Source organism: Deltaproteobacteria bacterium GWC2_55_46 (genome assembly GCA_001595385.3).
Classification (GTDB): domain Bacteria; phylum Desulfobacterota; class GWC2-55-46; order GWC2-55-46; family GWC2-55-46; genus UBA5799.
Map to the genome: position 1 here is coordinate 1 of LVEI03000001.1, position 230,686 is coordinate 230,686.

217 protein-coding genes, 1 tRNA gene, 2 pseudogenes and 1 other annotated feature (1 of these 221 cut by a window edge) are annotated in these 230,686 nt (G+C 55.1%); of the genes and pseudogenes, 146 read left to right on the forward strand and 74 right to left on the reverse strand.

Going from position 1 to position 230,686, the window contains the following annotated elements:
- The first annotated feature begins 433 nt into the window (after positions 1–433).
- Both A2V21_300005 and A2V21_300010 read left to right on the forward strand, forming a co-directional pair.
- Complete coding sequence (locus A2V21_300005; GenBank protein OIJ72777.1) at positions 434–700, forward strand: transposase; 267 nt, start codon at positions 434–436, stop codon at positions 698–700.
- A gap of 83 nt (positions 701–783) precedes the next feature.
- Positions 784–1,548, forward strand: a complete 765-nt coding sequence (locus tag A2V21_300010) for a transposase (protein OIJ74980.1) — start codon at positions 784–786, stop codon at positions 1,546–1,548.
- Here the strand turns inward: A2V21_300010 and A2V21_300015 are convergent.
- The 3 genes from A2V21_300015 to A2V21_300025 form a co-directional block, all read right to left on the reverse strand.
- Positions 1,545–1,910: a hypothetical protein gene (locus tag A2V21_300015; GenBank protein OIJ72778.1), complete on the reverse strand. Its 366-nt coding sequence runs from the start codon at positions 1,908–1,910 to the stop codon at positions 1,545–1,547. The genes A2V21_300010 and A2V21_300015 overlap by 4 nt on opposite strands.
- Before the next feature lie 92 nt (positions 1,911–2,002).
- Positions 2,003–2,281 carry an addiction module antidote protein, HigA family gene (locus tag A2V21_300020; protein OIJ72779.1) on the reverse strand — a complete coding sequence of 93 codons (279 nt, stop codon included), beginning with the start codon at positions 2,279–2,281 and terminating at the stop codon, positions 2,003–2,005.
- A gap of 144 nt (positions 2,282–2,425) precedes the next feature.
- Positions 2,426–3,646, reverse strand: coding sequence for a hypothetical protein (locus tag A2V21_300025; protein OIJ72780.1), 1,221 nt, complete (start codon positions 3,644–3,646; stop codon positions 2,426–2,428).
- 616 nt (positions 3,647–4,262) lie between these two features.
- On the opposite strand from A2V21_300025, the gene A2V21_300030 reads away from it, so the two are divergent.
- From A2V21_300030 to A2V21_300090, 13 genes are all read left to right on the forward strand, one after another.
- Positions 4,263–4,448 carry a hypothetical protein gene (locus A2V21_300030; protein OIJ72781.1) on the forward strand — a complete coding sequence of 62 codons (186 nt, stop codon included), beginning with the start codon at positions 4,263–4,265 and terminating at the stop codon, positions 4,446–4,448.
- A 172-nt stretch (positions 4,449–4,620) separates the two neighbouring features.
- Positions 4,621–6,465, forward strand: a complete 1,845-nt coding sequence (locus A2V21_300035) for a hypothetical protein (protein ID OIJ72782.1) — start codon at positions 4,621–4,623, stop codon at positions 6,463–6,465.
- A 9-nt stretch (positions 6,466–6,474) separates the two neighbouring features.
- The gene (locus tag A2V21_300040) at positions 6,475–6,948 is read left to right on the forward strand and encodes a general secretion pathway protein GspG (protein ID OIJ72783.1); all 474 of its coding nucleotides are present in this window, start codon (positions 6,475–6,477) and stop codon (positions 6,946–6,948) included.
- The gene (locus A2V21_300045; GenBank protein OIJ72784.1) at positions 6,881–7,306 is read left to right on the forward strand and encodes a general secretion pathway protein GspG; all 426 of its coding nucleotides are present in this window, start codon (positions 6,881–6,883) and stop codon (positions 7,304–7,306) included. The genes A2V21_300040 and A2V21_300045 overlap by 68 nt, the downstream gene beginning before the upstream one ends.
- The gene (locus tag A2V21_300050) at positions 7,281–7,766 is read left to right on the forward strand and encodes a hypothetical protein (GenBank protein OIJ72785.1); all 486 of its coding nucleotides are present in this window, start codon (positions 7,281–7,283) and stop codon (positions 7,764–7,766) included. Before A2V21_300045 ends, A2V21_300050 begins: the two co-directional genes overlap by 26 nt.
- A 22-nt stretch (positions 7,767–7,788) precedes the next feature.
- Entirely contained in the window at positions 7,789–8,982 is a 1,194-nt protein-coding gene (locus tag A2V21_300055) for a hypothetical protein (GenBank protein OIJ72786.1), read from the forward strand.
- Complete coding sequence (locus tag A2V21_300060; GenBank protein OIJ72787.1) at positions 8,979–10,691, forward strand: pilus assembly protein PilB; 1,713 nt, start codon at positions 8,979–8,981, stop codon at positions 10,689–10,691. Before A2V21_300055 ends, A2V21_300060 begins: the two co-directional genes overlap by 4 nt.
- A gap of 2 nt (positions 10,692–10,693) precedes the next feature.
- A complete protein-coding gene (locus A2V21_300065; protein OIJ72788.1) occupies positions 10,694–11,524 on the forward strand; it encodes a hypothetical protein in 831 nt (276 codons plus the stop codon).
- A gap of 1 nt (position 11,525) precedes the next feature.
- A complete protein-coding gene (locus A2V21_300070) occupies positions 11,526–12,062 on the forward strand; it encodes a hypothetical protein (protein ID OIJ72789.1) in 537 nt (178 codons plus the stop codon).
- Entirely contained in the window at positions 12,062–12,586 is a 525-nt protein-coding gene (locus tag A2V21_300075; protein OIJ72790.1) for a hypothetical protein, read from the forward strand. The genes A2V21_300070 and A2V21_300075 overlap by 1 nt, the downstream gene beginning before the upstream one ends.
- A 6-nt stretch (positions 12,587–12,592) precedes the next feature.
- Entirely contained in the window at positions 12,593–13,099 is a 507-nt protein-coding gene (locus tag A2V21_300080) for a hypothetical protein (protein ID OIJ72791.1), read from the forward strand.
- A 170-nt stretch (positions 13,100–13,269) separates the two neighbouring features.
- Positions 13,270–14,355, forward strand: a complete 1,086-nt coding sequence (locus A2V21_300085; GenBank protein OIJ72792.1) for a hypothetical protein — start codon at positions 13,270–13,272, stop codon at positions 14,353–14,355.
- A 151-nt stretch (positions 14,356–14,506) separates the two neighbouring features.
- Positions 14,507–14,716: a hypothetical protein gene (locus A2V21_300090; protein ID OIJ74981.1), complete on the forward strand. Its 210-nt coding sequence runs from the start codon at positions 14,507–14,509 to the stop codon at positions 14,714–14,716.
- Positions 14,717–15,028: 312 nt separating this feature from the next.
- On the opposite strand, the pseudogene A2V21_300095 reads toward A2V21_300090, so the two are convergent.
- Positions 15,029–15,479 (reverse strand): annotated as a pseudogene (locus A2V21_300095) (hypothetical protein).
- 126 nt (positions 15,480–15,605) lie between these two features.
- Between A2V21_300095 and A2V21_300100 the strand changes: the two are divergent.
- From A2V21_300100 to A2V21_300110, 3 genes are all read left to right on the forward strand, one after another.
- Positions 15,606–15,836 (forward strand): hypothetical protein, encoded by a 231-nt coding sequence (locus A2V21_300100; GenBank protein ID OIJ72793.1) that lies wholly within the window; start codon positions 15,606–15,608, stop codon positions 15,834–15,836.
- Positions 15,837–16,019: 183 nt separating this feature from the next.
- The gene (locus tag A2V21_300105) at positions 16,020–17,894 is read left to right on the forward strand and encodes an alpha-amlyase (GenBank protein ID OIJ72794.1); all 1,875 of its coding nucleotides are present in this window, start codon (positions 16,020–16,022) and stop codon (positions 17,892–17,894) included.
- A gap of 93 nt (positions 17,895–17,987) precedes the next feature.
- Positions 17,988–18,404, forward strand: coding sequence for a hypothetical protein (locus A2V21_300110; protein ID OIJ72795.1), 417 nt, complete (start codon positions 17,988–17,990; stop codon positions 18,402–18,404).
- 6 nt (positions 18,405–18,410) lie between these two features.
- Here A2V21_300110 and A2V21_300115 read toward each other — a convergent pair whose 3' ends face one another.
- The 7 genes from A2V21_300115 to A2V21_300145 all read right to left on the reverse strand — a co-directional run bounded on the left by A2V21_300115 (position 18,411) and on the right by A2V21_300145 (position 26,410).
- Positions 18,411–19,238, reverse strand: a complete 828-nt coding sequence (locus A2V21_300115) for a hypothetical protein (protein ID OIJ74982.1) — start codon at positions 19,236–19,238, stop codon at positions 18,411–18,413.
- A 17-nt stretch (positions 19,239–19,255) separates the two neighbouring features.
- Entirely contained in the window at positions 19,256–20,575 is a 1,320-nt protein-coding gene (locus A2V21_300120; GenBank protein ID OIJ72796.1) for a GTPase, read from the reverse strand.
- A gap of 32 nt (positions 20,576–20,607) precedes the next feature.
- Positions 20,608–22,776: a hypothetical protein gene (locus A2V21_300125; protein ID OIJ72797.1), complete on the reverse strand. Its 2,169-nt coding sequence runs from the start codon at positions 22,774–22,776 to the stop codon at positions 20,608–20,610.
- Positions 22,773–24,044: a 4-aminobutyrate aminotransferase gene (locus A2V21_300130; GenBank protein OIJ72798.1), complete on the reverse strand. Its 1,272-nt coding sequence runs from the start codon at positions 24,042–24,044 to the stop codon at positions 22,773–22,775. The genes A2V21_300125 and A2V21_300130 overlap by 4 nt, the downstream gene beginning before the upstream one ends.
- Positions 24,045–24,059: 15 nt before the next feature.
- On the reverse strand, positions 24,060–24,308 hold the full coding sequence (locus tag A2V21_300135; protein ID OIJ72799.1) for a hypothetical protein: 249 nt from the start codon (positions 24,306–24,308) through the stop codon (positions 24,060–24,062).
- Positions 24,309–24,320: 12 nt separating this feature from the next.
- Positions 24,321–24,818, reverse strand: a complete 498-nt coding sequence (locus A2V21_300140; GenBank protein OIJ72800.1) for a hypothetical protein — start codon at positions 24,816–24,818, stop codon at positions 24,321–24,323.
- Between the two features lie 98 nt (positions 24,819–24,916).
- The gene (locus A2V21_300145) at positions 24,917–26,410 is read right to left on the reverse strand and encodes an aldehyde dehydrogenase (GenBank protein ID OIJ72801.1); all 1,494 of its coding nucleotides are present in this window, start codon (positions 26,408–26,410) and stop codon (positions 24,917–24,919) included.
- A 225-nt stretch (positions 26,411–26,635) separates the two neighbouring features.
- Here A2V21_300145 and A2V21_300150 point away from each other — a divergent pair, with 225 nt between their 5' ends.
- The 3 genes from A2V21_300150 to A2V21_300160 all read left to right on the forward strand — a co-directional run bounded on the left by A2V21_300150 (position 26,636) and on the right by A2V21_300160 (position 29,013).
- Complete coding sequence (locus tag A2V21_300150) at positions 26,636–27,037, forward strand: hypothetical protein (GenBank protein ID OIJ72802.1); 402 nt, start codon at positions 26,636–26,638, stop codon at positions 27,035–27,037.
- Between the two features lie 59 nt (positions 27,038–27,096).
- A tRNA-Gly gene (locus A2V21_300155) sits at positions 27,097–27,170 on the forward strand.
- Between the two features lie 178 nt (positions 27,171–27,348).
- Positions 27,349–29,013 carry a hypothetical protein gene (locus tag A2V21_300160; GenBank protein ID OIJ72803.1) on the forward strand — a complete coding sequence of 555 codons (1,665 nt, stop codon included), beginning with the start codon at positions 27,349–27,351 and terminating at the stop codon, positions 29,011–29,013.
- A 92-nt stretch (positions 29,014–29,105) separates the two neighbouring features.
- Here the strand turns inward: A2V21_300160 and A2V21_300165 are convergent, their stop codons facing one another.
- Positions 29,106–29,759: a hypothetical protein gene (locus tag A2V21_300165; GenBank protein OIJ72804.1), complete on the reverse strand. Its 654-nt coding sequence runs from the start codon at positions 29,757–29,759 to the stop codon at positions 29,106–29,108.
- A gap of 213 nt (positions 29,760–29,972) precedes the next feature.
- On the opposite strand from A2V21_300165, the gene A2V21_300170 reads away from it, so the two are divergent.
- On the forward strand, positions 29,973–30,413 hold the full coding sequence (locus A2V21_300170; GenBank protein OIJ72805.1) for a hypothetical protein: 441 nt from the start codon (positions 29,973–29,975) through the stop codon (positions 30,411–30,413).
- Positions 30,414–30,418: 5 nt separating this feature from the next.
- On the opposite strand, the gene A2V21_300175 is transcribed toward A2V21_300170, so the two are convergent.
- Genes A2V21_300175 through A2V21_300190 form a run of 4 tightly spaced genes read right to left on the reverse strand, consistent with a single transcriptional unit; the run spans position 30,419 to position 34,624 of the window.
- Positions 30,419–31,585 (reverse strand): multidrug ABC transporter permease, encoded by a 1,167-nt coding sequence (locus tag A2V21_300175; GenBank protein OIJ72806.1) that lies wholly within the window; start codon positions 31,583–31,585, stop codon positions 30,419–30,421.
- Positions 31,586–32,746: an ABC transporter ATP-binding protein gene (locus A2V21_300180; GenBank protein ID OIJ72807.1), complete on the reverse strand. Its 1,161-nt coding sequence runs from the start codon at positions 32,744–32,746 to the stop codon at positions 31,586–31,588.
- On the reverse strand, positions 32,730–33,416 hold the full coding sequence (locus A2V21_300185) for an ABC transporter ATP-binding protein (protein ID OIJ72808.1): 687 nt from the start codon (positions 33,414–33,416) through the stop codon (positions 32,730–32,732). The genes A2V21_300180 and A2V21_300185 overlap by 17 nt, the downstream gene beginning before the upstream one ends.
- Complete coding sequence (locus tag A2V21_300190; protein ID OIJ72809.1) at positions 33,416–34,624, reverse strand: efflux transporter periplasmic adaptor subunit; 1,209 nt, start codon at positions 34,622–34,624, stop codon at positions 33,416–33,418. Before A2V21_300190 ends, A2V21_300185 begins: the two co-directional genes overlap by 1 nt.
- Positions 34,625–34,727: 103 nt before the next feature.
- Between A2V21_300190 and A2V21_300195 the strand changes: the two genes are divergently transcribed.
- A complete protein-coding gene (locus A2V21_300195; GenBank protein OIJ72810.1) occupies positions 34,728–36,587 on the forward strand; it encodes a hypothetical protein in 1,860 nt (619 codons plus the stop codon).
- A gap of 31 nt (positions 36,588–36,618) precedes the next feature.
- On the opposite strand, the gene A2V21_300200 is transcribed toward A2V21_300195, so the two are convergent.
- Complete coding sequence (locus tag A2V21_300200) at positions 36,619–37,248, reverse strand: hypothetical protein (GenBank protein ID OIJ72811.1); 630 nt, start codon at positions 37,246–37,248, stop codon at positions 36,619–36,621.
- Between the two features lie 202 nt (positions 37,249–37,450).
- On the opposite strand from A2V21_300200, the gene A2V21_300205 reads away from it, so the two are divergent.
- The 7 genes from A2V21_300205 (at position 37,451) to A2V21_300235 (ending at position 43,701) form a co-directional block, all read left to right on the forward strand.
- A complete protein-coding gene (locus A2V21_300205; GenBank protein OIJ72812.1) occupies positions 37,451–38,050 on the forward strand; it encodes a hypothetical protein in 600 nt (199 codons plus the stop codon).
- A 76-nt stretch (positions 38,051–38,126) separates the two neighbouring features.
- A complete protein-coding gene (locus A2V21_300210; protein OIJ72813.1) occupies positions 38,127–38,546 on the forward strand; it encodes a hypothetical protein in 420 nt (139 codons plus the stop codon).
- Positions 38,547–38,736: 190 nt separating this feature from the next.
- Complete coding sequence (locus A2V21_300215; protein OIJ72814.1) at positions 38,737–39,786, forward strand: hypothetical protein; 1,050 nt, start codon at positions 38,737–38,739, stop codon at positions 39,784–39,786.
- Positions 39,787–39,788: 2 nt separating this feature from the next.
- A complete protein-coding gene (locus A2V21_300220) occupies positions 39,789–40,790 on the forward strand; it encodes a hypothetical protein (protein OIJ72815.1) in 1,002 nt (333 codons plus the stop codon).
- Positions 40,791–41,912: a hypothetical protein gene (locus A2V21_300225; protein ID OIJ72816.1), complete on the forward strand. Its 1,122-nt coding sequence runs from the start codon at positions 40,791–40,793 to the stop codon at positions 41,910–41,912.
- A 161-nt stretch (positions 41,913–42,073) separates the two neighbouring features.
- Complete coding sequence (locus A2V21_300230) at positions 42,074–42,493, forward strand: secondary thiamine-phosphate synthase enzyme (protein ID OIJ72817.1); 420 nt, start codon at positions 42,074–42,076, stop codon at positions 42,491–42,493.
- 5 nt (positions 42,494–42,498) lie between these two features.
- Entirely contained in the window at positions 42,499–43,701 is a 1,203-nt protein-coding gene (locus tag A2V21_300235) for a hypothetical protein (GenBank protein OIJ72818.1), read from the forward strand.
- Between the two features lie 310 nt (positions 43,702–44,011).
- Here the strand turns inward: A2V21_300235 and A2V21_300240 are convergent, their stop codons facing one another.
- On the reverse strand, positions 44,012–45,154 hold the full coding sequence (locus tag A2V21_300240) for a hypothetical protein (protein OIJ72819.1): 1,143 nt from the start codon (positions 45,152–45,154) through the stop codon (positions 44,012–44,014).
- A gap of 166 nt (positions 45,155–45,320) precedes the next feature.
- On the opposite strand from A2V21_300240, the gene A2V21_300245 reads away from it, so the two are divergent.
- From A2V21_300245 to A2V21_300285, 9 genes are all read left to right on the forward strand, one after another.
- Positions 45,321–46,748, forward strand: a complete 1,428-nt coding sequence (locus tag A2V21_300245) for a Fis family transcriptional regulator (GenBank protein ID OIJ72820.1) — start codon at positions 45,321–45,323, stop codon at positions 46,746–46,748.
- Positions 46,749–46,945: 197 nt separating this feature from the next.
- Positions 46,946–49,252: a hypothetical protein gene (locus tag A2V21_300250; protein ID OIJ72821.1), complete on the forward strand. Its 2,307-nt coding sequence runs from the start codon at positions 46,946–46,948 to the stop codon at positions 49,250–49,252.
- Positions 49,253–49,261: 9 nt separating this feature from the next.
- A complete protein-coding gene (locus tag A2V21_300255; protein OIJ72822.1) occupies positions 49,262–50,092 on the forward strand; it encodes a hypothetical protein in 831 nt (276 codons plus the stop codon).
- Positions 50,089–51,444 (forward strand): hypothetical protein, encoded by a 1,356-nt coding sequence (locus A2V21_300260; protein OIJ72823.1) that lies wholly within the window; start codon positions 50,089–50,091, stop codon positions 51,442–51,444. The genes A2V21_300255 and A2V21_300260 overlap by 4 nt, the downstream gene beginning before the upstream one ends.
- 128 nt (positions 51,445–51,572) lie before the next feature.
- Entirely contained in the window at positions 51,573–51,986 is a 414-nt protein-coding gene (locus tag A2V21_300265) for a flagellar basal-body rod protein FlgB (GenBank protein ID OIJ72824.1), read from the forward strand.
- Complete coding sequence (locus A2V21_300270) at positions 51,987–52,415, forward strand: flagellar basal body rod protein FlgC (protein OIJ72825.1); 429 nt, start codon at positions 51,987–51,989, stop codon at positions 52,413–52,415.
- A 19-nt stretch (positions 52,416–52,434) separates the two neighbouring features.
- Entirely contained in the window at positions 52,435–52,731 is a 297-nt protein-coding gene (locus A2V21_300275; protein ID OIJ72826.1) for a flagellar hook-basal body complex protein FliE, read from the forward strand.
- Positions 52,732–52,734: 3 nt separating this feature from the next.
- Positions 52,735–54,312: a flagellar M-ring protein FliF gene (locus A2V21_300280; protein ID OIJ72827.1), complete on the forward strand. Its 1,578-nt coding sequence runs from the start codon at positions 52,735–52,737 to the stop codon at positions 54,310–54,312.
- A complete protein-coding gene (locus tag A2V21_300285) occupies positions 54,312–55,319 on the forward strand; it encodes a flagellar motor switch protein FliG (protein ID OIJ72828.1) in 1,008 nt (335 codons plus the stop codon). Before A2V21_300280 ends, A2V21_300285 begins: the two co-directional genes overlap by 1 nt.
- Positions 55,320–55,454: 135 nt before the next feature.
- On the opposite strand, the gene A2V21_300290 is transcribed toward A2V21_300285, so the two are convergent.
- Positions 55,455–55,895: a hypothetical protein gene (locus tag A2V21_300290; protein ID OIJ72829.1), complete on the reverse strand. Its 441-nt coding sequence runs from the start codon at positions 55,893–55,895 to the stop codon at positions 55,455–55,457.
- A gap of 53 nt (positions 55,896–55,948) precedes the next feature.
- Here A2V21_300290 and A2V21_300295 point away from each other — a divergent pair, with 53 nt between their 5' ends.
- From A2V21_300295 to A2V21_300680, 78 genes are all read left to right on the forward strand, one after another.
- A complete protein-coding gene (locus A2V21_300295; GenBank protein ID OIJ74983.1) occupies positions 55,949–57,250 on the forward strand; it encodes a flagellar protein export ATPase FliI in 1,302 nt (433 codons plus the stop codon).
- A gap of 7 nt (positions 57,251–57,257) precedes the next feature.
- Positions 57,258–57,713 carry a flagellar export protein FliJ gene (locus A2V21_300300; protein ID OIJ72830.1) on the forward strand — a complete coding sequence of 152 codons (456 nt, stop codon included), beginning with the start codon at positions 57,258–57,260 and terminating at the stop codon, positions 57,711–57,713.
- Complete coding sequence (locus tag A2V21_300305; protein OIJ72831.1) at positions 57,700–58,233, forward strand: hypothetical protein; 534 nt, start codon at positions 57,700–57,702, stop codon at positions 58,231–58,233. Before A2V21_300300 ends, A2V21_300305 begins: the two co-directional genes overlap by 14 nt.
- Positions 58,234–58,484: 251 nt before the next feature.
- A complete protein-coding gene (locus tag A2V21_300310) occupies positions 58,485–59,741 on the forward strand; it encodes a hypothetical protein (protein ID OIJ72832.1) in 1,257 nt (418 codons plus the stop codon).
- Positions 59,742–59,768: 27 nt separating this feature from the next.
- Positions 59,769–60,422, forward strand: a complete 654-nt coding sequence (locus A2V21_300315; GenBank protein ID OIJ72833.1) for a hypothetical protein — start codon at positions 59,769–59,771, stop codon at positions 60,420–60,422.
- Between the two features lie 30 nt (positions 60,423–60,452).
- Positions 60,453–62,111, forward strand: a complete 1,659-nt coding sequence (locus tag A2V21_300320) for a hypothetical protein (protein ID OIJ72834.1) — start codon at positions 60,453–60,455, stop codon at positions 62,109–62,111.
- A 287-nt stretch (positions 62,112–62,398) separates the two neighbouring features.
- On the forward strand, positions 62,399–62,893 hold the full coding sequence (locus A2V21_300325; GenBank protein ID OIJ72835.1) for a hypothetical protein: 495 nt from the start codon (positions 62,399–62,401) through the stop codon (positions 62,891–62,893).
- A 10-nt stretch (positions 62,894–62,903) separates the two neighbouring features.
- Positions 62,904–63,896, forward strand: coding sequence for a flagellar motor switch protein FliM (locus A2V21_300330; GenBank protein OIJ72836.1), 993 nt, complete (start codon positions 62,904–62,906; stop codon positions 63,894–63,896).
- Between the two features lie 3 nt (positions 63,897–63,899).
- On the forward strand, positions 63,900–64,325 hold the full coding sequence (locus tag A2V21_300335; GenBank protein ID OIJ72837.1) for a flagellar motor switch protein FliN: 426 nt from the start codon (positions 63,900–63,902) through the stop codon (positions 64,323–64,325).
- Positions 64,322–64,672 (forward strand): flagellar biosynthetic protein FliO, encoded by a 351-nt coding sequence (locus tag A2V21_300340; protein ID OIJ72838.1) that lies wholly within the window; start codon positions 64,322–64,324, stop codon positions 64,670–64,672. Before A2V21_300335 ends, A2V21_300340 begins: the two co-directional genes overlap by 4 nt.
- A 9-nt stretch (positions 64,673–64,681) precedes the next feature.
- Entirely contained in the window at positions 64,682–65,449 is a 768-nt protein-coding gene (locus A2V21_300345; GenBank protein OIJ72839.1) for a flagellar biosynthetic protein FliP, read from the forward strand.
- Positions 65,450–65,460: 11 nt separating this feature from the next.
- Positions 65,461–65,730: an EscS/YscS/HrcS family type III secretion system export apparatus protein gene (locus A2V21_300350; protein OIJ72840.1), complete on the forward strand. Its 270-nt coding sequence runs from the start codon at positions 65,461–65,463 to the stop codon at positions 65,728–65,730.
- Positions 65,731–66,501: a flagellar biosynthetic protein FliR gene (locus A2V21_300355; protein OIJ72841.1), complete on the forward strand. Its 771-nt coding sequence runs from the start codon at positions 65,731–65,733 to the stop codon at positions 66,499–66,501.
- Positions 66,501–67,565, forward strand: coding sequence for a flagellar biosynthesis protein FlhB (locus tag A2V21_300360; protein OIJ72842.1), 1,065 nt, complete (start codon positions 66,501–66,503; stop codon positions 67,563–67,565). The genes A2V21_300355 and A2V21_300360 overlap by 1 nt, the downstream gene beginning before the upstream one ends.
- Positions 67,566–67,574: 9 nt before the next feature.
- A complete protein-coding gene (locus A2V21_300365) occupies positions 67,575–69,650 on the forward strand; it encodes a flagellar biosynthesis protein FlhA (GenBank protein OIJ72843.1) in 2,076 nt (691 codons plus the stop codon).
- 1 nt (position 69,651) lies between these two features.
- Positions 69,652–70,746 carry a flagellar biosynthesis protein FlhF gene (locus tag A2V21_300370; protein OIJ72844.1) on the forward strand — a complete coding sequence of 365 codons (1,095 nt, stop codon included), beginning with the start codon at positions 69,652–69,654 and terminating at the stop codon, positions 70,744–70,746.
- 10 nt (positions 70,747–70,756) lie between these two features.
- The gene (locus A2V21_300375) at positions 70,757–71,614 is read left to right on the forward strand and encodes a flagellar synthesis regulator FleN (GenBank protein OIJ72845.1); all 858 of its coding nucleotides are present in this window, start codon (positions 70,757–70,759) and stop codon (positions 71,612–71,614) included.
- A 36-nt stretch (positions 71,615–71,650) separates the two neighbouring features.
- Positions 71,651–72,367: a hypothetical protein gene (locus tag A2V21_300380; GenBank protein OIJ72846.1), complete on the forward strand. Its 717-nt coding sequence runs from the start codon at positions 71,651–71,653 to the stop codon at positions 72,365–72,367.
- A 71-nt stretch (positions 72,368–72,438) separates the two neighbouring features.
- Positions 72,439–74,361, forward strand: coding sequence for a hypothetical protein (locus A2V21_300385; protein OIJ72847.1), 1,923 nt, complete (start codon positions 72,439–72,441; stop codon positions 74,359–74,361).
- Positions 74,355–75,209: a hypothetical protein gene (locus A2V21_300390; GenBank protein OIJ72848.1), complete on the forward strand. Its 855-nt coding sequence runs from the start codon at positions 74,355–74,357 to the stop codon at positions 75,207–75,209. Before A2V21_300385 ends, A2V21_300390 begins: the two co-directional genes overlap by 7 nt.
- Before the next feature lie 16 nt (positions 75,210–75,225).
- Positions 75,226–75,588, forward strand: coding sequence for a hypothetical protein (locus A2V21_300395; protein OIJ72849.1), 363 nt, complete (start codon positions 75,226–75,228; stop codon positions 75,586–75,588).
- A 40-nt stretch (positions 75,589–75,628) separates the two neighbouring features.
- A complete protein-coding gene (locus tag A2V21_300400) occupies positions 75,629–76,015 on the forward strand; it encodes a histidine kinase (GenBank protein OIJ74984.1) in 387 nt (128 codons plus the stop codon).
- A gap of 81 nt (positions 76,016–76,096) precedes the next feature.
- Positions 76,097–76,648 (forward strand): hypothetical protein, encoded by a 552-nt coding sequence (locus A2V21_300405; GenBank protein ID OIJ72850.1) that lies wholly within the window; start codon positions 76,097–76,099, stop codon positions 76,646–76,648.
- An 18-nt stretch (positions 76,649–76,666) separates the two neighbouring features.
- Entirely contained in the window at positions 76,667–78,415 is a 1,749-nt protein-coding gene (locus A2V21_300410) for a hypothetical protein (GenBank protein OIJ72851.1), read from the forward strand.
- 49 nt (positions 78,416–78,464) lie between these two features.
- On the forward strand, positions 78,465–79,481 hold the full coding sequence (locus A2V21_300415) for a hypothetical protein (protein OIJ74985.1): 1,017 nt from the start codon (positions 78,465–78,467) through the stop codon (positions 79,479–79,481).
- Between the two features lie 19 nt (positions 79,482–79,500).
- Positions 79,501–80,259: a flagellar motor protein MotA gene (locus A2V21_300420; protein ID OIJ72852.1), complete on the forward strand. Its 759-nt coding sequence runs from the start codon at positions 79,501–79,503 to the stop codon at positions 80,257–80,259.
- 39 nt (positions 80,260–80,298) lie between these two features.
- On the forward strand, positions 80,299–81,018 hold the full coding sequence (locus A2V21_300425) for a hypothetical protein (protein OIJ72853.1): 720 nt from the start codon (positions 80,299–80,301) through the stop codon (positions 81,016–81,018).
- Between the two features lie 90 nt (positions 81,019–81,108).
- Positions 81,109–81,588, forward strand: a complete 480-nt coding sequence (locus A2V21_300430; GenBank protein OIJ72854.1) for a chemotaxis protein CheW — start codon at positions 81,109–81,111, stop codon at positions 81,586–81,588.
- Positions 81,589–81,680: 92 nt separating this feature from the next.
- Entirely contained in the window at positions 81,681–82,529 is an 849-nt protein-coding gene (locus A2V21_300435) for a hypothetical protein (GenBank protein OIJ72855.1), read from the forward strand.
- Between the two features lie 172 nt (positions 82,530–82,701).
- On the forward strand, positions 82,702–83,118 hold the full coding sequence (locus A2V21_300440; GenBank protein ID OIJ72856.1) for a hypothetical protein: 417 nt from the start codon (positions 82,702–82,704) through the stop codon (positions 83,116–83,118).
- 149 nt (positions 83,119–83,267) lie between these two features.
- Positions 83,268–83,975, forward strand: a complete 708-nt coding sequence (locus tag A2V21_300445) for a flagellar basal-body rod protein FlgF (GenBank protein OIJ72857.1) — start codon at positions 83,268–83,270, stop codon at positions 83,973–83,975.
- Between the two features lie 19 nt (positions 83,976–83,994).
- On the forward strand, positions 83,995–84,783 hold the full coding sequence (locus A2V21_300450) for a flagellar basal-body rod protein FlgG (protein ID OIJ72858.1): 789 nt from the start codon (positions 83,995–83,997) through the stop codon (positions 84,781–84,783).
- Positions 84,784–84,786: 3 nt separating this feature from the next.
- On the forward strand, positions 84,787–85,473 hold the full coding sequence (locus tag A2V21_300455; GenBank protein OIJ72859.1) for a flagella basal body P-ring formation protein FlgA: 687 nt from the start codon (positions 84,787–84,789) through the stop codon (positions 85,471–85,473).
- Between the two features lie 9 nt (positions 85,474–85,482).
- Positions 85,483–86,169, forward strand: coding sequence for a hypothetical protein (locus A2V21_300460; protein ID OIJ72860.1), 687 nt, complete (start codon positions 85,483–85,485; stop codon positions 86,167–86,169).
- On the forward strand, positions 86,153–87,259 hold the full coding sequence (gene flgI / locus A2V21_300465) for a flagellar biosynthesis protein FlgA (GenBank protein OIJ72861.1): 1,107 nt from the start codon (positions 86,153–86,155) through the stop codon (positions 87,257–87,259). Before A2V21_300460 ends, flgI begins: the two co-directional genes overlap by 17 nt.
- A 20-nt stretch (positions 87,260–87,279) precedes the next feature.
- Positions 87,280–87,492, forward strand: a complete 213-nt coding sequence (locus tag A2V21_300470; GenBank protein OIJ72862.1) for a hypothetical protein — start codon at positions 87,280–87,282, stop codon at positions 87,490–87,492.
- A gap of 8 nt (positions 87,493–87,500) precedes the next feature.
- On the forward strand, positions 87,501–88,331 hold the full coding sequence (locus A2V21_300475) for a hypothetical protein (GenBank protein OIJ72863.1): 831 nt from the start codon (positions 87,501–87,503) through the stop codon (positions 88,329–88,331).
- A gap of 125 nt (positions 88,332–88,456) precedes the next feature.
- Positions 88,457–88,774, forward strand: a complete 318-nt coding sequence (locus tag A2V21_300480; protein ID OIJ72864.1) for a flagellar biosynthesis anti-sigma factor FlgM — start codon at positions 88,457–88,459, stop codon at positions 88,772–88,774.
- Position 88,775: 1 nt separating this feature from the next.
- The gene (locus A2V21_300485) at positions 88,776–89,270 is read left to right on the forward strand and encodes a hypothetical protein (GenBank protein OIJ72865.1); all 495 of its coding nucleotides are present in this window, start codon (positions 88,776–88,778) and stop codon (positions 89,268–89,270) included.
- Between the two features lies 1 nt (position 89,271).
- On the forward strand, positions 89,272–90,909 hold the full coding sequence (locus tag A2V21_300490; GenBank protein ID OIJ72866.1) for a flagellar hook-associated protein FlgK: 1,638 nt from the start codon (positions 89,272–89,274) through the stop codon (positions 90,907–90,909).
- A gap of 10 nt (positions 90,910–90,919) precedes the next feature.
- The gene (locus A2V21_300495; protein ID OIJ72867.1) at positions 90,920–91,801 is read left to right on the forward strand and encodes a flagellar hook-associated protein 3; all 882 of its coding nucleotides are present in this window, start codon (positions 90,920–90,922) and stop codon (positions 91,799–91,801) included.
- 48 nt (positions 91,802–91,849) lie between these two features.
- Positions 91,850–92,077 (forward strand): carbon storage regulator, encoded by a 228-nt coding sequence (locus tag A2V21_300500; protein ID OIJ72868.1) that lies wholly within the window; start codon positions 91,850–91,852, stop codon positions 92,075–92,077.
- Positions 92,074–92,526: a hypothetical protein gene (locus A2V21_300505; GenBank protein ID OIJ72869.1), complete on the forward strand. Its 453-nt coding sequence runs from the start codon at positions 92,074–92,076 to the stop codon at positions 92,524–92,526. The genes A2V21_300500 and A2V21_300505 overlap by 4 nt, the downstream gene beginning before the upstream one ends.
- A gap of 229 nt (positions 92,527–92,755) precedes the next feature.
- Positions 92,756–93,769 (forward strand): UDP-N-acetylglucosamine 4,6-dehydratase (inverting), encoded by a 1,014-nt coding sequence (locus tag A2V21_300510; protein ID OIJ72870.1) that lies wholly within the window; start codon positions 92,756–92,758, stop codon positions 93,767–93,769.
- On the forward strand, positions 93,729–94,940 hold the full coding sequence (locus A2V21_300515) for a UDP-4-amino-4,6-dideoxy-N-acetyl-beta-L-altrosamine transaminase (GenBank protein OIJ72871.1): 1,212 nt from the start codon (positions 93,729–93,731) through the stop codon (positions 94,938–94,940). The genes A2V21_300510 and A2V21_300515 overlap by 41 nt, the downstream gene beginning before the upstream one ends.
- A 226-nt stretch (positions 94,941–95,166) precedes the next feature.
- Positions 95,167–96,210: a hypothetical protein gene (locus tag A2V21_300520; protein ID OIJ72872.1), complete on the forward strand. Its 1,044-nt coding sequence runs from the start codon at positions 95,167–95,169 to the stop codon at positions 96,208–96,210.
- 8 nt (positions 96,211–96,218) lie between these two features.
- Positions 96,219–96,986 (forward strand): hypothetical protein, encoded by a 768-nt coding sequence (locus A2V21_300525; protein ID OIJ74986.1) that lies wholly within the window; start codon positions 96,219–96,221, stop codon positions 96,984–96,986.
- A gap of 29 nt (positions 96,987–97,015) precedes the next feature.
- A complete protein-coding gene (locus tag A2V21_300530; protein ID OIJ72873.1) occupies positions 97,016–98,344 on the forward strand; it encodes a hypothetical protein in 1,329 nt (442 codons plus the stop codon).
- Between the two features lie 27 nt (positions 98,345–98,371).
- Positions 98,372–99,385 carry a hypothetical protein gene (locus tag A2V21_300535; GenBank protein ID OIJ72874.1) on the forward strand — a complete coding sequence of 338 codons (1,014 nt, stop codon included), beginning with the start codon at positions 98,372–98,374 and terminating at the stop codon, positions 99,383–99,385.
- Positions 99,370–100,380, forward strand: coding sequence for a hypothetical protein (locus A2V21_300540; GenBank protein ID OIJ72875.1), 1,011 nt, complete (start codon positions 99,370–99,372; stop codon positions 100,378–100,380). Before A2V21_300535 ends, A2V21_300540 begins: the two co-directional genes overlap by 16 nt.
- Complete coding sequence (locus A2V21_300545; protein OIJ72876.1) at positions 100,359–101,255, forward strand: hypothetical protein; 897 nt, start codon at positions 100,359–100,361, stop codon at positions 101,253–101,255. Before A2V21_300540 ends, A2V21_300545 begins: the two co-directional genes overlap by 22 nt.
- An 11-nt stretch (positions 101,256–101,266) precedes the next feature.
- A complete protein-coding gene (locus A2V21_300550) occupies positions 101,267–102,070 on the forward strand; it encodes a hypothetical protein (protein OIJ72877.1) in 804 nt (267 codons plus the stop codon).
- Between the two features lie 2 nt (positions 102,071–102,072).
- Entirely contained in the window at positions 102,073–102,834 is a 762-nt protein-coding gene (locus tag A2V21_300555; GenBank protein ID OIJ72878.1) for a hypothetical protein, read from the forward strand.
- Entirely contained in the window at positions 102,822–104,051 is a 1,230-nt protein-coding gene (locus tag A2V21_300560; GenBank protein ID OIJ72879.1) for a hypothetical protein, read from the forward strand. The genes A2V21_300555 and A2V21_300560 overlap by 13 nt, the downstream gene beginning before the upstream one ends.
- A 10-nt stretch (positions 104,052–104,061) precedes the next feature.
- Positions 104,062–104,820, forward strand: coding sequence for a hypothetical protein (locus A2V21_300565; GenBank protein OIJ74987.1), 759 nt, complete (start codon positions 104,062–104,064; stop codon positions 104,818–104,820).
- Complete coding sequence (locus A2V21_300570) at positions 104,821–106,851, forward strand: hypothetical protein (protein ID OIJ72880.1); 2,031 nt, start codon at positions 104,821–104,823, stop codon at positions 106,849–106,851.
- Positions 106,852–106,856: 5 nt separating this feature from the next.
- The gene (locus A2V21_300575) at positions 106,857–108,758 is read left to right on the forward strand and encodes a hypothetical protein (GenBank protein OIJ72881.1); all 1,902 of its coding nucleotides are present in this window, start codon (positions 106,857–106,859) and stop codon (positions 108,756–108,758) included.
- Positions 108,755–109,384 carry a hypothetical protein gene (locus A2V21_300580; protein ID OIJ72882.1) on the forward strand — a complete coding sequence of 210 codons (630 nt, stop codon included), beginning with the start codon at positions 108,755–108,757 and terminating at the stop codon, positions 109,382–109,384. Before A2V21_300575 ends, A2V21_300580 begins: the two co-directional genes overlap by 4 nt.
- A gap of 178 nt (positions 109,385–109,562) precedes the next feature.
- Positions 109,563–110,390: a hypothetical protein gene (locus A2V21_300585; protein OIJ72883.1), complete on the forward strand. Its 828-nt coding sequence runs from the start codon at positions 109,563–109,565 to the stop codon at positions 110,388–110,390.
- Positions 110,391–110,469: 79 nt separating this feature from the next.
- Complete coding sequence (locus A2V21_300590) at positions 110,470–110,814, forward strand: hypothetical protein (GenBank protein OIJ72884.1); 345 nt, start codon at positions 110,470–110,472, stop codon at positions 110,812–110,814.
- Positions 110,815–110,837: 23 nt separating this feature from the next.
- Positions 110,838–112,178, forward strand: coding sequence for a hypothetical protein (locus A2V21_300595; GenBank protein OIJ72885.1), 1,341 nt, complete (start codon positions 110,838–110,840; stop codon positions 112,176–112,178).
- 3 nt (positions 112,179–112,181) lie between these two features.
- Entirely contained in the window at positions 112,182–112,595 is a 414-nt protein-coding gene (locus tag A2V21_300600) for a flagellar export chaperone FliS (protein OIJ72886.1), read from the forward strand.
- A complete protein-coding gene (locus A2V21_300605) occupies positions 112,585–112,929 on the forward strand; it encodes a hypothetical protein (GenBank protein ID OIJ72887.1) in 345 nt (114 codons plus the stop codon). The genes A2V21_300600 and A2V21_300605 overlap by 11 nt, the downstream gene beginning before the upstream one ends.
- Positions 112,930–113,136: 207 nt before the next feature.
- Positions 113,137–113,325: a hypothetical protein gene (locus A2V21_300610; GenBank protein OIJ72888.1), complete on the forward strand. Its 189-nt coding sequence runs from the start codon at positions 113,137–113,139 to the stop codon at positions 113,323–113,325.
- A 122-nt stretch (positions 113,326–113,447) separates the two neighbouring features.
- On the forward strand, positions 113,448–114,047 hold the full coding sequence (locus A2V21_300615; GenBank protein ID OIJ72889.1) for a hypothetical protein: 600 nt from the start codon (positions 113,448–113,450) through the stop codon (positions 114,045–114,047).
- Positions 114,048–114,078: 31 nt separating this feature from the next.
- The gene (locus tag A2V21_300620) at positions 114,079–115,578 is read left to right on the forward strand and encodes a hypothetical protein (protein ID OIJ72890.1); all 1,500 of its coding nucleotides are present in this window, start codon (positions 114,079–114,081) and stop codon (positions 115,576–115,578) included.
- Between the two features lie 4 nt (positions 115,579–115,582).
- Entirely contained in the window at positions 115,583–116,110 is a 528-nt protein-coding gene (locus tag A2V21_300625) for a hypothetical protein (GenBank protein ID OIJ72891.1), read from the forward strand.
- Positions 116,111–116,235: 125 nt separating this feature from the next.
- A complete protein-coding gene (locus A2V21_300630) occupies positions 116,236–117,621 on the forward strand; it encodes a tRNA lysidine(34) synthetase TilS (protein ID OIJ72892.1) in 1,386 nt (461 codons plus the stop codon).
- Between the two features lie 74 nt (positions 117,622–117,695).
- Positions 117,696–118,235, forward strand: a complete 540-nt coding sequence (locus tag A2V21_300635) for a gamma carbonic anhydrase family protein (GenBank protein OIJ72893.1) — start codon at positions 117,696–117,698, stop codon at positions 118,233–118,235.
- A complete protein-coding gene (locus tag A2V21_300640) occupies positions 118,235–118,873 on the forward strand; it encodes a hypothetical protein (protein ID OIJ72894.1) in 639 nt (212 codons plus the stop codon). The genes A2V21_300635 and A2V21_300640 overlap by 1 nt, the downstream gene beginning before the upstream one ends.
- Positions 118,851–119,267: a hypothetical protein gene (locus A2V21_300645; protein OIJ72895.1), complete on the forward strand. Its 417-nt coding sequence runs from the start codon at positions 118,851–118,853 to the stop codon at positions 119,265–119,267. The genes A2V21_300640 and A2V21_300645 overlap by 23 nt, the downstream gene beginning before the upstream one ends.
- A 4-nt stretch (positions 119,268–119,271) precedes the next feature.
- Positions 119,272–120,240, forward strand: a complete 969-nt coding sequence (locus A2V21_300650; protein ID OIJ72896.1) for a hypothetical protein — start codon at positions 119,272–119,274, stop codon at positions 120,238–120,240.
- A 14-nt stretch (positions 120,241–120,254) separates the two neighbouring features.
- Positions 120,255–121,715, forward strand: a complete 1,461-nt coding sequence (locus A2V21_300655; GenBank protein ID OIJ72897.1) for an IMP dehydrogenase — start codon at positions 120,255–120,257, stop codon at positions 121,713–121,715.
- Positions 121,716–121,741: 26 nt separating this feature from the next.
- Entirely contained in the window at positions 121,742–123,292 is a 1,551-nt protein-coding gene (locus tag A2V21_300660) for a glutamine-hydrolyzing GMP synthase (protein ID OIJ72898.1), read from the forward strand.
- Between the two features lie 6 nt (positions 123,293–123,298).
- Positions 123,299–124,015 (forward strand): Rossman fold protein, TIGR00730 family, encoded by a 717-nt coding sequence (locus tag A2V21_300665; GenBank protein ID OIJ72899.1) that lies wholly within the window; start codon positions 123,299–123,301, stop codon positions 124,013–124,015.
- A gap of 9 nt (positions 124,016–124,024) precedes the next feature.
- The gene (locus A2V21_300670; protein ID OIJ72900.1) at positions 124,025–124,231 is read left to right on the forward strand and encodes a hypothetical protein; all 207 of its coding nucleotides are present in this window, start codon (positions 124,025–124,027) and stop codon (positions 124,229–124,231) included.
- 329 nt (positions 124,232–124,560) lie between these two features.
- Entirely contained in the window at positions 124,561–125,529 is a 969-nt protein-coding gene (locus A2V21_300675; protein OIJ72901.1) for a hypothetical protein, read from the forward strand.
- Between the two features lie 89 nt (positions 125,530–125,618).
- Complete coding sequence (locus tag A2V21_300680) at positions 125,619–128,411, forward strand: hypothetical protein (GenBank protein ID OIJ72902.1); 2,793 nt, start codon at positions 125,619–125,621, stop codon at positions 128,409–128,411.
- Between the two features lie 68 nt (positions 128,412–128,479).
- Here the strand turns inward: A2V21_300680 and A2V21_300685 are convergent, their stop codons facing one another.
- On the reverse strand, positions 128,480–131,128 hold the full coding sequence (locus tag A2V21_300685; protein ID OIJ72903.1) for a hypothetical protein: 2,649 nt from the start codon (positions 131,126–131,128) through the stop codon (positions 128,480–128,482).
- A 159-nt stretch (positions 131,129–131,287) separates the two neighbouring features.
- Here A2V21_300685 and A2V21_300690 point away from each other — a divergent pair, with 159 nt between their 5' ends.
- Complete coding sequence (locus tag A2V21_300690) at positions 131,288–131,932, forward strand: nicotinamidase (protein ID OIJ74988.1); 645 nt, start codon at positions 131,288–131,290, stop codon at positions 131,930–131,932.
- Positions 131,933–131,991: 59 nt separating this feature from the next.
- Here A2V21_300690 and A2V21_300695 read toward each other — a convergent pair whose 3' ends face one another.
- The 4 genes from A2V21_300695 to A2V21_300710 form a co-directional block, all read right to left on the reverse strand.
- Complete coding sequence (locus A2V21_300695; GenBank protein OIJ72904.1) at positions 131,992–132,378, reverse strand: hypothetical protein; 387 nt, start codon at positions 132,376–132,378, stop codon at positions 131,992–131,994.
- A gap of 99 nt (positions 132,379–132,477) precedes the next feature.
- Positions 132,478–133,917 (reverse strand): aspartate ammonia-lyase, encoded by a 1,440-nt coding sequence (locus A2V21_300700; GenBank protein OIJ72905.1) that lies wholly within the window; start codon positions 133,915–133,917, stop codon positions 132,478–132,480.
- Positions 133,918–133,936: 19 nt separating this feature from the next.
- Positions 133,937–134,476, reverse strand: coding sequence for a hypothetical protein (locus A2V21_300705; protein OIJ72906.1), 540 nt, complete (start codon positions 134,474–134,476; stop codon positions 133,937–133,939).
- Positions 134,477–134,479: 3 nt separating this feature from the next.
- Complete coding sequence (locus A2V21_300710; GenBank protein OIJ72907.1) at positions 134,480–135,286, reverse strand: glutamate racemase; 807 nt, start codon at positions 135,284–135,286, stop codon at positions 134,480–134,482.
- Positions 135,287–135,440: 154 nt separating this feature from the next.
- Here A2V21_300710 and A2V21_300715 point away from each other — a divergent pair, with 154 nt between their 5' ends.
- Complete coding sequence (locus A2V21_300715; protein OIJ72908.1) at positions 135,441–137,183, forward strand: hypothetical protein; 1,743 nt, start codon at positions 135,441–135,443, stop codon at positions 137,181–137,183.
- 118 nt (positions 137,184–137,301) lie between these two features.
- Here the strand turns inward: A2V21_300715 and A2V21_300720 are convergent, their stop codons facing one another.
- Positions 137,302–138,630, reverse strand: a complete 1,329-nt coding sequence (locus tag A2V21_300720; protein OIJ72909.1) for a hypothetical protein — start codon at positions 138,628–138,630, stop codon at positions 137,302–137,304.
- Positions 138,631–138,785: 155 nt separating this feature from the next.
- Positions 138,786–140,069 (reverse strand): phosphopyruvate hydratase, encoded by a 1,284-nt coding sequence (locus tag A2V21_300725; GenBank protein ID OIJ72910.1) that lies wholly within the window; start codon positions 140,067–140,069, stop codon positions 138,786–138,788.
- A 199-nt stretch (positions 140,070–140,268) separates the two neighbouring features.
- Between A2V21_300725 and A2V21_300730 the strand changes: the two genes are divergently transcribed.
- The 5 genes from A2V21_300730 to A2V21_300750 all read left to right on the forward strand — a co-directional run bounded on the left by A2V21_300730 (position 140,269) and on the right by A2V21_300750 (position 145,192).
- Positions 140,269–141,882: a hypothetical protein gene (locus A2V21_300730; protein ID OIJ72911.1), complete on the forward strand. Its 1,614-nt coding sequence runs from the start codon at positions 140,269–140,271 to the stop codon at positions 141,880–141,882.
- Positions 141,883–141,957: 75 nt separating this feature from the next.
- Positions 141,958–142,578 carry a hypothetical protein gene (locus tag A2V21_300735; GenBank protein OIJ72912.1) on the forward strand — a complete coding sequence of 207 codons (621 nt, stop codon included), beginning with the start codon at positions 141,958–141,960 and terminating at the stop codon, positions 142,576–142,578.
- A gap of 3 nt (positions 142,579–142,581) precedes the next feature.
- Positions 142,582–142,974 (forward strand): hypothetical protein, encoded by a 393-nt coding sequence (locus A2V21_300740; protein OIJ72913.1) that lies wholly within the window; start codon positions 142,582–142,584, stop codon positions 142,972–142,974.
- 75 nt (positions 142,975–143,049) lie between these two features.
- Positions 143,050–144,450, forward strand: a complete 1,401-nt coding sequence (locus tag A2V21_300745; protein ID OIJ74989.1) for an NAD(P)(+) transhydrogenase — start codon at positions 143,050–143,052, stop codon at positions 144,448–144,450.
- An 82-nt stretch (positions 144,451–144,532) separates the two neighbouring features.
- Positions 144,533–145,192, forward strand: coding sequence for a hydrolase (locus tag A2V21_300750; protein ID OIJ72914.1), 660 nt, complete (start codon positions 144,533–144,535; stop codon positions 145,190–145,192).
- A 20-nt stretch (positions 145,193–145,212) separates the two neighbouring features.
- Here A2V21_300750 and A2V21_300755 read toward each other — a convergent pair whose 3' ends face one another.
- Positions 145,213–146,193, reverse strand: a complete 981-nt coding sequence (locus tag A2V21_300755) for a mononuclear molybdenum enzyme YedY (GenBank protein ID OIJ72915.1) — start codon at positions 146,191–146,193, stop codon at positions 145,213–145,215.
- Between the two features lie 173 nt (positions 146,194–146,366).
- On the opposite strand from A2V21_300755, the gene A2V21_300760 reads away from it, so the two are divergent.
- Entirely contained in the window at positions 146,367–147,428 is a 1,062-nt protein-coding gene (locus A2V21_300760; protein OIJ74990.1) for a hypothetical protein, read from the forward strand.
- On the forward strand, positions 147,428–147,706 hold the full coding sequence (locus A2V21_300765; GenBank protein ID OIJ72916.1) for a hypothetical protein: 279 nt from the start codon (positions 147,428–147,430) through the stop codon (positions 147,704–147,706). The genes A2V21_300760 and A2V21_300765 overlap by 1 nt, the downstream gene beginning before the upstream one ends.
- A gap of 153 nt (positions 147,707–147,859) precedes the next feature.
- Here the strand turns inward: A2V21_300765 and A2V21_300770 are convergent, their stop codons facing one another.
- Positions 147,860–149,800 (reverse strand): 1,4-alpha-glucan branching enzyme, encoded by a 1,941-nt coding sequence (locus A2V21_300770; protein OIJ72917.1) that lies wholly within the window; start codon positions 149,798–149,800, stop codon positions 147,860–147,862.
- A gap of 169 nt (positions 149,801–149,969) precedes the next feature.
- Here A2V21_300770 and A2V21_300775 point away from each other — a divergent pair, with 169 nt between their 5' ends.
- The 6 genes from A2V21_300775 (at position 149,970) to A2V21_300800 (ending at position 155,143) form a co-directional block, all read left to right on the forward strand.
- Positions 149,970–150,722, forward strand: a complete 753-nt coding sequence (locus A2V21_300775; GenBank protein OIJ74991.1) for a 5'/3'-nucleotidase SurE — start codon at positions 149,970–149,972, stop codon at positions 150,720–150,722.
- Positions 150,719–151,417 carry a protein-L-isoaspartate O-methyltransferase gene (locus A2V21_300780; GenBank protein OIJ72918.1) on the forward strand — a complete coding sequence of 233 codons (699 nt, stop codon included), beginning with the start codon at positions 150,719–150,721 and terminating at the stop codon, positions 151,415–151,417. The genes A2V21_300775 and A2V21_300780 overlap by 4 nt, the downstream gene beginning before the upstream one ends.
- Before the next feature lie 17 nt (positions 151,418–151,434).
- Entirely contained in the window at positions 151,435–152,112 is a 678-nt protein-coding gene (locus A2V21_300785; protein ID OIJ72919.1) for a hypothetical protein, read from the forward strand.
- 92 nt (positions 152,113–152,204) lie between these two features.
- On the forward strand, positions 152,205–153,119 hold the full coding sequence (locus tag A2V21_300790; protein ID OIJ72920.1) for a hypothetical protein: 915 nt from the start codon (positions 152,205–152,207) through the stop codon (positions 153,117–153,119).
- A gap of 145 nt (positions 153,120–153,264) precedes the next feature.
- A complete protein-coding gene (locus A2V21_300795; protein ID OIJ74992.1) occupies positions 153,265–153,780 on the forward strand; it encodes an adenine phosphoribosyltransferase in 516 nt (171 codons plus the stop codon).
- 115 nt (positions 153,781–153,895) lie between these two features.
- On the forward strand, positions 153,896–155,143 hold the full coding sequence (locus A2V21_300800; protein OIJ72921.1) for an anion transporter: 1,248 nt from the start codon (positions 153,896–153,898) through the stop codon (positions 155,141–155,143).
- Between the two features lie 21 nt (positions 155,144–155,164).
- On the opposite strand, the gene A2V21_300805 is transcribed toward A2V21_300800, so the two are convergent.
- The gene (locus tag A2V21_300805) at positions 155,165–156,328 is read right to left on the reverse strand and encodes a hypothetical protein (GenBank protein OIJ72922.1); all 1,164 of its coding nucleotides are present in this window, start codon (positions 156,326–156,328) and stop codon (positions 155,165–155,167) included.
- A gap of 172 nt (positions 156,329–156,500) precedes the next feature.
- Here A2V21_300805 and A2V21_300810 point away from each other — a divergent pair, with 172 nt between their 5' ends.
- The 3 genes from A2V21_300810 (at position 156,501) to A2V21_300820 (ending at position 160,615) form a co-directional block, all read left to right on the forward strand.
- On the forward strand, positions 156,501–159,215 hold the full coding sequence (locus A2V21_300810) for a hypothetical protein (GenBank protein OIJ72923.1): 2,715 nt from the start codon (positions 156,501–156,503) through the stop codon (positions 159,213–159,215).
- 2 nt (positions 159,216–159,217) lie between these two features.
- Positions 159,218–159,661: a hypothetical protein gene (locus tag A2V21_300815; GenBank protein OIJ74993.1), complete on the forward strand. Its 444-nt coding sequence runs from the start codon at positions 159,218–159,220 to the stop codon at positions 159,659–159,661.
- Between the two features lie 72 nt (positions 159,662–159,733).
- Positions 159,734–160,615, forward strand: a complete 882-nt coding sequence (locus A2V21_300820) for a type II secretion system protein GspN (GenBank protein OIJ72924.1) — start codon at positions 159,734–159,736, stop codon at positions 160,613–160,615.
- Positions 160,616–160,617: 2 nt separating this feature from the next.
- Here the strand turns inward: A2V21_300820 and A2V21_300825 are convergent, their stop codons facing one another.
- From A2V21_300825 to A2V21_300850, 6 genes are all read right to left on the reverse strand, one after another.
- Complete coding sequence (locus A2V21_300825) at positions 160,618–162,918, reverse strand: hypothetical protein (GenBank protein OIJ72925.1); 2,301 nt, start codon at positions 162,916–162,918, stop codon at positions 160,618–160,620.
- A gap of 27 nt (positions 162,919–162,945) precedes the next feature.
- Positions 162,946–164,751: a hypothetical protein gene (locus tag A2V21_300830; GenBank protein ID OIJ72926.1), complete on the reverse strand. Its 1,806-nt coding sequence runs from the start codon at positions 164,749–164,751 to the stop codon at positions 162,946–162,948.
- A gap of 103 nt (positions 164,752–164,854) precedes the next feature.
- Entirely contained in the window at positions 164,855–166,201 is a 1,347-nt protein-coding gene (locus tag A2V21_300835; protein OIJ72927.1) for a hypothetical protein, read from the reverse strand.
- A gap of 11 nt (positions 166,202–166,212) precedes the next feature.
- Complete coding sequence (locus tag A2V21_300840; GenBank protein ID OIJ74994.1) at positions 166,213–167,523, reverse strand: UDP-N-acetyl-D-glucosamine dehydrogenase; 1,311 nt, start codon at positions 167,521–167,523, stop codon at positions 166,213–166,215.
- A gap of 8 nt (positions 167,524–167,531) precedes the next feature.
- Entirely contained in the window at positions 167,532–168,896 is a 1,365-nt protein-coding gene (locus tag A2V21_300845) for a PEP-CTERM-box response regulator transcription factor (GenBank protein ID OIJ72928.1), read from the reverse strand.
- A gap of 5 nt (positions 168,897–168,901) precedes the next feature.
- Positions 168,902–170,137 carry a hypothetical protein gene (locus A2V21_300850; GenBank protein ID OIJ72929.1) on the reverse strand — a complete coding sequence of 412 codons (1,236 nt, stop codon included), beginning with the start codon at positions 170,135–170,137 and terminating at the stop codon, positions 168,902–168,904.
- 165 nt (positions 170,138–170,302) lie between these two features.
- Positions 170,303–170,431 (forward strand) — a binding site (cyclic di-GMP riboswitch class I).
- A gap of 52 nt (positions 170,432–170,483) precedes the next feature.
- Between A2V21_300850 and A2V21_300855 the strand changes: the two genes are divergently transcribed.
- On the forward strand, positions 170,484–172,310 hold the full coding sequence (locus A2V21_300855; protein OIJ72930.1) for a hypothetical protein: 1,827 nt from the start codon (positions 170,484–170,486) through the stop codon (positions 172,308–172,310).
- 25 nt (positions 172,311–172,335) lie between these two features.
- Here A2V21_300855 and A2V21_300860 read toward each other — a convergent pair whose 3' ends face one another.
- The 35 genes from A2V21_300860 to A2V21_301030 form a co-directional block, all read right to left on the reverse strand.
- On the reverse strand, positions 172,336–173,253 hold the full coding sequence (locus tag A2V21_300860; GenBank protein OIJ72931.1) for a hypothetical protein: 918 nt from the start codon (positions 173,251–173,253) through the stop codon (positions 172,336–172,338).
- 2 nt (positions 173,254–173,255) lie between these two features.
- On the reverse strand, positions 173,256–174,161 hold the full coding sequence (locus A2V21_300865) for a hypothetical protein (protein ID OIJ72932.1): 906 nt from the start codon (positions 174,159–174,161) through the stop codon (positions 173,256–173,258).
- Between the two features lie 12 nt (positions 174,162–174,173).
- Positions 174,174–175,352 carry a hypothetical protein gene (locus A2V21_300870; GenBank protein ID OIJ72933.1) on the reverse strand — a complete coding sequence of 393 codons (1,179 nt, stop codon included), beginning with the start codon at positions 175,350–175,352 and terminating at the stop codon, positions 174,174–174,176.
- 6 nt (positions 175,353–175,358) lie between these two features.
- A complete protein-coding gene (locus A2V21_300875) occupies positions 175,359–176,567 on the reverse strand; it encodes an SAM-dependent methyltransferase (protein ID OIJ72934.1) in 1,209 nt (402 codons plus the stop codon).
- A gap of 11 nt (positions 176,568–176,578) precedes the next feature.
- Entirely contained in the window at positions 176,579–177,808 is a 1,230-nt protein-coding gene (locus tag A2V21_300880) for a methyltransferase (GenBank protein ID OIJ72935.1), read from the reverse strand.
- Between the two features lie 20 nt (positions 177,809–177,828).
- Positions 177,829–178,596 carry a glucose-1-phosphate cytidylyltransferase gene (locus A2V21_300885; GenBank protein OIJ74995.1) on the reverse strand — a complete coding sequence of 256 codons (768 nt, stop codon included), beginning with the start codon at positions 178,594–178,596 and terminating at the stop codon, positions 177,829–177,831.
- A 20-nt stretch (positions 178,597–178,616) separates the two neighbouring features.
- Complete coding sequence (locus A2V21_300890) at positions 178,617–179,720, reverse strand: hypothetical protein (protein ID OIJ72936.1); 1,104 nt, start codon at positions 179,718–179,720, stop codon at positions 178,617–178,619.
- Positions 179,721–179,753: 33 nt separating this feature from the next.
- Entirely contained in the window at positions 179,754–180,986 is a 1,233-nt protein-coding gene (locus tag A2V21_300895) for a hypothetical protein (protein OIJ72937.1), read from the reverse strand.
- Between the two features lie 54 nt (positions 180,987–181,040).
- Entirely contained in the window at positions 181,041–181,877 is an 837-nt protein-coding gene (locus A2V21_300900) for a hypothetical protein (protein ID OIJ72938.1), read from the reverse strand.
- Complete coding sequence (locus A2V21_300905) at positions 181,874–183,331, reverse strand: hypothetical protein (GenBank protein OIJ72939.1); 1,458 nt, start codon at positions 183,329–183,331, stop codon at positions 181,874–181,876. Before A2V21_300905 ends, A2V21_300900 begins: the two co-directional genes overlap by 4 nt.
- Positions 183,328–184,560, reverse strand: a complete 1,233-nt coding sequence (locus tag A2V21_300910) for a hypothetical protein (GenBank protein OIJ72940.1) — start codon at positions 184,558–184,560, stop codon at positions 183,328–183,330. The genes A2V21_300905 and A2V21_300910 overlap by 4 nt, the downstream gene beginning before the upstream one ends.
- Before the next feature lie 3 nt (positions 184,561–184,563).
- On the reverse strand, positions 184,564–185,811 hold the full coding sequence (locus A2V21_300915; GenBank protein ID OIJ72941.1) for a hypothetical protein: 1,248 nt from the start codon (positions 185,809–185,811) through the stop codon (positions 184,564–184,566).
- Between the two features lie 129 nt (positions 185,812–185,940).
- Positions 185,941–187,857, reverse strand: coding sequence for an asparagine synthase (glutamine-hydrolyzing) (locus A2V21_300920; protein ID OIJ72942.1), 1,917 nt, complete (start codon positions 187,855–187,857; stop codon positions 185,941–185,943).
- Positions 187,858–187,860: 3 nt separating this feature from the next.
- Positions 187,861–188,715 (reverse strand): hypothetical protein, encoded by an 855-nt coding sequence (locus A2V21_300925; GenBank protein ID OIJ72943.1) that lies wholly within the window; start codon positions 188,713–188,715, stop codon positions 187,861–187,863.
- Positions 188,705–189,949, reverse strand: coding sequence for a hypothetical protein (locus tag A2V21_300930; GenBank protein ID OIJ72944.1), 1,245 nt, complete (start codon positions 189,947–189,949; stop codon positions 188,705–188,707). Before A2V21_300930 ends, A2V21_300925 begins: the two co-directional genes overlap by 11 nt.
- Complete coding sequence (locus A2V21_300935) at positions 189,919–190,824, reverse strand: hypothetical protein (GenBank protein OIJ72945.1); 906 nt, start codon at positions 190,822–190,824, stop codon at positions 189,919–189,921. Before A2V21_300935 ends, A2V21_300930 begins: the two co-directional genes overlap by 31 nt.
- Positions 190,824–192,143, reverse strand: coding sequence for a hypothetical protein (locus A2V21_300940; protein ID OIJ72946.1), 1,320 nt, complete (start codon positions 192,141–192,143; stop codon positions 190,824–190,826). The genes A2V21_300935 and A2V21_300940 overlap by 1 nt, the downstream gene beginning before the upstream one ends.
- 10 nt (positions 192,144–192,153) lie before the next feature.
- On the reverse strand, positions 192,154–193,209 hold the full coding sequence (locus A2V21_300945; protein ID OIJ72947.1) for a hypothetical protein: 1,056 nt from the start codon (positions 193,207–193,209) through the stop codon (positions 192,154–192,156).
- Positions 193,206–194,522, reverse strand: a complete 1,317-nt coding sequence (locus tag A2V21_300950; protein OIJ72948.1) for a hypothetical protein — start codon at positions 194,520–194,522, stop codon at positions 193,206–193,208. Before A2V21_300950 ends, A2V21_300945 begins: the two co-directional genes overlap by 4 nt.
- Positions 194,513–195,718: an erythromycin biosynthesis sensory transduction protein eryC1 gene (locus A2V21_300955; GenBank protein OIJ72949.1), complete on the reverse strand. Its 1,206-nt coding sequence runs from the start codon at positions 195,716–195,718 to the stop codon at positions 194,513–194,515. Before A2V21_300955 ends, A2V21_300950 begins: the two co-directional genes overlap by 10 nt.
- Complete coding sequence (locus A2V21_300960) at positions 195,711–196,214, reverse strand: acetyltransferase (GenBank protein ID OIJ72950.1); 504 nt, start codon at positions 196,212–196,214, stop codon at positions 195,711–195,713. The genes A2V21_300955 and A2V21_300960 overlap by 8 nt, the downstream gene beginning before the upstream one ends.
- Entirely contained in the window at positions 196,211–197,212 is a 1,002-nt protein-coding gene (locus A2V21_300965) for an oxidoreductase (protein ID OIJ72951.1), read from the reverse strand. Before A2V21_300965 ends, A2V21_300960 begins: the two co-directional genes overlap by 4 nt.
- Before the next feature lie 20 nt (positions 197,213–197,232).
- A complete protein-coding gene (locus A2V21_300970) occupies positions 197,233–198,387 on the reverse strand; it encodes a hypothetical protein (GenBank protein ID OIJ72952.1) in 1,155 nt (384 codons plus the stop codon).
- Positions 198,388–198,482: 95 nt separating this feature from the next.
- A complete protein-coding gene (locus A2V21_300975) occupies positions 198,483–198,968 on the reverse strand; it encodes a hypothetical protein (protein ID OIJ72953.1) in 486 nt (161 codons plus the stop codon).
- A 251-nt stretch (positions 198,969–199,219) separates the two neighbouring features.
- Complete coding sequence (locus A2V21_300980) at positions 199,220–199,834, reverse strand: hypothetical protein (GenBank protein OIJ74996.1); 615 nt, start codon at positions 199,832–199,834, stop codon at positions 199,220–199,222.
- A gap of 396 nt (positions 199,835–200,230) precedes the next feature.
- Positions 200,231–201,229, reverse strand: coding sequence for a hypothetical protein (locus A2V21_300985; GenBank protein OIJ74997.1), 999 nt, complete (start codon positions 201,227–201,229; stop codon positions 200,231–200,233).
- Positions 201,230–201,266: 37 nt separating this feature from the next.
- Positions 201,267–202,817, reverse strand: coding sequence for a hypothetical protein (locus A2V21_300990; GenBank protein OIJ72954.1), 1,551 nt, complete (start codon positions 202,815–202,817; stop codon positions 201,267–201,269).
- A complete protein-coding gene (locus A2V21_300995) occupies positions 202,805–203,962 on the reverse strand; it encodes a hypothetical protein (GenBank protein OIJ72955.1) in 1,158 nt (385 codons plus the stop codon). Before A2V21_300995 ends, A2V21_300990 begins: the two co-directional genes overlap by 13 nt.
- On the reverse strand, positions 203,952–204,611 hold the full coding sequence (locus A2V21_301000; protein OIJ72956.1) for a hypothetical protein: 660 nt from the start codon (positions 204,609–204,611) through the stop codon (positions 203,952–203,954). Before A2V21_301000 ends, A2V21_300995 begins: the two co-directional genes overlap by 11 nt.
- A gap of 39 nt (positions 204,612–204,650) precedes the next feature.
- A complete protein-coding gene (locus A2V21_301005; GenBank protein ID OIJ72957.1) occupies positions 204,651–204,995 on the reverse strand; it encodes a hypothetical protein in 345 nt (114 codons plus the stop codon).
- A 190-nt stretch (positions 204,996–205,185) separates the two neighbouring features.
- Complete coding sequence (locus A2V21_301010; protein ID OIJ72958.1) at positions 205,186–206,379, reverse strand: hypothetical protein; 1,194 nt, start codon at positions 206,377–206,379, stop codon at positions 205,186–205,188.
- Positions 206,380–206,385: 6 nt separating this feature from the next.
- Positions 206,386–207,936 (reverse strand): type II secretion system protein GspE, encoded by a 1,551-nt coding sequence (locus A2V21_301015; protein OIJ72959.1) that lies wholly within the window; start codon positions 207,934–207,936, stop codon positions 206,386–206,388.
- A complete protein-coding gene (locus tag A2V21_301020; GenBank protein ID OIJ72960.1) occupies positions 207,929–209,917 on the reverse strand; it encodes a type II secretion system protein GspD in 1,989 nt (662 codons plus the stop codon). Before A2V21_301020 ends, A2V21_301015 begins: the two co-directional genes overlap by 8 nt.
- Positions 209,918–210,053: 136 nt before the next feature.
- Entirely contained in the window at positions 210,054–210,914 is an 861-nt protein-coding gene (locus A2V21_301025; GenBank protein ID OIJ72961.1) for a hypothetical protein, read from the reverse strand.
- Positions 210,915–210,951: 37 nt separating this feature from the next.
- Positions 210,952–211,584: a hypothetical protein gene (locus tag A2V21_301030; protein ID OIJ72962.1), complete on the reverse strand. Its 633-nt coding sequence runs from the start codon at positions 211,582–211,584 to the stop codon at positions 210,952–210,954.
- Positions 211,585–211,938: 354 nt separating this feature from the next.
- On the opposite strand from A2V21_301030, the gene A2V21_301035 reads away from it, so the two are divergent.
- Positions 211,939–213,762, forward strand: coding sequence for a hypothetical protein (locus tag A2V21_301035; protein OIJ72963.1), 1,824 nt, complete (start codon positions 211,939–211,941; stop codon positions 213,760–213,762).
- Between the two features lie 211 nt (positions 213,763–213,973).
- Positions 213,974–215,080: pseudogene (locus A2V21_301040) on the forward strand (hypothetical protein).
- A gap of 200 nt (positions 215,081–215,280) precedes the next feature.
- Here A2V21_301040 and A2V21_301045 read toward each other — a convergent pair.
- Positions 215,281–215,787 (reverse strand): hypothetical protein, encoded by a 507-nt coding sequence (locus tag A2V21_301045; protein OIJ72964.1) that lies wholly within the window; start codon positions 215,785–215,787, stop codon positions 215,281–215,283.
- 42 nt (positions 215,788–215,829) lie between these two features.
- On the opposite strand from A2V21_301045, the gene A2V21_301050 reads away from it, so the two are divergent.
- The 5 genes from A2V21_301050 to A2V21_301070 all read left to right on the forward strand — a co-directional run bounded on the left by A2V21_301050 (position 215,830) and on the right by A2V21_301070 (position 223,484).
- A complete protein-coding gene (locus A2V21_301050; protein ID OIJ72965.1) occupies positions 215,830–218,463 on the forward strand; it encodes a DNA polymerase I in 2,634 nt (877 codons plus the stop codon).
- A gap of 250 nt (positions 218,464–218,713) precedes the next feature.
- Positions 218,714–219,292 carry a hypothetical protein gene (locus tag A2V21_301055; GenBank protein OIJ72966.1) on the forward strand — a complete coding sequence of 193 codons (579 nt, stop codon included), beginning with the start codon at positions 218,714–218,716 and terminating at the stop codon, positions 219,290–219,292.
- 43 nt (positions 219,293–219,335) lie between these two features.
- Entirely contained in the window at positions 219,336–221,015 is a 1,680-nt protein-coding gene (locus A2V21_301060; protein OIJ72967.1) for a hypothetical protein, read from the forward strand.
- Complete coding sequence (locus A2V21_301065; protein OIJ72968.1) at positions 221,012–223,054, forward strand: hypothetical protein; 2,043 nt, start codon at positions 221,012–221,014, stop codon at positions 223,052–223,054. The genes A2V21_301060 and A2V21_301065 overlap by 4 nt, the downstream gene beginning before the upstream one ends.
- Before the next feature lie 13 nt (positions 223,055–223,067).
- Complete coding sequence (locus A2V21_301070; GenBank protein OIJ72969.1) at positions 223,068–223,484, forward strand: hypothetical protein; 417 nt, start codon at positions 223,068–223,070, stop codon at positions 223,482–223,484.
- Here the strand turns inward: A2V21_301070 and A2V21_301075 are convergent.
- Genes A2V21_301075 through A2V21_301085 form a run of 3 tightly spaced genes read right to left on the reverse strand, consistent with a single transcriptional unit; the run spans position 223,459 to position 227,416 of the window.
- Complete coding sequence (locus tag A2V21_301075; protein OIJ72970.1) at positions 223,459–225,447, reverse strand: hypothetical protein; 1,989 nt, start codon at positions 225,445–225,447, stop codon at positions 223,459–223,461. The genes A2V21_301070 and A2V21_301075 overlap by 26 nt on opposite strands.
- Positions 225,447–226,472, reverse strand: a complete 1,026-nt coding sequence (locus A2V21_301080; GenBank protein OIJ72971.1) for a hypothetical protein — start codon at positions 226,470–226,472, stop codon at positions 225,447–225,449. The genes A2V21_301075 and A2V21_301080 overlap by 1 nt, the downstream gene beginning before the upstream one ends.
- Positions 226,473–226,474: 2 nt before the next feature.
- Entirely contained in the window at positions 226,475–227,416 is a 942-nt protein-coding gene (locus A2V21_301085; protein ID OIJ72972.1) for a hypothetical protein, read from the reverse strand.
- Between the two features lie 384 nt (positions 227,417–227,800).
- Here A2V21_301085 and A2V21_301090 point away from each other — a divergent pair, with 384 nt between their 5' ends.
- The 3 genes from A2V21_301090 to A2V21_301100 form a co-directional block, all read left to right on the forward strand.
- The gene (locus A2V21_301090; protein ID OIJ72973.1) at positions 227,801–229,198 is read left to right on the forward strand and encodes a hypothetical protein; all 1,398 of its coding nucleotides are present in this window, start codon (positions 227,801–227,803) and stop codon (positions 229,196–229,198) included.
- Positions 229,199–229,291: 93 nt separating this feature from the next.
- Positions 229,292–230,143, forward strand: coding sequence for a hypothetical protein (locus A2V21_301095; GenBank protein OIJ72974.1), 852 nt, complete (start codon positions 229,292–229,294; stop codon positions 230,141–230,143).
- A 359-nt stretch (positions 230,144–230,502) separates the two neighbouring features.
- Positions 230,503–230,686, forward strand: partial view of a hypothetical protein gene (locus A2V21_301100; protein OIJ72975.1) — the 5' portion only. Its footprint extends 71 nt past the window's final position; 184 of the gene's 255 nt are visible here — the first part of the coding sequence; its start codon is at positions 230,503–230,505; its stop codon lies off the right edge, out of view.

Below are 230,686 nucleotides of genomic sequence, written 5' to 3' on the forward strand. Positions count from 1 at the left end.
ATTGATCTTCCCCCGAAATTTCGGACACACAGTTAAGCTACTTTTGACTGCTCGAACGCAAGGGGCGAGCGGTATTGAAGTGTATAGTTTTTGTATAGTAGAGATGTACAGTGACAGTATTCACCTGACAGTGCCGCCCCCTGGCGGGGTTACTGTTTAAGTGCTTTTTTGTTTTCCTTCACCTCCTCTTTTTTGGGTTTGGGCAGGCCGTCGATGAAGGCCTTGTAAGGGACCCTGCCGTTCATGTTCCGGCCCTGATGAGTACGCTCGTTGTTGTAGTACTTGAGGTACTTGTCGAGATCGGCCTGCATCTCATCGACCGTATTGTACTACTTCTTCCTGCCCTGTATGCGGAAGTGCTCGTAAGCTTCCCCTAAAAGTAGACATGTAATAAGTAGAGCTTTCTGGCAAAATAAGGAGCCAGGAGGTTCGTATGAAGAAGTCTCGCTTTACCGAGTCTCAGATCGTTGCCGTGCTCAAGGAGGCGGAGTCCGGCGTTCCCGTCCAGGAGGTCTGCCGCAAGCACGGCATCTCGGACGCCACGTACTACAACTGGAAGTCGAAGTACGGCGGCATGGAAGCATCCGATTTAAGACGCATGAAGGAGATGGAGCAGGAACTCCATCAGCTCAAGCGCATGTATGCCGACATGGCCCTTGAGAACCGCGCCTTGAAGGATCTGATCGAAAAAAAACTTTAAGGCCGCCTGAGAAACGTGAAGCTGTTACGTATCTGATTGCCGAGCACAGTTTATCGGTGCACAGTGGTTGCCGTTGCATCGGCCTGTCTCGGGCGGCCTATTACCGGACACCGGTTATCGCGTCTGAGCGCGACGCCGAGGTCATCACGGTTTTAAACGCCCTGATAGAGCGGCATCCGCGCTGGGGTTTCTGGAAGTGTCGCAAAGCCCTAAGGCGCAAGGGCCATCCATGGAACCACAAGCGGGTATATCGCGTCTACTGCGCTCTCAGGCTGAACCAGAAGCGCAGAGCCAGGAGAAGGTTGCCAGAACGCGTCAAGCAACCCTTGCTTGTGCCGCAACAGCCGAATCAGGTCTGGTCAGCGGATTTCATGTGTGATACGCTTTATTCGGGCAACCGGTTCCGTACTTTTAACGTAATCGACGACTTCAACCGGGAATGCCTTGCCGTCGAGATAGACACATCGATTACCGGTAAGAGGCTCATCCGGGTATTTGAGCGGCTTAAATCCGAACGTGGCCTGCCGGAGACTTTGCGGGTCGACAACGGCCCCGAGTTCCTAAGCGGCGACTTCGTGGCATGGGCAGAGCAGGTCGGGATGACGATACGGTACATACAGCCGGGCCAGCCCAACCAGAACGCCTATGTCGAAAGGTTCAACCGCACGTACCGTGAAGAGTTCCTTAGCCTGTACTTGTTTCGTAACCTCAGCGAGGTGCGCGAAGGCACCCATGACTGGAGGATCGGTTACAATGAGCGCCGTCCTCATGACGCCTTGGGAGATCTGACGCCGTGTGAGTATCGCCAAAACAACGCCGGAAACTCTACTTTAAAACTGTCTACCTAATAGGGAAGCTTACGATCCAAGCTGTTTATCTCCTCTAGTAATAGCGCCTTTCCCTGCCGATGAGCCGCTACAACAAGCCCGTACTTGTCCACATCCGCGCCTGTGAATGCGCCTTTCATATGTCCGAACAATTCGCTTGTAAGCAGGGAGGGTGGAAGGTTAGCGCAATTTATCCTTTCAAGTTCTTTCTTGTAGCGTTCCTGATAGACCTGTGTGAAATAGCTCTTGCCGCTTCCCCTCGGCCCTTTTATAAGTATATGGTCCCTTGGACCTGCTATCTTCAGCAATTTCTTAAAGCGGTCTGTTTCGCGCTTTAGCCCTGGAAGCGGAAAAAAAGTCTGGGAGGTGTCTCTCGTCTGCATCGTCTCAAGCTCCTTTTGTTTGAAAACCCAGCCAAGGCGCCAAGGTCGCGGTTTTTCTGTTTGTCAACCTATGCCGGGAAACTGTCTATCCCTCAAGCGGCCTTCAGCTGTTTGGCCTTTATTTTCTTCCGCTTTACCTCCCAAAGGTCAAACTGCATCTGCTGTGTGAGCCAGCTTTCCGATGCGGTGCCGAAGGTTATGGATAGTCTCACGGCCATTTCAGGGCTTATACCGGCGCGCCCGTTCACTATCTCGGAAAGGGTCTTACGGCTTACGCACAGGGCCTTCGCCGTCCCGGTTATGGAAAGCCCCAGGGGGTCAATGCAGAGCTTCTTTACAACCTCTCCGGGGTGAGGGAGATTGTGCATCATGGTCTTGTCTCCTTTCTAATGGTAGTCCAGATAATCTACTTCTAAGGCGTCCTTGCCTTCAAACCTGCATATAACTCTCCATTACCGTCCAGGTATGGGCCTCAATCTCTTTTATCTCCTTCTTCGTGAGCCTTTTTTCGTGGCCTATCTCTCCATCCTTATGACTTTAGCCCTCTCCGGCTTATCGAGCCCCACTATCGACCTGAGCCGTCGCTCCCATGCTTCAAGGGCCGACCGCTTTTCCTTGTCATAGCCATGCTGATTGTAGACTGCCGCCATCCCCTGTAAACTGTGCCCGATTACCTTCTCGGCCACTATGTCATCAATACCAAGCTCGGCAAGCCGTGTTCTCAAAGTTCTCCGGAGGTCGTGCGGGGTGAAGGCTTCTTTCAAGCCCATAGTTTCCAAATGCCGGACAACGGCGCGGGATAGGGCCGCCCTGGAGACTGGCGATTTCTCTTTGTATGAGCTTCTGAAAACATAAGGGCAGTCGCTTGACAAAACTCTGGCAGCCTCTATCGTCTCAAGGGCCATGGGGCAGAGCGGGACTTTGTGGGACTTGGGTTCTTTCTTCTTCCCTGTCTTCAACCGATCCGGTGGTATCGTCCAAACATCGCCCTCTATCTCATCCCATGCCATACCCGCAACCTCTCCCGGCCTCTGTCCGGTGAGTAAAATCATCCTCAAGGCCAATTTCGTTACTCGATATATATCTACCTTCTTATTGTTTACGTCCAGAACAGCCCATACCAGTTTGATTTCATCATCCGTTAGTACCCGGCTTCTGGATTCCTCTGAGGGCTTCCGTATGCCATTACAGGGACTATGCTCGATAACGCCGCGCTCGGCAGCGAAATTAAATAATCTACTGAGTACGCCGTGGACGTGGTTCCTGGTAGACATGGACCGCTGTTTAATTTCGTCCAAGAGGATGACGATATGACGGCGCTTAATATCCTTCACCTTGAGCCGCCCCCATACAGGGATAACGTCTTTCAGTATGAGCCGCCGCCTATCCGCGCCGGATTTCTGTTTGCTCAATTCCTCATTCCAAAATTCATCAAGCATTTCCTCGAAGGTAGGAGCGGCCTGTCTTGCGGCCTTTTCTATCTTCAGTTCCGAAGCGGGGTCAATTCCTTTTTTGACTTTCACCCTGGCTTCGCTTGCTTTTGACTGAGCTTCCGTAAGGCTCATTAAGGGATACTCTCCCAGGACCATCATGGGGCGCTTGCCGCCGAAGCTATACAAAAATACCCATGTCTTTTTCCGCTCTCCTATTCGTACACCCAGGCCGCCCCTATCCCATTCTATCCGGCGTTCCCCGTCTACGGCTTTGAGGCGTTTTAGCTTCAGGTCGGTGAGCATTTTATCCCCCCTTTTTGAGCGTTACTCCGACCACTTGCATTTCTCAAGGTAGGTAGTGGTCGGAAACTGGTCTACAACTGGTATACACTTTAACACGAATAACAGCGTGTCCGGCTGAATAGCTCTGAATAGAATAATAGGCTTAACTAGGTGTTATGTCAAGGGTTTTATGGGGTGTGGTGAGGGAAGTTGAAAAGGCGTGAAAGTGCTAAACATTATTATGGGGTGCTAGTGGTCGGAGGTTCGAATCCTCTCGCCCCGACCAGTTAAATCAAGGGGTTACGGAGTTTCCGTAACCCCTTTTTTCTTGGAAAAGACAGCTGTTATCCACGTTACATAACCGGACTGGCTGGAGTGAGTGATTAGGCTCCAGCCACATGAATTCAGACCCTCCTGAGAAATAGCATGAAATTTCATAAGAATAGATGTATTGTAATATGTCTTTTTTTAACTGTAAGTTGTCTTTTAATAATGGGCAATACTGTTTTTGCGCAAGATGATAATGTTTTCATGAGCAGGGATTTGAACGGAGTCGAGAAGACAGAGAGTTTTTTTTTGCAGGGAAAAGGTTTATATACATGCTGATTTCAAAAATCTGAAAGAGCGGGAATATACGGTGTCCGTAGTCTGGATAAATACTATAGGTCAGCAGCAGGATTCTGCGACTCATGCATTCAAAGGTGAAAAGCACACTCGTGTCTGGTTCTGGCTTGAGCTTACTCCAGGCTTCGGTGGGAAATTGATGAAAGGCATGGACCCTTCCTTTGGGATGAAAGGCTTTGAAGGCATATGGAAGGTATGATATATCTTGATGAAAAAACAGTTGAAGAAAAATATTTTTTTGTAAGTTGTTGACGCCAACAGTAAAAGACAATTCTTAGTTTGTGAGATTGTTATAGACGCGATGAGATGGTAGGTGCTCCGTGGATATTTCGGTTCAAGCAAAAAAGAATATTTCTTGCAGTTTTTTGCACTTGGTAAAATTCATAGGGCTGATTGCGGTAGTTGTCCTATTTACCGGATGCTCTTCCGCCTTGCTGGCTCATGACGCAGACAAGCTGGCATCCTCAGGCGAGTGGGACGAGGCCGCCCTCATGTATCGCGGTCTGTACCAGAAAGACCCGTCCAATCTCGCCTATAAGATCAAGTACAACAGGGCAAAGTTCGAGGCTGCGCAGATACATCATAAAAGGGGTGAGGAGCACCTTGAGAAGGGCAATCATGATGCCGCTTTACTTGAGTTCCAGGCCGCGCTTCTCCTGGAGCCGTTGCTTGATAAGGCCCGCGCGTCGATGAACAAGGCCAAGCGCCTCATGGACTCCCTCTATTATAACGGCAAGGGGATCGAGGCGCTCACCAATGGCAAAGAACGCGAGGCAAAGGCAGCGTTCAGGAAGTCCCTTTCTCTAAACCCTGAAAACCAGGCAGCCTTAATAGAAATTGAAAAGCTAAACAGCCAGCAGAAGCTCGTAATGGACGGTTTTGACCTGGACTTGAAGTCAACCGCGCCTATTACGCTTGAGTTCAGGGACGCCGGGGTAAAGAAGGCTTTTGAAGTGATATCGAAGCTCTCCGGCATGAATTTCATGTTCGACCCGGATGTGAGGGATGACCGGATTACGGTCTTTTTAAAAGACGCCACATTCCAGCAGGCGCTCGATCTCCTCCTTGTTACAGGCAAGTTCGGTAAAAAGGTCGCAAACGAGAATACCATTATAATCTACCCCGCGACCCCTCAGAAGATTGCTCAATATGAGGAGTTGATGATCAAGGTATTCTACCTCTCAAACAGCGACGCAAAGAAGACCGTGAACCTATTGAGGACAATGATCAGGGCCAGGGATATGGTCGTCCATGAAGAGCTCAACGCCATAATGGTAAGGGCAAGGCCTGATGTAATAGAGCTGGCCCAGAAGGTGCTAAATTCAATCGACTTGGCCGATTCAGAGGTCATGCTGGAAGTGAGTATAATCGAGATAAACAGGACAAAGGCGTCCAAGCTCGGCATAGACCTCTCGCCTGATACAATAACCGCCAGCGTCCCGACTACAGGCGGCACGATCAGCCTCGGAGACCTCCGCACCCTTTCCAGCGGGGAACTGCTTATAAGCCTGCCGAGCGCAATTCTGAACATAAAAAAAGAGGACCTTGATGCAAACTTGTTAGCCAACCCCCGTATTAGGGTCAAGAACAACGGCAAGGCAAAGATACACATAGGCGACCGTGTGCCTATCATAACCACCACAGTGAACCAGGGCGTTTCAACCGAGAACATCCAATATCAGGATGTAGGTCTCAAGCTTTCCGTAGAGCCTACGGTAAGGCAGAACGATGAGATAGACATAAAGCTCGCCCTTGAGGTAAGCGCGCTCGGCACAAAGACGATTACTTCAACCGGCAGCGTTGCATACCAGATAGGAACGAGGAATACCGAGACTGTCTTGCGCCTCAAGGACGGCGAGACGCAGGTCTTCGGCGGGCTTATAAGTGACGAAGAGAGAAAGACCACAGCAAGGATACCGATCATTGGAGAAGTGCCTTTACTTGGACGTTTTTTCTCCAACGTGGACGATAGCGCTATCAAGACCGAGGTGCTGCTTTCCATTACGCCGCATGTCATAAGGCAGATGGAGATCCCTGAAGAAGCGGTAAAGGGCTTCATGTCCGGAAGGGACGAGTTCCCGTCCGCAAGGCCTGTCCTTGAGGGTTATTCAGGCGAACAGACCGCGCTGCCAGGCCAGCCATATCAGCCAAGCCCGATGCAGATGCCTGAACAGTTTGCCCCGCCTCAGCCTCTTATGCCTCCTCCTCAACCATAAGGCCGTTTTATGGCACGGAATGGGTTCACCTATATCGAGCTTGTAATAACGGTCGCCATAATAGCCATTCTCGCGGCAGTCATAATGCCTTTATCTCAGATCTCTTCAAAACGGGTAAAAGAGGCTGAATTAAGGCAGAGCCTCCGCATGATAAGGACAGCAATAGACGATTACAAGCGGGCCTGGGACGAAGGGAAGATTAAGAAGAGCGTTGGCGAGTCTGGTTATCCGCCGGACTTGAATATACTTGTCGAAGGGATCGATGATGCCTCTTCAGCGCAATCGGGGCGGAAGATATTTCTACTCAGGCGTATTCCACGCGACCCTATTAGCAAGGTCAAGGACACCGCGCCTGAGGAGACGTGGGGCTTGAGAAGCTACCAGAGCCCGCCTGATGACCCGCAGGAAGGCGACGATGTATTTGATATATATTCAAAGAGCGAGGAGCAGGCGCTTGACGGCACATATTACAAAGACTGGTAAAGGCGGCTTCACTCTCATAGAAATGCTGATAGTGATGACGCTTATTGGCATACTTGCTGGAATTGCCGTGCCGCTCTATCAGAACTCAGTGACAAAATCCAGAGAGGCGGTGCTGAAGGAAGATATATACCAGCTCAGGGAGGCCATAGACAAGCACTACGCGGATAATGGAGCTTACCCTGAAAGCCTCCGCGAACTCTCGAATAAAAAATATATCCGCTCAGTGCCAGTTGACCCGTTTACCAATTCGGACGAGACCTGGATAGAGATACCTGTTGAAGGAGACCCCGGAGTATACGACGTAAAAAGCGGAAGCCGCCTTGTTGGCACCAATGGAGTCGCCTACAGTGAATGGTAAGGAGGGTTTCACATACCTTTCTGTTCTGTTCATGATAACAGTCATGGGCTTGGCTGCTGGCGCTGCCGGAAAGTATTGGAGCGTTGAGGCGCAGCGGGATAAGGAAGATGAGCTAATCTTCAGGGGCCGGGAGATAAGGGCGGCGATAGGGAGGTATTACTTCGAGAGCCCGGGAGCGAATTCATACCCCAGGAGTCTTGAGGACCTTGTTAAGGACCCGAGATACCCGGTGGCAAAGCGTTATTTGAGGAGGGTTTATCCCGACCCTATGACAGGCGAAGCGAGCTGGGAGATCATAAAGGCGCCTGACGGGGGTATTATGGGTTTAAGGAGCGCAAGCGAAGCTGAACCCATAAAGAAAAAAGGGTTTCCGTTCGAGCTCAAAGGCTTCGAGGATAGACACTCTTATGGTGAATGGCTTTTCGTCTTTGTGCCGCAGGAAGTCATAAAGAAGAACTGAGTTTCGGAGAATATCAAGGGAAATGGCCAGATATAAGGTAAGGACAGGAACTCTGGACGGGAAAGTCTTTCTTAAGGAGGTCGAGGCCTCGACCCTTGAGGAGGCCAGGAGCAGGATCGAGGAAGAGGGGCTCGTCCCTTTAGATGTGCGTTCAGGAGGTCTTTCCTGGCTTAGCATAAGAAGACGGATTTCCAATAGCGAGTTCCTTGTATTCAACCATGGCTTTCTCACCCTCCTCAAGGCAGGGCTTCAGCTTGTTGAGGTCCTGGAGACATTGATGAAGAGTGCCGGCAACCAGGTTCTTTCAGCAGTCCTTGAAAGGGTCCTCAAGGACCTCAGGTCAGGAAAACCGCTTTCAGAAGCGCTAAGAGCGCATCCGGTTGTCTTTACGTCTCTTTATGTTTCGACCATAGCCGCGGGGGAAAGGACAGGGGACCTGGTACCCTCAGTAAAGGGGTTTATAGAGTTCCAGAAGAGGATGGAGGCTGTCAAGAAGAAGGTCATATCCGCAGCTTCGTATCCGCTGATACTCGCCGGGGCGAGTTTTCTGGTAGTAGCGTTCCTCATAACTTATGTGGTGCCATCGTTCGCGGGCGCATACATGAACTCAAGCGCTGAGCTCCCTCTTGGCACGCGAGCCCTTATGGCCCTATCCAATTTCATGAAGGGTAATATTTTATTTTTTCCGCCGGCCATGGTCATCCTGTTTTTTTTGTTTTTCTATTATTTCAGAACCAGTTCAGGCAGGGCCCTTTTAGACAGGCTCAAATTACGAGCCCCGGGAATAGGGGATATTTACAAGGGGTATTCTGTCTCCAAGTTCACCCGTACCCTTGGGATGCTCTTAAGGTCGGGGATAACGCTCCCGGAGGCAATGGCTATGTCAAAGGGCGTACTCGACAACTCCGTTCTTGAAAAAAAGCTAGAATCCGCTGTCAGGAAGGTCAAGGAGGGCGGCTCGGCTTCTGAGGCGATGGCAGGGACGGGATTCATGCCTGAGATAACTCTACGGATGTTCACGGCCGGCGAGAGGTCCGCAAGCCTCCAGGCCATGTGCGAGGAGATAGCGGAGTTCCACGACCAGGAGGTCGAGCACAGGGTTGAGGTATTTACCAAGCTCATCGAGCCTGCCCTTATGATCATCATGGGTCTTATAATAGGCGCGATAGTCGTCCTCATGTACATGCCCATATTCCAGCTTGGAGCGAGGATCTGATATTGAAGAGGATAGGGGAGATACTCGTACTTAAGTGTAGCATCTCTGACCAGGACATAGAGAGAGCGCTTCAGTACTCAAAAGAGCATGGTGTGCGCTTCGGAGACGCCTGTCGCAAGCTCGGGTTGATAGGCGAAAACGAGCTGGTTGCTGCCCTGGCCGAGCAATACGGGCTTGAGTTCATGGACATCGACGGCGCTGAAATCGACAATGACGTTCTGGAGAAGATACCGTCCGATATGCTCCATAAGGCAAGACTCATCCCGGTAAGGAAGGGAGACGCTTCGGTTCTGGCCGTGTCAGATCCTACCGACCTTGTGACACTGGACAGGATAGAGCGGAGGATCAGGGAAGGGGGCGGCAAGCCCGGGATCATAGTGATTGCCGCCCCAAGCCGAGTCGACAAGCTCATCAAGGGCCTGGGTTCGAAAAAGATGCTAAGCGAGGCGGTGGGCACCACAGGTCAGAATCTCAAGGATACTGACTTGAATGAAGATGAGGTTCTGAGTCTTGAGAGGGTATCTGATGCGAGCCCAGCCGTAAAGCTCGTTGACACAGTCCTGTATGACGCCATACAGAAGAGGGCCAGTGACATACATCTTGAGACCGGCCAGGAGGGGTTGGTTGTTAAGTACAGGATAGACGGCGTACTCCACAGGGTCATGGACCCGATTGAAAAGTCTCTTAGCCCGAGCGTCATCTCGAGGCTCAAAATAATGGCCTCTCTCGATATCTCCGAGAGGAGGATACCCCAGGACGGCAAGTTCAAGGTGAGGCTTCGGGGAAAGGCCATTGACTTCAGGCTGTCCATAATGCCGAGCGTATATGGAGAGGACGCGGTAATAAGGATACTCGATAAGGAGCATATAGGAGATGAGTTCGATGATCTTAAGCTAGACAGCCTGGGCTTCAACGAAATAGAGCTTGCCAGGATGAGGAAGATGATACGGGAGCCCTATGGCATGGTGCTCGTCACGGGCCCTACCGGAAGCGGCAAGACTACTACCCTTTACGCGGCACTCTCGGAGATAAACACGGGAGAGGACAAGATTATAACCATAGAGGACCCGGTCGAGTATGAGCTCCGCGGTGTAGTGCAGATACAGGTAAACGAGAAAAAGGGGCTTACCTTTGCAAGGGGGCTACGCTCAATCCTTAGGCACGACCCGGATAAGGTCCTTGTAGGCGAGATAAGGGATCCTGAGACAGCCCAGATTGCCATACAGGCGGCCCTTACCGGCCACCTGGTCTTTACCACTGTCCACGCGAATAATGTCTTCGACGTCATCGGCAGGTTCATACACATGGGCATAGAGCCTTATAACTTCGTGTCGGCTCTGAATTGCATACTCGCCCAGAGGCTCATAAGGATGATATGCCCTAACTGCAGGAAGAAGGCGGAGGCTGGTCCCTCTGTACTCGCGGAATCGGGCATGGCTCCTGCCAAGTATGGCGAGTACACCCTATACGAAGGTACAGGGTGCCCTGAATGCCACAATACCGGGTACAAGGGCAGGAAGGCCATAGTCGAGGTTCTGGACCTTACGGATGAGATAAGGGACATGATAGCCGGCAAGGAGCCGGTCTCCCAGATAAGGAAAAAAGCAGTCGAGGGCGGCATGAAGACCTTGCGGCAATCGGCGATCGAGAAGGTCCTTTCCGGCGAGACCACCCTGCGAGAGATAAACAGGGTCACATTCGTGGAGTGAAAATGTTTCAGCTAAAAAGGGCGGGATTTTACATAGGTGGCGATTCCGTCGCCGGCGTTGAAGTGAAAGGGAAAAGTAAGCCGCAGATCCTTGGCACGTGGAGGACCCAGAGGGGATTGGACTTTAATCGCCCCGAGCTCTTGAAAGAAGGCCTGGAGAAAGCGCTTACAGCATCAGGGTTTCGGAGCCGGAGGATTTCTATCTCAATTCCCGACACGCTCGCAAGGACAGTAGTCATGGATTTTGAGGAACTGCCGTCATCAAAGAAGGAGGTCCTTGAGATAGTCCGTGCGAGGGCCAAAAGTGAGATGGATTCAGCTCCTGATGAGGATGTGCTTTCTTTTCAGGCCTTTGGGCAGGGTACTCGTAAAAAGGTGCTCTGCGTTGCCGCAAAACGAGATATCATCAAAGTGATTGAAGAAAATATCTGCCAAAAGGGGCATTCAATAGAAAGGGTCAGCACTCATTCCCTCAACATAATAAACCTGCTCTCGGCCGATGGCGATTCGGCAGTAGTGATCAGGTTCAGGGATTACATCACGGTCATAGTCTTCAACGGAGGAGCAATAGATTTTTACAGGTGCAAATCCGTCACGGATGACGCTGATGTGAAAAGAGAGACGGCGGCGTCCTTCGCCTTTTATTGCGGAAGGAACCAGGGCAAAAGCATATCAAAGATTTATCTTATAGATGAGTCCGGGCGACTTTCAGACCTGACACGAGATTCAGTCCCGGCGCCTATAGAATCGCCTGGCCCTGGCGCGTTCTCTATTACAACTGGATGGAATGGCAGGGGATTGGACCTCCTGGCCGCCGCAGGGGCATGCCTTTAATATGAACGTGCGCAGGATAGATATAAATCTGACTACAAGAAAAAGGAATGGCAGCATATCCTCGCCAGCGATTGCGGTATTTGCGTCGATTATAGCCTTTGTGCTTACCATTTCAAACCTGAATTCATACATCACAAACAGGGCCTATATCGAAGTGATCTTTGGACGGGTCAAATCTCTTGAAGAGAAGCTTCCCAGGGAAGTTGTCCTGAACAGTGAACAGGACATAAAGGTTTTCAAAAGGCAGGTCGATTACATCAACGGCTTCGTAGAAAAAAAAGTCTTCTCTTGGACAGGTCTTCTTTCAGAGCTTGAAGAGGTCCTGCCCAACAGCGTCTATTTATTGCAAATAAGCCCGGATTTCGAACAATCGAGTGTAACCATAAGCGGCTCTGCGAGAAATTTTGATGACATACTTAAGGCCATAGACAAAATGGAATCGGGTAGATTCAAAAAAGTAATACTCCTGAATCATTCTCAAAAAGGAAATGGGCCCTTGATATTCAATATCTCTGCACAGTACAGTCTTGAAAGCTGATGGCACACTCCCGTTCTGAAAATGGAAAAAGCCTCAGGCCTGCGCACGTTGCGATTGCAGTCGCAATAGTCGTTATCATCTCGAATTTTATCTTCAGCGGCACAGTCCTTAAGGGCCAGGAAATTAAAGCCGCCGAGCTCGAAATGAGGGCAGGGGAGCTTAGAGCCGCGGTCTCCGGCAAGGGTTCCGGCCTTTACGACGTTGCTCGCACTGAAAGTTTTATAAATGGCCTCCCTGAATCAAAGGACCTGACCCGTATCCTGGATGAGACTTTTCAATCTGCGAGGCAGCATGACCTCGTAGTCCATTCAGCTGACTACAGTCCTGAAAGCAGGGATGGCTCGTTCTCCAGATACTCTTTTGCTTTTCCGGTAGAAGGCAGCTATAAGGACATCAAAAAGTTTCTATATGATATCGAGACAAGCAGGCGCCCGATTGCCATAGACGAGGTCAACCTTGCAAGCGGAAAGGCTGGCGATAGCAGGATAGTCCTAAAGCTAAGGATGTCTGTCTATTACAGGTAAAAGATAATGGATAATAAGAAAGCTATTCTCATAATCATGTTGATCTGCTTCGGGGGAGTCGTCTTTTATAACCTCTCCGCATTGAGGCAATCAGAGCCGAAACCAGTTCAGAAAAGAGGAGGCGAACGCCTGCCCTCGCTCAAGCTCGGCCTTCTGGATATTGAGAGAGAATCATTCAAAGAAACTAAGAGGAATATATTCAGCCCTGCCGATATTCCGGTACGCAAGAAGGTTGCGGAATTGAAGCCGCCTGCTGTGGTGCCTCCCCCAGTACAGGTGCCTCCGCCGGCCTCTGAACTACAGGTCTTTGCCTCAGAGGTAAAGTTTATGGGATTTCTTGACAACCGGGCCAGCAAGACCGCGTTTATCTCGAAAGCTGGAGAGGTCTATACGATCAAGAGAGGCGATGCCATCAACGGAAGATTTGTCGTGGAAAATATTTCAAACGAGACGATACTGCTGCTGAATAATGAGACAGGAGAGAAGGCGGTTATACAGATACCGGTCAAATAAAGCACGCTGACAATGAACAGCCACTAAGACCGGCGAATAATTGAAATGTCTTTTTGCATTCTTGGCTGAATTAGTGTATTGAATGTAGGAGGGTCTGGTACTGGTTGTTTTTTGGTATTACAATTTTGCTTCCAATCCGGACCTGGAATTATAAAACAGGAGGTTCAGCTATGAGAAAGGCCGTTCTCAAGTATCTGGTCATCGTTCTGGCCCTTGTCTTCTCGTCTGAGTGTTTCGCCAGGGGCGCATCAAGCGATATCGGCATGATGGAGGCGAAGCTCTCCTATCCTGTCCAGGCAGGCTCAGACGCAAATGCCAGCATAGAGGTTTTTGACAAGGCCAACGCCCGTATCCTGTCGGCCATAGCCGTGCAGAACAGCCGTGCCAAGCAGCTCATGTCTGTGCAGGGCGTAGTAGGAATCGCGGTGGGAATAAACGATGAGGGGCAACCCGCCATTCAGGTCTATTCTAAAAAGCTCCTTGCTCCGGGTGCGATACCGGGCAGTCTCGACGGAATACCTGTCGTGATCAAAGTCAGCGGCGATTTTTCCGCGATGAGGGCGCCTGGTAAGATCAACCCGGCAGTCAGGTTCGCGAGGCCCGTGCCCATAGGGGTTTCCACCGGCAATGCCGGCGAGTGCTCATCCGGCACGATTGGCGCGCGGGTCATGGACGCGATAAACGTTTACGCACTGAGCAACAATCATGTATACGCAGACAGCAATTCAGCCCCCTTGGGGAGCCAGGTGCTCCAGCCGGGCCTCTATGATACCAGCTGCACTTACGACCAGGTGAACGTCATCGGCAACCTGGCCAACTTTGTGCCGATCAACTACGGAGGCGAGAACACCATCGACGCGGCATTGGCCGTGACGACCACCTCCATGCTAGGGAACTCTACCCCGCAGAACGGCTACGGGGTCCCCATGTCCGCGACCGCGCCCGCCGTGCTGGGGCAGTTTGTCCAGAAGTACGGGCGCACGACGGCCCTCACCAAGGGAATAATAAGCGGAATAAACGCCACTATCATCGTCAATTACGGAGCAGCCGGCAACGCTACTTTCGTGAATCAGATAATCGTACACTCAAACAGGGCATTCATTAAAGCTGGGGATTCAGGTTCGCTTCTCGTAAACGACCCGGTACCTAACCCCGTCGGCCTGCTCTTTGCCGGAAATAGTTCCGGGCAATACGGGATAGCCAATCCTATAGACGCGGTGCTTTCGAGCTTTGGCGTGACCATTGATGGCCGGTAAGGGCCCTTCCGGTCAGTGGGAAGGGGCAGCTATTAAAAGATGGCTACCCTTTCTTTATCTTCCGGTTATAGGCTTTTTTCTATTTGCAACCTCTTCGTGCTCCGGCCTCCGGGGCACGGTTCAGACCGGGGACAGCAGTATGCACACTGCCATGACAATAAACGATGCCCTTAAGAAACACGGCAAAAAACTGATGAGCGTGGAAGGCGTAGTCGGGGTAGCGGAAGGGATCTGCGGAAAAAGGCCCTGCATAAAGGTCTATGTGGCCAAAAAGGCCCCTGAGCAGGAAAAGATCCCAAGAGAGCTTGATGGCTACCCTGTCGAGGTCGAACTGACAGGAGAGTTCAGGGGTTTGAAATAAGTGAAGACGCCTGCTTGTTTTTGAACAAAAAATGTTTGTATATCCTGAGAGACAGCGGCCAGTTTTGTTAAATTGTTGCAAAATTGAGCCAAAAGCTACTGAAGTGACTTGTGTGTTTTTGAAGATATAATGCATTTTAGTGCTTTAATAAAAAAACATCCGTAAGCCCGATGGGTTTACGGATGTTTTTATTTGTAGCAGGATTCGAAGACGCCGAGCGCCGGGCAAGCGTGAGGAAGACACCCCCGGTTATGGCAAGGCGCGGCAAAGCAAATCTATATCGCTTTGCCGCTCAATGGGAAGGTGAAAATCTCAGGCGGCTTTTTTCCAGACCTGGTCTTTTAGCGCCTGTTCGATGTAGCTAAGGTGGAGCTGCTCGTCCCTGTAGTTCTTGTCCACAAGCGTCTTTATCCTGTCCGGAAAATCCATCGTTACGGCCTTTCCATAGCGCCTGTTGGTCGTCTCTTCGCCTGTTCTCAACGCCTTCAGCGCGCCTTCGGTCCCTGTGAAGCTCCGGACCTTTGTGAAGACATCAAGGATGTACCCCTTCAAGTCCCTTGAAAATTCCGGGGCCTTCTCTCCAAGCGACTGTATCGCCTCAGAGGTCCTTTATATGCTTTTCATGGTCTTCCCTGAAGCGCTCTATATTCCTTTTAACGTTGGCTATGTCGATGTGGCGGAAGGTCTCCGTATAAGCGAAATAAGCGTCTATGTCGAGCTTGCAAAGTGATTTTAATTCCCTTGCTATCTCCCTGTTCTCCATAGGTCCACCTCCTTAAGTTTTGACCGGCAGCACTTCGCAAATCGCTTATTATGAGCTTAGATCAATTTCCAAGTACGTTCAAGCGCCAAGTCTGCAGGCTACAAGGAAATAGTGTAGACTTAATTCATGCAAGGGATAACGATAACGGTCAATACGTATTCAGGATACGAAACAGAGGAGATGCCTGTTTCGTTTACCATAGGCGGAAAGACCCTTGATGTCGAGGAGGTGCTCGACAGATGGCAGGGCGAGGGCACGGAGTATTTCAAGCTCAGGGCTGACGATAAATGCACCTATATAATCAGGCTCGACAAGGAGACCGATGAATGGGAGCTGACCATGATGGAGAAGGGTTAAACACCATTTGGCAGGCTCCAGAAAAAAGCCGCTCCCGCCAGCTTTTTCAGCCCTGTTCGCGGTTTTTGTTCTTCGTCATCTTGATCAGTAATGCCTCGCCAAAGGGTTTTCCTGCAAACCTCTGCTATACTTAATAAAAAGACCCTGTCAGGGCCAGAAAAGGCTATCTGAAAGGAGGAACCTATGAGGCTACTGCCGCTTGAGAAGCTTGGAACAAGGGAATTGGAAGGCGGAGTTGTGCAGTTCGGTATCTTTCTGCCGTGGGTCTCGCCAGCTAACGGCCACAGGCTGTGGGTGAAGGTAATACACGAAAATGATCAGTTTCTGCAGGAGATACAGCCTCTCGTCTTCGAGATGAGGCATACGCCTGACCCTGATTACGGCGACTACTGGTCTGTCCAGGTCCCGATCAATACCGATTCGAGGCCGCATCAGAACTCGGCCTGGGGTACCGAGGGCCGGTACGTTTACAGGTACCTCCTTGAGAATCCTAATGCCGCTACCGAGCACGACCGCCACATAGACTGGATAATAGACCCGTTCGCAAGGGAGTTCGGGGTAGGCAAACTCTCGGCCTTTACCCTGGGGTACAGGCACCACCAGTGGAGCGATAACGAGTCCAGGTGGAAAACGCCGAAGCTTGACGACCTGGTCCTCTATGAGCTGATCATAAGCGAGTTCGGGGGCGACCTCGACAAGACGATAGCGCACCTGGATTATCTCCGCGACCTGGGGATAAACTGCCTCCAGCTCATGCCGGTATCCAACGTGGCCAACCAGGTCGACTGGGGCTATCTCCCCATAGGCTTCTTCGGGGTGGACGAGAGGTTCGGGAAGAGGAAGGACATGCAGAGGCTTATTGAAGAGGCGCACAATAAGGGGATGGCCGTCATAATGGACTCGGTCTACGGCCATACCAGCGAGCATTTCCCCTATTCGTACGTCTACAAGAGGCTCGGCTACCAGGAGAACCCCTTTATCGGGCATTTCGCCAAGGACTACTTCGGCGAGAGCACGGACTTCAGAAGAAGCTTCACCAGGGACTTCTTCTATACCGTCAACTGCCACTGGCTCGACTGCTACCATGTCGACGGCTTCCGCTACGACTGCGTCCCTGAGTGGTGGGACGGCCCGCTCGGCACAGGGTACGCCGCCCTTACTTACGAGACCTACAAGACGGTGCAGTCAAAGGGCGCTCATGGACACTGGCAGAGGTTCACGTCTAACGAAGGCGCGATCAACCTCATACAGTGCGCGGAACAGCTCGAAGGGCCAAGGGAGGTCGTCGAGAGGACCTACTCGAACTGCACCTGGCAGAACGAGACACTCGGCGCGGCAGAGGGGGTAGCAAGGGGGAGCGCAGAGGCGTTAAGGAGGCTCGGATTGCAGTTCGGGCTAATAGGTTATCCTGACGAGGTCGCGTATAACGGGGACAGGATAAAGAAGAGCGCGGTCCAGTACATAGAGAACCACGACCACGCCCGCTTCATCTGCAACTTCAAGACCTTCCTGAACGGCAACGAGCTTCTTGCCGAGGGAGACAGGAACCTGTGGTTCAAGCTCCAGCCATACCTTATCGGCCTTTTCACGGCAAAGGGTATACCGATGCTCTGGCAGGGGCAGGAGTTCGGAGAGAATTATAATGTGCCCGACCAGGGCTGGGGCAGGGTCGCGACATTCCGTCCCATGAGGTGGGAGTACTTCTATGACGACGTCGGCAAAAGCATTGTGGCGCTCGTAAGAAAGCTCGTAAGGCTACGCAGCCGTGGGGCCCAGTTCAGGGCAGGCGAGCATTTCTTCTATAACGACGACAGGTACATCTCAAACGGGGTGCTCCTCTTCTCAAGGAAGACTAACGGCACCTTCAGCCTCACCGCGCTAAACTTTAGCGATACCGAGCAGACCGTGCCCTTCACATTCCCCATAAGCGGCAATTATACGGAAGAACTGCATGGCAGGGAAGGGGCGGACATAAACCTGATGAACATACATGAGGGGGCAGAGATCCAGTTTCCGATCCCTCCGAACTACGGGAGGGTATGGACCATAGGGACGTAAACAGTCTGAATAATCGCTCAATCAAGCCGCGGCGCAAACCCGCGGCTTTTTTTGTGTCTTGTGCGTGAAGTTGCGCTGGTGTAAACTCGCTGCATGATAAAGGTGGCTCAAAATGTATGGCTCGATGAAAGCGAGCTTAACTGGGAGTTCATCCGCGCGAGCGGCCCCGGCGGCCAGCACGTGAACAAGGCCTCGACGGCCGTACAGCTCAGGTTCAACGCAGCCGCCTCCACTTTGCCGCAGTATGTGAAAGAAAGGCTCAAGACTATAGCTGGGCGGAGGATGACCATCGAGGGGGATGTGGTGATAATCGCCCGGGATTCCCGCAGCCAGGAGCGTAACAGGGCAGAGGCCCTTCAAAAGCTCGTAGAGCTTGTCGGGAAGGCTGCCCATGTGCCCAAGGGCAGGATCAAGACCAGGCCCACCGCCGGCTCCCGTGAAAGACGGCTTAAGGCCAAGACTGTGGTAAGCGTAAAAAAGAAGATGAGGAGAAGGGGAGGGGAGGAGTAAAGGCGTTCAGTCGAATATGTTCTTGAGGACGAACCAGACGTTCTCTTTTCGTTCCCCCAGTCTCCTTAATGTGTATTGCAGCCATTCCCTGCCATAGGGCACATAGACCCTCACGCTGTAGCCCTCCCTGGCAAGCCCCCTCTGAAGGCTTCTTTTTATTCCCAGCAGCATCTCGAAATCGAACGACCTCTTTGAGACGCCATTCTCATCGGCAAACTTTTTGGCCACGTCCAGGAGCCTTTCATCATGGGTGGCGATTGCCGGGCGGGTGGCAGTGAGCAACAACCCTTTCATTATCTCCTCGAAGCTGGTATATACCTCCCTTTTGTCCTTAAAGGCGATAGAGGCGGGTTCCTTGTACGCGCCTTTGACAATGCGGATGCTCCCCCCGGCAGCGGTTATTATCCTGGCGTCGTCGACGCTCCGTTTAAGGGCGCTCTGCAGGGCCACGCCGATGTTAGGATATTTTTTGCGGAGCTGGAGGAATATGTCGATAGTTGCCTGCGTGTACTTCGACCCTTCCATGTCAACGCGTACGAAATTCCCGTCCTCACGGGCTTTCTTCACGATGGTCTCAAGGTTCTCTATGGCAAGCTCAGGAGAAATGTCCAGGCCCATGTGCGTGAGCTTGAGTGATATCTGTGAGTCTGCTCCGGAGGCCTTTATATCTTTCAAAAGATCGAGGTACTCCGCAACCGACCAGGCTGCCTGAGCTGGCGTCCTTACGTTCTCACCGAGGTTGTCGATAGTGGCCTTTATGCCGATATCGTTTAGCGCGAGGGCTGTTCTTATCGCGTCCTGCCTTTCGGCTCCGGCGATATACCTTTTTGCCAGGACGAGGAGTATACCTTTCACTTAAGCCCCAGCTGATCGGTGAAATCGAGCACAAGGCCTTTAAGCCCCGGGGGGTCGATCTCGGCTATGTCGTAGCGCACCCTTACGGCAGGTTTCTTTATCCGGATTATCGCTGAAAGGTCGATGGGTGTCGCGATGAGGACGATGTCGCAGGGCGTACGTTCTATCGAATCCTCGAGTTCCTTTTTCTGCTCCTCCGAGTATCCCATCGCCGGGATGAGCTTTTCGAGCCCGGGGTATTTATCCAGGGTCTCCTTGATGGTGCCGACGGCATGGGGCCTTGGGTCGACCGTGTCGGCGCCGTACCGTCGGGCCGCAATTATCCCTGCGCCATAAGTCATGCCGCCGTGGGTGAGGGTCGGGCCGTCCTCTATGACAAGGGTTTTTTTTCCCTTTATCTCTTTCTCGACGGTTATCTCTGAGGATGTCTTTATGATCGCTGCCTGTGGGTTAAGCGCCTTCGTGTTATTGATGACCTGCTCTATCGAGGCGGCGGGGGCGTCCTTCGCCTTGTTTATGATCACCGCGCGGGCCCTCCTCATGTTCGTCTCGCCCGGATAATATAAGAGTTCATGTCCTGGCCTTAGAGGGTCGGCCACTACAAGCTCGAGGTCAGGCGTTATGAAGGGCAGGTCGTTGTTGCCTCCGTCCCAGATGATCAGCTCGCCTTCCTTTTCAGCCTCTTTTAAAACGGCCGCGTAATCGACCCCGGCGTAGACGACAAGCCCGGCAACCACAAGAGGCTCGTACTCTTCTATCTCTTCAAGCGTGCACCGCTCTTTCCTGAAGTCGGCTGTAGAGGCGAACCTCTGGAGGCGCTGTCTGGCAAGGTCGCCGTATGGCATGGGATGGCGGATGACCACCGGCTTTTTACCGGCTTCAAGGAGAGTTCGCCCTATATATCTCGTGACCCCGCTCTTTCCGCAGCCGGTCCTCACGGCTGAGACCGAGATGACGGGGCGCGACGATTTGAGCATCGTCTCTTCAGGCGACGGGAGCACAAACGACGCGCCAAGCGCCGTCGCGAGCGTCGCTCTGTGCATCACGTATTCATGGGATACGTCGCTGTAGGAGAAGACTACCTCGCTGGCCCGGTATTTTTTTATCAGCTCCGGGAGCTTTTCTTCCGGATAGATTGGTATGCCGTCCGGGTAGAGCGGGCCGGAAAGGGAAGGGGGGTACTTCCTGTCATGGATAAAAGGTATCTGGGCGGCGGTGAAGGCGACTACCTCGCTTGCCGGGTCGTCCCTGTAAAGGCAATTGAAGTTATGGAAGTCCCGTCCCGCGGCGCCCATTATTATGATACGTTTCCTCATAGGCCCCAATTTGAAAGCATGTATGCTTACAGCTAGCGGGCCTTGAAAGGCGGGAGCCCGTCAGTGCCGAGAAGCATATACTCGCCGCTTGAGTCGATCACCCGGAGGTTATAGTCCTTCAAGTCCTCGTATGCCGACGCCTTCGTTATGACGATGGTCGTCGTCCTCTTCGAGTACTCATTTATGCTGCAATCATCGGACTTATCGGCCTTTACTATCTTACGCCTTGAATAGAACGATATCGACGGCTTGTTTATCTCATAGGTGGCAAGGACCCCGTCGGGAGGCAGGGCCGCTCTGGCGTACCTGGAATAGTCGTAGAGTGTTTTCTGCAGATAGATATTCGCAGGAGGCAGCGCGTAGAGCCTCAGGAAGACGATGATGAGGACCATCACGCCTGTGATGCACAGAAAAGATGGGAGAGTTTTCCTGAAGGAAAATGTGGTAAGAAGCGCAACCGCAGCGAACGCCGCCCCGAGCGTGTAGAAGAACCTTGGCGGCAGGTAGACGTCCATCTTGAGGCTCAGCGACGGCAGGATGAAGAGCGCGGAGGCAAAGACGAAGGCTATTGCCGCGAGCAGATAGGCCGGCGCGCGCCCCGCGCGCTTCTCAGCCATATCAGAGATGACCAGCCCGGCAAGGATGGCCGCGGGTGGAAAGAGAGGGAAGATATAGTTCGGGAGCTTTGTCCGTGAGACCGAAAAGAATACGAGCACGAAGATGAACCATATCGCTCCGAGCAGGTAGAGCGACGAGGCCGCGTCATGCCTCTGCTTAAAGCCCCTGTACACACCCGACGGGAGCATGGCCACCCACGGGAAAAAACCGAGCAGGAGTACGCCTATATAGTAATACAACGGCCCGCCATGGCTTGATATCACGCCAGAATACCTCTTTATGTGGTGCTTCACTATGAACGCGTTAAAGAAGTCCCAGCCGTTTATCATTAGCTGCGCTATGAACCAGGGGGCTCCTATAAGGATGAAAAGCCCGATGTATGAAGGCCTGAAAAGCTCCTTTGACCTATGAAGGTTTTTGGAGAGGGCGAGGTACAGAATGGCTATCACGGCCGGGAAGAGAAGGCCGACCGCGCCCTTTGTAAGGACGGCGAGGGCTGAAGCCGCCCAGAAGCCGAGGAACCATCTCTTTTTGCCATCTATGGTTCCCATGTAGAAGGAGAATATGGACGCGGTTATGAAAAAGGCGAGCGTCATGTCCGTTACCGCGGAATGCGAGTAGACGAAGAACTCGAGGTTTACAAAAAGGGCCAGGGTCGCGACGAGTGCGGTTGTAAGACCTGTAAGCCTTTTTACGAAAAGGAAAGTCATCCCTGAGAGGAGGACGCCGAAAAGGCTCGATGTGAAGCGCGCCGCGAACTCCGTTGTCCCGAAGAGCTTGAAGGCTGCGCTCATGAACCAGTATATCAGTATGGGCTTGTCATACCGCGGCTCGAAATTGTAAGTCGGCGTTATAAGGTTTCCGGTCTCGACCATCTCCCGTGCCGCGGCTGAAAAGACAGCCTCGTCGACGTCAAAGAGGAGGAAGCCGCCTGTCTTGAAAAAGGACAAAAAGACGATGAGGAGGCCGAGCCCTGCCGTTATCCATTTCTCCCGCAACCCCGTCTTCGCGAGTATCAGGTAGCCTGCCCCGAGGCCGAGCAAGGCCCCGGCGAGCACGTCAGTCGGATAATGGGAGCCAAGGCCCACGCGCGCTATCGCCACGAGTACAGCCGCCGCGTAGAAGAAGACGGCGAACCTTGGGAACTTTTTAGCGAGCACGTATGCGAGCGCAAAGCTCGCCGCTGAGTGGCCTGAAGGGAAGGAATTGAACCTGCCAGAGTAGTCGAAGACGGAGGTGTTCTGAAGTAGATAACCCATCGCGTCAGCGCCATGGGCTATCCTGGGGCGCTCAAATGCCGCCTTTATGAGGTGCACGGCGGCGCTGGCAAGGAGTATGGCCAGGACACCTTCGCGCCCTGTCTCCTTCAATGCCGTCTTCTTTTTGAAATATCCTGAAAGGTAGATGAGCGCTGAGACGCCAAAGAGGACCGCCCCGTCTCCGACGAGGCTGAAGAACCCGGAGAAGGCCTTAAGCGCCGCATTCTCGGGGATATTCCCCGCGAGGATGTGGTCCAGCCAGATGAAGATAAGCGCGAGCAAGGCGATAGTCATGATTATCGGGACGGGCTTACGGAGGTTCAAGCAACTGCCTCCTCGAATATCGAAAGGGCCCTGTCTATCTCCGGGCCGGTGACGGTCAAAGGAGGCATCAGGCGCGCTATGTTCTTGTCTGCCCCGCACTCGATTATGATGAGGCCGGCGTCAAGGCACCGTTTCATCACGCCATCGAGCCGTTCCCTGTCAGGGCCGCCGTCAGCCTTTATGAACTCGACCCCTATCATGAGTCCAAGCCCCCTTACGTCGCCTATGCCCTTTCGCCTGTTCTTGATATCCAGAAGTCTTGAAAGCAAGTGATCCCCCATCCTTGAGGCGTTCTCCAGGAGCCTCTCCTTTTCTATCTTGTCAATGGTCGCCACCGCCGCCGCGCACGATACCGGGTTTCCGCCGAAGGTGGTTCCGTGCGCCCCCGGAGGCCACTTCGACATGATATCGGCCGATGCCCCGAAGGCGCTCAAGGGGAAGCCGGAGGCTATGCCCTTTGCCATGACTATTATGTCCGGCTCAAGATCGAAGTGCTCTGAGGCGAACCATCTGCCGGTCCTGCCGAAGCCGCTTTGCACCTCGTCGGCGATGAGGAGTATGCCGTGCCTCGAGCAAAGCTCCCTTACCTTCCGCATGAAATCGGCTGGTGGCACGATATACCCGCCTTCGCCGAGGAGGGGCTCGATGACCATGCAGGCAACCTCTTCAGGCGTTATCTGGTATTTTAATATCTTTTCGAGGTATTCGAAGCATTCTGTCGCGCAGCTTCCGCGCTCCATGCCCATGTGGCAGCGGAAGCAGTACGGGTACGGCGCGTGGTAGCATGACGGCATGAGGGGGTGGTAGCCGCGCCTGTACCTTGCCGCCGATGTCGTAATGCTCAATGCCCCCATTGTCCTGCCGTGAAAGCCGCCCAGGAAGCCTATGACCCCCTGCCGTCCGGTAGCGTACCTGGCGAGCTTCACAGCCCCTTCGACGGCCTCCGCCCCGCTATTGGAGAAGAAGAACATATCTATGTTGCCGGGGGTAACGCTCGCGAGCCTTTCGGCAAGCTCTATCTCGGATGAGTACCTGAAGATGCAGCCGGAGTGGATGAGCGAGTCCATCTGGCGTTTTGCCGCCTCTATGACCTCAGGCGGGCAATGGCCGATGTTGGCCGTGGCGAGCCCTGAGGAGAAGTCCATGTACCTTTTCCCGTCCATGGACTCAACGTAGAGCCCCTCGGCCTTCTTGACTTCGATGTCAGTGTGGAATACGAGGGCAGGAGTAAGATGCCTGGCCCCGCGTCCTTTGAGGTCATTTTCCATGGATCTGCCGCGCCCCTATTCCTCGTCTATGGGTGCGGGCTCGCAGAGGAGGGAATCATAGATGGCGAGCCTTCCGCATTTCTTGCAGATGTATTCGAGCTTGTTGACCATGTTTGAGCAGACGTGGCGCGCGTCTTCCACTTCCTTGCCGCAGAACTCGCAGGAAAAAGGCGGGACGTCCTTTCTCGGGTGGCAGAGGTGCCCCATGCCGCTTGCCAATCCCCCGCACGCGGGGCAGGAAAACGTCTTTACGTACTGGGTCATCGGTATCCTTTCCTATTTGCCGCCGAAGAGGATTTTCTGCATGGCGGTGAGCCTTCTTACGTGCTCTTTTTCCTGCTCGATAAGGGAATTTATCACATTCCTGTCCTTCTCCCTTATCATCCTCTCCAGCTCATAGTAGAAAAGGAGCGATTCCTTTTCCATGTTTAAGGCCATGTTGACGGCCTCCTGCTCGCCCTTGACGGCGCGGGCTGCATCCTTCCCGGCATCAGGGTTGGTGAATACTTCGCTATCCGCCATCGTAAAGAGGTACTGCTGGGCCTCTCCCAGATAGGGGTCGAAGCCCTCCGTAGTATCTTCGACCAGGAGTTTTTTGAGGTCTTTGAATACTTTTATATGATTCCCTTCCTCGTCAGAGAGGAGCTTGAAAAGCACTTTAAGCTCTTTTGTCCTCGCGCCCTTTGAGGCGTCGTAATAGTACTTCATCCCGTTCTCTTCGATCCTCAGGGCCATATCAAGGATCTCCTTGCCTGTAAAATGCACCGGGTCCATACACCCTCCTGTCATGCGTGGCGGATTATAACAAAAGCGCTGATGGATTTATAGTTTTTTCCTGAGTAAAAACGGTCACTGAAGCAGGGGCGGCGGTTTTAGTCCTTGTCAATCTGTGCCTTCTGGAGGCGTCCGCTAAAGTCCCTGTATATGACCTTCCATTTGGTGAAGGTATCAAGGGCGCCGCCCCTGCCGCCGGCGTCCTTCCTGCCAAGGCCGCTCCTTTTCGTGCCGCCGAAGGGGAGCTGTATCTCCGCGCCTATGGTCGGCGCGTTTATGTAGACGATCCCGGCGTCAAGGTCGCGCTCGGCTATCGCCGAGTTGTTTACGTCCTGCGTATATATCGATGACGAAAGGCCGTACTGGACGCCGTTGGCTATATCTATCGCGTGCTTAAGGTCCCTGGCCTTTATGACCGTCACCACCGGGCCGAATATCTCCTCCTGCGCTATCCTCATATTAGGGTCTGCGTCGATGAATATGGTCGGCTCTATGAAGAAGCCCTTGGCGAATCGGCCGTCCTTCAGGGCATTGCCGCCGAGGGCGAGCTTCGCCCCTTCTTTTCTGCCTATTTCGATAAGCCCAAGGACCTTTTCCATCTGTGATCTGTTTATTACAGGGCCCATCTGCACCCCGGCGTCAAGGCCATTGCCGATTTTTAATCGTCTTGCCGCGCCGGTGAACATCTCTATAAAACGGTCGTATACAGGCTCATGCGCTATTACCCTGCTCGCTGCCGTGCACCTCTGCCCGGATGTGCCGAAGCCGCCCCAGAGGGCGCCTTCAACGGCGAGGTCGAGCCTTGCGTCGCCCATCACGATGATCGGGTTTTTGCCGCCCATCTCGCATGATATTTCCTTTTCGATGCCGCTGCACAGGCGCGCAAGCCTCGCTCCCACTGCCGACGAGCCGGTGAAAGAGACCCCGTCTATGCCGGGGTGGGTGGCAAGGTATTCGCCTGCCTCGTCCCCTGTGCCGTGCACGAGGTTAAGGACACCCGGCGGAAGGCCAGCTTCGGTTATGATATCGACGAGCCTTGCCGCCGCTACGGGGGTATAGCTCGACGGCTTGAAGACGGCGGTGTTGCCGGCGATGAGGCAGGGGAATATCTTCCACGCCGGAATCGCAGTCGGGAAGTTCCATGGCGTTATGAGGGCAAAGGCGCCGACAGGGACCCTTATGGACTTACAGTCCTTGGAGTTTAGCTCTGATGGGACGGTCTCGCCTGAGAGCCTTCTGCCCTCTCCGGCCATGTAGTAGGCCATGTCGATGGCCTCCTGCACGTCCCCCATGCCTTCAGGGAGGATCTTTCCCATCTCCATTGTGACAAGGCGGCCAAGCTCTTCCTTGTGCTTGAGGAGGCCTTCCGCGGCCCTGAAAAGTATCTCGCCGCGCTTGGGCGCAGGCGTAAGCCGCCAGCCGTCGAATGCCTCTTTCGCGGCTCTGACCGCGGCGTCAATATCCGCTTTGCCGGAGGCGGGCACAACGCCGACTATTTCGCCGGTATCTGCCGGGTTTACGCTATCGAGTGTCTTGCCGGAACGCGCCTCGATCCATCTGCCGCCTATCAGGTTACGGTACTTGACCGCCATCTTTTCCCTCCAAAGAGCTGGTTTGTTGAGTATATCAGAGCGGAAATGGCCCGGCAATCGGCAAGGGCAGGGTAGGGAGCCGCCTGTGTGGAAAAACCTGTGGATAAAGGCGGTAAAAGTTGTTGAAAGGATGTTTAAAAGAGGCAAAAAATCCTTTAAAAATGCGTGATTGAGCTAAAGTTTTGAGAAAGACGCGCCGAAGAGCGACCTATGAGGCGGATTGTCTTGTCAGTTCTTCTCTTGCTATTTACCTCAAGCAGCGCGAAGGCGTGCACCGAGTTCGCCGTCATGCGTGATATGGACTCATTCGCCACAAGCTGGTCGAGCGGCAAGTTCACAATCAAGATGTGGGAGTCGCCCGGGATGGTAAGGATGGTCGGGACGCTGCGTCCCGGCACACTTGTAAAGGTGCTTGGCAGGAGCCAGGGCTACCTCAAGGTCAAGGCGGCGGATGAGGATGGCGGCTATATCGGCTGGGTGAGCCAGGCTGTGGTGGAGATGACCTTCTCAGAGCCTCAGGACGAATTCCAGGAGTGCGACGACGCCGTAATGGTCTACGCGCCGGTTAAGAAAGAGAACAGGTTGAGCTTTAACGACAATGAAGGCGAGGTGGGCGTGGTGAAGTAAAAAGCCCCCGGATTAGGCTTGACTACGGCAATCTTATCATGTATTTTTATTAACTGACCGCGGGCGTAGTTCAATGGTAGAATGAAAGCTTCCCAAGCTTTAGACGTGGGTTCGATTCCCATCGCCCGCTCCAGATGACCTTAAAGCCAACCATGACTTCATGGTTGGCTTTTTCTTTTCCGGAGACCGGAAAAACGCCATCACAAGTTAAGGCTTGACGCGGGTATGCTATAAATGGTGTAATATTATATTGTTTTCGTAAATATCAACCGCAATGTCAGATTGCCAAGCAGAGGAGTATGTAAGAACAGATGAAATTTGAAAGTTTGGAGCTTCACCAGGACATCCTTAAGGGTATAAGCGACGCCGGGTTTGTGGACTGCACGCCCATTCAGGAACAATCGCTTCCGGATTGTCTCGCAGGAAAAGACGTAATAGCCCAGTCTCAGACAGGCACGGGAAAGACAGCGGTCTTTCTCCTGAGCATATTCAACAGGGTCCTGGCCTCTGGCCCAAGCACCACCGGCCAGCCGAGGGCCCTTGTGATGGTCCCTACCAGAGAGCTTTGCACCCAGATAATAGACGACGCCGAGAAGCTCGGAAAGCACCTTCCCTTCAAGTCGGTAGCCGTCTACGGCGGCGTAGAGTACGGAAAACAGGTGGGCGCGCTCAAAAGCGGGGTAGACCTTGTCGTCGCGACCCCTGGCCGCATGATAGACCTCTATAAGACAAAGACCCTTTCGCTCGATTCGATCGAGATATTCGTCATCGACGAGGCCGACCGCATGTTCGACATGGGCTTCGCCCCGGACATAATGTACATAGCCGGGAAACTGCCGAGGAACAAGCCGAGGCAGACGATGCTCTTTTCGGCGACCATCGACTCAAACGTAAGAAGGCTCGCCTCCCGCTACATGAAGCCGGAGCCAGTTACCATCGAGATAGAGCCTGAGCAGATCACTGTAAACGCCATAGACCAGAAGATATTCTACGTGTCGAATGAGGAGAAGCTCCCGGTCCTGCTGACCATCCTCAAGAGGCCTGACGTCGAGCGCGCCATCATATTCACCAACATGAAGATAACGGCCGAAAGGATCGGGGCGAAGCTTGCCGGGAACGGCCTTTCAGCAAAGGTCTTGACCGGCGACGTAAGCCAGGAGCGCCGCCAGAAGATAATCGACGGCATGAAGCACGGCAAAATCAGTATCCTTATCGCTACGGACGTCGCCGCCCGCGGCCTCCATATAGAGGGTATTTCGCACGTCATCAACTACGACCTGCCGGATGACGCCGCCAATTACGTCCACCGCATAGGCAGGACCGCGAGGGCAGGCAAGAGCGGGGTCGCCTACAGTCTCGCCTGCGAGGACCACGTCCTGAACCTCCCTGAGATAGAAAAGTACATAGAGAAGAAGCTCGAACCGGAGTGGGTCGATGAAGCCGAGATGGTAAAGGACGTAGCCCCTGAGCCGGAAAGGCACAGGAGACCCAAGCCTTTTGAGAAGAGGGATAAAAAGCCTGACGGAAAGCCCAGGCGCGAGAAGAGCTTCTCTAAAGACAGGAAGGGGGCGCATGAACGTCCTCGCCCCGTAAGGAAGGAGCATGCGGCGCCGGCGGAAAAGCGGGACGAGCAGAAGCTCGCCCACTACGGCGCGGGACAGGATCAGGCAAGCAGCGAAAAGCCCGCGCGCGTCGCAGGCGCTGAAGCCCCCAAGCCGGGACATCCTGGCCAGCGCAGAAGGCCGAGGCCCGGCGGAAAGCACAGTGGCGCGCCAGGGGACAGGCCTCATGGACAAAGATCAGATAGGCCGGAGAGGCCTTTTGAACGGAAGGACGCGAGACCGGCGAGAAAGTTCACACCCGAGGCTGTAAAGACTGAGGCAAAGCCCGTTGCCGCGCCCATGGCGCACGCAGAGCATAAGGAGAAAAAGGGCGGCCTCATAAAGCGGTTCCTGAAGTTTCTTAAGAAGTCCTAAGAGACGCCGATCTCATAACTTGTACTTTTAAAAGATAAGGCCAGGCAGGATAACCTGCCTGGCCTTTATTTGTTCTTACGCCGGAAAGCGTATCAGTTGTTCTGCTGGTAGAGCCCCTCAAAGTACTGGGGCTTTTGCTCCTCGAAGGAGAGGATAAGCTCAAAGGCTATATGGCGGGTGCTGGCGAACTGCATGGAAAGGGCTACCGGGTCGCGAAGCCCGGCCTTCTGGTCGACCCACGCGAGGGGGCTGTTCTGTATCAGGCCGCTGAACTCGTTATTCAGGACCGGCCTTGCGGCCGCCTTGGGGATGGTATTGGATACAGCGAAGAGTATCTCCTTCCTGCTTATGCGCACGCCCATCTCTTCGTCTATTATGACGAGCTTGGTCAACCACTGCTCGAAGCTGACCTTCCTGAACGGGATGCCGGGGTTTCTTCCGAGCCGCGGCACGTACCTGTTCTTGTCCTTGTTCGTGGGGGAATAGAGCGCGAGCCCGCTCATCGGCAGGGCGAGCTTGGGGTCGTAATCTGGCGAGTTGTCGTTGAACTGGATCTCCATGCCGAGCTTGTCGAGCAACGACCCGGTCCCGTCCACGTCTTCGACTATGGCCCTTACAGCGACAGCCATCCTCTGGCACTCGCCGTCAAAGCCCATGTCATAGGCCTGTGTAGACTTCGCAAGGAATTGGAGGAGCGACTTTAAATACGCGTCAAGTTCTTCTGTTGTCCTGGTCTTGTTTGTCATAGTGCCGGTATTTTATATCATCAGGGCCCTGAATACAAATATTTTTGCGGTCATACGGCGAGTTATGTTAAAAAGCATCAATCGGAGGAGATCAATCGGAGGAGATCGGCGGAGGAGATCAATCGGAGGAGATCGGCGGAGGAGATCGGCGGAGGAGATCGGCGGAGGAGATCGGCGGAGGAGATCGGCGGAGGAGATCGGCGGAGGAGATCTATGGATAAGACGCGGCTTTTAGTGAAGGTAAGGCTCGTTACGCCTCAAGCCAGGGCGCCAGAAAAATCTCATGCCGGGGACGCGGGTTGGGACCTCTTCGCCTCTGGTGAGGCCGTAATAGCGCCCGGGGCGACAGGCATAATAAGGACCGGCATCGCCCTTGAGATACCTTCGGGCTGGTACGGACAGATAAAATCCAGGAGCGGCCTTGGCGCAAAGGGGCTTATAGTCACCGCCGGTGTCGTCGACTGCGGCTACAGGGGCGAGATATGCGTGGTCGTAATAAACGGCAACAAGGCCGGGGATGCCTTTGCTTTTAAGACCGGGGACAAGATCGCGCAGATGGTATTCCTGCCTGTGCCTGACGTTGACGTAGAGCTTGTCCAGGACCTGAACGCCTCTTCAAGGGGCGCTAACGGCTTTGGCAGCACCGGGAGATAGCAGTATTATACCGTCCTCAAGGCATCGACTATCTTCATCTTCGATGCCCTGACCGCGGGCAGAAGGCCGCCTATAAGGCCCATGGCAAGGGCTATTGTTATAGATTCCAGCGCCGTCCCCAAGGTCAGGGTGAACGAGAAGGCCAGCTCGGCGAAGGTCTGGAAGTTGAGAGTCGATATCGTAAAGAACTGAAGGAACGAGGCCAACAGGAGCCCTGCCGCCCCGCCGATAAGCCCTGTAAGGAGCGATTCCGCGAGGAAGGCCGCGAGTATGCTGGGCCTGCCGAAACCTATGGCCCTTAAGGTGCCTATCTCGGAGACCCTGTTCGCTACAGCCGAGTACATGGTTATCATCGCCCCGATTATAGCCCCTGTAGAGAATATGGCCGTAAGGCCGGTGCCGAGTACCCGGAGAAAGGTGGATAATGCCTTGGACTGCTCGGCGTAAAATTCTGTTTCCCTCTTCGGCTCAAGCTTGAGCCTCGGGTCGCTTTCTATCCTTTTTGCCATCTCGTCCAATCTTCCGGGGTCAGCCATCTTAAGTACGACCGAGGTATATACAGGCCTCCTGAACGCCTGCATGAGAGAGTCGATGTCGCCCCATATCTCTGAAGAGAAGCCGGTTGCGCCGGCGTCAAAAAGGCCTACTACCTTCCAGTCCCTCATGGCGAACCTTATCGTCTCGCCGACCCCGGCTCCCTTGAACCTTCTGGCAACGGATCTCCCGGCGGCTATCTCGTAGGTGCCGGGCCTTGGCATCCTGCCCTCTACGAGCCTTGCCTGGGGCTTAAGCGCCGCTGACATGGACGATATACCCCTCAGGACCACGTTTGAAGGCTTGTCGGTCCCCCGTTTGGGAAGCGAGATGAGGACGACTATCTCCTTTGCTGCCATCATCTTCCCCTCCGGGCCAGCGGCTATCCCATCCGTTGTCTCGATTATCGCGGCCTGCTCGCGGGTTATGCTGCTTTGCACCTCGGACGGGGCGCCTTTCCTCACAACGACCATGTTCTCAGGAGAGCCCGTCTCGACAAGGGTCCGCTCAAGGCCTTCCGCAAGCATCGTTATCGCCGCGAAGACGAAGACCACGAGAGCCATGCCGCCAGCGGTGAGGGCGGTGGTGAGCTTTCTTGTCCAGAGCGACCGGTAGCTGTAGACGAGGGGGACCGGCATTCAGGCTATCCTCCGTAATGCCTCTGTTATCGGGACTGTTATCGCCCTGTACGCGGGCAGGATCGCCGACACTGCCGCCACCAGAAAGGCCGCCGCGGCGTCCATGTAGAAGGTCGACGGCTTGATGATGAATATAGGGAAGTACTGGCCGAGGAGCGTTTTAAAGATACCGGCTGCAGGGAAGGTGAGCATTACGCCTAAGCCCGCGCCGAGAAAGCTTATGACGAGAGATTCCCCGAAGATGAGCGCAGTTAGATAGAGCGGGCCGAAGCCCAGGGTCTTCATGGCGGCGAACTCGCCGAGCCTTTCCCGCACCGACATCGCCATGGTGTTGGCCGTCACGGCCATGATTATGATTATGACGACGAAAGAGACGAGCTGGATCGCGGTCATTATAGCCTCTGTCATCGATACGAAGCTCATCTGAAAGGCCCTTTCTGTCTCGGTAAGCGTCTCGGCGAGCGAGTTCTTGAAAAGGGCGTCTATGCGCCCGGCTACAAGAGCCGCAAGCTCAGGGCGCGCTATCTGTATGAGATAAAAGCCGGTCTGGTCGCCCCTGTCGGGCTCCCTTTCCTTTATGGTCTCGTTAAGGTATTCCCAATGGAAGAAGAAGAGCGATTCGTCTACGGTCTCGTCCCTCCCGCGGTATATGCCCCTCAATACGAAATCCCAGTCTCCGGGGTATATGAGCCCCTTGAGAGTTATGAGGTCGCCCGTCTCCCAGCCGAACCTTTCGGCAAGCTTTCTTCCGGCTATAGAACCCTTCCTGTCCTTAAGGTAGGCTGTCCGCTCGTCTTCAGGCAGCACAAGCTCGCTTACGATATCGAGATGGCTTTCGGCCTCCATCGCGAAGTTGCCGAAAAAATTACGCTCATCTTTATATACACCTCCGAACCAGTCGCCGTGCGATACATTCACGACCCCTTCCACCTGCCTTATCTTCTCGTAATAGGATATGGGAAGCGGGAAGACAAGCGAGATGGCGTTCCTGGTGATGAGCCTGTTTGCCTGAGAGGCCTCGACTCCGGCGTACCAGGCTTCGACGACAGTCCTCAGGAGGCCGAAGGCGAGTATGGCTATCGCCATGCCGAGGACGGTGAGGGCTGTCCTGAGCCTGTGGCGCAGCGCGTTCCTGAAAAGTATCTTAGCGAGGAGCGCCATTGAGGAGCCCTTTTTCGAGGTGTCTTACGAGGCGCGCCTTTTCAGCCGCCCTGGGGTCGTGCGTGACCATGATGATGGTCTTTCCGAACTCCTCGTTGAGCCGGCGCATTAGCTCAAGCACCTCTTCCGCGGAAGCCCTGTCGAGATCTCCTGTCGGCTCGTCGGCGACTATCATCGACGGGTCTGAGACCATCGCCCTCGCTATGGCTACCCGCTGCTGCTCGCCCCCGGAGAGCTCTCCTGGGTAATGCTCTGTCCGCTCCGAGAGCCCAACAAGGCTCAAGAGCAGCCCGGCCCTTTCCTTGCGTTCTTTTCCTGGCATCTCCTTGAGGATAAGCGGCAGCTCGACGTTTTCAAGCGCGGTCAATACGGGTATCAGGTTGTAGAACTGGAAGATGAAGCCTACGTGCTCCGCGCGCCAGGCGGTGAGCCCGGCTTCGGTAAGGGAGGTTATATCGACGCCGCCTATCTCGATCGTGCCGCTATCGGAGCGGTCTATGCCGGCTATGAGGTTAAGGAGGGTGCTTTTACCTGACCCTGACGGGCCCATCAGGGCGAGGAACTCGCCCTCGTTAATGTCAAGGTCGATTTCCCTCAGCACAGGCAGTATCTGGCTTCCCCGCACGTAGGACTTGTTAAGCCCCCTTATCCGCATGAAAGGACCGGCCATCACTCTTCCAGCGGCTCTATCCGCGAGCCGTCCGAGAGCCCATCCGGCGGATCGATGACGATGCGAGTGCCTGGCGCAAGTCCGGCTACCTCCACGGTCTCCCCGATAGCGCCCCCGACCGTCACCTGCGCCTTCCTCGCTCTCCCGTTGTCGACGATGAATACGGATTTGCGGCCGTTCTCCCCGGTTACGGCGGAAGACGGGACGGTCATCCTGGGTTTGTCCTCTCCGGGCCCCAGAGGCCTTGAAAGGAAGGCCACCTTGGCGCTCATCTCAGGCAGTATCAACGGGTCTTTTTCAATGAACCGGACCTTTACAAGCACAGAGGCCTTGGCCCTGTCCGCTGTCGGGACTATCATGTGGACCTGGCCGTTGAACCTTTTGCCCGGCAGGGCGTCGAGCTGTATCTCGCAAGGCATGCCTGTAGATATCCTGCTGACGTTAGATTCAGATACGTCGGCCTCTACCTGAAGGGTATCCATGTCGGCGATTGTCACAACAGCGGCTTTTGTTCCGGCAGCGGCCCCAAGCGGTGTTACTATGTCTCCTATGTCCGCGTTCTTCGTTAGGACCACCCCGCCGAAGGGGGCCCTTATATCCGCGTAGCCGAGGGATGCTTCGGCGCCCCGTAGCTCGGCTTCCGCTGATTTTACCTGGGCCATTGCCGACCCAAAAGCGGCCTGGGCCTTCCTGTGCCTCGCCTCTGCGGCGTCAAAGTCCCTTCTTGAGATGAAGCCCCCTGTGAGAAGCTCTTCTTTCCTCCGGAAATCGACGCCTGCGTCATCTGCCTCGGCTTTTGCCGCGTCAAGGCCATCCCTTGCCGCCTTGAGGGCGGCGCGCGCGCTGTCAAGGGAGGCCGCCAGGTCGGCGTTCTCTAATCTCGCCACTACCTGCCCCTTTTTCACGCGGCTCCCTTCCTCGACCCCGAGCCAGGCGAGCCTGCCGGTTATCTTCGAGGCGAGCGCGGCCTTCCGTTCAGCCTCCACGTAGCCGCTGGCATTGAGCACAGAAAGCCCCTGGGAGGGGTATGTAAGAGAGACCTCGCCTACCCTGACCTTTGGTGTCTTAAGCGCCCCTGACGCAAGTATCAGGAGAACGGCGAGCAAAATGGCGATGGCAGCCCACCAGAGGTACTTCCTCCCGGGCCTTCCGTACCCTTTTCTTGCCGCCGGTTTTTTTATCTTCAGCCTGGAAATGTCTTCTGCCATCCTAAGAGCGAGTATATCTGATTTTCGGGCGTTTTCTTTCACGCCGTTGACATATGAAGTTATAGTTGTGATATAATCCGGGCTGACTTCGGGAGATAATCGCATGCATCCGGATTTCCTTAAAATTTATGAGCGCCTTATCGCTCCTTCCCCTGACCACTGCTTCATCGTAAACAGGGATTATGAATACCTCGTTGTAAACGACGCCTACCTGAAGGCCCACGCCATGGAGCGAGATGAGGTCGTAGGACGCACTATGCCTCAGGTACTCGGGGAGGGTGTCTTCAGGATATTGATAAAAGATTACATCGACCGATCTTTTGCAGGCGAGGTCATAAACTACAGGGCCTGGTTTGAGTTCAAAGGCGTTGGCCGCAGGTTCATGAACATAGCCTGTTATCCCTTTATCGCTCAAGACGGCACGGTCTCAGGCGCTGTCGTCGTGTCAAGGGATATAACCGGATACAAGGTCGCTGAGGAGAGGCTCGCCGAGTCCGAGGAGAAGTACAGGCATCTTTTCGAGAACCTCAACGACGCCGCCATGCTTGCCGACACCGCCACAGGGATTATTGTCGAGACGAACAGAGAGGGAGAGGTCCTTTTAGGGAGGTCGCGCGATGAGATCATCGGCATGCACCAGAGCCAGTTGCATCCGCCGGGTAAGGCCGAGGAGTACAGGCAGAAGTTCGCGACACACATAGAACATGGCAGGGCCGCCGATTATGATGGAGAGATGATACGCAAGGACGGGACCGTCGTGCAGGTACATATAAGCGCGGCCCCGCTGAACGTAGGCGGAAAAGGGCTTATCCTCGGACTTTTTAAGGATATTACAGAAAGGCAGCTCATACAGAACGAGCACCTTAAATCGCAGAAGCTTGAGTCCCTCGGCAGGCTCGCCGGAGGCATCGCCCACAACTTCAACAACATACTTACCTGTATAATGAGCAACATCTCGCTCGCGCTCTTCTACGGGCCTGACGAGAGGATCGCCAAACGGCTTCAGGAAGCCGAGCGTGCCTGCGATCAGGCAAAGGACCTGGTCCGCCAGTTCCTGACCTTCTCGAAGGGCGGGGCGCCTGTCAAGGAGCCGATGCTCCTCGACTCCGTTATGGGGCAGTGGTGCTCTTTCGCGACTTCAGGGTCGAGGTCCAGGTGCGAGTTCAAATTCTCTCCTGACCTCCTGCCTGTAGAGGCGGACCCCGGGATGCTCTCGCAGGCCATCCAGAATATCGTGCTGAACGCTGACCAGGCGATGGCTGAAGGCGGGATCATAAAGATAAGTGTCTTCAATGCCGACCAGGCCCAGGGGCGCCTTCTTTCGGCCCCGCACGTCTGCATACGCGTTGAGGACCAGGGCGTCGGCATCCCTGAATCCGAGATAGGGAAGGTCTTTGACCCGTATTTCTCTACAAAGGCTGAAGGCGGCGGGCTTGGGCTTACTACGGCCTATTCGATAATCAAGGACCACGGCGGGTTCATAGATGTGAGTTCCATTGAGGGTAAGGGCTCAGTCTTCTCCGTTTACCTGCCTGCGTCCGACCTTGGCGTTCAGGCACCCTGCGGCCACGCCCAGCCCCGCAATGTAAGGGTGCTTGTGATGGATGACGAGGATATGATAAGGGAAGCCGCGGGGGAGGTGCTGAAGGTAGTTGGCTGCGATGTGGAATTCGCAAGCGACGGCGCTGAAGCCATAGGCCTTTTCAGGGACGCGATGGTCTCCGAGCGCCCCTTCGACCTTGTCATAATGGACCTTACCATCCCGGCTGGCATGGGCGGCAAGGAGGCCGTCAGCCACATACTTGAGATAGACCCTCACGCAAGGGTGGTTGTGTCGAGTGGCTACTCTAACGACCCTGTGATGTCCGAGTACGCCAGGTATGGTTTCTCAGGTGTTTTGCCCAAGCCATACAGGGCTAACGAGATGATAGCTCTGGTAACTCGCCTCCTGGCCAACCGGTAGGCCAACCCACTTCTTTACTATCCCTTCTTTACTATCCATAGATCGAGTAGTCCGGGTCGCTTGTTTCTTTTATGCCGTAGACGCGGAATTTAAGCCCCGTTGTATATGGATGGGGCCTGCCCTCCATGAGCTCCTTCAAGATATCCGCGAAGGCCGCTCTGGCCTCTTCAACACTCTTGCTGTTTGTGATTATGTCGTTGGCGAGGTTGAGCGCGAGGTAGTTCATCGCTTCGCTCGCGCACCTGGACGACAGGGTCCCCCTTGTGCGCTCCGCGATCACGCTGCCGTTGAAAACGGCAAGGTCGTCGAACTTATCCTCCGGCACCTCATATGCTATCGACTGCTCGAGGACGTCATCGTGAGGGACCGGGAACCTGTGCTCCACGGCTCTCTTTCTCACTATTATCTCCTGCCACTCTCCCTCTTCCATCCAGATGAGCATCTCATTGGTCAAAAGGTCCGGGGCCCCGTACTTGTCGAGCACGTGAACGGCGGCTTTCCTTGACGCTTCAGGCCAGCGGGCGATCACTTTATGGGCGGTCGATATGCTGAATTGCCTTAAAGACGCCGGTTGAACATCTTCCGCGTTATTTTGGACAGTCCACCCCGGACCGGCCAGAAGAAGCACGAATGAAAGAGCGGCGACAGCCCATTTCCCCATCTCACCCTCCGCATAAACAGCTGTTTTATTATAAATAAGGATAGCAGGCAGGTCTGCTCACGCAAGTTTAAGCAACGCTTCCGTGCAAAAATAAAATCCTGAGTTATACTTTATTCGACCCCGCTAAAAACACTCAGACTGTTGTTGGCGTTCCGGTTAAGCAGCCATATCCGTTAAATACTATTTAAAGGAGAAGACTGCTATGAGGAATTTCGGACAGTGCAGTGTGGATAGAAAGACCCTTGCGGCCTTTTATTTCCTTTTTGTCGGAGTCGCGCTCACCGCCACATTATGGTTTTCGAGGTGGAGCGCTGTCGATGAGGCCGCTGCGGTAGGGCTCAGTCCTGACGCGGCGCTTACGTCATTTGAACTGCCTTTTGGGGCAGGCTCCGAGCATTTTTACTGGGGGAGCCTTATCGCGTCGATGAACCCGTCCCTTACGGCCTGGGAAGTGAACGAGATAGGAAAGGCTGTCCTTCGATACAGCGGTCTTTATGAACTGCCGCCCAACCTTATAATCGCGATTATAAGCGTTGAATCCAGAGGAGATCTCTTTGCCATAAGCCCCAGGGGCGCGCAGGGGCTCATGCAGGTAATGCCTTTCTGGAAGAAGACGCTGGGCATAGAAGGGACCCTGTTCGATATAGACAATAACATCCGCGCGGGCTGCCATATTCTCGCGGATAATATAAAAAGATGGGGCTATAAGGAAGGTATAGCGAGGTATTACAGGGGAAATCTCCCGGTGAGCGGAGAAAAATACTTTGTAAAGGTCCAGGCTGCCATGAAGGAGACGAGCTGAAGCGATTTCATTTGCCACTCCATCCGGCCTATTATATTATGTATTTTTGAACTAAGCCGGAAACCAGGAGCGTGGGATGAAGTTAAAGATACAGGTCGGGGAGCCTCGCGGCTTTGACGCGGGGGATGGCACTAATACGTTTGCCGCCGCTGTCGTGGATGGCTTGAGCGGCTCAAGGGAGGTCGACGCCCTCCCGAAGGCGGTCGATCTTATAACCGGGAGCAAGACAGTCGACAAGCTCACGGAGCACTGGTTCGTTGTGAGCTGCGCCATAAGCCCTGGCGGGCAGAAGATAATGAGCCTCCTCTTCATACCGAGGTACAAGTCTAAGAAGTCCCCGCTTGATATGCTTTCGGAAGGCGAGCGCATGGTCTTTAACGCCATCTGGAGGCAGGACGGAGGGGCCTGGGACGAGCCTTCGGTAATAGCGGCCCAGGAGGGTACTATTGATATAGGCGGGATGATAGTCGCTAACGCCGAGATGATAAAGGAATAAAGGGTAACCCTGAGATAAGTATTTATTCAAGGCCGCGCCAGAAAGGCGCGGCCTTTTTTGTCTGTTGACAACCGCCGCCCGGCTGATATTATAGTAAGTGCTTACTTACCTTTTGGGGCGGTTCCGCGCGTTGGTAAAAAGCCCCTCTTCTGATAAGCTCTGACTAATAATATTTAGGGGTATTCGAAATATGGCCGTAAAGCCTTTTAAGCCTCTGGCTCTTCTTGTAGCCGCGCTCTTTGCCGCGCTCGCTGTCTATTACTTTTTTTTCAGGGCTGAAAAAGAGCCTGACCTTATCGAGACGACAGGGGTAATAGAGGCCACAGAGGCGGCTATCGCCCCGAAGACAGCCGGGCGCATAGAGTGGGCATGCTGCGAGGAGGGGGAGGGGATAGAGGCAGGGGCTGTCGCTTTGCGCCTCGATAAAAAGGAGCTTGAAGCCAGGCTTGCCGAGGCCCATGCCGCGGCCGCTACCGCTACCGCGGCAATAGGGGAGGCAGATGCCGCTCTTAAAAACGCCATAGAGGAACATCGGTCTGCCTCACACGAGGTCGCAGCCGCCAACTTCCTTGCCCAAAAGGCCACGGCCCTTATGAACAAGGCAAAGTATGACCTTGACAGGGCCAAAGGCCTTTATGATGAAGGCTATCTGCCGCAAAAGGACTTTGATGCCGCGTACGCGGCTTATGAGGCGACACAGGCCGAATTGAGTAGCGCTGTCTACAAGGAGCAGAGCGCGGTGGCGAAGGACAAGGCCGCAGAGACAGGCATATTTGCAGCTCAGGCGCGCGTTGAGTCGGCCAAGGCAAGGAGGGCTGAGGCCGACGCAAAGGTCAGGGTCATAGAGGCCCAGCTCGAAGACACAGCAATAATGTCTCCATTGAGCGGGGTAGTCTCTTTTAAGGCATTCGAGCAAGGCGAGTACGTAAGCCCGGGCACGGAGGTCTATACGGTCTATGACCCGACGGACATATGGGCAAGGGTGGATATCGAGGAGACAAGTATACAGGGGATAGCGTTAGGCGGGCTGGCTGAGGTTCTGCCCTCAGGCGGAGGGGCTTCTTTTCCTGGCAAGGTCAAAGAGATAGGCGAGCTTGGCGGCTTCGCCACCCAGAGGGACGTAACACGGGGGAGGCCGGATATAAAGACCTTCAGGGTAAAGGTAGCCGTTGCCGACCCAAAGGGATACCTTAAGCCGGGCATGACGGTAAACGTGAGGATTCCTTTTAAACAGGATTAAAGATGCCTGCTGTAGAGATAAAAGAGCTTGTAAAGAGGTACGGGACACTTACAGCCCTCGACAGGGTGAGTTTCAGCATAGAGGAGGGAGAGTGCTTTGGTCTGCTCGGCCCGAACGGCGCAGGGAAGACCACGCTTATACGCATCCTCACAACCCTCCTGAAGCCCACCTCAGGCAACGCCCTTGTCATGGGCAATGACGCTGTATCAGACCCAAAGGCCGTAAGGAGCGCTATCGGAGTAGTCCCGCAGGCCATGACGAGCGACCTTGACCTCACGGGTTTCGAGACGATGGACATATACGCCAGGTTCTACGGCCTCTCCCGCAATGAGAGGAAAGGCAGGATAGACGAGATCCTTTCGCTGGTGGAGCTTAAGGAGAGGGCTGGCGACCTTGTTGCCACCTACTCCGGCGGCATGAGAAGGCGGCTTGAAATAGCCCGCGGGTTGGTGCACAGGCCCGGCATCCTCATACTTGACGAGCCGACTATCGGCCTTGACCCGCAGTCAAGGCACGTTGTCTGGGAGCTGCTGGAAAAGTTCAGGAAGGCTGACAGGCTCACCATCCTGCTTACCACACACTACATGGAAGAGGCCGAGTCCCTTTGCGACCGCGTGGCGATAATAGACTACGGAAAGATTGTGGCGCTCGATACGGTGCCGGGGCTCAAGAAGGCGATACCGCAGAAGGACACGGTCGAGCTTACGGTATCGGGCATCGACATGGTGAAGGCTGTAGAGCGTTTTAAGGCGATGCCGAAGATCGTCCAGGCCTCTTGCAGCGATGAGAGCATCTTCCTGTCGTCAGAGCGCGGCGCCGAGATAGTGGCGGAATCTGTCGAGGCGATAAAGTCCATGGGGGGCAGGGTCTCAAGGGTCACCCTCAAGGAGCAGACCCTTGAGGACGTATTCATCCACTACACCGGAAGGCCCATCAGGGAGGAGGAGGCCAGGAAGGTAAGCTTCCTCCTCGGCGCGGGCGTGCCGACCAAGTGGGGTAGATAGATGAACCGCTTTTTCGCCATACTCGAACGGGACCTGAGGAAGTTTATCAGGAACCCTCTCGTCGTTGCCATGAGCCTCCTCATGCCCATCATCTATCTTGTCATACTCGGCAATTCTTTTCAGGGCGAGCTTAAGAACCTGCCGCTCGCCGTCGTGGACCTCGACAGCGGGCCGGGGTCAGACAGGGTTTTGGAGCTCCTCCGCTCGGTCGAGGCCGGGCCGCGCACTATAGAGGTGCGGGTCGTATCTGACCAGGGCTTTGCATTGCAGGGGCTCAGGGAGGGCGTCTTCAAGGGCGTGCTCGTCATCCCGGCTGATTTCAGCAGAAATATAATAAGAAAGAGTACGGCCGAGCTCGGCCTCTATCTCGACAACGCCGAGACTATCTCTGCGAGCGCTCTTCGCGCGTCGATAGCGAGCGGACTGCCGGAGCTTAAAAATGAGTTCATCTCCATACGCGAGGAGAGGGCGGCTGCAAAGCTCAGGGAAATAGAGCTTTACAGGAAGATAGATTACGACCAGACGCTCATCCCCGGGGTCGTCATAATGGCCATATTCCTCGGCGCGATGACAACGGGCGCCTTCAATATCGTCATGGACAAGTTCCTCGGCGTTGAGGAGAGCTACTTTCTCACCCCTCTTACGAAGACGGATATAGTCATGGGTCTTATCGCGAGCGGATTATTCATAACTACGATACTCGCGCTCGTTGTCCTCTTTTTCGGCTCTCTCATATCAGGCCTCTACATCTGGGATGCGATGTCGGCTGCCGCTTTCAGCCTTATGGTCGTCGTTATCATCCTTTCGACCCTTGGCCTCCAGGGGCTCATGTTCATAATCATGGGCAGGATAAACCACCCGAGGATAGTCGGCGTGCTCGGCGGATTTCTTAACGTCATAATGTTCTTCCCGAGCGGGGCGATATACCCCATCGAGAGCTTTCCCGGCTGGCTCAAGGCATTTGCTTTTGTAAACCCTGAGACCTATTCTGTTCATGCCATGAGGGCGCTTCTTTTCAAGGGCGTTGGCCTCGAGGCCGTGCAGTTCGACCTCATCTTCCTTGCCGCCTTCGCCGTGTTTGCCGTTGCACTCGGCCTCGTCGTATTTAAAAGGGCCCTTTAGCAGGGTGTTGAAAAACAGCCTGCTAAGCAATCCAGGGACGGGTAGTTGAAAAAGTCCTGGACGGACTTTTTCAATATCCTGTTAGACCACCCTCCGTTGAAATAAGAAAAGGCCTGTGATAACCTTTCGGAAAAATAGATTTCAGGAAAGCAGGGGGGCGCATGAAGTCATTCAGGAAGGAGCTTTTCTTCAATATCCAGGATAGGGTGGGGTTTGTGAATATTACCCCTCAGGTCGAGGAAGTCTTGAGCGAGAGCGGGGTGAGGGAAGGGCTCGTGCTCGTCAACTCGATGCACATCACCTCTTCGGTCTTCATAAACGACGACGAAAGGGGGCTGCACGCTGATTTCAAGGTCTGGCTTGAAAAGTTGGCCCCGCACGCGCCTACCTCGCAGTACAGGCATAACGACACAGGGGAGGACAACGCCGACGCGCACCTCAAGAGGACCATTATGGGCAGGGAGGTCGTCGTGGCAGTGACCAACGGGAAGCTTGACTTCGGCACCTGGGAGCAGATATTCTACGGCGAGTTTGACGGCAGGCGCAGGAAAAGGGTGCTTGTAAAGATAATAGGGGAGTAGCCGTAGTGGTCGAGAGGTTTATTGGTCTGGCGGGCCTTCTGGTCTTTGCTGGAATAGCGTGGGCCTTGTGCAGCGACAGGAGAGCCATAAGCTGGAGACTTGTCGCATGGGGGGTAGGGCTACAGTTCCTTTTCGCCATCATCATTTTGAAGACTGGGCCGGGGCTGCTGGTATTTGATTTCGCCAGGGTGGTAATGACCGGCATACTCAATTTTACCGACATCGGCTCGCGTTTCCTCTTCGGCAACCTCATAAGCGATTACAATATAGGGGCGATACTCGCCTTCAAGGTATTGCCCGTCATCATATTCGTATCATCGCTCATGTCGATCCTCTTTTATCTTGGCGTCATACAGGTGGTTGTAAGGGGGCTGTCATGGGTCATGGAAAGGACTATGAAGGCATCCGGGGCAGAGGCGCTGCTCTCTGCCATGTTCGTATTCATGGGCATAGAGGCGACGACAGGCGTGAAGGGCTACATACGCAGGATGACGCCTTCGGAGCTGTTTACTGCCATGGCCGCCTTCATGTCTACCATCGCCGGGAGCGTGATGGCCGTCTACGTTAGCTTCGGCGCGAGCGCGGGCCACCTGCTGGCGGCTTCTGTCATGAGCGCGCCTGCGGCGATACTTATATCAAAGCTCATATTGCCGGAATCGCGGAAAAAAGAAGTCCATGACGTTGAGGCGAAAGAGGCTTTAAAGAGCGTGGACGTGAACATAATCGAGGCCGCCGCAAACGGCGCCGCAGACGGCCTTAAGCTCGCGGCGACCATTGGCGCGATGCTCCTCGCCTTTGTCGCCCTTATCGGGATGACGGACCACTTCCTCGGCTACCTGAATACCTCTTTCGAGGAGATATCCGGCTATCTCTTCATGCCTTTCGCCTTCCTCATGGGCGTACCGTGGGAGGACTGCACGAAGGTCGGCCAGCTCCTTGGCATAAAGGTGGTCTTCAACGAGTTCATATCGTACCAGAAGATGCAGGGCATGATAGCGAGCGGCGCGCTTCAACCCAGGTCTGTTGCCATAGCCACCTACGCCCTTTGCAGCTTCGCGAACTTCGGGTCGATAGCGATACTCATAGGCGGTATCGGGTCGATAGCCCCTGAGCGGAAGAAAGAGATAGCGAGGATGAGCTTGAAGGCCCTTGTCGCTGGCGTGCTGGCGAGTTTTATGACTGCGGCTATTGCGGGGCTGCTGCTGTGAGACGGTTATTATTGTGAATACAGCACAGATTTATAATGGTGCGCATTGCGCACCCTACGCGACTGCTGCTGTGAGATGGTTACTATTGTGAATACAGCACAGATTTATAATGGTGCGCACAGCGCACCCTACGCGACTGAATGGACAGGACTCTTTACAGTCGCGGGTGCGCTGTGCGCACCATTTAATAAACATCAAATCGCAATTGAAACGATATGTCCGATTATAGCCCGGTGGGCTGTGCCCACCAAATCTATTGCCCAGTGTCCTCAAACCCCTTGCTCCCTTTTAGCAAAGGGGATGCGGAGCTTTAAGTTTTTTCCAAAACCTTCTCCTCCGTAAACCTCGGCTCTCCGTTGATGATCACCTCTACCTTCTCCTCGCCTTTTATGACCTCCATCGTCGGCTTGAAGAAGATGAAGTCCTGGTGGAATGGCACGCTCACTTTGCCACCGAAGGACGAGTTATCGCCGATGGCGATATGGACCGTCCCGAGTATCTTTTCCGTTTCGAGTATATTGTCAGGCCTTGAGGCCTTCTCGTTTGTCCCTATCCCAAGCTCGGCGATGTTGCCGCAAAGCGGGTTCTCTTCTATCCTCTCCTTAAGCAGTTTTGAGAAATCGTCATGGCCTATCACCTCGACGACCTGCCCTTTTTTGACGATCAGCTCGACCGGGTCTTTGAACCTTCCTGTCGGCGACCATTCGAGTATGAGGACGCCTTCGGCGGTCCCCTCGACAGGGGCGAGGAAGGCCTCTCCTGCCGGAAGGTTGCTGAATGAGCCGGGGGCGGTGAGTATGCCCGTGTCAGGGAGTACCGGCCTTCCCTTTATCGAGAAGCTTATGGAGGTGCCATTATGGGATGTGATAAAGGCCATCTCAGCCCCTGAGACCATCTCCACGAGCCTCTTTGTCCGCTTTTCCACCTCTTTCCAGTCGGCTGTCATGGAGCCTTCGAGCATGTATCTTTCGAAAAGTGGCATGGAGGCGTAACGGACGCCCTTGACGCGGGTCAATAGGTCCCTGAACCTCGTATGCGAGGTCGAATAATTGGATAGCGCGATTATGGCATCCGGGGATTCGCCGAGCCTCTCGACTATACGCTCCGCTTCGGCTATCTCCTGGTGGCCGGCCTTCTTCGCCAGTATCTTTTCGAGGACGCCTTTAGCGGTAAGCTCCTCGACCGCCATTTTCCCGAAGCAGGCATCCCACATTGCCCTGGGCGGCTCCTTGCCGTGGCTTCCTACGGCAGGGTACTCGATATATTGGGAGTTGCAGAACTCCTTTCCGGCCTCCGCCACCTCTCTGGCGATATCGACGAGTGAAAGGCGTCTTTGCCTTTCGTCATCCGATACGGGCTCCCCGGCCCCTATGATGTCGGTGAAGACAAGGAGCAGCTCCTCTTTTTTTACGGCGAGGTTTACGGTGAAGATTTTCTTTATAGCTTGAGACATTGCAGTCCTCCTTTTAATAACCTCAATATATCACCAGCCCCTTTTTTGTCAATCAGCCCTTGGCCTGCGCTCTCGGCCATGTTCAAAATATTGACATCTTTTTTTGGATTGTTTATAATACGTCAAAATTAAGACTCTTCCCATCACGCATCCAGGAGCCCCGTTCATGAGCTGCAAGATCCTTCTCGTAGAGGACGAAGAGTATATACGCGAAAACCTGAGCGAAATACTCGAGATGAACGGGTATAGCGTCGCTACCGCGCCTAACGGCGAGGCGGGATGCGAACTGGCCAGAAAAAACGAGTACGACCTCGTCCTCACCGACCTTAAGCTACCGGGGATGAGCGGCATCGACGTCGTCCGCTCGATAAAATCCATCTCTCCCGACACAGCCTGCATAATACTTACCGGCTACGCCTCCGTTGAAACGGCGGTAGAGGCCATGCGCGTCGGCGCCTTTACTTATCTTAAGAAGCCCTTCAGCAAGGACGAGCTTCTTATCACCATAGAAAAAGCCCAGGAAGTCCATACGCTTAAAGAGGAGAACTCCAAGCTCAAGGACGAGATAAAGAAGGGCTGCACGACCGCCATACTCGGCACCAGCTCCGAGATACAGCAGGTCAGGGACGTTATAGACAAGATAGCTGATACCGATTCCACGGTGCTTATACTTGGCGAGAGCGGCACCGGCAAGGAGCTTGTCGCCAGGGCCCTCCATTATGGCAGCACGAGGAGCAAAAAGCCCTTTGTCCCGATAAACTGCGCGGCGATTCCCGAAGACCTCCTTGAAAGCGAGCTATTCGGCTACGAGAAGGGCGCATTCACCGGGGCCATAGCCACCAAGATAGGCAGGTTCGAGGCGGCGCATGAAGGGACTGTATTCCTCGACGAGATAGGGGACATGAGCCCTGGGCTGCAGGTCAAGATATTGAGGGTATTGCAGGAGAAAGAGTTCGAGAGGGTAGGCGGGCGCAACTCGATAAAGGTGGACGTAAGGGTGGTCGCGGCCACCAACCAGGACCTTGAAAAGGCCGTCGAGGAGAAAAAATTCAGGAACGACCTCTATTATCGCCTGAACGTCATCCCCGTTCACCTGCCGCCATTGAGGGACAGGAAAGAGGATGTCTCTGTGCTCGTAGACCATTTCATCGAAAAGATGGCCCTTCGCAAGCGCAAGACCATAACGGGGGCGACCCAGGACGCTTTGAGGCTCCTTGAGGCCTATGACTGGCCGGGCAATATAAGGGAGCTTGAGAACCTGGTGGAAAGGCTCGTCGTCCTAAAGGACGAGGGGAACCATATCACCCCGAGGGACCTCCCGGAGAAGATAAGGCAGGCGAGGGGGGCCGCCTCGTCTCCAGCCAGGGGTATCTTAAGCCTCAACGATGACGGCGTGGATTTCAATACGGCTGTGGACAACTTCGAAAGAGAGCTTATCCTTTCAGCCCTGCAAAGGATGAACGGCATAAAGAAGAAGGCCGCCGAGTACCTTAACCTCAACAGGACCACCCTTTTAGAGAAGATGAAGAGGAAAGGGCTTCTTGAGCAGTTGGACTCTCCAGAGGCCTCTGAAAACGAGCTTGCCGGGTCATGAATTTGACAGGTGCGGCCCCTGAGCGCCTGAAAACCAGCTATCTTGTCCCGCGCATCCAGCGAAAACACGTAGTAGCCAGTCTTAAAATACTTCCATAACATATCGAAATACCTATCTGATTCTCTTCTGAACCGCCCAGGCTCTTCCCATGCTCTTTTTCTGGCACGGTTGTTGCTTTTACAGAATAGCGACCAACCATGAAGATCATTGCAGCCATAATCCTGTCGTTTGTAGCGATCGCGTCATCAGCCTATGCGGCGGAAATAGTCGCGATGCGCGCATCCGTCCAGAAGGACTTCCACAGGCTCACGATCATATTCTCGGAAGATGTCCCGGTTGAGGTCTCAAGTAACGGGGAGCACCTTTTCGTCAAGATAAGCGAATTCAAGTCAAAGCTCCCTGCCGACAGCCCTGTTACCGAGTACCTGAAGGTTGAAGGCCTTGCCGAAAAAGAAGGGCAGCCAGGCAGGTCAGCCACCCTCGATATAACGCTTATTGAAGGGGCGACGTTTAAGCATTCAACGTTGACAGGCCCGTTCAGGATGATAATCGACGTCTTCCCGCCACCTGGCTACCTGGCGAAAAAGGAGCAGAGGCCCAAAGAGGTCTTTATATTGGAGCCAGACCCCGTAAAGCTCGTTGCCTTCAACGATTCATGGAGATGGGTCTACAGGAAAAAGGCGGTCGTGGCGCTCAAGGCTGAGCTTTATGCGCCACCTCCTACGAGCCCTTTCAGGATAGTCCCAGGCGTATCAACTGAAAGCAGGGATTCGGTTTTAAAAGGTATTACTAACGCCGTTTCATCCCATAAGGCAAAGGGTGAGCGCTCAAAGGCCGAGGTCCTGGGCGCTATTGCCAATTTCTACAGCGGAAAGTCTTCTCATATCGAGCTTGAGAACGCGTTGAGGGCCAACCCCGCTTCAGGCTATTCGCCGCTCGCCTACTTCATCATGGGGGACTACTTTGAAAGAAAGGGCTTCTACCCCGAGGCCTCCGGGTACTTCATCCGCGCTATAGAAGGCAAGGATAACCAGCTCAAGGCCGAGGCGGTCTTCAGGAGGGGGCGGCTCTATTTCTTCGAGGAGAAGTACGCACAGGCAAAGGACTGGTTCAGTAAGTCCCTTGACGCAGGCTATGAAGAATCCAGGGTATGGCTTGCCAATACCCTGCTTATAAAGGGCGAGACAGAGCCAGCGTGGAAGATGTACAGGGCAGGGGTCAGGGCGATAGAAGAGCTTGACCCTGTGACACGCCTGAGCCTCGGGGATATGCACCTTGCCAGGGGCAATTACCAGGAGGCGCGCTACTTATACGGCGGGCTCAGGTCAAGGTATCCAAAGGAGGATTTCATGAGCGACTTCCTTCTCATCAAAGAGGGGGATACGCTTTTTGCCGAAGGAAAGGCAGAGGAAGCAGCGCTTCTCTATAACAGGACGAAGGATAAGCTTAAGGGCGAGCAGTGGGCCATGGCCGCGCTTGCGCTCGCAGACGCTTACTTCGCGTCAGGCGAAGGCGACTCGGTTGGTAAGGCCGAGAAGATATATGAGACGGTCGCGACCGGCTCCTTCGCCTCCACGGAGGTCGCCAACCTCCGTCTTGTGGCTGCAAGGCTAAGGCTGGGCAGGTACCCTGAGGCTTACGGCGATATCTCGCGCTTTTACGCTAAATACCCTGTAAGCCCGGTAAGGCAGGACCTGGAAAAGGTATCGTCGATACTCTTCTACGAGTGGCTTGACTCGCTTTACAGGAGTGGCGACCACTTAGGCGTCCTGAAGCTCTTCCTTGATATGCCCCTTAGCGTGCCTTTCGGGAAGAAGGCGGAGACATATTTTAAGATCGGAAGATCGTCGATGGAGACAGGGCTCAATAGCGAGGCGGTGAGATTGCTCGACAACGCCGTAAAGATGGGGACCGGCCCCATGGTCGAAGATGCGATGCTCCTGCTCGCTCGGGTCTATATAGCGCAAAACGACATCAATTCGGCGGAAAGGCTCGTAGGGGCCTTCAGGACGAGGTTCCCGAAGAGCGCAAAGACCAGAGAGTTAAATGAGCTGGATGCCATGATAGCCTTTGAGAAGGGCGAGCACGGGACGGTATCGAGGTTCACCGGCACGGCGGACCCCAGGCTTGCCGCCATGAAGGCGGAATCGGTCTTCAAGGTCGGACGTTTCGGGGAAGCGGCGGCCCTTTTCGAGAACGCGGCGCGCGCCTTTCAGGCCAGGGGAGAGTCGAAGGAGGCCTCCAGGGCGTTCTTGAGGTACGCTGACGCGATCTTCGAGACAAAGGACTTCGCGAGGGCCGCGCAAGGATACAGGCAGGCTGCGGGACTGATCGATGAGAAGGAGAAAGAGGAGAGGTCGTGGGCGCTCTACAGGCTGGCACAGTGCTTCTCCAGGCTCGGACGCGCCGCTGACAAGGCCAGGGCCATAGAAGAGCTTAAAGCCGCCGGCGGCGAGTACGCGCCCTGGTCGGAAGGCATATTCAAGGAAGCAAAGGGCATTTAGGAGGGCTTGATGACAGAGCAGGTACCGGTAGACCTTCTTAGCGACGCGTTCAACGTCTTCAGGGAAGCCTCGACAAAGCTCGAACAGCAGTACGCGATGCTTGAGACGAGGATAGAGGACTTAAGCGCTGAGCTGGCGGAGAAGAACAGGGCCATAGAGAGGTCGAGGAGGCTTTCCGCCATGGGCGAGATGGCCGCCAGGATAGCGCACGAGATAAGGAACCCGCTCGGCTCCATGGCGATATTCTCAACACTCCTTGAAAGGGAGCTTTCCGCAGAGCCCGACAGGAAGAAGCTCGCCACCCACATAAGCACCGGCATCAAGACCCTTGATAACCTGCTTTCAAACATGCTCCTTTTCGCCAACTCGCCGGAGGCGAGGCTTAAGGCGGTCGATATAAAGGAAATAATAGAAGACTCGGTGCTCCTCGCGAAAGGGCGCGAGAAAAAAGGCGTTGAGATAGATACCTCTTTTGCCGGACAGACGCAGTTCGCGGCTGACCCCAATCTGCTGCGCCAGCTGTTCCTTAACCTCATAATAAACGCGCTCGACGCGGTCGGCGAGGGCGGCAGGCTTGAGATAACGGCCAGGATGGTAGAGAAGAAAAAGAGGTGCATGGAGATAAAGGTGAAAGACAACGGCGGCGGGATCCCGGTTGAGCACCTCGACAGGATATTCGACCCGTTCTTCACGACCAAGGACAGGGGCACCGGGTTGGGGCTTGCGATAGTGACCACCGTGGTAGACGCGCACAGGGGCTATATGAAAGTAGACTCTTCAAAAGGCGATGGCACGACCTTTACCATCGGGCTGCCTGCCGGCGAAATGGAGATGATATGAAAAGGGTCCTTGTCGTAGACGACGAAGCCGGGATGAGGCTTGCCATAAAGGAGGCGCTTCTAAGAAAGGGCTACGAGCCCGTACTCGCGGAAAACGGCATGGAGGCCCTCGAAGAGCTTTCTTCTGGCGAGTTCGGAATGGTGATAAGCGATATCAACATGCCAAGGATGGGCGGCATGGAGCTATTAAGAGAGGTCAAGAAGGCAAGACCGCGCCTTCCGGTGCTCCTTATAACCGCCTTCGGCACCATCCAGAAGGCCGTCGAGGCGGTAAAGGAAGGGGCCGTGGATTTCATACTGAAGCCCTTCAGACTCGAGGCCCTTGAAGAGACGGTCGAGAAGGCGTTCAGGATAAGCGAGAGCGCCGCGTTTGAGGCCAGGGGCAAGACCATGCTCGCCAGCGGCGCCAGGATGCAAAAGCTCGTATCGATGGCGATGGTGGCGGCCTCAAGCGACGCGACTGTCCTTTTATCAGGGGAGAGCGGTACAGGAAAGGAGCTTCTGGCCCGTTTTATACACGAGAACAGCCCAAGGAAAGAGAACGCATTTGTAGCCGTAAACTGCGCGTCCATCCCCGACGGCCTCCTTGAGAGCGAGCTTTTCGGACACGAAAAGGGCGCTTTCACGGGGGCCCACTCCTCAAGGCAGGGGAAGTTCGAGCTTGCAGATAAAGGGACCATACTCCTGGATGAGATAAGCGAGATGGACTGTAAGCTCCAGGCCAAGCTCCTTCGCGTAATACAGGAGAAGGAGGTAGAGAGGCTTGGCGGCAGGTCGCCTCTTCCGCTTGACATCAGGATAATAGCCACGACCAACAGGGACATGAGAAAGGAAGTGAAGGAGGGGCGTTTCAGGGAGGACCTCTTCTACAGGCTTAATATCTTTCCGCTAACGCTTCCGCCGCTTCGCGAGCGCGGCGAGGATATCGAGGCCCTCGCGCTTCATTTCATGAAAAAATTCAGCGCCAAGTACTTAAGAAGGGTCGAGGAAGTTTCCCCCAAGGCGATGGAGCACATAAAAAAGTGCGAGTGGAGGGGCAATATCAGGGAGATGGAAAATACCATGGAAAGGGCGGTACTCCTCTCGCAGGGCAGCGCCCTGGAGATAGAGCATCTTGTCATCTGCAACGACCCCTGCGAGGCCGATATCCAGATATCGGAAGATACCCATGACAGGAATCCGGATGCCGGCAGCGCCAATTTAATGACACTTTGGGAGATGGAGAAGGGGCTTATAAGCAGGACGCTTGATGAAGTGGAGGGGAACAGGACGCATGCGGCCAGGATCCTCGGCATCTCGGTCCGTACTTTAAGGAATAAACTCAAGGAATATGGGCAGATTTTGCCCGGGTAGGAATAATCTTCCCTTTCCGGCCCCTGTCAGTCGATATCTTAAGGCAGGCCCTTAGTCCATTTATTACGGTTGGTACGGTATTTGCAGAATACAAGACCTGATTGCCAATAAAATCCAAAGGTGACTGTATGACCGGCGGGATCTTCGACAAGACCATAGAGCTTCTCGGCAATACGATGGACCTGCGTGCCTCAAGGCACAAGCTCCTCTCATCCAACATCGCCAACCAGGAGACACCCGGCTACCGGGCAGTCGACATCAACTTCGAGCAGGAGATGAAGAAAAGGGAGGGCAGTGCGCCGGCGGGGATGTATCTCGCGAGCACCAACCACGCCCATATCTCCTTTGGCTCGCCTTCCTCGCCTGAGCCCCGGGTGCTCGACAGGGCTACGGACCTGCCTGGCTATGACGCCAATTCGGTAGGGATCGAGGCCGAGATGGCAAGGCTTTCAGAGAATACCCTCATGTACAATATTTCAGCGAACATACTCAAAGGCAAGCTCAACATGCTCATGACGGCCATAAAGGAAGGAGCGAGATAAATGGCGGACCTTTTCTCGGTTAGCGCCTCCGGGATGGAAGCCCAGAGGCTCAGGATGAACATCATCGCGAGCAACCTCGCCAACGTAGAGACGACGAGGACCGCAAGCGGCGGGGCTTACAGGAGAAAGGACATCGTATTCTCCTCGAACGGGCAGAACGACTTCGGGAGCCACCTGCAGAGTGCCTCGGCGAACTACAATACCGGTGTAAAGGTTGCGGGGATCGTAGAGGACGCGAGGCCCCTTAAGTATACCTACGAGCCCGGCCACCCTGACGCGGACAAGAGCGGCTATGTGGCCTATCCCAACGTGAACGCGGCGGAAGAGATGGTCAATATGATAGCTGCTTCCCGGAGCTACGAGGCCAACGTTACGGCCTTCAAGGCGACGAGGGAGATGGCGCTACGCGCCCTCGAGCTCGGACAGTAATTAATAAGGAGAAGAAGCCATGGTTGATTCAGTAAAAGGGGCCTTGAGCGCCCAGATAGATTCCCTCGGTAAGGCCGCGGCTGGCGGAGAGCAGGGGACAGGCTTCTCTCAGGTCCTTAAGGAATCGATAGACAAGGTCAACAGCCTCCATAACGAGGCTGACAAGGCGATAGAGGGGCTTTCCACCGGCCAGGTGAACAATATCCATGACACCATGATAGCCATAGAGAAGGCGAACCTCTCCTTCAACCTCATGGTGCAGGTAAGAAATAAGCTCGTGCAGGCCTATGAAGAGATAATGAGGACGCAGGTATAACCCATGGACAAACTCCTTGAGAGCATTATCTCTTTCGTGGCCAAAAGGCCGGCTGTAACGCTCGCCGTGGCAGCCGCGGCCATAGCGGCGATAGCGGTATCGGTCCTCTGGAACCAGGGGCCGGAGTACCAGACCCTCTACGCGCAACTGTCGGACGAGGACTCTGGCGCGGTAATAGAGAAGCTCAAGGAGAAGAGGATACCCTACAGCGTAGACGGCTCGACCATAAGCGTCCCGGCGGACAAGGTCTACGAGACCAGGATGGAGCTTGCCGGAGAGGGGCTGCCGCAGGGCGGGGGCGTGGGTTTCGAGATATTCGACAAGACATCTTTCGGCGTGACGGATTTCGTGCAGAAGGTCAACTATAAGAGGGCCCTTCAGGGCGAGCTCGCCAGGACCATAGCCCAGATAAAGGAAGTAGAGTCTGCGAGGGTGCACCTTGCCCTTCCGGAGAAAGGCGTATTCCTTGACGAGCAGAAAAAGGCCCGCGCCTCTGTGATCGTGAAGCTCAAGCCCGGTAAGGAGCTCAGCCAGGGGCAGGTAAGCTCTATCGTGCACCTGGTCGCCAACAGCACCGATAATCTCAAGCCGCAGGACGTGGCCGTGGTCGATACAGCCGGGAGGATGTGGACGAGGGAGTCGGGCGGGGAGAACCCGCTAATACTTTCATCCACACAGCTTGAGTACAAGAAAGGCATCGAGAACGACTACGAGCAGAGGCTCCAGAGCATGCTCGAGAAGGCAGTAGGCGTCAACAAGGTGGTCGCCAGGGTCTCCGCCGAGGTCGATACCAAGCACGTAGAGCGCACAGAAGAGAGGTTCGACCCGGATGGGCAGGTAGTCAGGAGCGAACAGAGGGGGAAGGAGAAGAGCATCGGCGGGACGGTTGCCTTGGGCGTGCCTGGGGTCCTCTCCAACATGCCCGAGACGGCGCAGGCCCAGGCCCCGGCCAACTCGACACCTTCGCAGAGCCAGAGGCAGGACGAGGTAATAAACTACGAGATAAGCAAGGTCACGAGCCACGTCGTAGAACCGATCGGCTCGATAAAGAGGCTTACGGTGTCGGTCCTGGTTGACGGCACCTACCAGACTGTAAAGGACGCCGACGGTAAAGAAGCCCGCAATTACACACCGAGGGCGGATGATGAGTTGGCAAAATACACCGAGATGGTAAAGGGTGCGGTGGGCTTTGATGAATCGAGGGGTGACGTCATATCGGTCGTAAGCGCGCCCTTTGAGCAGGAGACATCAGAGGCAGAGGTTGTGGCTACTGAAAAAGAGTATTATTTCCCGCCTCAGCTCGTGCCGGTGGCCATGAAGTACGGGACAGTCCTCCTCATTACGGCCCTTACGCTCATCTTCGTCGTCAGGCCGATCATGAAAAGGCTCATGCAGGAGAGGGCGGCCCTCGAGGAGATACAGCACAAGTTGCCTCATGCCCTTGCCGCCGGTCAAGGCGGCGCTATGCTGGATGCCGGCACCGACGCTGACAAGGATTCGGTGAACAGGTTGAAGGGCGTCGTCAAGGAGAACCCCCAGCAGGTGGCGATGGTCTTGAAGAACTGGATCAAGGAGAAGTGATGGCTAAGGAACCAAGGCTAAAAGGGCCTGAAAAGGCCGCCATACTCTTGATGAACATAGGCGAGGAACTGGCAAGCGATGTCTTCAAGTTCATGACCCCTTCCGAGATGCAGCTCCTCGGCGGGATGATGGTCAGAAAGGAATCGATCTCGCTCCAGATGGGCCGTCACGTAGTGAGTGAGTTCATCGAGATGCTCGATAAGGGAGAGCTCTTTGTCGAGGGCGTCGAGTTCGCCAGGAACGTGATGGTAAGGACGCTTGGCCCGGAGAAGGCGCAGTATATACTCGACCAGATAACCAGGGAGATGGGCGGGGGCGGCATAGAGTCGCTTAAGTGGATGGACCCGGCTCTCGTGGCAAACATAGTCAAGGACGAGCACCCGCAGATAATCGCGCTGATACTCGCGCACCTGGACGCTGACAGGGCGGCGATGGTGCTCTTGAACATACAGGAAGACAGGCTGAGGGGCGAGGTCATGCTACGGGTCGCGAACCTGAAGCGGATCCCGCAGGCCGCCGTAAGGGACCTGGAGTCGCTCATAAGCGAACAGATGCTCTCGGCGGAGTCCAACCAGGGTTCTTCCGTCGAGGGGGTGAAGCTCGCCGCCGAGATATTGAACCAGATAGATTCCAAGGCCGAAGGCGACATCATAGACATCATCGAGAAGGCCAGCCCGGACCTCGCCATGCGCGTCCAGGAGAAGATGTTCGTCTTCGCGGACCTCATGGGAGTGGACGACAGGGGCCTGCAGCTCATAATAAAGGAGCTCAGCTCGGACGTGCTCGGCCTCGCCCTCAAGGGCTCGGACGAATCGATAAAGGAGAAGTTCCTCAAGAACATGTCGGAGAGGGCTTCCGAGATGCTACGCGAGGACATGGAGGCAAAGGGGCCTGTAAAGCTCTCCGACGTCGAGAGGTCTCAGCAGGAGATAATAAAGATCGCAAGAAGGCTCGAGCAGGAAGGCAAGCTCGCAAGGTCGGGAAGGGGCGGAGATGTACTCGTCTAAGATCATAAAGAACACCTCCGTAAGGATAAGCCCGGAGCCCTTCAGCCTTCCCGCCCATGGACATTCGCATGGCCACGCCGGCAGTAAAGACCATGAAGGCGTCGGCAGCGGGATAGAGGCCATTGAGAAAGAGGCTTACGAGAAGGGCTTCATGGCCGGCGAGAAGGCAGGCTTCGAGTTCGGGGCCAGGAAGGCCGATGTGTACTTTAGCGGCCTCGAAGGCATAATACAGGAGCTTGCGTCTTTCAGGGAATCGCTCTTCAGCGCCTGCGAAAACGAGATGGCCGTACTTAGCCTGGCGATAGCGAAAAAAGTCGTCCAGAGAGAGGTGGAGATAAAAGAGGACGGTGTGCTCGATTGCGTGAGGACCGCCCTCAAGGCCGTTGTCGCCGGCGGGGAGATAGCCATAAGGGTCAACCCCAGGGAGATCGAGGTGGTGAGCAGGAACAGGCCAGAGCTGCTTAAGTACTGCGGAGGCGCCAGGGGCTTGAGCGTAGAGCCTGACGAGCTTGTCTCAAGGGGCGGGTGCGTCATATCGACGAACTTCGGCGAGATCGATTCGACCATCACTTCCATAATGAGCGAGATAGAGGAGAAGCTTGCTGACGCATACAGCCGCCCTTGAGCGCCTGAGAAGGCGGACCAGGGCCGTAGATGAGATAAACCCGGTAAGGGTGCACGGCAGGGTCACGAGGGTAATAGGCCTTGTGATGGAAGGGCTCGGCCCGGGCTCCTCGGTCGGTGAGCTCTGCCATGTATTCCCCAAGGACGGCCACGAGCCCATCCAGTGCGAGGTCGTGGGCTTCTCAGAGGACAAGATACTCCTTATGCCTCTTGGAGAGGTGAGGGGCATAGGGCCGGGCAGCAAGATAGTCGCCCGCAGGACTATCGCGTCTGTTAAGACCGGGAGGGCGCTCCTCGGGAGGACACTCGATGGTCTCGGCTCCCCGATAGATGGTATCGGCCCATTTGAACCTGAATGCGAATACCCGCTTTACGCTACCCCTCCAAACCCGTTAGCCAGAAAAAGGATAGAAAGCCCCCTGAACGTGGGCATAAGGGCCATAAACGGCCTCCTGACAGTTGGCAAGGGGCAAAGGATAGGCATCTTCGCCGGCAGCGGCGTTGGTAAAAGCGTCCTTATGGGCATGATGGCCCGCAACACCGAAGCGGACGTGAACGTCATCTGCCTTGTGGGCGAAAGGGGCAGGGAGGTAAGGGAATTTATAGAGAAGGACCTCGGCGAGGAAGGGCTCAAGAGGTCTGTACTTGTGGTCGCCACATCTGACCAGCCGCCTCTCATAAGGATGAGGGCGCCGCTGGTGGCAACCGCTATAGCCGAATACTTCAGGGACCAGGGCAAGAACGTGCTCCTGATGATGGATTCCATCACAAGGTTCTGCATGGCCCAGAGGGAGATAGGGCTTGCCATAGGCGAGCCGCCTGCCACAAAAGGCTACCCGCCTTCGGTCTTCGCCCACCTGCCGAGGCTCCTGGAGAGGGCAGGGACGTCCGGCGGGGAAGGCAGCATAACCGGATTTTACACGATACTGGCGGAGGGCGACGACGTGAACGACCCGGTAGCGGACTCTGCAAGGGCCATACTCGATGGACACATAGTCCTTTCAAGGGACCTCGCGCACCATGGCCATTACCCCGCGATAGACGTTCTCTCCAGCGTCAGCAGGGTCATGAACGACATAGTGACGACAGAGCACAGGAGTGTTGCCATGAAGGTGCGCTCGGTGCTGTCGACTTACAGGAAGGCCTACGACCTTGTAAGCATCGGAGCCTATAAAGAAGGCAGCGACCCGAAGGTTGACCACGCGATAAAGTCCATCGACAGGGTGAACGCCTTTTTGAGGCAGGACATCTCGGAAGGGGTGGGCTACGACGACAGCGTGCAGTCGCTTTTCGGCCTGCCGGCATGAAGAGGTCATGAGAAAGTTCAAATTCAACCTTGAGCCGCTCTTTGAGTACAGGCAGAGGCTTGAGGAGATAAGCCATAAGGAGTTTGGCGAGTCTCTGGAAAGGCTCAAGGACGAGGAGCGCAGGATCGAAGAGCTCAAGGAGCTGTACCTGAAGTCCAGCCATGAGATAGATTCTCTCAAGGAGACGGGGGCCGGGAGGCAGGAGATGGAGCTTTACCATTCGTACATGTCCGGCCTCAAAAGGCATATATCCGAGCAGGACAGGATACTCGTTCAGGTGAGCGCCGTCGTTGAAAGGAAAAGGGGCGAGCTCATAGAGGCGTCGAAGAACAGGAAGGTCATTGAGCTTATGAAAGAGAGGTCTTTGAGCTCATACAATAAACGCATGGACAAGGTTGAGCAGAAGGAGTCTGACGAGCTTGTAACCGCCAGGTTCGGGAGGAATGGAAATGATGAAAAATAAGGTGATCACCGCAGTTTTGGCAGGCGCCGCGCTTGGTGGCGCGCTTTATCTGGGCTGGTACGGTCTCACTACCCCGTTGGTCCTCGCAAGCCAGGAGAGTGCCGTCTCATCGTTGCCGTCTGCCCCTGGCGCTCAGGCGGAGAAGGGGCTTCTCGCCGCGATTAACAGGAAAGAAAAGGAGATAGAGGCCAGAGAGGGAGATCTCCTTAAAAAAGAGGAGCGCCTCAACGCCATAAAGGGCGATATAGAGAGCCGCCTCGGGGAGCTCAGGAAGGTGCAGCAGGATATCGAGTCGATGGTCAAAAAGATAAACGAGGTCAATGACGAGAGGATAAGGAAGATAGTAAAGATCTACGAGTCCATGGGCCCTGAGGAGGCGGCTTCAAGGATAGAGGCGCTCGATAAGGAGATGGCCGTGATGATACTCGCGACGATGAGCGAAAGGAAGGCCTCGAAGATACTCGCCTTCGTAAACGTTGCCAAATCAGTAGAGCTAAGCAGGTCATTCAAGGTCAAATAATGCAGGCTTACGAACTTCTTTTGAGGGGCAGCCCTGTGCTGCCCCTTTTTTTTTGCCTGTTTACCCTGGAGATGGGAAAAATATGCATCGCCACCTGGAAAAAGATGCCTGCCATTACCGCTCAGTTAAAAGAAGAGTTTTAGCCTTTCCTTTATAACTCACCGAATATCCGCTGTTTTTCATTCTTAATCCAAGTTGGCACGCCTGTTGCTATTAACATACTCACGAAAGAAACGTGTGAGGGGCGGATAATGATAGTCTCATCGATTTCATCAAACGATTTGTCAGGCGGCTTTAAGGCCGAAGATAGCGGGAAAGGCGCTGACAACGAGTTCTCAACGCTCCTCGATGGTCTTTCCAGGGCTACCGATGTGGCGGACACCTCTGCCAGGGAGGAGGCCGATATCGTGGAAGACTCTCCTGAGGCTGACACAGGAGCCAACGCAGGGGAAGATGCGGCGAAGGCTTCTTTGGCTGAGGTCAATGACGCCGTTTCCGTCCCGGGGGTATCCCCGGCGGCTTTTACGTTTTCTGCGGGCGCACTAACGGCAACGCCATCAGGCGATGGTAGCGCCGAAGGTCAAATAACCGGGCCGGTACAGAAAGGGGCAGCTCAGCCTCTGACAATCGGTCCAGCATTTAATGGCGAAGTAAAGGGGCTGATCGAGGGCGTTGAAGCGCAGATACCCTCTGGAATTGGCGTGGACGCTCAGCAGTCTCCTGAAGATTTCCTTGATGAAGTAATGCCTCAGGCTGCGGCGACCAACACTCAGCCGTTAGACGCAAGCAAGGGCGAGTTTCAGGGGCGTGAAGAGCTTAAGGCTGTAGAGACTGTGAGGACAGAATCAAATGGAGCGAAAGCAGAGGATAGCTCTGGTGACCCAGGCGGCCTGACATCTGTTGAAAATACCGAAGGCCAGGACGCTAACGCGCAGTGGAACGGCCGGGAGGGCGCTCAAGGGCAGAGAAATAACGAAACCACGGGCGGCGACCGGCATTCCGCTACAATACACGCAGGCAACGGCTTCAAGGAGCTTGTCGATATGCCGGCCAGGACATCGCCGGCTGCCGCTGTTGACTCATTCGAAGAGCTTAAGGAGAAGCTCAACGCCGGCATACGCATCTCGGTGCAGAACGGCGGCGGCGAGGTGAGGATGAGGCTCAACCCGGAGAACCTCGGCGAGCTTGTAATAAAGCTTAACATTGTAAACGACGACGTGGTCGCAGAGATACTCGCCGATAATCTTGAAGTGAAGCGCGCGATAGAGACGGACGCCTCGGTCCTTAAGGAGGCGCTCGGCGCCAACGGGCTAAACCTGAAAGAATGCGTGATCGGAATTAGCAGGAGCGCTCAGGGCATCTCTCAAGATCAGGGCGGCATGAAAGAACAGTTGAACGGTGGCTGGCAGGACAGGGACGGCGAAGGGCGCGGCAGAAGATTTGAGGAGGAAGAGTTGCCTTCATACAGACGGGACGCGTCAAGCGGTCGAATAGACATCTTTGCTTAACGGCCCTTTTTTGGAAAGGAGAAAGTGATGATAGAAGGCGTAGGTGTATACGGTTCAGGGGCATCATCATACAAGCCAGAAGCCGAAGATGCGATGGGCAAGGACGCGTTTTTGAAGCTCCTGGTCACGCAGCTTGAGAACCAGGACCCGTTGAACCCGATGGACAACACCGATTTTGTGGCTCAGCTCGCCCAGTTCAGCTCTCTCGAGGGGCTGCAGAACATCAACTCTACCATGACCGGGATGGCCAATAGCGTCACGAGCCTCCAGGACTTTGGCTCCGCCAGCCTCATCGGCAGGGTCGTAAAGGCTGAGACAAGCAAATTTGACTTCGACGGCACGAATGAGCAGGTCGTTGGCTTCTCGCTTGGAGGGTCCGCCGAGTCTGTGAGCCTCACGATAACCGACGCCTCAGGCCTGCCGGTGAGGACGATAGAGCTCGGGGCCAGGGGCGCGGGGGATAACGAGGCCGCCTGGGACGGCAAGGACGGCAGGGGGTTGGCTCTGCCTGCCGGCAAGTACGGGTTCTCCGTGAACGCTAAGGGGGCTGACGGGGCTCCCATGGGCGCTGAGAAATATATCCTCGGCTATGTGACCGGGGTAGGGATGGAAGAAGGAAGCTCGAGTATATACGTCAACGGGACGGCCGTCAAAAGGGACGGCATAAAAGAGATCTATTAAACTTAAGACATCCAAAGAAGGAGGAACATAATGCAGTCAGCTCTTTATACCGGAATAAGCGGCCTTAACGCCAACATGTCGAACCTCTCGGTCATAGGCAACAATATCTCAAACGTTAATACCATCGGCTTCAAGGGAAGCAGGGTCACCTTCGGAGATGTCCTCAGCCAGACGCTTTCTGGCGGCTCCGGCACGAACCAGATCGGCCTCGGTGTACAGATGAGCAGCATACAGAAGCAATTCAGCCAGGGCGCCTTCGAGAGCACCGGCAACGCGCTCGACCTGGCCGTCAACGGCAGCGGCTTCTACATGGTAGGCGATCCTGTGCTCGGGTCCAGGTACTATACCAGGGCCGGGCAGTTCTCCACAGACAAGGACGGGTTCATAACAAACCCGGAGGGCCTGAGGCTCCAGGGGTATATGGCTAACAGCGCCGGGTCGCTTCAGAATACGGTCACGAACCTTCAGCTTACCACAAAGATAATAAGCCCTAACCCTACGACTAACGCCGTACTTAACGCCAACTTGAACTCCAACGCCCCGGTCTCCGGCTTCGTCTTCGACTCGGGCGCCAACGACGATATACGCTTCAGTATCGACGGCGGCACTACCTGGCTCACCGCGAGCCTCGTTAATGACGGCGGCCTTTCATCAGGTGGCGCGGCAACCGGGGCAGAGGTAGCCGGCGCGATAAAGACCTCACTACAGTCTGTCGGGGCGAGCGGGGAGACATACACCGTGACATTCGACGACCAGACCGGGCTCTTTAGCGTTACAAATGACTCAAGCAATTCCGGCAGTCTTGTCCTTGACTGGGGCAACGCCGCTTCGACCTCCGCCTCGCTCCTCGGCTTTTCAGCAAGCTCAGGCGTCCTCGCGGCGGGGTCGAGCGACACAGGTTCTTCCGCAGCCGGTGAGTTTGACCTCGATAACGCCGGAGACACCTCGAACTTCTCGGTGCCGGTAACGGTATACGATTCCCTCGGCAACGACCATGTCGTTTCCCTCTACTTCAGGAAGGATTCATTGGGCGCCACTGGAAACACCTGGGAGTGGTTCGCTGTGGCAGACGCCTCGGAGTCAACGAGCGGCAATACCGAGGTGCAGGCCCAGGGCAATGTGACATTCAATAGCTCCGGCGCCCTATATTCCGAGAGCGCCACTACATACCCGACCGGCGGCTTTAACTTTACTGGCGGCGCCGGGCAGGGGCAGAACATCACCTTCGACTTCGGCACCAGCATAACACAGGGGGGCACTGGTGTAGACGCCACCACACAGTACGGCACAGCCTCGGGCGTTTCGACGTTAACACAGGACGGCTACTCATCCGGCAACCTACAGAGGATAAGTATCGACCAGAACGGCATAATAAGCGGCATCTTCACCAACGGCAGGGACTTAACACTCGGGCAGGTGCTCCTGGCCGACTTCGCCAGCCCGACGAACCTGTCGAGTGAGGGCATGAACCTCTATTCCGAGACATACGACTCAGGGCAGTCCCTTATAGGCGCCCCCGGTAGCTCTGGCCTCGGCCTGGTACAATCGAGCACCCTGGAGCTTTCCAACGTCGACCTCGCGAGGGAGTTCGTAAACATGATCTCGGCCCAGAGGGGCTTTCAGGCCAACTCAAAGATAATAACCACCACAGATGAGCTCCTCGCCGAGCTTGTGAACCTCAAGCGTTAAAGAGGCCAAGTGCAGCAAAGGGGCGATGGCTTTGGCCATCGCCCCTTTTTTTTGTTTTTTTGAAGGGCTGAAGTCATATTTCTGACGCGCCTGCATCCAATCCTTTGACGGGACGTGCTGCCACCACTTTTAAGGCTATTCGCGTCATATTATTTTACTTTTAAATCAAGGTACTTGGCAGGTCAGTATGGCCTTGCCGGGGACTGGCACGGGTATTGCAAAATCAGTAGGCATTCACAAGTCTGAAGATGGCCGGAGAGACCGGAAAGAATACTTAGGAGGCTCAGATGAGCGCAGAAGAGAAGAAGGAAGAGGTAGCACACCCTCCGAAGAAGGGAAAGGGCCTTCTCATCGCCATAATAGCCGTTGCCGTCTTAGGGTTGGGCGCGGGGGCCTATCTTTTCCTCAACGGAAAGTCTGGTAACGCCGGAGAGCACGGCGCAAAAGAGTCCTCGCATGGCGGTGAAAACGGGGACTCAAAGGCGAGTATCTTCGCCCTCGAGCCTTTCATCGTGAACCTCCAGGACAACTCCGGCACAAGGTACCTTAAGCTCACCGTGAACCTTGAGCTTCCTCCCGGTTCATCGACCGTCGAGCTTACGGGCCTTGCAACTCAGATAAGGGACTCTCTCATCATACTCTTGAGCAGCAAGAGCTATACGGATATAGGCACTGTAGAAGGCAAGTACCAGATGAGGGACGAGATAGTGGCCAGGGTCAACCAGTACCTGGCCAAGGATAAGGTAAAGACCGCCTATTTTACTGAATTCGTGATCCAGTAAAGGGACCGACATGGCAGAGCAGATACTTACACAGGTAGAGGTAGACGCGCTCTTAAGGGGCCTTTCAAACGGCGATATAAAGACCGAGGCTGAAAGGCAGGAGGAAGGTGAGACCGGAGATGTCCGTTCCTATGACTTCGCCAATCAGGAGAAGGTCATACGCGGCAAGCTCCCGGCCCTTGAGATGATAAACGAGAAGTTCAGCAGGGCTGCGAGGATACCGCTATTTAACGTGATGAGAAAGACCGTGGACATAAGCCCGGATAGCACCAAGACCCTCAAATACGAGGAGTTCCTGAGAAATTTGCAGGTGCCGTCGAGCCTGAACGTCTTCCAGCTCATGCCGTTCAGGGGGCAGGGCGTTTTAAGCATCGACCCGAGCCTTGTCTTTCTCATAGTGGACAGCTACTTCGGCGGCGACGGAAGGTTCCATAACAGGATCGAGGGCAGGGACTTCACCAACGTCGAGCAGGCGGTCGTGAAAAAGATAGTGGAGGTCATATTCCACGAGATGTGCGCTGTCTGGAAGGCGGTACACCCGGTGGAGTTCAAGCCGCTCAGGTCTGAGATGAACCCGCAGTTCGTGAATATCGTCGCACCCTCTGAGCACGTCATGGTCTCGACCTTCAGGATGGAGATAGAGGCGATCTCCGGCAACTTCTTCATCTGCATACCCTATTCCACGCTCGAGCCGATAAAAGACAAGCTCCTCGGCTCGCACAGGATAGACAGCTCAGAGGTAGACGTGAAATGGACGGAGAACCTCAAGTCGCAGTTCGCAGGCGTTACTCTCGCGCTTTCCGGCGAGATAGGGAGGGCGGAGATAAGCATAACGGACCTTCTGAGCCTCAAGGCGGGGGACGTGATACAGCTGGACAGGAAGGTAAAGGACCTGCTGGACGTACACGTGGAGGATCTGCCTAAGTTCCTGGCAAGACCAGGCGTCATGGACAACAATTACGCCCTCAAGATGATGGAATCATCCAATGGAGAAAGGAGTTAGGTGATGAGCGAGAACGAGCAGGGGACTACGAACGGCGCGATGGACGACCAGTGGAGCACTGCCTTCGAGGAGGCAAAGCAGGCGCAGCCGGCGCCGCAGCCTAAAAAGAACGAGGTCGAGGCGAGGCCGGCGAGCTTCGGAAATCTCAAGCATGAAAACAACGGGAGCATCACGAACATGGAAATGCTCCTGGACATACCTCTTACAGTCGCGGTTGAGATAGGCAGGACGAGGATGCTCGTGAAGGACCTCCTCCAGCTGGGACAGGGGGCGGTGGTCGAGCTTGAAAAGCTGGCTGGAGAGCCGATGGAGATACTCGTTAACGGCAGGCTCATCGCGAGGGGCGAGGCCGTGGTGGTAAATGACAAGTTCGGAGTGAAGCTTACGGACATCGTGAGCCAGAGCGAAAGGCTGAACAGGCTGAAATGAACGACTCTTACATGTATCTTCTCGTAAAATCGATCCTGACGCTCGTTTTCATCCTCGGCCTCCTCGGGGTGGCCCTCTACGCCCTCAAGCGTTTTATGAAGGGGCAGGCAAAGGGCAAAAACGGAGCTGCCGCCGACCCGATAAGGGTCGTTGCCACGTCGTTTCTCGGCCCGAAGAAGAACATAGCCGTTGTAGAGGTTGCGGGAGAGATGCTCGTCCTCGGGCTTACCCCGACGTCGATAACCTTCCTTTCAAGGGTCGAAGGGACAGAAGCTGTAGAGGAGCTCAGGAAGCTCAAGGACTCGAAACGCAGGCCTTTTTTAAGCATCCTTCAGGGGGGCCTTTAGGTGGTTCTGATGAAAAGAACGGCGCTGATATTATTATCTATAGCCCTCTCACTCGTCGCCTCCTCTGGCGCGGTCTTTGCGGCTGACCAGGTTGGCCCGGTTGGCCTTCCGAACGTAAGTCTCACGCTTGGCGGCGCAAACTCACCTCAGGGGCTTGCCACGGCGATACAGATAATATTGCTTCTTACGGTCTTGACACTCGCCCCTGCCATATTATTGATGATGACGTCTTTCACGAGGCTTATAGTCGTATTCTCTCTTCTGAGGCAGGCACTTGGCGTCCAGCAGGCCCCTCCGAACCAGGTGCTTGTAGGGCTCGCCCTCTTCCTTACTTTTTTCATAATGTCGCCGGCGCTCACCAATATAAACGAGACAGCGCTCAAGCCGTACATGCAGGGGACGATCTCCCAGGAGGCCGCCTTCACCGGGGCGATAAAGCCTCTTCGCGATTTCATGCTCAAGAACACCAGGGAAAAGGATATGGAGCTTTTCCTGAGGCTTTCAAAGGCCGAGACCCCGAAAACGAAGGAAGAGATACCGACGCTCGCCCTTATACCGGCGTTCGTCACAAGCGAGCTGAAGACGGCCTTCCAGATAGGCTTTCTCATCTACCTGCCGTTCCTCGTAATAGACATGGTCGTCGCCAGCGTCCTCATGTCGATGGGCATGATGATGCTGCCGCCGGTCATGGTGTCGATGCCCTTTAAGCTGATGCTCTTCGTGCTTGTGGACGGCTGGTACCTGCTGGTCGGCTCTCTCGTGCAGAGCTTCGGATAGGAGACGCGCCAATGACCCCTGAATTTGTGACAAGCATAGGCCGGGAAACCGTAGAGGTGGTTATCATGGTCTCGGCCCCGATACTGTTAGTAGGCATGGCCGTCGGACTGGTGATAAGCATACTCCAGGCTGTCACACAGATACAGGAGATGACGCTTTCTTTCGTGCCGAAGCTCATCGCGGTCTTCATCGCGCTTATAGCGCTGGCACCATGGATGATGGAAGTGATGCTCAAGTTCACGAGCGATATATTCACCAACATACCCAACTACATAAGGTAAATGGACATAGCACAGTACATATTGGCTAATTACTCGACCTTCCTTTTCGTGCTCGTCAGGACCGGGTCGATCCTCATGGCAGCGCCGATATTCGGCGCGGTAAACGTGCCGATGCAGATAAAGCTCGGCCTCACCATGCTGATAGCGGTCCTGCTTACGCCGCTTACGCCTCAGGTCCCCTTGCCCCAGTCGGCCTTTGCACTGGCCGCGTCTGTCGGGGGCGAGGTCCTTATCGGAATAACCATTGGACTTGCCATCAGGTTCGTCCTGAGCGGCATAGAGTTCGCCGGGCAGGTCGCCGGTTTCCAGATGGGCATCGGCATGGCGACCGTCTACGACCCGCTACACGGCTCGCAAGTAACGGTCCTTGGAAAATTCCTCAGCATACTCACGCTCCTCATATTCCTCAGCGTAAACGGACACCTGATGGTCATAATGGCCCTTAAGAAGAGCTTTGACGCGATCCCCCCGTACGGCTTTAATTTTTCAGGCGAGCTTATGGATGGCTTCCTGGCCTTCTCGCGGGAGATATTCGTCCTTGCCTTCAAGTTCTCCGCGCCGGTGGTGGCCATATTGATATTCGTGAACGTGGCCCTCGGCATAATGGCGCGCACAGTCCCGCAGATAAACATGTTCGTCATAGGTTTCGCGATAACGATATTCGTCGGTTTTCTGATGATAGCCATGTCATTGCCGGTCTTCGAGACGGCGGTTACCGCGGTCTTCGACCAGATGTGGCAGGGTGTCTTTAACCTCATGAGGGTGATGTAATGGCTGAGGAACAGGGCCAGGAACGCACAGAACAAGCTACATCGCGAAGGCGCGAACAGGCGCGCGAGGAAGGCAATTTCCCCACATCGCGAGAGGTAAGCACGCTTTTCATGGTCGCCGGCGGGGTGGCGGTCCTCTACTTCTCCTCGACCTGGATGTACTCAGGTGTGGCCGATGTCATGAGGAAGTACTTCCATGTCTTCAAGGGCGAGCTCGGCATAAAGGAGCTCGACACGATATTCAAGGACCTCTCATGGAGCTTCCTCGTGATAATAGCGCCGGCCCTGGCGATACCGTTCCTCGGAGCGCTGTCCTACGTCCTCCAGACCGGCTTCAACCTCACGTCAAAGCCGCTCGCGCCTGACTTCAACAAGATCAATCCGCTTGCCGGGATCAAAAAGTTCTTCTCCATAAACTCGCTCGCCGAGCTTGTGAAATCGGTCCTCAAAGTGAGCGTTCTCTCTTACGTCGTCTACTCCTGCGTAAAGCAGGAATGGCAGACGATGCCCATGCTCATCGACATGGACGCCGCGCCGTCCGTCCTGTACGTAGGACAGACCACCTTCAAGATAATGCTCAGGACCGTATGGGTCATCGCGGCCATAGCGGTCATAGATTACGCCTTCCAGAGGTGGCACTTCGAGAAGGGCTTGAGGATGACCAGGGAAGAGATCAGGGAAGAGCACAAGGATACCGAGGGAGACCCGGTTGTCAAGGCCAGGATCAGGTCCTTGCAGAGGGATATGGCCAGGAAGAGGATGATGCAGGACGTGCCAAAGGCGGACGTCATCCTCACCAACCCGACCCACCTGGCTGTCGCCCTTAAATATGACAGGACAAAGGGGAACGCGCCGGTGGTGGTGGCAAAGGGCGCGGGCCTTGTAGCCGAGAAGATCAGGGAGATCGCGAAAAAGCACGGCGTGCCGGTCCTTGAGAACAAGCCCCTCGCCAGAGGCCTCTTTAAGAGCGTGAAGATAGGGATGGAGATACCGGCGAGCATGTACAAGGCCGTTGCCGAGGTGCTCGCGTACGTCTACAGACTGAAATCGAAGGCGAGGAGATAAGGAGTGGCCATGGCTGGACTGACAGACACAGCTAACTGGAAAAAAAGGGCGGACCTCATGCTGCCGCTGGGCATCGTGGGCATCATCTTCGTGATGATCCTTCCGGTGCCGCCACTGGCCCTCGACCTTTTCCTTACCTTCAACATAACGGCGGCGATAATAATACTGCTTGTGGCGGTCTACGTAAAAAAGCCGCTTGATTTTTCGACCTTCCCGGTACTGCTTCTTGTCACGACGCTCTTCAGGCTCTCGCTCAACGTCGCGTCCACGAGGATCATCCTCCTCCACGGGGCTGACGGCCCGGAGGCCGCGGGCCAGGTCATAAAATCCTTCGGTAACTTCGTCGTCGGCGGCAATTACGCCGTCGGCTTCATAGTCTTCGCCATACTCGTCATCATCAACTTCGTCGTCATCACAAAGGGCGCCGGGCGCATAGCCGAGGTGGCCGCGAGGTTTACGCTCGACGCGATGCCCGGCAAGCAGATGGCGATAGACGCCGACCTGAACGCGGGCCTCATAGGTGACGACGAGGCCAGGCGGAGGAGGAAGGAAGTCTCGCTCGAAGCCGACTTCTACGGGGCCATGGACGGCGCAAGCAAATTCGTAAGGGGAGACGCCGTGGCCGGCATCCTCATCACGGTGATAAATATAGTCGGCGGCCTCATCATCGGTGTAGCCCAGCAGGGCCTTCCGGTAGGCGAAGCCGCCAAGGTCTATACGCTCCTTACCGTCGGCGACGGGCTTGTAGCCCAGATACCCGCGCTCATCATCTCTACCGCTGCCGGTATCGTCGTATCGAACGTCAACTCGGAGGCTGGCTTAAGCGACAGCATCGGAAAGCAGTTCCTGTTTTCTCCCAAGCCTTTGCTCATCGCCTCCGCCATACTCTTCGTCTTCGGTCTCATACCCGGACTGCCGCACATAGCCTTCCTCACGTTCTCGATCGTGACAGGCGCGGTGGGCTACATCGTCTACAAGACCGCCGAGGACAGAAAGGCCGAGGAGCTCGAACAGGAGAAGGCCGCTGCCAGGCCCGCCGCGAAGAAAGAGGCGGTGGACGAGGTACCGCTTATAGATACCTTGAGCCTCGAGGTCGGCTACAGGCTCATCCCGCTTGTCGATTCCTCCGAGGGTGGAGAGCTCCTTGAGAGGGTGAAGGCCATAAGGAGGCAGTTCGCCGAGGAGATGGGCATCATGGTGCCGGCTGTCCATATAAAGGACAACCTGCAGCTTAAGCCCGCTGAGTACCTCTTCCTCGTCAAGGGCGTAGAGGTCGCGAGGGGCGAGCTCCTTGCTGGCCATTCCCTCGCTATAGACCCGGGTAACGCACAGCCGGGTCTCGACGGCGTGCCTACCACCGACCCGGCCTTCGGCCTGCCGTCGATCTGGGTGCCTGACGCGCAGCTTGAAAAGGCGCAGCTCATGGGCTACACGGTCGTGAACCATTCCGCTGTAATAGCCACGCACGTTACAGAGGTCATAAGGGGCCACGCCAACGAGATACTTGGCCGCCAGGAGGTTCAGGTGCTTATCGACAGGGTGGCGAAGACCCATCCCAAGGTGGTCGAAGAGCTTGTCCCGGGCATGCTGAGCCTCGGAGGCGTGCAGAAGGTCCTGCAGAACCTCTTGAAGGAGAGGGTCTCTATAAGGGACCTGCAGACCATACTGGAGACCCTTGCCGATTACGCGTCGATCACTAAAGATACAGACCTCCTCACAGAGTACGTGAGGATGGGGCTCGCGAGGCAGATAACCAAGAGCCACATCTCATCTGACTACACTATCCAGGCGATAGCCTTGAGCAACGATATCGAGGACGCGATAGTGAAATCCGTGCACGAGACCCCCCAGGGCTCCTTCTTGACGATCGAGCCCGGGCTCGCGCAGAGGATACTCGGGAAGGTCAAGGAGGGGCTTGAGGAGGCAATGTCAAAGGGGCACCAGCCAGTGCTCCTTGTTTCGCACCAGACGAGAAGGTTCGTCAGGAGGCTCACCGAGAGGGTCTTTCCGGCGGTGACCATCCTTTCTCACAATGAGATATCAAGTAACGCACGGGTACAGACACTAAAGGTGGTGAGGTTATAGCATGCGGATCAAACGGTTTACAGCCTCTTCAGTCAGGGAAGCGATAAAGGACGTAAAGGCCGAGTTCGGGGAGAACGCCCTGATACTGAGCACCAAGCGGCTCGGGGCTGGGATGCATGAGGTGGTCGCAGCCATAGATTATGACCTGACAAATCCGATAAGCCTGGACCTTGATGATAGAAGAAGCAGGCAAACGGCTCCCGTCCAGGAAAGGAATACCGGGACGCTTGCCCCCCAGGTCGATGACTTAAGGAAGGAGATCAAGGAGCTAAAGGAACTTAAGAAGCTCTGTATGGCGATGGTCTCCAGCTCCGGGAGCCCGGTCTCAGATATCTTCAACAGGCTTGAGGAGAACCTGGCGGCAGGCGGCGTGGACAGGCGCCTTGCCAGGAAGATACTGATGAACACCTTAAGCGGCGTGACCAAGGAGAAGGCCGCTGACATAGTCTACCTGAAGTCGTGCATAAGGAAGAAGGTCTATGAAAGGATCGCTGTCGCCGACCCGCTCGCCGGTAAAGGTGTTGTCGCCTTTGTAGGCGCCGCGGGCGTCGGGAAGACCACGACTATCGCAAAGCTTACGGCGGTGAACGCGCTCAGGAAGAAGAGGCGGACGGCTCTCATTACGATGGACACATACAGGATAGCGGCCGCCGAGCAGCTCAAGGTCTACGGCAAGCTCATGGGCGTGCCTGTGGAGGTCGCCAGGGACCTTAACGAGCTCAGGGGCTGCATCAAAAATCATGATGACAAGGAGCTTATCCTCATCGACACGGCCGGAAGGAGCCAGAGAGATTCATCCGGCATGAACGAGCTCAAGGCCATGTCAGCCGCGGCCCCTGAGGTGAAGTTCAACCTGGTGCTTAATTCGCAGACAAGGGACGAGGCCCTTTACGAAGCCATAAAGGGGTTCGGCGCGCTTCCCATCGACTCGCTTACGTTCACGAGGCTGGACGAAGGCACGGTCCACGGGCCTATATTGAATGCCATGGTACTGGCCAAGAAGCCTGTCGCGTACCTTTCAACGGGAGCGCGCGTGCCGGAGGACATAGAAGCAGCCTCAAGGGAACGGCTCATGCAATTCATAATGCCGAATTAAGGAGAAGGGAATGGATCAGGCTGTGACACTAAGAAGATTTGCCGAAGAGAACCAAGAAGTCCCAGTGACGAGGGTCATATCGGTCAGCAGCGGCAAGGGCGGGGTTGGCAAGACCAACTCGGTCATAAACCTTGCCATAGCGTTTTCGAGGATGGGTAAAAAGGTGCTTCTCCTTGACGCGGACCTCGGGCTCGGCAACCTTGACGTCCTTCTGGGGCTTGCCCCCAGGTACAACATGGGGCATCTCCTTCGCGGGGAGAAGAGCATAGGCGAAGTGCTCGTAGACGGCCCGGAGGGGATATCCATACTCCCGGCCAGCTCAGGGGTCCAGGAGCTCACCTCTCTTTCCGCGGAAGAGAGGCTTGCGCTCGCTTCTCACCTTGAGGAGCTGGAAGAGGCATTCGACATAATGATAATAGATACGGGCGCCGGGATATCGAGCAACGTCCTTTTCTTCAACGTCGCGGCGCAGGAGATAATGGTCGTCGTAACTCCTGAGCCGACCTCGATAACAGACGCCTATGCCCTCATGAAGGTGCTCCTCCACAAACACGGCGAGAGGAGGTTCAAGCTCCTCGTGAACGAGGTAAAGAACAGAAAGGAAGGGATCGAGGTCTACAGGAAGATAAGCCTTGCCGCCGAAAGGTTCCTGAGTATCTCGGTAGAGTACGTCGGCTGCGTGCTCCTCGACGAGAACGTGCATAGGTCTGTAATCAGGCAGAAGGCCGTAATGGAGCTTTATCCTGAATCGAAGGCGAGCCAGTGCTATCAGGACATAGCGAAGGAGTTATGCGCTTCCCCCGCGCAGGATGGACTCAAGGGCGGGATGCAGTTTTTCTGGAAGCAGTTCCTGACGAGAAATATCTGAAACCGGGATCCGAATCCTAAGAAGAGGAAGTGGGACATGCAAACTATCGCGAGACCAGACAGAGACAGGCTTCTTGAGGAGAACATACACCTGGTGAAGATAATCGCCTACCAGGTAGCCGTGAACCTCCCGCCTCATATCGACGTCAACGACCTCATAAGCGCCGGAACGATAGGCCTCCTTGAGTCGATAGACAGGTTCGACACAAGCAAGGGCGTCCAGTTCAACACCTACGCCTCCATAAGGATCAGGGGCTCGATACTGGACGAGCTCCGGAGCATGGACTGGATGACCAGGTCGATGAGGGACAAGTCGAACCAGCTTGAGAAGGCCTACGACGAGATAGAGAAGCGGACCGGGAGGCCGGCAGAGACCGAGGAGGTCGCCAAGTTCCTGGATATCTCCACCGACGCCCTGAACAAGATCCTGAGCCAGGTAAGCGCTCTTAGCGTCATGAACCTCGAGGACCTCGGTATGAACCATGACGACGGCATGGACATCCTGGAGTGCATAAAGGATCCGGAGGGCGTTGACCCGATGACCGTCGTAAAGTTCAACGAGATCAAAAGGAAGGTCGCCGAGGCGGTAGAGGCGCTCCCTGAAAAGGAAAAGCTCATCATATCACTTTACTACTATGACGAGCTTACGCTCAAGGAGATAGGCAAGATCCTTGACATAACCGAGTCCAGGGTCTGCCAGCTTCACAGCCAGACCATGCACAGGCTAAAAGGAAGGCTCAAAAAAATACTTTAAGGACTTTTCGCGGCGCGCGCAGAAAAATTAAAGAATTACCGTCTTTTACCCGATAAAAGGGAAGGGTGAATATGGAAAATAACGATTCTATGAGGGAAATGCTCGTTTCCCAGGACCCTTACCTCAGAAGGGACGCGTGCGAAGCCATCGGGGATGGCAGGATGGAGGAGTTTATCCCGGCCCTGGTAACGGCCCTTAGGGACGATGACCCTGGCGTAAGGGAAGCGTCCATCCACGCGCTTACCTCAATAGGCGGCGAAAAAGTGGCCTCTGCCATAGCGCATCTGCTGGGTGAAGAGAGTGCTGTCTTGAGGAACATCGGGATAGAGATACTCGAGCTCCTGGGTCCTGACGCCTTTATGACGCTTGCCGGGCTCCTGGACCATGAAGACGACGATATTGTAAAGTTCGCTGTTGATATTATTTCAAATACGAGGGAAGAACGCTCGCTTTCTATCCTCTTCCCGCTTATAAGCCACAGGAACCCGAATGTGAGGGCCTCTGTTGCCGTCTGCCTTGGAAGGCTCAAGTCGCCTGAAGCCGTGCCTGTGCTTTTAAAGGCCCTTGAAGACACAGAAGAATGGGTAAGGTTTTCCGCTATCGAGGGGCTCGGCCTTGTTCGTGACGGAAGGGCCCTTGAACCGTTGATAGGGCTTATAAAGACCGATTCCGGCCTGATAAAAGAGGCGGCTATAGACGCCGTGGCGAAGCTGTCATCTATCGAAGACGCGGTAGCCGTGCTCGCAACACTCAAGCCGATGGTGCGCAAGGGCAGGTCCTTCAGCACAAACGGCATAGTAGAGCTCATGGAAAAGGTATTCTCGCCGGGATCCGATTTCAGGCCTTCGCTGGAGTTCAAGAAGACGTACTTCAGCTTCTTTTCAAAGGCGTTCGAGGATGAGGACAGGCATGGCAAGTTAAAGGCACTGAGGGGGCTGGCGCTCCTGAGGCTCCCGGCAGGGGAAGGCATCGACCGGGTATTCTGTTTTATCGAGGCTCAAAACGAGCTGGACGAGGAGACGGAGGCCTTCCTTGTAGATACAATAGTCGCGCTCTCGGGAAGGCGTCTCCTTCCAGAGCTTAAGGAGAACCTTAAGCAGGGCTCAAAGTGCCTCAGGATAATCGTCAAGGCGCTCGGAGAGATGAAATTAGCTGCCGCGGTCCCTGTCCTGCAGCACCTGGTGGCCAGGGTCGCGAAGAACGAGATGAGAGAAATAGTCGTCGCGCTCGAGTCCATCGGATCGACCAGTTCGATAGAGGTGCTCTATCAGTTCCTTGAAAGCTCTGACGGCCACACGCGGAAGATCGCCGCCAGGGCGCTTTCCTCACTTGCCGGGCCATCGGCGGTCTCTTCTCTTTTCGATGCCGTGCGCAGGGAGTCTTACAGGGACGTGATGGAGGAGATAACAGACAGCCTTGCCCTGATACCCGCTGATTCCGTGAGAAAAGGGTTTATAGCCCTGCTTGAGGCTGATAACGAGCAATTAAGGGAAATGGGCGCAAGGGGGCTCGGCGCCATAGGCGACGAAGAGGCCCTCGACGTGCTTAAAAAAGCGGCGAAGGACACCAGCCACAACGTCAGGAAGGCCGCCTACAAGTCGATGGCCAGGCTTGGCATCCCTTACGCCATAGACGAGATCGTCAAGGGATTGAACGACGACAATGACGACGTGAAGCTCTCGGTCCTGAAGGGGCTCGGCGGCTGGAGCGGCGAGAAGATTAAATCCGCCCTCGTGCACGCGCTGATGGACAGGAACATATGGGTCAGGTATCACTCTGTGCTCCTCCTGGGCGAGCTTGGCGAGCACGATGTGGAAGGACTTATAATTGAAAAACTCGTAAAAGACGAGGCGCCGGTGAAGGCGGCCGCCGCGAGGGCTCTTGAGAGGCTCGGGGCAACCGAATCGGTCGATATACTGATGCAGTTCGTGGACCACCCGGATCCCAGCGTAAGGGGCGCTGTAGAGAGCGCTATAGAATCGCTTAGATGCTGACATTAGGAATAAATAAACCGGCTCTCTCCAACGAGACATTCCTGCTTGTGAGGGACATCATATACAGCAGGTGCGGTATCTTCTTCCCGGAGAACAAGAAGTACCTGCTGGAGACCAGGCTCGCGAGAAGGCTCGATGAGAGAAACCTCAAGACCTTCGAGGACTATTACTATTTCCTGACCTATGACAGGGAAAAGGACAGGGAGCTTCAAAACCTCTTCAACTCGGTCGTCACGAACGAGACGAGCTTTTTCAGGGACCCGGTGCAGCTCGATGCCTTCAGAAAGGGCGTTGTGGCGAAGGTCCTCGATGAAAAGGGTCAAAACGGAAACAGGAACATCAAGATATGGAGCGCGGCCTGCTCTACCGGGGAAGAGCCTCTTACGCTCGCGATGATGCTTCTTGAGGACGGGGTTCATCTGAAGGGATGGAATATAGAGATACTCGCGACTGATATAAGCGAAAACGTCCTGAAGGCGGCGGCGGCCGGTTTCTATGAGAAGTACGCGCTTCGGAATACTCCTGAACATTACCTGAAAAAGTACTTCAGCCCGGCAGGCGAATCGTACACGATAAGCAAGCGGGCGCATGAGATTGTGAAGTTCAAGAGGATGAACCTGATGGACTCTCTCGAGACCAGGATGGTCAGGGGTATGGACATAGTCTTGTGCAGGAACGTGCTCATATACTTCGATGACGCCTCGAAGAAAAAAGCCATAGGCCATATCTATGACAGCATGGACAGGGGCGGCTATCTCTTTGTAGGATTTTCAGAGTCGCTTCACAGCATAACGAGGCTTTTCAGGCCTGTCAGCATAGAGCGTTCCGTAGTCTATAAAAAAATCTGATCCGAGAGGCTGTTCTATGGAGAAAAAGATACTGGTAGTCGATGACTGCGATACGACAAGGAAACTGCTGTCGTATATCATCAGGGAGAAGGGGTATAAGATAATCAGCGCCACAAACGGCATCGAGGCGCTGGAGATCATGGCCACCGATCCCGCCGACCTCATCGTGACCGACCTGAACATGCCGCAGATGGACGGCTACGAGCTTTCGAAAAGCCTGAGGGGGCAGGATTCCTACAGGGATATCCCGATAATAATGATAACCACAGAGGCCGGAGAGGCGGACAGGAGGATGGGCATGGAGGCCGGCGTGACCACCTATCTGTCGAAACCTATCTCGCCGCAGAGGCTTTTATATGAGATAGAGAAGCTCATCTGACAATAAACCCATTTCGCGTTGATCAGGAGGGAGAAGGATGCTGGACAATAATATGAAGATCCTCGTAGTGGACGATTTTTCCACGATGAGGAGGATAATAAAGAATATCCTCCGCGAGATCGGCTACAACAACGTGGACGAGGCGGACGACGGGACCACGGCGCTGGAGAAGCTGAGGACAGGCAAGTTCGATTTCGTCGTCACGGACTGGAACATGCCGAATATGCCGGGGATAGATCTCCTGAAGCACATCAGGCAGGACGATTCTCTCAAGAACACGCCGGTCCTTATGGTCACGGCGGAGTCTGCAAAAGAGAACGTCGTCACGGCCGTACAGGCCGGAGTAAACAACTATATAGTCAAGCCGTTTACCGCTGCGGCCCTCAAGGAGAGGATCGACCTCATCCTGCAGAAGGTAAACCAGTAGCAGCACGGAAGCCGCGGACGCGTTACTAAAAAAGATTTTTCGGGAGGGGATAAGATGAGCCGACAGGACTGGGGTGTAGTGATGAATAAGATACGCGAGGAGCTCTCGGGCCTCGCTAAGTTCATAGACAAGACAAGGAACGGGCTTGATACGATAGAGACGACCGTAAAGATGGGGGCCGAGCAGTTCCCGGAGGCTTCCAGCCAGCTCTCCGACGTTACCGGCGACCTTGAGAACGCCGCGAACAAGATAATGAGCATAGTAGAGGGGCTCCTGGCGGAGCGCGACAGGGCAGGTTCACTCCTTAAATCCCTCTCTGAATGGGCCGCCGCCCCTTCTATAGACCCGGGCAAGGGGGCAGCCTTGATAAAAGAGATCGACGGGATAAATTCCAAGACCAAGGACGACCTGGTGGAGCTTTTTACCCACATGTCCTTCCAGGACCTCACCGGACAGAAGCTCAAGAAGGTAATAGGATCTCTTGCGGTAGTAGAGAAGAAGCTGCTGGAGATAGCGTTGAGCTTCGGACTTGAGGACAAGGCCTTTGCCATCTCCGAAGAGCCGAAGCAGCAGAAGGAATTGAAGATGAACCAGGACATCGTCGACAAGCTCCTCAAGGAGCTCGGGGCTTAAATCCAAAGGGGGAATGCCATGTCGTTTCCTTTGGACGAGATGGATGACATAATAAACGACTTTCTTACGGAGTCGTCGGAATCGCTCGAGAGCCTCGATCAGAAGTTCGTCGAGCTTGAGAAGAACCCTGGCGACCTGCCGCTCCTTAACGAGATATTCAGGTCGATCCACACCATTAAGGGCGCTGCGGGCTTTCTTGGATTCCAGCAGATGGTCGACGTCACCCATGTGACCGAGGACGTGCTGAACAAGCTCCGGAAATCCGAGATGAGGGTGACCTCCGGCATCACCGACGCCATACTTCAATCGGTCGATCTTATTAAAATACTGCTGAACAACATCCGTGAAAAAAACGGAAGGCAGGAGGACACGGCCCCTCTAACGGGTCTTTTGACTGACATACTCAGCGGCAAGCTGGCAGAAAATGAAAAAGAGGCTCCCCCGGCGGCCGTTACGGCCACTGCCATCGCCGAGGAGGAGCAAAAGCCCCGGAAGATTGAGGAGAATAAGCCCCGGAAGGCTGAGGAGCATAAAGCCCAGAAGGCTGAAGAAGGCGCCGCCGCCTCAAGGGACCAGTCCATAAGGGTCGATATAGACAGGCTCGATACGGTTTTGAACCTCGCCGGAGAGCTGGTGCTTTCCAGGAACAGGCTCATGAAGCTTGGCTCCAGGCTCGGCGGAAGCGGGATCACTTCAGAGCTTGAGACGCATCTGAACGAGGCGATAGCGCAGCTCGACCTCGTCACGTCGGATCTGCAGCTCGGCGTCATGAAGATAAGGATGCAGCCCGTAGCCAAGGTCTTCAATAAATTCCCCAGGATGGTAAGGGACCTCGCGAGGCAGACAGCCAGGGAAGTAGAGCTTGCCGTAAGCGGAGAAGAGACGGAATTGGACAAGACCGTAATAGAAGAGATAGGCGACCCGCTTGTCCACCTCATAAGGAACTCAGTCGACCACGGGATGGAGTCGCCCGAGGAAAGGGTCGCCAATGGTAAGCCCAGGTGCGGTACCATTGGGCTTTCCGCGTATCAGGAAGGCAGGAACATAATCGTCTCGGTCTCTGACGACGGCAAGGGTATGGACCCTGAGGCCATAAAGAGGTCGGCTGTAGAGAAGGGGCTTTTAAGCCAGGATGACGCTGAAAAGCTTTCCGCCAAGGACGCTTTTAACCTCATTTTCCTGCCCGGCTTTTCTACCGCGAGCAAGGTAAGCAACATCTCCGGAAGGGGCGTGGGAATGGACGTGGTCAAGACCAACATCTCAAGGATAAACGGCACGATATCGGTCGATTCAGAGGTGGGCAAGGGCACCAGGATAACCTTCAGGCTGCCGTTGACGCTGGCGATAATCCAGGCCCTCACCGTGGAAGCGGGCGGGGAGATATACGGTATACCTCTTTCCAATGTCGTCGAGAACATCAGGGTGACGGCCAGCGACATAAAGACGATAGAGGGTAAAGAGGTAATAAACATAAGGGACAAGGTATTCCCGGTGGTCCGGCTCGGGAGCCTGGTATCCGGCGGCGCGGTCCCTTCAACGCAATCTGACTGGAAGTATATTGTGATAATAGGGATAGGCGAGAGGAACTTCGGCATACTGGTCGAGAGGCTTCACGGCCAGGAAGAAATAGTGATGAAGTCGATGGGCGAGTATCTTAAAGGGACGGAAGGCATAGCCGGCGCCTGCATAACAGGCGACGGGAACGTGATATTGATACTGGACATGGCAGGGCTGCTCGCTTCCCAAAGCCTTGGCTACGTGCATTGAAGGAGAATCAGTGAAGATAAGGGTCCTTGTAATTGACGATTCCGCCTTCATGAGAAGGGTCATAAGGCAGATGCTCGAGGCGGACCTTGAGATCGAGGTCGTCGGCGCAGCCAGGGACGGAGCGGAGGGCGTTGAGATGGCCCTACAGCTCAAGCCAGACGTCGTGACCATGGATATAGAGATGCCCAGGATGAACGGGCTCGAGGCTACCGAGATGCTGATGGAGAGGATGCCGTTGCCCATAATAATGGTCAGCTCGCTTACAAGCGAGGGCGCGAAGGCTACCTTCGAGGCGCTTGACAAGGGGGCAGCCGACTATATTTCCAAGAACCTCGTCACCTCTGCTTTTGACCTCATGAAGATACAGGACGAGCTTGTCGCAAAGATAAAGGCCGTAGCGAAGAGGAAGCCACAATTCGCCACGCTCCGGTCCGAGCAAAAACCGGTTGTTGCCGCTCCAGCTCCACCGCTTCAGAGGAAGGGGTACGCCACTCTCAAGATGGCCTTTGTGGCCATAGGGGCTTCAACAGGTGGGCCGAGGGCGGTCCAGTCGATACTCACCAACCTTCCGGGCGGCATGGATACGTCCTTTCTTGTGTCGATACATATGCCCAAGGCCTTTACCGGGCCGTTTGCCGAAAGGCTTAACGGCATCTGCAAGATCCCCGTCAAGGAGGCCCAGAATGGGGAGCCGATAGGCGCCGGGAAGGTATTCCTCTCTCCGGGCGGGATGCAGACCAAGGTCAGGAAGAAAGGCGTCACCGGGCTCGCCTTCGAGATAGACGAAGAGCCGAAGAGCGCTCTCTACAAGCCTTGCATCGATATTTGCATGACCTCTGTAGCTGACAGCTACCCGGGGAGGGCGCTTGGTGTCATCCTTACCGGCATGGGCCACGACGGCATGGAGGGGATGAGGCACATAAAGGAGAAGGGCGGAAAGACACTTGCCCAGAACGAGCAGACGTGCACCGTCTATGGCATGCCCAAGTCGGTCATCGAGGCGGGCCTGGCCGACAAGGTAGCGCCTCTGGAACTGATAGCGGCTGAAATAGTGAACATGATCTGAACCGGAGACCCTCGCTTATATGGATATATTGACAATATTAGGCATCGTCATTGGGTTTGGCGCGATCCTTGGGGGGCAGGTCCTCGAAGGCGGGTCTATAGAATCCATCATGCAGGCGACCGCGGCCATCATCGTCTTCGGCGGCACTTTGGGCGCGGTCATGGTCAACTACCCCATGCACGTGGTCTCGCTCGCCATCAAGAACGCGAAGTTCGTCCTCTTGAGCCAGAACTCCGACCCAAATAAGACGATAAAGCTCCTGGCTGAACTTGCCGGGGTGGCGAGGAAGGACGGCCTGCTCGCGCTGGAGAACAGCATAAAGAAGGTCCAGGACCCGTTCCTCCGGAAAGGGCTCCAGCTTGTAGTCGACGGCACTGAGCCGAAGCTCACCCGTGAGATACTCGAGATCGAGATAGAGCATAAGGAAGAGTATAACCTCACCTCGGCCAAGGTATTTGAGTCCGCCGGAGGGTATTCGCCTACGATAGGCATACTCGGCGCGGTCATGGGGCTCATTCACGTGATGGAGAACCTCTCTGACCCGCAGAAGCTTGGCGCCGGCATAGCCGTGGCCTTCGTTGCCACTATCTACGGCGTAGGCGCGGCGAACCTTGTCTACCTTCCTCTCGCCGGGAAGATGAAGTTGAGGATAAGGGAAGAGGTCATCATGCAGGATATGATAATCGAAGGCCTCATCGCGCTCTCGGAAGGCGAGAACCCGAGAAGGGTCGAAGAGAAGCTTGTAGGCTTCCTGAGGGACTCGCAGAAGAAAAAATAACGGGCCTGTTGGCTCCGCTTTTTATTTCGCAGGGGTTATATGGCAAGAAAAAAACGGCATGAGGAGCATGAGAACCACGAGCGCTGGCTGGTATCATATGCGGATTTCATCACGCTCCTCTTTGCCTTCTTCGTCAGCATGTACGCCATCTCATCGGTAAACGAGGGAAAGTTCAGGATATTGAGCGAATCGCTTGCCATAGCCTTCAACCCCTCTCTTTACACCTCTACGAGAAAGCCCGAGGGGCCGCGGTTCGTAAGGGAGGAGCGCTCCCACATGTCTGATGAGTTCAATGACATGTTCAATAACAACTATGAGAAGGTACGGACAGCCCTCGAGGACCTTGAACAGGACAAAAAGCTCACTCTCATCAAGGACGAGCAGAAGATAACGATAAGGATATCCGAGAGCATGCTCTTCACCCCTGGAACGGACGTCCTTCTCCATGAGGGGCTCGCCGTGATGGACGAGGTGGCAAGGGCGCTTGCCGAGCTGCCGAACAGCATAAGGATAGAGGGGCATACCGACAACATCCCGATCTCGACCGAGCGCTTTCCTTCCAACTGGGACCTCTCTACCGGCAGGTCGCTCCGGATACTCAAGTACTTCATAGACCATCACAGGTTCGATCCGAGAAAGCTTTCGGCGCTTGGCTTTGGCGAGTACAGGCCCATCGACACCAACGACACCCCTTCCGGCAGGATGAAGAACAGGAGGGTAGACATAATGGTGCTGAACCCGGAAATGAACGCGAGATAGCTGGCGGACTAAATAAATTCAAGTTCAAGGGCGTAACGTCCGAATATTTAAACATAGCTTAGGGCGTGGCGGCCAAAGGAGGCTTTTGAGATGGACCCGAAAAAGGAACTCGACTTGAGGGAAGTCCTGCAGCTTGTGACTTTCAGGCTTGGCAACGAGGAATTCTCGCTCGATATCCTGCGAGTGCAGGAGATCATAAGGCATATGGAGATAACCAGGGTCCCGAAGGCCCCTGACTTCGTCGAGGGCGTGATAAACCTGAGGGGCAAGGTCATCCCTGTGCTCGAGCTCAGGAAAAGGTTCGGCCTTGGCTCCAACGAGAGGACCAACGAGACAAGGATAATAGTCGTCGAGGTCGACGATAAGACTGTCGGGCTCAAGGTGGACGCGGTGTCAGAGGTCTTAAGGCTCCCGGCTGACAGGGTCGAGCCTCCGCCGGCAATAGCCACAGGGGTGGATTCTGATTATATCAAGGGGGTCGGCAAGCTTGACGGCAGGCTCCTTATACTCCTTGATGTGGAAAAAGTGCTTACAAAGAGTGAAAAAGACGCGCTTGGGGCGGTTGCCTGAGCACGCTGTTAATAGACCTGTGTCCAGTTCCAGATAAAAATAGCCTGTTGTTACCCGTTACCGGGCCTCGCCCGGAATGAGAGGAGAGTAAGATGGCTCAGCCAGCAAAAAGCCTTGAGGATGTCCTCAGCAAGTCTCTTGAGCTGCCGGTCCTCCCGGCGACCACACAGAAGGTCCTCGTGATGATGGCCGACCCGGATATATCCATAGAGAAGATCAAGAGGCTCATAAGCGCTGACCCTGGACTTACCACCAAACTGCTGAAGGTGGCAAACTCGGCCTTTTACGGGAGCTACAGGAATATACAGAACCTCACGCAGGCGATACTGAGGCTCGGCCTCAACTCGGTGAGGAACATAGTGGTGGCCACATCCATGAAGAACGTCTACAAGAGGTTCGGGCTCACCGAGAAGCTTATCTGGGAGCAGATGTTGGGCTCGGCCCTGGCCGCTAACGTGATAGCGAAGCAGACCAGGAGCTCTGACCCTGAGGACGCCTTCATAGGCGGGCTGCTGCATGATGTGGGAAAGGTCGTCCTCAACAACGAGTTCCCTGACAAGTTCGCCATGGTGATGCAGAGGGTCTACAATGACTCCATCCCCTTTGATGTGGCCGAAAGGGAGTACTTCGATTTCTCCCAGAGAGAGGTCGGCGCCTTTATCGTCAAAAAGTGGGGCTTCCCGGAGACCCTTGAATCTCTTATACGCTCTTTCGACGACCCGGAGGCGCTGTCAAAGGAGAAGTACCTCTCGAACCTTGGCAATGCCATAACCCTGGCTGACAGGATGTGCCAAAAGTTTGGCATGGGATGGAGGAAACCTGGCGGTGATGAGGTCTCTTACGGTAATCTGCCGGAGTCCCTTGGCATAACCGGCGGCAAGTTAGATGAGCTTGCCGAGAAGGTGAAACTATCGCTTGCCCAGAGCGAAGATTTCCACTGACCCGTTTTTCTTATAGATTTTCATCCTTTCAGGGGCCTTAAAGGCCCCTTCTTCATTTCCTCTCTCACTTTCCATCTATATCCCTCATCTACTGCAGGCACAGGGCACGTCTTTTGCAACTACATGAACCCCGAGATGCTTTTGACACAACTCCGTACTGGGAGGTCTGGATATGTTCTTTTGGGGCGCTGTTCTTTGTGGCATCAATATCGCTTTCATGTGCGGGATATTCTATATCGTTCTTTTCAGGAGAGGGGCCATGAGGCAGCCTTTCAGTCATACCGCCGGCGATGCCCTTTTGAAGGAGCTTAAAAATGAGCTTTCAGAGGTGCGAAAGGCCTCCTTCAGGCTTGGCGCCGATATTGAACGGTACGGCAAGGGTTTGAACGAAAGGCAGGCGGCGATCGAGGATATGATAAGAAAGGCTCAGGCCGTAAGCGCCAAGCCGAGCCGCGATGACGGGGGCGAGGACGTATACACCAGGGCCCTCAATATGTACAGGTCAGGGATACCAGCGGGCGAGGTGGCCAGAAGGCTGGGGCTGCTTACCGGCGAGGCCGACCTGCTCTCCGCGCTTAAAAGGATGTAGTGGGAAAAAAAGTCCATGAACGGGAAAAAACGTTCATCATGGCCATAGGGCAAAGGGCTTTTTCAGCAAGCGTTGACAGGTTTTCGGTCTTGGCACGGCTGTTGCAACTGTTGCAATTTGAAGCCATTGCCGTGTAAAGGAGGTCCTCGATGGACAAGGGAATATTCGTTGCGCTCTCAGGAGCCGTCATGCAGGAAAGAAGGATGGAGGCCCTCACAGATAACCTCGCCAACGTAAATACCGCAGGGTTCAAGGCGCAGAGGCCATTGTTTGAGGACGCGATAACCGATATCTTCCGGGTAAGGACATTCGGAAAACTTGATGAACTTACGATCGACATGGGGCAGGGGCACGCGCAGAGGACCGAGCGGAAGTTGGATGTCGCCATAAATGGCGACGGTTTTTTTGTCGTGGAAACGCCTTCCGGTATGAGGTACACGCGGGACGGGAGCTTCACCCTGAATAACGAAGGCAACCTCGTCACCATGGAAGGGTATCCCGTGATGGGAGACGGCGGCAGGATAAAGCTTTCTACGCCTGAGGTGCTGATAGACGGAGCCGGCGCGATACACGTTAACGGTGCGGTTGCCGCGAAGCTTAAGCTCGCCTCATTCATCGACACGGCTGCCCTTAGAAGGGAAGGCGGATTTTTCGCGCCGCTCCCGGGCGCGAAGGAGACCCCGGCGAGCCCCAATACCCAGGTAGAGCAGGGATATATAGAGGCCTCCAACGTGAACGCCGTGAGGGCCATGACGACCATGATAGAGGCCATGAGGTCATACGAGACCAATACGAAGCTTATCCAGAGCATGGACGACATGACAAGGAAGGCCATAGAGGAAGTTGGCAGGACTTAATCAAAGGAGGGTATGAAATATGATAAGGGCTTTGTGGACCGCCTCTACCGGTATGGAGGCGCAGCAGATGAATATAGACATAATCGCGCATAACCTCGCCAACGTCAACACGACAGGCTTCAAGAAGAGCAGGGTGGACTACCAGGACCTTCTCTATCAGGAGATAAAATCAGCCGGAGCCTCTTCGTCCCCCTCGACCATGGTCCCTACCGGCATACAGATAGGCCAAGGCGTCAGGACGGTATCGACAGAGAAGATATTCAATCAGGGCAACTTCAAGCAGAGCGGCAACCCTCTTGACATCGCGATAGAAGGCGAGGGCTTTTTCCAGATATCCAGGCCCGACGGCCAGACAGCCTACACAAGGACCGGCGAGTTCAAGGTCGACAGCGAAGGCCGCCTCGTCACCTCCGACGGCTATATGATAGAGCCTCAGATAACGATACCCTCTGACGCGCTCGCGATCACGATAAGCGCGGACGGCATAGTGTCGGTCAAGCAGCCTGGCATAGCAGCGCCCACGCAGGTCGGGAACCTCGAGCTTGCGAGGTTCATAAACCCGTCCGGCCTTCAGCCGGTCGGAAGGAACCTCTATACTGAGAGCGCGGCCTCTGGTGTTGCCACGGTTGCCGCTCCGGGGACCGACGGGCTCGGTACGCTTGCCCAGGGCTTCCTTGAGATGTCCAACGTGAGCGTGGTCGAGGAGATGGTATCAATGATAGCGGCGCAGAGGGCTTACGAGATAAACTCGAAGTCCATCCAGACGACCGACGAGATGCTCCAGACCGCAAACTCGATGAAGAGGTAACCGATGTCGCTCCTTCGCTTTTATATGATAGCCCTCTTCTCGCTCCTCGTCCTTCTTCCAGTACAGTCGGAAGCGGCTACTGACGCGGTCTCCTTTATCAAAAGGGAGCTTTTGAACGGGCTGCCATGGGACAAGGGATCGGTTGAGATAGACGAGGTGGAGACACCAGGGCTCGATCCCGCCCAATACGATTCTTTAAGGCTCGACTTGCCCAGGAGGATCACCTCTCCAGGCAGGATATCGTTTTCGCTGGAGCTGCGTTCAAAAGGCCGGGAGGCGAAGACCATTTGGGGAAGGGCGAGGGTCAGGGTCTTCACGGAAGCTGTCGTCGCGCTTAAAGCTTTAAAGGGCAGGACAAAGATCGCCGCCTCTGACCTTAATGTCGCCAGGGTCGAGCTGGAGGAGGCAAGGGATGCCTTCTCGACTATTGAAGATGCTGTTGGCCAGGTGGTGCTCCGGCCGATAGCCGCCGGGAGCGTTCTGCAAAAGGATTATGTAAGGCCTGAGGTCATTGTGAAGCGTGGAGAGCGTGTGGCCATCAGGGTAGAGAGCGGCAATATCATGATAAGATCCGCCGGTGTCGCGTCTGAGGACGGGTACAGGGGAGGGACGGTCGCCGTAAAGACCGCCTCCGGGAAAGAGGTGCTCGGTACCGTAGCCGGGCCGGGCGAGATAATCATCAACTTCTGAGACGGTGCCATGAAAAAATTGATAATCATACTCGCGGCAGCTGCCGTGGCCGGATGCGCGGCGCCCCAGATAAAAAAGATCGATACCGCGTCCATTCCCGTTAAAAGCGGCACGGTGCCATCAACGACCGGCTCCATCTGGCCGGGTGAGACATCGAGGAACGCCCTCTTTCAGGACCTGAGGGCTAAAAACGTCGGCGACATAGTCACGGTCCGTGTCTCCGAGAAGACGAGCGCGATAAAGGAGGCGAGCACCTCGACGTCGCGCTCTTCGACCAACGACATAGCCGTCTCCAAGCTCTTCGGCCTGCCGTTGAACCTGGGGATGAGAAACTTCTTGAACCAGGGTCAGCCCTTCAGCCCGGAGATAGAATCGAGCTATGAAGCTGACTTTGACGGAGCAGGCACCACAAAAAGGAGCGGAGAGCTCAGCGCCGTCATAGCCACAAGGATAGTAGAGGTGCTTTCCAACGGGAACCTCGTGTTGGAGGGGCGCAAGGATACCATAGTAAACAACGAACAGCAGTTCATAGTCCTAAGCGGCATAGCGAGGCCCGAGGATATAAACGAGGAGAACGTAATCTCCTCCATGCTCCTGTCGGACGCGAAGATAGAGTACTCGGGCAGGGGCGTTATAGACGATGAGCAGTCTCCGGGCTGGCTCAGGAGGATACTCGACAATGTCTGGCCTTTTTAAGATCTTATACATAGCGGTCTCATTCCTCTTTTTTTCCGCTTATGACGCCGGCGCGGCGAGGATAAAGGACATCGCCTTCATTGATGGGGTAAGGCCAAACCAGCTTGTGGGCTACGGGCTTGTAGTCGGACTCAGCGGCACAGGGGATAAATCGAGCGCTGTCTATACGACACAGTCGATAGCGAACATGCTCAACAAGATGGGGCTCAAGTTCGACCCCAAGGCCATCAAGGTCAAGAACACGGCCGCGGTGCTTGTCACAGCCGAACTGCAGGCCTTCTCCAAACCCGGCTCCGAGATCGACGTGGTGATCTCATCTATCGGGGATGCTACAAGCCTTCAGGGCGGGACCCTCATAGCGACCCCTTTGAAGGGGCACGACGGCTCTGTATATGCCGTCGCGCAGGGGCCGCTTGCGCTGGCCGGGTTTTCTGCCGGAAGCGATACCGTAAAGGTGTCGAAGAACCACCAGACCGCCGCCAAGATACCCGGTGGCGCCATAATCGAAAAAGAGATAGCTCTGGACATAGCCAACAGGCAGGAGCTTTATCTGTCGCTCCGTAATCCCGATTTTACGACAGCCGAAAGGGTCGCCAGGTCCGTGAACGACTACCTGGGCTTACGCGGGGTAGCCACGGCCGTGGACGCCGGCAGGATAAGGCTCCTTGTGCCTGAGCAGTTCAGGAACGTGGTCGTGTTCATCTCGAAGGTCGAGGGTATAGACGTAAGCCCTGACGCCGTCACGAGGGTAGTCGTGAACGAGAGGACCGGCACGGTCGTGATGGGCGAACACGTAAGGATATCGAAGGTCGCCGTATCTCACGGCGACATCTCGATAGAGATAAAGACGCAGTACGCCATATCCCAGCCGCCCCCACTGTCCAAAAAGGGCGAAACGGTGGTAGTACCTTACGACAATATGGAAGTAGAAGAGCAGAAGTCCCGCCTCATCGTCCTGCCGGAGAGCGTAACACTCGGCGAGGTGGTGAGGGCCCTTAACCTGGTAGGCGTTACACCAAGGGACCTTGTGGCGATACTTCAGGCCATTAAGGCATCCGGCGCATTGCAGGCCGAACTCGAGATAATATAGTAAACCGCAGGAGAGAAAGCATGGGCGCGAAGATATTTGGAGAAGAGCTTGCTATACAGAAATCATCGGAGATACCCAAGGAATGCAAGCGGTACATATCTCACCACGTGAGGAACGGTCTTGTATCGATTATGGGCGCCGCGATGAGGCTCAAGGACGAACCGGGGGCCCTCGATGATCTCGAGTGCTGCATAAAGCATATCGCTGTCGACCTTGAAAAGGTCGGCCTTTAAGGGAGCCTATGAACAGTATCGGGCCGATAACGCCAGGCAGGACTGATGAGTTAAAGTCCCTTGCCAGGGATAACCCGGCAGAGCTTAAGAAGGCGGTTGCCGACTTCGAGGCCCTGTTCATAAACCAGATGCTCAAGACCATGCGCGAGACTATAGATAAAAATGAGCTTTTTCATGGCGGCAGCGGTGAGGAGATATATACATCTCTTCTCGATACAGAGCTTTCAAAGGACATGGCGCGCGCAGGCGGCATAGGGCTTGGAGAGATGCTCCTGAGGGAGCTTTCAAAGGTGGAGAGCGCGGTAGAGGGCGAAACAATTAAAACAGAGCTGCCTCCGAGGCTCCCGGCTGTAACGCCCCTCAGGTCCGTAGCGCCTGAGCCCATCAAAGCCGTACCATCCGCGCCTCAAAGACAGGTCCAGGAGCCAAAGGCGCTCTCAGGCGAGGCAGAGCCTTTCATATTCCCGTTAAAGGACGCCAAAAGGGTCAGCTCTGAATTTGGCAGGAGGGTAGATCCATTCAGCGGCGAAGTAAGGTTCCACCACGGCCTCGACATAGCAGCGAGGCAGGGGACGCCTGTCTACCCCGCTGCCCCCGGCAGGGTAATATTCAGTGGACTTAAGGGAGGCTACGGCAATATGATCGAGGTACTCCATGACAACGGGTACGTCACAAGGTATGGTCATAACTCAAAAAATATTGTAAAACAAGGGGATATGGTAATACCTTCAGAACCTATGGCATATGTCGGCTCTACAGGCAGGTCAACAGGGCCGCACCTGCACTTCGAGGTCTTGAGGCAGGGGACTGCCATAGACCCGAAGAGCATATACGGTTAAGAGGGGGTTGGTGCTGGATTGTCCGGAAATTTGACGCTAAGAGGGCGCGCTCTCCTAAAGTTTTTTAAAAAGATCGCCGATATGACTGGTAAGAGACCGGATATCCGGCACTTTAGGAGGGTTCAATGAAGATCGGCGGTAAAAAGCCAGGCGGCGTAGGAACTGACAATTTTGTAAAGAAGACCGGTGAGGGCGGGGGGAACGTAAAGAAAAATGATGCCCCCGGGGGGAACCCATCAGGCGACAGCGTTGATATATCGTCCAAGGCGAGGGAATTAAACAAGGCGAAGGCGCTCCTTGATTCGGTCCCTGATGTAAGGGTAGAGAAGGTAGAAAAGCTTAAAAACGATGTGGAGAACGGGGATTACGAAGTTGACGCCGGCAAGGTCGCCGAAAAGATGATAGAGCGGGCTGTTCGAGACGCCCTGCACACGAAAAAATAGGATGCAGACAGACAAGCTCATAGACCACCTAAAATACGAGATCCGGCTTTGCAAAGAGCTCGTGACCGTGCTCCAGAAGGAGACGGAATCCATGGCCGGGCGTGATTACAAGTCGCTCTATGAGGTCGTAGGCCAGAAAGAAAACCTCGTAATGAGGTTGAACGTCCTCTCCCAGGCAAGGGGCAATCTGATCGAAGAGGCGGCCTCCGCCCTGGGGTTATCCCGGGAAGGCGAGGCTCCGTCCCTGTCATCGGTTATAGAGCATGCCGGGCCAGGGAAAAAGGAATTAGACGACTGCCACAAGACCATCCTTTCTCTCGCCTTCAGCATCAAGGAGATAAACAGCCTTAACAGCCTTGTGATGGAAAGCTCTCTCGAGAACGTAAAGAAGACGCTCGGCTTTCTGGGGAACTTCCTCCAGTCCAGCGTCTATAAGCCCGGCGGCACCATAGAGGAGTTCGCGGTAAAGGGCACACGATTGAACAAAGGGGCCTGAGATGTCCAGCCTTAACGCCATATTCAATATCGCCAAATCGGCGCTCATGGCCAACCAGAAGGCCATGAACGTGACCGCTCACAATATTACCAACGCGAATACCGACGGTTACACAAGGCAGAGGGCGATCCTTTCCACCAATAACCCGGTCAACTTCGGGGGCTTGTACTTCGGCACAGGCGTCAACGCCACAGGCATCCAGCGCGTCTATGACTCCTTCCAGACTATCCAGCTCAGAAGCTCGATGTCGCTCCTTTCCAAATACGAGACCACGGGCCAGCACCTTTCGGCCATGGAAGCGATATTGAACGATTTCGACGGCTCCGGCTTGAGCACCAGGCTTGACGCCCTCTTCAATTCGTTCCAGGAGGTGGCCACAAACCCGTCGTCCTACGGGGAGAGGTCTGCCCTCCTTGCCAACGCCGGGGTCCTGGCCGATACGTTCAATACCATCGATTCGAGTATCAGGCTGAACGTAAGCAATATTAACAGCACCATAGAATCGAAGGTGACCGAGATCAACAGCCTGACCTCGCAGATAGCCGGGCTCAATCTGCAGGTGTCGGCCTCTGAGCTATCAGGCCTCCAGGCCAACGACCTGAAGGACAGGAGGGACCTCCTTCTGGACGACCTCGCGAAGATAGTCGATATCTCGGTCAGCGAAAACGAGAACGGGCAATCGGACGTATTTTTAGGTGGATCATTCATAGTAGCAGGGAACAAGGCCTCTCTCGTGAGCCTTGAGGCCGACCCAGGAGAGGCTGGGTCATACGATATTATTCTTAATGGCGCCACGATAAACGACAGGATCTCGGCAGGCTCTCTGAGGGGAGACCTCGACGCGCTCGATTATTACAGCCAGGTCCACGACAAGGTGAACCTGCTTGCGGCCACGCTCGTGAAAGAGGTCAACCTCCAGCACTCGGCCGGGTACGGGACAGACGGCTCGACCGGGACGGATTTCTTTTCTCCGCTTTCGGTCTACTCAAGGGCAAATAGCTCCAACACAGGCGGGACTGTCATATCCGGTGGCACTGTCACGGACTTGAGCCAGGTGACCCTCGACGATTACGAGATAAGGTTTTCAGGGCCGGCATCATACACGGTCGTCAATACAGGCACAAACATGGTCGTCTCAGGCGGCGCGTACACCTCCGGGTCTGCCATAACCTTTGGCGGGCTGAGCGTCACCGTTACCGATGGCTCAGGCACGCCGGCAGCCGGGGACAAGTTCTTTGTAAGCGTCAGGGAGAACGCCGCGAGGGACTTCTCGGTGGCCGTGACGGACCCGGCGAAGGTCGCTGCCTCTTCTACCGCCGCGGGGGTCCCCGGGGACAACTCCAACGCCCTTGCCCTTGCCGACCTGAGGGACGCGGCAACCGTTGACGGCTCCTCTTTCGGGAGGTTCTACAGCCGTATAGTGACCGACCTGGGCACCGATGTTAATAGCGCCAGGCTCAACGCCGACGCCCAGGGGATGTTCACTCAGGAACTCGTGGCTGCGAGGGAGTCGACCTCAGGTGTATCCCTTGAAGAGGAGGCGATAAACCTCGTGAAGCTCCAGAGGGCTTACGAGGCGGCCGCGAAGCTCATGGCGACAGTCGACCAGATGTTTGAAACCCTTTTGGACATCAGATAGGAGGGGCTGAATGAGGATCACTCAGAAGCTCTCATATGACGCGTACGTAAACGATATATTCAAGCGGCAGGAGGCCATCTACCGCCTGAATAAGCAACTGGCCACGCAGAAGAAGGTGAACGCGCCATCGGACGACCCTGTGAACGCGCACAACATCCTCACCTCTAAATCCCTCCTGTCGAGGTTCGGGCAGTATGAGAGGAACATTGGCACGGGGCTAGCGCACCTCGGGGTGGCAGAGCAGGCGCTCGACAGGGCCAAGGACGTCGTCATGAGGCTGCAGGAGCTGGCTGTCACGGCTTCAAGCGGGACGGCGAACTCAGAGTCGATGGGCATGATAAAAAAGGAGGTCGACAACCTCTTTGACGAGCTTGTAAGCATAGGCAACACCAGCTTTGACGGCAGGTATGTCTTTTCCGGGTACAAGACCGACACCGTGGCTTTTGACGCCTCCGGGGTCTACCAGGGCGACGCGAACGTCCAGTCGATAAAGGTAAGCCCGACGAGCACCGTGGTCATAGGTGTCAACGGCGGCGAGGCCTTTAGCGGCTCTGGAGGCGGGACCGACCTCATGGCGGCTGTTTCCGCCCTCTCTTCAGCCCTTGGCTCAAATGATGCCGCCGGTGTGCTGGCGGCAAGGGACGGGCTTGACGCCGGTTTCAGCCAGCTATCCAACGCGGTCTCCGACATAGGGGGCAAGGTCTCCAGGCTTAAGGCCGCCAATAGCGACATTTCCGTCTATACGCTTGAGCTTGAGTCGACGATCTCCACTCTTGAGGACGCCGATATCGTGGAGCTTATTACAAGCCTTAAGTCCGACGAGGTGGCCCTTCAGGCCTCGCTGTCTTCGGCTGGAAAGGTCTTCAGCCTCAATATCTTTGATTACATCTGACGGATGAGTCCAGGGATGGACTCTTAAAAAAAAGCCAGGGAGGGCGAAATGCTTGTACTGACAAGGAAGTCGGGAGAAGGGATAAGGATCGGCGATGATATAAAGCTCATCGTCGTTGAAGTGAAGGAAAACCATGTGAAGCTGGGCATAGAGGCCCCGCAGAGCTGCCCGGTGCACAGGGAGGAGATATACCTCAGGATACAGGAGGATAACCTCAAAGCGGCGGGCCTGCCCGGGGATATCGCAGACGCCTTGAAAGGATTCATGAAAAAATGAACGTAGCCGCCAATACCGCTTTACAGGTAAGTTTTCCCACAAGCCGCTTCGGGCAGGTCTCGGTCGCCGAGGACAGGATAATCCAGTTCGTACATGGGATGCCTGGGTTCGAGAGGCTGAGAAGGTTCGTCCTCATCGACCACGACCAGGAGGGCATGTTCAGGTGGCTGCAGTCCGCTGAAGACCCGGGGGTAGCGTTCCTCCTGACCGACCCGTGCGCCTTCAAGCCCGGGTTTTCGGTCCCATTGAAGAAAGGCGAGACCGAGGCGCTTGGGGCCTCTGGTAATGAGAGCCTTTTGACCCTCGTCATGGTCTGCGTCTCCAAGAACAAGCGCGAGATAAGCCTGAACCTCAAGGGGCCGGTCATCTTCAACGCCGATAACATGAGGGCCGTCCAGTGCGTTATAGACAGGGACGACTATCCCTCAAGCTTCCTCATCAAGGTCTGAGACGGGCCGGAAAAATCTTCCGGCACGCCAGGCAGGATTTTCGCCATCGACCTGAATTAATCGTCATATATTTGACTTGCACAGGCGCTCTCGGCCTTGAAAATCCTTTTCGCCAGACCCCTCCGCTTCTAACTGCTTGAAAAATCAACGATAATTTTAATGCGTTTTTGGATGCCGCAATTGGCACGTTCATTGCAAATACTTCTGGCAAAACCAGAAGGAGCGTTCTATGGACTTGAACGGCAGGACTATTCTCATTACCGGCGGCACCGGCTCACTCGGCAAGAAGCTTACGGGCAAGATCCTTGAGCGGTATAGGCCTAAAAGGCTGGTGATACTCAGCCGGGACGAGCTGAAGCAATCGGAGATGATGCAGTCCTTTCCCGACCCCTGTCTGAGGTTCTTCATAGGCGACGTAAGGGACAAGGAGAGGCTCTACCGGGCCTTCGACGGGGTCGATTACGTAGTCCACGCGGCGGCGCTCAAGCAGGTCCCGGCAGCCGAATATAACCCCTTCGAGGCGATAAAGACAAACGTCCTCGGCGCCCAGAACGTCATAGACGTATGCGTAGACCTTGGAATCAAGAAGGTCGTTGCCCTTTCTACTGACAAGGCCGCCAACCCCATCAACCTGTACGGCGCGACAAAGCTCTGCTCGGATAAGCTCTTCATCGCAGGCAACTCCTACGCCGGAAGCAAGCCCACAAGGTTCTCTGTTGTAAGATACGGCAACGTGGTCGGAAGCCGCGGAAGCGTCATCCCGCTTTTTCTCAAGATGAAAGAGTCGGGGGTGCTGCCGGTTACCGACACAAGGATGACCCGTTTCTGGATAACCCTTGACCAGGGCGCGGAGTTCGTGCTCGCGTCCCTTGACAGGATGAAGGGCGGCGAGATATTCGTGCCCAGGATACCGAGCGCCGCGATGACGGACGTAGCGAAGGCCGTCGCCCCGGAATGCTCGATCAAGGTCGTCGGCATAAGGCCCGGCGAGAAGCTCCATGAAACGCTCATATCAGAGGACGACGGAAGGCTCACCCTTGAGTATGAAAATCATTTTGTCATACAGCCCCAGTTCCCATGGTGGGGCGAGGAGAGGAAGAACGGCGGGAAGCCAGTGCCAGAGGGCTTCGTCTACTCAAGCGACAGAAACTGCGAGGTCTTGAGCGTCCACGCGATAAAAAATATCATACAGGAGTTCTCCAATGGCGAAAAGGGCCATATCTTACGGGCGGCAAACAATTGACGAATCGGATATAGCCTCCGTCGTCGAAACACTCCGCTCCGGGATGCTCACTCAGGGGCCGCTCGTAGAGGAATTCGAGAGGGCCATCGCCGATTACACCGGCGCGCGCTACGCCGTCGCCTGCTCCAACGGCACCGCCGCGCTCCATCTCGCCTGCTTGGGCCTGGGGCTTGGGGCAGGGGAGAAGGCCCTTACATCGCCATTGACCTTTCTCGCTTCCGCCAACGCCGCCCTGTATGTGGGCGCGAGGCCCGAGTTCGCCGATATAGACGGACTGACCCTCAATATCGACCCTGTTGAAATAGAAAAGAAAGTCAAAAAGGACCGCTCTATAAAGGCCATCATCCCGGTACACTTCGCGGGCACCACGTGCCGCATGGAGGAGATCAGCGAGATCGCCGTGAAGTACGGCCTTAAGGTCATCGAGGACGCCTGTCACGCCCTTGGGGCCGAGTGGACCGATTCAGCCGGAAAGGTCCATAAAGCCGGCTCATGCAGCCACTCAGACCTTGCCGTCTTTAGCTTCCACCCTGTTAAGTCCATCACGACCGCCGAGGGCGGGGCGATAACCACTAATAATAAAGAACTCTATGAGAAGCTGAAGGCCCTTAGAAGCCACGGGGTTGTGAAGGACCCGGCAAGGCTTCAACGTGGACAGGGCCTTCCCTGGTATTACGAGATGCAGCACCTGGGCTTCAACTACAGGCTCTCTGACATCCAGTGCGCCCTTGGCATAAGCCAGATGAAAAAGCTGGATAGCTTCGTGGAGAGGAGGGCCGGGATAGCGGCCATCTACGACAGGCTCCTTTCCAAGTATCCTTTTATCAAGATACCGCACGCCGGGTCGCAAACCCGGAGCGCATGGCACCTCTATCCCGTTAGGATCGCCTTCGATGAGCTTGGGGTTCAGAGGCAGGAGCTCTTCAGGCTGATGTCCGCCATAGGCATCAACCTGCAGGTCCATTATATTCCTGTGCACCTCCAGCCATATTACCGGGAACTCGGCTTCAGGCCGGGGGACTTCCCCGTGGCTGAGAGACTATATGATGAAGAGGTAAGCCTTCCCATATACCCCCTTCTTTCAGATGAGGAGGCGGGGGCGGTCGCGGAAGGGCTTATCTCGACGCTCGCGTGCCTTTCAGCGCCCGCGCAGAGGGCGGAAGCGGTTTAAAGGAAGAGAGGCCAAAGATGATGCCTAGATACGAATGCGTGGATTGCGGCAGACTTTACTGGGGCTGGGGGGCGCGTCATCTGATGAACTCCGGGAGGGGCATGATATGCCCTGAGTGCGAGGGCGCGCTCGTCGAAAGAAAAGATAGTGAGCCTAAGCGCGAAAAGAAGGCGGACGGCACAGAGGCGGCCTGACGCGCCATTACACAAAAGGAGCCAGATTCAGGATGAGGAATATCATACATATCGGCAAAAGGGCGGTTGGCGCCGGATATCCTGTCTACGTCATCGCGGAGATAGGCTCTAACCACGACTCTGACCTTGAGAGGGCCAAGGAGCTTATAAAGGCCGCCAGGTACGCGGGGGCGGATGCCGTAAAGCTCCAATCGTTCACTGCTGAAGGGCTCTTTAATCCCCTGAGGCCCGATGAATCCGGCAACTGGGTGGCGCATCCCGCCTATCCGGTCATTGAAAGGCTTACAGTGCCTGAGGACTGGCATCCGATACTCATGAAGTACTGCGCCTCTGTCGGCACCACCTTTCTTTCAGCCCCGTTCGACTCTGGAAGGGCTGAACTATTGAACTCGATAGGTGTAGAGGCCTTCAAGCTCGCCTCAGGCGAGGTCACAAACGAACCACTTCTCAGGCAGGTGGCCTCTTACGGCAAACCCGTAATACTTTCAACAGGTGCCGCCTATATGGAGGAAGTAAGGCGCGCGGTAGAGGTTATAACCGGCGCTGGCAACTACCAGGTCGCGCTCCTCCACTGCGCTTCCCTTTATCCGCCGTCATACGCGGACGTGAACATAAGGGCGATGGTGAGCATCAATAGGGAGTTCGGCTGCCCCGTCGGTTTCTCCGACCATACGCCGGGGAATACTGTGCCTGTGGCGGCAGTAGCCCTGGGCGCTTCGATAATAGAGAAGCATATCACCTTCGACAGAGGGCTCAAGGGGCCGGACCACCCGTATGCCATGGAGGTAGACGAGTTCAGGCACATGGTCGCGGAGATAAGGAACCTTGAAGCAGCGCTCGGGGACGGGGTAAAAAAACCCTCGCCCAACGAAATGGCCGAGAGGACGGGCGCGAGGAGGTCGATATACGCGAAGGTCAATATCCCCAAGGGCGAGGTCATAACCTCGGAGAGCTTGAAGCTCGTGCGCCACGCGTACGGGATGGAGCCAAGGGAATTAAGCGGCATCATCGGGAAGGTCGCGTGCAGGGACCTCTTGAAGGACATGCCGGTAAGGAGCGAGGACATATGCAGGTAAGTACGAAGATGAAACCGGTAATCGCGATCGTGCAGGCGCGCATGGGTTCCACGAGGCTGCCCGGAAAAGTCATGAAGGGCATAGCCGGAAGGCCGATGCTCTGGCATGTCGTCAACAGGCTAAAGGCGGCAAAGTCCATAGACGACATCATAATAGCCACGACCGACCAGCCGGCTGACGACTTGATAGCCGAATGGTGCGCTCTTAACGGAACCGGCTGCTACAGGGGTTCTTCAGACGATGTCCTTGACAGGTACTTCTACGCGGCTCGCGGGGCCAAGGCGAATACAATCGTGCGTATCACCTCGGACTGCCCTCTTCTTGACCCTGCCCTCGTTGACAGGGCGGTCCTCAAGTTCGCGGAGGGCGGTTTCGATTACGTGAGCATAGACCCTTCCTTCCCGGACGGTCTCGACGTAGAGGTCTTCTCTTTCGCTTCCCTTGAGAAGGCCTACATGCAGGCCGGGCTTTCCTCAGAACGCGAGCATGTAACCCCGTATATCTGGAAGAACCACCAGCGTTTCAGGGTCTGCAAGATAATGAGCGCTGAAGACCTCTCTCACATGCGCTGGACAGTTGACGACGAAAGGGACTTGAGGCTCGTGACAGCGATATACGAAGGCATCGGGGCCGGCGAAAGGGTCTTCCACATGGAAGAGATATTGAGGTTCCTTGAGAAGAACCCGGGGCTCCTTGAGATAAACGCGGAGACCACGAGGAACGAGGGCTACGCCAGGTCCATCAAGGAAGACAAGTCGGTCCAGAGGGCCGGCTGAGAAGATAAAAAGAGGTGAGAGGCGCTGTTATGAATCTTGCAGAGAAAAAAGAACTTAAGACGAGCCTTTTTCCTGAATCAGACAGGCTATGGGAAAGGGCGGCCGCCGTCATACCGGCTGGCACGCAGACCCTCAGTAAAGGGCCTGACCAGTTCGTGAGGGGGATAACACCAAAGTATCTTAAAAAGGGCAGTGGCTCCCATGTATGGGACGTTGACGGCAACGAGTATATCGATTATCCGCTGGCCCTCGGGCCGATCCTTCTGGGTTACGACTACGCCCCGGTAAGCGAAGCGGTCATAAGACAGGTGAGGGAGGGCACCACCTTCACCCTGATGCACCCGCTTGAGGTAGAGGTCGCCGAACTGCTCAAGTCCATTATTCCATGCGCCGAGATGGTCAGGTTCGGCAAGAACGGCGCTGACGTCACAAGCGCGGCGGTAAAGGTAGCGAGGGCATATACCGGCAGGGACCATATCGCGTACTGCGGCTACCACGGCTGCCAGGACTGGTACGCTGTCGTCACTCCCAGGAACAAGGGCATCCCGAAGGCGCTTGCCGAGTACATGCACCCGTTCGATTACAACCGGATAGAGTCCCTTGAGAAGGTTTTCGCAGAGCACTCCGGCAAGATCGGCTGCGTGATAATGGAGGTCCCAGGGACAGACCCGGCGATCGACCCCATGACCGGGAAGAACTTCCTCCAGCTCGTGAAAGAAGCAGCCAACAGGAACGGCGCTCTCTTTGTCCTCGATGAGATAGTAACCGGTTTCAGGTACTCTACCGGCGGGGCGCAGAAGTATTACAACGTCGTCCCGGATCTTGCCTGCTTCGGCAAGGGCATGGCCAACGGCTTTGCCATATCCGCTATAGCCGGAAGGCGCGAGTTCATGAAAGAGCTTAACGAGGTCTTCTTCTCCATGACATACTCCGGGGACACCATCGGGCTTGCCGCCGCCAAGGCTACCATAAACGAGGTGCTTGCAAAACCTGTCGTCGAGCACATATGGGAGATGGGAGAGATGCTCCATAAGGGCATCAACGGCTTTGCCGAGAGCATCGGCCTTCCTTTCATGATAACCGGCAAGCCGCCCAGGGGAGGCATCTCCGCAAAAGACAGCTCTGGTAAAGACGACCTGCTCCTTAAGAGCGTATTCCTCCAGGAGACGGTCAAAAGGGGCATCCTTTACGGCGGCCCTGTTTTTATAAGCTATTCACATACCGCCGAAGACATACGGAAAACGATAGACGCCTCCTGCGAATCCCTTGAGGCGCTCAAGAAGGCGATAGAGAGCGGCGACCCGGCAAGCGTCCTCGAAGGCGAGCCTGTCGGAGTGGTATTCAGGCAGAGGAACTGAAGTAAAAAGAAGAGGAGAAAATGGCAGATGATAGCAGATACCAGGGTCCTCGTCGTTGGCTGCGGTTCCATAGGCAGGCGTCATATAAAAAACCTGAGATCATTGGGGATAAGGAGCTTCATACTGTGCGACACAAGCGAGGAGAGGCTCAGCAAGGCGGCTTCCGGCATCGATAACCCGGTCCTGACCACAAAGTTTTCGTGCGCCGTAGCCGAGATGCCTGAGGCGGCTGTAGTATGCACGCCTTCATCGCTCCACCTTGAAATGTCGATGGAGCTGGCGAAGAACGGGGTCCACCTGCTGATAGAGAAGCCCCTTTCGCATACCCTGGAAGGCATAAAGGAGCTTGAGCATCTCGTTGAGGAGAAGGGTATAGTGGCCATGATGGCCATGTGCTACAGGTTCCATCCTGTATTCACCCGCATCAAAGAGCTCCTTTCCTCGGATGCGATAGGCAAGGTCTATCACGTGAACTACTTCGGAGGCCATTACCTTCCGGACTGGCACCCCAACGCGGATTACAGGGTAGAGTACGCCGCGAGGAAAAAGCTCGGTGGCGGGGTGGTCCTGACCAGCATCCATGGCCTCGACAATATCAGATGGCTCCTGGGCGAGGTCGAGGAGGCCCATGCCTTCGTCGACAAGGTGAGCGACCTTGAGATGGACGTCGAGGACCTCGCCACAGCCGTGATGAGGCTCAGAAACGGCGTTTACGTGAACTGGCAGACCGATTTCCTCCAGAGGGCTAACCAGCACAGGATGGTAATAGCAGGGTCAAAGGGGACGATAAGGGCGAACTTCATCGACGGAACGGTAGAGACCTTCTCCGCCGACTCCGGGGCCTGGCGCTCGGCCAGGCTTACGTTCGAGACGAACGACATGTACGTCGGCGAGATGAAGCACTTCATGGACTGCGTTGACAGGCGCATTGCCCCATGCCCGGATGTCAAGGATGGGCACATAACGCTCAAGTTAGCCCTTCAGGTCAAGGGTTCGAGAAACCTCCACGATGAAAGGGAAGGGGTATGCAAAACGGCGTGACTTTCTGGACAGAGGGCGGGTCGTCCATTGGCATGGGGCACGTGATGCGGTGCGTTCATGTCGCCCGCGCGCTTGAAAGTGAAGAGCTTCCCCTTCATTTCCTCGTCAACAACGAAAGGCCGGTTATTGAGAGGCTCAATTCAGAGGCGCTCTTTCATATCACTTATCCGTTGACTGGCGCTCACGCGAGCCACCTCTCCGGCGGCGTTGTCGTGATAGACACCAAGAGGGACGTGAACGTGCAGGTGCGCCACCTTAAGGAGGACGGCAAGAAGGTAGTCCTCATAGACAACAGGTCTTCCGTTGACGCCGACGCGGTCGTCATGCCGACCCCGCTTTACAGCGGCGGCAATGAGAGGGGCCTCTTTTCAGGGAGCGATTACATCATAATAGGCGATAACTTCAGAAAGGCGTGCACTCTCAAGACTCGCAAGCACTCGCTTCCGTTGAAGGTGCTTGTCACAATGGGAGGGTCAGACCCGTTTGACCTGACCGCGATGGTCTTGAAGGCGCTCCATGACGTCGAAGGCATAGAGGTAACGGTTGTAATAGGCCCGGCGTTCCGTAACGCGGAGGGTGATTGGCCGAAGGACGAGAAGTTCAGGTTCGTCCGAAATGTCAAGGACATGGCCCCGCTCATGCGTGAGGCTCATATAGGCTTCACAGCGATGGGCACAACGGTATTTGAGCTGGCTTACATGGGCGTGCCATCTGTGATTATCGGCAATTATGCGGACGACAGGGCAGACCTCGATTCAATCAGGAAGCTCGGCATCTGCTTGAGCCTCGGCTTCTACATGGACGTAAAGCCATGCCACATAAAAGAGGCTGTAGACTTTTTCAGGAATGAACGCGCTTACGATGATATGTCTATTAACGCGCGCCGTTTGACCGATGGGAAAGGGGTCTCGCGGATCGCGGGGCTTGTAATGTCGCTTCTCAATGGCTTGAGATCTCCGGGGGAGGAAATGAAATGGGCCACAAAGGGAGCCTGATATGCGGCACGAACGGCTTCCGCGTGATTGACTGCGCGGACTGCGGCTTCATCCATATCGACCCTGTCCCGCGCCCGGAAGAGCTTCAAGAGGTCTACGGCGAGGAGTATTACAGGGATGAAAAGCCCCTTTTTATTGAAAGGGTCATGGAAGATCTACCCTGGTGGCAGGGCGTCTATGATGACAGGTACGATTTTCTTGAATCGAAGCTTCCATTGGACAGGCGCGCTATCCTCGACATAGGCTCTGGCCCGGGCTATTTCCTCAAACGCGGGATGGACAGGGGGTGGAAGTGCCTGGGTGTAGAACCTTCAAGGCAGGCTGCAGCGCACTCTAAGGGGCTCGGCCTGGAGGTGAGTAACGCTTTCTTTAACAAAGATACCGCCTCGTCGCTTGCGAGCAAATTCGACGCGGTCCACCTCTCAGAGGTCCTTGAGCACGTCCCCGACCCGGCAGGAATACTCAAGGCCGCAGCCGGCGTGATGGAGACGGGCGGCGTTATATGCTGCGTGGTGCCCAATGATTTCAGCCCCGTGCAGAAGGTCCTTACGGAAAAACTCGACTTCAGCCAGTATTGGCTGGCCCCGCCCCACCATATAAACTACTTCAGCTTCCCGACCTTGACAAAGCTCATGGAGAGGTCAGGGTTCAGGGTCATAAATTCGACGTCGATGTTCCCGATAGACTTTTTTCTGCTCATGGGCGACAACTACGTCGGCAATGACGAGGTCGGAAGGGCAAGCCACGCGAGGAGGAAGAAGCTCGATATTTTTCTTAATGAGCCCGGCCTCAGGGACTTCAGGAAGGAAATGTACGAGTTAATGGCGCGACACGGCATCGGCAGGGAAATGGTCATATACGGGGTGAAAAAGTGATCGACAACTGCATGATATGCGGCAGCGGTGAGGCAAGGCCTGCGGCAGAGGTATCAGGGTACAGCTACGTAAAATGCGCAGGATGCGGTGTCGAGAGGATGGGGGCCTATCCCACGCCCAGGGAGATAAGCGACTTCTATGAAGCCGGGTACATGAAAAAAAGGGCCGATAACCCGTCTATACATATCCATTTTTCAGATGAGTACAGGGAGGCGTACTTTGCCGAGAAGGACCTTACATTCTCTGACCTCCGCCTGGCCCCGTCAACGCTTGCCGGAAAGCGGGTCCTTGACGTAGGCTGCGCCAACGGGCAGTTTGTGGAGTATATGAGTAGAAGCGGCGTAGAGGCCGAGGGCATAGATATATCGAACGAGATGGTCGGTGTTGCAAGGCAAAAAGGGCTCAACTGCGCTGTCCGTGAGCTGACTGATATGGATGGAGAGTACGACCTTATAACCATCTGGGACGTAATAGAGCACATGATAGATCCGAAAGCTGCGGTCGGGAAGGCGAGGGCTCTTCTTTCACCCGGCGGCGAGATCATCATCCAGTCTCCGTGCACAGGTATGATATCCGAACTTTTCGCGGGAAAGTGGCTCTACTACATGCCGGTAGAGCACATACACCTTTTTTCGCAGGAATCGCTCTTCGACCTCCTTTCCGGCGCCGGGTTCTCGGTTGTAAGCTGGGTGAGGTTCGGGAGCTGCAACCCCAAAGGCTCCATACCGGACGTCAACAAGAGGGCGATGGACACCATAGCCAAGCGCCTGGGGTTTGGGGACACCATTGCCGTGAGGGCAAGGAGGATAGGGTAGTGATGGACAGCTTTAGCCTCAAGGGTAAGACCGCGCTTGTCGTTGGCGGAGGAAGCGGCCTCGGGCAGGCGATAGCCATAGGGCTCGCCGGCGCAGGAGCCTCTGTCATCGTATCCGGCAGGGACAAGGCCAGGCTCGGCGCTACCGTCAATATGATAAAGGAAAAAGGCGGAGCTTCTTTTGCCGTTCAGATGGACGTACTCGATAGCGCCTCCGTCACAAAGGGCGTAACGGAGGCCGTAGATATAAACGGTGGAATAGACATACTGGTCTACTCGGCAGGCGCCCACCTTAAAAAGCCAACGCTCGAGGTAACTGACGAGGAGTGGGGCCGGATAATAGATACGAACCTCACGGGGGCCTTCAGGGTCTGCAGGGCCGTCGGGGCGCAGATGGTCAGGCAGGGGCGCGGCAAGATGATAAATATAGCCTCGCTCGGCTCTTTTGTCGCGTTGAAGGACGCTGCCGCGTATACGTCGTCAAAGGCGGGTATCGTCCTTTTGACCAAGAACCTCGCGGTTGAGCTTGCTCCTTCTGGCATACAGGTAAACGCGATAGCTCCTGGAGTATTCAAGACGTCTCTGAACGAGAGCGTGCTGGTAGGAGAGAGGCTCGAGAGGATACTCTCCAACACGCCGATGAAGCGGCTCGGCAGGGTCGAAGAGATCGCCGGGACCGCGGTATTTCTCTCTTCATCGGCATCTGATTTCATAACGGGCGCGGTGATCCCGGTGGACGGAGGCTTCCTGGCATGGGGGATATGAGGAAAAGATCGATAATGATCCTCGGAGCCGGGGTGATGCAGATACCGCTTATAAAAAAGGCCCGCGACCTCGGCCTCTTTGTCATCGCCACAGATAAGAACCCGGAGGCCGAAGGCCGTGCTTCCGCAGACCATTATGCTGCCATCGATATAAAAGATGCCAGGGCGCACGCTCTATGGGCAAAAGCCAACAGGGAAAAGTACAACATATGCGGCGTGGTGGCAGGGGCTGACGTTGCGATAACAGCCGCTACGGTATCTAACGCCCTTGGCCTCCCCGGAATACCTGTAGATGTAGCGGAGAGGTCGAATAACAAGTGGCTCATGAAAAAGAGGTGGCTTGCCGACGGTGTAGCCACCCCTTACGCGGAGGAGGTCGAAAGCCTCGCTGAGGCCAGGGCCGCGGCTGAAAAGGTCGGTTACCCCTGCATGGTCAAGGCCATAGATAACGCCGCGTCAAGGGGTTCAAGGAGGATAGATTCAGGTGCGGAGCTTGAAGACGCGCTCATCGACGCCAAAAGACACTCCTCGACAGGTACCGCCCTTATAGAGGAGTTCGTCGTTGGGGAAGAGCAAAGCGTTGAGCTTATAATCCACAACGGGGTCCATTACAGGTTTGGCATTGTTGACAGGCACTTCGGCTTCCAGCCCTTTCCGATAGAAGTAGGCCATACAAACCCGACGAGACTTTCCCTGAACATCCAGGAAAGCCTCTACAGGCTCGCAATCGAAGCCGCCGCTTCCCTTGGCATCGAGTTCGGCCCGTATAAGGCCGATACCATCATGACGAAAAGGGGGCCGATGGTCCTTGAGCTTCCCGCGAGGCTTTCCGGCGGCTTCCATTCGCAGTACACGACACCGCTTGCCACAGGGCTTGAGCCGCAGAAGATGGCCATAGCGCTCGCCGCCGGCCTCGATATTAAAAAGGAATTTTTCGTGCCGTCGCGCGCGAGGGTCACCGTTTGCAAGGCCGTCTTCCCTGAGCCCGGAAAGGTCATGTCGATAGAGGGGCTTGAAGAAGCCAGGGCGCTTTCCGGGGTCGATGAGATATTTCTCATGGTCAGGCCGGGGGAGGAGATAGCGCCATACAGGAATTGCGGCCACAGGGTCTGCTATATAATAGCGAGCGGCGCCGACTACAATTCCGCGGATGAGAGCTGGCAGATGGCCGCTTCGACCCTCAAGATAGTAACCGCCACGGAGAAGGCCTATGCGTAACCCCGTAAAGATGAACGCGGGCAGGGGAAGGGGGCTCAACAGGGTCTTTTCAGATGAGCTCAGCCCGCTTGCCCTTGATATGCTCGTCCTTGACGCTGGCGATTCGTTTGAGCTCGATACGGCTGGTTTTGAGACGGCTATCGTACCGATGAAGGCTCAGGTAGAGGTCCTGTGCGAAGGAAGGTTTTTCACGCTGAAAAGAGAAGACGTCTTCAGCTCTCGCGCCTCTTCCGTGTGCCTGCCAAGGGACTGTAAGGCGACGATAAGGGCCTCGTCCTATTCGGAGCTTGCGCTCTGCAAGGCACGGACAGATGAAAAGGGTGAAGCCTTTCTCGTCTCTCCCGCGCAGGTGCGTGAGAAGACAGTCGGCAGGCAGTTATGGGAGAGGAAGGTAGTCGATATAATAGGCCCTGACCAGAACGCCTCCCGGTTAGTCCTGGGCGAGACCTTCAACCAGCCTGGGGGCTGGTCGAGTTTCCCGCCGCACAAGCATGATACCCCCGTACCAGGCCATGAAGTCAGGATGGAGGAAGTTTATCTTTTCCGGCTTAACCCCGCGGAGGGGTTCGGCACCCAGACTATTTACGGGGAAGAGGGGTCGTTCTCTTTCATGGTCGGGGATTATGACGCTGTGACTATTCCATGGGGCTATCACCCGGTCTCCGCCATGCCCGGCTATGGCCTCTACTATCTCTGGTTCCTTGCCGGGGACGGCAGGACCTTGATGCCCAACACAGACCCGAACTTTAAGTGGCTGGAGGAGAGATAGATGCTCAGCCTTTATACCCTTTTCCACTGTAACCTCGCCTTCTCTTCCATCCCGAGGGAGCACTTCCCGGCGATAATCGAGAGGTGCTACGCGCCGATACTCGCTCTCGCTGAGAAGGGCTTCCCGGTAGCCCTGGAGATGACCGGCTGGACCCTTAAAGAGGTGAACAGGATCGACCCGGCCTTTCTGGAAAGGCTCCGGTCGTTATTGCACGATGGAAAATGCGAGTTCATAGGATCGGGCTTTTCACAGGCCATATTGCCTCTCATCCCAGCCGAGGTGAACAGGTGGAACCTTGAGCTTGGAAATAAATATTACCATGACCTGCTGGGCAGGAGGCCGAGGATAGCCCTCGTGAACGAGCAGACCTTCTCAAGGGGGATAGTAGACCTCTACAGAGACGCAGGGTATGAGGCCCTGATAATGGACTGGAACAACTCATTTCAGCATAACAGGTATCCAAAGGAATATAAGTATTACCCGCAGAGGGCCGCGGGCCTTTCTTCCGACATAGACGTCATCTGGAGCCATTCCATCGCCTTCCAGAAGTTCCAGAGGTGCGTGCACGGCGAGATAAGCGAAGCCGAGTACCTTGATTATCTCTTCTCTCATGCCTCCACCGGAGAGCGCGGCTTCCTCGTCTACAGTAACGACGCGGAGGTCTTTAGCTACAGGCCCGGCGGAGAGCCTACGAAAGAGGACGAGTACTTAAGGATATCCGCGCTCCTTGAGAAGATAGCGGCAGACCCACGGGCCTCGCTTGTAACCCCGGGAGGGCTTCTCAAGTCCCTGAAGGGTAACCCTGACTCCGGCAACATCATTCAGCTTGAATCGGCTGAAACGCCCATAGTCTGTAAAAAGCAGGAGAAGTATAACCCTCTTCGCTGGGCGGCAACCGGCAGGGACAGCGTACATCTCAATACCGAATGCCACAAGGTCTATGAGAACCTGAAGGCCCTCATAAGGCAGGGCGCCCTTGAGAAGGAGGCGATCGATGACTTCAAGGAAGTACTATGCGACCTGTGGGGGAGTGACTTCAGGACAAATACCATAGATGAGAAGTACGCGTACTTTCAGAACAGGCTCGGTTGGCTGAAGATGGAGACAGAGCGCCTCCTCGGGAACCACCAGCACAGGACCCCTCTTTTGGCCTGGGTATACGGCAGCAGCACAGTCGCTCACGCGCCCTCTACCCCGGACGAGGAAGAAGGCACAAGCGTCTCCGGAGAGTTCAGGCCAGAGGCGGTCTCGTCGGAGAACGTTCTCAAGGTATGCACCCCGAAAGTCCATGCCGAGTTTATCGCTAACAAGGGCTATGCGCTTAAGTCGCTTGTCTTCCCTGACGTTTCAACCTCGCCGCTACTCGGCACATTGCCCCACGGCCACTATGAGGACATAAGGCTCGGCGCGGATTTCTTCAGCGGCCACCTCATCCACACCACTCGCGAAGGAAAGCAGACTACCGACTTGATGAAATCGCAAGTCGAGGTAAAAGAAGAACGTGAAAAGGTGAGCGTGATCATAAAAAGCCAGCTTGGGATAGGTATCCTCTGGAAGAGATACGAGATCTCAAGGTCTGCCCCGGAGATTAAGCTTACCTACAGGCTAAAGGTCAACGGTCTTGTGGCCTCGTCGCTCCGGGCTGGGATATTTACGCTCGTTCCTTCCGGCTTTGACCGCGACGATCTCTGGTTCGAGACGGTCAACGGCGGGGCCGGGGCCGAGAGGTTCTACCTCAAGGGGCATGATCTGTCGCACGAAGAGCCGGTAAGCCAGAGCGTGTCGGCGAGCTCATGCCTCGGCGCCACCGAAGGCTGGATAAGGATAGGAGACAGCAGGAAATCTATTGAGATATCTACCGACAAGTCCAGGCTCTATACTGTTCCGATGATAAGGTACATGGAGCTTCCGGGTGAGGACTCGTTCTTCATGAGGGTATATCATTCTCTCGGCGAGTTCGACGATACCGCATGGTGGGTCTGGCGGGGCTACAATGAGGCTGAATTTACCGTGAAGGCCAAAAGGAGCTGAAAAAGATGGATATTCTTGACAAGAATATCGAAGCGATACGTAAGAATAACATGGACCTGGCTCTGCGCCTTTCCGGCTATAACGGAGAACCGGTCCCGATAGAGCAGTCCAGGTCCGGGGCGCCGACATTTAAATACCAGGGCCGCCTCTTTCACAGCTCCTATGACCCGGTGAAGGAGGCTCTTTTGCAGGCCGACGAGATTCTCTCCAGAAAGCCCGGCTGGGTGCTCCTTTTCGGGTTTGGCTGCGGACACCTCGCTCAGGCGCTCCTGAAAAAAGGCAGGAAGAACATCATCGCCTACGAGCCATCTGCCGAGATACTCGCTGGTGCCGTTGCCGGATGCGACCTCGCACGGCTTTTAAGCGAAGTAGACGTCTACGATAATCTTCCGGAGTTTCTCGCCAGGGTAAGGTGCATAGACTGCTTTGAGGACATATTGTGCTACAGCACAAACCCATATAAGGCTGCTTTCCCACGGGAGTTGCTTGATTTCATAAGCAAGGTCAACAACGCCCAGACGATGAACAAGGCAGGCGTTTGTACCGATATAAGCTCCAGGGATAAATGGGTCGAGAACTACCTTGAAAATATGAAGTATTTCCCGGCTTGTCCGCCTGTGGATACGCTTAAAGGCGGCTTTCACGGCGTACCGATGATAATAGCCGGGGCAGGCCCTTCGCTTAAAAAGAATGCGCACCTTCTGAAGGAAGCGAAAGGCAAGGCCGTGATCGTCGCGGCTATCACCGCCTATAAGCCGCTCCTGAAGTACGGCGTTGTCCCGGATTTCATCATAGCCTCGGAGAAGGTAGACCTCCCTGAGTACTTCGCATATGATGAGAACGACCTTGAGACAAGGCTCATACTCGGGGACGCCTCGCACCCGGATATGTTCACAAGGCAGGTCGGCGGGAAGTTCGTTTTTTTCAGCGCCTACTCTGCCCTGAGCCAGGAGCTTGCGCGCCATTGGGGCTCTCATTACTTTCCGTCGATCGGCGGAAGCGTTACGACCGCGGCCCTTGATATAGGCGTGATGTTCGGTTGCGACCCAGTCATCTTCGTGGGGCAGGACCTCTCCTTTGGCGAGGGGGCCACGCACGCGCCCGGAGGCGTTTACGTCAGCCAGGATATAAAGATAGACAGGGAAAAGGGAGAGGTCCTGATCGAAGAGGATTATGTGACCCTCAAGGAGAAGGCAAAGAGCAGGTTCAATCTCCTGTGGCTCAAGGGCCTTGATGGGAAGCCGGTGGCGAGCAAGTACGACTGGGTGACATTCCATCAATGGTTTGAGGACTATATGGCGCATATGAAGAAGATTGGAAACGCTACAAGGGTGCTTAACGCTACCGAAGGCGGCGCGTATATCGAAGGCATGGAGCACGTGACCCTCAGAGAAGCTCTTGAGAGGCATATAAGGGAAGATCTTCCGATAGAAAATATAATCCGGCAGGCCGTCGCTGGAAGGCAGGCCCCTGATATTAAAGCGGTCGCCGCGTCTCTGGAGTCCATGCAAAAGGGGCTAAAGGAAATGCGCGTTTCAGCCGATTCTATAGTCAAGGAAGCGGAGCAGATAAGGAAGTCGGTCACCGGGGGGCAGGCAGGCCCGGATGCCATTAAAAGCGCGGATAGGATAAAAAGGCTCGAGGATAAGCTCTTCAAGGACGCGGAGAAGTCGACTTTTATATGGGAATCGCTCATGACGACCACTTACAAGCTCAAGGAATACCTTAGACGACGAGAGGGCGGGGAAAACGAGGCGAGTGTCAGTAAGGAGATTGAGACCATCTCCGAGGCCTACAGGGATGTTTCAAGGATGTGCGGACGCTATGCACAGGTCCTCTGGGGCTCGGCAGAGGGGTTGAAGAAAGCTCAAGGCTCTTGTGGCCGGGCAAGCGTTGCCGCCTTATGATAAAAAACGATAGGAGTGAGGTAATGACCCAAGTTTACCTGGATGGCATAAGGCTGGATTTTGAGGATAAGGGCAATGATTCCACCATCGGCGAGCTTATCGACGCCGTGGAAAGGGACCTCACTGGCAACAGGAGGTTCGTAATGGAGCTGTGGGTCGACGGCGAAAGGCTCTCTGAATGGAGGGGGAGCAAGGTGCTCAAAAGGCCCATTTCGGGCTATGAGGACTTCAAGCTCAACACCGCCTCGATGGAAGAGGTCGCTCTCGAAGGGCTCGACCTTGTTCAGGAGTATATCAGGGTCACAAGGGATAACGTCCCTTTATGCGTCGGGGAATTGAGGGTAGGGGGCAGCACCAGGGCAGACTCTGCCTTCGCGTCCATCTTCGATGGGCTTGTAGAGATCTTGAGGACGATGGACGCCCTTGCCAGGGGCGGCGAGAAGTACAATATGGACCTCTTCATGGAGAATCCGGCCTCGTACTTCAATGCGATAATGAGGTGCCTTGAGGAGATGAAGCAGGCCAAAGAGAACGGCGACAGCGTCCTTCTGGCCGACCTCCTCGAATACGAACTCCAGCCCTTCCTGGAGGCCATGGAGGAGAGGATTTTTCACTTTAACGCGTAGAGGATCGATTTTGCCCTCAAGTCGTAGCTCTGGGGCGCCGATAAAGTAACAAAGGATTCAGACAAACAGGGCCGGAAGGGAGGAAGAACAGAGTTAAAGGCCGGGTGCTGATACCCTGGAAGCAAAAAACAAAAAACGGCAAGGATGCCGGATCAAAACACTAAGGAGGGTATTACAAATGTCACTTACCATCAATACCAACGTATCGGCTCTTATCGCTCAGCAGAACCTGGCTACTTCCAACGCACAGCTCAAGGTAAGCGTACAGAGGCTTTCTTCCGGTTACAGGGTCAACAGCGCAGCCGACGACGCCGCGGGCCTCGGCAGGGCCGACCAGCTGAGGAGCCAGTCCAGGATGATCCAGGCCTCCATCAGGAACATCAACGACGGCGTCAGCGCCATGGAAGTGAGCGACAAGGCCGCGGAGCAGATAACCAATATCGTGACCAGGATGGGTGAGCTCGCCGCTTCCGCCGCGCAGGGCACCCTGGATTCGACCAACAGGTCCTATTACTCCGATGAGTTCGACACGCTCATCAACGAGATAGACAGGATAGCCAACACCACGGAGTTCGGCGGCTACAAGCTCATAAACGGCAACGAGACGTCGATATCCATGTATATCGGCTTCAAGACCTCGGCCGACGACAGGCTTACCGTCACTCTCGCGGCCCTTACCGCCGGTACGGCCCTGGGCCTGTCAGCCGGCCTTCTCGACACCCAGGCTGGCGCCCTGAGCGCCATCAGCTCTGTAAGCACCGCGCTCAAGACCATAAATGACGCCCGCGCGGTATACGGCGCTTCGACCAACAGGCTTTCAGCCGCTCTTAGCAACCTCCAGGTGACCTACACCAACTACCAGGCCGCCGAGTCGAGGATCAGGGACGCTGACTTCGCCTTCGAGACCGCGCAGTACACCAGGAACCAGATAATGGTCCAGGCCGGCACATCGGTCCTTGCGCAGGCGAACTCGATACCGCAGAACGTGCTCTCGCTCCTCAGGTAATAAGCGCACCATTCAACAAGAGCCTCAAACGGGCGCTGGGAGGCCGCAGGGCCTCCCAGCCCACCCATGAGGAGGTAGTATGGGCATAGATATAAGCGCCATCAATTCGATCCAGAACGAGTACGCCGAGCACCTTAAAAAGGCTCAGGTACGGACACCTGAGGCAGTACGCGAACAGGGGACATCCCCAAAAGACGGCCCTGCCGGAGAGTTGGAGGCCGCAGCAGCCGACGTCCAGATATTTTTAAAAAGGCTTAATGCGGAACTGAGGTTCGAGGTCGACGGCGAGCTAAACGAGGTGCTCGTCAAGATTGTAGACCCTGAGACCAACGAGGTCATAAGGCAGATCCCGGCAGAGGAGCTTATTACGATAAGGAAGAGGATGAAGGAGCTTGTAGGCGTCCTCTACAGGAACAATACCTAAAAAGGCCCGCAAGGGAGGCTTCCATGAGCATCACCGCCACTTCAGGCGTAGTCAGCAATATAGATTATCAGTCGCTGATAACACAGCTCGTCAATGTCAGAAAATATTCCATTAACCAGCTTGAGTCGGAGAAGTCTGCGCTCAAGTCCGCCCAAACCGCGTATTCTAACCTCAGCACCAAGATAAAAAGCCTCATCACAGCCGCAGATGCCCTTAAGAGCGGCTCTGCCTTCAGTATCTTCAAAACAACTACAAGCGAAAGCTCGTATTTTACGGCTACCGCAGGCTCGACCTCGGCGGCTGGTTCGTACGAGGTGACCGTCAATAGCCTCGCAAAGGCTCACAGGATAGCCGCCGACGGTGTGGCAACAGACACCACCGTCATAGCCTCTGCCGCAGGTTCTTTCAGTTTCCAGGTCGGATCCGGCGATGTCCAGACCGTCTCAGTGGACTCGACCACCACCCTTGCCGGCCTCCGGGACTCCATAAACGCCCTCGATGCAGGGGTCAGCGCCACTGTCGTGAACGAAGGCACAGGCGCCAATCCATACAGGCTGGTGCTCACGAGCGATACGACCGGCACTGGCGGCGCGGTCACCATCACACAGAACGATACAACCCTTGCCTTCTCGACGACCCTCCAGGCCGCGCAGAACGCCTCTGTCACGGTTGACGGCATCACCTTCACAAGGAGCACGAACAGTGTCTCCGACATAATCACCGGCGTTTCGCTCGACCTCACCGTCGCCGACCCGCTTAAGACTATAACGCTTACCGTAAGCAGGGACTCCGAGGAGATCGGGAAGAAGGTAAAAGCCATCGTCGACGCGTACAACGGTGTTGCAAGTTACGTAAAGGCTAACAACAGGTATGACAGCGAGACCAAGAAGGGAGGGCCCTTCTTCGGAGACGGCGTTGCCAGGAGCGTCTGGGAAGACCTGAGGAGGATAATGACCTCGGCCGTAAGCGGCCTGCCTGATAGCATGAACAGGCTGCAGCATGTAGGCGTCAAGACCGGTGATGACGGTCTCATGGCTTTTGATTCGTCTGCCTTTTCAACAGCCCTCTCCGGGAGCTACGATGACGTAGTGAAGATGTTCGTGAAGGGTGAGAGCATTTCCGGCTTCGGCGACCTCCTGTATGAGGCGGCAAGCGATATCGATGATTTTGTCGACGGCAGGATAAAGGGGCGCCAGAACGGCATTGACAAGAACATCAAGAGGCTGGATGATGATATAAGGGAAAAGGACGCTCAGCTTTTCATATATGAAGAGCAGCTTAGGAGCCAGTTCACCACGCTTGAGACCATGCTTGCCAGTTTGCAGTCGCAGAGCAACGCCTTGGTCAATTACTTCGGGGGTTAATTGATGAACGGTGTATCCAGATACCGGAACGTCCAGGTCATGACCGCTGACAAGGTCACTCTGGTGATCATGCTTTATGATGGGATACTGCGCTTCAACAAGCTTGCGCAGAAGGCGGTTGCCGATGGCGATATCAAGGGCAGGGGGACGCACCTCAACAGGTCCCTTGAGATAATAGGCGAGCTGGCCAATTCCCTTAACAGGGAGGAGGGCGGCGAGATAGCCGGCAACCTCTCCAGGCTCTACGATTTTTGCGCCATGTGCCTTACAGAGGCCAACCTCAAAAACGACGCGAGCATGATCGAGGCGGCAAACAAGGTGATAACCGAGCTTAAGGCCGGCTGGGAGGCGATCTCAGCGGATAGACATAAGCAGGAAAGCCCCTCTGCCGCAAGGAGCATCAGCTGTGGAGTATAGCAGGGGCGAGTGCCTTGAAAAACTTAACAGGTTGCTTGAAATATCAACGCTACAGGTACGTTTTATAAAGGAAAACCGCTTGGAAGAGTTGTTGCTTTGTCAGGCGGAAAGGGACCTCCTTTTTTCATATCTTTCTCAAAACAGTCCTCACAGGGGTGACCCGGAGCTTAAGGCGTTGGCCGACAAGATCCGCGAAAACGACAAGCGTCTGCTCTCAGAGCTCTCAACAGTAATGGGCTCCACCTCCTCGAGGCTCGGACATTTGAAAACCGGGCGCAGCGCCATCAAGGCATACGGCCAGGGCCAGGGCCCTGAAAAACGAACCATCGGCTAACAAAAAAACAGGCCATCTCACGCCTGTATGTCTCCTCGGACCTCTCATAAACACATCTTATTTCGCCTCCCCGCCCTCTATGGCCAGAATCTTTCCAGCATGATGTTTTTTTTATAGTTTTTTTGTTAAAAAGAGTAAAAAAAGGTTAAGTTTGCATGCCCTTCTGTCGATATGAGATTGTCAGATGATCCAACAGGGGGTTTTTCTGTGGTCAAGATAGATAGCGCCATCGCCTCGCAGTCTTTACAGGGCTATGAGAAGCCTAAGGAGAAGGAAGCGGAAAGAGAGCTCCGCAGCGCTGACACAGTCAGCATCTCCGCTGAAGGCAAAAGGCGTCATATCCTCGGGCACGTGCTGGCTAATATCTCCGAGCCGGTCAAGAGGGATAAGAAATGAGCATGCGCTGAGCGTTGCCGCATGCGCGCTTGCGCGGACGCGCCCAGGTCTCGCCTGAACGCGTCTTAAAAACTTTTGAGTCTTTCAAAATAACGGTCGTTTAAAAAAGACAGCTTGTAATTATGGCTGACGAAAAATTCAAGATACTCATAACCGATGACGACCTCGACCTGAGGGAGCTACTTACTGAGGCCATAAGGAACTGGGGCTATGAGGTGTCGCTTGCCAGGGACGGCGAAGAGGCGCTTAAAAAGCTCAGGATGGACCACTTCCACATGGTCATCACAGACCTTATGATGCCGGGCATGGACGGGCTTGCCCTTCTCCAGCGCATAAGGGAGCTTGACAAGGACATACTCGTTATCATCATAACCGGCTACGCCACCATCGAGACCGCGGTAAAGGCCATAGAGAACGGCGCTCATGACTACATAGCCAAGCCGTTCAGGCTCGACGAGCTGATGGTAGTGATAAAGAACGCGTGCGAGAAGTTGAGGCTCATGATCCAGAACAGGGCCCTTCTGGAGGAGCTCAGGACCGCTTACGGCGAGATAGCCGTCCTCAAGAAGGCGCTCGGGACCGGCGACGCCATCGCGGCGGACGATCTCCAGGGCCACGACGTCGCAATTGACGCGGTGCAGCGCGAGGTAAACCCGTTGAGGCATCAGGAATATCTGAGGGAAGCCGACAGGTTCTCGAGGAAACCCTCACCCAAAACTTAGGAGAGGTCATACTTTGCAGGCGGCAACGGTTTTGCAGATAGAGCATATACGGATAATGCTCGTGGATGACGACTCGAACGTCAGGGAAGTACTTGCCGAGATACTGACCAGGAGGGGATGGAAGGTCTCGGAATTCAGCGGGGCGGAGGACGCGATCAAAGCGCTGCGTCACGAACACTTCGATGTTGTGCTGACTGATATCAATATGCCAGGCATGAGCGGGATGGACTTCCTGCACCTCGCAAAGGAAGCCGCGCCGGATATCCCGGTGGTGATGGTCACAGGCTACCCGTCCATAGACCTCGCGGTCGAGGCGATAAAGTTCGGCGCGGTGGATTTCCTGCCCAAGCCTTTCAAGGCAGAGGAGCTGGAGATCATCGTAAGGAAGGCGGTCGGCAACTCGAGGCTCGGAAGCAGGCCCGGTGACAAGACCAGGGCCATAGGCACTTTGCCGGACCTCGCGAGAAAGAGGCTCGAGGAGAAGATAAAGGAGCTTTCGATACTTAACACCATAAGCGAGTCTTTGGACGATGTTGACGAGAAAGAGGATATCTTCAGGAAGACCATGGACATCGCCCAGATAATCTCCGACTCTGAAAAGGCCTTCGTGCTCGTGGCCGAGCAGGAAAACGGCGACCTTACAGTGAGGGGGGCTTCAGGGTACGACAATCCGATAACAGGCTACAGGTTCAGCCCCAAGACCGGGCCGTTCAGGGAGGTGTTGTCCAAGAAGTGCTACTCGTATATGATGGTTGACGGCGGGACGCTTGGTCCGCTCGTGCCTGGTACGGAGATGACCCCGGTCCTGCTGGCCCCGCTTATAATCAACAGGGAGGTCGTGGTCATACTCGGCCTTGCGGGAAGGTCCGGCGCCAAGGAGATAACCAACGACGCGCTTGCCCTTCTCCTTAACCTCACCGCCAAGGCGTCACTCAAGCTTGAGAACATAGCCCTCTCGGAGAACATATTCCAGAGCATCATAGGCGCGCTCAATTCGCTCCTGAACGCCCTTGACGCGAGGGACACCTATACGAAGGACCACTCCCAGAGGGTCACCCAGTACGCGGTCTCTATCGCGCGCTCCATGAACTGCCCTCAGGACGTAATCGACAGCATCAGCTTCGCGGGCCCGCTTCACGATATCGGGAAGATAGGCGTCCGCGACGATATACTCCTCAAGGGGGGGACCTTCACCATTGAGGAGAGGGAGATCATGAAGGGGCACGTAGTGAGGGGCGAGGAGATATTAAGGCCGCTGAATCTCCTTAACTCGGAGAAGTCTGTCGTGCTCTACCATCATGAAAGGTGGGACGGGGAAGGATACCCCAGGGGCCTTGCCGGATGCGAAATACCGCTTGTGGCCCGTATCTTCAGCGTGGCGGATACCTTCGACGCCATGACCTCTACCAGGCCCTACAGGCATGCGCTCGGCCTCGAAGTGGCCAGGGAAGAGATAGTAAGGTGCCGTGGGACCCAGTTCGACCCCGATGTCGTGGACGCTTTCCTTGAAAGCGAAATACTGAAAGGGTAGCCAGATGGAAGAAAATACATCAACCGAAGCCAGGCGCGAGTACGTAAGGACGAACGACCTCATCCCGGTCTACTACGAGGTCCTTCGTGGAGATGAAGAATCCAGGTCCATACTGGACTGGGAGCTTCTTTTCGACGATATAGAGCCCAAGCCTGAGGAGAACCCCAAGCTATATGAGCTCCTCTTCGACATAAACCAGAAGCTCAACATCCTTTTAAACGAGATATCTGAGAAGAACGGGTTCAATCTCCCGGTGGCCAGGGAGGTCAATATCTCCGGAGGCGGCTTGAGGTTTATCGCCAAGGACAGGTTCGAGGCTGGCGCCAGGCTTATGCTCAAGACCTTTCTGCCGACCTACGCCCACGTCATAAGGCTCACGTGCGAGGTCGTAAGGTGTGAGCCTGCCGTTGGCGGCTACGAGGTGGCGGTCATGTACGCCGGCCTCGATGAGACCACCAGGGACAAGATAATAAAGTACATCTTCGCCAGACAGAGAAAGCTCCTTCGCACCGAAAAGGGAAAGCCCGAATAAATACCCCTATCTCTTAAGCATTTGCCTTGTCTTCCAACCCCGCGCCATCTATAATCAACAAAACGCGAAAAATGGGAACCTTTCTGTAGAAAGTGTTCTCCAATAAAGTCACACGCACTGTTGATATGCCGGACCTTTTAAAACAGGTAAAAGATACCATAAGGAAGCATGAAATGCTCTCCGGCGGAGAGGCCGTGGTAGCGGCGGTCTCAGGCGGGGCCGACTCCGTAGTGATGCTCCACGCCCTCTGGTCGTTAAGGGACGAACTCAAGCTTAAGATAATCGTCGCCCACCTCGACCACGGCCTCCGTGGAGCTGAATCGAGGCGTGACTATCTTTTCGTCAAGGGGCTCGCCAGGAGCATGGGCCTTCCTTTTGAGGGCAGGCGGCTTAAAAAAGGAACGCTCAAGGCCATCGGCGGCTCTGTGCAGGAGGCTGCCAGAAATATAAGGTACGAGTTCCTGGATGAAGTGGCGCGCAAGTTCAAGGCCGGGAGGATTATTCTCGGTCACACGCTTGACGACCAGGCTGAGACTGTGCTCATGCGACTTATAAAAGGCGCGTCACTTTCAGGGCTTACTGGCATACCTCCCAAAAGGGAGAAGTATATAAGGCCCCTTATCGAGACCAAAAGGGATGATATCGAGGGATACGCAGGAGAGGCAGGCCTTAAGTTCGTGGTCGACTCATCAAACCTTGAGGCTAAGTACCTTAGAAACCGGATAAGGCTCGGCCTCATCCCTGCCCTTAAAAAGGAGTATAACCCGAAGATAACAGAGACCATCGCAAGGACCGCGGCGCTCCTTGCCGATGATGACGATTATCTTGAAGGGAGAGCGAAAAAAACGCTCGACAGCGCGTTGGTCTCTTCCGTCAGAGGCTCTGTAACCCTCGACCGTAAAAGGCTACTTCGCCTCCATCAGGCGCTCTCATCCAGGGTATTTCTCATGGCGGCTCGCCTGTTGGGCAGGGAGACGGAGCTTTTGAGCGCCCACGTCGGGTCGTTTTTAAGCATTGTAAAGGGCAGGAGGCCTAACGCGTCGGTCAAGATGCCGGGCGGGCTCAGGGCAGAGCGGGTCTATGACAGGGTTACTCTTACGTGGGCGCTGGAGGAGGAATTCCCTGAGTACGAGGTAGAGATACTGGTCCCGGGAAGGACAATGATAGCAGGCGCAGGCGTGATAGTCGCCAGTATACTGAAGCCTCCATCCAGATTCAAAAGAGAGAAGGACGCGGCCTGGTTCGATTATGCACTGCTCAAGGCCTCTGGCCGCCTTATCGCCAGGCAGGCAAGGCCCGGCGACAGGATGGTCCCCTTCGGGATGAAGGGGAGGAGAAAACTCAAGGATATTTTCATAGACGAGAAGGTACCCATGGCAGATAGAAAGCGGACCCCGGTCGTCATTTGCGGCGAGTCTATCATCTGGGTCGCTGGCTTAAGGCAGTCTGCTGGTTTTCGGGTGGGCAAAGGTATCAAGAAGGCGCTTAAGCTGGAGTTTAGAAGGGAGTGACCATTTTCCCTTGAGATTTCCTATTGGATTTGTTAAATTCATATACTTTACAAGCCTTTTGCAGCGGGGGTGAAATGCTCAAGCCTTACAAGGGGATATGGCCCAAGGTCCATGAGAGCGCCTTTATCGAGGAGAGCGCTCAGGTCATCGGGGACGTGGAGATAGGCGAGGGCTCAAGCGTATGGTTTAACGCCGTTGTCCGCGGCGACGTCCATTACATAAGGATAGGCGCCTGGACAAACGTGCAGGACAATTGCACCCTGCACGTCACCAAGAATACCTATCCGCTCATCATCGGCAATGACATAACTATCGGTCATAACGTCGTGCTGCACGGCTGTACTGTAAAGGACAGGTGTCTTATCGGCATGGGCGCCATCATCCTCGACAATGCTGAGATAGGCGAGGACACTATCGTAGGCGCAGGCGCCCTTGTGACAGAGGGGGCGAAGATACCTCCCGGTTCTCTCGTGCTCGGCATGCCGGCGAAGGTGGTAAGGGTGCTTAGAGATGATGAAAAGGCACGCATACTCAAGTCAGCGCAGAACTATATAGAGTATTCCAGTAACTACGTCCAGCCCGGGGCCTCGGAGCCCCTTTCAGGAAGGAGTTAATGTTCCAAGACCTTTCTTTCTTAGGACTTATCCAAAAAGGCGGCATTACCGTTGTAGTGCTCGCGCTCCTCTCCGTCGTCTCCATCGCCATAATGCTCGAACGCGCCTGGGCCTTCAAGAGGTTCAGGAGGGATCTGTTCGAGCTCTTCCCGGCCATTAAAAGGGCGGTAAACGAAAGCGGCCTGCCTGCGGCATACCAGATGTGCAAGGCGAGCAGCTCTCCGCTTGCCCCGGTCCTCCTCTCCGGTTTTGAGAGGTCAGGGAAGGGCAAGGACGAGGTCTCTTCCGCGATGGAGCTTGCCGGCAGGATGGAGCTTACGAAGCTCGACAGGTACCTGGGTGTGCTCGGGACCATTGGTTCTACCGCCCCCTTCATAGGGCTTTTCGGGACAGTGCTCGGCATAATAAGGGCCTTCAGCGACCTTGCTATCGCCGAGGGCGCAAGCCCTGCGGCTGTGGCCGACGGCATAGCCGAGGCGCTTGTCGCCACCGCAGCCGGGCTTCTGGTGGCCGTTCCTGCTGTAGCGGCTTATAACTTTTTCGTGAGGTCGGCTGCCTCCCGCGCGCTCGAGCTTGAGACGTGCGCGTCCGAATTCATAGAGCCGATAGGCGCCAATGGGCTGGAAACCAAGAAATAGCCACGAACGCATGATGTCGGAGATAAACATCACGCCGCTTACCGACGTGATGCTCGTCCTTCTTGTCATATTCATGGTCACTACCCCGCTTATCATGACCAATGCGTTCAAGGTAAAGCTCCCAAGGGCGGTAAGCTCTGAAGCTGAGCCCGGAAAAGGCGCGATAGTCACGGTGAGCCAGGGCGGCGAGATAGCCTTGAACGGCAGCCCCGTCGCCATTGACAGGCTGAACGAAGCCTTGAAGTCATGGTTCGGCTCAGGAGGGGATAAGACGGTGGTCATAAGGGCTGATGGAGGGGTCCGCCATCATATCGTCGTAAAGGTCCTTGATACGGCAAGGCTTGCGGGGGCCGAGAGGCTCTCTATCGCCACAGAGCACGAGGCGGGCCGATAACCTGATGAGATACGCTTCGATCGACGTCGGCACAAATACCCTCCGGCTTCTTATCGCGGAGCCTGAAGGCAGAAATCTCAAGCCTGTAGTCTACAAGAGGAAGATAACCAGGCTCGGCGGCGGATATACCGAAGGCGCCGGGATCGGGACGGAGGCTGCGGCAAGGACTTTTGCCGCCCTTGAGGAATTCAGGGGTGAGATAGACAAGACAGGCGCATCGACTGTCATGGCCTTTGCCACAAGTGTCGTGCGCAGAGCCGCGAACAGAGAGTGGTTCACAGATGAGGTCCGCAGGCGCGCAGGGATCGATATAACGGTAATATCCGGCGATGAAGAGGCCCGCCTTTCCCTTGCGGGCGTCCTCTCCGTCATAGATGATAGAAGAGGCAGGAAGCTCGTGATGGACATAGGGGGAGGGAGTACCGAATTTATCGCCACACAGGACGGCGCGGCAGTTGGCGCGTGGTCGATGGAGATGGGGGTGGTGCACCTGACAGAAAAGCACCTTAAAACCGACCCCCCTTCAGAAGACGACCTCGCTTCGATCGAGGAGGAGGTCAAGGGTATTATCTCTGAGCTTAAATCCCGCATGAGGCGGGATGGCGTGGAAGTCGAAGAGTATTCAGGCGGCCGCCACGCCTCTTTCGTGGGCACCGCCGGGACCATTACCACGCTTGCCGCGATAGACCAGGACCTTGCTGTCTACGACAGGGCCAGGATAAACAATTATACGCTTAAGAAGGAACGCATAACGTCCATATACAGGTATATCGCGGGCCTTACGCTGGAAGAGAGGGAGCGGGTGCTGAACCTTGAAAAGGGGAGGGAAGATCTTATTATTCCCGGCACCGCTATAACCCTCCTGGCCATGGACGCGTTCGGTTTTACAGAGGCAAAGGTAAGCGACGCCGGGCTTCTCGAAGGGATAATAATCGACAGGCTAAAGCCCGGTGTCGTGGCGCTTAAATATTAGCAGGAGGTTTTTTTATGGAACCGCTGAAGATAAGGACGGCTTTGACGTTTGACGATGTCCTTCTGGAGCCCGCGTACTCGCAGGTGCTTCCGAGGGACGCGGACATATCGACCAGGCTCACCAACGAGATAAGGCTCAATATACCGCTTATCAGCGCGGCTATGGATACCGTCACGGAATCGAGGATGGCCATATCCATCGCTCTCGAAGGTGGAATAGGGATAATCCACAAAAACCTCTCCGTCGATGACCAGGCGGCCATGGTGGACAAGGTCAAGAAGTACGAGTCGGTCGTCATCACAAGGCCGCTTACATTGAGCCCGGAGCAGAAGGTGGCCGACGCTCTGGACATAATGAAGAAGGAGAACATCTCCGGCTTCCCGATAGTGAAGGACGGGGTCCTCGTCGGCATACTCACGAACAGGGACCTCCGGTTCGAGCTAAACCCGGCAAGGAAGATCTCGGAGATAATGACCAAGGACGTGATAACCGCCCCTTACGGCATATCCATAGAGAAGGCCAAGGAGATACTCCACAAGCACAGGATAGAGAAGCTCCCGGTCGTTGACGCCAAAAAGAGGCTCAAGGGGCTCATAACCGTAACCGACATCGTAAAGAGGGAGAAGTTCCCCAATTCATGCAAGGATAAGTACGGCAGGCTCAGGGTAGGCGCTGCTGTCGGCATATCGTTCGACAGGGAGGCAAGGATCGACGCCCTGTTAAAGTCCGGCGCTGACGTTATCGTCATCGACACGGCCCACGGCCACAGCAAGGGGGTCCTTGAAGCCGTGAGGTCCACGAAGAAGAGCTTCAACTGCCAGCTCATTGCCGGAAACGTCGCTACCGCCGAGGCGGCGGAGGCGCTCATGAAGGCCGGGGTGGACGCCATCAAGGTCGGGGTGGGCCCTGGGTCAATCTGTACGACAAGGATAGTGACAGGCATAGGCGTCCCTCAGATAACGGCGGTGGCCGATGTCGTCAAGGTCGCCAGGAAGAAGAACATCCCGGTCATATCGGACGGCGGCATAAAGTACTCAGGGGATGTCACAAAGGCGATAGCCTCTGGCGCCGATTCGATCATGATAGGCGGGCTTTTCGCTGGAACCGATGAAAGCCCCGGTGAAACTATCCTTTACCAGGGCAGGACGTTCAAGCTCTACAGGGGGATGGGCTCTATCGAGGCCATGAAAAAAGGCAGCAAGGACAGGTACTTCCAGGAAGACGTTGAGAGCGAGCTTAAACTCGTGCCGGAAGGCATAGAGGGCAGGGTCCCGCACAAGGGGCCGATAGCGGCTACCATCTTCCAGCTCATAGGCGGGTTGAGGGCCGGCATGGGGTACTGCGGTTCCAGGACGATCCCCGAGCTTCACCAGAAGGCCAGGTTCGTGAAGATTACCCCGTCGGGCTTGAGGGAGAGCCACGTGCACGACGTTACCATCACAAAGGAAGCCCCGAACTATAAGCAGGAGGTATGAGCCGTACCATACGGCAATATCCAGCTATGGACATACATTCACAGAAGATACTGATCCTCGATTTCGGCTCACAGTACACCCAGCTCATAGCCCGCAGGGTCAGGGAGGCAAAGGTCTACTGCGAGATACACCCCTACAACTGCGGCCCGGAGTTTATAAGGGACTTTAACCCCAGGGGCATAATCCTGTCCGGCGGCCCGTCGAGCGTCTACGACAAGGGCGCCCCGGTTTTGCCGAAGTCGTTCTTCGACGATGTAACCTCGCCTGTCCTCGGCATCTGCTACGGCATGCAGCTTACGGCGAAGCTCCTCGGAGGCAATGTCGAGCGCTCCATGAAAAGGGAGTACGGCGGGGCCGACCTCCATATAAAGAAGGCGGACGTCCTTTTTGACGGCCTTGGCAAGGGGCCCTTGCGTGTATGGATGAGCCACGGCGACAAGGCCCAGAAGCTCCCCGATGGCTTCAGCACCATCGGCACGAGCGAGAACTCGAGCATCTGCGCCATGCGGGACCGCGCGGGCCGCGTCTACGGGGTACAGTTCCACCCGGAAGTGGCGCACACGCCCAAGGGCGACAGAATATTGAGGAACTTCGTCATGAAGGTCTGCGGCTGTAAGCCCGCGTGGACCATGAAGTCGTTTATAGATACATCCGTTACCGCCATACGCGAGAAGACCGATGGCGCCAGGGTCGTCTGCGGCATAAGCGGTGGGGTAGATTCGGCGGTCGCCGCTCTTCTCGTACACAAGGCCATAGGGAGCCGCCTTACCTGCATATTCGTCGACAACGGCGTACTGCGTAAGGGCGAGGCTTCAAAGGTCGAGAGCACCCTTAAAAAGAACTTCAATATGAACATAAAGAGGGTCGACGCCTCAGAGCGGTTTTTAAAGAAGCTCAAGGGCGTCATCGACCCTGAGCGCAAGAGGAAGATAATCGGCGGCGAGTTCGTGAGGGTATTCGAGGAGGAGGCCGGTAAGTTAAAGGGCGTTAAGTTCCTGGCGCAGGGCACCCTTTACCCGGACGTAATAGAGAGCGTCTCCTTCAAGGGCCCGTCAGCCACCATAAAGAGCCACCATAACGTCGGCGGGCTCCTTAAGAAGATGAAGCTCGGCCTTGTTGAGCCTCTTCGGGAGCTTTTCAAGGACGAGGTGCGCTCTCTGGGCAGGGAACTCGGCATGAACGAAGAGATTGTCGGCCGCCAGCCCTTCCCTGGCCCCGGCCTTGCCATAAGGATCATAGGCGAGGTAACGCGCAAGAGGTGCGAGATATTAAGAGAGGCCGACGCCATCGTGCTCGAAGAGATAAAAGGCGCGGGCCTGTACTCAAGCATCTGGCAGTCCTTCGCGGTCCTTCTCCCCATAAAGACAGTCGGGGTCATGGGGGATGAGAGGACCTACGAGAACACGGTGGCGCTAAGGGCTGTAGAGAGCGTCGACGGCATGACAGCCGACTGGGTGAGGCTCCCGTATGACGTTATGGAGCGCATATCAAGGAGGATAATAAACGAGGTCAGGGGAGTGAACAGGGTAGTGTACGACATCAGCTCTAAACCGCCGTCAACGATAGAATGGGAGTAGCCAAGCATGGTTGAGGACCTCAAGGGCAAAGAGACCTGGCGTGTATTCCGCATCATGAGCGAGTTTATCGAGGGCTTCGACGAGCTATCGGACATCGGGCCAGCCGTCTCCATATTCGGCTCCGCGCGACTCGACAGCAACAAGAAGTACTACAAGCAGTGCGTGGAAGTTGCATCCCTTCTTTCAAAGAACGGCTACGCAGTCATAACAGGCGGCGGCCCGGGTATAATGGAGGCGGCCAACAAGGGAGCTTCGCACAACGGCGGCCTCTCCATCGGCCTCAATATAACGCTCCCAAGGGAGCAGAAGGCGAACAAGTACCAGAACAGGGCCCTTCACTTCAAGTACTTCTTCGCCAGGAAGGTCATGTTCGTAAAGTATGCGGTGGGCTATGTCTGCATGCCCGGCGGCTTCGGCACGCTCGATGAGCTCTTCGAGGCGTTGACCCTCATACAGACGCATAAGATCTACCCGTTCCCCCTCATACTCTTCGGGAGGGAGTACTGGGAGCCGCTCATGCATTTCATAAAGAACACCATGTTAAAGCACAAGACCATCGACCCGGATGACCTCGATTATATAGACATAACCGACGACCCGAATGAGGTCCTCGCCATCATAAACAGGCACATGGACAAGAAGACCAAGCTCATCAAGGGCGCGAGGCCCAAGGCCAGGGAAGAGGGCTCGACCAGGATGAAGAACAGGAAGATAGTCCCGTAAGGAGGGCTTATGTCAGAATGCGGCCATAACCACGACAGCCACGGCCATGAAGAAGAGCTTAAGGAGGTAACGGTCACCCTCGAGGAGGAGCAGATAGAGGCGCTCGAGGAGATGGCAGCCGAATACAGGGAGAAGCTCGGGCAGGCCTGGGACCTAAGCGCCATGCTGAGGGTCGCCGTGGGCCATTTCCTTACCAAGATGGGGAAGATGACTTAGAAGGCTGTTGAAAAACAGCCTGGTAAAGCAATCCATGGATGGATTGCCAAATTGCGAGACTTGAAAAATCGAGCAATTTGTAAGATTTGGACTGATTCATTCAGGCCAAATCTTAGTTGAAAAAGTCCTGGATGGACTTTTTCAACATCCTGTTAGAAGGCTGCCAAAGAAGTCCAATCCGGGGCGTACAAGTCACGTACGCCCCGTAAAACTTCCGCATAGTACGTCCCGCCACGCTTGACCAAACGAGAGCCGTTGATATACTTTACAGGTGCGGCTTCCTTATTCACCCATATCCTTATAGATAGCCAAAAAAAGCAGGGGTTGATATGAAGATGAAAGCGTTCTTTGTATCCTTTCTTTTGCTATTCCTTTCCGGCTGCGTCTTCATAACCATACCAGGGGTAGAGCCTCCAGCCGAGAAGACAATAGGCGGCAAGGGGGGGAATAAGGTCCTTTTACTGGACGTCTCCGGCATATTGAAGGACGATGACTCTGGCGGGCTACTCGGGGTCAAGTCGAGGCCGAACCTTACCGCGAGGATAAGGGAGGAGCTCGACCTGGCCGCCTCGGATGGGTCGGTACGGGCGGTAGTGCTCAGAATAAACACACCAGGCGGGTCGGTCACGACGAGCGACATACTTGCCCATGAGATAGAGAGGTTCAAAAAGAGGAAGAAGGTCCCGGTAGTGGCCGAGCTAATGGACATGGCAACCTCAGGAGGCTACTATATAGCATCATCAGCCGATATAATAATCGCGGAGCCGACTACCGTTACCGGGAGCATAGGCGTCGTCGCCTTCAGCGTGAACGCGAGCGGGCTCCTTGAGAAGATCGGCATCACCAACCAGACCATCAAGTCTGGGGCCTTGAAGGACATGGGCTCTCCGCTTCGCCCGATGACTGAAGAGGATAGAAAGGTGCTCCAGTCTGTCATAGACGGCATGTACGAGAGGTTTCTCGATAAGGTCATGGAAGGCAGGCCGGGGAGCTTCACCAGGGATGAGCTCAGGGCGGCCGCTGACGGGCGCATCTATACCGCGCGGCAGGCGCTTGATCTCAGGCTCATAGATTCCATCGGCTACCTCGACGACGCGATAGAGGCGGCGAAGAAGGCGGCCGGGATCAAAGAGGCCCGGATAATCACTTACGCGCATCCGAGGGCGTATAAGAACAATATCTACTCGGCCCTCGCCCCTTCCATAGGGCCGTCGTTGCCTGAAACGCTCGTTATAAACCTCGACGTCGGAAGGCTCGCCGATAGCGGGATGCATTTCATGTACATGTGGCTTCCCTGAAAGGGCTGTATCCGATGTGACTTGAGTTGTGGCATCCGTGCCGCATTTATGTTAAGCTCACGTGCATAAAAAGCCTTTAAGGGAGCAGCGTGATACAGTCCGGACCGCGGGGCAGACGCCACATTAAAGCTGTTGCCGCATACGCCCTTCTTATAATCCTTTTCTATTCCCCCGTGATATTCGGCGTGAAAAGCCTATTGCCGTCCCTGTACCAGCCGCACGGCGTTGTTGAGGGAGGCACTTACAAGGAGATGAAACGCACCCCCGTAAACTCGTTCAACATAGACATAGCCACACCGGCCTATTACGAGTTCCCGATAAACAAGCTCACGGGCGACCTTTATAAACGTGGCGAGCTGCCGCTCTGGAACCCCTATCAGGGCGCTGGCACGCCTCTTGCCGCGCAGTTCTCCACAAGGGTATTCTTTCCGTACCAGATACTCGAGGACATAAGCCCCGTGTGGACGTGGGACTTTTATCTGCTCGGCAGGCTCCTCTTCTCGGCCTTCTTTACCTATCTTTTCCTTGACCTCCTGGGACTTACTTTCATGGCCGCGCTTGCCGGAGGCGCCTTCTACATGCTCCAGGGCACCTTCGTATGGTTTATCAACCTTGAACAGTTGATGAACGTCGCCATGATGGCCCCTGTGGTGATGTGGTCTACAGAGCTGCTCGCCAGGGCACGGCGCGGCTTTAAGATAGCGCTCCCGGCCATCGCGGCCTTCGGCCTCTCGATAGGCTTCATGTTACTCGCCGGACAGCCTGAAGTCGCTCTCTATGTCTCTTTACTCTCTTTCCTCTATTATATCGTGAGGGCAGGGAACGCGTGGAGGGATAGATGCTTCACAGGCTTTATCGCGAAGTACGCCTTCTCGTATCTGGTCGGGCTTTTCATAGCCATGCCTTTGATACTCCCGTTCCTCGAGCTGGTCAAATCCGGCTTTCACATCCACCCGATAGGCGGCGAGATGGGGATACAGATACTCCAGCACTGGGAATCGGTATTCGTCTACCTGACGCCGACGCTGGCGGAGTTCCCCACAGACCCGGAGATGATAAACGGGGTAGGGCTTCTCGTAAAGCTCAAGGACTCTTACTTCAGGTTCCTCCCTATAAACGGGGTGTGGGACATACTCGGCGGATATACCGGCATAGTCCTCATTTTCATCATCCTCTCAGGCGTCCTCTATGCGGCTTCAAGGCCCTCTTTCAGGAACAGGTCGCCACTCTATTTCTTCGCGGCCTTCGGCTTCGCCATAATACTCAAGAACATGGGGCTGCCGCCGTTCCGCTGGATAGGCTATATACCCGTATTCGACCAGGTTTGGACCCTAAGGTGGGCGGCCCCGGCGTGGGCATTTTCTTTCGCGGCGGCTGGCGCTATAGCGATTGAACTGCTCTGCTCCAGGAAGGATGAGGCTCAAGAAGGCCTTGATGGGGCCAGCTTTGGGCGGCTCGGCAGGTATTTCATGAGGCGGCCGCACATGGCTCCGACCGTAGCCTTTCTTTCGATCCTGTCATTCTATTTTGTTTTATCCTTTCTGCCTGTAATAAGGATGACCGTTGATAAAGGCTTTTATTTCAATACAGCCATGCTGCCGTTTGTCTTCCCTTCGATGTTCTTGGGGTCTGTCCTCACGATCTTTCTCCTTTGCGTAGCGTTCCTGATGGCATCCATGAACATGATGGGCAAGGCCAGGGCCTTATCGGGGCTTTTTGCCCTGGTCGTGCTCGACCTCTGGTGGGCTGTGCCAAGGGGCTATGACGAACGGTTCCTCTTCTACAAGCTCATACCTTTTACTATCGGTTTTGTGGCGGTCGTCTTCTATTACTGGGAGATGAAAAAGGAGGCTGCCGTAGCCGTGGCCGTCTTCCTGGCAGCCTCTTTTGGCCTCGACGCGTTCTCTCCCAAGGGGTTTCCGCAAAGGGAAGACCCGTTCAAAGAGGCCCCTTATGTAGAGTTCCTTCGGGATAACCTCGGAGAACACAGGGTCGCCGGCGGGTACGGGCTCCTTTTTCCCAACTTCTCAAGCGCCCTTGGCATAAAAGACATAAGGTACGTAAATTCCATCCTTCCAGGCACATACCAGTGGTACAGGAAGAACTACCTCCACGTGGATACTATAGAAGAGGGGCCTTCTTCAGGGCTCTGGTTCACCGGACGCCCGGAGAGGTGCAGGGCCAGGCCTTCAGAGGGCGGCGAAGACAAGGTTTACGACTTCTGGTTGCGCCCTGTGGAAGAGGACGTGATGAAGCGCCTGCGGAACTACTCCCTTCTGGGCCTTAAGTACCTTGTCCTGCCATGGGACCCCGGCTACGGGATACACGAGAGCGTATTTTCATTTGAGCCATATGACATGAGCTCTATACCTCTGGTCTATCAAAAGGAGGCGAGGGTATACGAGGTCCCCGACGTCCTTCCGAGGGCTTACGTAGCATTCGATTACGAGCTTGCGGACTCCTTCGAGAAGGCCCAGGAGATTGCCACGGGCGACGGCTTTGACCTCCATGGAAAGGCTGTACTTGAAGAAGAGCCTGGGATAGGCCTGGGGGCTAAAGGCAGATATACAGCGGTAATAAAGGATTACAAGGCAAATAGCTTGACAGTCGAGGTGACTACAGACGCCGACGGCCTCCTCGTTTTGACCGACCTCCATTATCCTGGCTGGCAGGCGTATGTGAACGGGAAGAAGGAGAAGGTCCTGAGGGTCAACGGATTGGTAAGGGGCGTTCCGGTAAGAGAAGGCGGCAGCGAGGTGGTATTTAAATATAGGCCCGCAAGCTTCATGGCTGGCACAGCGGCCTTTGCCGCTGCCTTCGGCTTCTGCGTATTCGCCCTTGTTACAGGCCGGAAGAGAAAAACGGATAATACGTCGAAGTAAAATTCATCTGTTAAAAGAAAGAGGCCGGCAGGATTTGCCGGCCTCTTTCTTTTTTTCATGCCTGCTCTCTATTTTTCAGCAGCTACCCCGTTAGGGCCCACGACCGAGATCACATAGGCGTTCAGATCAAGGTATTTTTTGGCGACCCTCAATACGTCATCGGCCGTTACGGCCTCGATCTTTTGTGGGAATTCCTTATAGAAGCCGTACCCAAGGCCGTAGAGCTCGTTATTGGCCATGTCAGCGGCCTGGCTTGAGACCTCCTGGAGGCCTATCTCATAGCCGCCTATGATAGACCTCTTTGCCCTGTTCAGCTCTTCTGCGGCAACCGGTTCGGTGCTTATCCTCTTCAATTCTTCCAGAATGCCATTTAATGCCTCTTCCTTTTTGTCAGGGGCTGAGGCTATGTAGGCACCTATGAGGCCGCGGTCAACGCCCTCCTTGGAGAAGGCGCTTACTGTGTAGGCCAGAGACTTCTTGTCCCGAAGCTCTATGAAGAGCCTGCCGCCCTGTCCGGAGAGGACTTCCGTCATGACCCTTAAAGGATAGCTGTCCTCATTACCTATCCTCGTGCCGAGGAAGGCTATGCCCATATGGGTCTGCTCCTTCTCCTTTACGGCACCTGTCTTTTCAATTGCCGTCTTGGGCGCCTCCTCAGGGGGAAGGGTCAAAGGGGCGCCATCTTTTTTTATGCCGCCCAGCATGGCCTTCGCCTTCTCGTAAGCCTTCCCGGTCTCTATGTCGCCGACGATCGTCAGCACCATGCGCTCAGGGGCGAAGAAGTCCTGGTGGTGTTTTAAGAGGTCCTCTCTCGTAAGGGAATTTATCGACTCCTTCGTGCCGATCGCCGGCATGCCGTATGGGTGCCTCTCATAGAGCTTCCTGTAAAGGAGCTTGAATGTGTAAGAGGGCAGGTTGTCTTCCTGCCGCTGTATCGCGGCGAGGGTGTCTGTCCGGAGCTTGGCTATTTCGCTCTCCGGGAAGGTCGGGTTTGCCAGCACGTCAGAGAGCATGGCTATCCCCCTGTCGAAGAAGGTCGAGAGGAACTTTCCTGATACGCCTGTAGAGTTCCATCCGGAGAAGCCGCTTACGCCCCCGGCTATCTCTTCCATCTCCCTTGAAAGCTCTTCACGCGTCCTCTTGACCGTCCCTCTTGTGAGCATGCTCGCGGTAAAGCCGCCTATGCCGTTCTTGCCGGCATCTTCAAACCTGAGCCCGCCTGGGAAGGCCGCATAGAAGGCGACCGTCGGGTTGGCGTGTACCTCCTTGATGATGAGCGTTATGCCGTTATCGAACTTGAATTTTGTCGTCCGCTCGGCCTTTTGCGCCTCAGCCGACTCGGCCTTCTTCTCCGCCGAGGCCCTGACAGCGGCCGATACCAGCTCTCGCGTAACGGCGCCTTCACTCGCTTTCGGAAGAAGTACAGAGACCGTCAGGTTATTGGGACGGAAGTATCTCTCGACCATCCTTTTTACGTCCTCGGCTGTAACCTTCCTTATGCCCTCGATGTACTTCTTCTCGTAATCGAAGTCCCCGAGGTTCGCCTCGAAGTAGCCGAGCTTCCCGGCCAGCCCGTCCATGGTCTCCCTCGAATAGACGAAGTCGCTTTCGAGGTTGAACTTGGCCCTGTGAAGCTCCTGGTAGTCAGGCCCCTCAAGCCCGAGCCTTGCCACCACGTCAAGCGACCCGGTTATGGCCTTTTCGACGTTGCCTGGCGAGAGCACCGCCGTTATGAAAAAGATGCCGGGGTTCTTAAGCGACATGGCATAGCCGGAGATGCTGTCGACGAGTTCGTCCTCAAGCTTGAGTTTCTTGTAGAGCCTTGAGGTCTCGCCGCCTGAAAGTATCATCTGGAGGACGTCTATGGCGTAAGTGTCCTCGTCCCTGGCTGAAGGTATGTGAAAGCCCATGCCAAGCTGGGCGTCCTGGACCTGCATGGCGAACTGAGCGCTCTTGAGCTCTTTCTGCCGCGGCTCCGCGGGCCTCGTACGTTCAGGCAAGGGCTTTTTCCTGAACGACTTGAACGACTCTTTTACGGCCTTGAGGGCGTCATCGTGGTCCACGTCCCCGACTATCACCAGCACCATGTTGTTGGGGACATACCATGTTTTGAAGAAGCCGATCATATCTTTGCGCGTGAAGCCCTTTACCGTGTCAACGTACCCGATGACGGGCCTTCCGTATGGGTGGACCTGGTACGAGTTCCTGAGGACTGATTTGAAGAGCTTCCTCCCCGGGTTGTCCTCGTTCATCCTTATCTCTTCGAGGACGACCTCAAGCTCTTTCTTTAATTCTTGAGGGTCGAGGGATGAATGCTGCACGGCGTCGCTTATGACGTCAAGCCCTGTTGAGAAGTAGCGGCTCGGCACGGTCAGGTGGAAGACAGTGTTGTCGAATGTCGTGTAGGCGTTGATATCACCGCCGACCGACTCTATCATGCTCGCTATCTGGCCGACCTGTTTGGTCTCTGTCCCCTTGAAGAGCATGTGCTCGAATACGTGCGAGATGCCGGCCAGTTTTTCTGGCTCATCCGCCCCACCAACCTTGACCCACATCTGGACCGATACGACCGGGGCCGAACGTTCTTCTTCAATTATCACCGTGAGCCCGTTGTCGAGCGTCGTCTTGTATACCTTGGCAGGCTCTGCAAAGGCGGCTCCGGCGAAGAGCAGGCATATGAACGATATTACGGCTACCGTTATTCTGTTGCGGACCATCAAATGCCTCCTTGGAAAGGTTCTGACCAAAGGGAAAGCATAAAACAAAATAGCCGTTTTTGCAACCGGCAAATGGTAAAAAGCTTTAAAAGTCGAATAGTTCCCTTGCTTGACACCCCTTAAAATAACCGATAGCCTTTATGTATGGATAACATCAAGATGGCAGGGAAAAGGGCGCTTCTCATAGCTGATTTGCAAAACGACTTCTGTCCTTCAGGTGCGCTTGCTGTATCTGAAGGCGATAAGATAGTGCCTGTGGTAAACGAGTATATCTCGCTTTTTCGCTCGGCTGGCCTTCCCGTATACCTCACACGCGACTGGCATCCGCCGGTTACGGTACACTTCAAGAAATATGGCGGGGTCTGGCCGCCTCATTGCGTTCAGGGCACAAAGGGAGCGGAGTTTCACCCGGACCTTGACGTTACCGGGTACAATGCCATCATAACAAAGGGCGACAATCCGGATGAGGACAGCTATTCCGCCTTTTCCGGCCATGATGACAGTGGAAGACGGCTCCTAGACGCGCTCAGGCGCGAAAATGTCACTGAGCTATATGTCGGAGGGCTTGCTACAGATTATTGCGTGAAGCAGAGCGCCCTTGACGGACTGGAAGAAGGGTTTAAGGTAACGGTTCTTCTTGATGCTGTAAAGGGTGTGGACCTTACGCCGGGCGACTCTGCCAGGGCTATAGATGAGGTAAAGAGAAAGGGTGGCAAAACGGCGACCATAGACACTATAGAGTTGCCGGAAAAAGAATCAGCCGGTGAGGAGAGCTCTGCAAGGAGAAAAAAGAAGGCTGGATAAGCCGCCTGATGGATCGTCAGATGCGTAACTATCCCCCTCGAAAGAGGGGGATAGTTTTTTTATCGATGGCCGTGAGCGGCGTGGTGCCTGCGAGAGTACGCCCATCCGGTAAAGAAGCCGGCCGCTAAAAACCAGAGGAGCCTTCTTTTGAAGCCTATCGGTATGTATCTGGTCTTTCTATCGGTCACCTCTATCACTCCAACTGGTCTTACCATGACACCGCCCCCTCCGCCTTCTTCAACCCCGGCCTTCTTGTGTCCTTTTTCGCCGCTTTTTTCTGTCCCGTTGCCGCCCCCGAAACCGTAAGCTATCTTCGCTACCGGTATTATCGTCTTCCTTGATGTCCTCACGGGGTCTCCATAGGCTGTCTTTGCCGTAGCGCTCGACTTTATCGTCCCGGAGATATCCTTCAAAAGGTCCTTGGTGCGCGCAAGCTTGAATAGCATGGCCTTCCTCCTTTCCTTGCGAGAGTGCGGATTGGGTCCTGTTTAAAGTATGCCAGAAAAGGGGAGGAAAGAAGAATGGGACACTAAAACACCGGCGCGTTAACGCCCGGGTCTTCGCTGTTTTTTAAATTTTTTAAGGTCAAGAGGTCTGGTTATCTGAGCAGGGTCGAGAAGTCTATTCCATTCGGCCTCTGTCAAAATACCCCTGCCTGTGACTATCTCCTTGATGGTCTTGCCTGTGCGGAGCGATTCCTTCGCGACCTCGGCGGCCTTCTCGTAGCCTATGAAGCTATTCAATACGGTAGCGAGCCCCTCTGAGCTCTCGAAGTTCCGTTCGCACCTTGTCGCGTCTGCCCTTATCCCTGTTACGCATCTGTCGGTAAAGGCAGTGACCGCGTTCGTGAGTATCTCTATCGAATGGAGGAGATTATAGTTTATTACCGGGAGCATGACGTTAAGCTCAAGCTGCCCCGCCTGCGCGGCAAGGGCTACGGTGGCGTCGGCCCCGATCACCTGAAAAGAGACCATGTCAAGCATCTCTGCCATAACCGGGTTCACCTTGCCCGGCATTATGGATGAGCCGGGCTGGACAGGAGGAAGGGATATCTCGGCCAAACCGGTCATTGGGCCTGAAGATAGCAGGCGTATGTCATTGGCTATCCTTATCAGGTCGAGGGCTGCGTCCCTCAACGCCCCTGAAAAGGATGAGAAGTCTGTAGAGCTGTTTAAAGCCTCGAAAGGGTCTTCGGGGCGTCTGAGGTCTTTTATGCCGCTCGCTTTTTTAAGGGCCTCAAGGGCCTTTTCCCGATAAAGAGGGTGCGTGTTGATGCCGGTCCCAATGGCGGTAGAGCCGAGGCTGGTCCTCTTTAGCCCTTCGCTTGCCCTCTTTATCCGGTCTGTTGAGCTACCTACAGCCGCGGCCCATGAGCCGAACTCCTGCCCCAGCGTCATCGGAACGGCGTCCTGCAGGTGCGTCCGCCCTGATTTTATTACGCTTGAGAACTCCCTGGACTTTGCCTTGAGCGCTGAGGCAAGCCCTTTCAAGGCCGAAATCAGCCCAACCGATGATGAGAGGGCGGCTATCCGCAGGGCGGTCGGCATGGTGTCGTTGGTCGACTGGCTCATGTTCACGTGGTCGTTGGGGTGGACGACGCTGTAGCTGCCCTTGCGCCCGCCAAGAAGCTCTATAGCCCTGTTGGCTATGACCTCGTTGGCGTTCATGTTATGAGAGGTGCCGGCACCGGCCTGGAAGACGTCGACGATGAACTGGTCGTGGAGAGAGCCGTCGATTATCTCGCTAGCGGCCCTTGCTATCGCGCTGCCCCGTTTTTTGTCGAGTAGGCCGAGGCTTGCATTGGCGTTGCAGGCCGCGAGCTTAACCATGGCGGTCGCTTTTATAAAGGCGGGCTTTGCGGTAAGAGCGCTTACCCGGAAGTTTTCAAAGGCGCGGAGCGTCTGAATGCCGTAGTAGGCGGCGGCAGGGACTTCTTTTTCGCCAAGGGAGTCCCTCTCAAGCCTGAAGCCTTTGTGAACGGGCATCTCGAATTCCCCCCTGATCTTAGCTCTTGATTATCTTCTTGTCAGGCGCCAACGGCTGGGTAACATCTATATGGCCGGCGATGGTATCCCTTTTCTGCCCCTCTACAAGGACCTGGACGTCCTTTATCTCCGGGAAGTTGAGCGACAGTGTGTTGACTATCGAGTAGATGGTGAGTATCTCGGCGGAAGAGCCGCCGGGGTGGTTCTGTATGACTTCCTTGCTTAAGTCTACCGTCGCGGTCTGTCCTTCCACCGTGACCGATAAAAGCCTGGTGCCGTCTGGCAACGTATTGCCGAGCGAGGTGTTCTCAGGCCCTTCCAATAGCTCCTCTATCGCGGCCCTGGCCTCAACTGAAAGAGCCCCTTTATCTATGCTCCTCTTTTCAGGCTTGAGGTAAAGCCCTTCGTTGTCGCTGAAATAGATGGCTACGATCTTTGTCTCTTTGGGAGTGGGCCTTCCGGCAAGCCAGACGAGTATTATTATCCCGATGATGACTGTAGCGGCGGCTATGGCTAATATCGTCCATATCCCTTTTTTGCTTTTTTTCCTTTTAGCCATTCTTCAGCTTTCGGTAAGAACAGCAAGCTCCGCTTCGTCGAGCTTGTCGCCGAAAAACCTCCTTCCGACTGTCATGAAACGCTCCGGAGAGTCTGTTACGAAAAATTTGTGTGAAGCTGAGCCTTTGCCGCCGTTCAGGAGCCCGGCGGCCTCAAGGGTCTTTTTTACCTCGGCGGCGGCCGAAGCGGCCGAGTCGATGAGGGTAACGGATGAGCCCATGACAGAGGCGATAGTCCTCTTGAGGAGCGGGTAATGGGTGCACCCGAGGACAAGGGTGTCAATGCCGGACTCCTTGAGCCCGGCAAGGTAACGGCCCGCGACCATCAATGTCACCTCGTCGTCAGCCCAGCCCTCTTCAACGAGCGGCACGAAAAGGGGGCAGGCCTTTACAAAGGTAGAAACCCCCGGGCTTGCCGCCTTTATCGCCGTGCAATAGGCGCTGCTCTTTATAGTCCCTTCAGTGCCTATTACGCCGATCCTCCCGGCGCGTGTGGCGGCAACAGCCGCGGCAGCCCCAGGCTCGATGACGCCGATAACGGGTATTTGAAGCTCGCGCGCCAGCCTGGGCACGGCAAAGGCCGATGCCGTATTGCAGGCGGCAACGAGCATCTTTATGCCGCGCTTCATGAGGAAGGCGGCTATCTCGAACGAGTAGCGTTCTATGGTCTCGGCAGACTTGCTGCCGTATGGGACCCTCGCCGTGTCCCCGAGATATATAGTGCTTTCGGCAGGCAGGAGCCCCGTTATCTCTTTAAGGACTGTGAGCCCGCCGATCCCGGAGTCAAATACCCCTATTGGTTTGTTGTTCATCTACGCCTGCGACCTTCCTATCGTCATGTTAAGTTTAGGTAAAGCGCGCCCCTCTGTCAATTCCTATTTGGGCTCTTTGGACGTTCCACTAAAAAACGTTGTATATTATATAATATGCGGTGACATTTTAAAAGAAAGCGGGGAGGGGGCTTTTTTGGAGAATAGCGAGATAGCGAAGGTCTTCTACGAGATAGCGGACCTCCTTGATATAAAGGGCGCCGACCTCTTCAGGATACGCTCGTACAGGAACGCAGGGTTGGCCGTAGAAGGGCTTCCGGAGGGGCTTAAGACCTTATTCGCCGAAAATGGCGAGGAAGGGCTAAAGGGCATCCCCGGCATAGGCGAGAGCACGCGCTCAAAGATAATCGAGCTTCTTGTCACCGGCAAGTGCAAGCACCATCAGGAGCTTCTCGTCGAGCTGCCCCCAGGGATGCTCGACATGATAAAGGTATCAGGGGTAGGGCCGAAGAAGGCGGCGTTACTTTATAAAGAGCTTGGGATAAAGACGATCGAGGAGCTTCAGAAGGCGGCTGAAGGAGAGCGGATACGGGACCTGCCCGGCTTTGGCAAGGTCTCTGAGGGGAAGATACTCAAGGGCATAAAGGACCTTAAGGCGCGCTCCGCGAAGTTCAAACTCTCTACCGTAGTGCCCTACGCCGAGACCTTTACGCGATATATGAAGGAGCTGACGGGGATAATCGACATAGCTCCTTCAGGGAGCTTCCGGAGATGGAAGGAGACCGTAGGCGACCTCGACATACTCACCACCTGCAAAGACCCAAAGGCGGTAATGGACCATTTCGTCAAGCACCCGGAGGTGAGGGAGGTGCTTTCAAAGGGCGATACGAAGTCGACAGTTGTGCTTGCCTCAGGGTTGCAGGTCGATATCAGGGTGCTTGACAAGAGGTCTTTTGGGGCGGCCCTGCAGTATTTTACCGGCTCAAAGGCCCATAACGTCGCCTTAAGGGACAGGGCCAAGAGGATGGGGCTTAAGATCAGCGAGTACGGGGTCTTTAAGGAAAGGGGAGAGGTCTGGGTAGCTGGTAAGGACGAGGAGGAGGTCTATAAGGCTGTAGGGCTCCCCTGGATACCGCCGGAGCTGCGTGAGAACAGGGGAGAGATAGAGGCGGCGGAGCATGGGTGGATGCCTATGCAGCTTAAGTCAACGGACATAAAAGGCGACCTCCACGTCCATACGAAGGAGAGCGACGGCAAATACACGCTTGAAGAGATGGCGGAAGCGGCCATGAAGATGGGCTACGAGTACATGGCTGTAACAGACCATTCAAAGGCGGTAGGCATAGCGAGGGGCCTTGACGAGGCGCGCCTGAACGCGCAGATAAGGGCGGTAGATGAGTTCAACGACAGGCTTAAAAGGCAGAGGAAGAAGTTCATGGTATTGAAGGGGACCGAGGTAGATATAAGGGCCGACGGGACGCTCGACCACCCGGAAAGCGTTTTAAAGAAGCTCGACTGCGTGGTAGCCTCCGTCCATTCGAGCTTTGGCATGGGCCTTGATGAGATGACGGCGAGGGTCATAAAGGCTATACGCACCGGCCTTGTCAATATACTCGGCCACCCGACCGGCAGGCTCATAGGCGAGAGAGAGCCATATCAGCTGGACATGGAAAAGGTCATGGACGAGGCTAAAAAACATGATGTCTCGCTTGAGCTTAACGCTTACCCGGACAGGCTTGACCTGAACGACGTCCACTGCCTTCTCGCGAAGCAGAAAGGGGTGATGGTCGCGATATCTACCGACGCGCACTCGATACACCACCTCGACAATATCAATTACGGCGTCCATACCGCGCGCAGAGGCTGGCTTGAGAAGAAGGACGTATTGAACACGAAGAGCTTGAAGGAGCTTTTGAAGGTGCTGAAGAGGGAAGGATAGGGATAGTCAAAGGCTTTTGCGCGTTATGACCACTCTTTGTTTAAATACAATTTTCAGGAATAAAAAACCGGGCCGGTCTTTTGACCGGCCCGGTTTTACTGACTCAACGCCTGACTTGTCAGGCCTTTGCCTTCCTCTGGCCTGCCTCAAGCGGTTCGACCTTGACCTTCATTATCCTGTTCTGCTCTACATCCACGATGGTGAGCCTCATGTCCCTGTGTACTACGAACTCGCCGCCCCTCGGTATGCGCTGGAGCTTGGCGAGCATGAACCCGGCAAGGGTGTTGTACTCTTCGGCCTCTTCCTCTATCTCGATGCCGAGGTTGGAGAGGTCGCCGAGTGAGGCCGATGCGTCGATTATCATGGTGCCGTCCCTCAAGCGCTCTACGGGGCCGCCGGCCCCTACGTCGTACTCGTCCTCTATCTCTCCGACTATCTCTTCGAGGATGTCCTCAATGGTCACGAGGCCGTCGAGGTCGCCGTGTTCGTCGACGACTACCGCCATGTGGAGCTTGCGTCTTTGAAGCTCGCGGAGGAGCTTGCTTATCATTATGGAGTTGGGGACGAAGTATGGCGTCCTCAGGATGCTTTTGATCTCTATGGCGCGCCCCTTCTCAAGGGCGCTGAAGACGTCCTTGTTGAAGAGTATTCCGACTATCCTGTCGGTGCTGTCCCGGAAGACAGGGTACCTTGAGAAGCCCGCCTCCGAGATGAACTTCAACATCTCGTCATGTGGCGTATCTATCTCTATGGCGCTTATCTTGTGCTTGGGGACCATTACCTCTTTGACGGTCTTGTCCGCGAACTCGAATATCCCGTGAAGGAGCTGGGCCTCTGTCTCCTCGAATATGCCGGTGGCGCGCCCTTCCCTGATGAAGTATTTTATCTCCTCCTCGGAGATGAATACCTGCTTGGCCGTGTCCTTGATGCCGAGGACCTTCATCACGGCAGAAGTGGACCTGGTAAGGAATTTGACGAAGATATCGGTAAGGGTGGATATGTAGTTCACCGGCCTTGCCGAGAAGCAGGCTATCCTTTCGGCGTACCTCAAGGCCAGGTGCTTTGGCACAAGCTCGCCTATTACAAGGCTTACATATGAGATGATCGCTACGATCGCGCCGAGGGCGAGGAGGTCCGCCAACTGTTCCGGGATATACGGGATCGAGTGCAGGAGGGGCTTTATATGCTCTGACGCAATGACGCCGCCAAGGACAGAGGCGCAGGTGCTTACTACAGTCACGCCGACCTGGACGGTTGCGAGGAACCTGTCCGGGTTTTCCTTCATCTGGCTCACGATGGAGGCCGAAAGGTTGCCGTCCTTCGCGAGTTTTTCGATTATGCTCCTTTTTGCCGATATTATGGCGATCTCGGCGCTTGAGAAGAAACCGTTGATAATGATGAGTATGAGTATTATTAAAGCCTCGAACACAAGGCCTTCTGCCGACACAAAACCCCCTGATTAGTTGTTGAAAAAGCTTTTCCAGCAGACTTTAGTATTGCCTGTCTGCGCTTATTTTATGAATATTTGATTATATCACAACGGGACTTCAAGGCGCAAAAATAAGGGGCTTGGGGACAAGACCAAGGCCCCTTCAGGGCGCCTCAGAACTTCCTTTTTACCTTGAAGGCTTCCATCCCCGGGAATACCGCCGTAGTGCCGAGCTCCTCTTCGATCCTCAGAAGCTGGTTGTACTTGGCGATCCTGTCTGTCCTTGAGGCCGAGCCGGTCTTTATCTGCCCGGCGTTTGTAGCTACGCTTATATCGGCGATGGTCGCATCCTCCGTCTCGCCGCTCCGGTGGGAGATGACCGCCGTATACCCGGCCCTCATCGCCATATCTACCGCTTCGAGCGTCTCGGTAAGGGTGCCTATCTGGTTCACCTTTACGAGGATGGAGTTGGCGACACCCTGGTCGATGCCGCGGCTCAGGCGGACTACGTTTGTGACAAAGAGGTCGTCACCGACGAGCTGCACCTTCGAGCCGAGATGCTTTGTAAGGAGAGCCCAGCCTTTCCAGTCGTCCTCTGCCAATCCGTCCTCTATTGATATTATGGGGAAGTCTTTCACGAGCCCTTCGAGGTACTCTACCATCTCGTCTGTGGAAAGCTCCTGCCCCTCAAGGGTATAGCCGCCCCCCTTGGAGAGCTCGCTTGAGGCGCAGTCCAGGGCGAGCGCTATTTCCTTGCCGGCCTTGTATCCGGCCGACTCAATGGCTTGAAGGATGACTTCGACCGCCTCCCGGCTGCTCTTAAGCTCCGGGGCGAAGCCGCCCTCGTCGCCAACGGCTGTGGAAAGGCCCTTTTTCTTGAGTATGCCCTTGAGGCTGTGGAATACCTCTACGCCGGCCCGGAGCGCTTCGCTGAAAGAGGTGAAGCCGGCTGGAACGATCATGAACTCCTGTATGTCGAGGTTGTTGTTGGCGTGCGCGCCGCCGTTGATGATGTTCATCATGGGGACCGGAAGCACCTTCGCGTTGGCCCCGCCTATGTACCTGTAAAGTGGCAGCATCGAAGCCGCGGCGGCCGCCTTGGCTATTGCCATTGAAACGCCCAGTATGGCGTTGGCCCCGAGCCTTTTCTTGTTATCGGTGCCGTCGAGGGCTATCATAGTCTTGTCGATGAGTACCTGGTCGGCTGCGTCAAGGCCGAGTATCTCCTTGGATATCTTCTCGTTTACGTTCTTTACGGCCTTAAGGACGCCCTTGCCCAGGTACCTTTTCTTGTCCCCGTCCCGGAGCTCTATGGCCTCGAACTTGCCGGTGGAGGCCCCTGACGGGACCGCGGCCCGTCCCTTGTACCCGCCGTCGACGGTTACCTCTACCTCTACGGTGGGGTTCCCGCGGGAATCGAGTATCTCCCTGGCGATTACGTCAACTATATTGGTCATGCACCCTCCTGAATAAGGTCCGTTTTGCCGCTAATTATACTTTTAGTTTGAAAAAAAGCAAGGTAAAATAGAACGAAGAATGGGCCTTACTCTCGTTTAACTATCTCCTTGCGCCACAGGCTTTGTAGGGATAATATGTGTTTTGCGGTTTAGGTTTAAATTTTACTGAAATTCCCGGTTTGTTAAGGACTTCTTTACCATGACGACCATTTCCATTTTGAGCCTTTTCGGCGGCATAGCGTTGATCCTTTTCGGGATGAGGCTTGCCGGAGAGGGTCTGCAGAGGGCGGCAGGCGCGAAGCTTCGCGGCTTTCTCCTTAAGGCTACGGATAACCGCCTGAAGGGGGTAGGAGTTGGGGCGGCGATAACGGCCCTCCTGCAGAGTTCGAGCGCGACGACCGTCATGCTCGTCGGCTTTGTCGGCTCCGGCCTCATGACCCTGGGGCAGACCATGGGCGTCATCCTCGGGGCCGACATAGGGACCACCATAACCGTCCAGGTCATCGCCTTCAAGGTCTATGACTATGCCCTCGGCCTTGTCGCCCTCGGTGTTGCGGCTACCTACCTGGGCCGCGGCCGGTGGAAGGACTTCGGCCAGGCGATGCTCGGCTTCGGCTTCGTCTTTTTAGCCCTGAAGATACTGATAGACACCTTTGAGCCTGTATCCGTGAACCCCCTGATGAAGGAGTTTTTGCTGGGACTCAGCAAAGACCCCTTTGCCGGGATCATCATCTCGGCCCTTCTTACAGCGCTTTTCCAGAGCAGCGCCGCGACCCTCGGCATAGCCCTCACGATGTCGCACTCCGGGCTGCTGAGCCTTGAAGCTGCCGTCCCCATCGTGCTCGGCGCGAATATCGGCACCACCGTAAGCGCTGTAATATCCACCATAGGGGCATCTGTAGAGGCCAAGAGGGTCGCCCTGGCGCATACCCTTTTCAAGGTGCTCGGCGTTATCATCGTCATACCGTTCCTCGGTTATTTCACTTCTCTTGTCGGTCTGTCTACTCCCGACGCTGCCAGGCAGGTCGCCAACGCCCATACCTTTTTCAACATAGGCATAGCTGTCCTCTTCCTGCCGTTCACGGGCCCCTTTACGAGGCTTGTAGGCCTCCTTCTCCCTGAAGCAAAGGGGCCTGAGAAGTTCGGGCCCAAGTACCTCGACCCGATCGTCTTAAGCTCTCCTACACTGGCCCTCGTACAGGCATCGAGGGAATCGTTAAGGGCCGCGGACATAGTCCAGGAGATGCTCGACAGGTCTATAAAGGTCTTCGAGACTAATGACCTGGACCTCCTGGAGGAGGTCCAGGAGCGCGACGACGACGTGGACCTCTTAGACAGGGAGGTGAAGCTGTTCCTGACCAGGCTTTCAAGGGAGAGCCTTTCCGGGGAGCAGGCAAAGAGGGAGCTTGAGATAATGCTCTTCTCGGACAATATCGAGAACATAGGCGACGTCATAGACAAGAACCTGATGGACCTCGCGCGCAAAAAAATAAAGGGCGGGCTCTCTTTTTCAGCCGAAGGCATGAAGGAGATAATGGAGCTTCACAGGAAGGTCGTGGAGAACTTCGAGATGGGGGTAGCGGCCTTTGCCGGGAGCGACCTTGAATTGGCACGCAGGCTCGTTGCCCACAAGCAGAGGCTCTCAGAGCTTGAGCGCGACTTGAGGCAAAACCACATAAGCAGGCTTCACAAGGGCTTCAAAGAATCGATCGACACCAGCGCCATCCACCTGGACGTCCTCACGAACCTCAAGAGGATAAACTCCTATATAACAAACGTCGCCTACCCCATACTTGAGCGTGAGAAGGGCTGACCTGCCTTTGTTGCAATCCGCCTGGTTAAGGCTATAATCCAAAGAGAATCGTCCGTTCCCTTCCAGGGGGCAGAGATGCTCTTCGGGTTGCTTGTCTACTCCATCCTTCTAACGGGGGCCGACCCCATAGAGAACGCCCTTGAGAGCTTCAGGCGACTCGACACCTACAGCGTTACCCTGAAGGCCACAACGGACAGGACGGAAATAATCCGTTATCACTACAAAAAGCCGGGTTTTATCAGGATGGAATTCGAGGAGCCGCACAAAGGGGCCATCCTTGTCTACGACCCCCTCAAGAAAGAGGTCGTCCTCAGGCCTTTCGGTTTTTTAAAGTCGTTCAAGATGCGCCTTGACCCTGAGAGCCGGATCATAAAAAGCTCGCGCGGACATACCGTAGATGAGTCGGACATTGGCGCGCTGCTTGAGGCCGCTCAAAAGCTCAGGGGCCACGGCGGCATGGAAATCGCCGGTGATGAGATGCTTGGGCAGAGGCGCTCAATCGTAGTAGAGGTGACAGGAGAGGGTGGCTACGAGGTGGACGGCATAAACAGATACCGCCTCTGGCTGGGAGCCGATGATTATCTGCCGCTTAAGGCAGAGGCCTATGACAGGGATGGGGGCCTTGAGGAGCGCGTTGTGATGGAAGACTTGACTACCGGCCCGGAGTTCCCTTCGGGCTTCTTTTCATTGGATTAGCCCATGAGCAGATATTCCATATCAAAGAAACTGAATGAGGCGTTCGAGCCGGCGGTCGTGAAGGCGAGGGCGGCCCTTGAAAGCGGCGGCTTCTATGTCACAAGCGAGCTGGATATGTCCGGCGACTTGAGGCGAAGCCTTGAGAAGGACTTCAGGGGTTATCGGATATTATCCGCTAACAACGCGGAGCTGGCCTATAAGGCCCTGGTGGTAGAGACCGAGATAGGCCTGCTGCTCCCTTGCCATGTGATAGTATACGAGAACGACGAAGGCGGCTCTACGGTAGCCTCGATAGACCCCTCGGTAGAGATGTCCATCATAGAGAACCCGGCCCTCGCCATAGTAGCGAAGGAGATGAGGGAGAGGCTGGAGAGGATCATAAGCGGTATCAGCTGAGTCTGCCTTTAACAACCGTCCGTCTGAAGTTTGGTCTTTTCCCGCCTGTCCGCCTCCCGGTTACGCTATAATCTAATAGAGGACTTTATGAGAAGATACGATGTGCTTGTGGTCGGCTCAGGCCCAGGCGGGCAGAAGGCCGCCCTTCAGGCGGCAAAGCTCGGCAAGAAGGTGGTCATAGTCGAGAAGAGCCCCTTTCTTGGAGGGGCCGGCATACACACGGGCACCCTGCCGAGCAAAACGCTCCGTGAGACCGCGCTGGTCTTCGCAGGGTTCAAGCAGAGGGCTATATTCGGCCTTCAGCTCATATTGAACAGGGATATTACGCTTAGCGAGCTGCTTCACCGCAAATCAGAGGTCATACGCCATCAGATGGAGGTGATCATAGACCAGTTCAGCCGGAACCGGGTGGAAATAGCCTACGGCGCGGCCTCTTTCCTGGATGAACACACGATGCTTTTGCAAAGCGGCGTGAATAACCCGGAAGAGTTCTACGCCGATTTCATTGTGCTCGCCCCCGGCTCAAGGCCCTCGCGCCCCGATGACGTGCCTTTCGATTCAGGCCATATATACGACAGCGACACCATACTCGAACTCGACAGGATCCCTTCCACCATGACCGTCGTGGGTGGAGGCGTCATCGGCTGCGAGTACGCCTGCATATTCGCGGCCCTCGGGGTTCAGGTGTGCCTGGTGGAGAAGAAGGCGAGGCTCCTTAACTTCGCAGACGAGGAGATCGTCACCAACCTCATGTACTGGATGAGGCACTCCGGGGTCACCATGAGGCTCAATGAGGAGGTCACGAATATTTCGGTTGACGCGGGCGGCAGGGTCTTGACGCGGCTTAAAAGCGGCAAGATAGCCGTATCTGAGAAGCTTCTTTATACCATGGGGCGCATGGGAAACTCGGATACCCTGGACCTCGGGGCCGTAGGCTTGAAGGCGGACGCAAGGGGGCTTGTCTCCGTGAATGACAACTTCCAGACCGCCATACCGCATGTCTACGCCATCGGCGACGTCATCGGCTTCCCGTCCCTTGCCTCGACCTCGATGGAGCAGGGCAGGCGCGCGGTATGCCACGCCTTCCAGAAGGAAGGCATCACATGCGAGCTTCCGGGGCTACTCCCTTACGGCATCTATACCATCCCGGAGATATCGATGGTGGGGGAGACGGAGGAGAGCCTTACGCTCAAGGGCATTCCTTATGAGGTCGGCTGCGCCTACTTCCACGAGGTGGCGCGCGGCCAGATAATAGGGGACATCCACGGCATGCTCAAGCTCATATTCGACAGAAATACGAGGCGCCTCCTGGGAGTCCATATAGTCGGCGAGAAGGCGAGCGAACTGATCCACATCGGGCAGGCTGTCATGAGCTACGGCGGGCCTGTCGATTATTTCAAGGATGCCGTCTTCAATTACCCGACCCTGTCAGATGCCTATAAAGACGCCGCCCTGAACGGCCTCAACAAGCTCTGAGGCGCGGCTGCCTTGACATATACAGCCCTGCAGACAATACTTAGGTAAAAGTACAGGACCTCCAAAACTTGCGGGGTTCAGGATGAGGCTTGTGAATACCGCGGAAACACTTGTCTATATACCTTCAGGCAAGGTAAGGCTCGAAGGTGCGCTCGCTATTCCCCAGGGAGCGCAAGGGATAGCGCTATTCGCGCATGGCAGCGGGAGTTCCCGCCACAGCCCGAGGAACAACTTCGTGGCGCAGGTGCTCCGCAAGGCTGGCCTTGGGACCCTTTTGATGGACCTCCTCACCAGGGACGAGGACATGGACTACGAGACGAGGTTCGATATAGGGCTCCTCTCTGAAAGGCTTGACGCGGCAACCTCATGGCTTGCCGATGAGGACTCGACAAAGGGCTTGAGAATAGGCTACTTTGGCGCCTCTACCGGCGCGGCCGCCGCCCTTAAGTCGGCTGCTTCCGCGGGAGAGCTTATAGGGGCGGTAGTGTCAAGGGGAGGGCGTCCGGACCTCGCTATGGGGGCTCTTGCCGGGGTTAAATCGCCGACGCTTCTAATAATTGGCGGCAAGGACGACCTTGTGATAGACCTTAACAGGCTGGCTTACGAGAAGTTAAAGGTGGACAAGGAGATGGTCATAGTCCCTGGGGCGACGCACCTGTTCGAGGAGCCCGGGGCGCTTGAAGAGGTCGCCAACCTCGCCGCGAGGTGGTTCCAGAAATACCTCAAGCCCCAGCGTAAGTGATCCAGGACTCAAGATCACCTTCAGTATAGACCCTTCACAAAATCCCCGTATCCGTTATAGATGATCGTAGGCCGCCTTTCGTTGGTGCCGATTATCTCTTCTGTCTCCTGCGACCACCTCGGGTGAGGGACATTCGGGTTTACGTTGGCGGGGAAGTCATACTCATGCGGGATGGCGGTATTCCAGAAGGTAGCCGGCCTTGTCGCGGTGAACTCTATCCTCACGATCGACTTTATGCTCTTGTAGCCGTACTTCCATGGCACTATGAGACGGATGGGCGCGCCGTGCTGCCTTGGAAGCTCGTGCCCGTAGATGCCTGTTACGAGCATGGCAAGCTCGTTTGTGGCCTCCTCCATCGTAAGCCCCTCTTCATAGGGCCATGGCTGCCAGAACTTTACCCGCTGCCCCGAAGCCCACTCGGGCCTCATGAAGGTTTGCATCTTTACGTACTTGGCCGTTGAGAGCGGGTTCATTCTTTTGATGAAATCCTTCATCGGAAAGCCGGTCCATGGCACAGCCATCGCCCATGCCTCTACACAGCGGAGCCTGTAAAGCCTCTCCTCAAGCGTCATCATTCGCACTATCTCGTCAACGTCATAGACCCTGGGCTTTTCTACAAGCCCCGCTACCTCGACGGTCCATGGCCTTACCTCCATCCTGTCCACGTGCTTCCAGACGCTCTTGCCTGATGAGAACTCATAGAAGTTATTGTACCGGCCAGCGATAAGCTCCTCCGTAAGCGGCCTGTCGAGTATGTATTTTTTATTCCTTAGCGCGGGATAGAGGTTCGATGTTGGCGTGGACGGTACCTTTATGACCCCTTCTTTTTCCTTATCCTCGAAGATGCCGAATATGCTGGAGCCGAAGCCGGATAGAAAAAAGCCTCCGGCAGCCGTATAGTTCCCCATCTCCCTCAAGAACCGTCTTCTACCCATGTATACGCTTTCTGGGGTCGCTTGAGCCTCTGGTATCTCCCATGGTCTTTTCTTTTTGATGAACATATTCAGATTATACCCCTGTTTTTAAGGCAAGTTGCGGGATGGCGTTTTTCCAAGTACACTCGTAAAAAAAAGGAAAAACCATGACATCACGCCTGCTATTCCTGGTCATTTCAGCGCTCTTCTTTTTTTCCGGCCTTGCCCGGGCCCAGGATCTTAATGATGTAACGCTCGTTGTGCCGGAGAAATACAGGCAGGGGGTCTTTGGCGATAAGCTGGCGCTGAAGGCGATGCCGGGGCTCAAGGTATCGGTCTTCTACGCAGGCTCTCCCGGGGCGAGGTTTATGGCCGCTGACAAGAGCGGCACAATATACTTGAGCGTGCCGGAGGATGGTGTTGTCCTCGCGCTGCCGGACAGGGACGGCGACGGGGCGGCTGACGAGCCGGTAACCTTCGCGCGGGGCCTTAAAAGGCCTCACGGCCTCGTATTCAAGGACAGGGCGCTGATCGTAGCAGAGACAGGGAGGCTCGTTGAATTAAAGGATGAAAACGGCGACCTTAAGGCCGATTCAACAAGGGTAATAAGCCGGGACCTCCCTTCAGGCGGTGGCCACTGGACAAAGTCGATAGATATAGGGCCGGATAACGCCATCTACGTCTCAACCGGCTCAAGCTGCAACGCCTGTATTGAAAAGGACAGGAGGAGGGCAGCTGTAGTAAGGTTCAAGGATTCTGGGAAGGCCGAAATATTCGCCTCAGGGCTGAGGAACAGCGTTGGGATCGAGTTCCATCCCAAAACAGGCGAGCTATGGGGCGTCGACAACGGCAGGGACGGACTTGGCGACGACATACCGCCTGAAGAGCTTAACAGGATTGAATTGGGCGGAGACTACGGCTGGCCTTTCTGTTACGGAAAAAAGCAGCCTGACACTGATTTTGGCAGTGCTGAGCGTTGCAAGGATACAGTGCCTCCGGCTGTCGAGATGCAGGCGCACTCAGCCCCGTTAGGGGTGGCCTTCGGTTATAGCCTCAAGTTCCCCGAGAGGCTCCGTAACGTCCTTTACATAGCCTTCCACGGATCATGGAACAGGAGCGTGCCGACCGGCTATAAGGTCATTGCGATACCCTTTGGCGATGGCAAACCGTCAGGGAAACCATTTGATGTCATCACAGGATGGCTCTCAGGCGGCGAGGCCTGGGGCAGGCCGGTCGACGCGCTCGTAGGCAGGGACGGAGCGCTTTACATTTCCGATGATAAGGCTGGGGCGGTATACAGGGTGACTTATGGCGGGGATTAATGTCTCGCAATGGGATTTTCAAGCTTACGTCCTACGCTACGCTGAAAGCGCGATATCAAATGGAAGCGATGGTGGAAGCGATGGTGGAAGCGATGGTGGAAGCGATGGTGGAAGCGATGGTGGAAGCGATGGTGGAAGCGATGGTGGAAGCGATGGTGGAAGCGATGGTGGAAGCGATGGTGGAAGCGATGGTGGAAGCGATGGTGGAAGCGATGGTGGAAGCGATGGTGGAAGCGATGGTGGAAGCGATGGATATTCCTGGTCCCCCTCTTTCCTAAAGAGGGGTCAGGGGAGATTATCTTTGAATGATTTATAATCCCCCTTAGTCCCCCTTTAGAAAAGGGGGAGATTTCAGCAGGCTGCTGAAAAAGTCCATCTGCTTCGCTGGCTTCAGAAGCTCGTAGTAGTGGCGTACCTGCTGTTTAAACCATTTACTTGCTCCTCTTGAAGAACAATGCCGAAAGGGGCGGCAGCGCGATGTTAAGAGACCAGTGCCTCTTGTGAGATGGGACCTCTTCGGCGAAAACACCGCCGGCGTTACCTCTGCCGCTACCGCCGTAAACTTCAGCGTCGCTGTTTAACGCCTCCTGCCACCAGCCGCCTTCCGGGACGCCTATCCTGTAATCGGTCCTGTAGGCCGGGGTCAGGTTGCAGACGACGAGCATAGCGTCATTCGGGTCATGCCCTTTTCTTATGAAGCTTATGACGCTGTTCTCCCAGTCGTGGAAGTCTATCCACTCGTACCCTTCCGGGGAGAAGTCCAGCTCATGCAGTGATGGCTCGTTCCTGTAAAGGTTGTTCAGGTCAGATACCCACCTCTGTACGCCTGCGTGGTAAGGGTACTGCAGGACGTGCCATTCGAGGCTGTCGTCATGTGACCATTCCCTTACCTGCCCGAACTCCGATCCCATGAACAGGAGCTTCTTGCCGGGGTGGCCGAACATGTAGCCGTAGAGCGCCCGCAAATTGGCGTGCCTCTGCCATTCATCGCCAGGCATCTTCCCAATAAGCGAGCCCTTGCCGTGGACGACCTCGTCATGCGAAAGCGGCAGCATGAAGTTCTCCGTGAAGGCGTACCAGATGCTGAAGGTAAGCTGGTTATGGTAGTACTTCCTGTAGACAGGGTCCTTTGAGAAGTATTTGAGGGTGTCGTGCATCCAGCCCATATTCCACTTCATGCCGAAGCCCAATCCGCCGAGCCATGTGGGCTTTGATACCATCGGCCATGCGGTCGATTCCTCGGCGAAGGTCTGCACGTCAGGGAACTCATGGTAGATGGCCTCGTTGAGCCTCTTCAAGAAGCCTATGGCCTCGATGTTCTCCCTGCCGCCGAACTCGTTGGGGAGCCATTCCCCTTCTTTCCTCGAGTAGTCGAGATAGAGCATCGAGGCTACGGCGTCGACCCTTATGCCGTCAATGTGGTACTTGTCCAGCCAGAATATGGCGGAGCTTATGAGGAAGGACCTTATCTCGTTCCGCCCGTAGTTGAATATGTAGCTCCCCCAGTCAGGGTGATAGCCCTTCCTCGCGTCAGAGTGCTCGAACAGGTGTGTCCCATCGAAGTACGATAGCCCATACTCGTCGCCGGGGAAGTGGGATGGCACCCAGTCCAGGATTACTCCGATGCCGTTCTGGTGGAGGTGGTCTACGAGGTACATGAAATCCTGCGGGGTGCCGAACCTGCCGGTGGGCGCGAAGTAGCCGAGGGTCTGGTAGCCCCAGGAGCCGTAGAACGGGTGCTCCATAATAGGCAGGAGTTCGACGTGCGTAAAGCCCATCTCCTTTACGTAGCTCGCCAGATACGGGGCGATCTCGCGGTAGCCTAGAGACCTGTCCCCTTCCTCAGGCACCTTCCTCCATGAGCCGAGGTGCACCTCGTAGATCGAGACGGCCTTGTCAAGAGAGTTGTGCTCGCGCCTCGTCCTCATCCATTCCTGGTCGTTCCACTGGTAGCTCAAGTCCCACACGACAGAGGCGGTCTTGGGCGGGCATTCCCAATGGTAGGCGAAGGGATCGCCTTTCTGGACGCGGTAGCCGTTGTATCGGGATTTGATGTAGTACTTATAAAGGGTAGAGTGGCCGAGCCCGGGTATGAAGCCCTCCCAGACCCCGGACCAGTCGTCGCGGACCTTTAACTGGTGCGTCTCGGTATTCCAGCCGTTAAAGTCCCCTAAGACAGAGACGCCTTCGGCATTTGGCGCCCAGACCGCGAAGTGTACCCCCTTGACCCCGTTTATCTCTGTCAGGTGGGCGCCAAGCTTGTTGTAGAGCCTATAGTGGTTACCTTCCTTAAGGAAGTATATGTCGTGGTCCGTAATGTGGCTTCCGTCGTGCACGACCAGGTTTGCGGAAGGCGAAATGACACCGTTCATCGAATGGACCTACCCCCAATAGCTTTTTTGTGAGATAAATATAGCACATTTCACTCGATTGTGTGGACCCAATAGCGTTCGTGTTCCTGTTTTCGTCCTTTACGCGCCAAATTCTGTTGAATTTTCAGGCAGGTTTTATTATATTCACATATTGTCAGTACTTTCGAAGATGACAGAGAATAATAAGAAACTGATACTCGTCTCAAACGACGACGGCATAAGGTCTGAGGGGATACTCAAGCTCGCTACGGCTCTGAGGAGAGTCGGTATTGTGTACGTCGTCGCGCCCGACAGGGAAAAGAGCGCGACGAGCCATTCCCTTACGCTCCACAGGCCGCTCAGGGTAGAGGAGGCCGGGCCCAGGATGTACGCCGTTGACGGGACCCCGACCGACTGCGTGACGCTTGCCGTGAACGGCATCTTGCCCGGGAGGCCTGACCTTGTCGTCTCGGGCATAAACAAGGGCGGCAACATGGGAGAGGACGTATCGTATTCAGGCACCGTATCCGCCGCCATGGAGGGCACGCTCCTCGGGGTGCCTTCCATCGCCGTATCCCTGGCGGCAAAGGCGGATTTCAACTTTGCCCCGGCGGCCTCATTCGCGGCTCGCCTGTCGCGGTTCATACTCAAGCGCGGCATGCCCAAGGACACCCTCCTTAACGTAAACATCCCGGCGCACGCGCCCAAAGGCTACAGGATAACGACGCAGGGCAAGAGGTTCTTCAGCGACGCCGTCGTAGAGAAGGTCGACCCGCGCGGCAAAAAATACTACTGGATAGGCGGCGACCTGGAAAGGTGGGAAGGCGGAGCCGACGCGGACTTCAGGGCGGTGCAGGACGGCTATATCTCCATTACCCCCATACACCTGGATATGACAAATTACAGCTCTCTTTCCGAGCTAAGGAGCTGGAAGATAAGATGAGGCAGTTCACTCCTCCGGCGGCGATAAGGGTCAAAAGGGACATATACGAGCGCTCAAGGCAGCACATGCTCGACACCCAGCTTATCCCTCGCGGCATAACGAGGGCCGAGGTGCTCCATGCGATGCTCAGCGTGCCTAGGCACATCTTCGTCGACGGCGCGCTCCATTCCCAGGCCTATACCGATTACCCTTTGCCCATAGGCGAGAAACAGACGATATCCCAGCCCTACATGGTCGCCTTCATGGCCGAGTCCCTCGGCCTCACCGGCAGGGAGAGGGTGCTTGAGATCGGCACAGGCTCAGGGTACCAGGCTGCCGTCCTCTCGATGCTGGCGGAGAAGGTCTACTCCGTAGAGAGGATATCCAAGATAGCGGACAAGGCCCGCAAAACGCTCGACAGCCTCCTTTGCCGCAACGTCATCATACGCGTGGCCGACGGGACGCTCGGGTGGCCTGACGAGGCCCCGTTTGACGCCATAATTGTGGCGGCCGGCTCTCCTCAGGTGCCGCCCGCTTTGATCGAGCAGATGAGGCCTGGCGGAAGGCTTGTTATACCCGTGGGCGAGGAAGAGTCTCAGAAGCTCCTGAGGATCACTAAAACGGCGCACGGGGCCTCTACAGAGGTTCTTGGCGGCTGCAAGTTCGTAAAGCTCATAGGTAAAGATGGCTGGGGCAACGATAAGCCCCGCCCCTGACCACGGTGCCGATCCTGATGCCGATATCCCGCGTCATAACCTTCCTGGCCGCGTTTCTTTTTATCGCCTTTCTCATCTACGGCTGCGCCCCCGGTGTCTATCATAAAGTAAACAAGGGTGAGACCTTCTGGAGGATCTGCAAGACATACGGAGCGGATATGCAGGAGGTCGCCGAGCTTAACGACATTAAAGACCCGACCGCGATCAAGGCCGGGAGCAAGTTCTTCATCCCCGGCGCATCCAGGTTGAGGAAGGTAAAGCCATTTGTCCCGCCTTCGCCGGGGGCAAAAGACGAGGAGGCGGAAGGCGCCATCGTCGTCGAAAGCGGCAGGTTCGACTGGCCGCTCAAAGGCGAGATGATATCCCCTTACGGACTGAGAAATGGGGTAAAGCACGGCGGCATAGACATAAAGGCAAAGGAGGGAACGCCTGTCCTTGCGGCGGATTCGGGCGAGGCCATCTATGTGGAATCGGGGATGAGGGGCTACGGGAAGATAATCATACTTAAACATAAGGACGACTTTTTCACCGTCTATGCTCACAACAGCGAAAACCTTGTAAAGCATGGTGAAAAGGTCGAAAGGGGCGCCAGGATAGCCGCAGTTGGACGCTCCGGCAACGCCACAACGGCGCACCTGCACTTCGAGGTACGCCAGGGCAAGGCCGTCAGGAACCCGCTTTTTTTCTTGCCATAGCCGAGAAAATATTGTAAATAAAATAGAAACCGGATACCCAGCCCGAATAGCTTCTTTGTCCCGGACTAAAAGAAAGGGAAGGTGGAAGCCGTATGGAAAAGCACGAAAGAGCTTCAAAGGGCACTTTCATCAGGAGGCAGGTCCGAGGTGAAGAGAGCGAGGTCCGTGAAGGCTTTTCAACCGATTCTGTAAAGTCCTACTTCAATTCCATCAAGAGATTCCACCTGCTCACGTCCAGAGAAGAAAAACTCCTCGCGAAAAAAATATCAAAAGGCGATCAGGAAGCCAGGCGGCGCATGATAGAGGCCAACCTCCGGCTGGTGGTCAATATCGCCAAAAAATACATGAACAGGGGCTTTCCCCTGCCTGACCTCATAGAAGAGGGCAATATCGGCCTCATAAAATCTGTCGAGCGGTTCAGGGCCTCCAAGGGCTGCAAGTTCTCGACCTACGCGACCTACTGGATAAAGCAGTCGATAGAGAGGGCGATAGCGAACCAGGGGAACGTGGTGAGGCTTCCTATACACGTGACCGCCGATATCTCGAAGCTCAGCCGTGCCACGAGGGAGCTTATGATGGCTCTCAGCAGGGAGCCGGATTTCAGCGAGCTTGCCGAAAGGACCGGCTTCTCCGGCAGGTACGTAAAGAAGCTCGACCTGATAAGCAAGAAAAGCTACTCCCTCGAGGCCGTCCTCCCGGACGGGAGCGACCAGTCGCTCCTTGATAAGATCGAGGATCCCACTTATCCGCCCCAGATCGACATACTGGACATGAACAGGAAGGCCGAGCGTGTAAGGGCCTGGCTCAGCCAGCTTGACGAGAGCGAGCAGAGGATAATAAGGCTCAGGTTCGGCATCGGCACCGGCTACCCTGAGACCCTCGAGTCGATAGGCAATGTCTTCGGCGTGACGAGGGAGAGGGTGCGCCAGATAGAGGTGAAGGCCATGGACAAGCTCAAGAGGCTTGTGAAGGAGAGGGACAAGATAGCTTCTCTTGATGCCGTTTGAACTTCTGTGGTATCATGAAAAAGTTTCCTCCTGACAGGTGGTTGCTGAAAAACTCAAAATTAGGTTCAGGCTTCAAATGAGGTCACGACGCCGCAGGTCGGCCTTTTTCAGCAGCCTGCTAAAACTTTTCAAGGAGTAAAGGATGATTGAGCAGCTTAAGACTTCTATCAGGGATGTGCCGGACTTTCCAAAGAAGGGGATACTCTTCAAGGACATCACTACTCTGTGCAAGGAGCCCGCGCTCTTCCAGCGCATGGTAGACCTCATGGGGCACAGGTACATCGGAAAGGGCATAGACCTGGTGGTCGGCATAGAGGCCAGGGGCTTTGTGGTGGGCGCTGCCCTTGCCTACAAGATCGGGGCCGGGGTAGTGCTCGTGAGGAAGCCGGGAAAACTTCCGCACAAGACACACAAGGCGAGCTATTCTCTCGAGTACGGGAAAGACAGCCTCGAGATACACCAGGACGCCATCACCCCCGGGCAGAACGTGGTCATAGCCGACGACCTCCTCGCCACAGGCGGGACGGCAGGGGCTGTGGCGAGCCTGGTAAGGCAGATGGGTGGCAATATAGTCGAGTGCGCCTTCATAGTCGAGCTCGATGAGCTTAACGGCAGAGAGAAGCTTAAGCCGCATCCGGTCTATTCGCTTATAAAGTATTGAACGGAGCCAAGGTCATCCTGAGCGAAACGGATCGCCTGAGAGTTTTGGAGAGAGTTCTGTTTTTCAGAAGTATCTATAACCGGGCAAGGGCTCATGCCGCCTTGCCCTTTTTTCTATGCCTCCAATCGACCCTGTCCCCCCGATAGTCCTCATCGCGGTCTTTGCGCTTATCGCCATCCGGCAGGTGGGCACCTTCAGGCTGGCCATCTGGCAGATAATGCTTGCCGGGGCTCTTGCCGTGCTCGCGCTCGGCTCCATAAGCCCAGGCAAGGCGCTCGCCTCAATAGACCTCGACGTGATGATATTCCTCTTCGGTATGTTTGTGGTAGGGGAGGCGATGGTCGAGAGCAGGTACCTGCATAACGTTGCCCACAGCGTCTTTAGCAGGGCGAGGAGCACCGACGCCCTGGTCCTTTACATACTCTTTATCATGGGCTTCTTCTCCGCCTTCATCATGAACGACACGGTTGCGATAATCGGCACGCCGCTTGTGCTATTCTACGCTAAAAGGCATAATATTTCGCCTAAACTATTGCTTCTAAGCCTTTGTTTTGCCACTACATTAGGAAGTGTTGCAAGCCCCATAGGAAACCCGCAGAACCTCCTTATCGCACTTCACGGCAAGATGTCGAATCCCTTTGTGTCATTTTTTACCTACCTTGCCATCCCGACATTTTTAAATATCCTTATCGCATTCGCCATGCTCAGGTTTTTCTTCAGGGGCCACTTCCACAATATGCGCCTTGAGGGCGCAAGGGAAGATATACGTGACAGGGGGCTTGCCGATCTCTGCAGGGTATCGCTACTGTTGATCTTTGTGATGATAACCGCCAAGGTCGTCTCCGTATTCAACGGCCTTGAGTGGGATTTTAGCCTCACATACATAGCGATAGCCGCCGCCACGCCGATCTTGCTCATTAGCCCCCGGCGTTTTGAGATAGCGAGGAAGATTGACTGGCATACCCTTGTATTTTTCGCGTCGATGTTCGTCCTGATGGCGAGCGTCTGGGACTCCGGCATCATCCAGCGACTTATGCCTGGCTGGTCGGGCGCCGGCTACGCTCCGGTAATGGTCTTGAGCGTCCTTTTAAGCCAGCTCATCTCGAACGTGCCGTTTGTGGCCCTTTACCTGCCGGTACTCGACCTTGCCGGGGCGGGGGCGCGCGAGCTCATGGCGCTGGCAGCCGGCAGCACTATCGCCGGGAACCTCCTGATACTCGGGGCGGCGAGCAATATCATAATTATTCAGAACTCGGAGAAAAAGGGAGAGACTATCTCGTTCCTTGATTTCGCAAGGGTCGGTATCCCGCTTACTGTCTTCAATACGGCGGTCTACTGGGCTTACTTCGAACTGTTTTTATAAAAAACCAATAAAATCATCGCACTATAGAACTTCCATGATAACACACTTAAGGTATTCGGTCTCCGGCACCGCAAGTGACACGGGGTGGTCCTTTGCCTGTGAGCGTGTCTCGATTATCCTGGCCTGTCTACCCGCGCCCCTTGCCGCCGTCCTGAGCATCTCGAAGAACATCATCCTGTCCACATGATATGAGCATGAAGATGTCGCGAAAAGGCCTCCGTGCCTGAGTAGCCCCATGCAGGCGGCATTGAGCTCTGTATAGGCCTTGAACGCCTCCGCTATGCGGGCCTTTGATTTGACGAAGGCCGGAGGGTCGAGGGCTATGCAGTCGTATTTTCTGCCTGCCCGCACCTCCTCTTTTAAAAGCTCAAAGACATCAGCCTTTACGAAATCGCAACTCCCTGAAAGGCCGTTCAGCTCGGCATTCCTCTTGCCCTGGCCTATGGCGTATTCTGAGGAATCTACCGTTTTCATCTTGACGCCCTTTTTCGCGAGGGCGAGGCTCCATGCTCCTGTATAGGAAAAGAGGTCAAGCCCTGTGCCGCCTTCGCAGAGCGCGGCAAAGGCCTTTCTGTTCTCTGCCTGGTCGAGGAAAAAGCCCGTCTTCTGCCCTGTCATGGGGTCTACTTCCATCCTCACTCCGTCCTCTTCCACGATGGGCAACGGGTCTATCACGCCCTTTATTATCTTCTTTTCAAGCGGAAGGCCTTCGAGAGTCCGGATGGAGCTGTCGTTTCTTACTACGATCGAAGCCGGGGCGTAGACCTCTTCGAGCGCCTTTATCACCTTATCCGACTGGGCCTCCATGCCGAGAGTGAGAAACTGTACGGAGAGGCAGCCGCCGAGCTTATCGACTATAAGGCCGGGCAGGAGGTCGCTTTCGCTGTAGACGGCCCTGAACGAGCCGCGCCCTCCGATGGTCTTTTTCCTGTAGGCAAGTGCCTCCTCGATCCTCCTTTTGAAGAAGGTTTCGTCTATCTCCTCCCTCTTCCTCGTAAGTATCCTTACCGATATGAGGGAGTGCGGGTTTACATAGCCGATTCCAAGAAAATTGCCTTTTTTATCGGTAAGCTCCACGAGCGAGCCGGGGGCGAACTTTTTGGGGCTTGTCGCCAGCTCGTTAGAAAAGACCCAGAGATGGCCCGCGAGTATCCTCGATATCCTGTTTACGACAGCCTTATCCATTAAGATAACCCCCTTTGAGGCCGATATTATAATCGAGTGCGGACGTTAATCAAAGGCATTTCATGTTGCGTGCCGGGTTGCATTTTTCTTCAATATGGGAAAAACTTGTGTATGGCCCTGAAAAAGAGAATAGTCCCTTTTTCGCGGCCCCAAAAGAATAGAGGTGGCCAAAATGGCTGTCGAGAAGAGGTTTGAAGGAGGCGAGCCTGAAAGCATTGAGGTGATCCTCCGGACAGGACAGAGCTTGAAGCTCCGCCCCATACGCCCTGAGGACAAGCAGAAGCTCAAGGAATTCTTCTACAGGCTCAGCCCGCGGACGAGATACCTGAGGTTCCAGTACGCCAAGGAGCATATAACCGACGAGGAGCTTAAATACTTCACGGAGCTCACTCCTCCAGAGCGCTACGCCTATGTGGCGGCCATAGGGGAGGGCGAAAGGGAACGGATAGTGGCTGTGGCCAGGTGGGATACCCTTCCTGATAAAAAGACCGCCGAAGTCGCTTTTACGGTGCAGGACAATATACAGCTCCACGGCATAGGCACGCTCCTGCTTGAAGAGCTTGCCAAGGCCGCCCTGTCATACAACATAACTATCTTCAGGGCGCAGGTGCTCGCCGAGAACATCCACATGCTCGAGGTCTTCGACGAGAGCGGCTTCAGGTTCAAGAAGACCTTCTCGGAGGGGGTCCACCATTACTTCATAGACCTGAAGGACCAGGAAGAGTATTCGAAGAGGCAGGCGTACAGGGAACACGTCGCGAGGAGCGAGGGCGTAAGAAGGCTTTTGAACCCAAGGCGCGTAGCCGTAATAGGCGCCTCCAGGAGCCCTGAGAGCGTAGGCGGCGCCCTTTTCAGGAACATGCTGAGGGACGGCTTCAAGGGTGTCGTCTTCCCTGTGAACCCGAAGACCGATTCCATCGCTGGCGTGCTCTCATATCCTACCGTACTGGACGTGCCGGTCGATATAGACCTCGCGGTAATAGTGGTCCCCGCCGAGCAGGTCTTGAGCGTCGTAGACCAATGCGCCGAGAAGGGGATCGGCACGCTCGTCGTCATATCCGCCGGCTTCGGCGAATCCGGTGTAGAGGGCAAGGAACGGGAACGGATGCTCCGCGAGAAGATACTCTCTTACGGCATGCGGGTCGTCGGGCCAAACTGTCTCGGGGTCTTGAACAACAGCCCTGAGGTGAGGCTTAACGCCACGTTCTCTCCTGTCATCGCTCCTGCCGGGAACCTGAGCATCGGCTCGCAGAGCGGGGCTTTGGGCCTCGCCCTCCTCGACCACGCCAAGAGCATAGACCTCGGTATTTCCTCGTTCGTAAGCTTCGGCAACAGGATAGACATAGCAACAGACGACCTCATGGAGTACTGGGAGGACGATTTAAATACCGGCGTCATAGTCCTCTATCAGGAGTCATTCGGCAGCCCCAGGAAGTTCGGCAGGATAGCGAAGAGGATATCGCACAAAAAGCCTATTATAGCCGTCAAGGCCGGACGGTCTCTGGTAGGGGCGAGGGCGGCCACATCCCATACAGGGGCGCTTGCCGCCTCGGACGTCGCCGTTGACGCGCTCTTCAGGCAGGCCGGGGTCATAAGGGTAACGACCATAAAGGAGATGTTCAACGCCGCGCAGGTGCTCACGCATCAGCCTCTTCCCAAGGGGCCGAGGGTGGGGATACTCACCAACGCGGGAGGCCCGGGTGTGCTCGCTGCTGACGCCTGCGAGGGGCTGGGCCTTAAGGTAACTCCCCTGACGGACGAGACCCAGGCGAGGCTCCGCGCCTTTCTCCCGAAGGCCGCGGCAGTTACGAACCCGGTCGACATGATAGCTACCGCTCCGCCTGAGTCTTTCAAGCTCTCCCTTGAAGTGATGCTCGATGACCCGGAGATAGATTCGGTCATCGTGATCTACATACCGCCACTCGTGACCAGGCCAGAAGACGTAGCCGGCGCATTGAGCGAAGCACTTGCCGGTTATAAGGGAGACAAGCCCGTCGTGACCTGCTTTATGATGTCCCAGGCCATGATGGAGGGCATAAGAAAGGAGACAGGGCTCCGTCCGTTCATCTTCCCTGAGGACGCCGTTCAGGCCCTGTCGCTGGCGTACAATTATTCGCAGTACAAGTACAGGGCAGAGGGGGCGCCTGTAAAGTTCCCCGGCCTTGACACCGACGCGATAAGAAGGAGCGTCTTCGAAGATGGCGCCAGGAGGGGCTGGATGATGCCTGAGGCCGCGCTCGCCTTACTCAGCCGTTACGGTATAAACTCGGTAGTGACGAGGGTAGCGATGAACGCCGATGAGGCCGCGAAGGTAGCGGGAGAGACAGGCTTTCCGGTGGTCATGAAGGTCCGCTCTCAAAGGATAGTGCACAAGACCGACGTGGGCGGCATAGCGGTAGGCTTGAGGAACGCCGAAGAGGTAAGAAAGGCCTTCAACGACATAAAGCTCAAGATAGAGGAGGCGGGGCTTTTAAGCGAGATGCAGGGGGTGGTGGTCCAGCCGATGGTCAAAGGAGGGCAGGAGATGATAGTGGGCATGTCAGTAGACCCTCTTTTCGGCCCGCTCATAATGGCCGGGCTCGGTGGCGTGGAGGTAGAGCTATTGAAAGACGTCTCCTTCGCGATCCACCCGCTTAACGACGTGGAGCCGGAGAGGATGCTCACCCAGCTCAAGAGCTTCCCTCTTCTCACAGGGTACAGGGGCAGGCCGCCCAGGGATATTGACGCCTTGAAGGAAACTGTCCTGAGGTTCTCCGCCCTGATAGAGGACTTCCCGGAGCTTGAGACGATAGAGATAAACCCGCTTATGGTGCTTGGGGTGGGGCATGGCTGCGTTGCGGTGGACGCGAGGGTCTATCTGAGGGGCCCGGAATCCCCTGTGCTGTAATGCTGCACTCTATCGTCAAATACCTCTCGCTGACCTTCTCCGCCGGGGTCTTCGGTGCGCTCGTAAATACCTTCTCGCTCTGGGCCGCTGGCCACTTCGGGCTACTTTCATATATGGGCGTTGGTATAGATCATGAGCTGCCTCGTACAGCTATTTATACCCGGATAGTCTGGGGCGGCCTATGGGGGTTTCTCTTCCTCGTTCCTTTCGCGTGGAGGTCTTACGCTCTTCGTGGTGTCATACTGAGCATAGGACCTACATTAGTCCAGCTCTTCTCTATCTTTCCGATGCATGGGGCCGGGATCATGGGCCTTTCTTACGGTATGCTCACCCCTGTTGCCGTCTTTGTCCTTAACGCCATATGGGGCATGAGCGCCGGGATATGGCTCCTCGCGTCAGAGGACCAGCATGAGAGGCCGTGGTTCAGAAAATATTACATTGAATGAGCCTGCCTTGACTGAAAAGGTCTTTCGGAGTAGACTTTCTCTACGCTTTTTTGTCAGCGAAGGCAGGTATCCTTGAAGGAAAAAAACACCCACATCATAAAAAACAGGGCGCCGTTCCTAAAAAAGCTCGTTATAGCAACGGTCGCCGCAGCCATCGGCCTCGTTCTTTTCTCGCTTACCTTATTTCACCTTGTTCCGGCGCGCATATATGAGAAGGTCCTGGTAGAGGAGTTTCTCGAAAAGACCGGGCTTCTTCTTGAGAGCGATTCTTTTGACACGGCCTTCCCGTTAGGCTTCAAGCTCGATGGGCTCAGGGTCGCCAACCGTGGCGGCAATGTGATGCGCCTTGACAGGCTCCGTGCCGACTTTAATCCACTGGGGATATTAACGGGTCTAAAGGTAGACGTGAGGGGAGAGGCGGGGAAAGGCGTCATAGAGGGTTCGATAATATCCGGGCTTAATAGCTCGTCTATCGATATCGAGGCGAGGGGGATGGGATTTTCTTACCTTGATGCCTTGGCGCGCGCAGGCCTTGTATTGGACGGTACCTTCGACAGCTCGGTCTCTATCGCCGTGAGAGGCGGATGCCCGAACGGGTTTGCAAGGCTTGAAGGAACGGAGCTGCGTGGCGCGGAGTTACGTTTCAGGGGCATGCCGCTTCCTTTTGACGGAATAGACGAGGCGGGCTTTTCAGCTGATCTCAAGGACTGTAGTATCCGCCTTAATGGCCTATGGATAGACGGGGCTCAGATCTCCATGAGACTTCTCGGGGATATAAGGATATCAAGGCCGCTTTCAGAGAGCCCGGTCGATATGACGATTGAGATAGTCCCGCACGGCGACCTTCTGGAAAAACAATACATGCTGTCGCCCATAGCGAACTACAGGAAGTCGGCCAATTTCTACTCCATCCCGTTAAAGGGCACCCTTGGCGGCCTTTCTTCAGGCCTTTGATATCATGGCCTCTTCGAGATATCCTTCAATACGCTCTTTGCTTCTTCAGAGCCACGGAAATCCCCGGAGAGCCTGAGCGCCGCTGAAAGCTCTTCCCTAGCCAGCGCCGTCTCCCCCTTTTTGTAATAGGCCATGCCCAGATGATAGCGTATGACCGGGTTATCCGGCAGCTTCTCGGCGCTCTCTTTAAGGAGTGAGGCGGCCTTAAGGTAGGCCTGTTTTTTGTAATATATCCAGCCGAGCGTATCCGATATCAACGGGTCGTCCGGGGCGGCCTCTTTTGCCCTTTCAGCGAGCGGCAGCGCTTCTCCGAGCCTGCCGTTCTCAGAGTATATGAACGCGAGGTTGTTCGCTGCCGGGGCGAACCTTGGGTTGATACCGAGGACCCGCTCGTAATATTGCGCCGCTTCACGAGCGTTACCGTATGACTCATATAATATCGCGAGTAGCATGTTGGCTGGAAGCGAATCTGGCCTGGTATTTATCGCCTCTTTGAAAACGCGTACCGATTCTTCTGCCGATCCCTTTCTCGCCAGGAGCTTTCCAAGCTCAAGGTATGGCTCCACAAGATCGGCCTTTATCTCTATGGCCTTTTTAAATGAGGCCTCAGCCTCGTCCATCTCTCCCGTGGCAAGGCGCACCCTGCCGAGGAGTTGATATACCCAGGGGCTCTCTGGTGTTTTTTTAAGGTGCTCTGTCACTTTTGCGATAGCGCGCGCTTTCTCCCCCCTGCGCAGATAGATGGCGGCGATCCTTGAAAGAGAGCGCACGTCAGCTGGTTCGAGCGCGAGGGCCTTCTCGAAGGAATTCAGCGCGGAAGGCTCTTGTTTCTGAAGGAGATAGGCGATCCCGAGCCCGTAATACCCCCGCGGGTCGTCAGGCGCTATATCGACCGCTGCCCTGAAGAGCCCGGCTGCCTTTGATGGTTTTCTCCATGATATATAGATATTGCCTGTCGCGAGGGTTGCCGCGAGGTTGCCGGGGTTTCGCCCGAGGACCGATTCAAGCTCGTCAGCGGCCAACTTGAGGTCTCCGCCCTCCATGTAAACCGTTGCCAGGGCGAGACGGGCCGCGTCAAGGCCGGGGTTGAGCCGCGCGGCAGCGCTGAATTCAGCCTTTGCCTGCTCGTTGTTATTTTTGCCCCTGTAAATAAGACCGAGGGCATAATGGGACATGGCGAATGCAGGCTCCTCCTTTATCGACGCCTGAAGCTCCGAGAGGCCCTCTGAGGTCTTGCCCTGCATCGCCCTTAACCTGCCCTTCAGATAATGGCCGTAGTAACCATGCGGCTCCTTCTCAATGACCTTGTCTATGAAAGCGGCCGCTTCTGCCGGCTTGTTGACGTTCAGGAGAAGCTCCGAGTATCTTTTTAGGATTACGAGGTCGCCTTTGTTCTTTTCAACGGCCGTCCTGTAGACCCTCTCGGCTTCAGATACCTTCCTCAACGCCAGGTAATATTCGCTCAGCATTATGTAGCCATGAGCCTTGCCCGGCTCATGGTCGATTATCATCTTGAGAGTCGCTTCGGCCTCGGCCTGCCTGTTCATGGATACATAATAGCGCGCGAGCGCCGCGAGTATCTTCCCCGGCTCCTTAAGCTCCATGGAGGCGCCTTTCAGCTCTCTTTCCGCCTCCTGATATCTTTTCTGCCGCATATACAGCTCGGAGAGGGCTATGCGGGGCGCGGCTTCCGACATGTCGGCTTCAATAGCCTCCTTAAAGCTCGCCTCAGCCAGCCTGAGGTCGCCTTTCGCCATGTATATCCCCGCTGCGGCCATATGGGGCCTGGCTCCGGGCGGCTTCGCGGCAAGGAGCTTGTCCATTACGGCGAGCGCCTTGTCGAACTCCTTTTTCCCGGCGAATGCCGACGCCATCACTACCATCGCCTCTGTGGCCGAGCCGTCTTCCTTGTAGACGCCCTCTGCCATCCTTGAAGCGTCGTCGTAGTTTTTGATAGCGAGGTAAAGCCTTGCGAGTTTAAGTTTTGCCTCCGTGTGCGCAGGCTCAAGCGCTATTGTCCTGCTTAATTCCCTGAACGCCTCCTTCATGTTCGAAGGGCGGGCAAGCCCAAGGTAGCAAAGGGCGAGCCTGTAGTGAGCCTCTGCGCTGTTTGGAAGCACCTGGACAGCCGCCCTGTACTCCTTCGAGGCCTCGTCGAACTGTGAGAACTCGAGGAATTCAGCGCCGTTGTTCATGTGCTTCTGGAAGACCTTCTCAGGGCTCGAGTCGCATCCGGCCTGGAAGAGCAGCAACGCGAAAAAGATGGCAGCACGGCATCTGTTGTATGTCCTTGACTTTGTCATAGCCCGCCTGTTGTAAATATCTTTTTTTTAGCTTAAGCCGCTCAGTATCTTCAACCGCCACTTGGCCTCCGGGGCCTCGGTAAACTCGTCATTCTGGTCAAGTGCCATCTCAAAGGCCGCCATGGCGTTCTCCGGCATGTCGAGCTTCAGGTATACCAGCCCCATGCGGTAATAGACGACCGGGTTCGCCCTCCCTGTCTTTTCTACCGCCTGATAGGTATCGAGCGCCTCCCGGTACATCCCCATCCTGTAATATATCCACCCGAGCGTATCCTTCGTCTCGACGTCCTCAGGGGCCAGCGCCGACCCCGTTCTCGCGAACTCAAGTGCGCCGTCAAGGTCGCCCATGGCGTCAGCCATGAGAGATGCTATCTTGCGGTAAGCTGAGACCGTGCCCGGCGACACCGCGATGACCGTCATGTATTCCGCTACCGCCTTGTCGACTTCTCCTGTCTTTCCATAAAATTCGGCAAGCCTGCCCCTTACGCGGACCGAGTCAGGGGCCTTTTGAGAGGCCAGTTTATAGAGCTCAACAGCGTTTGAACCGTCATCCCTCGCCTCAAGTATCTCGCCAAGGCCGATATATGCCGATACCATCTCCGGGCGCTCTTGTAGCGCCCGTTGGTATTCCGTTTCCGCACCATCGGTGTCTCCAAGCTTCTGAAGCGCCCTGGCGCGCATTATCTTAAGAAGCGGGTCCGCGGACCCCTCCGGGATCAGTTCGGCTGTTTGCCTGAAAAGTCCGGCCCTGTTGTATATAAGCGCGAGGCTAAACCTTGCGGAGCAGTCGCCGCACCCTTTTAATATCTCATCGGCCGGATACGGCTGAAACTCCGGGAAGGCGTCTGAAGCCATGGCCAGCTCCTCATGAGCCTTGTCATATTCCTTCTGGGATAAGTAGACGCTGCCGAGGACCATGCGCGCTACAGGGTCAAGAGGGTCTTCTTTCAATGCCTTCCTGGCCATATCAGCCGCCGCGTCGAGTTTTCCTTCAAGATGGAGGACGACAGAGGCGTTAAGGTACCCTTCCTTGAGGCGAGGGGAGGAGGTGATGAGAGTACGGAAGTTATTGAGCGCTCCCTTGTAATCCTTTTGCATCATGTCTATGACGCCCATGAAATACGAGGTCAGAAAGAAATCGGGGTTCGTGCTGCCGAGTATCCTGAAGTTGGCCTCGGCTTGATCGAGCTTGCCTGTGAGCAGGTGCGCGGTCCCAAGGACTAGGTACGCTCCTGTTGCGTCCGGGTCGGTCTTGATCGCCTCGTTGGCGTACTCCACGGCCTTCTCGAAATCTGTCTCCGCGAGGTATATCCTGCTGAGGTTCAGGTAGTCAGGGTCGGTTGGAACCAGTTTCTCAAGATATTCTTTGGCGTTCTGAAGCAAGCCCTGTCCGAGATAGATGGAGGCCACGTGCTTCAATACGCCCGGGTCTTCTTTTATCTTGAGCGCTTCCTTGAAATAGACGAGCGCCTTGTGAAATCTTCTTTTCGTTATGTAGTACCTGCCCATGGCCCCGTATATCTCGACGCCGAACCCGGGCTCGGCGTAGTTTGCGAGGATGGCCTGTTCCACCGCCTTCTTCTCTTCATTCAAGCCGAGGTATGCTATGGCGAGCATGAAACGCGCGGTCAGGTCCGCGGGGTCCCTCTCAAGGACCCCTTTTTCAAGCTCGACGACCTTTCGGAATTCGCCCAGTTTCAGTTGTTCTATCGCCTCATTGTGCGCAGGCCCGTTCAGCATCGGCCCCGGTGTCTCAGGTATGGCAAGGGCGCTTCCTGCGGTTGCCGCCTCAAAAAGGATCAGAAAAAAAAGCGCTTTAACGAGCCTTCTCATGATAGGCCTCTCTGTTCGCAGGTTGAAGCAAAGTATACACCGTAAATACAGCTTCTGAGGAAAACACGATTTTTTTATAAGGCAAGCCGCCTGAATGACGGCTTCATGCGGGGCTGAGATTATATTTCGTGATGAGCTTTGAGAGGTACTGGCGGCTTATGCCAAGCTCTGCGGCTGCCCTTGCGACATTCCATTTGCTCCGCGACAGCGCTTCCTGTACCATCCTTCTTTTAAAGAGGTCCCTGGCCTCGGCCAGCCCCATGCTGTTTTTCTTTGGCGCGTCAAAAGCGATGGCTGGTATCCCCAGGTCGGCGCCGCTTATTTCGGACTTGTTGAAGAAGATGACGGCCCGCCTGACCCTGTTCTCAAGTTCCCTGACATTCCCATGCCACCGGTACGACTTGAGATACCCTACGCACTCTTTGTCAAATCCGCGTACAGGCTTGTTGAACTCCCTTGAGTGTTTTTTTAGGAAGTACAGGGCCAGCAGGTAGACGTCATCGCCCCTGTCCTTGAGCGGGGGCACTTCAAGCGTTATGACCCCGATCCTGTGGAGGAGCTCTTCGCTGAACTCGCCGCTCCGGGCCATTGCGCGTAAATCCATAGCCGTAGAGGATATGACCCTTACGTCGATGCTTGTACGCCCGTTTGAATCGGGTCTTTCGATCGCGTGCTCGCGAAGGACCCTCAAAAGACGTCCCTGAAGGGACAGGCTCAAGGCGCCGACCTCTTTCATATAGATAGTCCCGCCGTCCGCCTGCTCGAACCTGCATTTCCTGCCGTGCCTCCCGTCGCCATTCAAGCCGAAGAGCTCGTTTTCAAGCTCCTTATGAGGGGTGCCGGCGCAGTCGACGGATATAAACTGCATGGCATGCCTTATGCCAAGCCTGTGCATGGCCCTTGCGGCTGTCTCTTTGCCGGAGCCATGTTCCCCGGCGATCAGCGCGGGTATGTTCACCTCCGCCGCCTTCCGAATGGTCCGGAATACCTCCTGCATCGGCGCGCTTACACCGATCATCTCATTTGGCCAGCCTGCCCCGGAAGAGGCGCTGAGGTGTTCGGCCTGCTGCCTGTATGAGAGCCATCCCCGCTTGAGCGTGACCCTTACTTCGTCGATAGATACCGGTTTTGTGAAATAATCGAAAGCGCCGAGATCGAGCGCCCTGAAGGCCTCCTGCCTCTCGTCTAGCCCTGTTATTATGACCGCCTTGAACAGGGGGTTAATGGAGAGTATCTCCCTTATGGCAGTCATGCCCTCCGAAGGCTCCAGCGGGGCTGGAGGCAGGCCGAGGTCTATCACGCCGAGCTGGGTCTCCTGCTCGCGCGCGACGCGCAAGGCCGCACCCCTGGTCTCTGCCTCAAGCACTTCGTAGTCCCTGCAGAAGGCCCATCGCATCTGCCCCCTTACGGTCTCGTCGTCATCGAGGACCAGCAGTCTCGGCTTTGTCATGTCATCTCGCTTCAGGCCTTCACCACGTTCCGGCTCTTTATGCCGGACGTGGCGTTCCTCGTGTCGACCACGAGCTTGCTGTTCGCGACGATCCAGCGGTAATCATAGGCCGAGTGGTCTGTGGCGATGAGGACACAATCATATTTTTTCAGGTTCTTGAGCGACAGGGGCACCGAGCGCATCCTGAAGTCGGCTTTGTGGTTGACCGCTATCGATACGTACGGGTCGTTGTAGGAGACGTTGGCGCCCTTATCCTTCAGTATCCTTATGATCTCGAGGGAGGGGGACTCTCTCAAGTCGTCAACGTTTTTCTTGTAGGCTACCCCGAGGATGAGTATGCTCGCGCCCTTCAGGCTCCTGCCCTTGGCGTTGAGCGCTTCCATTACCTTGGTCACCACGTAGTAGGGCATGTTGGTGTTTATCTCACCGGCCAGCTCTATGAACCTCGTGGAGAAGTCGTATTCCCTTGCCTTCCACGTAAGGTAGAAAGGGTCGATGGGTATGCAGTGGCCGCCAAGGCCGGGGCCTGGGTAGAACGCGTGGAACCCGAAAGGCTTTGTGTTGGAGGCCTCTATGACCTCCCAGATATCTATGTCCATCCGGTCGCAGAGCATCTTGAGCTCGTTGACGAGCGCTATGTTGACCGACCTGTAGATATTTTCGAGGAGCTTGGACATCTCCGCGACCCTGGTGGAAGAGACCGCCACTACCTCGTGTATTATCTGCGAGTAGAGGGCGGAGCCTAAATTAGAGCACCTCTCTGTGACGCCACCTACGATCTTCGGTGTGTTTCTTGTCGTAAAGTCAACACGTCCCGGGTCCTCGCGCTCTGGCGAGAAGACAAGAAAAAAGTCCCTTCCGACCTTGAAGCCATTCCTTCCGAATATCGGTAGCAGGACCTCTTCCGTAGTCCCTGGGTAGGTGGTAGATTCAAGGGATATTATCTGCCCCTTCCTCAGATGCCTGGCAATGTCCGTAGCTGAGTTATAAACGTATGTCAGGTCTGGCTCACGTTTATCTGAAAGCGGCGTTGGCACGCAGATTATGACCGCGTCGGCCTTGGCGAGGAGCGCGGTGTCAGTAGTAGCTATAAGAGAGCCAGAGTCGATGAAACCGCCGATCTTCTCCCCTGATATATGCTTTATGTATGAACTCCCGGCGTTAATGGCATCTACCTTGCCCTTGTCCACGTCGAACCCCGTCACCTTGAAGCCTTCCTCGCAGAACCTGAGGACTATAGGAAGCCCTACATAGCCCAGACCTACTACCCCTATCCTTGCTTCCTTGCTGACTATCGTCTTAAGGACTCTGTTGTAGTTCACAGGCACCTTTACCCCTTTCTGACCGATTCGAGCATATTGTGCTTTTTTATCAGGTGATGTACCGTAGGCCTGCTGAGCCCAAGCTCCTCAGAAGCCTTGCTGATATTGCCGTTGTGCTTCGTTATGGCCATCAGAACGAACTTTACCTCGAGGTCTTCCTTTGCCTTCTTGAGGTCCAGCTGTTGCGGCGCCTCCTCCATGGTGCTGAAGCCGAGGTCCGCCGGCCTTACCACATGACCATCAGAGAATGTGATGGCCCTCCTTATCCTGTTTTCGAGCTCTCTTACGTTGCCGGGCCATCCGTAGGAGCTTATGACCTCTACGGCCTCGGGGCTGAGTGTTTTGGGCCTGCTCCTCTCAGGCAAGTACTTCTGGAGGAACGCCTTGGCGAACATGACGATATCCTCCCCGCGTTCCCTTAAAGGGGGCAGCTCTATGGGAACAACCGCCAGCCTGTAGAAGAGGTCCTCCCTGAAACTGCCGTCCGCTATCATCTTTTTAAGGGGTTTGTTCGTCGCCGCTATGACCCTTACGTCGATGTTGATAGAGTCCCTGCCTCCAACGCGCTCTATCCTGTGGTCCTGGAGGAACCTGAGTACCTTTACCTGGAGCTGGACCGGCAGCTCCGCTATCTCATCGAGCATGAGCGTGCCGCCCTGGGCCAGCTCTATCCTGCCGTTCCTCTGTATGTGCGCTCCCGTGAAGGCCCCCTTTTCGTGCCCGAAGAGCTCGCTTTCCAGGAGTGTTTCCGGTATCGCCCCGCAGTTTATGGGTATGAAAGAGCGCTGTCTTCTCAAGCTGTACGAGTGGATGGCCTTTGCGACAAGCTCCTTACCAGTGCCGCTTTCCCCGGTGATGAGCACCGGGACGTCGGAGGCCGCAACCTTCCTTATAGTGGAGAAGACCTCCAGCATCCTGGGGCTCATGCCGAGCACTTCCTCAAAGCCCTGGTTGCCGCATACCTTGTGAAGCCTCGTGTGCTCAGACTCGAGCGAATGCATGTAGACGGCCCTCTTTAGAATTATCTTGAGCTCGTCAATATCGACAGGCTTTACGAGAAAGTCATGGGCCCCGTGCGAGACGGCCTTTATGGCTGAACCGCGTTCGCTGGTCCCGGTGATGACCACGGCCTTGACCAGCGGGTCATGCTGCAGGATGCGCCCCAGGAGCCTGAACCCGACGCTAAAGTCCGATGGGGTAGGCGGAAGGCCCAGATCGAGCGTCACCAGCGGGGGCTGTTCATCCCTGAGAGCGCGCATGGCGCTCTCGGCGTCCCGGGCTGTCGTTACCGTAAACTCATCGGACAGCGCCCATTGCATCTGCCCTCTTACCGCCTCGTCATCGTCTATTATCAGAAGTTTTTGTTTTTCCATTATTGTCAGCTCGCCCGCGAGGCGGTGTAACGCCTGTTTACGTTAGGGAACTTTAGCGTGAACCTTGTACCAGACCCTTCCTCGGTCTCTACCTCGATAAGTCCTTCGTGTGCCTCCATTATGGTCTTGCATTGATAGAGGCCCACCCCGAACCCGTTGCTCTTGGTCGTCATGAAAGGCCTGAAAAGGCCCTTTTCAAGGAGCGCCTGCGGGATACCGGTGCCGGTATCCGAGATCCTTACACAGATGAAATCATCGCCTGGCTCGAAAACGGCCCGTATCTCACCATGCGAAGCTGCATCATGCGCGTTCATGAGGATGTTAAAGAAGACGGTCTCCACCGCTTCGGCGTCTATGCTGCACAAAGGCAGCGGGCCGTCCGATTTTATCAGGACGCGGGAGGCCGCAACGGATGAGAGCCTCTTGACCGCCCTGTCAAATGCCGTCAGGAGATCGTTTTTGGCTGGACATATCTTCATGGAGCCCGCCCCAGCCGCCATCTTTTCTACAAGTGCCTTCATCTTTGCAACCGTTAAGTCGATCGCCTTTATGGCCTCTCTCTGGAACTCTGGGCTCGTGATATTGGACCTCGCGTTGTGGCTTAAAAGGGAGAGCGAATTGGTGAAGTTCTTGAGATCATGCATTATGAAAGAGGACATGCGGTTGAACGAGTCGGTCTCCCTGATGTCAAGGAGGGCCTCGCTCAGCCTTATGTTCTTTATTTGCACCGCCGCCTGTGTGGCTACGGCCCTTAGAAGGTCCATGTCGGCGCTTGCGTAAGTCCTGCCATCAGCTGAGGGCCCCAGGATGACAAACCCGACGAGTTCCCTGTTCGCGATGAGCGGCGCGCAGATACAAGAGCGTGCTGAATTGAAAAGCGGCCCGAGACCTGTTTCATCAGATGACCGGTCTTCTGATCCGGTGATCTCAAAAGGGGCGGCGGCAGAGAGCATATGCTCGATGAGGCGTCGCGACTCAGGGACGCGCCTGAACCGATAGTCTATCCTGGATGATGTCGAGATGTAGCACCTTGATGCCTGGTCATGGAGCCAGACGTTTACCGCCGTGGCCCTGAGCGTTGAGCCTATCATCGCCGAGAGCACCGACTTCACTTCGCCGGTCTCCATGCGTGAGCTTATTTTTTCCGTGGCCTCCAGCCATTTTTTCTTGTAATCGTGCCTGCTGGCGTTGAGCCAGCCCCTTTTTTCCAGGGCTTTCCGCAAAGCCCCGGAAGAAAGCATTCTATGAGCAACGGCCGTCACAAACAGCGTGGTCGTGATAGCTGTAATAAGTTTGAGCGCCTCTTCCATTTTTAGGTCACCCCGTGTACCCCGTGACGAAGGTCACATACCAAGGCATCTCTCTTTTGTAAAATGACCCCGAAAACTCAGCTTTATGGAACCATCCTTTGCTCATGGCTAACCACCGGAAACCGTGGGGCGCAGAGCAACGGGACTAAAGAAGTTGGCGATACCTTCCCCGCTCATATAGCTCACACTCGAAAAACCAGCTTCCATGTCCGCCGTGCCGCCAAAGGACGCCATCCTTGAGGCGGTTTTTTTTCGAGAAAAACGGAGGAGGAAGCAAATGCCAAAATTTTTAAAGCTCCTGGTGCTGTCAGCCGCCCTGGCCATCGGGGCAGTTGTTGCTGCGCCTGTAGCGGCCCTGGCGGGAGAGGCCAACCTTACCTGGTCGGCCCCCGGCACAAATACAGATGGCTCGACGCTTGTGAACCTGGCCGGGTACAAGGTCCATTACGGCACACAGTCAGGGGCCTATTCAACGACGGTAGACGTCGGCAACGTGACTTCCTACAATGTCGCAAGCCTTTCAAACGGCTCCTATTATTTCGCCGTAACAGCCTACAACACAAACGGCAAGGAGAGCGCCTACTCCAATGAGGGCTCGAAAGCAATAGCCAATGACGTCACGGCCCCGGTGATATCCGGCGTATACTCTGGCTCGATAACCGCCGATACAGCGGTTATCAACTGGATGACGGATGAGGCGTCAACCAGCCAGGTCGAATACGGCCTGACAGCTTCTTACGGGTACTCGACAACGCTGGATACGGCCGCACGCACTACCCACAGCCAGACCATAAACGGCCTTGCCGCTGATACGACCTATAACTTCAGGGTAAGGAGCGTTGACTCGACCGGCAACGCGGCCATATCCGGGAATTACACCTTTAAGACGGAACCTCCGGCTGATACGGCCCCCCCTGTCATTTCAAACGTCCAGGTAACCGATATAACTTCCACGTCGGCTGTGGTCAGCTGGACAACCGACGAGCTTGCCACCTCACAGGTCGAATTCGGAACGAGCGGCTCGTATTCCGCCTCTACCCCTATTAAGACCGCTCTCACGACAGTCCACTCGGTCCTTGTGGACGGCCTCCAGAGCTTCACCACATATGACTTCAGGGCCGTCTCATCAGACGCCGTTGGCAACAACGCCACCTCTGAGGGCATGACCTTCGTAACATCCAACCAGGCGCCTGCCATCAACAACCTGAGCGCTTCAGCGCTCTCAGGCATAGCACCGCTCCAGGTGGACTTCACGGCTGAAGCCGTTGACCAGGACGGCTCGATTGTGAGCTATGAGTGGGATTTCGACGGCGACGGCGTCTATGAGTACAACTCCGGGGCGCTCTCTTCAGCCTCCTATACCTACCAGAACGTCGGCACTTATCCGGTAAAGGTGAGGGCGACAGACAACGGCGGCGCTGTAGCGGTCTCGGAGCCTTTGAGCATCTCTGTAGAGTCGGCGGTCAACAAACCCCCGGTCGTGGTATCGATACTCGGGACAGTGGTCCAGAACGGCTCCACAGTTTCGATAACCTTTGACGTACAGGCATCCGACCCCAACGGCGTCATCGTCCAGTTCGCATGGGACTTTGACGGCAACGGCACGGTGGACGCTGTAACAAGCACTGCGCCAGCCCTTTATACGTACAGTTCGTCGGGCACATACAGCCCGGTGGTCACCGTGACCGACGACCAGGGCGGTATAGCATCTGCCGCCACGACAGTGACAGTACCTGAAGCGGCTACTGTCTCCGGCGCGTCCATATCGTCGCCTGGCAGCAGCTCTGGCGGCGGCGGTGGCTGTTTTATCGCCACGGCGGCCTACGGCAGCTATCTGGAGCCTGAGGTCATGGCGCTGAGGGATTTCAGGGACAGCGTCCTCATGCAGAACCCGCTCGGAAGGTCCTTTGTGAAGGCTTATTACAGGGTCTCTCCGCCTGTTGCCGACTTCATAGCAAGGCACGAAACACTCCGGGCAGCTACGAGGATCGCGCTTACGCCTATAGTCTACAGCGTCAAGTACTCAGGGCCGGCTGCGTCATTCGCCTTCCTGGCGATAGGTTTCGCGGCAATCGCCCGTATGAACAGAAAGCGGACGCGTTAAACAAGCCGCTCGAAGGCCGCAAGGGCTATCCGGCCCTTGCGGCCTTTCTTTTTGCGGATATTCCTTCCAATCCGGTAAACACCCAGAGCACCACCCCTGAGATAATGAGGGCGAGCATGAAAAATATTATGCCGCCCCTCGTATGAAGGGAGCCGTAGAAGACCCGTTCGTCAAAATGGTACCCGGCGAGCGTAAGCGCCGTTATGCGTATCCCGTTTTTAAGGATAGCTATGGGGAGCAGTATTGCTATGAAAGACAGGCGCCCATGCCACGTTGAGAGAAACATCTTCGCCGCTATCACCCCGGCTATGAAGAGCGCGAGGCTTGAACGTATTCCGCTGCACTCTTTTGCTACCTCGATAGTGATGCCAGGGAGATGGAAGAACATCCCGTCCCGCTGGACCGGCGACCCTGACAGATTGAACAGGAACCATGCGACGTCAGCAGACCTCTCTTGCAGAAAAACTATCAGCGGGTCAAGCATCTGTTCCGGCACTGGAACGATAAATAAAAGGAAGAGCAGGGGAAATACGGAAGCCCGTGACGCTTTTTTCCCATAGAACGCCATAAAGCCTCCAGCCCAGAACAGTATGGCGGAGAAGACAGTTGCCGCGAGATGGACATTGACGTCAGGTTTCCAGGCGAAGCCTAAGGCAAGACAGGCCGCGTATGCTGAAAAAATGAGAGGGAGCCCGATCTTGAAACAGTAAGAGGCATTCGATGATATTTCCAGCCTTTTGAGGTAGAAGAAGTACGCGCTCATAAGGGGTATCAGCGGGATATGCGAATAGAGCTCGCTTTCGAGGGAACGGTTATAGAGTTCCAGGAGCGTCTTTGAATATAACGCCCCCGCAGCCATGGTGAAAAGTATAAAGAGGGCTATTCTCTTCCTCGCATTCACGCGGGCATCCTCAAGTCTGTTTTTAAACCCGTTCATTTCCATGCTCAAACCGTGTTCTTCTGCGCTTTTGGCTGATGCATCAGCTGCTTGAGGTTGTTTTTTAACCTGCCTGCCCTGGCCCGCCACTGTCTCGTTATCCATCTGCCGATCTGCGCCATGCAGAGGCTTTTTTCATATAACGGGAGACCGGTTCTGCTTATCGCCATGAACTGCTCTAAGACGAGCTTGCTCCTGTTGAACTTATATACGCTCTTCCTGGAGGAATCCCACCAGACGGCGATCTCTTTTTTCGGCAGCCTTCGGGAGTTGCGCTCATGGTCTCTCCTGAAGAATAGATGCTCCGGCACCTCGTGGAACCTTCCTCTAAGGCATATCTCCAGCAGGAGCACGTAGTCGGCCCCGAAATATTTGCCAAGGAGCCTGGTCTCCCTCAACACAGATGAGCGTACGAGCCCGAACGCGGCATTGGCGAGATTTACTTTTGTCAGGAAATGCCTGGCCCTGTCGTGCGGCAAGTCATAAGGCATGTGGAGCCTGTCCTCATAATCCCTTATCTTAGCGCCTTTATCGTCTATCAGGATGGTCTTCGGATAGGAGAGCGCGGTCTGCGGGTCCCGGTCGAGCGCATCTACGCATTTTTCGAGGAACGTCGGCGCGCAGACATCGTCATAGGCGGCCCATTTGAAGTACTCGGACGTGGCCAGTGTGAATACGCGGTTGAAGTTCTCGGCGGCTCCGAGGTTCCGCTCGTTCCTGTAAAGCCTTATCCTTTCGTCTTTGCTGGCGTACTCAAGGCAGATATCATGCGTGGAGTCGGTAGACGCGTTGTCAGAGATGATGAGCTCGAAATCCCCGAAGCTCTGCGCAAGGATCGAATCGAGCGAGTACCTGAGATATCTTTCCGCGTTGTAGACCGGCAGACCTATGCTGACCCTCGGTTTTTTATTCATATCCAATCCCTTTTAAGCTGTTAGTATCCTGCTCGTAAGCCCCATTCCACGCACAGTCTTCCAAACCTCGCTTAGATAGATCGGGTTCATGAGTATGATGACTTGAGGTCGGTAGTCGATGAGGAATTCAGGACTTACGATCTCCTGCCCCGTTCCGGGGACAAACTTGCCATGTTTATGCGGATTGATGTCTATCGCGTATTTTATGAGGCCCGCCGTCTCAAACGCGTTCAGGAAAGTGGCTCCCTTTGACCCGCTTCCCCAAATTACGGCGACCTCGTTCTTTTCGCCAATTCTTTCAAGCTCGCCTTTCCAGGCTGTTCTCTTCCTGGCGTGTTTTCTTGAGAACGCATCGATGTCCTTTTTGAGCTCCCGTGCGCCGTGGACGGCTCTTTCTGAATGCTTACGGCAGTGTGCAGGCGCGCCCTCAACGCAGAGGAACTGCCCATCGAATGATTCCTCGACGCATAGCGCGTTGAATCCGGTCTCATGGAAAAGGTTTCTGAGCGAGACGGGGCTGAAGTATGAGCAGTGCTCGTATATTATGTCCCAGATGGAGAGTTCCCTTAAGGTATGAAGGATATTGGGGACCTCGAAAAAGACGGCTGTCTCCATCCTGTCGCCAATCGCGGCCCTGAGGTTGTCCATGAACTCTATAGGCGAGGTGATGTGCTCGAGGACATGGCGGCTGAGGATCATGTCCCCGGCGTACTCCGAGTACCTTTCCGAGTAGAAGTCCTGGATGAAAGTGATCTTGCGATCGCTTTTCTCTTGCCTCTCTTTCACGTAACTCGAGTCAAAACCTACCCCGCTTCTAACTCCCAGTTCGCTCAGGAGCATCAGAAAGTCCCCTTTGCCGCAGCCTATCTCTATGACATCCTTGCCGAACAGGCCGTGTTTTTCGACGAGTTTCGCGGCAAGCTGCCTCGCGTAATCCTGGAAGCTCGGCGAGAAGTGGAGCGAGTTTTCGTATTCCTCCGTGTATCCCATCACCCCAGGGTCGAAGGCTACGTTGTAGATATGGCCGCAGCATTCGCAGAACCCCAGTCTGATATCGCCGCGCCTTGTGCTCAAGGCGCTTTGGCGCGTCTGGCACAGGACATTGCAGTGGACAGGCTCCGCGTATATCTCGAAGAAGACATTGACGTCTCCGGAAGAGCAGACAGGGCATATTTTCAGGTTATTTTTCATTGCGCATTATACGGTCAGCAATTCAGCATGGACGCCCATGCCTGTAAGCTCTTTTTTGACCTCGTCCCTGTAGACCGGGTTCATGAGTATCACCGCGTCAGGCTGGTAATCGGCTGCTAATTGAGGCGAGATGATCTCATGGCCGGTACCGGCCATGAATGAGCCCTTCCTCAAGGGGTTGATGTCGACCACGTATCTTATCTCGTCGGTTATGCCAAGTGTTGTAAGGAACGCGACACCCTTCGAGCCGGAGCCCCACAGCAGGGTCCTGTAGCCGGTTTTGTTGAATTCGCGGAGCTTATGTCTCCAGAGAGATTGCTTCTGCTGAACGTTTTCGCTGAAATACCTGACAGCATTTTTGATATCTTCGGGTGCTTCCTCCTGAGTGTGCGTGGCCGTGATGATTTGATCAGTCGGCCTTGCCTCAAGCAAAAGATACTGGCTGCCGTAGGCGTGCCTTATGCCGAGGACCTCGAAGCCGTGCATTTTGAAGAGCCTTGCAAGGGACCCCGGGGTGAAGTAGGAGCAGTGCTCATAATATACGTCCCAGAAGGCGAGCTCACGGAGGATCCTGGTTACGTCAGGGACCTGGAAGAAGACGGTGGTCTGCCTGTCGCCGAGGGCCTTTCTCAAGGTAGAGATAAAAGCGCCTGTCGGCCCGATGTGCTCAAGCGTCATCTTGCAGACGACGAAATCGGCTTCGCAGGAGGAGTATTTATCCGAGTAGAAGTTCTTAACGAATGTAAGCCCGCCGCCTTCCTTTACGCGGCCGTCGTAGACCGGGTCGAAACCGGTGCCTGTAGAGCCGCCCATCTCGCAAAGGAGCGCGAGGAATTCCCCTTTACCGCAGCCTATCTCGAGTATGTGCTTGCCCCTCAAGTCATATCTTTCTATCAGGTCGGCGGCTAGCTCACGAGCGAACCTGTTGTAAGTGCCGGAGAAGGCCTGCGTCTCCTCGCACTTCTCGGAATAATCCTGGAGGGAAGGGTCGTATGACCTGTTCCAGATAAAGCCGCAGCGCCCGCAAAACCCCAGCCTTATGTCGCCTTTTGGATAATCCATGGCCGATTCTGTCGTTGGGAGCAGCAGCACCGTGTGGACAGGGGCGTCTTTGAATGTGTAGAACTCATCAACCGCCTCGTTGCCGCACCCGGGGCAGCCTCTCGCTGCACTCTCATCTATTGCTCTTTCCATTGCTATGCGGAGTGTCTTCATCCACGCTCCTTTCAGGCGATCTTCCATTCTGGGATCGGCACAATGAATTTTCCGCCCCTGGCCCTGTACTCGTCCTGTTGCCTTATTATTTCCTCGGCGAAGTTCCATGCCAGTATGAGCACGAAATCAGGCATCTGCTGCAGGAGCCTTTCAGTGCCGAAGATAGGGATATGCTTGCCAGGCATGTAAAGCCCATGCTTATGGGTGTTCCTGTCCACGACGAAATCGACCGTGTCCTTGCCTATGCCGATGTAGTTTATAAGGGTAGAGCCTTTGGCGGCCGCGCCGTACGCGGCGATATTCCTGCCCTGCTCCTTGAGGGCCTTAAGCATGTAGCGGAGCCCTTCCCTGATGTTCTTCACCTTTATCGCGAACTCGTTGTAGTAGGCAAAATCATCAACGCCATTGGCGCGTTCCTCTTCAAGTATCGTCTTGACGGTTACGTCCGGCTGATCCTTAAGCCCTATGTAGAGCCTGAGGGACCCTCCGTGTATCGGAAGCCGTTTTACTCCGTTAAGAAAAAGCCCGTGCTGCCTCAAGAGCCTGTCTACCGAGGTGGCGGAGAAATAACAGAGGTGCTCATGGTAGATGGTGTCGAATTCGCAATTGTCGATCAGGTCCCTGACGTAAGGCACCTCTATTACGGCAACGCCGTCCTCCTTGAGGAGTATCCTCAGGCCGTTCAGGAAGCCGCTTGAGTCAGAGACGTGCGCAAGCACGTTGTTGGCTATTATGACATCCGCCCGTTTTCCCGCCGAGCGGAGCTGCCTTGCCAGCGCGTAATTGAAGAAGCCGCATAGCGTTGGCACACCTCCGCTCTCGGCAGCCTCAGCAGGCCCCCTGGCAGGGTCGATACCGAGGCAGGGTATGTTCTTTTCAACGAAGTTCTTGAGGAGGTATCCGTCATTCGACGCTATCTCCACGGCGAAGCTCTTCTCATTCAGGTGGCGTGTCTCGATGAGGTCCATCACGTTTTCCCTCGAATGCCTCAGGAGCTCGTCGGAGAAGGATGAGTAATAGGGATAACGCCTGCAGAAAAGGACTTCTGGCGGCACTGTCTCGATTATCTGCAGGAGCGCGCAGTTTGTGCAGAAGGCGACCTCAAGGGGGTAGAGCGGCTCTGATCCGTTGATCTCTTCGCCTGAAAGCAGGGCGTCAGCCAGCGGCGTCTCCCCCAGGTCAAGCACCGTCTCAAGGCTCGTGCTCCCGCAGGACCTGCACTTGAATTCCTTGTTTTTCATCTTGCTTTCCTCCGCTTGATTCACCATTTTTTCCACGGCGCGTTGCCGCTCTCCCACAGCTTCTCGAGAAGCTTCCTGTCTCTGAGCGTATCCATGCACTGCCAGAATGATGAATGAGTATAGGCCATGAGCTGGCCGTCCCTGGCAAGCCCTTCCAGCGGCTCTTTTTCGAACTGGGTATCGTCCCCGGCGATGTAGTCGAAGACCTCAGGCTCGAGGACGAAAAAAGCGCCGTTTATCCACCCTTCAGAGGTCTGAGGCTTCTCGGAGAACTCGGTTACCATGTTGCCGTCGATCTCCAAATGTCCGAACCGGGCAGGGGGCCTCACAGCCGAGAGCGTCGCTATCTTCCCGTGGGAACGGTGAAACGCAATGAGCTCGTTCAGGTCGATGTCGGATACCCCGTCCCCCCAGGTCAGCATGAAGGTCCCGTTGCCGACCCACGGTTTGAGCATTTTTATCCTGCCGCCGGTCATCGTGTTCTGCCCTGTGTCGATCAGGTCTATCGTCCAGTCAGGGAGGTTGCCGTCCTTGATTATGACCTCCCCGGTCCCTGTCTTTACCGTCATGTTGCTATTAAGGGCGCAGTAGTCCTTGAGCCACCTCTTTATGTACTCGCCCTTGTACCCGAGGGCTATGGCGAATTCCTTGAAGCCGAAGACCGTGTAATACATCATGATGTGCCAGAGTATGGGGTGGTTGCCGACCTCGACCATCGGCTTCGGCTTTATCTCGGTCTCCTCAGCGAGCCTTGACCCCACGCCGCCGGCCAATATGGCTACTTTCATCTTTCCATCCTCCATTGGATTCAACACTTCTCTTTTGGTATCCACTCCGGCGCGAACGTAGTTCCGAGCTGGACAAAGCTGGTCGGCAGGTTCCAGTTGGCGCATGAGCTGTGATAGCAGTTGGCGCATCCTCTCGGCATGAGCTCCTCGTCGTTTACCGTGGCCCTCATCTGCTGCATCTCCTGAGAGTTCCATGCCTCTACTGGAGATGAGTATTCTCTTATGTCAAAGAGCTTGTCAGCAGAGGACTGGCACGGCCTCACGAAGCCGTCGCTTCCGATATAAAGGTCCCTCCAGGGGAAGGGGCAGGGCTTGTGCTTCAGGTTTCCCGCGTCTCCCTCGCCCTGTATTTCAGGGACCTTGAGATTTATATTTTTCTTGCTGGCGATCTCGCCAGCCGCGTTAAAATACTTCCTTATCATCTCCTGCTTGTTGAGTATTGATTCTCCCGCAAGTTCCTCGTTGAATATCGTCAGGTAGACGACCTTGACCTCCGGGATGCCTATTTCGCTGGCGAGCTCCACGAGCCTTGGAAGCTCGTGGATATTCCTGTTCATAGCGGTGAAACAAAAGTTGATGTACGGATAGTCAAGGCCGCGCCTTTTCTTTTCGGCCACAAGGTTTTTGACGGCTTCTACCTGGCGTACGAAGCTCCCGCCCTTTCTTATATAGTCGTTGGTCTCAGGGCTCGCCCCGTCAAGAGAAACGGCCATCAGGTCGAGATGGTGCTCGAATATGAGGTCCATTATCTTCGGCAGGGTGCTGCCGTTGGTGACAAAATATTTCCTGAGCTTCGGAAAGCCGTTCAGGTACCTGAGCACTTCGCCGAGCTTTGGGTGCATCGTCCCTTCTCCCCAGCCGTGGAGAGTAACCTCTTCTGTTTTGGTATAGAAGGGCTCGCAGTCCATTACCATCTTGACCGGAAGGTCGTTGGTCTTGAAGTCCGTTGCCTCCCTGCCGCACATGATGCACTGAAAATTGCACTTGTTCGTGAGCTCAAAGACGATGCGCCTCGGGCTTGACTGGATGATCGTCTTGCCTTCGTGGTATTCCTTGAGGTTGAGATCGCTGTTTGCCTGCTGTTCGCCGGTCAACGGTGTTTTGAAAAGGCGTTCTGTTTTCATTTGATCCTCGTTTAGGTGATTGAGGCGTTGTTGTCAGGGTTCGATCGTCTTTGCCTGCTTCATGCAGTATCTTCGCGTTACTATCCTTTTAGCCGTTCCAAGGACGGAGCGCGCCTTGTCCTTTACCGGCAGTTTCATCCAGTTCTTGAAAAGTGAGAAACCCTTTAGCCTTGGGGCCGGTACCCAAAGGAGCTTCATCGCCATGAGGCGGCCCCATATCGACATCCTTTTCCGGAGCAGGTTGCCCTGTGACTTTACAATGACGCCGGGGTCTATCCTCCTTAGCTTCAGGTATCCGGCCTCCATTGCTGAGGCTATTATTTTTCTCCCCAGCCCGGTCCTCGCTATCACGAGGGAAAGGCCCGGCTCTTCTGCCGCAGGCTCTCTGTGCCAGGGGTCGCCGCAGGATATGTCAGAGAACTCCCCTGTGCCGTCCGGGCAGAGATAGCACCGCATAGGCCTGTACTTCTGCAGAAAGCCCCAGGCCTCTTTGTACGTTAGCCTGGACTCATTTCCGTCCTGACGCACCGCCTGCCACATGCCGGGCCATCCCATGCCCCTGTATCTCAGGCTCTTGAGCTCTGCCGTCCGGATATTGAATCTTTCGAGGAGGTCTATGGTCCCGAGGGTCGATGGGGTACCGGCGCAGAATATTGATATCGCAAGCCCGGTTTTGGCATTAAGCGCAGGGTTTCGCTCCTGGGCCTTACGTAGCGCCGCCACGTCGCATGGCTTTCCTATGAACACTCCAGGGGAGGGTGCTTCCTCTATCGAGCGCAGTCCTTCGCAAGGGGATGAGGGCGAGTACCTCGACCCTGTCCTCGAAAGGAGATCCTCGCGCGCCCGGCTGAAATACGTCCTGTTCTTCCATGGGTTCCTTTCATCCACGGCGCCATGCAGAACGCCGCTCATGCCTGATTTTTCGACGCAAAAGAGGGCGAGGGCGGTGGCGGCCCCGCCCGATGAGCCTCTGTAGCGAATCTCAGGGTCGGCGGCGTGCCCCTCCCAGACCTCCAGTACCGGTCCCCAGCCTTTTCCCAGTTCCTTTATCGCCTCTTGATGCCACTTGCCGTGAGAGGAATCGGCTCCAGGGCAGACCTCCACGCATTCTCCGCAATTGCTGCAACCGGTATCTATCCGCGGCCTTATGCCGTCGTGGACGATATCGACAAGTTTTACTTTGCCTTCTTTGCAGGCGTATGCGCAGGCGCCGCATCCAAGGCAGAGCCGCCAGGAGGCTATATCCTCTACGTTTCTGAATCGCATTTTTGAAGTCGGCACGTGGGGCCTATGTTTGCTTTGATAGACGAGTTGATACGGTCATGCCTTGGGAAAGTACTTGAGCCCGAGCACTTTGAAGAGTTTTCTTTTGAGCCTTGCTCTCAAGCCGATGAAGTCATAAGGGTCGATGGAATATTCCTGGAGCTTCTGCGCGCTGCTCCGGAGCCTCCTTGTCCAATCCTCTTTTGTGCTTACGCCGTACTGAGAGGCTGAAAGGGGCATGGCCCTTCTAAGGTCTTCGTCTGTCTTTATGCCGGTGTGCTCTGCCCTGGGGTCGTCCATGTGCTCCTGGTACAGGACGGGATAGTACCAGCCTATGATGTAGCCCTTTGCAGCGGCCCTCATGCACCATGTGGTAAAGGTCTCCCTGGGCTTAATCAAGCCGATGTCGTCGATGACCTTGCGCTTCATGAGATAGCCGGAGCCTTCAAGCCAGCAGTTCCGAAGGAGCATATGCGGCCCGAAGGCCTGGATTTTTTTAGCGGCTATCGTTACGTTAAAGTCCTCGGGAGGGAACCTCCAGCAGCCGATAAGGCCCGCTTCCTGGATATCGCTGTGTGCCTTTTGAAGCTTCTCGACCCATCTCGCCGGCATGAGGCAGTCGTCGTCGACCTTGCTAAGGAGATCCGCGTCAGACGAGTTTTCCCAGAACCAGTTGGTAGGGCCTCGCAGCCTGTCGTTGGTCCTGTTGTAGATTATCTTCTCTATCGCATGATGTTCCTCGAAGCCTTTGAGCACGGCCAGGGTCTCATCCGTTGAGGCGTTGTCCCAGACGACTATTTTCCCGTTTGAAGGCATCGTCTCGCAAAGCCTGCCGAGAGAGAGCTTCGTGTAAGCTGGCCTGTTGTGCGTTATCATCAGCACTTTTATCTTCATATCCTTCCCTTCACAAGCTTGAACGCTTCGCTTATCTCCGGTACCTTCAGCACCTTTACAGCGATGAGCAGGTAGCTTGCAGCCCCTAAGGCGATAAGCACGGCAAGGGCTGATTCCATCTGAAGGTGGAAAGAGCTTGCGTTCAATACCCTGAAGCCCTGGAGGACCAGGACCATTACGGCGGAGCACGCGGCAGAAGGGGCAAGGGCCTTCATGAACTCAAACGCCCCGACGCCAATAAGCCTGTTCGCGAAGTACTGTCCTATGATGAATACGGGCACCGAGACTATTATATAGGCGAAGATAAGCCCAAATAGACCCCAGCGTATGCCGACCAGGAAGGCCATTATCACGAGGGCCGAGGTGAATAGCCCGACTTTAAGGGTCAAGTCAGGCCTCCCCTGCGAATTGTAGATTATCCCGCCGGTGGTGCCTATCGACTGGAGAGCCCCAACGACGCACAGGAGCTTCAAGGGGAGGACCGCCTGTGCCCACTGCGCGCCGTAGACTGAAAGTATGAACTCTTCGGATACCATGAAAAGGCCTGTCATCATCGGGAAGGTTATAAGTGATATCGTCCTTACCACTTTGAGGTACACAGCCCTGGTCCTGGCCATGTCGTCCTGAATGCTCGAGAAGACAGGATACAGGACTCTGCCAATGGACCACGATATCAGCTGCAACGGCTTGAGCATCAGGTTGTAGGCGACAGAGTAGAAGCCGAGCGTCTGCGTTCCAAGGTACTTGCCTATTATGAGGTTATCCAGATTCCTCGCGAAGTAGTTAAGGAAGTTGAAGGCCAGCAGGTTTGAGCTGAACCCGAAAAGGTCGTTGAAGCATTTTCTTACTATCCTGAACCTTGGACGCCATCGGACGATCTTCCAGATAAAAGGTGTAATGAGAGGCTGGGAGATTATCTTTCCAAGTACCATGCTCCATACACCGGCTCCTGAAAGGGCGAGTAAGACCGATATGGCCCCTGATAAGGCGTTGCCGGATAGTGTTACTATCGATAGTTTTTTAAACTCAAGTCTCTTTGCCAGGATGGTCGTGTGTATCGAGGTAAAAGGGCTTAATATGAAGCCAAGCGCTGATACATAGAGGATGCCCTTCAAGACCGGTTCATCGTAAAACGAGGCGACGAACGGAGCCGCCATGGCAAGCAGTAAGGCGATGCCCGCTCCTGCGATGAGACTCACGGAAAAAGAGGTAGAAAGGTAGTCGTCATCTATATTTTGCCTCTGGATTATGGCCGCCCCCATCCCGAGGTCCTGGAAGAGGGTGATTATGCCTGTAAAAACGGCTGATATCGCGACGATCCCGAAGTCCTCCGGCGCAAGGAGCCTCGCCAGTATAATCGTAACCGCGAAGGTCACGGCCTGAGAGGCGACATTGGAGGAGATCGACCAGAAGCTTCCGCTGATTATCTTCTGTTTGAGCTCTGTCTTGTTCACCTGGACGCCGCTGCCGGGGAGAAGACCTCCCTGTAATAATCTTTAAGGGTCACGGCGATATTCTCCCAGCTGAAAAGTTCTTTTACACGCTCGCGTCCAGCCTCAAAGAGGCGCGCCCTGAGCGCCGGGTCCGTTACCATGCGCTCTATCGCCGCCGCGAGCTGTATTGGGTCGCCCGGTTCTACGAGGAGCCCGGATACGCCGTCCTCGACTATCTCAGGGACGCCTCCCACCCTGGTCGCTATGACAGGGAGGCCGCAGGCCATAGCCTCGGCCACAGGCATACCGAAGGTTTCATAGTACGACGCGTTGATGAATATGCTCGACTCGGAGTATTTAGCAAGCATCTCGGAGTGGCTCACATGACCTGAAAAAAAGACCCTCTGAGCCTGTTCGGGGGCTATCATCGCCAGTATCCTTTCCTTATAGCTCCCTGGGTAAAAGGCGCCGAGAGACTTGAGCAGTACGCTATCTGACAGGTCGATCAGGAACTCCTTCGGTGTTATCCTCTCCTGGCCGACCAGATGCAACTCGAGTCCAGGTAGCCTTGGCGCGAGCATATTGAATGCATCTATCACGACGTGCAGGCCTTTTTCCGGTGTTATCCTGCCGACGCATATAAGTTTTGCTCCGCCGTCCTCTGCCATGACCTGGCTGAAACGGCCATAGTCAACCCCGTTGTGCAGCGTCTTGAATCTAGAGGAAAATTCAGGAAATGCCTGACTTGCCTTTTTTGTCAAGTAATCGCTGCAACAAACAACGAGGTCCGCGCGCTTGACCCTCTTTCCGATCTGTGTTCTGTCCAGCTGGGGGATCCATTCACTGTGAGTATGAAAAACGACTCTGGTATCAGGATTAAGCGCTTTTATAACCGGCAGGAACTGCGTGAAGTTATTTATATGCACGATCTCGAAGCCCTCTTTTCTTATGTCGAGGGCGAGCTGAAGCATGAAAAAAGGATAGTAGATGGCTGAATTGAAAAAAGGCTTTTTAATGCTGTATAAAGGCGCGAGCTTCCCGGTGAACCTGCGCAGAGTCATATCCGGCCATACAGAAAGCCTCCGTACCTTTATGCCGGGAGGGAAATCGGGAGAGCCGCCCTTGCTCGTGTATACCGTAATATCGAATTCTGTAGAGAGCCTCTTTGCAAGTTCCAGGATTATGATGCTTATCGAACTCTTGAAATGCGCGTCAAGCGGGTTGGTAACAAAAGCGAGTTTTGGTCTCATTACTCACCCGCGACCGAGGCCCATGCTCTCGAACAGATTAAGGACGGTCTCCTTGACATATGGCATCTCCCCTTTCAGTTTTTTTGCGATCTCGGCTCTTTCCTCGAATGCCTTGTCTACGACCCTCAGGACGCCGTCGGAATCGAGTGTGCACGGGTCTGCCACATAGCCCTCTACTCCTATGGATTCCATTACCCCGATGAACTTTCTGCTGTACGCAATCGGGACGGCAGGCACGCCCTGTGAGAGCGCGGCTATGCAGGCGTGCATCCTTGAGCCTATGAAGAAACCGCATTTGCCGATCATGTGCTTTATCTCGCCCTGGTCGTACTCGCCGGACAGTAGCGACAGCCTACCGCCGTAAGAGGCCTTAAGCTCTTCGTATACCGTTGCGCATGCCTCGGAATCGCTCTCCCTGTGACCGCCAAAGACGTGCGGGATGAGTATGATATTTGCGCGTTTTTTCATGATGAGGAAGTCTATTATCTCGCCTATCAACCGCTTGTAGTCTACCTTGAGGCCGAACATGTTATTCATGCTGTAGCCGCCTATGTAAAGCAGCCCGCTGACGTTCAGCCCAACCGTGCATGTTGCCTGCTCCGCGCCGTCAAGTTCCGTCCCTTCGACTGATATGCGTTCCGGCTTTACCGGGTCCACGACAAAGCCCATATCAAAGCAGAAACGCACCTTTTCGCTATCCCCTCGTAAACCGATAAGCGCACGGACATCGGTCAATCCGTCCCGGTCCCTCGAATAGGCCGCGAATGAGTTTTGCAGTATGAACTTCGCCACGGCCTTTGTAACGCCCATCTTGAACGGCCCGAAGGTCTGGGGGAGCTGAACAAGGGGCTTTCCCATGAGGATGACGAGTATCTGCGGGAGGCAGACATAGAAGAAGCGTCCGAACCCGTAGATGTCGCTGAAGCTATCCCCGCCAGCGATAGACGCCGCGACGTCAGCCGAATCAAGTTCCATCAAGGTGCTGTTGCCTGCTATCAGCTTCGCTCTAAGCCTCCTGAAAGGGATGACCCTCGCGGCAGCCGCAAGTACTATAAGGAGCGCGATATTGTTGGGCAGGAAGAGCTTTTTTGAGAATCGGATGTTGACCAGTTTTACAAGGATATCCCTGCCGTTGACTACGAGGTTATAAAATTCGCCTCTTTTGGCGTAATCAAGGATGGCGATATCGGCATCAGGGCGCCACTGCTTGACGCATTTTATGGCCCCGGCTGCGAGCGCGCCTACGCCCATGTTCCTGGTATTGAAAGACGCACCCAGGAGAAATACCTTGGGCTGATCTGATGGTTTTCTCATTAAATTGAAGGTGGTTTATGTTTTTTTCAGGTACTGAAGAGTTCTGATTTGGATGAGGTTGTTTTTTTATGTATAACTTGGCTTGCCGACTGGCGCCCTTGATATGAAGAGCCTGTGCCATATCTCGAAGTTTATCAACGGGAATATCATCCTGTTGTTGTCCTCCCTGCCGCTTAAGTGGGCTTCGACGATCTTCCTTACCACACCCTTGTCAAAAAGGCCGTGTGAGAGCGACCCGTCAGAGCAAAGGAGCTCTATCGTAAAATCCTTAAGTTCACCGCGTATCCAGCCTGATATGGGGGTAGGGAAGCCCTCTTTCTTACGATAGATTATCTCTTTAGGAAGGAGCCTTTCGAGCGCCTTTTTGAGTATATATTTTGTCACCAGGCGTTTTACCTTGAGCCTGGCCGGCACCTGGAACGCCAGTTCCACAAATGTGTAATCAAGGAAAGGGACCCTGGCCTCTATGGAAGTCGCCATCCCCATCTTGTCCTTTTTCATGAGGAGGTCATCCGGGAGCCAAACGTTCGTATCCAGCGTAAGGATCTTGTCTATGTTGTCCATGCCCTGTATGTCAGGCAGAAAACGTTCGAATATGTCGGAGAAGGTGTTTTTTAACCCGCTATGGTCATTAAGGAGGCCTTGCTTCATCTCCTCAGTGAATACCGTGTGCCAGGACATGTACCTGCCGCTGAAGTCCGGTATCGACATAGAGCGGTGGCCTTTTTTGAGGAGCGGAGCGCCGGGCAGCATATGTATCAGTCTTTTTAATATCGTATCCCTCATCAGCCCTGGCATCAGGAGGTAATACCCGGAGAGGACCTCGCCCCAGTGGCGGTTGTACCCGGCAAAGAGCTCATCCGAGCCTTCTCCTGTAAGGAGCACAGTCACCCCGTTCTCCTTTGCCAGCCTCGACACGAAATAAAGGGGTATGGAGGCGGGCTCGCCTATTGGCTCGTCCTGGTGCCAGATGGCCTTAGGCAGGAAGTCGAGGAACTTTTCGGCGGTGACTACGACCTCTCTGTAATTACTCTCAAAGTGCCTGGCCGCTTTTCTCGAATACCTGAACTCTGAGACGCTGTCATCGCCTGATGCGCTGTACCCGACTGTGAAAGAGGGAACGGGCTTGCCTGCAAGCTCGGTCATGAGCCCAAGTATGGCGCTGGAATCGAGCCCTCCGCTAAGGAGCGCTCCGACCGGCACGTCGCTCTGCATCCGTTTTTTTACAGACTCCTTCAACGCGGAGTAGATATGTCCGGCCAGGTCCTCCTCTTCGGCCTTGACCATGAACTTCGAGAGGGCCGTATCTTTCTTTAATCCCCAGTACCTTTCGACGCGCGCCTGCCCATTCCGTACGGTCATCATATGTCCTGGCTGTAGCTTCTGTATTCCGTCGAACATCGTCCTCGGCCCAGGCACGTAATGGAGCGTGAGAAAGTTGGATAGCGCCTGCATATCCACGCCCCTCGGGACTTCAGGGTCTTCGAGCAGGGACTTTATCTCGGAGGCGAATGAGATGGCCCTGCTGTCGATATGGTAGTAAAGTGGCTTTATGCCGAGCCTGTCTCGCACGAGAGTCAGCTCTCTTTTTTTCGTGTCCCATACCGCTATCGCGAACATCCCGTTGAACCGCGAGGCAAACTCCGCACCGTATTCCTCGTACGCGTGTACGATGACCTCGGTATCCGAGGAAGACCTGAAGGAGTGTCCTGCCTTCCTCAGCTCATCCCTAAGCTCGATATAGTTGTATATCTCGCCGTTAAAGACCACGGCCACGGTAGAGTCCTCGTTCATCATGGGCTGATGCCCCAGGGGCGAGAGGTCGAGTATGCTGAGCCTTCTATGCCCCAGTCCAAGCGGGCCGTCCAGAAAAGTGCCCCTGTCGTCAGGCCCCCTGTGCTCCATGATGTCTGTCATGGCGTCGATTCTGCCCTGTGAGGCAGGTGCTCCGTTAAAGTTCAGTTTTCCGCAGATACCGCACATTTTTTATACCCTGTCCTTTATGAGAAAAAGTCTTTTTAACTGGTTTGACCTCAGGTATTTGATGAAGTCGGCGTCGTCGATCCTTTCTCCGCTTGTTAAGATCGCCTTTAAATACCCGTATAGCATGCCGATGCCGTCGAGAGGGGACTTAATGGCGCATTTTATCGCCCTCACAAGCAGGAATACCGGATGATATCCCATGAAGTAAGAGCCGCGGCCCCGTTCCGCGCCTGACCTGAATGTCACTGCCGCCTTGTCCTCAGGCCTCAGGTGTATCACCCGGAGCCCGGCTACCGGCTCGGCGGTCCATCCCTTCATCCTGGCCTTTATCTCGTCTATGCCGTCCCAGCCCATTGCAGGGATAAGCCCGCCAATGTCGTCGAGGCACCTCTTCCTGTATATCTTGCAGGACCCGTGCGTATGCCTTTCGGCAGATCTTTCTTCTACAAGGCCACCGTTTACGCGTATATGCCTTATCCCGCTGGTTATGCCGAGGGCAGGGTTAAGGTACATTCGCTTGAGCGCCTTCTCGAAGAAATCCGGATCGAAGGACAGATCGCCGTCGAGCTTGACGATATACTCGAAGCTTGAATTGACGGCGGCTAGCCCGCGGTAGAAAAGCCCCACGATATGTCCGCCCCTTAACCTTTCCGTGCCGGGCAGCCTGATAAGCTTGATCCACGGGTTCCTAGCCGAATATTCCCGTATGATCTCCGGGGTCTGGTCGGTCGAACCGTCGTCTACTATTACCCACTCAACGGGCTTTATAGTCTGTGAGAGCATCGAATCCAGGGCCTCCCGGATATAGGATGCTTCGTTCCTGACAGGCGTGACCGCCACATAGCTCTCAGTGGCCATTTTTGCCTTCCTCGCATATAAGCCCGTTGACCGTATTGAGGTACCTTTGCGACATCACGGGCCAGGAGACGACCTCATACGCACCCGCGGCCTTTTCCGTGAAAGACCTTCTCTGCTCCGGGCTGGCGCAGAAAGCCTCTATCTGTTCAGCCAGGTCGACAGTGTCTCCGGCGGTGAAGTATTTGATGCTCTCCTCGTCAAATATCGACTTTATCGAATCGAGCCTTGAAGCCACAACAGGCATCCTCATGCAGACGTACTCGAATATCTTGGTTGAAAGCGCGAGGTTCATGAACGGGTCGTCAAGGTACGGGACGATCCCCATGTCAGATGTCCCGATGACCTCGCTTACTCGGTCGAGTGGAAGATAATCGCCAAGCTCCACGTGCCCGGAAAGCCCTTTTTCCCTAACGAGCGCTTCCAGCTCTTCCCTGTAAGACGGGTCGTACTTGCCGTATATGCTGAGCCTTGTCTCCGGGAACCTCGTTTTGAGCAATCCGACTGCCTCTATCGCGACGTGAAGGCCGAACCTCTTTGCCACTGTGCCGTGATAAAGTAGCGCCGGGCCGCGCTCTATCTTCCGCCAGGCGCGCGCGCGCGGCATTTTAAAAAGGCCGTTGTCCGCGGAGTTTAATACCAGTGTTATCTTCTTCGCCGGTATGCCTCGTTCTATAAGCCTTTGCCTGAACCCCGGGCTCGTGGTAAGGACGCTGTCGGCGAAGGCGCACGAGAGGCGCTCGGCCAGCTTAACGACAGGGAGCAGGACTTTCAGACGGTTTTGCCTCGTCTTTGACTCGAAGAGTTCTACCGTGAGGTCGTGCAGGTCCAGTATTACCGGGACCCCGGCGAGCCTGTGAAGCAGGCCAACGAACACAAGGTGGTCTGGCATGTTATGCGCCTGTACGAGACTGTACCTGTGGCGAAGCGACAGGGAAAGAAACCTTAAGAATGCCAGGACGGCGAAAAGGGTCGAAAGCAGGAAGTACTTGATTAGGTTCTCTTTGCGCTCCGTCCCCTGCATTACCCTGTGGGCGGTTATTCTGCCGTAGTTCTCGGTTCTTGGCTCGCCGGCCCTGCCGAGACAGACTACATCTACATCTATGCCAGCCCTGGCGAGGACCTCGGCTTCGCGCCGGACCCTCGGGTCAGCGGGGTAGTAAGAGAATACGGCCATGGCGACCCTTTGAGTACCGCTCCCCATCTTTAAGCCATCCTTGCCCGTGTAAAGAGCCATTTAAGGCATGCCGCGCTCCTTTTGGCCTTGTGCGCGGCAGCCTCCCTTCCGGATGGATCGAGTGTAAACTGGATCGCGGACCTCGCTATCCTCAGCGCCTGATGGAGAAAGACTATCGAGAGATAGGCGGACCGCTTGAGCGGTCCGCTGTGTTTTTTCCAATATTTCAAGTTGGCCTTTTGCATCTCGACATAGAATCTAACGGGGGCCAGGGCAGAGCTCGAGCCGCCGTAATGTATGGCCCTGGCTTCAGGGTAGAATACTGTCTCCCAGCCGGCGTTATGGAACCTCTTGCACCAGTCCATGTCCTCCGCGTAGAAGAAGAACCTCTCGTCCAGAAGCCCTACCTCGTCCATGACCTCTTTTCTTGCCATCATGAAGCAGCCGCTTATAGCCTCGACCTTTCTAATGGCGTCATGGGGCGGGTAATTCCATCCGTCAAGCCCTATCGCCGAGCAGAGTGCGCTTTTAAGCGACGGGAAGCTCCTGCATGTCCGCTGCAGGGTCATGTCAGGGTTGAAGACGAGCGGGCCGGCCAGGGCGACGAGCGGGGTTTCTTCCATGAAGAAAAAAAGGCGTTCCATGCATCCTTCGAGGACGATAACGTCAGAGTTTACCAGGCAGACGTATTTTCCCGTACTCTGCCTTATGCCTATGTTATTAGCCCTGGCGAACCCGAGGTTCTCCTTCTGGACCAGGAGCTTTACTTCAGGATAGAGTTCGCGGACCGCCTCGGCAGAGCCGTCCGTGGACGCGTTGTCGACCACTATGACCTCTGCCTCAAGCTCGCCGAGGCCGCACTCAAGCGACTTAAGGCACCTCAGCAGGTACTCCCTGGCGTTCCAGCTTACTATTATTATCGTGATATCTGCCATCAGGCCCGTGAGGTCCCTTCTGCGCCGATGGCTGATACAGGGGCAACCTGGGCGGCCAGGCGTTTTTCTTCTTCCGTAAGGCTCCTTACGGCCGCGAGCATCGCGAGGTTCATGTAAAGGATGACCTTTACCTGGTCGAAGTAAGATACTCCAAAGAATGCGACCACATGGACGAACAGGGATACTCCGAGCGCCCAGGCGACCTTGTCATGGCCGGGCTTTAAATATCCCGATTTTACGGCCCTTCCTGCCGACTGGAAGCAGTAGGCGAGTATCGCGATAAAGAGCGCCAGGGTAATCATGCCGCCGTCAACGGCGATCCGGATGAAGTGGTTTGTCACGTCGAAGAGGTAATATCCCCATGAAGCGGTAGACTGCACCCCGAGAAGCCACCATTCGCCGACCCTGTTGACGAACTGGTCGAATAGCCTGTATCTGTGAAATGCGGTCGATGCGCCGAATATCTTTACCTTGAGCATCAATGCCCATACCGGCGCCTTCATGACCATATGGAGGCCGAGCAGGGTAAAGACAAAGCCCCATCTTATGACCCGCATATGTTTCCTGTAGTGCCAGAGGAATATCCCGATCACACCCGCAAGGTAGGCGAGCGCCGGTCCGCTTGACGATGTGCTTATGGTGATGAGCGTCGCCGCCGCGATGCCAAAGTACATGAGGAGGCTTCTGCCGTTCAGATTTCTCGCGGCAACGAAGAGCGGCAGGAGGGAAGCGCTGAAAGAGCCTGCGGTTATCGGGTGCGAGAACGCACCCTGGCACCTGAGCTTGCCTTCCCTTACTATTGTGTACTCAGGCACTCCGCCGAAGATGGAGAAGAGGTTCCTGCCGGTCTGCCTTTCCACCAGCATCGCCAGCGCTACTGGAATGGCCGCGACGGCGAGCGTCTTCGCGACCCAGAGCACGTCGTCCATGGACCTGACGAGGAAACGGGTGAGGAAGTATACGCCTATGATATCGAAGGATGTACCGAGCCTGTTGACGAGAGCCCCGGAGGTCTGCCATAAAAGCGAGTAGACGACTACGCTGGAAAAAGTCCACAGGAGCATGAGCTTGTCTATCCTGTTAAGTTTCATCTCCTGGTGCTCTGACCTTATGATGACCCTGACCCAGCCGAGGAGGACGAGAATCCGCAGGATAAAGAAGTCCAGTGAGGCGATTATCACGCGCTGCTGTATGGGGATAAAGACTACCGCAAAGATGAGCGGCACAAGCGCAGCCCTCCTGGGAAGAAGCAGCATGAGAAAGCCTGAGGCAAGCGTAAAGGCAAGCGCCAGGGGATGTATGTCACCGTACTCTTGCATCATATCCCTTTCATGCGAGATACCTGTAGAAAAGCCTTCCAAGTATCCTGTTTGAAAAACCGGGTATGATCCTCAGGAACGCGCCTGCTATGCGGGCGGGATGGGCCCCCTCGTCCTTGAGCACTGCTTTTCTCTCGGGGCTCTGGATATAATATAACGGCGTGGCTGAAGCCCCCCATCTCGTTTTGAAATCCATGAGGCCCCTGTTCCCAATGTAGGTCCTGCCGAAGTCGAAAACCCCGTATCCTTCGTCTGAGGCCTTTTTGATAGCCGACCATAGCGCGAGCTGTCCCGCCCCGTCGCGAAAGTACCTCTCATCGGTAGCCCCGAACTTGTAGTAGACGGTATCCCTGAACCTGAGGCAGAGCGCTCCTGAAGCCGCGCGTCCACGCTTCCTGACCATTATGAGGAAGACCAGCCCGTACGGAGAAAGGGTATTCCACAGGTTTTTGAAGAAGGAGAAAGGCTGCACAGGAGCGCCCTGCCTCTTTCTTGTCATCACGTGAAGCCCGTAGAAATCCCTGAGGTCGTTGATCGACGTGCCTTCAAAGGCCTCGATTCCTGCCCTGAAGGCCTTTTTGATCTGCCGCTGGACGCAGTCCTTGTGAAAGGAGGCTATGAGCTTTTCGGTGTCGTTTGTGAGCTTGAGAGAGAAGTTTACGTAATTGTCATATGCTGAAAAGCCGCGGATGGGTTTCTTGACCGATGTCCTCAGCTCTATAGACCCATACGGGTTATCCTGCATGCGCGCGATCTGGTCCAGAAAGTTTTCCTCTTCATGCCCCTTGAAGACCGGGCCGCACACATCCGAGAAGGGGTAGGATACGAGCCTCGATCCGGAAAGGATGCCCTTGATGCTCGCCGCTGGCATTGCCGCTGAGATCTGCCCCTTTAGGATCATCAACAGGTAAAGGGGCTTTATCCCATACGTCAGCTCTATAGCCTTATGCCAGGCAGAGTGGTGATAGACGGTACTGCCATCGCATGAGGAGACGAAAGAGTCCCAGTTGACCGCGCCAATTTCCTCGATGGTGTATAAATGGATACGGCCGATGGTATCGGTCAAAAGTTCAGCATCCTTTTAAAGAAATCGGCTACATTTATCGAGTCAACGTCAGACGAGATCGCGAATGCGCACTGAGCGCCGTAGGGCCATCTCCATAGGCGCAGGAGAGGGTAGGGCGCTTTCTCGACCATCTCAAGGAGCGGCCGTCTGTCGTTATCTCCGAACCTCTGGTAGCCGTCGATCAAGAGGGCTTCTTTATGTGGTTCTTCCTCAACGGTTACGATAAAGCCCTCTTCCGAGAGGAATCGTCTTACATCCGGCGAACAACTGTTGGACAGTTGTATCGTGTGTTTTTTCCAGTCGTCCGTCTCAAAGCATGAATATCCGTCTCTCATCGACATGTCAGCAACCGAGTAGATCCCGCATATCGACCTGTCATCATGCTGCCTCTCAGTGCGCTTCATGAGCACCGCTGATTCAGGAGGCGCGGTGAGTCTCAGCCACGCCCTGCCGTTTGTGTTTTCGATCTCCCAGGCTGACGACTGCCTCCGTTCCCACCAGGCGGTTATCTCACCCAGCGTGGCAAACCATACCTTCGGAGACTTCTCCCTGGCCTGCTCTGCGAGGACCTTTATCGTCCTTTCGAAGTACCTGAACCTTTCTGGGTGGAATAAAAGGTGGAAGAGCTCGCCTCTGGAGTAGATCTTCTCGAAGATAGAGCTCCATACCCCGGTTATGGCCGAGCTCTCCTTTACACGGTATCTCTCGAAGAGCATCTCGTCGTCTGGCGCTGTTATGGGGATATCGATGAGCTTGCCGGCCTGTGACGGCAGCGAGATCGCGACCTCATGGCTCGATGTATTGTAGAGGAGCCCGAGCTTTTTCATGTGCCGGTTATAGCTGGCCTTGGGATTTACGCCCTCGTCCCAGAGTATCAAGTTGTTGCTTGTCCAGAGAAAGCGGCTTTTCCCCAGGGCCGCCATCGTGTCCCCGTTGTAGCTCAGGTACGGGCACCGAAACCCGTTGACAGGCAGGCGCGCTTTCTCGAAAGCCGCGTAGCTTTTCTCCACCAGGTCGCATTGTTCCTCGAGTCTTTTGAGTTTCATGTTGGTGTGTACGTAGCCGTGGGCGGCGAATTCATGGCCGAGGTCCCGGAACCTTTCAAAAAAGCTGTGATGGCTTTCAAGCAGGTCCCCGGTTACGCAGAAGGTGACCCTAACGCCAATCGGGCCGAGCCCTTTTTCAAGCGCTTCCATCATCTCGGTGAACCTCTGCCTTCCGAAAGAGTATCTTAACAAGACCTGAAGCGTGCGCTCGATGGAATGAAAAAGGCCCTTGGTCTCGATGACGTGACTTAGAAAGCCTATCGACAAAAGACGCCCCCGGTGTGGTCGACTATGAGCTTTGCGACCCTTTGCTGCTGTTCATACTTAATGCCCGGGTACATGGGGAGCGAGAGTATCTCTGCGGCGACGCGTTCCGTAACCGGGAGGTCGCCTGTTGTCAATCCAAGGTGCCGGTACGCGTTCTGAAGGTGAAGCGGAACAGGGTAGTGAAGCCCGGTCGAGACCCCCGCGTCTGAAAGGCGCCTCTGCAGCCCGTCCCGGTCCTTGACCCTTATGACGTAGAGGTGGTAGACGGGGCGGCTCCCCGGGTGCTCTGCGGGGAGCACGACCTTATCGGTTGCGAGGAGTTCTGAATATACGTGAGCGCGCTCCCTTCGCATCTCATTCCAGGCCGGGAGGCGGCGGAGCTTGACGTCGAGGAACCCGGCCTGTATCGCGTCCAGCCTGCTGTTGTATCCTTCGACTTCGTGGTGATACTTCTTCGATTGGCCGTGGTCGCGTAGCATCTTTATCAACTGGTCTGCTTCCCGGTCGTTTGTGGTGACCGCGCCTGCCTCACCGCACGCCCCGAGGTTCTTGCCCGGATAAAAGCTGAAAGCCGCGGCAGCGCCTATTGAGCCTGCAGTCCTCCATCTGTTCTCGGCCTTTGAGAAATACGCCGCCCCGTGCGCCTGGCAGGCGTCTTCTATCACAGTAAGCCGGTATTTGCGGGCGGCTTCATTGATGGCGTCCATATCGCATACCTGTCCGTAAAGGTGGACTGGGACTACCGCGGTAACGGTGCTCCCGGTCTTGCGGTCAACCGGCCTTCCGTCCTGAGAGATATCACAGCAGGACTCGATGTACTCGCACAGGCTTGCCGGGTCCATGTTGAATGTAGCCTCGTCTATGTCTACGAAGGCAGGTCTTGCGCCTGCCTGTGTTATCGCCTCGACTGTAGCTATGAACGTATTGGCGACGGTAACGACGGTCTCTCCGCGTTTTATCCCGGCTGCCATAAGCGCGAGCCGCAGCGCGTCTGTGCCGCTTGAGACACCCGCGCAAAATGAGGCCCCGCAGTAGGCCGCGAAGTTCCCTTCGAAGTCCTCTACAGCCTGTCCTCCTATGAACCTTGCGCCTCGGAGCGCCTCCCTGAAAACAGATACCAGCTCCTCCTCCAATTCGATGTGAGGGGAGGTGAGGTCTACAAATGGCGTTGAAAGCAGCGCCTCTGGTTTATTCATCTTTCATGCTCCTCAGTATTTTTGCGGGGTTCCCGGCAACTATCGTGTCAGGCGGGACATCACGCGTTACAATGCTGCCGGCGCCCACTATGGCGTTCTCGCCGATAGTGACCTTGCTTAAGATGGTCGCTCCAGAACCGATAGACGCGCCTGTTTTTACGAGCGTAGTCTCGACCCGCCAGTCCGCTTCGTTCTGGAGCCTGCCGTCCGCGGCCGTCGCCCTCGGGTAGGCGTCGTTTATGAATGTCACGTTGTGTCCTATGAAGACGTTGTCCTCCAGTTTCACGCCCTCGCATATGAATGAATGGCTCGATATCTTGCAGTTTTTGCCTATGGTCGCGTTCTTCTGTATCTCTACGAACGCCCCGATCTTAGTGTTCTCGCCTATGGTGCAGCCGTAGAGATTTATAAATCCGCTTAGCTTGACTCCAGCTCCGAGCCGGACGTCATGGGCGATCCTGTTGAAGTCTGTCGATGTCTCGCTTTTTACCGTCATAGCGCCACCATCCTCCCGTTGTTCCTGAGGGATTCGTCGCACGCCTCAAGCATCCGCACTACCCTGAGGCCTGCCAGGCCGTCGTTGAAGGGACGCTCGTTGTTCCTGACGCAGTCTATGAAGTAATCTGTCTCGAGTTTGAGCGCCTCGCTCTGGTCTACTTTCGGCGCCCACATGTCCCCTGACCGGTAGCTGACGAGAAGATCGTATATGCCTTCCTTCGAGGTCACTTGCACCCCCCTGTCGTAGACCTTTATCTTCTCGTCGGCGTCCATGTCGTTCCAGACGAGCATCTTCTTCTCTCCGCCGATGAGCGTCGTTCTGAGCTTTACCGGCGAGAGCCAGTTCACGTTGAAGTGCGCTATGACGTTGTTCGGGAAGTAGACCATTATGTAGGCGATATCCTCTTTCGAGTTGATGTGGGCCTTGCCGCTCGCGCCAATGCCTATCGGCTTTTCTTTCACCAGGTAGTCCATTATCGACAGGTCGTGTGGCGCGAGGTCCCATATTACGTTTACGTCATGCTGAAAGAGGCCCAGGTTCACACGGGTCGAATCGTAGTAATAGAGCTCGCCAAGGACCCCGTCATCTATGATCTCCCGTATCTTCTTTACCGCGCTGGTGAAGAGGAAGGTGTGATCGACCATTATCTTGAGGTTCTTCTTCTCGGCTATCTCAATCAGTTCCTCCGCCTGCGCCGCCGTCGCGGTGAAGGGCTTCTCGACGAAGACGTGCTTGCCGTTCAGGAGCGCCTCCCTTGCAAGTTCATAGTGGGTGCTTACAGGCGTGATGACGGTCACTATATCTATCTCAGGGGAGGTTACGATCTCGCGGCTTTCAGAGGTCGTTTTTATATTCGGGCAGTTCCTTTTCGCGCGCTGCAGGGCGGCAGGGTTCTTGTCGCATATCGCCACAACTGCCGCTCCTTCAGCGGAATTAAAGTTCCTTACGATGTTCGGCCCCCAGTAGCCATAGCCGATAACGCCTATCCTGATCATTATTGGTTGCCCCCTTTGACTCAGTAGGCGCCCTTGCTCGATATCATCGAGAAAGGCGTGAGGAGGATTATCTTGAGATCCAGCCATAGAGACCATCGTTCGATGTACTTGAGGTCGAGCCTTACCATGTCGTTATACGTGGTCATGCTCCTTCCAGTAACCTGCCAGAGCCCCGTTATGCCCGGTTTCGCCTCGACGACCCTCCGCCAGTGCCACAGCCCGTAGTTTTCCAGCTCATATGGGATGGGTGGCCTTGGGCCGACAAGGGACATGTCGCCCTTCAGCACGTTAATGAACTGAGGTAGCTCGTCGAGGCTTGTCCTCCTCAGGAACCTGCCTATAGCCGTCACGCGGGGGTCGTCCTTTATCTTGTAGACCCTTGCCTGGCCGTTGCCGCCAGAGTAGGCACTGTCCTCTGTTATGAGCTTTTTGACGTATTCAGCGTGCATCTTGTCGTCAACGCCCTGGCGCATAGACCTGAACTTGAAAAAAGTGAAGAGTCTTCCGTACTCTCCGATCCTCTGCTGCTTATAAAAGACCGGCCCCCTCGATGTGAGCTTTATGAGCAGCGGCAACGCGATGAAAAAAGGCAGGAAAACCAGTATGCCGAAGATGCTGCCAATGATGTCCAGGGCCCGTTTCGCGATCAGCTTCTTTTTCTTCTCCGTGTCCCTGCGCGCAAGGTCGGGGTAGAGCTTGAAATCGACAGGTATGCCGCTTCCTGGACCTGTTCCCTCCGGGAAAATATGGAAAGAGAGCTTGAGTTCAGCTGCCACGTTCCCGAGAGCGTCTTCCGCGAGGAGGCACCGTGTTACCTTTTCCCTTAAGGGCTCTATGCCGGAGGCGCCGGTCTCGGAGAATATGACGCCTACCACATGGTTGTGCCTGTACCATCCCTTTATGTCTGTCTCCCGTGTTATATCGCTTACCTTGCGCGAGACGATGGCGACAGTCTGGGGCGAATCCGGTCTTCCAAGGATGTTTTCAAGGTCGACGAGCATCATGAGGAATGGTCTGCCGGAACGCTCTGCCCTCCTGCGCTCAAGGTAGACCATCTCGTTAAAGTAATCCTCTACGTACAGCCCGGAATCCGGCTCCCTCAGAAAGTCCGAGCATTTGAAGTGGAAGATATTGCTTCTTATGTATCGTTCAGTACTCTTCAGGAGTTTTTTCATTTTGGGTACCCGGGCAGGCTACCGCCGTTGAGGCGCCGGTTGCCCCCCCTTTTAAATTTTTCATCTCGGTTAAAGGTTGATACGTATGACTACTCTCAGCAGGCTGTTATCATGCACCTGTCGATCACGACCCTGACATTTATCGATTTCAGCAGAATGCTTACACGTTCCATGCCTGTCATCTCGCGTTCGAATATCGCTGGAAGTCCCTCGAAGGGGCCCCCATTGACCACTAGCTCCTGGCCGGGGGAAAAAACCTTTCTGATCGTAATAACGCCGTCCTCTATCCTGCCTCTTATCGATTTGACTACGTCATCGTTTATCTCTGCCGGGCCGTTCTCGTTCCTCAAGACCCATTTGACGCCCCTTGTGTATTTAACAAGGTGGTACTCGCGCATCTTGTCGAACCTGGCGAATATATAGCAGGGGAACAGTGGCGAGATGACCTCCGCGGCCTTGTTCCTTTGATATCTGCGCTCCACTATCTTGGGGTTAAGCACCTCGAACCCTGCATTCGTAAGCAGTGTATCGACGTTGTCCTCGTATTTCGGTTTAGTATAGACCAGATACCAGCTCAGCATTGTTTTCCTCCGTTCATCGGAAAAACACTACCCCTGTCCATTCCGTAAACGCGGAACGGCCTTTGTCCGGCCTGTTTGAGGCCTTTATGTCGCGGGATGGCATGGAGGATAATGTTTCCACGGGTTCCACGCCTGATTGATCAGCTTGAGCGAGCTCTTATGAAGATGGTATTCGCTCCTTCCGGCGAACAGCCGGTCTTTGATGAAGTTCCCAGGTCCCCGTAAACGGCTTGCAGACAGGCTTGGGAAGGTCAGTAGTAGTATTTTTTCATGTGAACGTCATCCGCTCCGTTCAGCACCACTCCGACAAGGTTTTTAAGAGGCAAGGCGCCTACCGCTTTTTTTACGAGGTCTTTCGGTGTGCTGCCAGCCCTGACCACAAGCAGAAGCCCGTCTACCATGCGTGACAGGATGTTCATGTCAACGAGCGGGAGTATCGGCGGAGCGTCTATTATTATGTAGTCGAAGTGCGCCTTTACGTTGTCCAGCACGCTCCTCATGCTCTGGGAATCGAGCAGGACCGATGAGTTCTTCGCGCTTGCCCTCGCCGGCAGGAAATAGAGGTTCGTGTCGTCAAGCCTGTTAATGGCTGACCGTAGGTCCGCGTCCCCATTTATGACGTCTATGAGGCCGTTCAGCCGCCCCATGTTCAGGTAGCCCGACGATATGGCGGGGCACCTGAGGTCGTTCTCCATCAGCAGGACCTTCTTCCCGAATTCCGTCGCCATCAGGTACGCGAGGTTGATGGCCGTTGTCGTCTTTCCCTCTCCCTTGATGGCGCTGGTTATGGCTATCGTCTTATATGAATTCTTGAGGCTCAGCTGTTCAAGCCTCGTGTACAGTATCCTGTACCTCTCGGCGACCATCGGTTCCTTGCTTTCTACCACGGCAAGCGGCTGCTTAAGGCTTAGCTTGTCGCTGAACGCGCCTGCCTCGTTGTATTCGTCGTAGATGTCTTTCGATGAGGCCATCTCAACGCTCCATTCAGCTGACGGGGGAGGGGAGGTGACCATGCCGCCGATGAACTCGTCATAGGCCTTCCTTTTGACGGGGTCCATGAGGGTCTCATATATGTCATCAAGCTGCCGGAGCTTCTCCTCGCGCTCCTCCTGCGAGTAGAGCGAGTAAAGTGCCATCGAGTCGCCACTGTAAAGGCCCTTGGCCTTCCTGTAAGCCTCCTCGATCAGCTCTCCAGAGGCAGTAGCCGGTATTTCCAGTAGCTCGTAATGTGTCTTCTCTTCCTTATGCCTCATGGAGCACCCTTAGATTTGGAAGGTTATCTGCTGTGATACCCTGCTCTTATCCAGAAGCCGCGCGAGGCAGGCTTCCAACGACCTGGCGGCGGCTGAGTTATGGAAGTGCACCATGAGCGGGCGTCTGCTCCTGACCGACTCTCCAACGCATTCTTCGTAGCCGAGTGCGCCAATGTAATCGATGCGGACGCCGAAATAATCCGAGCAGGCCTTTTCTATCGAGGCGCCGATCTCGCTGTCGCCTCCGTTCTTGGCCTGGTTCATTATCATGGATATGCTTGTGTTCCTGAGGTCCTCCCTGAGCATCCTGCCCTGGTTGAAGTCGGCCATTATCAGCTGCTCTGTTATGTCTGATACCGTCTTCACGCGCTGCGACCACTTGTCGCTGAAGATCTTCTGAAGCAGCCCCTTCAAGACCTCGTCAGGCTGTGAATCGGCTATCGTCTTTATCTTCCGGAGGAAGAGGCACTTCAGGAACCTGTAGTTGTTCTCTATGGTCGTCGGCTCCGGTGTGGCTATTATTATCCCCTGGTTTGACATCAGGAACATGTCGAGGATGTTCGCGGAGGTCCCCGGTCCGATATCAAGGATGGCGAAATCGTATTCCACCTTCTTGAGAGCCTGCCTGAGCCTCGCGACCTGGGTCGATTTGACATCAGCCACGTCGAGAGAGTCCTTCGCGCCGCTTATGAGGTCCAGGTTGGGGAAAGGCGTCCTGGATACGAGAGATCCGAGGTCGGATATCTCGTTTTTGAGGAAGCTGGAAAGAGATCCCTTGCCCCCTTCGACACCTAAAAATGTGTGAAGGTTGGCGGCGCCCAGGTCCGCGTCCAGAAGCAGTACCTTTTTGCCCTGCTTCGACAGGGCGATCGCCATATTGGAAGCGAAAAGGCTCTTGCCCACGCCGCCCTTGCCGCCGCCCACAGCCCATACCTGCGTGCCGAAAAGCGATGTGACGGCTACCGGCCGCGGCCTTGCCTCAGGCGCTTGTTCATTGCTCTGGGGCATTTTTTCGCCGTTGATCATCTTTTTGAACCAGTCGAAGTTAAGCACTTGCGGTCCTTCCTTTTACGACCTTGAGCTCAGGCTTTGTCTTGCCAGCGTCCGGCAGGAAAAGAGGGATGCTGGAAAGCACCGGTATATCGATGGTCCCTTCGAAGTCTTCAGGCTTCCTGAACGCCGGGTTTAGGAACTCGAAGAGAAATACGAGGCCTGTGCCGAAGGCTCCGCCGCCAAGCAGTCCTAACGCGCTCACGAGCGGCTTGTTCGGATAATCCGGGCTGTCCGGCAGGTTCGCCGGGTCAACGACCCTGAACCTCGCGCCCTTCTGCCTCTTCTCAAGGTTCTCGGCGAGCCTTGCGTTCATCTTTTTGCCCAGCAGCCCCTGGTAGTTATCAAGCGATATCTGGTAGTCTCTCATAAGGTCGGACTGCTGCTGCTCTACATTGGGAGTAAGTTCAACTTTCCTCTGGTAGTCGGCCATATTACGCAGTATCTCGTTGTCACGCTGCCTGAGCGTCGATATCTGGGACTTTACCGACATGAGCTCGGCGTAGGCCGGGTTCATCACGTCCAGAGAGTTTTTCCTGCGTTCTTTATCCGAGCCGCCAGCATTTTCATCGAGCCGCGCCTCAAGGTCTTTTATCCTCTTCTTAAGGATTATGACGTCAGGATACGTCTCCTTGAACATGGAAAGGAGCATTGCGAGCTCCCCCTTCGCGCTCTCCAGCTCGGTTGCAAGTCCGCCTCTCATCGATGAGGAAGAGGCTGGGATGGGGCCATAGCTTAGCTGCTCTTCAAGGACGTTTCTCCTGTCCTCGTTAAGTTTCAGGTTCGTCGTCACGTTCTGAAGCTCAAGCTGCAGCCTGTCGAGCGTGCGCAGGTTCGCCTCAAGCTGCTCCGGGAGCGCGCCCATATGCGCCTGCTTGAACTCCTTTATGCTCTGCTCCTGCTTTTCGAGCGCCTCTTGAGCGCTGTCAAGCTCGCTCGTGATGAACTCCGACGTGCCTTCGGCGTACTGCTCCCTTACCCTCAGGTTCTCCTCTATGAAAAGAGAGGCGAGCGTGTTCGTGACCTCCATGGTCGTCTGCGGGTCGCTCCCCAGGTACGTTATGCTGAAGGCGTTGCCGCCTGAGCCCTGCCCCTTCTTGCCGCCGGCCTCGCCTATTACCGTGAACTGGATGTCTTGGCGCATCTGCTCTATCGTGTCTTCCGGGGTGCTGTAGTCGATATCGTTCCCGGTGATGTAGGCCAGCGCCCTGTCAAGCCTGCTCGGCCCCTGGTCTTCGTAGAGCTTGTATTCCTTTATTATCTGGTCGAGCTTCGTCCTGCTGAGTATCTGCTGGCTTATGACGTTAAGGCGCTGGCTGAATGGCGTCCTGTCCGTTGGCGTGACGTATTCCTCCGGGATCTGCTGCTCCTCGACGACTATCAGGGTGCTCGAGCTGTACTTCTCAGGTATCTCGAAGCTGAGCATCAACCCCACGACGGTCCCGGCCGCGAGCGGTGCCAGGAAAAGCCACTTTCTGTAGATGAATACCGACAGCTGGTCAAATATGGTTTTTTTGGGCTCTTCCATGTCGTTCAGAACCTCCACTCTCCGCCTGTTAGCGTTAAGTTGACGAATATTTTACTCCGTGTAAGCCCGGTCCCGAGGTCGTCGCCAGGCCATTGCTGGTATTGGGAGATGCCTGTGCCCAATATCAGCCACTTGTACGGCTGCCAGTTCCCTGAGACCTCGGCGATATACGAGTTCAGGTCAACCGCGCCTTCGGGCTCCGACTGGCGCTTCGCAACCCCGGTGTAAAGCGAGGCGAATACGTTCCTGGCGAGGGTAAAGTCCCAGATAAAGGTCACAGCGTCGCTTGTTATCAGCCTGTCGGTGAGGCCGGTGGGGTTTGTCAGGTCTCTTTCGTACGCAAGCGACATCACCGAGTCCTTGAGGGTTTTCTTTATCCCCGCGTTAGCCGTGACGAAAAGCTCGTCGCTTCCGTCGAGCCCTTTCGCGTAGGAGACCCCGCCGCCGAGGTCCAGGTTGAGTGTTGCTGAAACCGCTTCCGCGATTCCAGCGCTTACCCCGTGTGTCTGCACAACGTTGCTTCCGTCAGATTCGAAATCGTAGTTTGTGTAAGAGTAAGAAAACCTTGCCGTCCCGCTCCGGCTGTAAGCGTATTTCCCGGTGAGTGTTGCCGAGTCAGAACGGCTGTCCACAAAGGCCGGGTCGTCGAATCTCTGAACATAGTCCCTTAGTGTCAGCAATACCTCTGTATTCCTGGTGGTCTGCCTTCCTATATTCACAAAGGCGTTGTTCGTAAGCATGTTCGTCCTTGTCAGGAGCACGCCCTGTTCGAAACCTAACGCCCTCAAGGAATCCTGCGTGTAGTTGAAGTTGTCTCCAGCCCCGAATTTCCATCTGCTCGTAAGGCTTGTGTCAAAAGCGATCCCGGCGCTGTGCGCGATGTTGTTAAGTTCGCTGTTGTTGGTATGGTAATCGGCAACCAGGCTGTAGTAGCCTCTAATATCGTAGCGGGCCCTGTCCCTCGCGAACTCGAACCTGGGTATGACCGACGCTACGAAGTCGCTTCTGTCAGATGTGCCTGACTCTGCCAGCCTGGCGTTAGAGTCGTACCTCAGGTCAAGCGTCACGGAAGGTACGACCGTGTTTGACTGTGCGTACGCGGCGCCTGGTATCGCGAGCAGGACCGCTGCCAGCAGAGCGACTATCCTTGGTCTAGCGCACAAAGAGGGTGTCTCCGGGCTTTAGTACGACGTTTTTGTCCCTCTTTTCGTCTTCGTCAACTATATCGCTGAAGCGAATCTTGATCTTCTCGGTCTCCTCGCCCAGGTTTTCCCTGACGAGGACTATGCTATTGGATGCGAATTGGCTTAAGCCGCCGGCCATCGCTATGGCCTGCAGCAGCGTCGTCCTTCTCGATACCATGTAAGTGCCAGGGTTCAAGACCTCGCCGAGCACGAATATCTTGTAGCTCCTGACGTCCTGGACGATAACCGACGTGATGGCGGTCTCCTGGTAGGCCTTGAGCCGGTTGTTTATCTCCTCCCGCAGCTGTATCGGCGTAAGCCCGGATGCCTTTACGTCGCCGATGAGCGGAAGCGTGATCATCCCGTCCGGCCGCACCTGTACTGTCTTGGAGATCTCCGGGTTCTTCCATACCGATATCTCAAGGACATCCTCTATGCCGATGAGATAATCCGGGTCCTGCGCTGTCCCTTTATCCTGTTCCTGCTTCTCCTGGCTTGCGGCCTTCTTCGAAGACTGGGCTTTCTTTTCAGCGGCCACAGCCCCTGTTGGGGTAGAAGCCATGAAAAACGCCGTCAGCAGTATGAAAAGCGCCGGTAGAAAAAAGATTTTTTTCATTTGCTCTGTCATTTCAAGAAGACCTCCAATAGGGGGCGCGGCCCCCGCTCTTTAGAGGAGCTTAAGCCCCGCTGAGACGACCGACCCGGAAACCCGTCTTGCCCAGACGGTCCTGGCTTGCCAACCCATCATCAGCTCCTCGATGTTTACGTCCAGAAGCGTGTCTTTTTCGATCGTAGTTCCTTTTAATAATATCCCCGCCCCATCGTAAGTGAGATCAGTCGTCCTGGCCGTGAAGATCGTGCCGCTTACCGACAACTTCATTACAAACTCCATTTTTGCGCGCCTCGAGCGCCTGCGCTCGGTGAAGAATACCCCGCAGTGCGGACAGCGCGCCCGCTCTGTTCCTATCTGTACGTAAAAGGCCTTGCTGCATTCCGGGCATATTCTGATCATTCGCGCTTGCCTGATAAATTTATTGACTTGCCGATGTCAATTGTTTTTCCAATGCGCCCTACAAAAATAAGGATAGCCGACGCTTTCGGCAATACAATCCATCGAAAGAATAAAAAAGGGTATTAAAAGGATTACTACCAGCGGAATAGGTGTTTGGTTGTGTGAGTGGGATTAATACCGTTGTGACAGGTCAGCGGATGACCTGGTTGAGCTCGAAGATAGGCAGGAGCATGGCAAGCACTATGAAGCCTACGACCACGCCCATGATAAGGATCAGGGATGGCTCCAGGAGGTTAAGGCTCTTTTTGATGCCGTTTTCAAACTCGGAATCATACGAGTCGGCGGCCTTAAGCAGCATCTCGTCGAGCGCGCCGCTTCTTTCCCCGACGCTTATCATGTGCACCGCGAATGGTGGAAGTACGCTTGAGTTCCTGAGGCTCATCGATAACGGCGTCCCTCCTGCGCAGTCCTGTACGGCAGACGAGAGCATGTTTTTGAAGACAAGGCTGCCGGTGACCTCTTTGGTCAGCTCCAGCGCCGTCAATAGCTGCACGCCGCCCTTTAAAAGGCTCCCGAGGGTGCGCGTCATGGTCGCTACCTGGAAGCTCATCACGATAGGGCCGAACCATGGAAGTTTCAACGCAAGGCGGTCAATATACTCCATGCCGCGACCCCGCTTTAGTTCCCGGGCCGCTATCCACACGGCTCCGGCCGTTCCGGCCAGGAGGATATGCCAGTACTTCGCGGCCATGCCGGTCGTCCACAGGAGTACAACGGTTATGAAGGGAAGCGGGGTCCCTGTTTCCTCGAATATCCGGGCTATTTTAGGTATGACGAATATAAAGAGGAAGCCGAGGACGGTTATGCCGACAATGGTCATGAGCGCGGGGTAGGTGAGGGCGGCCTTTACCTCCGCGGCTATCCTGGCTCTCTTCTCCAGGTAATCGGCAAGCCTCGGGAGCACTGTGTCGAGCGAGCCGCTCGCTTCAGCCGATACGATGAGCCCCCTGAAAAGAGGTGTAAAGATATCCGGGTGCTCCTCGAGCGCCTTGGCGAATGAGCTTCCGCCGGATATCGATTCCTTAAGGCTCTGTATCACGGCGCGTAATTTCTGGGTGGAGGCTGTATCAGCGAGAACGGAAAGAGATTCTGAAAGGTTTGTTCCGGAGGCAAGCAGTGTTGCCAGCTGCCTGGTGAAGGCCGCCAGCTCTGTTGCCTTCACACGATGGCCCCAACTTCCTTCTGCCCTGGCCTGTTTTACCTCTGTCGGGTAAAGGCCGGTATTTTTAAGCTCCTGGACAGCCTCTCTCGGGCCGGCGGCGTTTATGGTGCCGGCAACCGGCGAGCCGCCCCTGTTATACGCCCTGTAGCTGAAAGTCGGCATCGGCTCTTAATCCCCGTCGTCCCTCGTTACCCTCAGCACCTCCGCGAGGCTCGTAAGCCCCATGGCTGCCTTGGTAAGGCCGTCCTCCATCATCGTCTTCATGCCTTTCGAGACGGCGTGCCTCTTCATGGTGTCAGCGTCCTGGTTCTTGAGTATCATCGGCCTCATCTCAGGGCCCGGGACCAGGAATTCGAATATCCCGGCCCTGCCGAAGTAGCCTGTGCCAGAGCACCTTTCGCACCCGGCGGCCGCATATAGCTCTTGCGGCGGTGAAGCGAAGAGCCTTGACTCCTCCGGGGTAGCGGCGTAGCTCTTCTTGCACTCCGGGCACAGGAGCCTTACCAGCCTCTGCGCGAGTATGCCTGAAATGGATGAGGCCGCGAGGAACGGCTCTATCCCCATGTCCACGAGCCTTGTGACCGCGCTCGCGGTGTCGTTTGTGTGCAGCGTAGAGAGCACGAGGTGGCCGGTAAGAGACGCCTGTATCGCTATCTCGGCGGTCTCCCTGTCGCGTATCTCTCCGACCATTATCACGTCCGGGTCCTGTCTCAATATCGAGCGCAGGCCGTGGGCGAAGGTGAGGCCGATCTTCGGGTTCACATGTATCTGTCCGATGCCCTTGAGCTGGTACTCGACCGGGTCCTCTATGGTTATGATATTCCTCGTGGTGCTGTTGATGCTGCTTATGGCGGAATAAAGGGTGGTCGTCTTGCCGGAGCCGGTGGGGCCTGTCACGAGGATGATGCCGCTGTTGCGCGCAAGGAGCGCCTCTAAAGAAGAGACCTGCGCTGGCGTGAGACCAAGCCTCTCAAGCCTTATTATCTCCGCCTTTCTGTCGAGGATCCTAAGGACGATCCTTTCTCCGTACGAGGTTGGGATGACCGAGACCCTTACGTATACGTCCTTGCCGGCCACGAGAAGCCTGATCTTGCCGTCCTGCGGCAGCCTCTTCTCTGCGATATCCAGGCCGGCCATGATCTTCACTCTGCTGGCGAGTGCTTCCTGTATCGTTTTGGGAGGGGTGAGGACCGGATAGAGGACTCCGTCTATTCTGAACCTGACCTCGACCTCTCTTTCATAGGGCTCGATGTGGATGTCGCTTGCCCTGTCCTTGACGGCCTTGAAGAGGAGCGAGTTGAGGATCTTTATTATCGGGGCCTCTTCGGCGAGGTCGACGAGGTCTTTCGGCTCTTCCCACGCGGTGGAGATCGAATCAAGGCTAACGCTGCCGAGGCCGTCTATCACCTCCTGGGCCGAACCTGAAAGCCTGTCGAAAAACCTGTTTATCGCGTCGGTTATCTGTTTTTCTTCCGCGAATACCGGCTTGACCGGAAAACCCGTTATCCTTTCAAGCTCGTTTACCGTGAATATCCCCCTGGGCCCTGCGAGCGCCACAAGCAGATGCCCCTCCTTCACCTTGAGCGGCATGACCAGGTTCTTCTTTACGTAGCTCAACGTCACTTTTTCAAGAATAGAGGTGTCTACATACTCATCCCTGATCTCTTTTATGCGGTGAAAACCGCCTTTTGGCATGGCCTCGAAAAGATCGCTATCCATCTACGTTCACCGTCTCCTCCTGTTCGATCGAGCCGTTCTTGTCCAACCGGCCCTTGAGCGCGCCGTTCTTGTCGAACTCCCGCTGTTTCCTGTCCCTTAAGTCTTCGAGCCCCTTGAAGTCCTCTATGATGTAAGGTGTTATGAAGACAAGCAGGTTGGTCTTCTGCCGCTGGTCGGTGGTCGACTTGAAGAGCCACCCGAATAGCGGTATATCGCCAAGCAACGGGACCTTGGTAGTGTTGCTGGTATTCCTGTTCTGGATGAGGCCGCCTATGACGACCGTCTGGTTGTTCTTGACCACGACGCTGGTCTGAGCCGACCTCTTTGTGGTGATTATGTCGGCTGCGCCGCCTGTCCTTGAAGGCGATACAGCCGATATCTCCTGGTAGATGTCGAGCTTGACGAAGTCACCTTCGCTTATCTTGGGTCGTATCTTGAGCCGTATGCCTACGTCGCGCCGTTCGATGGACTGCAGCAGCGGCTGCCCCGCGGTGCCGGCCTGCCGTTCGAGGCTTGCTAGGAAAGGGACGTTCTCGCCCACCATTATCTCAGCCTCGGAGTTGTCGCTTGTTAGTATGTGCGGCGTGGAGAGGACGTTTATGATGTCCTTGAACTCCGAGAGCGAGAAGAGCACGGCGAACCCCGGCGCCGTAAGGTTGAAGCTTGTCCCGTCTGCCCTGGTAACCGGTATCGTAAGCAGGTTCCCGAGGCCGCCTATGGTAAGCCCTGCCAGCCCGTTCAGGATGGTCTGTATCGAGGAGGCGTCTATTGAGCCGACGCCGCCTATGGCGACAGGCGCGTTCTCCTTTTCTGCGGAGAGCCTGAACTTGGTGCCGAGCTCTATGGCCTTGTCAACGGTCACCTCGGTTATCATGGCCTCGACGAAGACCTGTTTCGGCCTGCGGTCAAGTTTTTCGATGACCTGCACGAGGTTCTGGTAGTCGGCAGGGGAGGCCATGATGATAAGCGAATTGGTCGCCTTGCTCGGCGTTACGCTTATCCTTCCGGTTATCTCCTGCGTTATCTGGGGCGCCCCTCCTGGCTGGGGCTGCGCTGCCTGGGCCGCGCCAGGCCTTATAAGGGCGTCGATGACCTTGGCCAGGTCCTCCGCGTCCGCGTTTTCCAGATAATATACGTTTATGCGGCTGCTGGCCTCAGGGGGCGGCACGTCAAGCAGGTTGATGAAGTCCCTGAAGAACTCCCGGTCGGAGACCGAATCAGAGAGTATTATTGCGTTCAGCCGCTCATCTGGCGTAATGGTGCTCTCCAGGTTATCTCCGCGCCTTATGCCAGTCCTCCTCTGTTCTTCCCTCCGGAGTATCCCGGCTACGGCGTCGGCTTGAGCGTACTTGAGGTATATGACCTCCGGCGCTTTCACAACCGACGGCTCGTCTATCGACTTGAGTATCGCGAGTATCTTCTCTATGTTCTGTGCTGTGTCGACCAGCAGGAGGGCGTTTCTTGTGCCGAAGACAGATATCTGCCCGTTCTTCGACACGAGCGGCTGGACCGCCGAGAAGGCGTCCTGCACCGAGATGGTGTTAAGCGGTATGAGCCTTACTATGTACTCGTCAGGCCTGACCGAGCCAGGGTCGCGCACGACCCTGGTGCCGCTCTGCTTGGCGGCGGATGACTGGATTATCTTGTAGTAGCCGTCGGTGGGTATGACGGTAAAGTTCTTTAGCTCAAGCGCCGAGATAAAGAGGTTCAACGCTTCGTCGCTCGTAAGCTTCCCGGGGGCTATTATTGTGACCTTCCCCCGGAACGTTTCGTCGTAGATGAAGTTCCTCCCGGTTATCTCGCTCATTATCTTGACGAGGGAGGATATCTCTACGTCGACGAAGTTCAGGGTGATGTCCGCGGCCCTGCCCTTTTTCTGCCCTTCTGATTTCTGCGAGTAGGCGGGCTCGCATACGAGCATGACCGTCAAGATGATAAGGAATAGATGAGCCGTTATTTTGTCGAATTTCATATACCTCATCGCGGGGTCCGGATGCGCTCTTTTGCGGCATGGGTTGGGGAAGAATTCGTAAGCGGCTAATACGGCTGTGAACGGGCGCTCAACAGGACGAAACGCTATAATTATAACACACAATTTTCGGTGCGGACTATGCATCTTACCTTATCGAATAATGAAAGCTTTTCGGCTTTCCCTGCCTGATGATGTCGAGGTCTATCGCCTCTTGCCCCTTTAAGGCAGCCAGTACCTGTACCGCCTTTTCCGGGGAGTCTATCCTGTAGCCGTTTATGCTGGTGAGGACGTCGCCGTTCTTAAGTCCTATGGCGTCGAATACGCCTTTGGGCTTTATTTCGGTCAAGAGAAAGCCCTGGACGGCCCCGTTTGATACGTTGGGGGTAAGCCTCGCGTCCGAGAGTACCCGGCCCATGTCGCTAACCGCGTTCTCGACCGCCTTCTGGTCAAGGACCCACGAGCTCTCCGAGAGCTGTTTCGTGTATGTCCTGGAGGCGCTCTCTCTTTTCTCCGCGCTCTCCCGGCCCATCATCGTGAGGCCCGGAGGTATGGCCTCCTCGAAGACCGTGAATGTGACCTCGCTTGCGCCGGTAGAGATGACGGCCTTGTCCCGGCCTATTTCAGTGAGCACACCGGAGCCAAAGACGGTGTCACCGGCCTTGAAGACCTCCTGCCCCCCGCCAGCCTTCTCGAATACGGCGAAGGAGCGTCGCCCGGAGTATGTTCCAAGGAGCTTCAGGTCTGAAAGGCCCTGGGCGGAGGCGACGGAGGCTTCCAGGAGGTCGATCTTCGTAAGTTTTTTCGCTGTTCCCGGGAAGACGCCTTTTTCGACAATGGCCGAATATTCCTCGAAGGCCGGCTCATTGGGCCCAAGCGTCTGTTCCGGCGCGGCTTTCGGCTTTGTCTCAGGCGGGTACATGAGGACAAGATAATCCCTTGCCAGCAGTCCAAGGACCGGAAAGACCGCCACGGCGAGGAGGATGTTTAAGAACTTAAGCCTGGACATCTTGGGACTTCTCTTTCTTCCGAAGGGCGCGACAAGGTCATCTTTTCCTGTAGAGCGCCTCTTTTACCGTCGTATTCCTGATCGAATAGGTTATAAGCTGGGACCTTGTGGTTATTTCCAGCTTTTTGAATATCCTGTGGAGATGCGTCTTTACCGTATGCTCGCTTATCCTGAGCTTCTCGGCTATCTCCCTGTTCCGAAGGCCCCTTCCTGTAAGGGCCACTATCTCTTTTTCCTTGGGAGATAGAACGCCCTTGTCCTTTTTGAGCTTGTTCACGCTCCAGAGGAGGTCATTTACCGTGGCCTTGTCCATCCATACGTCGCCAGCGGCAACCGATCGAATGGCCTTTTTAAGGACCGGAAGCGTTGCCTGTGAAAGGAGGACGCCTTTCAGGCCATTTGTCACTATGGCTGAGATGATGTTGTCTTTACCGCAGTCGGTATCGAGTAAGATGAACCCGTTCTGTCTTGAAGGGTCGAGGGTCTGGAATGCGCCGTACAGTGTAGGGAAATCGGTCAGTATGACATCGGCCGATGCGATGTCCTCAGGGGTAAGTTCGGTCCCGGCAAAGATGTAGTCGGTCTCAAAATCCTCCACGTCATCCAACAGCCTGGTCACACCTTCAGAGAAAAGGTTGTTGCTGAATGCGACCATCACTCTGATGCTCATCAAAGCCCCACCTCTTTTATTGTTGCGACTTTTTACAGATCAAGGCAACAGCCGGCACAATACGGCAGGACTACCGCGACATCACTGGAGACTGGTATTATTCTTTCTACATCACCTTCTTTCCATAAGTGCCGCACCATGGTGCAAAGACCGCGGGCATCAAAGTAAATTGTAACAAATCCCGCGCGATTTTCAAGTGCGCATCCTTTGATCCTCTGCGGTGGTGCGTAAAGTTCTTCCTGGAATACGGCTTCCTGGATCTCCTGTGGCCTCTAAAACCTCGATTTTTGGCAAGCTGGTCTATTCCAAGCATAATTAACTGAAATACGTTAAAATCGAATATGAGAGGGGGCTTTGGCGATAAAAATGGACAGGAGCAATATGAAAAAAAATATAGACCGTTTTTTCGCGCCAGCCATTTATCTTGTAAATCGCCTTAAGTACCTCCATAAATTTCTCCTGATAAGCGCTTTTTTCTCCATACCTATCGCTGTTTCGATGTATCTGTTGATACAAAACAACATACACTACTGGGAAGACTTTACCCAAAAGGAAGTCCATGGGGTGCAGTACGTCGATTTTTTAAGGCACCTCCTCGAGGACGCTCAGACACACAGGGGCCTCTCGATGCTCTATCTGGCCGGGGAAAGGGCGCCGGTCGCAAGGAGGCTTTCAGAGAAAGGCTCCGATATCGACGATGGTATGAACAGGTTCGACCCCCTTGCCGGGACGCTTGAAGAAGGTAGTAAAAAACAATGGAAGGCGGTAAGGGAGAGTTGGCGGGCCGTTAAGCAGGCCGGGCCGCTTACCGCTTCCGAGACATACAGGGCGCATAACGTCGTCGCGGACAATCTGACCCTCATGATAGAGATGACGGCCTATGATAATAAGCTCATTCTCGACCCGGACCCCGATAGTTATTTCCTGGTCAACCTTATGATAAGAGAGCTTCCACGGACGACCGACCATGTCGGGAGATTAAGGGCTCTTGGCTCTTACGCGCTTGGCAAGAGCCCTGGCGTCGATAATGAAGAGCTCATGTACGGGATCGGGGCGGCAAAGAGCAGGCTCGAGTCCCTTGAAGGAGAGCTTGCGATAGCGGAGACACTGCCGGAGTTCAAGGCAGATGCCGCTTTGGCGGTCATAAAATCTGACCTGGGGCTGATAAAATCCAGGTCAGAAGAATATCTCAAACTCGTTGACGGGATCGTCCACGAGAAAAACCATGGGATCACGCCTCTGGTTTTTTTTGACGCCTCGACCAGCGAGATACTCCTGCCTGTCTATAAAAGCTATGACGCATCAAAGGGCGAGCTCTTGAGACTGTTAGCGGCCCGAATGAAATCACTCGAGCGCCAGAGTTTTTTCGCGTGGAGCGCGACCATAACAGTGCTTGCCGCGGTCCTGTACCTTCTTGCCGGGTTCTATCTGTCGGTTATACGCACTGTCTCCAGGCTGGGTGTCTCCACAAGGCAGATGAGCCGCACCGGATTGCCTGAGATAATAACGCTTGAGAGCAGGGACGAATTGAACGAGGTCGTCATGCGTTTCAACGAGGTCGCGGTGGCGCTACGCCGGAGCCACTTGATACTGTTGCTTTCCGAGCGGCTGGCAAAGGTCGGGAGCTGGGACCTCGACATGGCTACCGGCTCGATGCACTGTTCGCCAGAGGTCTACAGCATCTACCAGGCAGACCCTGTGAACGCACCGAACCCAAGCCTGCTACTGTTGCTCCGGGGTGTCCATCCGGATGACGCGCAGATGGTAAAAGACAGGATACAGAAAGGGGCGAGCGCCGGTAATATCCCTTTGTTCGAGTACAGGCTGAGATTACAGGACGGCTCGATTCGGTATCTGTCCTGTGAAGGTACTTCAGCTACTTACGCCCCCGGCGGCACGGCGAGCATGACGGGGTTTGTCCAGGATATTACCAACCGGAAAAAAACTGAAGAGGAGCTTCGTGAGGCTCTTAAAAAGGTAAAGCAGTTGAGCGGGCTTCTGCCGATATGCGCTTCATGCAAGAAGATAAGGGACGACGAAGGCTATTGGGAGGCGATCGAGATGTATATAGAAAGGCATTCGGAGGCGGAGTTCAGCCACAGCCTTTGCGACGACTGCGTTAAAAAGCTCTATCCTGATTTTTATGATAAAAACCATAACAACAAGGACAGGAAATGAAGAGGGTGGGCCTGGCGTGATTTAATGATATGTTGATTTTACACTTGACATTGTTCCTTCCTGTAGCTATTATTGCTCATTAACCTTGACGCCATTCGGTCGGTGTCAGCTGTGTCTTGGTTGGCATCCCTTTTCAACCTCACCCAGAATAACTTAAACGATCTCGCCTAGACCGACCCATACCTGGGTAGGCTGATTCAGGAGTATTTTTATGTCTTTTGATTCTCTCGGCCTCAAGGCCGAACTGCTCAGTGCCGTTGCGGCTCAGGGCTACACCGTTCCGACGCCTGTACAGGCCAGGACTATTCCCATTATACTCGAAGGCAGGGATGTGCTGGCCGGCGCGCAGACCGGCACAGGCAAGACAGCCGCCTTCACCCTGCCGATGCTGCAGATACTGAGCGGACAACAGGAGGGGACGAGGGGCCGGACGCCCAGGGCGCTTGTCCTTACCCCGACGCGCGAGCTTGCAGCCCAGGTTGCCGACAGTGTCAAGACCTACGGCAGGGACCTTCGCCTTCACTCGGCTGTCGTTTTTGGCGGAGTAGGCTTTCAGCCGCAGGCAGACCAGCTCCGGCGCGGGGTCGATATACTGGTCGCTACCCCGGGGCGCCTTCTTGACCATGCCGGGCAAAGGACTGTCAACCTTTCAAAGATCGAGATACTCGTCCTTGACGAGGCGGACCGCATGCTGGACATGGGCTTTATCCACGACATAAAAAGGATAATAAAGCTCCTTCCTCTGAAGCGGCAGAACCTGCTCTTCTCCGCTACGTACTCTGACGAGGTCAGGGATCTTGCCGAGGGGCTCTTGAATAACCCGGAGATGGTAGAGGTCGCGCGCAGGAACACAACGGCTGAGACTGTCAGGCAGGTAGTCCATCCTGTAGGCCATTCACGCAAGAGGGAGCTCCTTACGCACCTTATAAAGGAAGGGGATTGGCGCCAGGTGCTGGTCTTTACCCGTACCAAGCACGGCGCGAACAGGCTTGCGACACAGCTGTTGAGCGACGGCATCAACGCGACAGCCATACATGGGAACAAGAGCCAGGCCGCGCGCACGCGCGCGCTGGCTGACTTCAAGAAAGGTTCGGTCAGGACACTTGTGGCTACGGATATCGCCGCCCGTGGCCTTGATATCGACAGCCTTCCTCATGTAGTCAACTTCGATCTCCCGCACGTGCCTGAGGATTACGTCCACCGCATAGGCCGCACCGGGCGGGCCGGGGCGGACGGGATGGCGCTCTCCCTTGTGAGCTCCGAGGATCAGCCCTTGCTTCACGGCATCCAGCGTCTGCTTGGGCGCAAGATCACGGTAGAGGAGGTGGCGGACTTTAAGCGTGAAGCCGCGCATACGTCTGCTGCCGCTCCTTCTGACAGGCAGACTGAAATCCTGCATCTCCGCCCCAAAAGGGCGGGAGGCTTCAGCCGTCAGCCCTCTCGCAGGCGCTGAGTAAAAGTTCTCTCTTCTAAACTCAAAAAAAGACCCGCCTTTTATGGCGGGTCTTTTAGTTTGGATTATCTGTAGAGTATCCCCGGAGGGCCGTCTGGCTGGGCAGGCTCTTCGTCAAAAGGGGAGAGATCGATGGAGGGGACCTCTTTTGGCTTTTTCTCCATCGGTGCCTCGGCATATAACGCGGCGCTAAGGCGCGCAAGGTCGTCTGTTCTCAGCTTTTCGAGCCTCTTTATCTTATCGGCAAGCAGATCTTTTTTGCGCCCGGCTGTTTTGTTCTTAAGTACTTCGATCGACTCAAGCACATTGCCGGTATATGAGCTTACGGCCTCAAAGACGCTCGCATGCCGCTTAGGGCCAGGCGGCTCGGTTATCCTGATCTCCTTAAGCACCGCGGCGGCCTTCTGCACTGCCGCCTGGGATGGCCCTGTAAAGCCAGAGCTATTCATTAATATAGTTGCTTCTTTATTGAAATTCTCTACAATGTTAATAGCCGTTGTTACGGCGTCACCCTGGGCCGGAAGGTCGGCTGGCAGGAGCAGAAAAACAAGTAAAAGAAGGGCCCTTATCATGTCTCGCAGTATATATGCTGCCTTTGGGGCTGTCAAACAGGCATGAAAAACGATATCAGGCAAAGGCTTTTCATAATAGACGGAAGCTCTGTGATGTACAGGGCCTTCCACGCGATACCGGCCACCTTTTCCACCTCGAAAGGCCTGCCCACGAACGCGGTATACGGCTTCATGCAGTCCTTAAGGAAGATACTTAACGACTTTAAGCCCGAGTACGCAGTGATAGCCTTCGACGTCAAAGGGCCTTCTTTCAGGCACGCGCTTATGCCAGGCTACAAGGCCGATAGGCCGCCCATGCCCGACACTTTAAGCGTCCAGGTGCCCTACGTTAAGCGCATAGCGAAGGCTTTTAACGTGCCAACCCTTGAGATGGCCGGTTTTGAGGCCGACGACGTCATAGCCACTCTTGTAAAGAAGTTCGAGGCCATGGGAATTAAGCTCGCCATCATAACCGGCGACAAGGACATGTACCAGCTCGTTGACGAGAATACCGTTATACTCGATTATCTAACCGAAAAAGAGTACGGCCCAGATGAGGTGAAGGAGAAGTTCGGGGTAGAGCCTCAACGCATAAAGGACCTGCTTGCCCTTTCCGGCGATACATCGGACAGCGTGCCAGGGGTCCCTGGGGTAGGCTTCAAGACAGCCGCCAAATTACTGGCTGAGTATGGTTCTGTTGAAGGAGTTTTTGACAATATAGAGAGCATTTCCAAGCCTAAGTTAAAGGAAAGTCTTAAGGCAAGCAAAGACCAGGCGCTTCTTTCTCTCCAGCTCGTTACCCTGAATATGGACGTCCCCATCGAATGCGCCCTCGAAGAGATCAAGTACTCTGGGCCGGATTATGCCGCCCTCGAACCACTATTAAATGAGCTTGAGTTCAGGAAGGTCTTGCATGAGATACTCCCTCGGGCCCCCAAGGTCGAGGAAGAGGGGCTCGATCTCGTTGCCATAGCAGGCAAAGAGGCCCTTGCCGGGCTTGTGATGGAGACAGCGGCCCTTAAAACTCTCTCGGTCACGCTGTCGCTAACCGAGGAAGGGTTTGGGGGGAAGCTCAAGGGGGTCGCCTTCGGACTCAACGATAAGACGGCCAGGTATGTGCCTGTCGTATTGGGCGGTCTTACGGAAGATGAGCTTCTTGAGGCCCTTAAGCCTCTTATCGAAGACCCCGGGATAATAAAGCACACAGACAGTTCAAAGGCCCTCTATCTGTATTTCAATAAGATGGGCATAGAGGTGAGGGGCATAGATATGGACACCTCTCTGGCCTCTTACCTTGTGAACCCTTCGAAGCCGGACCACTCGATAAGCGCGCTCGGCTATGAGCTGCTGGGGCTGTCGCCTGAAGAGTTGAGGGGCGGTGTGGATATCGCGATAGAATCAAGGGCCGAATGTAAAAAGGCGTGTAATATACTTAAGATCGCCGAATTACTTAAGGCTGAGCTTCAAGGCAATGGCCTCTGGGACCTTTACATTGACATGGAGCTTCCGCTTGCCAGGGTATTATCTGAAATGGAGGCGTTGGGCATAAAAGTCGACAGAGAGAAGCTTCTGCTCATCGCGAAAGAGATAGAGATCGAGCTATCAAGCCTTGAAAAGCGGATCTACGCCGCGGCTGGCATGGAGTTCAACATAAATTCGCCAAAGCAGCTCGCGGACCTGCTTTTCGACAGGCTCAAGCTCAAGCCCGTAAAAAAGACGAAGAAAGGGTACTCTACGGACGAGGAGGTTTTGACTCAGCTCGCTTCCGTTCATGAGGCGCCCCGGCTCATCATAGGCTTCAGGCAGCTTTCAAAGTTGAAATCTACCTACGTTGACGCGTTAAGCGCCCTTGTAAACCCCGCGACCGGAAGGGTCCATACCTCGTTCAACCAGACTGTCACCGCTACCGGGCGCCTTTCAAGCTCCAGGCCGAATATGCAGAATATCCCTATAAGGGGCGAGATGGCCGGCAGGATCAGGGAGGCCTTTGTCGCCGAGGCAGGCTACTCTTTCGTCTGCGCCGACTACTCGCAGATAGAGCTTCGTATAGTCGCGCACCTTTCTGAAGACCCGTTGCTCATTGATGCCTTCATGAAGGACGAGGACGTGCATACAAGGACCGCGAGCGAGGTATTCGGCCTCATGCCGGGCCTTATCACCACGGAGATGAGGAGGAGGGCCAAGGCCATAAACTTCGGCATCATCTACGGCATGGGCCCTTTCGGCCTCTCTACCGAGCTCGGCATCTCGATGAAGGAAGCCACAGATTACATCAACAGGTACTTTGACCGCTACAGGCTAGTAAAGGATTTTATCGACAGGACCGTGGCTGAGGCCGCCGAAAGGGGGTACACAAGGACGGTATTCGGCAGGCGCAGGTTCATCCCGGAGCTTAAAAGCCCGGTGGAATCGACCGTGAGGCTCGGCAACAGGCTTGCGATAAACACCCCCATCCAGGGTTCGGCGGCGGACATGATTAAGGCCGCGATGATAAGTATCTCGGCTGCCTTGAAGGATAGGCGGATGAGGACAAGGATGCTCCTGCAGATTCACGACGAGCTGATATTCGAATCACCCTCTGAAGAGGTCGATGATGCCAAAGAGCTTGTAAGGGCTGAAATGGAAGGCGTGGTCGCGCTCAAGGTCCCTGTAAAGGTCAATATAGAGACCGGGCCGGACTGGAGGAGCGTCGAGTAACCCTGAGCTTTGAAGCCATATGGGTTCACCGGTCCTTTGTAAATAGTCAGGTCGCCATGCAAAAAGGTCTTGACCTTGATTTTTATTAAAGTTAAAATTTATCAAAAATGTAACCATGGCATTTTTTGAAGCTTTGCACGCTTAGCTCAAGCCTCCAGGGACCTAAATATATAGCAGAATATTAAAAAAAGCTCAGGCCCGGGTCTACCCAGCCCGGCATTTTAACAGTGTCAGCGCAAAAAAAACAGAGATGGCCTTGATGAACGACGTCAAAAAACCGTACACTACAGGCGCGGTCGCTTCTTACTGTCACGTTACCATAAACGCGGTAAAGAAGTGGATAGCCTCAGGAAAGCTTCTTGCGTTCAGGACCCCGGGAGGTCATTTCCGCGTAAACAGGGAGGACTTCATCAGGTTCCTTGAGCGGTACAAGCTCGAGATAAAAGAGGAGATATTCCCGGACAGAAAAAAGGTCCTTATCATCGACGACGAGCAGGATATCAGGGAGTTCATCAAGGGCGCGCTCGAGGCCATGGGCAACGGCTTCCTTGTAGAGACGGCAGGTGACGGCTATGAGGCCCTCATAAAGGTTGGGGACTTCAAGCCCGAACTCCTTGTCCTTGACATACGGATGCCGAAGATAGACGGGTTCGAGGTCTGCAGGCGCATAAAGCATGACAGCAGCACAAGCCAGATAAAGATACTTGCCGTTACCGCCTACGGCAAGGAGGACATCGAACGTATTATCCAGTGCGGGGCGGACTATTGCCTTCCCAAGCCCATCAAGCTCAAGGATTTCCAGAAGAACGTCCAGAGGCTCTTAAAGTAGCGGCCGGTCTACCTCAGGCCGATACTTGTGACGGCGGGAGTTTATGAAGTCACCTTTCAGGCACCTCTCCATATACCACAAGTTCATCATCTCGCTCTCGATCATATTCGCTATAGCCTTTGCAGAGTACGAGTCTTTCCTCGTGAAATCCCGCCAGGTGGAGCTCTATGACGACCTGAACGCGCATATCAGCTCCGCCAGGGTCTCGATGTCGAAGCTCGAGTACCTCCTTGACCTGTTCGTAGTGGCGTGGAAGCCGGAGTACGGCACCATCGATATCATCATGAGCAGCGTTGATGATATCAACAGGAACCTGGACAACCTCAGGGAGGAACCGAAATACAAGCAGGTCTGGAAGGACGACGGTGTTCTCTCCGATTATGTCCGCTCGATAACCAAAGACCTGTCATCCATAAGGGCCGACCTCCGGAGGATGAACAATGCGCTGTCGCAGGACGAGATGATACTCCTGCATAACTCGGTTGACACGAATACCGTCCTCATGACTGACAGGACCGAGACTCTCCGCACCTATATCTCCGAGAGAAGGCAGGTCGTCTTTCAAGAGTTCAAGTCGTTGGCGATAAGGAGTGTCGCATGGTTCGCGCTCCTCATGTTCACCGGGAGCTTCCTCCTTTACAGGAAGGTATTCCGTCCCATCAGAAGGGCGGCCAGGGTCGCTAGCCGCATACAGGCGGGTGAATACGGCGCGAGGTTCGTCGAGGACGATGGCAGCGAAATGGGGCGGCTTGGAGTGACGCTTAACGGCATGGTGCTCCGCATGGACGATGAGTCGAAGGGTAAGGACGCCGCGCGCGACGATTTGAAGTCATCCGTAGCGGAGAGGTCGGCAGAGCTTTTAAGCCTTGGCTCCATAATGTCGTCCGCGGCGCAAACGCTCGCGCAATTCGACGTCTTCAGCGCGGCCCTTGGCGAGATTATCGGAAGGACACGAGCCTCTGCCGCTTCCATATACATGGCCGAAGGCGGCGCGTTAAGGCTCAAGGCCTCCCGGAACCTGAATGAGAGCTTCGCGAGGTTGCCGGAGACGGTCTCGCTGCCTCCCGAAGGGCAGGGGAAAAGAGCGTCCGTCCTGGAGGCGCGCTCTGTCCAGGATGCAGGGCTCGCCAGGGCGCTTGAGGAGTACGGGGCGGAGCTTCTTGTATCCGTCCCCATCATCTATGGCAAAGAGGCCTCAGGGCTAATCCTCGTCATCTATAGCGACAGGGGCCGTTATTGCGCAGAAGAGATCCCGTTCCTTGAGTCGGCCGCCTCATCCATTGCTGTCGCCTCAGGCCATTGCGCCCTTTTCCAGAAAGAGCTGTCGTCGAAAAAATTCCTGGAAAGGCTCTTAAACCAGATGCCTTGCGGGCTTGCTGTCTTCGATAGAGAAGGCTGGTGCGTGACGATGAACAGCCAGGCCAGGCAGATGCTTGGAGCGGACCCCGGGTTCGACCACCTGAAGTACTCTGTGCTCGAAGATGATGCCTTGAAGTCGCTTGGGATCGTGACTTCCATAACAAAGTCATATGAAGGCTATACTACCGAGTTCATAATCAATTACAGTCTGCTTTCTGCCAGGGCCCTGGGCTTGAACGCCATGTCAAGGAAGCTTCGCATAAGGAGCTTCCCGCTGTATGACGCCGGCGGCGAGATCTCTAACCTCGCGCTCATCTATGAGGACTTGACAGAGTCCGGACAATGCGCCGGCGGGCCATCATGAAGAAGCTTTTCAACAGCCTTTCCATATCCAACAAGCTCGCCGTCGTCTTCCTCTTCCTGCTTTTCATGATGGGTATAGGCGGCATGGTCGGACTTTACAACGCCAGCCAGCTCGCGCACGTGACGGAGAGCCTCTATGTCGATTCCTTCAAACGCGCAGAGACACTTTCTTCCGTCGAGAACGAGTTTCTCACCGCCAGACAGGAGATGTTCCTCCATACGATCATTACCGACGCCTCATCCAAGGCCTACCTCGATGGCTCGATAGCCGATCACAGAAGGAAGATAGACTATCTTCTCGCCGATTACATGGAGATGGGCATAGCTTCAGGCCAGGACAAGCTCTTCTCCGAGCTTAACGATAACCTCGCGAAGTACTGGGTCATACATGACATGGTACAGGAGTTTTCGAAGGAGGGCGACAGGGATTCGGCCCTGGGCCTCATCAGATCGACCGGCAACAAGAGCTTCACCGCGAGCGTGAACTCGCTTAAGGCCCTCATAAAGAAGGAAAAGGACACGGCATACGCCTCATACAGGGAGAGCGGCTTTTTCGCGAAGGACATAATAAAGGTGACCTTCGCGTTCACCCTCCTTGCCATAGTGTTCGCTGGCGGGCTCTGGCTCATCCTGACCCGCGCCATAGTGAAGCCTATAGTCGCCCTTGAGGAATCGGCCCGCAAGATAGGACAGGGAAACCTTGCTGAAAGGGTCCCTGTGGTGACAGACGACGAGATCGGAAACCTCGCGACCGAGTTCAACAGGATGGCCGGCAGCCTGCAGCATTACTACGCCACACTCGAGCATAAGGTCGAGGAGAGGACAGAAGCGCTGAAACTCGCCAACGATGAGCTCTCGAGCAGCAAGCTCTCCCTTGAGTTCGCCAATATGGAGCTTATCGAAGCGAACAAGATGAAGAGCCAGTTCCTCGCGAACGTCTCGCATGAGCTTAGGACGCCGCTCAACTCAATAATAGGCTTTTCGGAGCTACTGCAGGAGAAGGCCTTCGGCGACCTCAACGAAAGGCAGATGCAGTATGTCGAGTACGTCCATTCCAGCGGCAGCCACCTTCTGCACCTCATCAACAACATACTTGACCTCTCCAAGATGGAGGCCGGCAGGATGGAGCTTGCCCCCGAGAGCTTCTCGGTAATGGAGGTGTTGGGAGAGGTGCTTGGCATCATCAGGCCGCTCGCGCATGAGAGGAACATCGCTATCGATTCAAAGGCCGTCCCGGCTTCCCCCATGCTGGTCGCTGACAAGGCCAAGTTCAAGCAGATAATCATGAACCTTCTTTCCAACGCGGTCAAATTCAACGTCCAGGGCGGCAGCATCAAGGTCGATTGGAAGATCAGCGAAGAGCCGTCGGGGATGCGCATCGTCCGCTTTATTACCTTCATGATCAGCGATACAGGTATCGGCATCAAGGGAGAGGACAAGGACAAGCTCTTCAGGGAGTTCGAGCAGATAGACTCTTCCACTTCGAGGGAATACGGCGGCACCGGGCTGGGCCTCGTTCTTACGAAAAGGCTGGTGGAGCTGCATAACGGCTCTATCTGGGTGGAAAGCTCGCCAGGCGCAGGTTCGACCTTTTATGTGAAGCTCCCACGGGGGACCGATGAGATCGAGGTGCCGGTGCTGACCGCCAAGATATTACCTCCGGAAGGCCTTGAGACCAACCCCATGCTCCTTATTGCCAGCGAGAGCCCTGACATAAACCACCTCCTTGAGGTCTACCTGTCCGGGGAACCATATGAGGTACTCACGGCAACTGACGGTGTGGACCTCCTTAGAAAGGCCCAGGAGCACAGGCCTTTTTCCATAATCATGGGTATAACCCTGCCGAACAAGGACGGGTGGGAGGTGCTGAGAGAGCTAAAAAACAGCCCTGACACAGCCGGAATACCTGTTATAATAATCTCATCCGTAGACGACAGGGAGCTTGGCCTTTCATTAGGCGCGGTGGAGTATATGGAGAAGCCTGTCAACAGGGAGATGCTTCTTGGCGTGCTGGACAGGGTCCAGCGCAGGGCGGGGTAGAGGGGTGGTTTCCATGCATGAAGGCAAGAAAAAGATCATCCTGCTTGTCGAGGACAATCACATGAACAAGGTCCTCGTAAAGGAGATACTTACCCTCCACGGGTACGAGATAATCGAGGCGGAGACCGGCACCGAGGCCCTTAAGGTGCTGACCACCGACCGACCTGACGTGATACTCATGGACCTGCACCTGCCCGGGATGGACGGCGTGACAGCTACCAGGATCATCAAGTCAGACGAGAGGAACAGCTCTATACCGGTGCTCGCGCTCACCGCCTCGGCTCAGAGGGGCGAGGAGGACAAGCTTCTGAGCAAGGGCTTTGACGGCTATGTGGCCAAGCCGATCGAGATGAAAAAGCTCTTGGACGCGATAAGCTCGAGCATCTCCGGGGACGGCCCGCGCTCTAACGGAGGCCCCGCACAGTCCTGACCTTTTCAAGCGATTCTTTTACCATAACAAGCGTATCCCCATCCGTCTTCACGTTGCCATACCGTTCCAGATGATATGTCTCGGTTATAGCCGTCACATCCGGGTCGTTAATGCGGGCCGCGAACTCGAGAGCCGTCTCTTCCTCCCTCTTTACTATCCCCCTTTTTGCTAAAATCTCAAGCATCTCGCGATAGAACGCCGGGGTCCTGGAACGGTTCTCTTTGCGGCGCATGAGCCTCAAGGCGAGTACGCAAAGCCCGATAAAGGCCGCGCCGGCTACGAGGACAGGGAGCGCGCCATTTAAACCTGTTTTATTTCTCGCGTCTGCTGCCCCCTTTAAAAAATCGAGCAAGCTTGCCGTGTTCTTCTCTACCGACCAGGCGATCCTCATCTGGTCTGAAAAGGAGTACTGGATTATGTACCTGTTCCATCTGAGGCGAAGGAGGTCCATGTAGAGAGTTACTACAGACGGCCTGTAAGCCAGGGTAGAAGGAGGTGTGGGGTCGAACCTCATCCAGCCCAGCCCGGTGACGTAGGCCTCCACCCAGCTGTGCGCGTCCTGCTGGCGCACTATGAAATATCCGCCGAGCTCGTTCCATTCGCCTTCGAGAAAGCCGGTCACTATGCGGGCCGGGACCCCGATAGAGCGGAGCATCATCACCATCGCGGTAGAATAGTGCTCGCAGTAGCCCTCTTTGGCGTAGAATAGAAAATCCTCGAGCGGGCCGCGTCCCTGACGGTAGGCGGGAGAAAGCGTGTATCTGTAATTGGAGCGCAGATGATCTTCTATGGCGCGCGCCTTCTCAAGGTCGGTGGCCCCGTGTTTTATTATCGAGGCGGCAAGCGTCCTTATCCTGGCGGCCTCCGGGTTTGTATCGAGATAGGAGGCGTCAAGATAATGTCCATCCGGTTCTCCTTCATCCCTTATGCCGGATACGTCTGACCACGCCCTGTACTCTATCCTTGAGAAAGGTGGAGAGGGCAGTCTCATCGTGCCTGCCGGGTCGACCCAGAGATTATGGAAGCGGCCTGTCAGCTTGAAGGCGCTTGAAGCCGCGAAGATGACCTCGATGTCGAGAGGCTCAAGGAGTATCTTCTGTTCGACCGTGTATTTTCCCGGCGCCGAGATGTGGAAGACCCCGGCCCCTGTCTTGAGGCCCGGCTTTGTCCCCTCATGCCGCGTCCAGCCTGCGCCGTCATAGATATCAAGCGTTGCGCCCCGGAAATAGAGCTGCGCCGAAGGCTTGCCAGCGGGTGTCTCAACGCGCATTACGACCGTAGAATCGAGCTTCACCGGGCCTATCGCGCCAAGGTCCATCTTTTCTGAGAAGCCGGACACCCGTAAGGTGTTGGCCGTCTTCCGTTCGAATATGCCGACGCCCATCCTGGGGATCGTAAAGAAGATGACGATAGTCATCAGAAGGCAAGCCGCCGAGAGCGCTACGACGGATAAGAAGAAAGGAAGCCCGAAAACGCCCGTTACCGCGCTCTCTTTGCCTTGAGCCTCCTGGATATCTTTTTTCATGTTGAAGACTATCATCGCCCAGATGGAGAAGACGACGTAAAGGGAAAGTATAAGGAAGAATACCGGGCTTGTGCTCGAAGAGGCGGCGGCGAGCACCTGGAAGAAGGCGAGGCCGAATACTATGAGGTAGTCTCGCGTTACCTTAAGGTCAAACAGCTTCATGACGAGCAATATAGTCAGGAAACGCGTGCCTGAAACTATAAGCTCCCTTGAGACTGCGAGAAAGTCCGCTATGAAGAGAAAAAAAACGATCATGGCGGCAACGTTCCACGCGCCAGCCGGTAGATTCTTCCTTGTTTTGAGATTGTAAAAGAGGCTCAGGATGGCGAGCGCGCCGGAGAAGGCCGGGAATACGGGACCTATAGCCTCGACCAGGCTTACGGCCCAAAGCCCAAGGAACGTGATTATGTAAGTGACGGAGAGTATGTGAAAGGTCATCAGAGCCCCTGTACGCGGACCGAAGGGGGGCCGCTTCCTGGAGCCGGGCATACTACCGCAAGCTCCCTCAGTATGAGAAGGAGCTGCTCCCGGCCAATGGCCGGAATGAGGCGCCCGGAGAGGGTCTTGAGGCCCACGGACCAGCCCTTTTCCAAATAGAGCGCCGCGGTAGCCGCCGCCCTGTCAACGAGAAGCTCGAACTCTTCGTTTCCTCCCTGGTAGTTGTCGAACTCAATCGTTATTTTACGATCTGACTCGGATTCGAATTCCTTAAGAAGGAGGCGCTCTCCTCTGGCGGCTGAGCGCCAGTGTATATGGCGCGCGTCGTCCTCAAGGGTATAATCCCTCAGGCCGTGGAATTCAGTGCCATGCCCTTTTTTTGGGGACCCTGCCAAACCCTGAGACAGGGCCACTTCAGCCTTCATCGCGAGCTTCGGGTCTATCGAAGGTAATACCAATAGCTCGTCCCCTATATGCTCATCCCGGCCTTTGAGGAAGAGTCCGAAGGGGAACCTTGTAGTTATCCTCAAGCGCTCCAGCCTCGCGATACCTCTTCTTTGAAAGGTGTATTCGATATGTTTGTGCGCGGTCTCGCCTGCCCGGAGCTTTAAAAAGTAGGCTGGAAGTGCCTCTTGGCCGGCTTCCGTTACCTTGAAGGAAAACGAGGGGAGGAGCTTTTTCGTGTTCGTAATACTGAGCCGTGCCGGGGCAGGGGCGCCCTTGAAAGCGAGCTGCGGCATGACCCTCGCGGCCCTTAGCCCCCGGAGAGTTGCCTCTGACATTACGCCGGATACGATGATGAGGGAGAGGAGGGTGGCCACGATGAGGTAGAGGAGGTTATTGCCGGTATTTATCGCAGCTACGCCGATGAGGAGGAGTATGCCGATGAACCACTTGCCGTCCCTCGTGATCGAAAGGGACCTCGGCAGCCTGAATAAATGCCTGCCTCCCCTGCGCCCGGCAAGGAGCCTTCCGGCTGCCATGGCCAGCCAGGGCAGCGGAGCTCTTATGGCGGTGAAGCTCATCTTTAGATGGGTGCCCTCAAGGTCCCGAGTATTTCTTCGGTAAGGGAAAGTCCGGCATCTACCCCGGCCTCGAGACCGCGCTCGGCGGTTATTATCCTGTGGGCAAACAGATGCGGGCTTAAGCCCTTTATGTCATCTGGTATGCAGTAATCCCTGCCTGAGACAAGCGCCTTCGCCTGAGCGGCCCTGTACATCGCCATGGTCGCCCTTGGGCTCACGCCGAGCCTTATGGCTTTATGCTTTCTCGTGGCATTGGCTATCGAAAGTATATAGGTCACCAGGTCCTCGTCCATGCGGACTTGAGAGGCGAGACGCTGAAGCCCTTCCACATCGACCGTAGTGAGAACAGGGACAAGGGAGCCCATATCATTGGCCCCGGACGACCTTATCACGATCCTTTCGTACTCCTCGTCGGGGTAGCCAATCTTTATGCACATCATGAACCTGTCGAGCTGGGATTCCGGCAGAGGGAATGTGCCGGAGAACTCAAGCGGGTTCTGGGTGGCAAGGAGCATAAACGGGGCTGGCAGAGGCCAGGTGGTCTTGTCGACAGAGACCTGCCTGTCGTTCATCGCCTCAAGGAGCGCGCTCTGGGTCTTGGGGGTTGCCCTGTTTATCTCGTCGGCAAGGACTATGTTCGCGAATATCGGCCCCTGCCTGAACTCGAAGCTGTGCCCCGCCTGGTTGTAGACTGTCGTGCCGATGACGTCAGAAGGCAGCAGGTCGCTTGTGAACTGTATCCTCTGGAAAGAGCAGTTTATGCTCCTGGCCAGGCTGTGCGCGAGTGTGGTCTTGCCGACGCCCGGGACGTCCTCGATGAGCAGATGGCCTTTGGCCAGCAAAGCGGTGATTGCAAGGTCGATTATATCGGCCTTGCCCCTTATTACCTTCCCGAGGTTGGTCCTCAGAGCCGCTATCTTTTTGTAAGCGTCTTTTACATCCATGACCGTTTATTATTTTACGGTTTTTTCGATTAAAATACCATGCTAAAGAAAGTCTTGCGCGATGATGGTCAAGGAAGGGCGATAATTGTTTGCCGCTCACGAATAGTGAATCGTATAATATTAACGTTGACAAGCAAAAATAGAATTATTATTTTATGATAGTTTCTCCTGAAGCTTTCTTTAAAGAGAAAAGCGCTCCACTGTGCTTTTGACTTACAAACAATGCCGCAAAGCAACCGCGGCGCCATTGTATTAATCACAAAAATTGGATATAATATCTTCTGCTTCATAGCATTGTTTACTGGCTGTTATTATTGTTTTGCGCTGAAACCATCCAGATAGCGTTTATCAACTCGACTCGTTGCTCATCGACAGGCTTAAGGAATGCTCAGGCAAAACAACAAGTTCATTAGAAGAATACAGCTCTCTGGCGACCTGGCTTTTACGGCGCTCTCTTTTTTAATAGCGTATGAGCTAAGGGACCGCCTCCTTCCCGTCCATCTCAAGCCCATCTCCGAGTACCTCTTTTTGATGTACGTTGTTATCCCGGTCTGGTGGTTCCTGCTCGTCTACAACGGCTCTTACAGGTCTATAAGGGTCAAGACCCTTGCCCAGGCCCTCACGCCTGTCGTAAAGACGGTCTTTGCCGGCGGCTTGATCCTCATGGCGGCGATCTTTATCTTCAAGGTCCCGTCCGTAAGCCGCGGCCTTATCGGTTTTTTCGTTGCGGTCAACTTTATCGCGCTGTCGATTTTGAAGACCGTCTTTTTCCTTATGACCCATTACATCAGGAAAAAGGGATATAACTACAGGTCCGTCCTGATAGTGGGCTCCGGAAAGAGGGCCGAGGCCTTCGTTAAATCGGTAGAGGAGCACAAGGAATGGGGGATAAGGGTTCTCGGCTTCGTCGACCAGGATGACAGGCCGGCATTCTGCTCACGGGGGGCGATAGGCCCATTGAGCGCCTTCGAGGAGATCGTCACCGCCAACCAGGTCGACGAGGTCGTATTCGTTGTGCCGAGGAGCTGGATCGAGAGGATCGAAAAACAGGTGCTCTTCTGCGAAAGGGTCGGCATCAAGGCCAGCGTCGCCGCTGATTTCTACCCCCATAAAATAGCGAAGACCACCATAGAGGAACTCCACGGGTGGCCATTGCTGGCGTTTAACCCATATCCGAAGCTGGAAGAGGCCTTTGTACTGAAAAGGGTCTTCGATATCGCCTTTTCATTTTTCATGCTCGTCCTGAGCTCTCCTTTTTTCCTCGCTTCCATTGTCGCGATAAAGCTCACCTCGCCAGGCCCTGTCTTTTTTAAGCAGGTAAGGTGCGGGATGAACGGCAGGCGTTTTAATCTCTTGAAGTTCAGGACCATGGTCGTGGAAGCCGAGGAGTTAAAGTCCGCGCTTGCGCACATGAACGAGGTCTCCGGGCCGGTCTTCAAGCTCAAGAACGATCCGAGGGTCACAAGGGCCGGGAGGCTTCTGAGGAAGTACAGCCTCGATGAGCTGCCGCAGCTCATAAACGTCCTCAAGGGTGATATGTCGATGGTAGGCCCAAGGCCGCCGCTGCCTGAGGAAGTAGACAGATACGATGACTGGCAAAGGCGCAGGCTTTCGGTCAGGCCTGGAATAACATGCTTCTGGCAGATAAACGGCAGGAACAATATAGAATTCGATGAATGGATGAGGCTCGACCTTGAGTATATCGACAACTGGTCGCTCGGACAGGATATATTGATAATATTCAAGACCATCCCGACGGTTTTCAGGGGGACAGGCGTCTAAGGATTCAACAACATCTCCTTTTATCCTTTGACATTCAAATTTAAAGACTTTATAAAAAGGGATCCCGCGTGTAAAGGCAGGTCTTGACAGTTGTTGCTTAAGTGTTTTCTTTTCTGCTCGGTTCTCCTTTCCGCGTTTGTCCTCTCCGCGCTCTCGTCATACGCAGGTCTGCCTGTCGGGACCGAAGCGTACGACGATCTCGAATACCTTGAGCTTAAGGGCCTCCTGCCGAGCGCCATCCTGTCGACCAAGCCCATCAGCCGCCGTGAGATGAGAAGGCTGTTGAGAGAGGCCCGGACCGGACTTCCTCGTCATACCAGAAGCGCGCCATCATCTTCAGTCCCCATGCTCTTGAAAAGGCTTGAAAACCGATTCGACACGGAATCCGGCAGGCATTTTAATTCGAGCGTGTACGCCAAGGCGCTCTATTCTGAGAACGCTCCTGAGTTCTCAGGCGTTAATAATAATGGTGACGGGCCTGGCGCAGGCTTTAACGCGAGGCTCGGAGCAAGGCTGGAGGGGAATGTCGGAGGCATCTCCCTATATCTTAATCCGGAGCTAAGGGCAGGTGAAGGTACTGCAACCGGAGAATTGGTAGAAGGGTATGCTGAGTTTGAGCTTGGCCCAGTTGAGATTGTAGCGGGGAGGGAAGCGATGTGGTGGGGGCCGGGGGCCCATGGCGCGCTGTTGATCTCCAACAACGCCGCCCCCCTTGACCTCGTCAGGGCGACTACTACCCATCCAGCGCCTCTCCCATGGATATTAAGCCCGCTTGGCCTCTTTAAGCCGACCTTCTTCCTGGCAAGGCTTGAGGAAAACAGGGATTTCCCAAACGCCAACCTGCTCGGCATGAGGCTGGACTTCAAGCCGACCCCGAGGTTCAGGTTTGCCTTGAGCAGGGTCTTTATGTTCGGCGGCGAGGGCAGGGGTTCCCGGACTGGATAAAGGTTCTCACCGCCTCTGACAGCGCCGAGCACACGAACTCTCCAATAAACGGCAACCAGCTCGCCTCTATTGACGCCTCATATCTTTTCATTAACGAAGATTGCCGTCTTATCCCTTTCAGGGCGATAAAGCTCTATACCGAATGGGGCGCTGAGGACTCTTCCGGCCAGACAAAAACCCCTTCGAACAGGGCGAGTATCTACGGCGCGCTGGTAGACGAGCCATTCAGGATAGATAACGTCGATCTAAGGGTCGAATGGGCCAATACCGCAAGGCACGGGCTTAGTACCCTCAAGTGGTATACGCATACATTGTACACTGCCGGCTATACACATGAAGGCAGGTTTATCGGCCACCACATGGGCGGTGATTCTCAGGACATCTTCGTCAAGGTGCGGTATCACGCCGGCAACTCTGTTGTTGGCTTCGAGGCAGACAGGGAGTGGATTGACGTACATACTTCCAGCGCAAGACGGGACTGGGCCGGAGCTGACCTTAGAAAAAAGGCAGGCTCGCTCGATATCCTGGTATCAGCCGGTTTTG

Excerpts from the sequence above, each read along its gene's own strand:
- A2V21_300065 (OIJ72788.1), top strand. The coding sequence starts at position 10,694 with ATGTTTCAGCTAAAAAGGGCGGGATTTTACATAGGTGGCGATTCCGTC.
- A2V21_300540 (OIJ72875.1), top strand. The coding sequence starts at position 99,370 with ATGCAAAACGGCGTGACTTTCTGGACAGAGGGCGGGTCGTCCATTGGC.
- A2V21_301080 (OIJ72971.1), bottom strand. The coding sequence starts at position 226,472 with ATGAGCTTCACCGCCATAAGAGCTCCGCTGCCCTGGCTGGCCATGGCA.
- A2V21_300230 (OIJ72817.1), top strand. The coding sequence starts at position 42,074 with ATGAAGTCATTCAGGAAGGAGCTTTTCTTCAATATCCAGGATAGGGTG.
- A2V21_300105 (OIJ72794.1), top strand. The coding sequence starts at position 16,020 with ATGAGGCTACTGCCGCTTGAGAAGCTTGGAACAAGGGAATTGGAAGGC.
- A2V21_300335 (OIJ72837.1), top strand. The coding sequence starts at position 63,900 with ATGAGCGAGAACGAGCAGGGGACTACGAACGGCGCGATGGACGACCAG.
- A2V21_300365 (OIJ72843.1), top strand. The coding sequence starts at position 67,575 with ATGGCTGGACTGACAGACACAGCTAACTGGAAAAAAAGGGCGGACCTC.
- A2V21_300545 (OIJ72876.1), top strand. The coding sequence starts at position 100,359 with ATGGGCCACAAAGGGAGCCTGATATGCGGCACGAACGGCTTCCGCGTG.
- A2V21_300965 (OIJ72951.1), bottom strand. The coding sequence starts at position 197,212 with ATGATCAGGATAGGCGTTATCGGCTATGGCTACTGGGGGCCGAACATC.
- A2V21_300635 (OIJ72893.1), top strand. The coding sequence starts at position 117,696 with ATGCTCAAGCCTTACAAGGGGATATGGCCCAAGGTCCATGAGAGCGCC.
- A2V21_300825 (OIJ72925.1), bottom strand. The coding sequence starts at position 162,918 with ATGACAAAGTCAAGGACATACAACAGATGCCGTGCTGCCATCTTTTTC.
- A2V21_300140 (OIJ72800.1), bottom strand. The coding sequence starts at position 24,818 with ATGGACCCGGTGCATTTTACAGGCAAGGAGATCCTTGATATGGCCCTG.
- A2V21_300565 (OIJ74987.1), top strand. The coding sequence starts at position 104,062 with ATGAACGCGGGCAGGGGAAGGGGGCTCAACAGGGTCTTTTCAGATGAG.
- A2V21_300080 (OIJ72791.1), top strand. The coding sequence starts at position 12,593 with ATGGATAATAAGAAAGCTATTCTCATAATCATGTTGATCTGCTTCGGG.
- A2V21_300200 (OIJ72811.1), bottom strand. The coding sequence starts at position 37,248 with ATGGGGAAATGGGCTGTCGCCGCTCTTTCATTCGTGCTTCTTCTGGCC.
- A2V21_300900 (OIJ72938.1), bottom strand. The coding sequence starts at position 181,877 with ATGAAGATAAAAGTGCTGATGATAACGCACAACAGGCCAGCTTACACG.
- A2V21_300265 (OIJ72824.1), top strand. The coding sequence starts at position 51,573 with ATGACCGGCGGGATCTTCGACAAGACCATAGAGCTTCTCGGCAATACG.
- A2V21_300175 (OIJ72806.1), bottom strand. The coding sequence starts at position 31,585 with ATGCCGGTCCCCCTCGTCTACAGCTACCGGTCGCTCTGGACAAGAAAG.
- A2V21_300305 (OIJ72831.1), top strand. The coding sequence starts at position 57,700 with ATGATGAAAAATAAGGTGATCACCGCAGTTTTGGCAGGCGCCGCGCTT.
- A2V21_300780 (OIJ72918.1), top strand. The coding sequence starts at position 150,719 with ATGAGGCAGTTCACTCCTCCGGCGGCGATAAGGGTCAAAAGGGACATA.
- A2V21_300695 (OIJ72904.1), bottom strand. The coding sequence starts at position 132,378 with ATGCTATTCAAGCTTGCGCGCACCAAGGACCTTTTGAAGGATATCTCC.
- A2V21_300885 (OIJ74995.1), bottom strand. The coding sequence starts at position 178,596 with ATGAAAGTAGCCATATTGGCCGGCGGCGTGGGGTCAAGGCTCGCTGAG.
- A2V21_300460 (OIJ72860.1), top strand. The coding sequence starts at position 85,483 with ATGAAAAAATTGATAATCATACTCGCGGCAGCTGCCGTGGCCGGATGC.
- A2V21_300050 (OIJ72785.1), top strand. The coding sequence starts at position 7,281 with ATGGAGTCGCCTACAGTGAATGGTAAGGAGGGTTTCACATACCTTTCT.
- A2V21_300340 (OIJ72838.1), top strand. The coding sequence starts at position 64,322 with ATGAACGACTCTTACATGTATCTTCTCGTAAAATCGATCCTGACGCTC.
- A2V21_300275 (OIJ72826.1), top strand. The coding sequence starts at position 52,435 with ATGGTTGATTCAGTAAAAGGGGCCTTGAGCGCCCAGATAGATTCCCTC.
- A2V21_301060 (OIJ72967.1), top strand. The coding sequence starts at position 219,336 with ATGAAGTCACCTTTCAGGCACCTCTCCATATACCACAAGTTCATCATC.
- A2V21_300260 (OIJ72823.1), top strand. The coding sequence starts at position 50,089 with ATGAAAAGGGTCCTTGTCGTAGACGACGAAGCCGGGATGAGGCTTGCC.
- A2V21_300280 (OIJ72827.1), top strand. The coding sequence starts at position 52,735 with ATGGACAAACTCCTTGAGAGCATTATCTCTTTCGTGGCCAAAAGGCCG.
- A2V21_300670 (OIJ72900.1), top strand. The coding sequence starts at position 124,025 with ATGTCAGAATGCGGCCATAACCACGACAGCCACGGCCATGAAGAAGAG.
- A2V21_300940 (OIJ72946.1), bottom strand. The coding sequence starts at position 192,143 with ATGCAAGAGTACGGTGACATACATCCCCTGGCGCTTGCCTTTACGCTT.
- A2V21_300740 (OIJ72913.1), top strand. The coding sequence starts at position 142,582 with ATGAGCAGATATTCCATATCAAAGAAACTGAATGAGGCGTTCGAGCCG.
- A2V21_300170 (OIJ72805.1), top strand. The coding sequence starts at position 29,973 with ATGGATAAGACGCGGCTTTTAGTGAAGGTAAGGCTCGTTACGCCTCAA.
- A2V21_300160 (OIJ72803.1), top strand. The coding sequence starts at position 27,349 with ATGAAATTTGAAAGTTTGGAGCTTCACCAGGACATCCTTAAGGGTATA.
- A2V21_300415 (OIJ74985.1), top strand. The coding sequence starts at position 78,465 with ATGAGAAGGGTCATAAGGCAGATGCTCGAGGCGGACCTTGAGATCGAG.
- A2V21_300710 (OIJ72907.1), bottom strand. The coding sequence starts at position 135,286 with ATGAACAACAAACCAATAGGGGTATTTGACTCCGGGATCGGCGGGCTC.
- A2V21_300980 (OIJ74996.1), bottom strand. The coding sequence starts at position 199,834 with ATGGTCGCCGAGAGGTACAGGATACTGTACACGAGGCTTGAACAGCTG.
- A2V21_300810 (OIJ72923.1), top strand. The coding sequence starts at position 156,501 with ATGGCTGTCGAGAAGAGGTTTGAAGGAGGCGAGCCTGAAAGCATTGAG.
- A2V21_300370 (OIJ72844.1), top strand. The coding sequence starts at position 69,652 with ATGCGGATCAAACGGTTTACAGCCTCTTCAGTCAGGGAAGCGATAAAG.
- A2V21_300775 (OIJ74991.1), top strand. The coding sequence starts at position 149,970 with ATGACAGAGAATAATAAGAAACTGATACTCGTCTCAAACGACGACGGC.
- A2V21_300895 (OIJ72937.1), bottom strand. The coding sequence starts at position 180,986 with ATGCGATTCAGAAACGTAGAGGATATAGCCTCCTGGCGGCTCTGCCTT.
- A2V21_300625 (OIJ72891.1), top strand. The coding sequence starts at position 115,583 with ATGGAAGAAAATACATCAACCGAAGCCAGGCGCGAGTACGTAAGGACG.
- A2V21_301010 (OIJ72958.1), bottom strand. The coding sequence starts at position 206,379 with ATGCCGACTTTCAGCTACAGGGCGTATAACAGGGGCGGCTCGCCGGTT.
- A2V21_301000 (OIJ72956.1), bottom strand. The coding sequence starts at position 204,611 with ATGACAGAGCAAATGAAAAAAATCTTTTTTCTACCGGCGCTTTTCATA.
- A2V21_300630 (OIJ72892.1), top strand. The coding sequence starts at position 116,236 with ATGCCGGACCTTTTAAAACAGGTAAAAGATACCATAAGGAAGCATGAA.
- A2V21_300410 (OIJ72851.1), top strand. The coding sequence starts at position 76,667 with ATGTCGTTTCCTTTGGACGAGATGGATGACATAATAAACGACTTTCTT.
- A2V21_300960 (OIJ72950.1), bottom strand. The coding sequence starts at position 196,214 with ATGACGGTAAAAAGCGAGACATCGACAGACTTCAACAGGATCGCCCAT.
- A2V21_300345 (OIJ72839.1), top strand. The coding sequence starts at position 64,682 with ATGAAAAGAACGGCGCTGATATTATTATCTATAGCCCTCTCACTCGTC.
- A2V21_300590 (OIJ72884.1), top strand. The coding sequence starts at position 110,470 with ATGGGCATAGATATAAGCGCCATCAATTCGATCCAGAACGAGTACGCC.
- A2V21_300800 (OIJ72921.1), top strand. The coding sequence starts at position 153,896 with ATGCCTCCAATCGACCCTGTCCCCCCGATAGTCCTCATCGCGGTCTTT.
- A2V21_300255 (OIJ72822.1), top strand. The coding sequence starts at position 49,262 with ATGACAGAGCAGGTACCGGTAGACCTTCTTAGCGACGCGTTCAACGTC.
- A2V21_300270 (OIJ72825.1), top strand. The coding sequence starts at position 51,987 with ATGGCGGACCTTTTCTCGGTTAGCGCCTCCGGGATGGAAGCCCAGAGG.
- A2V21_300505 (OIJ72869.1), top strand. The coding sequence starts at position 92,074 with ATGAACGTAGCCGCCAATACCGCTTTACAGGTAAGTTTTCCCACAAGC.
- A2V21_300660 (OIJ72898.1), top strand. The coding sequence starts at position 121,742 with ATGGACATACATTCACAGAAGATACTGATCCTCGATTTCGGCTCACAG.
- A2V21_300430 (OIJ72854.1), top strand. The coding sequence starts at position 81,109 with ATGGACCCGAAAAAGGAACTCGACTTGAGGGAAGTCCTGCAGCTTGTG.
- A2V21_300955 (OIJ72949.1), bottom strand. The coding sequence starts at position 195,718 with ATGAATAAACCAGAGGCGCTGCTTTCAACGCCATTTGTAGACCTCACC.
- A2V21_300440 (OIJ72856.1), top strand. The coding sequence starts at position 82,702 with ATGTTCTTTTGGGGCGCTGTTCTTTGTGGCATCAATATCGCTTTCATG.
- A2V21_300525 (OIJ74986.1), top strand. The coding sequence starts at position 96,219 with ATGAAACCGGTAATCGCGATCGTGCAGGCGCGCATGGGTTCCACGAGG.
- A2V21_300830 (OIJ72926.1), bottom strand. The coding sequence starts at position 164,751 with ATGAGAAGGCTCGTTAAAGCGCTTTTTTTTCTGATCCTTTTTGAGGCG.
- A2V21_300485 (OIJ72865.1), top strand. The coding sequence starts at position 88,776 with ATGCAGACAGACAAGCTCATAGACCACCTAAAATACGAGATCCGGCTT.
- A2V21_300205 (OIJ72812.1), top strand. The coding sequence starts at position 37,451 with ATGAGGAATTTCGGACAGTGCAGTGTGGATAGAAAGACCCTTGCGGCC.
- A2V21_300770 (OIJ72917.1), bottom strand. The coding sequence starts at position 149,800 with ATGAACGGTGTCATTTCGCCTTCCGCAAACCTGGTCGTGCACGACGGA.
- A2V21_300805 (OIJ72922.1), bottom strand. The coding sequence starts at position 156,328 with ATGGATAAGGCTGTCGTAAACAGGATATCGAGGATACTCGCGGGCCAT.
- A2V21_300920 (OIJ72942.1), bottom strand. The coding sequence starts at position 187,857 with ATGTGCGGTATCTGCGGAAAACTGAACTTTAACGGAGCACCTGCCTCA.
- A2V21_300510 (OIJ72870.1), top strand. The coding sequence starts at position 92,756 with ATGGACTTGAACGGCAGGACTATTCTCATTACCGGCGGCACCGGCTCA.
- A2V21_300665 (OIJ72899.1), top strand. The coding sequence starts at position 123,299 with ATGGTTGAGGACCTCAAGGGCAAAGAGACCTGGCGTGTATTCCGCATC.
- A2V21_300650 (OIJ72896.1), top strand. The coding sequence starts at position 119,272 with ATGAGATACGCTTCGATCGACGTCGGCACAAATACCCTCCGGCTTCTT.
- A2V21_300645 (OIJ72895.1), top strand. The coding sequence starts at position 118,851 with ATGGGCTGGAAACCAAGAAATAGCCACGAACGCATGATGTCGGAGATA.
- A2V21_300005 (OIJ72777.1), top strand. The coding sequence starts at position 434 with ATGAAGAAGTCTCGCTTTACCGAGTCTCAGATCGTTGCCGTGCTCAAG.
- A2V21_300190 (OIJ72809.1), bottom strand. The coding sequence starts at position 34,624 with ATGGCAGAAGACATTTCCAGGCTGAAGATAAAAAAACCGGCGGCAAGA.
- A2V21_300700 (OIJ72905.1), bottom strand. The coding sequence starts at position 133,917 with ATGCCCGTTCACAAAGGCTTCAGGCTTGAGAGGGACTCCCTTGGCGAA.
- A2V21_300450 (OIJ72858.1), top strand. The coding sequence starts at position 83,995 with ATGATAAGGGCTTTGTGGACCGCCTCTACCGGTATGGAGGCGCAGCAG.
- A2V21_300310 (OIJ72832.1), top strand. The coding sequence starts at position 58,485 with ATGATAGTCTCATCGATTTCATCAAACGATTTGTCAGGCGGCTTTAAG.
- flgI (OIJ72861.1), top strand. The coding sequence starts at position 86,153 with ATGTCTGGCCTTTTTAAGATCTTATACATAGCGGTCTCATTCCTCTTT.
- A2V21_300755 (OIJ72915.1), bottom strand. The coding sequence starts at position 146,193 with ATGTTCATCAAAAAGAAAAGACCATGGGAGATACCAGAGGCTCAAGCG.
- A2V21_300195 (OIJ72810.1), top strand. The coding sequence starts at position 34,728 with ATGCATCCGGATTTCCTTAAAATTTATGAGCGCCTTATCGCTCCTTCC.
- A2V21_300580 (OIJ72882.1), top strand. The coding sequence starts at position 108,755 with ATGATAAAAAACGATAGGAGTGAGGTAATGACCCAAGTTTACCTGGAT.
- A2V21_300375 (OIJ72845.1), top strand. The coding sequence starts at position 70,757 with ATGGATCAGGCTGTGACACTAAGAAGATTTGCCGAAGAGAACCAAGAA.
- A2V21_300020 (OIJ72779.1), bottom strand. The coding sequence starts at position 2,281 with ATGATGCACAATCTCCCTCACCCCGGAGAGGTTGTAAAGAAGCTCTGC.
- A2V21_300560 (OIJ72879.1), top strand. The coding sequence starts at position 102,822 with ATGGGGGATATGAGGAAAAGATCGATAATGATCCTCGGAGCCGGGGTG.
- A2V21_300930 (OIJ72944.1), bottom strand. The coding sequence starts at position 189,949 with ATGGCTCTTTACACGGGCAAGGATGGCTTAAAGATGGGGAGCGGTACT.
- A2V21_301085 (OIJ72972.1), bottom strand. The coding sequence starts at position 227,416 with ATGGATGTAAAAGACGCTTACAAAAAGATAGCGGCTCTGAGGACCAAC.
- A2V21_300975 (OIJ72953.1), bottom strand. The coding sequence starts at position 198,968 with ATGCTGAGCTGGTATCTGGTCTATACTAAACCGAAATACGAGGACAAC.
- A2V21_300420 (OIJ72852.1), top strand. The coding sequence starts at position 79,501 with ATGGATATATTGACAATATTAGGCATCGTCATTGGGTTTGGCGCGATC.
- A2V21_300790 (OIJ72920.1), top strand. The coding sequence starts at position 152,205 with ATGGAAAAGCACGAAAGAGCTTCAAAGGGCACTTTCATCAGGAGGCAG.
- A2V21_300290 (OIJ72829.1), bottom strand. The coding sequence starts at position 55,895 with ATGGAAGTGATGGTCGAATCGATCTCGCCGAAGTTCGTCGATATGACG.
- A2V21_300860 (OIJ72931.1), bottom strand. The coding sequence starts at position 173,253 with ATGGAAATGAACGGGTTTAAAAACAGACTTGAGGATGCCCGCGTGAAT.
- A2V21_300765 (OIJ72916.1), top strand. The coding sequence starts at position 147,428 with ATGTCTCGCAATGGGATTTTCAAGCTTACGTCCTACGCTACGCTGAAA.
- A2V21_301050 (OIJ72965.1), top strand. The coding sequence starts at position 215,830 with ATGAAAAACGATATCAGGCAAAGGCTTTTCATAATAGACGGAAGCTCT.
- A2V21_300325 (OIJ72835.1), top strand. The coding sequence starts at position 62,399 with ATGAGCGCAGAAGAGAAGAAGGAAGAGGTAGCACACCCTCCGAAGAAG.
- A2V21_300750 (OIJ72914.1), top strand. The coding sequence starts at position 144,533 with ATGAGGCTTGTGAATACCGCGGAAACACTTGTCTATATACCTTCAGGC.
- A2V21_301065 (OIJ72968.1), top strand. The coding sequence starts at position 221,012 with ATGAAGAAGCTTTTCAACAGCCTTTCCATATCCAACAAGCTCGCCGTC.
- A2V21_300490 (OIJ72866.1), top strand. The coding sequence starts at position 89,272 with ATGTCCAGCCTTAACGCCATATTCAATATCGCCAAATCGGCGCTCATG.
- A2V21_301090 (OIJ72973.1), top strand. The coding sequence starts at position 227,801 with ATGCTCAGGCAAAACAACAAGTTCATTAGAAGAATACAGCTCTCTGGC.
- A2V21_301025 (OIJ72961.1), bottom strand. The coding sequence starts at position 210,914 with ATGTCCAGGCTTAAGTTCTTAAACATCCTCCTCGCCGTGGCGGTCTTT.
- A2V21_300910 (OIJ72940.1), bottom strand. The coding sequence starts at position 184,560 with ATGAGACCAAAACTCGCTTTTGTTACCAACCCGCTTGACGCGCATTTC.
- A2V21_300515 (OIJ72871.1), top strand. The coding sequence starts at position 93,729 with ATGGCGAAAAGGGCCATATCTTACGGGCGGCAAACAATTGACGAATCG.
- A2V21_300890 (OIJ72936.1), bottom strand. The coding sequence starts at position 179,720 with ATGAAAACAGAACGCCTTTTCAAAACACCGTTGACCGGCGAACAGCAG.
- A2V21_300085 (OIJ72792.1), top strand. The coding sequence starts at position 13,270 with ATGAGAAAGGCCGTTCTCAAGTATCTGGTCATCGTTCTGGCCCTTGTC.
- A2V21_300455 (OIJ72859.1), top strand. The coding sequence starts at position 84,787 with ATGTCGCTCCTTCGCTTTTATATGATAGCCCTCTTCTCGCTCCTCGTC.
- A2V21_300615 (OIJ72889.1), top strand. The coding sequence starts at position 113,448 with ATGGCTGACGAAAAATTCAAGATACTCATAACCGATGACGACCTCGAC.
- A2V21_300600 (OIJ72886.1), top strand. The coding sequence starts at position 112,182 with ATGAACGGTGTATCCAGATACCGGAACGTCCAGGTCATGACCGCTGAC.
- A2V21_301015 (OIJ72959.1), bottom strand. The coding sequence starts at position 207,936 with ATGGATAGCGATCTTTTCGAGGCCATGCCAAAAGGCGGTTTTCACCGC.
- A2V21_300850 (OIJ72929.1), bottom strand. The coding sequence starts at position 170,137 with ATGCTTTCTTCCGGGGCTTTGCGGAAAGCCCTGGAAAAAAGGGGCTGG.
- A2V21_300425 (OIJ72853.1), top strand. The coding sequence starts at position 80,299 with ATGGCAAGAAAAAAACGGCATGAGGAGCATGAGAACCACGAGCGCTGG.
- A2V21_300470 (OIJ72862.1), top strand. The coding sequence starts at position 87,280 with ATGGGCGCGAAGATATTTGGAGAAGAGCTTGCTATACAGAAATCATCG.
- A2V21_300435 (OIJ72855.1), top strand. The coding sequence starts at position 81,681 with ATGGCTCAGCCAGCAAAAAGCCTTGAGGATGTCCTCAGCAAGTCTCTT.
- A2V21_300350 (OIJ72840.1), top strand. The coding sequence starts at position 65,461 with ATGACCCCTGAATTTGTGACAAGCATAGGCCGGGAAACCGTAGAGGTG.
- A2V21_300250 (OIJ72821.1), top strand. The coding sequence starts at position 46,946 with ATGAAGATCATTGCAGCCATAATCCTGTCGTTTGTAGCGATCGCGTCA.
- A2V21_300040 (OIJ72783.1), top strand. The coding sequence starts at position 6,475 with ATGGCACGGAATGGGTTCACCTATATCGAGCTTGTAATAACGGTCGCC.
- A2V21_300555 (OIJ72878.1), top strand. The coding sequence starts at position 102,073 with ATGGACAGCTTTAGCCTCAAGGGTAAGACCGCGCTTGTCGTTGGCGGA.
- A2V21_300935 (OIJ72945.1), bottom strand. The coding sequence starts at position 190,824 with ATGGCAGATATCACGATAATAATAGTAAGCTGGAACGCCAGGGAGTAC.
- A2V21_300330 (OIJ72836.1), top strand. The coding sequence starts at position 62,904 with ATGGCAGAGCAGATACTTACACAGGTAGAGGTAGACGCGCTCTTAAGG.
- A2V21_300210 (OIJ72813.1), top strand. The coding sequence starts at position 38,127 with ATGAAGTTAAAGATACAGGTCGGGGAGCCTCGCGGCTTTGACGCGGGG.
- A2V21_300045 (OIJ72784.1), top strand. The coding sequence starts at position 6,881 with ATGTATTTGATATATATTCAAAGAGCGAGGAGCAGGCGCTTGACGGCA.
- A2V21_300025 (OIJ72780.1), bottom strand. The coding sequence starts at position 3,646 with ATGCTCACCGACCTGAAGCTAAAACGCCTCAAAGCCGTAGACGGGGAA.
- A2V21_301045 (OIJ72964.1), bottom strand. The coding sequence starts at position 215,787 with ATGATAAGGGCCCTTCTTTTACTTGTTTTTCTGCTCCTGCCAGCCGAC.
- A2V21_300655 (OIJ72897.1), top strand. The coding sequence starts at position 120,255 with ATGGAACCGCTGAAGATAAGGACGGCTTTGACGTTTGACGATGTCCTT.
- A2V21_300575 (OIJ72881.1), top strand. The coding sequence starts at position 106,857 with ATGGATATTCTTGACAAGAATATCGAAGCGATACGTAAGAATAACATG.
- A2V21_300055 (OIJ72786.1), top strand. The coding sequence starts at position 7,789 with ATGGCCAGATATAAGGTAAGGACAGGAACTCTGGACGGGAAAGTCTTT.
- A2V21_300390 (OIJ72848.1), top strand. The coding sequence starts at position 74,355 with ATGCTGACATTAGGAATAAATAAACCGGCTCTCTCCAACGAGACATTC.
- A2V21_300875 (OIJ72934.1), bottom strand. The coding sequence starts at position 176,567 with ATGAAGACACTCCGCATAGCAATGGAAAGAGCAATAGATGAGAGTGCA.
- A2V21_300915 (OIJ72941.1), bottom strand. The coding sequence starts at position 185,811 with ATGGGCGTAGGCGCGCTCGCAGCCGGGGCCATAAAATGCGTCAAGCAG.
- A2V21_300705 (OIJ72906.1), bottom strand. The coding sequence starts at position 134,476 with ATGGCTAAAAGGAAAAAAAGCAAAAAAGGGATATGGACGATATTAGCC.
- A2V21_300735 (OIJ72912.1), top strand. The coding sequence starts at position 141,958 with ATGCTCTTCGGGTTGCTTGTCTACTCCATCCTTCTAACGGGGGCCGAC.
- A2V21_300240 (OIJ72819.1), bottom strand. The coding sequence starts at position 45,154 with ATGTCTCAAGCTATAAAGAAAATCTTCACCGTAAACCTCGCCGTAAAA.
- A2V21_300925 (OIJ72943.1), bottom strand. The coding sequence starts at position 188,715 with ATGGCCACTGAGAGCTATGTGGCGGTCACGCCTGTCAGGAACGAAGCA.
- A2V21_300835 (OIJ72927.1), bottom strand. The coding sequence starts at position 166,201 with ATGACAAAGCCGAGACTGCTGGTCCTCGATGACGACGAGACCGTAAGG.
- A2V21_300320 (OIJ72834.1), top strand. The coding sequence starts at position 60,453 with ATGCAGTCAGCTCTTTATACCGGAATAAGCGGCCTTAACGCCAACATG.
- A2V21_300845 (OIJ72928.1), bottom strand. The coding sequence starts at position 168,896 with ATGGAAAAACAAAAACTTCTGATAATAGACGATGACGAGGCGGTAAGA.
- A2V21_300445 (OIJ72857.1), top strand. The coding sequence starts at position 83,268 with ATGGACAAGGGAATATTCGTTGCGCTCTCAGGAGCCGTCATGCAGGAA.
- A2V21_300640 (OIJ72894.1), top strand. The coding sequence starts at position 118,235 with ATGTTCCAAGACCTTTCTTTCTTAGGACTTATCCAAAAAGGCGGCATT.
- A2V21_300855 (OIJ72930.1), top strand. The coding sequence starts at position 170,484 with ATGCCAAAATTTTTAAAGCTCCTGGTGCTGTCAGCCGCCCTGGCCATC.
- A2V21_300245 (OIJ72820.1), top strand. The coding sequence starts at position 45,321 with ATGAGCTGCAAGATCCTTCTCGTAGAGGACGAAGAGTATATACGCGAA.
- A2V21_300015 (OIJ72778.1), bottom strand. The coding sequence starts at position 1,910 with ATGCAGACGAGAGACACCTCCCAGACTTTTTTTCCGCTTCCAGGGCTA.
- A2V21_300075 (OIJ72790.1), top strand. The coding sequence starts at position 12,062 with ATGGCACACTCCCGTTCTGAAAATGGAAAAAGCCTCAGGCCTGCGCAC.
- A2V21_300385 (OIJ72847.1), top strand. The coding sequence starts at position 72,439 with ATGGAAAATAACGATTCTATGAGGGAAATGCTCGTTTCCCAGGACCCT.
- A2V21_301020 (OIJ72960.1), bottom strand. The coding sequence starts at position 209,917 with ATGAGGTATATGAAATTCGACAAAATAACGGCTCATCTATTCCTTATC.
- A2V21_301075 (OIJ72970.1), bottom strand. The coding sequence starts at position 225,447 with ATGACCTTTCACATACTCTCCGTCACTTACATAATCACGTTCCTTGGG.
- A2V21_300145 (OIJ72801.1), bottom strand. The coding sequence starts at position 26,410 with ATGGCGGTCAAGTACCGTAACCTGATAGGCGGCAGATGGATCGAGGCG.
- A2V21_300495 (OIJ72867.1), top strand. The coding sequence starts at position 90,920 with ATGAGGATCACTCAGAAGCTCTCATATGACGCGTACGTAAACGATATA.
- A2V21_300870 (OIJ72933.1), bottom strand. The coding sequence starts at position 175,352 with ATGAAAAATAACCTGAAAATATGCCCTGTCTGCTCTTCCGGAGACGTC.
- A2V21_300570 (OIJ72880.1), top strand. The coding sequence starts at position 104,821 with ATGCTCAGCCTTTATACCCTTTTCCACTGTAACCTCGCCTTCTCTTCC.
- A2V21_300315 (OIJ72833.1), top strand. The coding sequence starts at position 59,769 with ATGATAGAAGGCGTAGGTGTATACGGTTCAGGGGCATCATCATACAAG.
- A2V21_300500 (OIJ72868.1), top strand. The coding sequence starts at position 91,850 with ATGCTTGTACTGACAAGGAAGTCGGGAGAAGGGATAAGGATCGGCGAT.
- A2V21_300300 (OIJ72830.1), top strand. The coding sequence starts at position 57,258 with ATGAGAAAGTTCAAATTCAACCTTGAGCCGCTCTTTGAGTACAGGCAG.
- A2V21_300135 (OIJ72799.1), bottom strand. The coding sequence starts at position 24,308 with ATGACCCAGTACGTAAAGACGTTTTCCTGCCCCGCGTGCGGGGGATTG.
- A2V21_300880 (OIJ72935.1), bottom strand. The coding sequence starts at position 177,808 with ATGAAAAACAAGGAATTCAAGTGCAGGTCCTGCGGGAGCACGAGCCTT.
- A2V21_300785 (OIJ72919.1), top strand. The coding sequence starts at position 151,435 with ATGCCGATATCCCGCGTCATAACCTTCCTGGCCGCGTTTCTTTTTATC.
- A2V21_300480 (OIJ72864.1), top strand. The coding sequence starts at position 88,457 with ATGAAGATCGGCGGTAAAAAGCCAGGCGGCGTAGGAACTGACAATTTT.
- A2V21_300110 (OIJ72795.1), top strand. The coding sequence starts at position 17,988 with ATGATAAAGGTGGCTCAAAATGTATGGCTCGATGAAAGCGAGCTTAAC.
- A2V21_300090 (OIJ74981.1), top strand. The coding sequence starts at position 14,507 with ATGACAATAAACGATGCCCTTAAGAAACACGGCAAAAAACTGATGAGC.
- A2V21_300360 (OIJ72842.1), top strand. The coding sequence starts at position 66,501 with ATGGCTGAGGAACAGGGCCAGGAACGCACAGAACAAGCTACATCGCGA.
- A2V21_300685 (OIJ72903.1), bottom strand. The coding sequence starts at position 131,128 with ATGGTCCGCAACAGAATAACGGTAGCCGTAATATCGTTCATATGCCTG.
- A2V21_300530 (OIJ72873.1), top strand. The coding sequence starts at position 97,016 with ATGAATCTTGCAGAGAAAAAAGAACTTAAGACGAGCCTTTTTCCTGAA.
- A2V21_300285 (OIJ72828.1), top strand. The coding sequence starts at position 54,312 with ATGGCTAAGGAACCAAGGCTAAAAGGGCCTGAAAAGGCCGCCATACTC.
- A2V21_300180 (OIJ72807.1), bottom strand. The coding sequence starts at position 32,746 with ATGGCGCTCCTCGCTAAGATACTTTTCAGGAACGCGCTGCGCCACAGG.
- A2V21_300100 (OIJ72793.1), top strand. The coding sequence starts at position 15,606 with ATGCAAGGGATAACGATAACGGTCAATACGTATTCAGGATACGAAACA.
- A2V21_301005 (OIJ72957.1), bottom strand. The coding sequence starts at position 204,995 with ATGATCAGAATATGCCCGGAATGCAGCAAGGCCTTTTACGTACAGATA.
- A2V21_300405 (OIJ72850.1), top strand. The coding sequence starts at position 76,097 with ATGAATAAGATACGCGAGGAGCTCTCGGGCCTCGCTAAGTTCATAGAC.
- A2V21_300865 (OIJ72932.1), bottom strand. The coding sequence starts at position 174,161 with ATGAATAAAAAACCGAGGGTCAGCATAGGTCTGCCGGTCTACAACGCG.
- A2V21_301055 (OIJ72966.1), top strand. The coding sequence starts at position 218,714 with ATGGCCTTGATGAACGACGTCAAAAAACCGTACACTACAGGCGCGGTC.
- A2V21_300550 (OIJ72877.1), top strand. The coding sequence starts at position 101,267 with ATGATATGCGGCAGCGGTGAGGCAAGGCCTGCGGCAGAGGTATCAGGG.
- A2V21_300970 (OIJ72952.1), bottom strand. The coding sequence starts at position 198,387 with ATGAAAAAACTCCTGAAGAGTACTGAACGATACATAAGAAGCAATATC.
- A2V21_300725 (OIJ72910.1), bottom strand. The coding sequence starts at position 140,069 with ATGACCAATATAGTTGACGTAATCGCCAGGGAGATACTCGATTCCCGC.
- A2V21_300475 (OIJ72863.1), top strand. The coding sequence starts at position 87,501 with ATGAACAGTATCGGGCCGATAACGCCAGGCAGGACTGATGAGTTAAAG.
- A2V21_300690 (OIJ74988.1), top strand. The coding sequence starts at position 131,288 with ATGGCAGGGAAAAGGGCGCTTCTCATAGCTGATTTGCAAAACGACTTC.
- A2V21_300130 (OIJ72798.1), bottom strand. The coding sequence starts at position 24,044 with ATGGAAAATGACCTCAAAGGACGCGGGGCCAGGCATCTTACTCCTGCC.
- A2V21_300165 (OIJ72804.1), bottom strand. The coding sequence starts at position 29,759 with ATGACAAACAAGACCAGGACAACAGAAGAACTTGACGCGTATTTAAAG.
- A2V21_300225 (OIJ72816.1), top strand. The coding sequence starts at position 40,791 with ATGAACCGCTTTTTCGCCATACTCGAACGGGACCTGAGGAAGTTTATC.
- A2V21_300585 (OIJ72883.1), top strand. The coding sequence starts at position 109,563 with ATGTCACTTACCATCAATACCAACGTATCGGCTCTTATCGCTCAGCAG.
- A2V21_300595 (OIJ72885.1), top strand. The coding sequence starts at position 110,838 with ATGAGCATCACCGCCACTTCAGGCGTAGTCAGCAATATAGATTATCAG.
- A2V21_300675 (OIJ72901.1), top strand. The coding sequence starts at position 124,561 with ATGAAGATGAAAGCGTTCTTTGTATCCTTTCTTTTGCTATTCCTTTCC.
- A2V21_300220 (OIJ72815.1), top strand. The coding sequence starts at position 39,789 with ATGCCTGCTGTAGAGATAAAAGAGCTTGTAAAGAGGTACGGGACACTT.
- A2V21_300520 (OIJ72872.1), top strand. The coding sequence starts at position 95,167 with ATGAGGAATATCATACATATCGGCAAAAGGGCGGTTGGCGCCGGATAT.
- A2V21_300535 (OIJ72874.1), top strand. The coding sequence starts at position 98,372 with ATGATAGCAGATACCAGGGTCCTCGTCGTTGGCTGCGGTTCCATAGGC.
- A2V21_300215 (OIJ72814.1), top strand. The coding sequence starts at position 38,737 with ATGGCCGTAAAGCCTTTTAAGCCTCTGGCTCTTCTTGTAGCCGCGCTC.
- A2V21_300185 (OIJ72808.1), bottom strand. The coding sequence starts at position 33,416 with ATGGCCGGTCCTTTCATGCGGATAAGGGGGCTTAACAAGTCCTACGTG.
- A2V21_300380 (OIJ72846.1), top strand. The coding sequence starts at position 71,651 with ATGCAAACTATCGCGAGACCAGACAGAGACAGGCTTCTTGAGGAGAAC.
- A2V21_300730 (OIJ72911.1), top strand. The coding sequence starts at position 140,269 with ATGACGACCATTTCCATTTTGAGCCTTTTCGGCGGCATAGCGTTGATC.
- A2V21_301070 (OIJ72969.1), top strand. The coding sequence starts at position 223,068 with ATGCATGAAGGCAAGAAAAAGATCATCCTGCTTGTCGAGGACAATCAC.
- A2V21_300070 (OIJ72789.1), top strand. The coding sequence starts at position 11,526 with ATGAACGTGCGCAGGATAGATATAAATCTGACTACAAGAAAAAGGAAT.
- A2V21_300395 (OIJ72849.1), top strand. The coding sequence starts at position 75,226 with ATGGAGAAAAAGATACTGGTAGTCGATGACTGCGATACGACAAGGAAA.
- A2V21_300985 (OIJ74997.1), bottom strand. The coding sequence starts at position 201,229 with ATGCCCCAGAGCAATGAACAAGCGCCTGAGGCAAGGCCGCGGCCGGTA.
- A2V21_300120 (OIJ72796.1), bottom strand. The coding sequence starts at position 20,575 with ATGAGGAAACGTATCATAATAATGGGCGCCGCGGGACGGGACTTCCAT.
- A2V21_301030 (OIJ72962.1), bottom strand. The coding sequence starts at position 211,584 with ATGAGCATCAGAGTGATGGTCGCATTCAGCAACAACCTTTTCTCTGAA.
- A2V21_300355 (OIJ72841.1), top strand. The coding sequence starts at position 65,731 with ATGGACATAGCACAGTACATATTGGCTAATTACTCGACCTTCCTTTTC.